General features: G+C 61.5%; 179 protein-coding genes, 3 tRNA genes and 1 riboswitch (1 of these 183 cut by a window edge). Of the genes, 76 read left to right on the top strand and 106 right to left on the bottom strand.

Annotation, left to right across the window (positions count from 1 at the left end; all coding sequences use genetic code 11):
- Positions 1-332 precede the first annotated feature (332 nt).
- From VCK47_RS17160 to VCK47_RS17150, 3 genes are all read right to left on the bottom strand, one after another.
- Positions 333-1,766, bottom strand: coding sequence for an NAD(P)(+) transhydrogenase (Re/Si-specific) subunit beta (locus VCK47_RS17160; RefSeq protein ID WP_322891276.1), 1,434 nt, complete (start codon positions 1,764-1,766; stop codon positions 333-335).
- 14 nt (positions 1,767-1,780) lie between these two features.
- A complete protein-coding gene (locus tag VCK47_RS17155; RefSeq protein WP_322891277.1) occupies positions 1,781-3,355 on the bottom strand; it encodes a Re/Si-specific NAD(P)(+) transhydrogenase subunit alpha in 1,575 nt (524 codons plus the stop codon).
- A gap of 104 nt (positions 3,356-3,459) precedes the next feature.
- Complete coding sequence (locus VCK47_RS17150) at positions 3,460-3,909, bottom strand: isoprenylcysteine carboxylmethyltransferase family protein (protein ID WP_322891278.1); 450 nt, start codon at positions 3,907-3,909, stop codon at positions 3,460-3,462.
- 81 nt (positions 3,910-3,990) lie between these two features.
- Between VCK47_RS17150 and VCK47_RS17145 the strand changes: the two genes are divergently transcribed.
- Positions 3,991-4,749 carry an SDR family oxidoreductase gene (locus tag VCK47_RS17145; protein ID WP_322891279.1) on the top strand — a complete coding sequence of 253 codons (759 nt, stop codon included), beginning with the start codon at positions 3,991-3,993 and terminating at the stop codon, positions 4,747-4,749.
- Positions 4,746-5,954, top strand: a complete 1,209-nt coding sequence (gene kynU / locus VCK47_RS17140; RefSeq protein ID WP_322891280.1) for a kynureninase — start codon at positions 4,746-4,748, stop codon at positions 5,952-5,954. Before VCK47_RS17145 ends, kynU begins: the two co-directional genes overlap by 4 nt.
- A 62-nt stretch (positions 5,955-6,016) precedes the next feature.
- On the opposite strand, the gene VCK47_RS17135 is transcribed toward kynU, so the two are convergent.
- Both VCK47_RS17135 and VCK47_RS17130 read right to left on the bottom strand, forming a co-directional pair.
- A complete protein-coding gene (locus VCK47_RS17135; protein WP_322891281.1) occupies positions 6,017-6,862 on the bottom strand; it encodes a YihY/virulence factor BrkB family protein in 846 nt (281 codons plus the stop codon).
- 106 nt (positions 6,863-6,968) lie between these two features.
- Positions 6,969-7,883 carry a DMT family transporter gene (locus VCK47_RS17130; RefSeq protein ID WP_322891282.1) on the bottom strand — a complete coding sequence of 305 codons (915 nt, stop codon included), beginning with the start codon at positions 7,881-7,883 and terminating at the stop codon, positions 6,969-6,971.
- Positions 7,884-8,074: 191 nt separating this feature from the next.
- Between VCK47_RS17130 and VCK47_RS17125 the strand changes: the two genes are divergently transcribed.
- Positions 8,075-8,251, top strand: coding sequence for a hypothetical protein (locus VCK47_RS17125; protein WP_322891283.1), 177 nt, complete (start codon positions 8,075-8,077; stop codon positions 8,249-8,251).
- Entirely contained in the window at positions 8,252-10,036 is a 1,785-nt protein-coding gene (gene mdoH, locus VCK47_RS17120; protein ID WP_416236687.1) for a glucans biosynthesis glucosyltransferase MdoH, read from the top strand.
- Here mdoH and VCK47_RS17115 read toward each other — a convergent pair.
- Complete coding sequence (locus VCK47_RS17115) at positions 9,951-10,925, bottom strand: lysylphosphatidylglycerol synthase transmembrane domain-containing protein (protein ID WP_322891285.1); 975 nt, start codon at positions 10,923-10,925, stop codon at positions 9,951-9,953. The genes mdoH and VCK47_RS17115 overlap by 86 nt on opposite strands.
- Positions 10,926-11,022: 97 nt before the next feature.
- On the opposite strand from VCK47_RS17115, the gene VCK47_RS17110 reads away from it, so the two are divergent.
- The 4 genes from VCK47_RS17110 to VCK47_RS17095 are packed head-to-tail and all read left to right on the top strand — an operon-like array spanning position 11,023 to position 15,162.
- Positions 11,023-12,135: a sn-glycerol-3-phosphate ABC transporter ATP-binding protein UgpC gene (locus tag VCK47_RS17110; RefSeq protein WP_322892303.1), complete on the top strand. Its 1,113-nt coding sequence runs from the start codon at positions 11,023-11,025 to the stop codon at positions 12,133-12,135.
- Positions 12,136-12,160: 25 nt separating this feature from the next.
- On the top strand, positions 12,161-13,456 hold the full coding sequence (locus tag VCK47_RS17105; RefSeq protein ID WP_322891287.1) for an extracellular solute-binding protein: 1,296 nt from the start codon (positions 12,161-12,163) through the stop codon (positions 13,454-13,456).
- A gap of 3 nt (positions 13,457-13,459) precedes the next feature.
- Positions 13,460-14,335: a sugar ABC transporter permease gene (locus tag VCK47_RS17100; protein WP_322891288.1), complete on the top strand. Its 876-nt coding sequence runs from the start codon at positions 13,460-13,462 to the stop codon at positions 14,333-14,335.
- A complete protein-coding gene (locus VCK47_RS17095; protein WP_322891289.1) occupies positions 14,332-15,162 on the top strand; it encodes a carbohydrate ABC transporter permease in 831 nt (276 codons plus the stop codon). The genes VCK47_RS17100 and VCK47_RS17095 overlap by 4 nt, the downstream gene beginning before the upstream one ends.
- Before the next feature lie 71 nt (positions 15,163-15,233).
- On the opposite strand, the gene VCK47_RS17090 is transcribed toward VCK47_RS17095, so the two are convergent.
- The 3 genes from VCK47_RS17090 to VCK47_RS17080 form a co-directional block, all read right to left on the bottom strand.
- Positions 15,234-15,629 (bottom strand): nuclear transport factor 2 family protein, encoded by a 396-nt coding sequence (locus tag VCK47_RS17090; protein WP_322891290.1) that lies wholly within the window; start codon positions 15,627-15,629, stop codon positions 15,234-15,236.
- An 88-nt stretch (positions 15,630-15,717) separates the two neighbouring features.
- On the bottom strand, positions 15,718-17,349 hold the full coding sequence (locus VCK47_RS17085) for a sulfatase-like hydrolase/transferase (protein ID WP_322891291.1): 1,632 nt from the start codon (positions 17,347-17,349) through the stop codon (positions 15,718-15,720).
- Positions 17,346-18,119 (bottom strand): CDP-alcohol phosphatidyltransferase family protein, encoded by a 774-nt coding sequence (locus VCK47_RS17080; RefSeq protein WP_322891292.1) that lies wholly within the window; start codon positions 18,117-18,119, stop codon positions 17,346-17,348. Before VCK47_RS17080 ends, VCK47_RS17085 begins: the two co-directional genes overlap by 4 nt.
- 100 nt (positions 18,120-18,219) lie before the next feature.
- Between VCK47_RS17080 and VCK47_RS17075 the strand changes: the two genes are divergently transcribed.
- Entirely contained in the window at positions 18,220-18,759 is a 540-nt protein-coding gene (locus VCK47_RS17075; protein WP_322891293.1) for a cytochrome b, read from the top strand.
- Positions 18,760-18,828: 69 nt separating this feature from the next.
- Here the strand turns inward: VCK47_RS17075 and VCK47_RS17070 are convergent, their stop codons facing one another.
- A complete protein-coding gene (locus tag VCK47_RS17070; RefSeq protein ID WP_322891294.1) occupies positions 18,829-19,590 on the bottom strand; it encodes an endonuclease/exonuclease/phosphatase family protein in 762 nt (253 codons plus the stop codon).
- Between the two features lie 138 nt (positions 19,591-19,728).
- Between VCK47_RS17070 and VCK47_RS17065 the strand changes: the two genes are divergently transcribed.
- Positions 19,729-20,868, top strand: a complete 1,140-nt coding sequence (locus tag VCK47_RS17065; RefSeq protein ID WP_322891295.1) for a lytic murein transglycosylase — start codon at positions 19,729-19,731, stop codon at positions 20,866-20,868.
- 67 nt (positions 20,869-20,935) lie between these two features.
- Here the strand turns inward: VCK47_RS17065 and VCK47_RS17060 are convergent.
- Together VCK47_RS17060 and VCK47_RS17055 are read right to left on the bottom strand one after the other, a co-directional pair.
- Positions 20,936-21,011: transfer RNA gene (locus VCK47_RS17060), tRNA-Thr, on the bottom strand.
- Between the two features lie 103 nt (positions 21,012-21,114).
- Complete coding sequence (locus tag VCK47_RS17055) at positions 21,115-22,770, bottom strand: iron ABC transporter permease (RefSeq protein WP_322891296.1); 1,656 nt, start codon at positions 22,768-22,770, stop codon at positions 21,115-21,117.
- A gap of 82 nt (positions 22,771-22,852) precedes the next feature.
- On the opposite strand from VCK47_RS17055, the gene VCK47_RS17050 reads away from it, so the two are divergent.
- Positions 22,853-23,734 (top strand): hypothetical protein, encoded by an 882-nt coding sequence (locus VCK47_RS17050; RefSeq protein ID WP_322891297.1) that lies wholly within the window; start codon positions 22,853-22,855, stop codon positions 23,732-23,734.
- A 4-nt stretch (positions 23,735-23,738) separates the two neighbouring features.
- Here the strand turns inward: VCK47_RS17050 and VCK47_RS17045 are convergent, their stop codons facing one another.
- Complete coding sequence (locus tag VCK47_RS17045; RefSeq protein WP_087208023.1) at positions 23,739-23,999, bottom strand: DUF2312 domain-containing protein; 261 nt, start codon at positions 23,997-23,999, stop codon at positions 23,739-23,741.
- 108 nt (positions 24,000-24,107) lie between these two features.
- On the opposite strand from VCK47_RS17045, the gene VCK47_RS17040 reads away from it, so the two are divergent.
- The gene (locus VCK47_RS17040) at positions 24,108-24,323 is read left to right on the top strand and encodes a hypothetical protein (protein ID WP_322891298.1); all 216 of its coding nucleotides are present in this window, start codon (positions 24,108-24,110) and stop codon (positions 24,321-24,323) included.
- Here VCK47_RS17040 and VCK47_RS17035 read toward each other — a convergent pair.
- A complete protein-coding gene (locus tag VCK47_RS17035) occupies positions 24,320-25,336 on the bottom strand; it encodes a phosphotransferase (RefSeq protein ID WP_416236686.1) in 1,017 nt (338 codons plus the stop codon). The genes VCK47_RS17040 and VCK47_RS17035 overlap by 4 nt on opposite strands.
- Before the next feature lie 118 nt (positions 25,337-25,454).
- Between VCK47_RS17035 and VCK47_RS17030 the strand changes: the two genes are divergently transcribed.
- Positions 25,455-26,684, top strand: a complete 1,230-nt coding sequence (locus tag VCK47_RS17030; RefSeq protein WP_322891300.1) for an acyl-CoA dehydrogenase family protein — start codon at positions 25,455-25,457, stop codon at positions 26,682-26,684.
- Here the strand turns inward: VCK47_RS17030 and VCK47_RS17025 are convergent.
- Positions 26,657-26,974, bottom strand: coding sequence for a metalloregulator ArsR/SmtB family transcription factor (locus tag VCK47_RS17025; RefSeq protein ID WP_322891301.1), 318 nt, complete (start codon positions 26,972-26,974; stop codon positions 26,657-26,659). The two genes, VCK47_RS17030 and VCK47_RS17025, sit on opposite strands and share 28 nt — an antisense overlap.
- A gap of 87 nt (positions 26,975-27,061) precedes the next feature.
- On the opposite strand from VCK47_RS17025, the gene VCK47_RS17020 reads away from it, so the two are divergent.
- From VCK47_RS17020 to VCK47_RS17005, 4 genes are read left to right on the top strand one after another with little or no spacing between them, the layout of a single operon-like run.
- Positions 27,062-27,925, top strand: coding sequence for an MBL fold metallo-hydrolase (locus VCK47_RS17020; RefSeq protein WP_322891302.1), 864 nt, complete (start codon positions 27,062-27,064; stop codon positions 27,923-27,925).
- 23 nt (positions 27,926-27,948) lie between these two features.
- Positions 27,949-28,374, top strand: coding sequence for a YeeE/YedE family protein (locus VCK47_RS17015; RefSeq protein ID WP_322891303.1), 426 nt, complete (start codon positions 27,949-27,951; stop codon positions 28,372-28,374).
- On the top strand, positions 28,374-28,805 hold the full coding sequence (locus VCK47_RS17010) for a DUF6691 family protein (RefSeq protein WP_322891304.1): 432 nt from the start codon (positions 28,374-28,376) through the stop codon (positions 28,803-28,805). Before VCK47_RS17015 ends, VCK47_RS17010 begins: the two co-directional genes overlap by 1 nt.
- Positions 28,806-28,815: 10 nt before the next feature.
- Positions 28,816-29,241 carry a TIGR01244 family sulfur transferase gene (locus VCK47_RS17005; RefSeq protein ID WP_322891305.1) on the top strand — a complete coding sequence of 142 codons (426 nt, stop codon included), beginning with the start codon at positions 28,816-28,818 and terminating at the stop codon, positions 29,239-29,241.
- A gap of 6 nt (positions 29,242-29,247) precedes the next feature.
- Here the strand turns inward: VCK47_RS17005 and VCK47_RS17000 are convergent, their stop codons facing one another.
- The 8 genes from VCK47_RS17000 to VCK47_RS16965 all read right to left on the bottom strand — a co-directional run bounded on the left by VCK47_RS17000 (position 29,248) and on the right by VCK47_RS16965 (position 36,589).
- Positions 29,248-29,748: a GNAT family N-acetyltransferase gene (locus tag VCK47_RS17000; RefSeq protein WP_322891306.1), complete on the bottom strand. Its 501-nt coding sequence runs from the start codon at positions 29,746-29,748 to the stop codon at positions 29,248-29,250.
- Positions 29,749-29,792: 44 nt separating this feature from the next.
- Positions 29,793-30,224 carry a hypothetical protein gene (locus tag VCK47_RS16995; protein ID WP_322891307.1) on the bottom strand — a complete coding sequence of 144 codons (432 nt, stop codon included), beginning with the start codon at positions 30,222-30,224 and terminating at the stop codon, positions 29,793-29,795.
- Positions 30,221-30,733: an SRPBCC family protein gene (locus VCK47_RS16990; RefSeq protein WP_322891308.1), complete on the bottom strand. Its 513-nt coding sequence runs from the start codon at positions 30,731-30,733 to the stop codon at positions 30,221-30,223. The genes VCK47_RS16995 and VCK47_RS16990 overlap by 4 nt, the downstream gene beginning before the upstream one ends.
- Before the next feature lie 136 nt (positions 30,734-30,869).
- On the bottom strand, positions 30,870-31,838 hold the full coding sequence (locus VCK47_RS16985; RefSeq protein ID WP_322891309.1) for a FliM/FliN family flagellar motor switch protein: 969 nt from the start codon (positions 31,836-31,838) through the stop codon (positions 30,870-30,872).
- A 51-nt stretch (positions 31,839-31,889) separates the two neighbouring features.
- A complete protein-coding gene (locus VCK47_RS16980; RefSeq protein ID WP_322891310.1) occupies positions 31,890-34,577 on the bottom strand; it encodes an ATP-binding protein in 2,688 nt (895 codons plus the stop codon).
- Positions 34,577-34,846 carry a hypothetical protein gene (locus tag VCK47_RS16975; RefSeq protein WP_322891311.1) on the bottom strand — a complete coding sequence of 90 codons (270 nt, stop codon included), beginning with the start codon at positions 34,844-34,846 and terminating at the stop codon, positions 34,577-34,579. The genes VCK47_RS16980 and VCK47_RS16975 overlap by 1 nt, the downstream gene beginning before the upstream one ends.
- Complete coding sequence (locus tag VCK47_RS16970; protein WP_322891312.1) at positions 34,843-35,211, bottom strand: response regulator; 369 nt, start codon at positions 35,209-35,211, stop codon at positions 34,843-34,845. The genes VCK47_RS16975 and VCK47_RS16970 overlap by 4 nt, the downstream gene beginning before the upstream one ends.
- A 79-nt stretch (positions 35,212-35,290) precedes the next feature.
- Entirely contained in the window at positions 35,291-36,589 is a 1,299-nt protein-coding gene (locus tag VCK47_RS16965) for a helix-turn-helix domain-containing protein (protein WP_322891313.1), read from the bottom strand.
- 201 nt (positions 36,590-36,790) lie between these two features.
- Between VCK47_RS16965 and VCK47_RS16960 the strand changes: the two genes are divergently transcribed.
- From VCK47_RS16960 to aat, 4 genes are all read left to right on the top strand, one after another.
- Positions 36,791-37,108, top strand: a complete 318-nt coding sequence (locus VCK47_RS16960) for a hypothetical protein (RefSeq protein ID WP_322891314.1) — start codon at positions 36,791-36,793, stop codon at positions 37,106-37,108.
- 133 nt (positions 37,109-37,241) lie between these two features.
- Positions 37,242-37,727: an acetyl-CoA carboxylase biotin carboxyl carrier protein gene (gene accB / locus VCK47_RS16955; RefSeq protein ID WP_322891315.1), complete on the top strand. Its 486-nt coding sequence runs from the start codon at positions 37,242-37,244 to the stop codon at positions 37,725-37,727.
- Between the two features lie 8 nt (positions 37,728-37,735).
- Positions 37,736-39,082, top strand: coding sequence for an acetyl-CoA carboxylase biotin carboxylase subunit (gene accC / locus VCK47_RS16950; RefSeq protein WP_322891316.1), 1,347 nt, complete (start codon positions 37,736-37,738; stop codon positions 39,080-39,082).
- 2 nt (positions 39,083-39,084) lie between these two features.
- Positions 39,085-39,729, top strand: coding sequence for a leucyl/phenylalanyl-tRNA--protein transferase (gene aat, locus VCK47_RS16945; RefSeq protein ID WP_322891317.1), 645 nt, complete (start codon positions 39,085-39,087; stop codon positions 39,727-39,729).
- Here aat and VCK47_RS16940 read toward each other — a convergent pair.
- The 8 genes from VCK47_RS16940 to metZ form a co-directional block, all read right to left on the bottom strand.
- Positions 39,657-40,052: a DUF2155 domain-containing protein gene (locus VCK47_RS16940; RefSeq protein WP_322891318.1), complete on the bottom strand. Its 396-nt coding sequence runs from the start codon at positions 40,050-40,052 to the stop codon at positions 39,657-39,659. The two genes, aat and VCK47_RS16940, sit on opposite strands and share 73 nt — an antisense overlap.
- 14 nt (positions 40,053-40,066) lie before the next feature.
- Entirely contained in the window at positions 40,067-40,450 is a 384-nt protein-coding gene (locus VCK47_RS16935; protein WP_322891319.1) for an NADH:ubiquinone oxidoreductase subunit NDUFA12, read from the bottom strand.
- Between the two features lie 60 nt (positions 40,451-40,510).
- Positions 40,511-40,894: a RidA family protein gene (locus VCK47_RS16930; RefSeq protein ID WP_322891320.1), complete on the bottom strand. Its 384-nt coding sequence runs from the start codon at positions 40,892-40,894 to the stop codon at positions 40,511-40,513.
- Between the two features lie 4 nt (positions 40,895-40,898).
- The gene (clpX, locus tag VCK47_RS16925) at positions 40,899-42,164 is read right to left on the bottom strand and encodes an ATP-dependent Clp protease ATP-binding subunit ClpX (RefSeq protein ID WP_322891321.1); all 1,266 of its coding nucleotides are present in this window, start codon (positions 42,162-42,164) and stop codon (positions 40,899-40,901) included.
- 138 nt (positions 42,165-42,302) lie between these two features.
- Positions 42,303-42,923, bottom strand: coding sequence for an ATP-dependent Clp protease proteolytic subunit (locus VCK47_RS16920; RefSeq protein WP_322891697.1), 621 nt, complete (start codon positions 42,921-42,923; stop codon positions 42,303-42,305).
- 117 nt (positions 42,924-43,040) lie between these two features.
- Positions 43,041-44,141, bottom strand: coding sequence for a GTP cyclohydrolase FolE2 (gene folE2, locus VCK47_RS16915; protein WP_322891322.1), 1,101 nt, complete (start codon positions 44,139-44,141; stop codon positions 43,041-43,043).
- A 162-nt stretch (positions 44,142-44,303) separates the two neighbouring features.
- The gene (locus VCK47_RS16910; protein WP_322891323.1) at positions 44,304-45,311 is read right to left on the bottom strand and encodes an ATP-grasp fold amidoligase family protein; all 1,008 of its coding nucleotides are present in this window, start codon (positions 45,309-45,311) and stop codon (positions 44,304-44,306) included.
- Between the two features lie 9 nt (positions 45,312-45,320).
- The gene (gene metZ / locus VCK47_RS16905) at positions 45,321-46,490 is read right to left on the bottom strand and encodes an O-succinylhomoserine sulfhydrylase (RefSeq protein ID WP_322891324.1); all 1,170 of its coding nucleotides are present in this window, start codon (positions 46,488-46,490) and stop codon (positions 45,321-45,323) included.
- Positions 46,491-46,546: 56 nt separating this feature from the next.
- Positions 46,547-46,624, bottom strand: a riboswitch (SAM riboswitch).
- Between the two features lie 117 nt (positions 46,625-46,741).
- Between metZ and VCK47_RS16900 the strand changes: the two genes are divergently transcribed.
- Entirely contained in the window at positions 46,742-47,071 is a 330-nt protein-coding gene (locus VCK47_RS16900; RefSeq protein ID WP_322891325.1) for a PilZ domain-containing protein, read from the top strand.
- A 6-nt stretch (positions 47,072-47,077) separates the two neighbouring features.
- On the opposite strand, the gene VCK47_RS16895 is transcribed toward VCK47_RS16900, so the two are convergent.
- From VCK47_RS16895 to VCK47_RS16880, 4 genes are all read right to left on the bottom strand, one after another.
- On the bottom strand, positions 47,078-47,689 hold the full coding sequence (locus tag VCK47_RS16895; RefSeq protein WP_322891326.1) for an inner membrane-spanning protein YciB: 612 nt from the start codon (positions 47,687-47,689) through the stop codon (positions 47,078-47,080).
- A gap of 11 nt (positions 47,690-47,700) precedes the next feature.
- Positions 47,701-48,612: a DMT family transporter gene (locus VCK47_RS16890; protein ID WP_322891327.1), complete on the bottom strand. Its 912-nt coding sequence runs from the start codon at positions 48,610-48,612 to the stop codon at positions 47,701-47,703.
- A gap of 6 nt (positions 48,613-48,618) precedes the next feature.
- Positions 48,619-49,590, bottom strand: coding sequence for a signal recognition particle-docking protein FtsY (gene ftsY / locus VCK47_RS16885; RefSeq protein WP_322891328.1), 972 nt, complete (start codon positions 49,588-49,590; stop codon positions 48,619-48,621).
- A 135-nt stretch (positions 49,591-49,725) separates the two neighbouring features.
- Positions 49,726-51,411: an NAD(P)H-dependent oxidoreductase subunit E gene (locus tag VCK47_RS16880; protein ID WP_322891329.1), complete on the bottom strand. Its 1,686-nt coding sequence runs from the start codon at positions 51,409-51,411 to the stop codon at positions 49,726-49,728.
- A gap of 139 nt (positions 51,412-51,550) precedes the next feature.
- Here VCK47_RS16880 and VCK47_RS16875 point away from each other — a divergent pair, with 139 nt between their 5' ends.
- Both VCK47_RS16875 and VCK47_RS16870 read left to right on the top strand, forming a co-directional pair.
- Positions 51,551-52,564, top strand: coding sequence for an alkane 1-monooxygenase (locus VCK47_RS16875; protein ID WP_322891330.1), 1,014 nt, complete (start codon positions 51,551-51,553; stop codon positions 52,562-52,564).
- Positions 52,557-52,940: a hypothetical protein gene (locus VCK47_RS16870; RefSeq protein WP_322891331.1), complete on the top strand. Its 384-nt coding sequence runs from the start codon at positions 52,557-52,559 to the stop codon at positions 52,938-52,940. The genes VCK47_RS16875 and VCK47_RS16870 overlap by 8 nt, the downstream gene beginning before the upstream one ends.
- Here VCK47_RS16870 and xseA read toward each other — a convergent pair.
- A complete protein-coding gene (gene xseA / locus VCK47_RS16865) occupies positions 52,929-54,416 on the bottom strand; it encodes an exodeoxyribonuclease VII large subunit (protein ID WP_322891332.1) in 1,488 nt (495 codons plus the stop codon). The two genes, VCK47_RS16870 and xseA, sit on opposite strands and share 12 nt — an antisense overlap.
- A 127-nt stretch (positions 54,417-54,543) precedes the next feature.
- On the opposite strand from xseA, the gene purD reads away from it, so the two are divergent.
- Entirely contained in the window at positions 54,544-55,806 is a 1,263-nt protein-coding gene (purD, locus tag VCK47_RS16860) for a phosphoribosylamine--glycine ligase (protein WP_322891333.1), read from the top strand.
- A 233-nt stretch (positions 55,807-56,039) separates the two neighbouring features.
- Positions 56,040-56,468, top strand: a complete 429-nt coding sequence (locus VCK47_RS16855) for a DUF6331 family protein (protein ID WP_322891334.1) — start codon at positions 56,040-56,042, stop codon at positions 56,466-56,468.
- A gap of 234 nt (positions 56,469-56,702) precedes the next feature.
- On the opposite strand, the gene VCK47_RS16850 is transcribed toward VCK47_RS16855, so the two are convergent.
- The 5 genes from VCK47_RS16850 to VCK47_RS16830 form a co-directional block, all read right to left on the bottom strand.
- Positions 56,703-57,209, bottom strand: a complete 507-nt coding sequence (locus tag VCK47_RS16850; protein WP_322891335.1) for a CarD family transcriptional regulator — start codon at positions 57,207-57,209, stop codon at positions 56,703-56,705.
- Positions 57,210-57,401: 192 nt separating this feature from the next.
- The gene (gene fdxA, locus VCK47_RS16845) at positions 57,402-57,737 is read right to left on the bottom strand and encodes a ferredoxin FdxA (protein WP_322891336.1); all 336 of its coding nucleotides are present in this window, start codon (positions 57,735-57,737) and stop codon (positions 57,402-57,404) included.
- A 47-nt stretch (positions 57,738-57,784) separates the two neighbouring features.
- A complete protein-coding gene (locus VCK47_RS16840) occupies positions 57,785-58,174 on the bottom strand; it encodes an RNA-binding S4 domain-containing protein (RefSeq protein WP_322891337.1) in 390 nt (129 codons plus the stop codon).
- Entirely contained in the window at positions 58,171-60,933 is a 2,763-nt protein-coding gene (locus VCK47_RS16835) for a helicase-related protein (RefSeq protein WP_322891338.1), read from the bottom strand. Before VCK47_RS16835 ends, VCK47_RS16840 begins: the two co-directional genes overlap by 4 nt.
- A gap of 25 nt (positions 60,934-60,958) precedes the next feature.
- The gene (locus VCK47_RS16830; protein ID WP_322891339.1) at positions 60,959-61,537 is read right to left on the bottom strand and encodes a tetratricopeptide repeat protein; all 579 of its coding nucleotides are present in this window, start codon (positions 61,535-61,537) and stop codon (positions 60,959-60,961) included.
- 56 nt (positions 61,538-61,593) lie between these two features.
- Between VCK47_RS16830 and VCK47_RS16825 the strand changes: the two genes are divergently transcribed.
- From VCK47_RS16825 to VCK47_RS16805, 5 genes are all read left to right on the top strand, one after another.
- Positions 61,594-61,884: an SCP2 sterol-binding domain-containing protein gene (locus VCK47_RS16825; protein WP_322891340.1), complete on the top strand. Its 291-nt coding sequence runs from the start codon at positions 61,594-61,596 to the stop codon at positions 61,882-61,884.
- Positions 61,884-62,822 carry an alpha/beta hydrolase gene (locus VCK47_RS16820; protein ID WP_322891341.1) on the top strand — a complete coding sequence of 313 codons (939 nt, stop codon included), beginning with the start codon at positions 61,884-61,886 and terminating at the stop codon, positions 62,820-62,822. Before VCK47_RS16825 ends, VCK47_RS16820 begins: the two co-directional genes overlap by 1 nt.
- 114 nt (positions 62,823-62,936) lie before the next feature.
- Complete coding sequence (locus tag VCK47_RS16815) at positions 62,937-63,947, top strand: ligase-associated DNA damage response exonuclease (protein WP_322891342.1); 1,011 nt, start codon at positions 62,937-62,939, stop codon at positions 63,945-63,947.
- The gene (locus VCK47_RS16810) at positions 63,944-65,533 is read left to right on the top strand and encodes an ATP-dependent DNA ligase (RefSeq protein ID WP_322891343.1); all 1,590 of its coding nucleotides are present in this window, start codon (positions 63,944-63,946) and stop codon (positions 65,531-65,533) included. Before VCK47_RS16815 ends, VCK47_RS16810 begins: the two co-directional genes overlap by 4 nt.
- 62 nt (positions 65,534-65,595) lie before the next feature.
- Positions 65,596-67,401, top strand: a complete 1,806-nt coding sequence (locus VCK47_RS16805; RefSeq protein ID WP_322891344.1) for a M3 family oligoendopeptidase — start codon at positions 65,596-65,598, stop codon at positions 67,399-67,401.
- Between the two features lie 61 nt (positions 67,402-67,462).
- Here the strand turns inward: VCK47_RS16805 and VCK47_RS16800 are convergent, their stop codons facing one another.
- The 4 genes from VCK47_RS16800 to VCK47_RS16785 form a co-directional block, all read right to left on the bottom strand.
- Positions 67,463-68,437, bottom strand: a complete 975-nt coding sequence (locus VCK47_RS16800; RefSeq protein ID WP_322891345.1) for a Gfo/Idh/MocA family oxidoreductase — start codon at positions 68,435-68,437, stop codon at positions 67,463-67,465.
- Between the two features lie 130 nt (positions 68,438-68,567).
- Positions 68,568-69,464, bottom strand: coding sequence for an RNA polymerase sigma factor RpoH (gene rpoH / locus VCK47_RS16795; RefSeq protein WP_322891346.1), 897 nt, complete (start codon positions 69,462-69,464; stop codon positions 68,568-68,570).
- Between the two features lie 160 nt (positions 69,465-69,624).
- Positions 69,625-70,671, bottom strand: a complete 1,047-nt coding sequence (locus VCK47_RS16790) for an RluA family pseudouridine synthase (protein ID WP_322892302.1) — start codon at positions 70,669-70,671, stop codon at positions 69,625-69,627.
- A gap of 22 nt (positions 70,672-70,693) precedes the next feature.
- Positions 70,694-70,770: transfer RNA gene (locus tag VCK47_RS16785), tRNA-His, on the bottom strand.
- 124 nt (positions 70,771-70,894) lie between these two features.
- Here VCK47_RS16785 and VCK47_RS16780 point away from each other — a divergent pair.
- Complete coding sequence (locus tag VCK47_RS16780) at positions 70,895-71,086, top strand: DUF6324 family protein (protein WP_322891348.1); 192 nt, start codon at positions 70,895-70,897, stop codon at positions 71,084-71,086.
- On the opposite strand, the gene VCK47_RS16775 is transcribed toward VCK47_RS16780, so the two are convergent.
- A complete protein-coding gene (locus VCK47_RS16775; protein ID WP_322891349.1) occupies positions 71,073-71,531 on the bottom strand; it encodes an MmcB family DNA repair protein in 459 nt (152 codons plus the stop codon). The genes VCK47_RS16780 and VCK47_RS16775 overlap by 14 nt on opposite strands.
- 314 nt (positions 71,532-71,845) lie before the next feature.
- Between VCK47_RS16775 and VCK47_RS16770 the strand changes: the two genes are divergently transcribed.
- Positions 71,846-71,992: a hypothetical protein gene (locus VCK47_RS16770; protein WP_322891350.1), complete on the top strand. Its 147-nt coding sequence runs from the start codon at positions 71,846-71,848 to the stop codon at positions 71,990-71,992.
- A gap of 212 nt (positions 71,993-72,204) precedes the next feature.
- On the opposite strand, the gene VCK47_RS16765 is transcribed toward VCK47_RS16770, so the two are convergent.
- The 6 genes from VCK47_RS16765 to VCK47_RS16740 all read right to left on the bottom strand — a co-directional run bounded on the left by VCK47_RS16765 (position 72,205) and on the right by VCK47_RS16740 (position 75,989).
- Positions 72,205-72,516 carry a hypothetical protein gene (locus VCK47_RS16765; protein ID WP_322891351.1) on the bottom strand — a complete coding sequence of 104 codons (312 nt, stop codon included), beginning with the start codon at positions 72,514-72,516 and terminating at the stop codon, positions 72,205-72,207.
- A gap of 122 nt (positions 72,517-72,638) precedes the next feature.
- The gene (nusB, locus tag VCK47_RS16760) at positions 72,639-73,106 is read right to left on the bottom strand and encodes a transcription antitermination factor NusB (RefSeq protein ID WP_322891352.1); all 468 of its coding nucleotides are present in this window, start codon (positions 73,104-73,106) and stop codon (positions 72,639-72,641) included.
- Positions 73,103-73,630, bottom strand: coding sequence for a 6,7-dimethyl-8-ribityllumazine synthase (locus tag VCK47_RS16755; protein ID WP_322891353.1), 528 nt, complete (start codon positions 73,628-73,630; stop codon positions 73,103-73,105). The genes nusB and VCK47_RS16755 overlap by 4 nt, the downstream gene beginning before the upstream one ends.
- Positions 73,630-74,760 carry a 3,4-dihydroxy-2-butanone-4-phosphate synthase gene (gene ribB, locus VCK47_RS16750; protein WP_322891354.1) on the bottom strand — a complete coding sequence of 377 codons (1,131 nt, stop codon included), beginning with the start codon at positions 74,758-74,760 and terminating at the stop codon, positions 73,630-73,632. The genes VCK47_RS16755 and ribB overlap by 1 nt, the downstream gene beginning before the upstream one ends.
- Before the next feature lie 78 nt (positions 74,761-74,838).
- On the bottom strand, positions 74,839-75,393 hold the full coding sequence (locus VCK47_RS16745; protein ID WP_322891355.1) for a hypothetical protein: 555 nt from the start codon (positions 75,391-75,393) through the stop codon (positions 74,839-74,841).
- Complete coding sequence (locus VCK47_RS16740) at positions 75,393-75,989, bottom strand: riboflavin synthase (RefSeq protein WP_322891356.1); 597 nt, start codon at positions 75,987-75,989, stop codon at positions 75,393-75,395. The genes VCK47_RS16745 and VCK47_RS16740 overlap by 1 nt, the downstream gene beginning before the upstream one ends.
- Positions 75,990-76,125: 136 nt before the next feature.
- Between VCK47_RS16740 and VCK47_RS16735 the strand changes: the two genes are divergently transcribed.
- Together VCK47_RS16735 and VCK47_RS16730 are read left to right on the top strand one after the other, a co-directional pair.
- Positions 76,126-77,424: a capsular biosynthesis protein gene (locus VCK47_RS16735; RefSeq protein WP_322891357.1), complete on the top strand. Its 1,299-nt coding sequence runs from the start codon at positions 76,126-76,128 to the stop codon at positions 77,422-77,424.
- A 9-nt stretch (positions 77,425-77,433) separates the two neighbouring features.
- On the top strand, positions 77,434-79,428 hold the full coding sequence (locus tag VCK47_RS16730; protein WP_322891358.1) for a capsular polysaccharide biosynthesis protein: 1,995 nt from the start codon (positions 77,434-77,436) through the stop codon (positions 79,426-79,428).
- 51 nt (positions 79,429-79,479) lie between these two features.
- Here the strand turns inward: VCK47_RS16730 and ribD are convergent, their stop codons facing one another.
- The 10 genes from ribD to VCK47_RS16680 all read right to left on the bottom strand — a co-directional run bounded on the left by ribD (position 79,480) and on the right by VCK47_RS16680 (position 92,371).
- The gene (gene ribD / locus VCK47_RS16725; RefSeq protein WP_322891359.1) at positions 79,480-80,559 is read right to left on the bottom strand and encodes a bifunctional diaminohydroxyphosphoribosylaminopyrimidine deaminase/5-amino-6-(5-phosphoribosylamino)uracil reductase RibD; all 1,080 of its coding nucleotides are present in this window, start codon (positions 80,557-80,559) and stop codon (positions 79,480-79,482) included.
- Entirely contained in the window at positions 80,556-81,026 is a 471-nt protein-coding gene (gene nrdR / locus VCK47_RS16720; protein ID WP_213396305.1) for a transcriptional regulator NrdR, read from the bottom strand. The genes ribD and nrdR overlap by 4 nt, the downstream gene beginning before the upstream one ends.
- 107 nt (positions 81,027-81,133) lie before the next feature.
- Positions 81,134-81,646 carry a hypothetical protein gene (locus VCK47_RS16715; RefSeq protein WP_322891360.1) on the bottom strand — a complete coding sequence of 171 codons (513 nt, stop codon included), beginning with the start codon at positions 81,644-81,646 and terminating at the stop codon, positions 81,134-81,136.
- Complete coding sequence (gene rpoD / locus VCK47_RS16710) at positions 81,646-83,625, bottom strand: RNA polymerase sigma factor RpoD (protein ID WP_322891361.1); 1,980 nt, start codon at positions 83,623-83,625, stop codon at positions 81,646-81,648. The genes VCK47_RS16715 and rpoD overlap by 1 nt, the downstream gene beginning before the upstream one ends.
- A 129-nt stretch (positions 83,626-83,754) precedes the next feature.
- A complete protein-coding gene (dnaG, locus tag VCK47_RS16705; protein WP_322891362.1) occupies positions 83,755-85,719 on the bottom strand; it encodes a DNA primase in 1,965 nt (654 codons plus the stop codon).
- 116 nt (positions 85,720-85,835) lie between these two features.
- The gene (locus VCK47_RS16700; RefSeq protein ID WP_322891363.1) at positions 85,836-86,378 is read right to left on the bottom strand and encodes a sarcosine oxidase subunit gamma; all 543 of its coding nucleotides are present in this window, start codon (positions 86,376-86,378) and stop codon (positions 85,836-85,838) included.
- Positions 86,371-89,268, bottom strand: a complete 2,898-nt coding sequence (locus VCK47_RS16695; protein WP_322891364.1) for a sarcosine oxidase subunit alpha family protein — start codon at positions 89,266-89,268, stop codon at positions 86,371-86,373. The genes VCK47_RS16700 and VCK47_RS16695 overlap by 8 nt, the downstream gene beginning before the upstream one ends.
- On the bottom strand, positions 89,265-89,528 hold the full coding sequence (locus VCK47_RS16690) for a sarcosine oxidase subunit delta (protein ID WP_322891365.1): 264 nt from the start codon (positions 89,526-89,528) through the stop codon (positions 89,265-89,267). The genes VCK47_RS16695 and VCK47_RS16690 overlap by 4 nt, the downstream gene beginning before the upstream one ends.
- A 44-nt stretch (positions 89,529-89,572) precedes the next feature.
- Positions 89,573-90,826, bottom strand: a complete 1,254-nt coding sequence (locus VCK47_RS16685; protein ID WP_322891698.1) for a sarcosine oxidase subunit beta family protein — start codon at positions 90,824-90,826, stop codon at positions 89,573-89,575.
- 105 nt (positions 90,827-90,931) lie between these two features.
- Complete coding sequence (locus tag VCK47_RS16680; RefSeq protein WP_322891366.1) at positions 90,932-92,371, bottom strand: Glu/Leu/Phe/Val dehydrogenase; 1,440 nt, start codon at positions 92,369-92,371, stop codon at positions 90,932-90,934.
- Positions 92,372-92,722: 351 nt separating this feature from the next.
- Here VCK47_RS16680 and VCK47_RS16675 point away from each other — a divergent pair, with 351 nt between their 5' ends.
- Genes VCK47_RS16675 through VCK47_RS16665 form a run of 3 tightly spaced genes read left to right on the top strand, consistent with a single transcriptional unit; the run spans position 92,723 to position 95,414 of the window.
- Positions 92,723-94,255, top strand: a complete 1,533-nt coding sequence (locus VCK47_RS16675; RefSeq protein WP_322891367.1) for a Tad domain-containing protein — start codon at positions 92,723-92,725, stop codon at positions 94,253-94,255.
- The gene (locus VCK47_RS16670) at positions 94,255-94,812 is read left to right on the top strand and encodes a TadE/TadG family type IV pilus assembly protein (RefSeq protein WP_322891368.1); all 558 of its coding nucleotides are present in this window, start codon (positions 94,255-94,257) and stop codon (positions 94,810-94,812) included. Before VCK47_RS16675 ends, VCK47_RS16670 begins: the two co-directional genes overlap by 1 nt.
- Positions 94,812-95,414 carry a hypothetical protein gene (locus VCK47_RS16665; RefSeq protein WP_322892301.1) on the top strand — a complete coding sequence of 201 codons (603 nt, stop codon included), beginning with the start codon at positions 94,812-94,814 and terminating at the stop codon, positions 95,412-95,414. The genes VCK47_RS16670 and VCK47_RS16665 overlap by 1 nt, the downstream gene beginning before the upstream one ends.
- Here VCK47_RS16665 and VCK47_RS16660 read toward each other — a convergent pair whose 3' ends face one another.
- Together VCK47_RS16660 and VCK47_RS16655 are read right to left on the bottom strand one after the other, a co-directional pair.
- Positions 95,415-95,900 carry a hypothetical protein gene (locus VCK47_RS16660; RefSeq protein WP_322891370.1) on the bottom strand — a complete coding sequence of 162 codons (486 nt, stop codon included), beginning with the start codon at positions 95,898-95,900 and terminating at the stop codon, positions 95,415-95,417. It abuts the gene before it with no gap.
- Positions 95,901-95,915: 15 nt separating this feature from the next.
- Positions 95,916-96,503 (bottom strand): TetR/AcrR family transcriptional regulator, encoded by a 588-nt coding sequence (locus VCK47_RS16655; protein WP_322891371.1) that lies wholly within the window; start codon positions 96,501-96,503, stop codon positions 95,916-95,918.
- 28 nt (positions 96,504-96,531) lie between these two features.
- Here VCK47_RS16655 and VCK47_RS16650 point away from each other — a divergent pair, with 28 nt between their 5' ends.
- The 5 genes from VCK47_RS16650 (at position 96,532) to VCK47_RS16630 (ending at position 101,200) form a co-directional block, all read left to right on the top strand.
- Positions 96,532-96,804, top strand: coding sequence for a hypothetical protein (locus tag VCK47_RS16650; protein ID WP_322891372.1), 273 nt, complete (start codon positions 96,532-96,534; stop codon positions 96,802-96,804).
- Between the two features lie 73 nt (positions 96,805-96,877).
- Entirely contained in the window at positions 96,878-98,164 is a 1,287-nt protein-coding gene (locus tag VCK47_RS16645) for a homoserine dehydrogenase (RefSeq protein ID WP_322891373.1), read from the top strand.
- A gap of 69 nt (positions 98,165-98,233) precedes the next feature.
- Entirely contained in the window at positions 98,234-99,199 is a 966-nt protein-coding gene (glpX, locus tag VCK47_RS16640) for a class II fructose-bisphosphatase (RefSeq protein WP_322891374.1), read from the top strand.
- A 90-nt stretch (positions 99,200-99,289) separates the two neighbouring features.
- Entirely contained in the window at positions 99,290-101,050 is a 1,761-nt protein-coding gene (gene recJ / locus VCK47_RS16635; RefSeq protein WP_322891375.1) for a single-stranded-DNA-specific exonuclease RecJ, read from the top strand.
- Positions 101,051-101,125: 75 nt separating this feature from the next.
- Positions 101,126-101,200, top strand: a tRNA-Glu gene (locus VCK47_RS16630).
- Positions 101,201-101,228: 28 nt separating this feature from the next.
- Here VCK47_RS16630 and VCK47_RS16625 read toward each other — a convergent pair.
- The 6 genes from VCK47_RS16625 to VCK47_RS16600 all read right to left on the bottom strand — a co-directional run bounded on the left by VCK47_RS16625 (position 101,229) and on the right by VCK47_RS16600 (position 105,890).
- Positions 101,229-102,299, bottom strand: coding sequence for a tyrosine-type recombinase/integrase (locus VCK47_RS16625; protein WP_322891376.1), 1,071 nt, complete (start codon positions 102,297-102,299; stop codon positions 101,229-101,231).
- Positions 102,296-102,484, bottom strand: a complete 189-nt coding sequence (locus VCK47_RS16620; protein WP_322891377.1) for a hypothetical protein — start codon at positions 102,482-102,484, stop codon at positions 102,296-102,298. The genes VCK47_RS16625 and VCK47_RS16620 overlap by 4 nt, the downstream gene beginning before the upstream one ends.
- A 58-nt stretch (positions 102,485-102,542) precedes the next feature.
- Positions 102,543-103,949: a Mu-like prophage major head subunit gpT family protein gene (locus tag VCK47_RS16615; protein WP_322891378.1), complete on the bottom strand. Its 1,407-nt coding sequence runs from the start codon at positions 103,947-103,949 to the stop codon at positions 102,543-102,545.
- On the bottom strand, positions 103,942-104,565 hold the full coding sequence (locus VCK47_RS16610) for a head maturation protease, ClpP-related (RefSeq protein WP_322891379.1): 624 nt from the start codon (positions 104,563-104,565) through the stop codon (positions 103,942-103,944). Before VCK47_RS16610 ends, VCK47_RS16615 begins: the two co-directional genes overlap by 8 nt.
- Positions 104,566-104,758: 193 nt before the next feature.
- Positions 104,759-105,364, bottom strand: a complete 606-nt coding sequence (locus tag VCK47_RS16605; protein WP_322891380.1) for a hypothetical protein — start codon at positions 105,362-105,364, stop codon at positions 104,759-104,761.
- A gap of 229 nt (positions 105,365-105,593) precedes the next feature.
- Positions 105,594-105,890, bottom strand: a complete 297-nt coding sequence (locus VCK47_RS16600) for a hypothetical protein (RefSeq protein WP_322891381.1) — start codon at positions 105,888-105,890, stop codon at positions 105,594-105,596.
- A 71-nt stretch (positions 105,891-105,961) separates the two neighbouring features.
- Between VCK47_RS16600 and VCK47_RS16595 the strand changes: the two genes are divergently transcribed.
- Both VCK47_RS16595 and VCK47_RS16590 read left to right on the top strand, forming a co-directional pair.
- Positions 105,962-106,198 carry a helix-turn-helix transcriptional regulator gene (locus VCK47_RS16595; RefSeq protein ID WP_322891382.1) on the top strand — a complete coding sequence of 79 codons (237 nt, stop codon included), beginning with the start codon at positions 105,962-105,964 and terminating at the stop codon, positions 106,196-106,198.
- A gap of 376 nt (positions 106,199-106,574) precedes the next feature.
- Positions 106,575-106,976 carry a DUF4145 domain-containing protein gene (locus VCK47_RS16590; RefSeq protein WP_322891383.1) on the top strand — a complete coding sequence of 134 codons (402 nt, stop codon included), beginning with the start codon at positions 106,575-106,577 and terminating at the stop codon, positions 106,974-106,976.
- 588 nt (positions 106,977-107,564) lie between these two features.
- On the opposite strand, the gene VCK47_RS16585 is transcribed toward VCK47_RS16590, so the two are convergent.
- Complete coding sequence (locus VCK47_RS16585; protein WP_322891384.1) at positions 107,565-109,001, bottom strand: phage/plasmid primase, P4 family; 1,437 nt, start codon at positions 108,999-109,001, stop codon at positions 107,565-107,567.
- 304 nt (positions 109,002-109,305) lie between these two features.
- Between VCK47_RS16585 and VCK47_RS16580 the strand changes: the two genes are divergently transcribed.
- A complete protein-coding gene (locus tag VCK47_RS16580) occupies positions 109,306-109,734 on the top strand; it encodes a VOC family protein (protein WP_322891385.1) in 429 nt (142 codons plus the stop codon).
- 15 nt (positions 109,735-109,749) lie between these two features.
- Here the strand turns inward: VCK47_RS16580 and VCK47_RS16575 are convergent, their stop codons facing one another.
- From VCK47_RS16575 to VCK47_RS16565, 3 genes are all read right to left on the bottom strand, one after another.
- A complete protein-coding gene (locus VCK47_RS16575) occupies positions 109,750-110,271 on the bottom strand; it encodes a MarR family winged helix-turn-helix transcriptional regulator (RefSeq protein ID WP_322891386.1) in 522 nt (173 codons plus the stop codon).
- Between the two features lie 66 nt (positions 110,272-110,337).
- A complete protein-coding gene (locus VCK47_RS16570; RefSeq protein ID WP_322891387.1) occupies positions 110,338-110,610 on the bottom strand; it encodes a succinate dehydrogenase assembly factor 2 in 273 nt (90 codons plus the stop codon).
- Entirely contained in the window at positions 110,607-111,002 is a 396-nt protein-coding gene (locus VCK47_RS16565; RefSeq protein WP_322891388.1) for a helix-turn-helix domain-containing protein, read from the bottom strand. The genes VCK47_RS16570 and VCK47_RS16565 overlap by 4 nt, the downstream gene beginning before the upstream one ends.
- A 79-nt stretch (positions 111,003-111,081) precedes the next feature.
- On the opposite strand from VCK47_RS16565, the gene VCK47_RS16560 reads away from it, so the two are divergent.
- The 3 genes from VCK47_RS16560 to VCK47_RS16550 all read left to right on the top strand — a co-directional run bounded on the left by VCK47_RS16560 (position 111,082) and on the right by VCK47_RS16550 (position 114,011).
- Positions 111,082-112,284: a pyridoxal phosphate-dependent aminotransferase gene (locus VCK47_RS16560; protein WP_322891389.1), complete on the top strand. Its 1,203-nt coding sequence runs from the start codon at positions 111,082-111,084 to the stop codon at positions 112,282-112,284.
- Positions 112,281-112,688 (top strand): hypothetical protein, encoded by a 408-nt coding sequence (locus VCK47_RS16555; protein WP_322891390.1) that lies wholly within the window; start codon positions 112,281-112,283, stop codon positions 112,686-112,688. Before VCK47_RS16560 ends, VCK47_RS16555 begins: the two co-directional genes overlap by 4 nt.
- Before the next feature lie 321 nt (positions 112,689-113,009).
- Entirely contained in the window at positions 113,010-114,011 is a 1,002-nt protein-coding gene (locus VCK47_RS16550; RefSeq protein WP_322891391.1) for a GGDEF domain-containing protein, read from the top strand.
- On the opposite strand, the gene VCK47_RS16545 is transcribed toward VCK47_RS16550, so the two are convergent.
- From VCK47_RS16545 to VCK47_RS16530, 4 genes are all read right to left on the bottom strand, one after another.
- Positions 114,012-114,959 (bottom strand): D-glycerate dehydrogenase, encoded by a 948-nt coding sequence (locus VCK47_RS16545; protein WP_322891392.1) that lies wholly within the window; start codon positions 114,957-114,959, stop codon positions 114,012-114,014.
- Positions 114,956-115,294, bottom strand: a complete 339-nt coding sequence (locus tag VCK47_RS16540) for a tRNA-binding protein (RefSeq protein ID WP_322891393.1) — start codon at positions 115,292-115,294, stop codon at positions 114,956-114,958. The genes VCK47_RS16545 and VCK47_RS16540 overlap by 4 nt, the downstream gene beginning before the upstream one ends.
- On the bottom strand, positions 115,287-116,102 hold the full coding sequence (gene proC / locus VCK47_RS16535; RefSeq protein WP_322891394.1) for a pyrroline-5-carboxylate reductase: 816 nt from the start codon (positions 116,100-116,102) through the stop codon (positions 115,287-115,289). The genes VCK47_RS16540 and proC overlap by 8 nt, the downstream gene beginning before the upstream one ends.
- Before the next feature lie 75 nt (positions 116,103-116,177).
- Complete coding sequence (locus VCK47_RS16530; RefSeq protein WP_322891395.1) at positions 116,178-116,681, bottom strand: YbjN domain-containing protein; 504 nt, start codon at positions 116,679-116,681, stop codon at positions 116,178-116,180.
- Between the two features lie 229 nt (positions 116,682-116,910).
- Between VCK47_RS16530 and VCK47_RS16525 the strand changes: the two genes are divergently transcribed.
- Positions 116,911-117,942 carry a M42 family metallopeptidase gene (locus VCK47_RS16525; protein WP_322891396.1) on the top strand — a complete coding sequence of 344 codons (1,032 nt, stop codon included), beginning with the start codon at positions 116,911-116,913 and terminating at the stop codon, positions 117,940-117,942.
- A gap of 43 nt (positions 117,943-117,985) precedes the next feature.
- On the opposite strand, the gene VCK47_RS16520 is transcribed toward VCK47_RS16525, so the two are convergent.
- Both VCK47_RS16520 and VCK47_RS16515 read right to left on the bottom strand, forming a co-directional pair.
- Positions 117,986-118,249, bottom strand: coding sequence for a hypothetical protein (locus tag VCK47_RS16520; protein ID WP_322891397.1), 264 nt, complete (start codon positions 118,247-118,249; stop codon positions 117,986-117,988).
- Positions 118,250-118,721: 472 nt separating this feature from the next.
- Complete coding sequence (locus tag VCK47_RS16515; RefSeq protein ID WP_322891398.1) at positions 118,722-118,970, bottom strand: accessory factor UbiK family protein; 249 nt, start codon at positions 118,968-118,970, stop codon at positions 118,722-118,724.
- Between the two features lie 104 nt (positions 118,971-119,074).
- On the opposite strand from VCK47_RS16515, the gene lgt reads away from it, so the two are divergent.
- The 5 genes from lgt to VCK47_RS16490 all read left to right on the top strand — a co-directional run bounded on the left by lgt (position 119,075) and on the right by VCK47_RS16490 (position 122,995).
- On the top strand, positions 119,075-119,956 hold the full coding sequence (lgt, locus tag VCK47_RS16510; protein ID WP_322891399.1) for a prolipoprotein diacylglyceryl transferase: 882 nt from the start codon (positions 119,075-119,077) through the stop codon (positions 119,954-119,956).
- Positions 119,953-121,011, top strand: a complete 1,059-nt coding sequence (locus VCK47_RS16505) for a class I SAM-dependent methyltransferase (protein WP_322891400.1) — start codon at positions 119,953-119,955, stop codon at positions 121,009-121,011. The genes lgt and VCK47_RS16505 overlap by 4 nt, the downstream gene beginning before the upstream one ends.
- A complete protein-coding gene (gene pgeF / locus VCK47_RS16500) occupies positions 121,008-121,763 on the top strand; it encodes a peptidoglycan editing factor PgeF (RefSeq protein ID WP_322891401.1) in 756 nt (251 codons plus the stop codon). The genes VCK47_RS16505 and pgeF overlap by 4 nt, the downstream gene beginning before the upstream one ends.
- A gap of 234 nt (positions 121,764-121,997) precedes the next feature.
- Positions 121,998-122,132, top strand: coding sequence for a hypothetical protein (locus VCK47_RS16495; protein WP_322891402.1), 135 nt, complete (start codon positions 121,998-122,000; stop codon positions 122,130-122,132).
- A gap of 89 nt (positions 122,133-122,221) precedes the next feature.
- Positions 122,222-122,995 (top strand): Hint domain-containing protein, encoded by a 774-nt coding sequence (locus tag VCK47_RS16490; protein ID WP_322891403.1) that lies wholly within the window; start codon positions 122,222-122,224, stop codon positions 122,993-122,995.
- Here VCK47_RS16490 and VCK47_RS16485 read toward each other — a convergent pair.
- The 8 genes from VCK47_RS16485 to VCK47_RS16450 form a co-directional block, all read right to left on the bottom strand.
- Positions 122,992-124,356 carry an MATE family efflux transporter gene (locus VCK47_RS16485; RefSeq protein WP_322891404.1) on the bottom strand — a complete coding sequence of 455 codons (1,365 nt, stop codon included), beginning with the start codon at positions 124,354-124,356 and terminating at the stop codon, positions 122,992-122,994. The genes VCK47_RS16490 and VCK47_RS16485 overlap by 4 nt on opposite strands.
- 42 nt (positions 124,357-124,398) lie before the next feature.
- Entirely contained in the window at positions 124,399-125,283 is an 885-nt protein-coding gene (locus VCK47_RS16480) for a hypothetical protein (protein ID WP_322891405.1), read from the bottom strand.
- Positions 125,265-125,912 (bottom strand): DUF1007 family protein, encoded by a 648-nt coding sequence (locus VCK47_RS16475; protein ID WP_322891406.1) that lies wholly within the window; start codon positions 125,910-125,912, stop codon positions 125,265-125,267. Before VCK47_RS16475 ends, VCK47_RS16480 begins: the two co-directional genes overlap by 19 nt.
- A gap of 78 nt (positions 125,913-125,990) precedes the next feature.
- Positions 125,991-126,515: a DUF4166 domain-containing protein gene (locus tag VCK47_RS16470; protein WP_322891407.1), complete on the bottom strand. Its 525-nt coding sequence runs from the start codon at positions 126,513-126,515 to the stop codon at positions 125,991-125,993.
- Positions 126,512-126,916, bottom strand: a complete 405-nt coding sequence (locus VCK47_RS16465) for a thiol-disulfide oxidoreductase DCC family protein (RefSeq protein ID WP_322891408.1) — start codon at positions 126,914-126,916, stop codon at positions 126,512-126,514. Before VCK47_RS16465 ends, VCK47_RS16470 begins: the two co-directional genes overlap by 4 nt.
- 73 nt (positions 126,917-126,989) lie before the next feature.
- The gene (locus VCK47_RS16460; protein WP_322891409.1) at positions 126,990-127,925 is read right to left on the bottom strand and encodes an isopenicillin N synthase family dioxygenase; all 936 of its coding nucleotides are present in this window, start codon (positions 127,923-127,925) and stop codon (positions 126,990-126,992) included.
- Positions 127,925-128,809, bottom strand: coding sequence for an NAD(P)-dependent oxidoreductase (locus tag VCK47_RS16455; protein WP_322891410.1), 885 nt, complete (start codon positions 128,807-128,809; stop codon positions 127,925-127,927). Before VCK47_RS16455 ends, VCK47_RS16460 begins: the two co-directional genes overlap by 1 nt.
- 33 nt (positions 128,810-128,842) lie before the next feature.
- Positions 128,843-129,505 (bottom strand): dimethylsulfonioproprionate lyase family protein, encoded by a 663-nt coding sequence (locus VCK47_RS16450; protein WP_322891411.1) that lies wholly within the window; start codon positions 129,503-129,505, stop codon positions 128,843-128,845.
- A 126-nt stretch (positions 129,506-129,631) separates the two neighbouring features.
- Between VCK47_RS16450 and parE the strand changes: the two genes are divergently transcribed.
- From parE to VCK47_RS16435, 3 genes are all read left to right on the top strand, one after another.
- On the top strand, positions 129,632-131,590 hold the full coding sequence (gene parE / locus VCK47_RS16445; protein WP_322891412.1) for a DNA topoisomerase IV subunit B: 1,959 nt from the start codon (positions 129,632-129,634) through the stop codon (positions 131,588-131,590).
- Positions 131,591-132,358: a hypothetical protein gene (locus VCK47_RS16440; protein WP_322891413.1), complete on the top strand. Its 768-nt coding sequence runs from the start codon at positions 131,591-131,593 to the stop codon at positions 132,356-132,358.
- Between the two features lie 97 nt (positions 132,359-132,455).
- Positions 132,456-133,172 (top strand): DUF1194 domain-containing protein, encoded by a 717-nt coding sequence (locus VCK47_RS16435; protein WP_322891414.1) that lies wholly within the window; start codon positions 132,456-132,458, stop codon positions 133,170-133,172.
- A 6-nt stretch (positions 133,173-133,178) separates the two neighbouring features.
- On the opposite strand, the gene VCK47_RS16430 is transcribed toward VCK47_RS16435, so the two are convergent.
- From VCK47_RS16430 to proS, 6 genes are all read right to left on the bottom strand, one after another.
- Positions 133,179-133,820, bottom strand: a complete 642-nt coding sequence (locus VCK47_RS16430; RefSeq protein WP_322891416.1) for a DUF3047 domain-containing protein — start codon at positions 133,818-133,820, stop codon at positions 133,179-133,181.
- A 93-nt stretch (positions 133,821-133,913) separates the two neighbouring features.
- Positions 133,914-134,300, bottom strand: a complete 387-nt coding sequence (locus VCK47_RS16425) for a cytochrome c (protein ID WP_322891417.1) — start codon at positions 134,298-134,300, stop codon at positions 133,914-133,916.
- Between the two features lie 131 nt (positions 134,301-134,431).
- Complete coding sequence (locus VCK47_RS16420) at positions 134,432-135,112, bottom strand: ABC transporter ATP-binding protein (protein WP_322891418.1); 681 nt, start codon at positions 135,110-135,112, stop codon at positions 134,432-134,434.
- Entirely contained in the window at positions 135,105-136,361 is a 1,257-nt protein-coding gene (locus VCK47_RS16415; RefSeq protein WP_322891419.1) for an ABC transporter permease, read from the bottom strand. Before VCK47_RS16415 ends, VCK47_RS16420 begins: the two co-directional genes overlap by 8 nt.
- 41 nt (positions 136,362-136,402) lie before the next feature.
- Positions 136,403-137,014: a DUF2937 family protein gene (locus tag VCK47_RS16410; RefSeq protein ID WP_322891420.1), complete on the bottom strand. Its 612-nt coding sequence runs from the start codon at positions 137,012-137,014 to the stop codon at positions 136,403-136,405.
- A gap of 111 nt (positions 137,015-137,125) precedes the next feature.
- Complete coding sequence (gene proS / locus VCK47_RS16405; protein WP_322891421.1) at positions 137,126-138,466, bottom strand: proline--tRNA ligase; 1,341 nt, start codon at positions 138,464-138,466, stop codon at positions 137,126-137,128.
- 158 nt (positions 138,467-138,624) lie between these two features.
- Between proS and VCK47_RS16400 the strand changes: the two genes are divergently transcribed.
- From VCK47_RS16400 to VCK47_RS16385, 4 genes are read left to right on the top strand one after another with little or no spacing between them, the layout of a single operon-like run.
- Positions 138,625-139,728, top strand: coding sequence for an AI-2E family transporter (locus VCK47_RS16400; protein WP_322891422.1), 1,104 nt, complete (start codon positions 138,625-138,627; stop codon positions 139,726-139,728).
- Positions 139,725-140,387, top strand: coding sequence for a DnaA ATPase domain-containing protein (locus tag VCK47_RS16395; protein ID WP_322891423.1), 663 nt, complete (start codon positions 139,725-139,727; stop codon positions 140,385-140,387). The genes VCK47_RS16400 and VCK47_RS16395 overlap by 4 nt, the downstream gene beginning before the upstream one ends.
- Positions 140,388-140,437: 50 nt before the next feature.
- A complete protein-coding gene (locus tag VCK47_RS16390; RefSeq protein WP_322891424.1) occupies positions 140,438-142,606 on the top strand; it encodes an RNA degradosome polyphosphate kinase in 2,169 nt (722 codons plus the stop codon).
- 34 nt (positions 142,607-142,640) lie between these two features.
- Complete coding sequence (locus VCK47_RS16385) at positions 142,641-144,188, top strand: Ppx/GppA family phosphatase (RefSeq protein ID WP_322891425.1); 1,548 nt, start codon at positions 142,641-142,643, stop codon at positions 144,186-144,188.
- A gap of 10 nt (positions 144,189-144,198) precedes the next feature.
- On the opposite strand, the gene VCK47_RS16380 is transcribed toward VCK47_RS16385, so the two are convergent.
- The 5 genes from VCK47_RS16380 to scpA all read right to left on the bottom strand — a co-directional run bounded on the left by VCK47_RS16380 (position 144,199) and on the right by scpA (position 149,195).
- Positions 144,199-144,579, bottom strand: a complete 381-nt coding sequence (locus VCK47_RS16380; protein WP_322891426.1) for an AAA+ family ATPase — start codon at positions 144,577-144,579, stop codon at positions 144,199-144,201.
- 45 nt (positions 144,580-144,624) lie between these two features.
- Positions 144,625-145,623, bottom strand: coding sequence for an endonuclease/exonuclease/phosphatase family protein (locus tag VCK47_RS16375; protein WP_322891427.1), 999 nt, complete (start codon positions 145,621-145,623; stop codon positions 144,625-144,627).
- Entirely contained in the window at positions 145,620-146,300 is a 681-nt protein-coding gene (locus VCK47_RS16370; protein ID WP_322891428.1) for a molecular chaperone DjiA, read from the bottom strand. The genes VCK47_RS16375 and VCK47_RS16370 overlap by 4 nt, the downstream gene beginning before the upstream one ends.
- A gap of 90 nt (positions 146,301-146,390) precedes the next feature.
- On the bottom strand, positions 146,391-147,002 hold the full coding sequence (locus tag VCK47_RS16365) for a VOC family protein (protein ID WP_322891429.1): 612 nt from the start codon (positions 147,000-147,002) through the stop codon (positions 146,391-146,393).
- Between the two features lie 66 nt (positions 147,003-147,068).
- Positions 147,069-149,195 (bottom strand): methylmalonyl-CoA mutase, encoded by a 2,127-nt coding sequence (gene scpA, locus VCK47_RS16360; protein WP_322891430.1) that lies wholly within the window; start codon positions 149,193-149,195, stop codon positions 147,069-147,071.
- A 102-nt stretch (positions 149,196-149,297) separates the two neighbouring features.
- Between scpA and VCK47_RS16355 the strand changes: the two genes are divergently transcribed.
- Entirely contained in the window at positions 149,298-149,777 is a 480-nt protein-coding gene (locus VCK47_RS16355) for a DUF4174 domain-containing protein (protein WP_322891431.1), read from the top strand.
- 4 nt (positions 149,778-149,781) lie between these two features.
- Here VCK47_RS16355 and VCK47_RS16350 read toward each other — a convergent pair whose 3' ends face one another.
- The 4 genes from VCK47_RS16350 to VCK47_RS16335 all read right to left on the bottom strand — a co-directional run bounded on the left by VCK47_RS16350 (position 149,782) and on the right by VCK47_RS16335 (position 154,316).
- Complete coding sequence (locus tag VCK47_RS16350; protein ID WP_322891432.1) at positions 149,782-151,779, bottom strand: acetyl/propionyl/methylcrotonyl-CoA carboxylase subunit alpha; 1,998 nt, start codon at positions 151,777-151,779, stop codon at positions 149,782-149,784.
- Between the two features lie 90 nt (positions 151,780-151,869).
- Positions 151,870-152,082, bottom strand: a complete 213-nt coding sequence (locus VCK47_RS16345; RefSeq protein WP_322891433.1) for a hypothetical protein — start codon at positions 152,080-152,082, stop codon at positions 151,870-151,872.
- Positions 152,083-152,407: 325 nt separating this feature from the next.
- Positions 152,408-152,761, bottom strand: coding sequence for a hypothetical protein (locus VCK47_RS16340; protein WP_026352429.1), 354 nt, complete (start codon positions 152,759-152,761; stop codon positions 152,408-152,410).
- A 31-nt stretch (positions 152,762-152,792) separates the two neighbouring features.
- Positions 152,793-154,316, bottom strand: coding sequence for an acyl-CoA carboxylase subunit beta (locus VCK47_RS16335; RefSeq protein WP_322891434.1), 1,524 nt, complete (start codon positions 154,314-154,316; stop codon positions 152,793-152,795).
- 512 nt (positions 154,317-154,828) lie between these two features.
- On the opposite strand from VCK47_RS16335, the gene VCK47_RS16330 reads away from it, so the two are divergent.
- Positions 154,829-155,929 (top strand): AAA family ATPase, encoded by a 1,101-nt coding sequence (locus VCK47_RS16330; protein WP_322891435.1) that lies wholly within the window; start codon positions 154,829-154,831, stop codon positions 155,927-155,929.
- A gap of 205 nt (positions 155,930-156,134) precedes the next feature.
- On the opposite strand, the gene VCK47_RS16325 is transcribed toward VCK47_RS16330, so the two are convergent.
- The 3 genes from VCK47_RS16325 to VCK47_RS16315 are packed head-to-tail and all read right to left on the bottom strand — an operon-like array spanning position 156,135 to position 163,674.
- Entirely contained in the window at positions 156,135-158,981 is a 2,847-nt protein-coding gene (locus VCK47_RS16325) for a DEAD/DEAH box helicase family protein (protein ID WP_322891436.1), read from the bottom strand.
- A 2-nt stretch (positions 158,982-158,983) separates the two neighbouring features.
- Positions 158,984-160,798: a site-specific DNA-methyltransferase gene (locus VCK47_RS16320; RefSeq protein WP_322891437.1), complete on the bottom strand. Its 1,815-nt coding sequence runs from the start codon at positions 160,796-160,798 to the stop codon at positions 158,984-158,986.
- Positions 160,798-163,674 (bottom strand): SNF2-related protein, encoded by a 2,877-nt coding sequence (locus VCK47_RS16315; protein WP_322891438.1) that lies wholly within the window; start codon positions 163,672-163,674, stop codon positions 160,798-160,800. The genes VCK47_RS16320 and VCK47_RS16315 overlap by 1 nt, the downstream gene beginning before the upstream one ends.
- 328 nt (positions 163,675-164,002) lie before the next feature.
- Between VCK47_RS16315 and VCK47_RS16310 the strand changes: the two genes are divergently transcribed.
- The 12 genes from VCK47_RS16310 to VCK47_RS16255 form a co-directional block, all read left to right on the top strand.
- Positions 164,003-164,416, top strand: a complete 414-nt coding sequence (locus tag VCK47_RS16310; RefSeq protein WP_322891439.1) for a type I restriction endonuclease subunit R, EcoR124 family — start codon at positions 164,003-164,005, stop codon at positions 164,414-164,416.
- Between the two features lie 252 nt (positions 164,417-164,668).
- Positions 164,669-165,472 carry a metallophosphoesterase gene (locus tag VCK47_RS16305; RefSeq protein ID WP_322891440.1) on the top strand — a complete coding sequence of 268 codons (804 nt, stop codon included), beginning with the start codon at positions 164,669-164,671 and terminating at the stop codon, positions 165,470-165,472.
- Positions 165,469-166,368 (top strand): metallophosphoesterase, encoded by a 900-nt coding sequence (locus tag VCK47_RS16300; protein WP_322891441.1) that lies wholly within the window; start codon positions 165,469-165,471, stop codon positions 166,366-166,368. Before VCK47_RS16305 ends, VCK47_RS16300 begins: the two co-directional genes overlap by 4 nt.
- Positions 166,369-166,458: 90 nt before the next feature.
- Complete coding sequence (locus VCK47_RS16295) at positions 166,459-168,567, top strand: ATP-dependent nuclease (protein WP_322891442.1); 2,109 nt, start codon at positions 166,459-166,461, stop codon at positions 168,565-168,567.
- Positions 168,564-170,306 (top strand): UvrD-helicase domain-containing protein, encoded by a 1,743-nt coding sequence (locus VCK47_RS16290; protein WP_322891443.1) that lies wholly within the window; start codon positions 168,564-168,566, stop codon positions 170,304-170,306. The genes VCK47_RS16295 and VCK47_RS16290 overlap by 4 nt, the downstream gene beginning before the upstream one ends.
- Positions 170,307-170,475: 169 nt before the next feature.
- A complete protein-coding gene (locus tag VCK47_RS16285; protein ID WP_322892304.1) occupies positions 170,476-171,606 on the top strand; it encodes a DNA repair exonuclease in 1,131 nt (376 codons plus the stop codon).
- Complete coding sequence (locus VCK47_RS16280; RefSeq protein ID WP_322891444.1) at positions 171,603-174,209, top strand: chromosome segregation protein SMC; 2,607 nt, start codon at positions 171,603-171,605, stop codon at positions 174,207-174,209. The genes VCK47_RS16285 and VCK47_RS16280 overlap by 4 nt, the downstream gene beginning before the upstream one ends.
- Before the next feature lie 241 nt (positions 174,210-174,450).
- Positions 174,451-175,083, top strand: coding sequence for a hypothetical protein (locus VCK47_RS16275; protein ID WP_322891445.1), 633 nt, complete (start codon positions 174,451-174,453; stop codon positions 175,081-175,083).
- Positions 175,084-175,177: 94 nt separating this feature from the next.
- Entirely contained in the window at positions 175,178-175,618 is a 441-nt protein-coding gene (locus VCK47_RS16270) for a hypothetical protein (protein WP_322891446.1), read from the top strand.
- Between the two features lie 374 nt (positions 175,619-175,992).
- Positions 175,993-176,685 (top strand): hypothetical protein, encoded by a 693-nt coding sequence (locus VCK47_RS16265; RefSeq protein WP_322891447.1) that lies wholly within the window; start codon positions 175,993-175,995, stop codon positions 176,683-176,685.
- Between the two features lie 2 nt (positions 176,686-176,687).
- A complete protein-coding gene (locus VCK47_RS16260; RefSeq protein ID WP_322891448.1) occupies positions 176,688-176,852 on the top strand; it encodes a hypothetical protein in 165 nt (54 codons plus the stop codon).
- On the top strand, positions 176,849-177,157 hold the beginning of the coding sequence (locus VCK47_RS16255) for a Mu transposase C-terminal domain-containing protein (protein ID WP_322891449.1). The gene runs 1,923 nt beyond the window's last position; the window shows 309 of its 2,232 coding nt (coding positions 1-309); its start codon is at positions 176,849-176,851; its stop codon lies off the right edge, out of view. The genes VCK47_RS16260 and VCK47_RS16255 overlap by 4 nt, the downstream gene beginning before the upstream one ends.

Below are 177,157 nucleotides of genomic sequence, written 5' to 3'. Positions count from 1 at the left end.
GGCCAGCAAAATCTGGTGGCCCAGATTTTCGGAAAAATGATTTCCAAAGTGACATGGCGGTCTCTCCCGTCCGTTACTCTACTCTGAGACAGTAGGGCGTTCAACAAACTCGTTTTTGGTGCATAATTAAAACACCTCGATTGAAGCAACCACAAACCCCGTTCAACACCCAAGCAGGAATTGGAGGTTTTTGGATCGACCGCGATAGCGGACGTCCCTGCATCACGCAGCATCAGTCACTCTGGGCTCGAAGCCGCCATTCCCAAAGGTCTTCCCCACGCAACGCAAAAGGCCCGCCGTGATGGCGGGCCTTTTCCTGTCTGGCGTCAGGATCAGTCGATCTTGGGTAGCAATTCGTCCAGCGACTTTTTCGCATCGCCATAGAACATCCGCGTGTTTTCTTTATAGAACAGCGGGTTCTCGATCCCGGAATAACCGGTGCCCTGCCCGCGCTTGGACACGAACACCTGTTTCGCCTTCCAGCATTCCAGCACCGGCATGCCAGCGATGGGGCTGTTGGGGTCGTCCTGGGCGGCGGGGTTCACGATGTCATTGGACCCGATCACGATGACCACATCGGTCGACGGGAAATCCTCGTTGATCTCGTCCATTTCCATGACGATGTCGTAAGGCACTTTCGCCTCGGCCAGCAGCACGTTCATGTGGCCCGGCAAACGCCCCGCGACGGGGTGAATGGCGAAACGCACAGTCTTGCCCTTGGCGCGCAGTTTGCGGGTCAGTTCGGCGACCGAGGCCTGCGCCTGTGCCACCGCCATGCCGTAACCCGGGATGATGATCACGCTGTCGGCCTCGTTCAGCGCGGTGGCGACACCATCGCTGTCGATGGCGATCTGTTCGCCCTCGACCGCCATCTGTTCACCCTGCGGGCCACCGAAGCCCCCCAGAATAACGGACACAAAGCTGCGGTTCATCGCCTTGCACATGATATAGGACAAGATCGCGCCGGAGGAGCCGACGAGCGCGCCGACCACGATCAGCAGGTCATTGCCAAGGCTGAACCCGATCGCCGCCGCCGCCCAGCCCGAATAGCTGTTCAGCATCGACACGACGACAGGCATATCCGCCCCGCCGATCCCCATGATGAGGTGATAGCCGATGAAAAGTGCGGCCAGCGTCATCAGGAACAGCGGGAAGAAACCGCCCGTGTTGAAGTACCAGATCAGGCACAGCACCGAGATCGCCGCCGCCGCCGCATTCAGCATGTGACCACCCGGCAGTTTCGCAGCGGCCGTGTTCACCTTGCCCGCGAGCTTGCCATAGGCAATGACCGATCCGGTAAAGGTGATCGCGCCGATGAAGATACCAAGGAACAGCTCGACCCGCAGGATATTGATCTCGACAGGCGTTTTATAGGCCAGAAGGGCTGCAAAACCATCAAGGCTCGCACGCTCGATCGCATCCATGCCCGCGACGCGGCCCAGTTCGAAATGCGCGATGAACCCGACCAGCACGGCGGCCAGACCCACAAGGCTGTGCATCGCGGCGACCAGTTCGGGCATCTGCGTCATCTGCACCTTGGTCGCAAGCTGGTAACCGATGGCACCACCCCCCGCGATCAGGATCAGCGACAAAAGCCAGAACCCCGCACCCGGGCCGACCAGCGTTGCAGACACGGCCAGCGCCATGCCCGCCATGCCGTACCAGACCGCGCGCTTGGCGCTTTCCTGCCCCGACAGACCGCCAAGAGACAGGATAAAGAGAATTGCTGCGACGACGTAAGCCGCTGTTGTGAAACCGTATTCCATTTCTCTTTACCCCTTTACGACTTCTGGAACATGGCAAGCATGCGCCGTGTGACCAGAAAGCCGCCGAAAATATTGATGCCGGTCATGAACACGGCGAGTGCCGCAAGGAACACCACAAGCCACGACCCCGACCCGATCTGCGTCAAGGCGCCCAGAATAATGATCGAGGAAATCGCATTGGTGATCGCCATGAGCGGTGTGTGCAGGCTGTGCGCGACGTTCCAGATGACCTGAAAGCCCACGAAAACCGCCAGCACAAAGACGATGAAATGCTGCATGAAGCTGGCGGGCGCCACCAGACCGACGCCCAGCAGCAGCGCCGCACCGACGACGAGCAAGGTCACCTGATTGCGGGTCTGCGTCTTGAAATCGGCGGTTTCCTTGGCGCGTTTTTCTTCCGCCGTCAGTTCCTTGGGCTGGTTCTTTTTGGCGACCTGCGCAATCGCGTTGATCTTGGGCGGCGGCGGCGGGAAGGTGATCGCCCCTTGGTGGGTCGCCGTCGCACCACGGATCACGTCATCCTCCATGTTATGCACCGGCACACCGTCCTTGGCCGGTGTCAGATCGGTCATCATGTGGCGGATGTTGGTGGAATAAAGCGTCGAGGCTTGGGCGGCCATCCGGCTGGGATAGTCTGTATAGCCGATGATGATGACGCCGTTGTCGGTGACGATCCGTTCGTCCTTGACCGTCAGCTTGCAGTTGCCGCCGCGTTCGGCAGCAAGGTCGATGATGACCGAACCGGGTTTCATCGAGGCGACCATGTCGGGCGTCCAAAGCTCGGGCGCATCACGGCCGGGGATCAGCGCCGTGGTGATGACGATATCCATATCCGGCGCGATTTCGCGGAACTTGGCCAGCTGCGCTGCAGCAAATTCGGGGCTGGAGACAGAGGCATAGCCGCCTGTCTTGGCGCCGTCCTGCTGTTCTTCCTTGAAATCGAGGAACACAAATTGCGCGCCCATCGATTCGACCTGTTCGGCCACTTCGGGCCGCACGTCGAAAGCATAGGTGATCGCACCAAGGCTCGTGGCCGTCCCGATCGCGGCAAGACCTGCGACACCCGCGCCGACGACCAGCACCTTGGCGGGCGGCACCTTGCCTGCGGCGGTGATCTGGCCGGTGAAGAAGCGACCAAAATTATTGCCCGCCTCGATCACAGCGCGGTAACCCGCGATATTGGCCATCGACGACAGCGCATCCATCTTTTGCGCGCGGCTGATGCGCGGCACCATATCCATCGCGATGACGGTGGCACCCTTGGCGTTGGCGGCCTCAATCAGGTCCTTGTTCTGCGCGGGGTAGAAGAAGGAAATCAGCGTCTGGCCTTCGCGCAGGCGCTTGACCTCGGCGTCCTCGGGGGGGCGGACCTTGGCGATGATATCGGCGGCCTTGTAAAGCGCCGTAGCGGTCTTGACGACCTCGACACCGGCCTCCTTATAGGATTGATCGGTGAAGCCCGCGGCCAGACCGGCCCCGGTTTCGATCACGCAATCATAGCCCAGTTTTTGCAGGTCTTTCGCCGAAGCAGGCGTCATGGCAACGCGGTCTTCGCCGGCAAATATCTCTTTTGGTGTGCCGATTTTCACGGACCATCCCCCATATTTGTGTCAGCAGTCGCAACGGACTTAGCGCGCGAAAGATTGTTTCACAAGGGAATGGCTGCAAGTCCTTTCCTGTCGTGCGCTAACAGTCACAGCCAGCGGCGGGTCTTTTCGCAATACCGCGCAAAATCGGCGCGGAACTTGCGGCGCAGGCGGTCCTCTTCGGGCAGGATAAAGCGCTGGGTCAGCGTGGCCATGAACAAAGGCACCAGCAGCAGTGCGACAGGCGCATCCCAGCGCAGGGCCAGCCCCGCAAGGATCAGCGCATCGCCCAGATAGATCGGATTGCGGCTGCGGGCGAACACGCCGGTGGTGACCAGCGCATCCGCTTCCATATGGGGAATGACGGTGGTCTTGCGCTTGCGCATCTCGGCCACGGCCAGCAGCATCAGCACAAGGCCAGCGCCCACCAGCAGGCCGCCCAGCAAGTCCAGCGCCGGATGGCTGATGGCCAGCACCTGCGGCTGCAGCACACTAACCTGCCACGTCATGACAAGCGCCAGCACAAGCCAGACAGGGGGAATGTCGATCCATTTCATGGCTGACGTTGTGACCCGCCGCTTTGCCCTTGTCCATGCCCGCCGTGCGGGTAGCATGGGCGCAACTACCGGGGAGGCAACATGGAACATGCAGGCAAACACGCGCTGGTGACAGGCGGCGGCACAGGGATCGGCAAAGGCATCGCGCTGGCCTTGGCCGCGGCGGGTGCCGCGGTCACGATCACAGGACGCAATGGCGCGAGACTGGCAGAGGTCGCAGCAACCCATCCCCGTCTGCATGCGCTGGTCATGGATGTGGATGACGAATCCTCCGTCCGTGACGGCATCGCCTCTGCTGCTGCCGCACGCGGCCCGGTGCAGATCTGCGTGGCCAATGCGGGGATCGCCGAAGGCGGGCCTTTTGCGAAAACATCGCTGGCCGCATGGCGCAAGACGATGGCCACGAACCTTGACGGTGTATTTCTGACCTTTCAGGCGGCGCTGGAAACCTTGCCACCCGACATGGCCGCGCGGATGATCGTTGTCTCCTCCATCGCGGGCGTGCGCGGGCTCAAAAACGCGATCCCTTACACCGTCAGCAAACACGGCGTGATCGGACTGATCCGTGGATTGTCCGAGGAATACATGGCCCACCCGATCACCTTCAACGCGCTCTGCCCCGGCTATGTGGACACGGCGATCGTCCACAACCAGTTGCCCGGCCTGATGAACAGGTTCGCGGTGGACGAGGCAGGCGCGATAGACCTGATCGCCAAGGGCAACCGCCACCGCCGCCTGCTCGAGGTGGACGAGACCACCGCCGCCGCCCTATGGCTGTGTTCGGATGGCGCGCGCAGCGTGAACGGGCAGACGATCCAGATTGCAGGAGGCCAAGTATGACCAAAACCATGTTCCGCGACTTTTCCCAGACCAAGGCGATGTTCCAGATGCCCGCCGACATGATCTATCTGGACGGCAATTCGCTGGGGCCTTTGCCGCGCGCCGCCGCCGCACGGATCAATGATTGCGTGACACGCGAATGGGGCGAGATGGTCATCACCGGCTGGAACCGCGCAGGCTGGATGGCGCAACCCACCAGCTACGCCGACCGGATCGGGCGGCTCATCGGGGCGGAACCGGGGCATACGGTTCTGGGCGATACGCTCTCGGTCAAGGTCTATCAGGCGCTGGCCGCCGCGCTTGATCTGGTGCCTGACAGGCGGGTGATCCTGACCGACAGCGGCAATTTCCCCTCCGATATCTACATGGCCGAAGGGCTGATCCGGTCGCTGGACCGCGGCTATGAATTGCGCGTCGTCGCCCCCGAGGATGTGGCGGATCATATCGACAGCGATCTTGCCGTGCTGATGCTGACGCAGGTCGATTACCGCACGGGGCGGATGCATGACATGGCCGCCCTGACGCAAAAGGCGCATGACGCCGGGGCGATTGCGATCTGGGATCTGGCGCATTCGGCAGGCGCGCTGCCCGTCGATGTGGCAGGCTGCGGCGCCGATTTCGCGGTGGGCTGCACCTACAAATACCTCAACGGCGGACCGGGCGCGCCCGCGTTCATCTATGTGGCCCCCTGCCATATCGACCGCTGCCAGCCTGCGCTGTCGGGCTGGCTCGGCCATGCCGCCCCATTCGCCTTCGAGGCGGGCTACCGCCCCGGCACCGGGATCGAACGGATGCGCGTTGGCACGCCGCCTGTGCTGCAACTCGCAGCCCTCGACGCCTCGCTCGACATCTGGGACCAGATCGACCTGCACGACATCCGCCAAGCCTCCATCGCGCTGACCGAACAGTTCATCGCGGGGATTGAAGCCGCCTGCCCCATGCTAAGCCTCGCCAGCCCGCGCGATCCCGCACAGCGCGGGTCACAGGTGTCGTTCCGTTTCGCCGACGGCTATGCCGCGATGCAGGCCTGTATCGCGCAAGGCGTGGTCGGCGATTTCCGCGCGCCCGACATCATGCGCTTTGGCTTCACGCCACTCTTTATCGACGCAGGCGACGTGGCACGCGCGGTCGAGATCATCGCCAAAGTGATGACCGACAAGCTCTGGGACGCGCCCGCATATCGGCAAAAGGCGGCCGTCACCTGACACCATCTTCCGAGTAAAAATATCCCCGCCGGAGGCACCGAGGCCCGCAAGGGCCCGGACAGTTAGGTGGCTTCGGCATCCTTGGCGCGCCTGCCATGCACATGCATGTTCAGCGCCGCGCCCAGCAGGATCAGATAGGCGCTGACGTAAAGCCAAAGCATCATGCCGATCACCGCCCCAATCGAGCCGTAAACTTCGTTGTAGCTTGCGAAATTGGTCAGATAGAACGACAGCCCCGCCGAGGCCGCGATCCACAGCACGATTACCACCAGCGCGCCGACCGTGACCCACCGCCCCCGGCTTTCGATCCGTACCGGGCCAAAACGGTAAAGCAACCCCAGTGCCGCCAGCAACACGCAGAGCGCCACGATCCAGCGCAGCCCTTCAAGCAGCCATGCCGTGCCCTCGGGGATCGGCAAGACGGCCATCACGATGGGCAGTACGATCACGACATTGACCGCGATGATCGCCAGAAACACCAGCGCAAAGGTCAGCAAAAGCGCGACCGCGACCTGCCGCAACCCGCTGCGCTGCTTTTGCCCCGCAATCGCGTTCAGCCCGCCGATCAGCGCACCGACAGCGGCACGGCACGACCAGAGCGCCACGAGGATCGACACGACGCTGGCCCAGCCAAGCGCCTGGGACGGCGCATTGACCAGCCCGTTGATCTGGTTTTCCAGCAAGCGGTAGGCGTCATCGGGGATGATATCCTCCATCAGCGTCAACTGGTCGGCGATCGCGACAGGGTCGGCCATCAGCCCGAATATCGCGATGATCGCGGCAAGGCCCGGGAAGATCCCGAACATCCCGAAAAAGGCGACCCCTGCCGCAATCAGGCCAAGGTGCTTTTCGCCCGCCGTGTCGACTACGGCGACCCCTGTCTGCCAGATCGTTTTGAGCGCGGCCATCAATCCCTATTCCTTGGTCAGTTGCATCTTGCGGCGGTCTGCTTACGGCAAGACGTCACGCTAACATAGCGTTTTCCAAAGGCAAAGGTTCCACTCCGCGCATGCGTCAGGGCGATATAGGGGGCGGCTTGCGTCTTTTGCCCGACAGCGCATTGCCCGCGATGGCCGCCAGCAGGACTGTCCCGCCGATCAGCGTGTTCGCCCCCGCGGCCTCGCCCAAAAACAGCCAGACCCAAAACGGGCCGAGCAGCACTTCGGCCAGCGACAGCAGGGCGAGTTCGGCCGCAGGCAGGCTTTTTGATCCCAGCGTATACAGGACCAGCCCCGCGCCGACCTGAAACACGCCCATGCCCATCGCAAGCCCGCCATCGCGCGGCGACAGGACCAGCGGCAGGCCAAGCGCCATGCAGATCACGAACATCAGGCCAATCCCGAACAGGCCCGACAGAAAGACCGCAGGCATCATCTCGGCCGCCTTGCCCCAGCGCAATGCGACGGTGAAGACCGCAAAACCCAGCGCCGACCCCAGTGCCGCCAACGATCCGTGCAGCGTGACCCCGCCCGTCTGGTCCGCGACCATGACCGCAATACCCGCGATCGCCACACCGATTGCCCCCCATGTCGCGCGGCGCACGGCTTCGCCCAGAACCACCCACCCCAGCACGGCGGCCATAAAAGGTGCCGTGGCAAAAAGCAGCATCGCATTGGCCACCGATGTGGCCTGAATGGCATAGATACCGCCCGCGTAGGCCGCGACCAGAGCAAGCCCGCCTACGACCCCTGCCCGCCCGCAGCGCCGGACCTGCGCGAACACCTGCCCGCCGCTGCGCCACCGGATCACGATATACAAGAACAGCGACAGGCTGACTGACCGATAGAACAGGATTTGCCAGACCACCGCATCCTCGATCAACCGCACGCCAAGGCCGACCGTGGACCACAGCACGCCTGCCGCAAAGACCAGCAACACGCCTTGGCGGTGGGCAGGCAGCGCGGGTGCGGTTGGTGTGGCGACAGACAAATCTGCGGGTCCTTCGGATGTGGCTCAGCCCCAAGGCTACAGCGGCCGCCTGCGCCCTGATCGTCCGTTTGCGACGCGCAGGCCCCCGATGTGACCAGATTGCCGGACTGGCCAAAGCCACCACCAGACCTATGTTTTGCGCAAAGCAACTGGCCGCGGCCCTTGAGGCACGGCAACAGCACGGGGGCGTCATGGCGCAACCACCTGCCAGATCAGCGTCGCACACAGGCGCATCCTCGCCCGCGCAGGCCCTGCCCGATGCGCCTATGGCCTTTGCGCCTCAGGACCTGTCAAACGCGGGTCCGGCAGAGATGGCGGGCCTGTTCTGGCGGCTCTGGGCCATGATTGCGCCACGTGCGCGCCAGTAGATGCCCGCCCAAGCAACGCCCGTGATGTTGCGTTTTCTGGTGATCGCGGCCTGCGCCGCCACGGCGCTGACGGCGGGCGGTGTGTTTTTGATCTTCGGCACGATCGGCGGGATCACCGCTCTCGACCTTTTGCGCGCCGCGCTGGTGTTGATCGCGACCTTCTGGCTGGCATGGGGTGCGGCGCTGGCCATACTGGGCCTTGTGGCGCGCCCGCCCCGCCATCCGCCACTTGACGCGCCGTTGCGGGCCCGCGTGGTCGTGCTTGTGCCGATCTTTGCCGAAGACCCCGCCGCCACCTTTTCGCGCATCGCCGCGATGGACGCCTCCTTGCGGCAGGCAACGAATGGCGCGGGCTTTGATTTCGCGATCCTGTCGGACACGCAGGACGATGCCCAAGCCGCGCAGGAACGGCACTGGTACCTGCGGCTGTTGCAGGAAAACCTTGGCGAAGGCCGCATCTTTTACCGCAGGCGCGCCGACAACCAAGGGCGCAAGGCGGGCAATATTGCGGATTTCATCCGCACCTCGGGTGCGGCCTATGATTACGCCATCATTCTGGACGCCGACAGCATCATGGAAGGAGCAACGATGCGGGACATGGCGCTGCGGTTGCAGGCCGACCCCGCGCTGGGGCTGCTTCAGACCTTGCCCGTGGTGGTGAATGCGCGGTCACGCTTTGCGCGGCTGATGCAATTCGCGGCTGGCTTTCACGGCCCCGTCTTCGCGCGTGGTCTGGCACGACTGCAAGGGCGCACGGGTCCGTTCTGGGGGCATAACGCGATCATCCGCATTCGTGCTTTCGCGCAAAGCTGCGGGCTGCCCGACCTGCCCGGCGCACCGCCCTTCGGTGGCCCGATCATGAGCCATGACTACGTCGAGGCCGCACTGATGGCGCGCGGCGGCTGGAACGTCAGGCTCGACACCGACCTTGGCGGCAGTTTCGAGGAAACGCCCGAAACGCTGATCGACCACGCCAAACGCGACCGGCGCTGGTGTCAGGGCAATCTGCAGCATCTGCGCCTTGTCGCTGTGCAGGGTTTGCCCGGATGGAGCAGGTTTGTCTTTGTGCAAGGCATCTTCGCTTATCTGCTTGCCCCTGTCTGGATGGGGTTCGTGCTGACCAGTATCCTGACGGAGGCGCTGGCCTCGGGCACGATCCGCCTGTCGCTCGAGGGTCTGACCCTGCCGGTCGTCTCGCGCACCAATTTCGCCATCGCGTTAGGGCTGATGGTGGGCGTGCTGGTGCTGCTGGTGTTGCCGAAGGCGCTGAACCTGTGTGATGCCGTCCTGCACGGGCGCACACGCGGCTTTGGCGGTGTGATCCGCAGCACGGCTTCGGCTGTGGCGGAACTGCTTGTGCTGTCGCTGCTGACGCCGATCCTGCTGATGTACCAGCTGCGCGCCATCGGGCAGATCCTGCGCGGTCGCGATGGCGGCTGGCCAGCGCAGGACCGCACGGGCGGCGCGGTGACCCTGCGCGAGGCCTATCTTGCCGCGCACTGGATCGTGTCGGCCGGCTGTATCGGGGTGCTGGTCACGCTGGTCTTTGCCACGGGCGTTCTTCTTTGGCTCTTGCCGGTGATGGCCCCGATGATCGCGGCACCCCTGCTGATCGCGGCGACCGCGAAACCCGCGCAGGGCTGGCTGTTCGCCACACCGCAGACGCTGGACCCAAGCCCCGTTCTGCGCGACCGCACCGCTATTCTGACGCGCTGGACGCAGACGCCGGACGCCGCCGTTGTGACAGCAAAAACCACACACCCGGCAGGCTTGCCGCGAGAATGACAAGGCCAAAGGCGATGCTGGCCGCGATCCCCGCCTCGGCCTGCGCACCCACGACAGGCCAGATCGCGGCGGCTGCCCCTTCGCGCAGGCCCCAGCCACCCACCGACAGCGGGATCATCATCGAGGTCAGGATCAAGGGCAGGATCGTCACCACCGCGACAAACGGCAGGTCGGTGCCGGTCGCAAAAGCGCAAAACGCGAAACTTGCCAGATTGCAGGCCACAATCGCGATGCTGAGGCCCACCTGACGCGGCCAGACGCCGCGCGCCAGCAGCCCCAGACGCAGCGCCGCCAGAAACCCTGCCGTTGCGCGCGATACAGGCCCGGGCACGCGCGAAAGGACCGCACCCAGACCAACAAGTCCGACGACAAGCAGGGCCAGCCAGCCGACGATATCACTGACCCAGTCTGGCAACACCAGCCCCCCCGGCACGGCGATGGCCACGATGAAGCCGCCGAACAGCACCGCAAAAAGCGCCACCTGCCCGACCAGCCGTTCCAGCACCACCGCCTGTGCCGCGCGCAGCATGCCTGCCTGATGGCGCTGGCGCACGGCGCGGCCTGCATCGCCCAGCACACCGCCCGGCACCGCCAGATTGACGAATTGCGACAGGTAGTATTCCCCGATGGCATCGCGCTTGCGCAAGGGCTGGTCCAGCTGTGCCGCCGTCAGCCGCCAGCGTAGCGCAGAAAGCAGGACCTGCCCGTGCGCGCTGGCCAAAGCCGCCAGCAGCCAGAGCCATTCGCTCTGCGCCAAAAGCGCCAGAACCTGCGGACCGTCGGTCAGGTGCCATAACAGCGCAAGGATGGCGAGTGTCACCAAAACGCGCAACACTGCCCCGAAAGAGGCGCGGCGCGGAACCGGAAGGGGATCAGGGCGTTCGGACATTGGTCGAGATATCCGCCAGTTGTGTGGAATTGCAAGCGCCCGCCGTCAATTCCCCGGATTCTATGGACCTCGGCGGTGTTACCACTATGTTCGGATGATGAACTTGAATATCGCACAGCCGCAACCGGCACAGGCACAGGACAGGGCACCCCAAGGGGCGACACTGCGCCTGCGCGATCTGGTCAAGCGGTTCGCCACCGGACCCGCGGCCGTCGCGGGTATCAACCTTGATGTGGCAGCCAATGAATTTGTGGTGCTGGTGGGGCCGTCAGGTTGCGGCAAGTCCACAACGCTACGTCTGATCGCGGGGCTGGAAAGCGCGACTTCAGGCGATATCGAAATCGCAGGCAAACGCGTCAACGATCAAGGGGCCGCCCAGCGCGATGTGGCGATGGTGTTCCAGAACTACGCGCTTTATCCGCATATGACGGTCGCGCAGAACATCGCCTTTGGCCTGCGCCGCAGAGGTGTGTCCCGCGCCGACACCAAGACCGCCGTGGCCGAGGCCGCGCGCGCTCTGGAACTGACCGATCTGATGCACCGGATGCCGGGCGATTTGTCGGGCGGACAGAAACAGCGCGTCGCCATGGGCCGTGCCATCGTGCGTAATCCGCGTCTATTCCTGTTCGACGAACCGCTCTCCAACCTCGACGCCCGCCTGCGCCTGACCATGCGCACCGAGATCAAGCGCATGCATGCCCGCGTGCCCACCACCACGATCTATGTCACCCACGACCAGACCGAGGCGATGACAATGGCCGACCGCGTCGTCGTGATGAACGCAGGCCGGATCGAGCAGATCGGTACGCCGATGGAGATATACAACACACCCGTATCGCGCTTTGTCGCCGAATTCATCGGCGCGCCCGCAATGACCTTTGCCGACGGGGTGCTGACCGATACCGCGCTGACGCTGACAGGCGGCCTGCGCCTGCCCGCCCCCGCCACGGCCCATCGCGGCCCTGTCACTTTGGGCATGCGGCCCGAGGCGCTGCGGCTGGCCAGCACCGGCCTGCCCGCGAGGCTGGAGCTGCTTGAACCTTTGGGCGCCGAAACGCTGGCGCTGTGGCAGACCGACGCGCTGGGGCCGGTCTGGGTCCGGCTTGAGCCGCGCCCTGACTTGCGGCCCGGTGCGACCGGCTGCCTGCAACCCGACATGACCCGCGCCCATCTGTTTGATCCAGAGACCGGCCTGCGTCTGACCCGATAAAAACACCAACAGGAGACTTTTCCACATGCGTTACGCCCTTGCCTATCCGTTGACCGCTGCCCTTGCGCTGTCCGCCTCTGCCGCTTTCCCGCAGGACCTGATCACGCGCGACCGCGTCGGCCCGGCCGATGCACCAAATGTCATGACCTTCCGGCTGACGGCCTTCGATCTTTACTCCTCGGACGATGCGACGCGGGAATTCTTCGAGGAGAAGTTTCTGGCCCTGATGGCCGACTACCCCGACTGGCGGATCGAAACGCAGTTGCAGACCGACAATATCGGGCAGGAACAGGCGCGGATGCTGGAACAGGTGCGCGCGGGCCGTGGCCCTGATTGCGCGATGATCGACAGCTCTCAGCTGGGGCTGTTCAAGGCAGCGGGTGTGCTGTCGCCGATGAACGCCCATTTCACGCAGGCGCAGATCGACGATCTGTTCCCCTTCGTGCGCGACGGGGTCAGCGATGCCGAGGGCAATGTGCTCGCTTGGTGGTGGTTCACCAGCCTGCAGGTGCTCTATCGCGACACATCGCTCGTGCCTGATGCCCCCGCCACTTGGGACGACCTGCAAGCCGCCGCGCTGACGACGGTCGAGGCGGGCCGCGAAGGCGTGTTGTTCAATGGCGGACGCTGGGAAGGCACGGCGTTCGACTGGTTGCCGAATTTCTGGGCGCAGGGCGGTGAACTGGTCGATGCCGACGGGCGCCCCGTGTTCAACGAAGGCGACAACCGCGACAAGATGCTCGCGGCGATCAATTTCTACAAGGATCTGGTCGATAGCGGTGCCGCCCCGTCGCGGGTGACGACGATCATCAACTACGATGAATTCAACGCCGCCGCCGCTGCTGGCACGGCGGGCCTCTTCATTGGTGGCAACTGGCAATATGGCCAACTGCGCGGCACCCTGCCCGAGGATCAATTCGCCAACTGGGAACTGAGCGAACTGCCCGGGCCGACCGCTGACCAGCGTGCGACCGGCACCGGCGGGTGGACCATCGGCGCGTTCAGCGACGATCCGACGGCGGTCGAGATTTGCGCACGCATGGCCTATGAAATCTACGCCACCGAAGGCAATGCGTTCCAAGGGCTGCTGCCCACCTCGGCCAGCATCTATGACGCCTATGACACCTTCGAAGGGCCGGAATACGATGCCTTTGCCGAAGCCTTGGTGAACGGTGTCGCTCGTCCCGGTGTCGCGATCTACCCCGAGATCAGCAACCAGTTGCAAATCCTGCTGGGTGATGTGCTGTCGGGGACTGCCACGCCCGAAGAGGCGCTTGATGCCGCTGCCGCCGCTGTCGATGCAGCATTCGAACGGCTGTAAACCATGACCGGAGACCGGCGCATCTGGCTGTGGTTCGCGCCGGTCCTTGTGGTGCTGGGCGGGGTGTTCCTGATCCCCGTCGCGGATGTGATCCGCTTCAGCTTTAGCGATGCGACGCTGCTGCGTCCGATCACGGGCTACGGGCTGGATGGCTATGCCAGCGCCTATGGCGACAGCAGCCTGCCTGTGATCCTGCGCAATACGGGGCTGTTCACGCTGCTGAGCGTGGTCAGCCTGCAAGCCGTGGGGCTGGCAATTGCCCTGCTGCTGGTGCGCGGTGACAGGCGGGGGCTTTACGGGATGGGCCTGTTGCGCACCATCGTGCTGGCCGCATGGGTGATCCCCGGTATCGCCAACGGGCTGATCTGGCAGATGCTGCTGTCGGAGGCCCCGTTCGGCGCGGTCAATTCCCTGCTGCGCCTGATCGGGCTGGCCCCTGTCGCATGGCTGTCCGACCCCGACAACGCCATGCTGTCGGCGGTGATCGCCAATGTCTGGCAAGGGTCCGCCTTTTCGATGATCGTGTTCTACGCCGCGCGCCGTGCCGTCGATCCGGTGCTCTATGAGGCGGCGGCGGTGGACGGGGCCAGCCCCACGGCGCAATTCCTGTTCATCACCATCCCGCAGATGCGGGGTGCGATCCTTGTGAACACCATCCTCGTGACGATCCAGACGCTGAACACATTCGATACGATCCTTGCGCTGACAGGTGGCGGGCCGGGCCGCGCGACGGAAGTCCTGTCGCTCAACATCTTCAACCGCGTATTCTATAGCTACGATCTGGGCGGCGGGTCGGCGCTGGCGGTGCTGCTGCTCGCGATCAGCATGATGCTGACGCTGGTCTATCTGGCCGTGCTGATGCGGCGGGGCGCGCGATGACCCCGCGCATTGGCGACATGCTGACCTATCTGGCGGGGATCGTGCTGGCGGCGCTGTTCCTGATGCCGCTGTTGTGGCTGGTGTCGCTGTCGTTGCGCACCCCGGCTGAAGTCTATCTGGGTGCTGCACGCTTCATCCCCGAGGCCCCGACCTTGGACAATTTCCGCCTGATCCTGACCGACCGCGCCTTTGGCACCTATCTGTGGAACGCGGTCAAGCTGTGTGCGCTGGGGGCTTTGGGCGCGGTCGCGGTCGCCACCCCAGCCGCCTATGCTGCGTCACGGTTCACCTTCCGCGGCAAGGGGCCGCTGATGGTCGGCATCCTGATGGTGCAGATGATCTCGCCCTTGGTCGTGATTATTCCGCTTTACCGCTATCTTGACCGGCTGGGGCTGCTGGAAAGCCATGCGTCGGTCATCGCCGTCTATATGGCGATCGGCGTGCCTTTGTCGGTCTGGCTCATCAAGGTTGGTTTTGATGCGATCCCCGCAGCACTCGAGGAAGCCGCCGCCATCGACGGCTGCAACCGCGCGGAAATCCTGCTGCGGATCACCTTGCCGCTCGCGGCGCCGGCGCTGGCCTCGGCGTTCATCCTGAACATGATCATGGGCTGGTCGCAGTTTCTGGTGCCCTTCATCCTGCTGACCCGCGACGGGCAACTGCCGATTGCCGTCGCGATCTACAATTTCGCAGGGTCGAGTTCGGCCTCCACCACGCAACTGCTGGCCGCCGCTTGCCTCGTCGCGGTGGTGCCCGCGCTAGCGGCGTTCCTTGCGCTGCAAAGACTGATCGTGCGGGCGATCATGGCAGGGGCGGTGAAGGGGTAGGCTGGGGTAAGGGCGAAATTCATATGGCGGCTTTGAGCCCACTTCGGACAGATATGGGTCGATTGAAAAGTTCAGCCCGTGGCAACAGTATCTTGGCTGAAGATATTGATCCAACCCCCGTCCATTCGTTGCCATATTGAACTTACATACATTGCTTCAGGATCGGCTTTGCCAGCACGCAAGAAATCCACTCGATACGATAACACGGCATGCTCTGCACCCAAGGCCATCACTCTATGCATAGAGAGACGGTAGGACTGCATCGTCGCGCCACTTCCAAGCTGTTGAACATGATCGCACTTCCCGGCAAACCCATCAGAGTAGACACCCAAAAATGTGTCTGCCAAAGCTGCATCGTCCGACTGTCGATCACAACGAGTGAGCGCATCCCACACACTTACTTCGCAGGCGCTTAGCTCGGCCAAAAGTTGATCGTCTTGCTCTTGCCTGATTGTCATTTCTGTCATTCGTTCGCACCCCCAAGTGGCTTCGGTACAGACGAAGGTATCGACCAATTGCAATAGTGCCAATGCTTGCTCCGTCCGGCCTACCCCCCTACGGCACCCCCGTCGAATACGCCCGCAAGAACCTGTCGCGGAACAGATCCATCGACCATGCGGGCAGCGTTTCGTCCGGCAACAGGCCCGGCGTCCAGCCCCATTGGTCGATCATCGCGACTACCTCCGTAGGGCCAATCACATGGACCGGCACGTCGAGGCTGGGGCCTTGGGCCACAAAACCCGCCGCCTGATGATCGCCCAGCACTATGAACAATGGCATATCCGCGCCCTGCCGCGCGACATAGGAAAAGCTGACCTGCAGCGCATAGTCGATGGCACGGCGATACTGGTCGCGCACGCGGTCATGGTCGCGCCAGACCACATTGGGCGGATCGTCCGATTGGGCGATCTCGTTAAACACGGTGCCGTCGCCCACATCGTCCCAGTCGATCAGCTCCGGCACCGGCACCCAGGGCGCATGCGACGAAATGAGCGAGATTTCCGCAAAAAGTGGCCGCCCGTCGCGCGGCGCCTTGGCCAGCAGCCGGTCATAGGCCGTCAGCGTGAACTGGTCAGGCATCGTCACCCAGTTGAACGGCAGCCCCTGATAACCCAGATCGTCCTTTGCCAAAATCGTCTCGAACCCGATGCGCGGCCCCTCGGGCCAGTCGCGGGTGATCGCTGGCACCACGGTCGCGGTGTGATAGCCGGCTTGCGTCGCCAGCTGGAACAGCGTCTTGCGCGGGCTGGCCAGCAGCGCGCGATAGCGGATCTGGTCGCTGATCCAGAGGCCAGAGGCGATGGATGTATGCGCCAGCCAGCTTTGCCCGCCGGTGATCGGCGCGGTCATCCAGCCCGAGCGCATCGCAATCGCCTCGATCTGCGCCAGATCGTCTTGCGCCGCACGCAGGGTCGCGCTGTGGGTGGGGATGTAAAGCGGGTTGTCAAAGCTTGCCCGCCCATAGCTTTCGATGAAAATGAACACGACATCGCGGCCTGCCAGACGGTCGAACAGCGGGCTGGCCGCGGCAAAAGGGTCGCTTTCGGCGGCGGCGACAAAGGCTGCAAGCTCGGCCTGCGTCGCACGGTAAAGGCCCACACGGTCATAGGCCAGCCGCGCGGAAAACGCGGCCCCCGGTGGCTTGACAGGCAGCGCCCATTGCCCTTTGGCCGCCCCGATCTGGCCCACCATCACCCCAGCGGCCAGCACCGCCAGCACCCCGAAGCCCCCGCGCCAGACCAGCGCCCAGCCTGCGGGCGGTTGCAACCGCACCCAGCGCCCCGTCGCCCACCAAAGCGCGCCTGCCAGCGCGAAAGGCATCAGCGCCGCGCCAACCGCCACCAGATTGCCCAGAACCGGCCCCAAGGCACCTGTCCCCAGTTCATAGGCCGCGCGGATCAGCCCCATGTCGGTCGCAGGGTTGAACACACGATTGTAAGCCACGAAATTCGCATAATCCGCGATCTTGAGGATGACGATCAGGCTCAGCACCCCGACCAGCAGCGCGCGAAACACCAGCGCGCGCCCCGACAAGGCCAACAGCGCCAACAGGATCACCGGCAGTTCCAGCGGGAACAGCCGCAAGGCCCCCCATGTCATCGCGTTCGGATGGTTGGGCTGGATCAGCGCCAGATGCAGCAGGGCCGCAGCCAGCACCACCCCGAAAAGACGCAAGACCAGATTCATGCGCTGCGCAGGCGCCACAGATAGCGGATATCGACGCCGAAGGACCAGATCACCAGCGCGAGCGCACAGCCAGCCAACCCCACAGCCCACAGCCCGGTCACAAGCGGCGAAAGCAGCGCGATCAGCACGGCAATCTGGATCACGCAGACCAGCTTGCCGCTGAACCGCGGCGGCGTCGGGCGGTTCAGCCATGGCAAAAGCCACATCGCGCCCAGATAGAGATAGCGCATCAGCCCCAGCAACAGCACCCAGTCGCCAAGCTTGCCGGTCTGCCAGACGACCAGCGCCAGCAGCAGCGCAAGGACGGAATCAACCTCCATGTCGAACCGCGCGCCAAAGCGGCTCGACAGCCCCGACCGGCGCGCGGCCCAGCCGTCGATCCCGTCACAGGCCAGCGCAATGGTGGCGATGGCAACGACAGTCCACGCCAGCAGGGGGTCGGCGGCCACAGCGGGCGCATTCGGCACCACAGCGGCCAGACCCGCCGTCAGGGTCGCGCGGAAATGGGTGACAGTATTGCACAGACCCAGCCGGTCATGCGGATAATGCTGGACCAGTCCGCGCAGCAAAAGCGCATTCAGGCCAAGATAAAGCCCGAGCGCCAGCGCGCCACCGGTCCAGAATGCGGCAGGCTCGGCCCCGAACAGTCCATAGACAACGGCAGCCAGCAACCATAGGTTCGCGACAGCCAGCAGGCCAAAGCGCACAAGCAGCGGGACGTTCCGCCCGCGGCGCGCCTCTTGCGCAGGGTGATCAAGTGTAACAGCCATATGACCAGACATAGCATCACCCCGTCCAAGTCAACGGCGATCAACTGACCGGTTGACACAAACGCGCGACCGCCCTTTGCTGGGCGCAAAGGAGCATTGCATGCAAAACGGTTACCGCCTTCCCGCCCGGATTCTGCATTGGGGACTGGCCCTTGCGATCATCGTCATGCTGCCGGTCGGCGGGATCATGGTCGGCGACGGGCTGGACCGCGCCACGCAGAACGCGCTCTTCATCCTGCATAAGAACCTTGGCGTGGTGATCCTGCTCTTGATGGTGATCCGGCTGGCCTACCGCGCGCTCAACCCGCCTGCCCCCCTGCCCGCGCATATGCCCGGCTGGCAGAAACAGGCCGCGGGGGCGACGCATATCCTGCTCTATGTGATGGTCTTTTTCATGGCGATCACGGGTTATGTCCGTGTGACGATGGGCGGCTTCCCGATCGAGGGGCTAGGTGCCATCGGGCTGCACCCGCTTCTGCCGCGCAACGAGGCCATCGCGGAAATCGCGAAATCGGCGCATTTCTACGGTCGTTTCATACTGCTTGCGGTGCTTGCGCTGCATATCGGCGCGGCGCTGCATCACGCCCTGATCCTGCGCGACGGCGTCTTCGGGCGCATCTGGCCCTTCTGGCGCGCGTAACGACTTCTTTTTTCCAAAAATACTCTGGGGTGAGCCCGGATGAAATCCGGGCGAGGGGCAAAGCCCCTTCTACCCCAACGCCACCCGCGCGCTAAGCGGCAGATGATCGGATGCCGCGCGGATCGCGGCAGTATCGACCACCTGCAAATCCTGCACTGCCCCTGCCCGGTCCGACAGGATGCGGTCCAAAGGCAGCACAGGACGATGCGCCGGAAAGGTCCGCCTGACACCGCCCTCGAACCGCCGCCCCAGCAGGCGCGGTGAAAACGCAAGGCCCGACCAAGGCCGCCATTCGTTCAGATCGCCCAAAAGCAGGGTCTGCATGGCGGGGCGGCGGCGCAGATACTGGCCGATGATGCGCATCTGCACGATCCGCAAGGGCTGCGACAGCGACAGATGCATGGTCATGATCCGGCAGGCGATGCCCGCATGCAGCACCTCGGCCACGACAGCCCCGCGATGGCAATGCCCGGGCAGGTCGATGACATCGCAGGCCGTGACGGTGATCGCAGGGTCCACAAACAGGATCGAGCCCAGAAACCCGTGGCTCTGCGGGCCCCAGCGCATATGGGTCTGGTCATGCACATGGCGCAGACCGGTCTGCGCCGCGATCCGGTCCAGATCGAGGATCCCCGCATGCGGCGGGCATTCGCCGTCAGCCTCCTGCAAGGCCAGCACCTGATGCCGACCCAAAGGGCTGAGATCGCCGGTAATCGCGTCCGCCACACGCTCGGGATCGACGCGGCCGTCGCGCCCCTTGGCGCGGTGGATGTTCCATGTGGCGCAATTGATGACGGGCACGGTGTCGGACTCCTCTTCGCGCAATCTCATGCCAGAGCGACCGGCGAAGCTGAATGCAAAACTTCGTGTAATTTGTGGCAACGCCCCGCCTGCCCTGCGATGGCAGGATTGTGCCAGCGGCAGAAGCCGCTAGACTGCGCCAAAAGAAAACAAAAGCGAGAGCAGGACATGACCACCCACAGACGTTTCATCATCGCGGGGCTGGGCGCAAGCCTGCTTGCGGCCTGCGCCACCACGCCGCGCAGCACCATGACCACAGTGCGGCCCGCCGCCGCCAGTGCCACGCCGCCCGACCTGCTCCCGCAGCGCGATGCCGGCTATGATGCCTGGATTGCGGGGTTTCGCGGACGCGCGACAGCGCAAGGCGTATCGCCTGCGACCTTCGACGCGGCCTTCCGCAATGCGGGCTTTCTGCCAGGCGTCGTCACGCGCGACCGCAACCAGACCGAATTCCGCCGCACGCTGGAAGACTACCTTGCCATCGCCGCCTCTGACGACCGCATCGCCAAAGGCCGTGCGGCCTATGCCCGTCACGCGCCGGTGCTGAACGCGATCGAGGCGCGCTATGGCGTAAGCCGCTATATCGTCACAGCGATCTGGGGGCTGGAAAGCTTTTACGGCGAACGGCAAGGGGACATCCCCGTGATCGCCGCCACCTCGACGCTGGCCTACGAAGGCCGCCGTGGCGCGTTTTTCGAAGCACAGACGCTTGAAGCCCTGCGCATCCTGCAGGCAGGCGACATCACGCCCGCCCGCATGACCGGATCATGGGCGGGGGCGATGGGCCATACCCAGTTCATCCCCACGACATTCGCCCAATTCGCGGTGGATTTCACCGGTGACGGGCGGCGCGACATCTGGGCGGATGACCCAAGCGACGCGCTGGCCAGTGCCGCCAATTACCTCGCGCGCAGCGGTTGGCAGACCGGCACGGCTTGGGGCCGCGAGGACCCGAACGGCGCGCTGGAACCGCAACCCGGCGGGCCACGGTTCAGCACCACCGCCAATTTCCGCGCGATCAAGCGTTATAACAATTCGGATGCCTATGCGATCGGCGTAGGCCATCTGGCCGACCGGATCGCCGGTGGCGGCCCGTTGCGGATGCCCTTTCCGCCCGACCGTTTCGGGCTGACCAAACCGGACCGTATCGCCTTGCAGAACGGCCTGACGCGGCGGGGTTTCGACACCCAGGGTGCCGATGGCGTGATCGGTGCCAATACCACCCGCGCGATCGAGGCTTTCCAGCGCGCCCAAGGCCTGCCCGTGACCGCCGAACCATCGCAAGCCCTGCTGCGAATGCTGCGCTGACACCAGCGCAGCAGCAACCTCGCTGTGGTCATGGGGCGTTTCATGTGCTGGTTTTCAAGGGTTTTGATGGTGCCCCCACACGGACTCGAACCGCGGACCTACTGATTACAAATCAGTTGCTCTACCAGCTGAGCTATAGGGGCACTGGTGCGGGGCATCCCCCGGTTTGCGGGCGTATAGCAGGGACAAATACGGTCTGGCAATGCCGATTTGGCGGAAATGCGCAAAATATGCGCGCCTTGGAATTCAGCGGTTGGCGCGCGCCAGAAGGATCACTGCCGCCAGCCCCACGAGGGTGATCATCAAGGCGGCTGGGGCGGCCTCTGAGAGGTTCTCGAGCACAGCTTTCGCATGGACCCGCGTGGCCAGCGTTTCATAGTTGAACGGCCGCAAAAGCAGGGTCGCGGGCAATTCTTTGACGATATCGACGAAGACCAAGAGCAGCGCAGAGGCAAGCGAGGCGCGCACCAGCGGCAGATGTACCGCGCGCAGGGTCCCGCCCGCCGTCCGCCCGAGCGAGCGGGCGGCCATCGGCAGGCTGGGCGACACCCGCCCGAGAGCCGCATCCGTCGTGCCTTGTGCGATGGCGAAGAACCGCACGACATAGGCCAGTACCAAAGCCGCCGCAGATCCGGTGAAGATCAGGCCGGGGTCGCTGAACCCGGCCGCGACGATCCCATCGGCCAGACGGTTGTCAAAGGCAGCGAGCGGCACAAGGATACCAAGCCCCAGCACCGCACCGGGTGCGGCATAGCCAATGGCAGTGACCGGCATCAGCAGCGCGGGCAGCCGGTGGCGCGATATCCGTACACCATAGACCATGAACACCCCGCCCACGACGGTCAGCACCGCCGCGATCCCGCCGACCGTGACCGTGTGCATGACCGCGCGGCGCAGGCCGGGGGCCAGCCATGTCTGGGCATTGAACGCATGGCTCAGGATCACGGCCAGCGGCAACACGAAGCCCATGAGGACTGGAAACAGGCACAGCGCGGTGGCGCTCCACGCCTTAACCCCCACCAATGGTTCCGGCGAGACAGGGCGCGCACCACGGGCCGAGCCGAAGAACCTGATCTTGCGGCGGCTCAGCTTTTCGGCCAGCACCAGAATCACGATCACCGCAAGCATCGTGCTGGCCAGTTGCGCCGCCCCGCCAAGGTTGCCCGCCTGCAGCCAGACCGAGAAGATCCCCGTCGTCAGTGTCTGGACCGCGAAGAAATCCACCGTCCCGTAATCATTGACGGTTTCCATCATCACGATGGCGACAGCGGCAGCGATGGCGGGGCGCGCCAGCGGCAAGCCCACGCGCAAAAACCGGCCCCAGGCTCCTGCCCCCAATGCGCGGGCGACCTCGAAGGCGGCGCCCGATTGTTCGCGGAACGCCGCACGCGCCAGCAGATAGACGTAAGGGTAAAGGGCCGCACTCAGCACCACGATGGCCGCTTCGCGGGTGCGGATCGCGGGGAACCAGTAATCGCGCGGGCTGGTCCAGCCGAAGGTGTCGCGCAGCGCGGTCTGCACGGGGCCTGCGTATTCCAGAAAATCAACCAGCGCATAGGCCCCCACATAGGCGGGCACCGCCAGCGGCATCAGCAAGGCCCATTGCAGGAACGCGCGCCCCGGAAAGCGGTACATGACGACTAGCCACGCCGTCCCTGTTCCCACCACGGCCGTGATCGCGCCCACGCTCAGCATCAGCACAAAGGTGTTGGACAGATAACGCGGCAGCGTGGTGCTGATCAGATGTGGCCAGATGTTTTCGGTCGGCGTCAGCGCGAACCAGACCACCGCGAGGATCGGCATCATCACTGTCGCGGCGATAACGAAAGCCCCGACCGACCACGGGTCGATCCGGCGCCGCCTTGGCCGTTGCAATGAAATCTGACTTATTTGATCGGACATGGCCTCTGGCTTAGTCGAAACCGGTTTCACTGTCCAGAATGCGCCCTATGGTATAGAGCAGCGCAAAAATCGGGGACGCCAAATGCAGATCGCATTTCATATCGGCGCACATTGCACCGACGAGGACCGTTTGCTGAAGTCGGTTCTCAAGAATGCCGATGTGCTGTGGCAGCAGGGCATTGCCGTGCCCGGTCCCGGCAAATACCGCAGCCTGATCCGCGAGGCGATACAGGGCCTTGCGGGCAATGACCTGCACCCCGACACGCGCGACATCCTGCTTGATGCGATCACCGATACCGACGATCTGCGACGATTGGTCCTGAGCAACGAGAATTTTCTTTGCGTGCCGAACCGGATTTATGAACATGGCGTGTTCTATCCGCAGGCAGAAACCAAGACGCGCGGCCTGCACCGCCTGTTCCCCGATGACGACATCAGCCTGTTTCTGGCCATCCGCAATCCGGCGGGTTTCCTGCAGGACACGCTGCGCCGCGTGCAACAGGCCAGCATCGGCGCGGCCCTTGGCGTGCTGGCCCCCGAGGAAATCCGCTGGTCCGACGTGGTCCGCCGCATCAAGCTAGGCGCGCCGGATACGCCCCTGACGGTCTGGTGCAACGAGGATTCGCCGCTGATCTGGGACCAGTTGATCCGCCGCCTGTCGGGGGCTAGCGCACATAGCACCCTTGCGGGCGGCACCGACTTGCTGGCCACGGTGCTGGATGCCCAAGGACTGACGCTTTTGTCGGACAGCCTAGCGAAGGCCTCTTATGACACCGATGCGGACCGCCACGATATGATCGCGGCGATCTGGGCGGACCATGCCCTGCCGGATGCCATCGAGGAAGAGATCACGCTGCCCGAAATGGATGCAGCGACCGTTGCCCATCTGACAGCGCTTTACGAGCAAGACCTTGACGTGATCGACGCGATGCCGGGGGTCGAATTGCTGCTGCCGTTCCGCTGACGGCTCAGGACATGCCCAGCGCCGACATGTACAGGTCCATCACCGCTTCTTCCTCGGCCAGATCATTGGCGTCGCGTTTGCGGATCGCGATGATCTTGCGCAGGACCTTGGTGTCGTAGCCGCGCCCTTTGGCTTCGGCCATCACCTCTTTCTGGGCGTCGGCGATGTCTTTTTTCTCGGCCTCCAGCCGTTCGAAGCGTTCGATGAACTGGCGCAATTCCTCGGCGGCAACATTGGATGTGGTTTCGATGATTGAATCGGTCATGACGCTCTCCTGCGGGGTTGCAGTTTCCTAGCCCGTGGTCTGTGGACCCGCAACCCTTGCGCAACGCCTGCCCCCACGCTAGGGCAGGCAAAACGAATGAGGTGCAGGATGGAAATCGTTATCTGGATCGGTGCAGCGATGTCGGTGCTTGGCCTGATCGGGATCGGCTATAGCGTCGTCATGGTCATGCGCGCGAAACGTGCGAACCTGCCCGATGATGAAATGCGCGCCCGTCTGGGCAAGGTGCTGCCTGTCAATCTCGGCGCTTTGTTCGTGTCGGTGCTAGGGCTGATGACAGTCGCCCTTGGAATCATGCTGGGCTAGGGTCCGTCACGGGTCACCTGCAGGGCCAGCGCGGCAAGGACCGGCACGGCCTGCCCGTAAACGCGCGCCTGTTCAGGGTTTGACGCATTGCCGCTATCGGCGCGTGCCGCAACGCCCGCAAGGATCGCAGCGAGCCTGAAAAACGCAAACACCAGATAAAAGGCCCAGTTGTCGATCGCGGGCAGCCCGCGCCGCGCGACATAGGCCGCAATATACTCCGCCTCGGTCGGCAGGCCGTGGGCCGCGCGGTCGATCCCGCCAAGGCCCCGCATCGTGCCATCGTTGGGCAGCCGCCATTGCATGCATTGATAGGCAAGGTCCGCCAGCGGATGCCCCAACGTGGACAATTCCCAATCCAGCACGCCCAGAATGTCCGGCTTGTCCCGCGCAAAGATCATGTTGTCGAGCCGCCAGTCGCCATGCACCAGCGCCACCTGCCCGTCATCGGGCGGCATTTCTTGTTCCAGCCAAGCGATGATCTGCGCCATCGCTGGGCTGGGTTCGGCGACGCTGGCCAGATACTGGCGGGACCAGCGGTCCAGCTGGCGGGCGAAATAATTGCCGGGCTTGCCGAAATCCGACAGGCCGACGGCTGCGACGTCTACATCGTGCAAGGCCGCAAGGGCCGCGTTCATCGCGTCATAGATCGCGGCACGGTCCGTCTGCGCCACTTCCGGCAAGGCAGGGTCCCAGAAAATGCGCCCGTCCAGATAATCCATGACGAAAAACGCGCGTCCGCTCGGGGATGTGGCGGCATCGGCCAGATGCAGCACGCGCGGCACGGGCACAGCTGTCTTTGCCAGCGCCTGCATCACGCGAAATTCGCGGTCCACCGCATGGGCAGAGGGCAGCAGGTCGCCGGGCGGTTTGCTGCGCAGCACATAGCGCCCGCTGGCGGCCGTGATCAGATAGGTCGGGTTGGACTGGCCGGTGCCGAATTTGGCAACCTCTTGCAAATCCTCAAACCCCGGCACGGCCCCCGACAGGGTGCTGTCCAGCGTGGCAAGGGACATGCCGATATCTTTCGCCGCCTCGGTCATGCCCCGATAGGGCCACGTGACGCCAAGTAGCGCAAGCCGTTGATTGACACGGCCCGTGTGCGATGCACCATGACGTCACGGGAGGATCACCATGGATCTTGGACAGACCGCGCGGCTGAAACCCGTGCTTGCCGCCGTCAAGGCGATGATCGCGGATGAGATCGCGCCGCTCGATACGGCATTTCTGGCCGAGGTCGATATCGGAGACCGCTGGCAATTCACCCCCCGCCAGACCGAGATTCTGGAAGGGCTGAAGGCCAAGGCGCGCGACCGTGGCCTGTGGAATTTCTGGGACACGTTCCGCGATGGCCCCAGCCTGAACACCGTCGAATATGCCTATCTGGCCGAGGAAATGGGCAAAAGCCATCTGGCGGCGGAAGTGTTCAACTGCAACGCGCCGGACACCGGCAATATGGAGGTGTTCGCGCGCTACGGTACCGACGCGATGAAAGACCGCTGGCTGAAACCGCTGATGGCGGGAGAAATCCGGTCGGCCTATCTTATGACCGAACCCGATGTGGCAAGCTCGGACGCCACCAATATCGCCATGACCTGCGTGCGTGACGGCGACGCGTATGTACTGAACGGCCAGAAATGGTGGGCGACGGGCGCGGGTGATCCGCGCTGCGCGGTGCATATCGTCATGGTGCGCACCAACGATGACGCGCCCAAGCACCAGCGCCATTCGATGATCGTGGTCCCTGCCGATACGCCCGGAATCGTGAAACTGCGCGCGATGGAGGTGTACGGCCATGACGACGCCCCCCACGGCCACATGCATTTCCGTTATGACAATGTCCGTGTTCCTGCCGACCATCTGCTGCTGGGTGAAGGGCGCGGCTTCGAGATCGCGCAAGGCCGCCTTGGCCCCGGCCGTATCCACCATTGCATGCGCGCCATCGGGCAGGCCGAAAAGGCGCTGGCGCTGATGTGCGAACGGTCGGTCAGCCGCGCGGCTTTCGGCAAACCGCTGGCGGAACTGGGCGAGAATTACGACCTGATCGCCACCGCGCGGATGGAGATCGAACAGGCGCGCCTTCTCTGCCTCAAGGCGGCGTGGATGATGGACCAAGGCGACAAACGTGCCGCTGCCCCGTGGATCAGCCAGATCAAGGTCGTGGCCCCCGCCGTGGCGCTGAAAATCACCGACATGGCGGTGCAGATGTTCGGGGCTGCGGGCGTGTCGCAGGACACGCCGCTCGCGCGGCAATGGACGCATCTGCGCACCTTGCGGCTGGCAGACGGGCCGGATGCCGTACACCGCAGGCAGGTCGCCCGCGCGGAGCTTGCTGCTTACACGGCGGGGCAGAAAATCTCGTAGATGCGTTCCAAGAGCGGGCGCACACGCGGGTCCGCCAGTTGATAGCGGATGCTGCGCCCGTCACGCGTGCACGATACCAGACCTTCGTTGCGCAAACGCAAAAGCTGGCCTGACACATAGGACTGGCTGGCGCCAAGGGCTGTTTCGAGCTCGCCCACGGACATTTCACCGGGCACCAAGGCGCACAAAATGCGCAGGCGCCCCGGATTGGACAACGCCTTGAGCAAGTCCGCCGCCTCGTTCGCTGCGGCATCCATCGGGTCCAGTTGAAAATCGATTGCTTGGCTCATGGCCTCATCCTACGCGCATTTTTTACACATTTCAACATTGAAATGTTTTCAGGAACCCTTATTATATGTCTGCAAAGGAGAATCAACATGAAACCAGAAGTCAAAGCCTTCTTCGATGAAGCCACCAACACGATTTCCTACGTGGTGCGCGAACCACAGGGTAGCGCCTGCGCGATTGTTGACAGCGTGCTGGATTACGACCCCGCCGCAGGCCGCACCGATACGACCTCGGCCGACGCGATTATCGCTTGGGTCAAGGATCAGGGGCTGACGGTCGCGTGGATCCTCGAAAGCCATGTGCACGCCGACCATCTGTCTGCCGCCCCCTATCTGCAACAGCATCTGGGCGGCAAGATCGGGATCGGGTCCAATATCACCATCGTGCAGGACACATTTGGCAAGATCTTCAACGAAGGCACCGAATTCCAGCGCGACGGGTCGCAGTTCGACGCACTGTTCAAGGAAGGCGACACGTTCCACATCGGGCAGATGCGCGCCGATGTGCTGCACACGCCCGGCCATACGCCTGCCTGCCTGACCTATGTGGTTGGCGATGCGGCCTTTGTCGGCGACACGCTGTTCATGCCCGATTTCGGCACCGCGCGCTGCGATTTCCCCGGCGGGTCGGCGACGGATCTTTACAATTCGATCCAGAAAATCCTCGCCCTGCCCGACGAGACACGGATTTTCGTGGGCCATGACTACAAAGCCCCCGGCCGCGATGAATTCGCATGGGAAACCACGGTGGGTGAACAGAAGGCGATGAATATCCACGTGGGTGCGGGCAAACCGCTGGAGGATTTCGTGTCGATGCGCACCACGCGCGACGCACAACTGGGCATGCCCCGGCTGATCCTGCCATCGCTGCAGACCAACATGCGCGCAGGCAACCTGCCCGAACCTGAAGACAACGGCGCGCGCTATTTCAAAGTGCCGATCAACCAGCTTTGATCGTGAAAAAGTAAGGAAAGACAATGCAACAAGACTGGATCATGGGCCTGATCGGCGGCGGGCTGATCGGGATGGCAGGGGCCTTGTTCCTGCTGGTGAACGGGCGCGTCATGGGGGCCTCTGGCATCATCGGCGGGCTGGTCGATGGCAGCGGGCGCAGTGACTGGCAGGAACGTGCGGCGATGCTGGCGGGGCTGGTCCTCGTTCCCGCCATCGCCGCAGCGGCCATCGGAGGGTCGGAAACGCACTTGACCGGCAACTGGATCGTCATCATCGCGGCGGGCCTCTTGGTAGGCATCGGCACGCGGCTGGCCAATGGCTGCACTTCAGGCCACGGGGTCTGCGGGATTTCGCGGCTGTCGCTGCGGGGCATCGTGGCGACGGCGTTCTATATCGGCGCAGGCGGTCTGACGATGGTCCTGTTCAAACATGTGCTGGGGGTGATCTGATGCGCGCTTTTGTTTCTTTCCTGACGGGCGGCATTTTCGGGCTGGGCCTGCTGATTTCGGGCATGACCGACACCACCAAGGTGCAGGGCTGGCTGGATGTCTTCGGCGACTGGGACCCGACGCTGGCCTTTGTGATGGGCGGCGCGATCATCCCTATGGCGATCGCATGGCGGTTCACCATCGGGCGCAAGCCGGTGCTGGCGGCGGCCTTTCCGACACCACCCGAGCCGCGGATCGGGCGGAACCTTGTGATCGGATCGACGATGTTCGGCGCGGGCTGGGGTCTGGCCGGGCTGTGCCCCGGGCCTGCGATTGCCTCGCTCAGCTATGGCGGCGCGGGTGGTCTTGTCTTTCTGGTCGCGATGCTGGCAGGTATGATGCTGACACCGGGGCTGCGGGTCCGTTTCGACCGCGCCATCCCAGCAACTTAAGAGGACGATCATGGATATCCGACACATCACCCCCGATTACGCGGTTTCGCCCCAGATTGATGTGGCGGATATCCCCGCCATCGCCGCAGCCGGTTTCACCACGATCATCTGCAACCGGCCCGATGCCGAAGTGCCCCCTTCGCATCAGGCCGACGCCATCCGCGCCGCGGCCGAGGCGGCGGGGATCGCTTTTGCCATCAATCCCGTGACCCATCAGGGGCTGAACATGGAGATGGTCAATACGCAGATGGCCGCAGCCGACGCCTCGTCGGGGCCGACGCTTGCCTATTGCGCATCCGGCACGCGGTCCTCGATCGTGTGGTCGCTGGGGCAAGCAGGCAAGATGCCGACCGACGCGATCATCGCGGCCACCGCACAGGCAGGCTACGACCTTGGCGGGATGCGCGGGCAGCTGGATATGCTGGCGAAGGGGTAAGGCACCTCAGCCGAAGTGCCGATACACCAGATCATCGGGATCAGGGCGTGACGCTGTGTCATCCAGCGTCGCGCCCATCCGTTCCGCAAGCCTGCGGGATCGGACGTTCGCTGGATCGACATAACTGACCAGTGTTTTCAGCCCCCTCACACTTGCCGCCCAGTCGCGCAGGGCGGTTGCCGCCTCGAATGCGATGCCCCGCCCCTCTTGGTCGGGATAGACCATCCATCCGATCTCATGTTCAGGAAACAACAGCCCTGCGTTGATCGCCACCTGTCCCGCGCAGAGGCCAGTCACGCGGTCATCAACCATCAAGGCACCGCAGCCGAACATGTCCCATTGCGCATGGTCGGCGCAGAACATGCCCCAAGAGGTGCTGACGGAAAACGGCCCGCCCACATGATGCGCCCGTTCAGAGGTCATCAGTGCGCAATAAGCGCTCCAGTCGTCAAAGGTCATCGCACGCAGTCGCAGTCGCGCTGTTGTTAGCGTGGGAATGGTGGGCATCGTCGGCTTTTCCTTTTGTCAGGCAAATAAGGCGTGCATTCTTATTAGGCCCGATGGCCCGCCTCTATCGCCCGCAAATCCGCAATCACACGGTCATCGCAGGACAAACGTTGCGCGATCTTGCTGCCGGGTTCAATCACCCGCCAGAACGGCACCACGGCGTCACTCGGTTTGCCTTGCGCCATGTCGTCCAAGGCGACTTCGGCCACCACCTTTAGATAGATCGCGGTCGTTACCGGACAGGTCGCTACCGCATCGTTGCGGCGGGCGAGTTCGTTGCGCATCCGGCTGATCGTGCGTGTCTCGCCTTGCGGGACACGCGCGATGTAGTTCGCGAACACGCCGGGCGATCCGATATACATGACGCTGCCCGCCTTGATCCCCGCGAAATCGGTGTGCAGCAGCACGGTTTTTGGCGGTTTTGCGCTGTCAAAGCGCTTGCGCCAGTCTGTGGGGCGTTTTGGCTTTGCGGTCATGGGTTCCCCCGATCAAGGCTGCGGCGCGCGGTTTCGGCGCCCAGTTCGTCAAGATAGGCTGCGGCAAAAGCCTTTGGATCAAAGAACAACCTCGACAGGACCCGCCCCAGCGGCGACGGGGTGGTGGCCTGTTCGGTCACCGTCAACCGCGTGCCGCCCGCATCCGTCGTGGTCAGATCGGCCTGCCACTGACCAGTATATCCCCGCGTGCTTTCGAAAAAAAGCGCGATCCGCGTAGGCTGAACCTCGGTCAGGCGAAAGGTGATACGCTCGCCGCTTTGCGTGATCTCGGTCCATGTGCCGTCCGGTCCGGGCGCGATCGCGGCGATGTTTGCGCGCCAGTCCGGCTGGCGGGCGATGTCGCGGATCGTGCTGTGCACAATCTCCATCGGCGCCTGCAGATCGCGGGTGACTGTCCCTGCACGCGTGGCAGGCAGCGCCGCGCCTACCACTAGGGTGACAACAACCAGACCGGTCAGGGCAAGCGTTGCGACAAGAAAGAATTTCATCACCGATACTCCGCAAAGATGATGCCGCAAAAGGAACCATCAAATCGGAGGCGTGACAATTATCCTTGAATTTCATGATTTACGACAATGACTTGATCCAAACCTCGCATCTCGGGACACGTCTGAACAGGGCGGGCTAGACCCCCTCAAGAATCTCGTTTTCACCGGTATCGCCAAAGGAAAAGGCAACCTCTGGCAAAGCGAGGCTACTGCCGAGCAGATCGTCCATGTCCTTCCCGGGGGCCAGTTCGATCCGCACGGCGCGGTGTCCGGCCAGTTGCCCCAGTTTCGCCTGTGCCACGCAGCGCCCGTCGGGCGCGATCAGCCGCACGGAATTGACGGTGCAGCCGGGCAGCGGCACCACCTGCCCCACTTGCAACGATTGCGCCTGCCCCAGCGGCATCTTGAACCGGTGCAACCGCGCAGTGAGCGACGCAGGCGCGTCCTGCACTGCTGCGGTGAAGGCCGTGTCCCAATCCACCGCTGGTGCGGGCGCTTCTGGCGCGGGGGCGACCGCCTGCACCGGCAGGGCCAGCATCACCTCGCCCCGCCGGTCGCCCGTGCCAAGCTCGACAGTCATCCGCAGAACGCGGTAATCGCCATCAGCCAGCAGCAACCCCGCAAGCCGGCTGTCGGCCAGCCTGTCGCCGGGGGTGACGCCATCGACCCAGCCTTCATAGGCGGTGCCCGTCACGGCCGGCGGCAAGGCAGTCAGAAAGGCCGCAAGTAACGGATCGCAAAGCGCCTTGTCGGTGCCTGTGGCAGGGCGGTCATCAGCGGCCTGATCGATCAGGCGGCCTGTCGTCTGCACCTCGACCACGGCAGCGCGCAGCTGCGTGTCGATCGCGACGAAACCCACCAGCTGCCCTTGCCGGTCCAGCCCGACCAGCATCAGCCCCGCGTCAAGCCCGCCCAACAGATCATCAAGCCGCCCCACGTCATCCGCCGTGCTGGCCACCCGCAGCACCAGCCCCGCCGGATCGGTCGCCGCCTTGACCAGCGCCAGCCGCACCGCGCGCGACGTGGTCAGCGGGCTGACAGGCGGCGTGCCAACGGCCTGCCCCGCCATTCGCCGCAGAATGGAGATATGTGAGCTGTCAGTCATGCGCCTGCCTTGGGTCTGCCCCTAGATAGGCCGCCAGACGTTACTTTTCCGCTAAGATGCAACCGGTTCGGACACCATGGGCAGGGTCACACGAAATGCCGTGCCGGAGGTGCCGCGCAGATAGGTGATATCGCCTTGCAGGCGGTGCATGATCTCGCGGCAGATGGCAAGGCCAAGGCCCGCGCCTCCAGCTTTCGATTCGTCGGCAAGGCGCGAGAATTTCTCGAAGATCAGTTCCTGATTCTGCGCCGCAATCCCGATACCGTTGTCCAGAAAATCGATCCGATGCTGGCCTTTTGCACGGCTGACGCGGATCGTCAGCGCGGGGGTCTTGGCGTCGCAATACTTTGCCGCGTTGGAAATGAGGTTGATGAATACCTGCACCAGCCGGTCAAGATCGGCATTGATCTCGATATCCTCGGCGTCGCGGTCACGGTGGATGATCAGGTTGCGCTCGTGCAGACCGGCCGCCGCAATGGCCCGGTCAAGCAGCGCCGACAGCCGCCCCGATTGCGGGCGGAGCACGACCTGCCCGTTTTCCAGCACCGACAGGTCCAAGAGATCATCCAGCAACCGCGACAAGCGGATCGATTCGTCCAGAATGATCCCCGCATAGCGGTTACGATCCTCGGCAGAGAGATCATCGTCGCGCAAGATTTCCGAAAACGACCGGATCGAGGTCATCGGCGTGCGCAATTCATGGCTGATCTGGCTCAGAAACGCGTCTTTCTGGATCGACAGCGCCGTCAGCTTGGCATTGGCGTCGCGCAGGGCGCGCGCGGTCGCTTCCTGTTCGGCGGATTTCGCCTCGAGCCGGTTGGAATATTCAAGGATCTGCGCCGCCTCGTCGGCCACGGCGATCAGGTCCTCGACCGACACCCCGCTGCCCCCCGTCAACTGCCCGATCATCGCATGGGCGGTCGCGGCCCCCACGGACCCGCCCAGTTCGCGTTCCAGCCGCGCGATGAAATCGGGTGTGGCTTTTGGCAACTGGCCGGGCGTGCCCTGGCGCGTGGCTTCGCGAGCAAAAATGCGCTGTGCCTCGGTCCGGCCGATGATGCGCTGGGACATCAAGAGCAGATCCTCGGCATCGGCCACAGGGCGCGACCATGTGCGCGTGCCGGTGGAATGGTCAAAGACATTGACGAATTGCGCGCCTTGCAGCCGTTCGAGCGGCGAAGGGAAGGTCACCAGCGACACGCCGATAAAGGCCGCGCTGTTCAGCAACATCGACCACAGGATACCATGCACCAGCGGATCGATCCCGCCGATCCCGAACAGGGCTTCAGGGCGCAGCCAGCCGATCCCGAAGGGTCCTTGGGCAAAGACAGCAGCAGGAATGACCGCCCCCGGGCCAAAGCTTGGCAGGAACATCGTCCAGAGCCAGACGACCAGCCCCGTCAGCAGACCCGCCGCCGCCGCAGGCCGCGTGGCCCCGCGCCAGAAGATCCCGCCGATCAGCGCGGGCAGCACCTGCACCGATCCGGCAAAAGAAATCAGCCCGATCGCCGCCAGCGCCGTCCCCCCGCCAGACAGGCGGTAATAGACGAACCCCAGCGCCAGCACCCCTGCGATCGACAGCCGCCGCGCCAGCAGCGTCAGCTGGCGCACATCACCCGACATCGCCCCGCGCTGGTCGTCCTGCAGCGCAAACCACAAAGGCACGACAATATGGTTGGACACCATCGTGGCCAGCGCGATGGTCGCGACGATCACCATGGATGTGGCGGACGAAAAGCCACCCAGAAAAGACAACATTGCCAGACTGTTGGCGCCCTGACTTAAAGGAATCGTCAGCACGAAAAGATCAGGGTTGCTGCCTGCGGGCATCATGTCGAGCCCCACCACGGCGATGGGCACGACAAACAGGCTCATCGCGAACAGATAGGCCGGAAACGCCCAACTGGCCATGCGCAGATGGGCTTCGTCGTCGTTTTCCACCACCATGACCTGAAACATCCGCGGCAGGCAGATGAAGGCCGCCGCCGATACGAAAATCAGCCCGAACCACCGGCTTGCATCCTGATCCCAAAGGTCAAGGTCGGCGGCGTCGATCCGCGCCATCATCTGCACAGGCCCACCGCCCAGCCCCCAGACAACGAACACACCGACCGCGATTAGCGCAAACAGCTTGACCACCGCCTCGACCGCGATGGCCATGACGATCCCGTGGTGGCGCTCATTGGCATCCAGATTGCGGGTGCCGAACAGGATGGTAAAAACCGCAAGCCCCGCCGCAAACCACATCGCCGCGCGCGCGAAATCGCCATCGGTCCAGGCTGCGCCTTCGTTCTCGGCGAAAACGGCCAGTGACAGTGTGACCGACTGGATCTGTAGCGCGATGTAAGGCGTGGCAGCGACAACCGCGATCAGCGTGACCAGCGCGCCCAGCCTGCGCGACTTGCCAAAGCGCGACGAGATCAGGTCGGCGATCGACGTGATCCGTTGCGCCCGCCCGATCCGCACCAGCCGCCGCAAGATCCACCACCAGCCCACCATCACCAGCGTCGGGCCCAGATAGATCGTCACGAATTCCAGCCCGGAACGCGCCGCATAGCCGACCGCGCCGTAAAACGTCCATGCCGTGCAATAGATGCTAAGCGAAAGCGTGTAGATGACAGGCGAGCGCAGCCAGTTCCCCTTGCCTGCCGCCGCACGCCGTTCGGCCAGAAACGCCACCCAGAACAGCGCCGCCACATAGCTCAGCGCGACAAGGATCAGGATATTGAAGGAAACCATCAGCGCCGCGCGTCGTCGGATGGCTGGTCTGTATCAGGCAAGAGCCGCGACAGCACTGCCGACAGCACGATCAAGACCAGCCAGATCACAAAGATATAAACGACCATCCCCGCTTGCGACGGTGCATCCGGCCCGTCGGACGCCCACAAAAGCGGGATCAGCCACAACACCGCCCCCAAAAGCGGCAGAAACCGTGCCGCATCGCCCAGCCGCCGCTGCCGGTAACTGGCCCGTTCCAGAAACACCGGCAGTTTTGCGGGCGGTTTCATGCGTCCATCATGGCGCGGACATAGTCGCGCATGGCGCTGTTGGAAAAGGGCTTTGTCATGAAATGGTTGGCCCCCAGCCGCAGCGCAAGGTCGCGGTCCTTGTCCTGCCCGCGCGCGGTCAGCATCATCACGGGAATATCGCGGGTTACATCCGTGCTGCGCAATTCGCGCAGGATCTCGAAACCGCTGCGCCCGGGCAGCATCACATCAAGGATGATCATGTCCGGCGGCAACGCCAGAACCTTGGCCATGGCGGTCTGGCCGTCCTGATGCGTGTGCACAGTCCAGCCGTCGCGCGACAGGATGAATCCGATCGCTTCGATGATGTTCGGCTCATCCTCGATCAGAAGGACGCGTTTGCCCATCTCATCGCCTCCCCATATTTCACCACGCTGACGCGCAGCCTCCCCTTGGCGCCGACTATCACCCTTTCGGTGCAGGCTGTCAAAGCGCAGTTGCCGTCCCGATGATCGCAGGCTCGCGGCGGCTGGGGCAGGCGCTGCGCGGACAGATGCGGCAGGTGATCCCGACCGGCACGGGGGTGGCCGTATCCTGCGCCATGTCGGGCAGCACCAGCATGGTGCTGCGCAGCACGGGGGGCACGTCGAAATGATGCACAGCAATCGGCACCGCGATGGCATAGCACAGCAGGCGTTGCGCCGCAGGGCCCGGCAGGATCGCCTCGGCGCGCAGCGGCTGGCTGGGGCGGCTCAGCGCGCCGAACAGCGGCCAGAGCGGGCAGGCCCCGCCAGTCATAGGCAGCGCAAAGCCCGGCACAGGTTTAAGATAGACCACCGCCCCCGCCGCATCGCAGACGGCAAGGCCCATCGGCGGATGGCCTGCATCCGGTGGCAGACAGGACAGCCGCCGCAGGACCGTGGCGAAATCGACACCACATTGCGCGGCAAGCAGTGCGGGGTCGTAGCCACACCCGACAGCGGCCTTTTCGAACGCCGCCAGCGGCAAAGCGCGCGCATCTTGGGCATATTGCCGACATATGCCTGCCAGCAAACCCGCCGCCACCCCCGTCAGCCCCGCAAGTGCGACGATATCGTCAGGGCTGGCCGTGCCGCCCTCAAGACCCGGCAGGTGATAGCCGTTCTGCGCCAGAAAGGCATCGACCTGCCCCATCGGCGTCTCGGACGACAGGTTAGCATCGGCGGGCGCATCCAGATAGGCGACCAGCGCTTCGCTGCTTTTACCAAGCCGCAGGCTGTCGGTGTGGATGTTTTCGTGGAAACGGCGCTGCCAGTCGGCGTCGATCTGTTCCTGACTGACAAGGATCGCGGCGGTCGATCGGATCGCGGTCACTGCTGAGATCACATCATGCAGGGCCGTGGCCAGAAACGGGTCATGTGCCATGCGGTCGGTCAGGGCGCCCACGCGTTCCTCCAGCGCCGCCATCCGGCGCGCCTGCACCGCGATCAACCCCGCCCAGCCCGGAAACCGCGCGACGAATTCTTCCGCGCGCGCCACCTCGGCCTTGTCACCGGCAAGGGTCGCGGCACTGTGCAGCTGGTCCAGCAGGTCGCGGTCCGCACCACCCGCAAGGCCGGAGGGATCAACCCCCAGCGCGCGCGCCAGATCGGCCAGAAGCTTGCCCCCGATCGGGCGGCGGTTGTGTTCGATCAGGTTCAGATAGGACGGCGATATACCCACGGCCTGCGCCACTGCAGCCTGCCGCAGGCCCAGATCAAGCCGCTTTTCGCGAATCCGTGTGCCGGTCATGCGGTGTGTGGTCATCTGGTTCCCGAAGCGCTGCTGTTGCCGCAATCTGGAACGGCGCCGTTTCTTTTACAAGATTTACATGCTTCGGTCACACATTGACAAAAGCTGGGAAGGCATTGCCTAAAATGCATCGCATTTCATCCGGCGGGCTTAACCTTTTGGTGACCTTCAAAGCGGATTCTGATGGTGACAGTTTTTCATTGATGGATGATCGCCATGGACCCGTCACTGCATCTGACGCCCACATCACCTGCCGCAATGCCCTATGCCGCCCAAGCCCGGCAGCTTCCCGATACGATGGTCGCGCCGGTCAGATCGGCACAGGCACCGGCCACCTTGCCACCCGAACGCCCGTTTGTGGCACAGGCGGTGGCAGCACGTTTGCAGGATGGTGGCTTTGCCGAAGACCCCGCCGAAATCCTGCCCGACGACCGCGTCCTGCGGCCCTATGGCATGCCCATGTTGCCTGCCGACAAGCCCGAAGACGACAGCACCGCCCTGCCCTTGCCCGAAACGAAACCGCAGGAATTGTAGGTCGTTGACGCTAGGTTGCGCATTTTGCGCCTCTGCCGCTTCCCACCATGGTCCGCTTACCCTATAAGCGGACAGGATGTGAAAAGCCCGCAACAAGCGGGTCACGAACGATGGGCAACGGGCCGAGGAACAGATGAGCAATAAAACCTCCCACGATAGCGACGTCAGCTTTATCCAGGCGCTGGCCGAATTGCTGCGCCAGAACGATCTGACAGAATTGCAGGTCAAGCGGGACTACGGCGAAAACGACAGCCTGAACGTGCGCGTCAGCCGCCACACCCAGACCATGGTACAGGCCAGCGCGCCCGCCGCAGCACCGTTGACTGCTGCACCTGCCGCCGCCGCGGCACCCGCCGCCAGCGCAAATACCGACCCCGCCAGCCATCCGGGTGCTGTGACATCGCCGATGGTAGGCACCGTTTACATGGCGCCAGAACCGGCTGCGGCACCTTTTGTGACCATCGGCCAGACCGTGCGCGAAGGTGACACGATCCTGATCATCGAAGCGATGAAAACGATGAACCACATCCCCGCCCCGCGCGCAGGGACCATCAGACGCATTCTCGTCGAAGACGGTGGTGCGGTCGAATTCGGCGCACCTCTTGTCATCATCGAATAGAGGCTGCGATGTTTGAAAAAATCCTGATTGCGAACCGGGGCGAAATCGCCCTGCGTGTCGTACGCGCCTGCCGCGAAATGGGCGTGAAATCCGTGGCGGTGCATTCCACCGCCGACAGCGACGCGATGCATGTGCGCATGGCCGACGAGGCGATCTGCATCGGCCCCCCGTCTTCGGCGCAAAGCTATCTGTCGTTTCCGGCGATCATCTCGGCCTGTGAGATCACCGGCGCGCAGGCGATCCACCCCGGTTACGGCTTTTTGTCGGAAAACGCGGCCTTTGTGCAGGCGGTCGAAGACCACGGCCTGACCTTCATCGGCCCCACCGCCGAACATATCCGCATCATGGGTGACAAGATCACCGCCAAGGACACGATGAAGGCACTTGGCGTGCCTTGCGTGCCCGGATCGGACGGTGGCGTACCGACGCTGAAAGATGCCCAACGCATCGGCGAAGAGGTCGGCTATCCCGTCATCATCAAGGCCACGGCCGGTGGCGGCGGGCGCGGCATGAAAGTGGCGCAGACCGCCGCTGACATGGAAAAAGCCTTTCATTCCGCACGCTCCGAGGCGAAAGCCGCCTTTGGCAATGACGAAGTCTATATCGAGAAATACCTGACCACGCCGCGCCATATCGAGATTCAGGTGTTCGGCGATGGCAAGGGCAATGCTGTACACTTGGGCGAGCGTGACTGTTCGCTGCAACGCCGCCACCAGAAAGTGTTCGAGGAAGCCCCAGGTCCCGTCATCACCCCCGAATTGCGCGCGCGCATCGGCAAGGTCTGTGCGGATGCCGTTGCCAAGATCAACTATATCGGCGCGGGCACGATCGAATTCCTCTTCGAGAACGACGAATTCTATTTCATCGAGATGAACACCCGCCTGCAGGTCGAACATCCCGTGACCGAGGCGATCTTTGGCGTCGATCTGGTGCGCGAACAGCTGCGCGTGGCCTCCGGTCTGCCGATGTCGTTCACGCAAGACGATCTGAAGATCAACGGCCATGCCATCGAGGTGCGGATCAACGCCGAAAAGCTGCCGAATTTCGCACCCTGCCCCGGCACGATCACGCAATACCATGCACCCGGGGGCTTGGGCGTGCGAATGGACAGCGCGCTTTATGACGGCTATCGCATTCCGCCCTATTACGACAGCCTGATCGGCAAGCTGATCGTGCATGGCCGCGACCGGCCAGAGGCGCTGGCGCGTCTGGGGCGTGCCTTGGGCGAATTGATCGTCGATGGCGTGGACACGACCATCCCATTGTTCCATGCGCTGCTGGCCGAACCCGCAGTGCAGTCGGGGGATTACAACATCCACTGGCTGGAACACTGGCTGGAAACCCACCTGTCCTGACCGTGCGGGACACGGACATTCCCCTGACGCCAGCGCTTGTGCTGCAAGCCTATCGTCTGGGGGTGTTCCCGATGTCCGAAAGCCGCGACGACCCCGATATTTTCTGGGTCGATCCGCGGTTGCGCGGGGTTTTTCCTCTGGACCGGTTCCGCATCAGCCGTAGCCTTGCGCGCACGATCCGGCGTGGCACGTTCCGGGTCACGATCGATACCGCCTTTGCCGATGTGGTCGATGGCTGCGCCGACCGGCCCGAGACATGGATCAACCCCACCATCCGCGAGATCTATATCGCCCTGCACGACCAAGGCCACGCCCATGCGGTCGAGGTCTGGCAGGACGACAGGCTGGTGGGCGGAGTCTACGGCATCTGCATCGGCGCTGCGTTCTTTGGCGAAAGCATGTTCAGCCGTGCAACGGATGCGTCAAAAGTGGCGCTGGCCTATCTGGTCGACATGCTGCGCCAAGGCGGATTTATGCTGTTCGACACGCAATTCCTGACGCCGCATCTGGCCAGCCTTGGCGCGGTGGAAATCCCGCGCGCGCAGTATCACAGGCAGTTGGCAGCGGCGGTCGCTCAATCCGCCTCGTTTTCGGTGGCGGTGCCTTCGTCCGACGATGTCCTGCACCGTAACAGCCAGACATCATAGCGCGGGTGGTCCAGCGCATTCAGCGCAGGCGACGACGCCAGCATCCAGCCCGCAAAAATCGGTGTCACGCCATCGCGAAAGTGGATCACCAGCCGCGCATAGCCTTCGGCCGCCACATTGTCGGACGGATAACGGCAATCGCCCAGCATGACCGACAAGGCGCCAACGCTTTCGGTCTGGCCATTCGCCAGCGCAAGGTCCGTGACCACCCCCGTCAGCTTGTCCAGCACGCGGATTTCGCCACCGATCCCCGACACGATCTCTTGTGCGGCGACGGGGGCCGCCAGCAACAGACAAAGACTGGTCGCAAACTGACGTATCACGTCCTGGCCCTGCCCTATTCCGGCGTCCAGGCTTCGTAATCCTTGCGATCAGCGGGGACCACGCGCCGGATCGATCCGGCGGGCGCATAAGCCGCCATCGTTCCGGTCAGGTTCGGCTGGTGCGGCTTTTCCCAAGCCTTGCGCGGCAAAGGCGCCTCGGTCGGCGGCTCGTCCCATGTGTGGTGCAGCCAGCCATGCCATTCGGGGCTGACCCGCGACCCTTCGATCTCGCCGTTATAGATCACCCAGCGGCGGCTGTCGTCGGCGTTGCGGTAATAGATATTGCCCTGCGCATCTTCACCGACGCGCAACCCCTTGCGGGATGTCCACAATTGGGTGCCATAGGTCTGGCCGTCCCACCATGTAAAGATGCGTTTGATAGAGTGACCAAGGCCCATGTTGCGTCTCCGCTGAAGTTGCCTTGTCATGCACCATCAGGGCGCGAAGGTCCAGACCTGTCAGGCCGGAACGCGGGCCGTGACTTCGATCTCGATCTTCATGGCGGGATCCTGCAGACCCGCCGATATCATGGTGGCAGCGGGCCGCGCAGAGGCAAAGGCAGCCGCAACAATCGGCCAGCATGCGGGCCATTCGGCGGCGTCAGGCACAATGTATGTCACGCGCACCACATCATCGAGCGTGCACCCCGCATCACCCAAGGCAGACGCGATCGTCGCCAGCGTGTTGCGGCACTGGTCGGTGATCGTGTCCGGCATTGTCATGGTGGCATAATCATAGCCGGTCGTTCCGGCGACAAAGACCCAGCCGTCCACGACAACTGCACGGCTATAGCCAATCTGCGCCTCGAAAGGGGAACCGGTGCTGATGTGCCGCCGCGACAACGGCTTAGCCTGCTGTCGCGGATTCTTTTTTCTTCACATCGTCGTGGATCATCAAAGGGGCCACGTCGGAATTGACCGCCTCTTCGTTCACGACGACTTCGGTCACGGTGTCCATGCCAGGCAGGTCGAACATCGTGTCGAGCAGGATGCCTTCCATGATCGACCGCAGGCCGCGCGCGCCGGTCTTGCGTTTGATCGCGCGTTTGGCGATGGCGGTCAGGGCGTCATCGGTGAAGGTCAGCTTGGTGTTTTCCAGTTCGAACAGGCGCTGGTATTGCTTGACCAGCGCATTCTTGGGCTTGGTCAGGATGGTAATCAGCGCATCTTCGTCCAGATCGGTCAGCGTGGCGATGACAGGCAGACGGCCGACGAATTCGGGGATCAGGCCGAATTTCAGAAGATCCTCGGGTTCGAGATCCTGAAAGACCTCACCTATGCCGCGTTCATCCACGTCTTTGACGTCCGCACCAAAGCCCATGCCGGAGCCTTTGCTGCGCCGCGCGATGATCTTGTCGAGACCGGCAAAGGCCCCGCCACAGATGAACAGGATATTGGTCGTGTCCACCTGCAGGAATTCCTGCTGCGGATGCTTGCGCCCGCCCTGCGGGGGCACGGAGGCAACGGTGCCTTCCATGATTTTGAGCAGCGCCTGCTGCACGCCTTCACCCGATACATCGCGGGTGATGCTGGGGTTGTCGGACTTGCGGGTGATCTTGTCGACCTCGTCGATATAGACGATGCCGCGCTGCGCGCGTTCGACGTTGTATTCCGACGCTTGCAGCAATTTCAGGATGATATTTTCGACGTCTTCACCGACATAACCGGCCTCGGTCAGGGTGGTGGCATCGGCCATCGTGAACGGCACGTCCAGAATGCGCGCCAGCGTCTGCGCCAGCAATGTCTTGCCGCAACCGGTCGGCCCGATCAGCATGATGTTGGATTTCGACAATTCGATGTCGGATTTGTCGGCGTGGTTCAGACGCTTGTAATGGTTGTGGACAGCGACAGACAGCACACGTTTCGCGTGCACCTGTCCGATCACGTAATCGTCCAGTACGGCGCAGATATCGGCCGGTGTAGGCACACCTTCACCTGATTTGAGCCCCGAAGCCTTGGTTTCTTCGCGGATGATATCCATGCAAAGTTCGACGCATTCATCACAGATGAACACTGTCGGCCCGGCGATCAGCTTGCGCACCTCATGCTGGCTTTTGCCGCAAAAACTGCAGTAAAGCGTATTCTTGCTGTCGTTTCCGGTCGTCGTCGCCATATCAACCCTCTTGGCCTCTTGGCCCGTAAAACATGAACGGGCTGCCCTGCGTTCAACACTAGGACAGCCCGCCAAGGTCTACAATGTCAAAATGACCTGCGCGGCGGTCACTTTTTCACTGTGGTGAATGCCGCAAAATCACTCGGACGATTTTTCACGGTTCACAACGATCTCGTCGATCAGGCCCCAGTCCTTGGCCTCTTCGGGCGACATGAAATTGTCCCGCTCCAAGGCGGATTCGACCTTTTTCAGCGGCTGGCCGGTGTGTTTGACATAGATTTCGTTCAGCCGCGTCTTGAGCTTTTGGGTCTCGGCGGCGTGGATCATGATGTCGGTCGCCTGCCCCTGATACCCGCCCGACGGCTGGTGGACCATCACACGGCTGTTGGGCAGCGAAAAGCGCATGCCGGGATGCCCGGCCGTCAACAAGAGCGACCCCATGGACGCCGCCTGCCCGATCACCAGCGTGCTGACCTTTGGCTTGATGTATTGCATCGTGTCATAGATCGACAGGCCCGAGGTCACGACACCACCGGGGCTGTTGATATACATGCTGATTTCCTTCTTCGGGTTCTCCGATTCCAGATGCAGCAACTGGGCCACGACCAGCTGGCTCATCCCGTCATGGACAGGGCCGTTGAGAAAGATGATCCGTTCCTTCAGCAGGCGCGAAAAGATGTCATAGGCGCGTTCGCCGCGTGCGGTCTGTTCGACCACCATAGGCACAAGGTTCATGTAGGTGTTGATCGGGTCTTGCATGGTCATGCCTCTCTGCTGGACGATTGTCCGACTTCATCATTCCGCCCGACACTATGCGCGCAGGCGGGGGGCTTCAAGGGCTGGTGGTAAGGTGGGTCAAGACCCACCCCACGCGCGTCAACCGACGTGGAAGAGCGAGGCGAAAAGCCGTGGATCAAGGCTTTCGGCGGCAAAGGTCGCACCTTCGGTCAGCACCGACACGGCGTCATGGCTGTGCAGGCTTTCCTGATGGCTGGCGATCACGCGGAAGTCGGACACGCGCGGTTCCAGTTGCAGCTGTTCGGCGAACAGGCGCGCCGCATCCTCGACAAAGATCGGATTGGCCGCGTTGAGTTCGGCAAAAGCCTGTTCATCCTCGCGCTTGACCATGACCTGCGTCTCGGTCGGCACGGCGGCACGGGCGCGTTCGATCAAGTCCTCGAACCACAGGCAAGGCCCGTCCTCGACCAACACCGAAATCCGCGCGACCGAGCGCTGCGAATGCGGTGTGGCTAATTGCCCGCGAAACTGTCGGGCATGTTCGGACAGTTCCAGCGAACAGGGGCAAGTCGAGGAATAGACGTAATCCAGATGCACGATCTTCTTACGCACGCCCGCACTTTCCACCAGTTCCAGCGCGATGTTGTAATACTGGTAGCCTTCCAGCCCCGACCGCAGGCTTTGCACCTTCATCGGAAAGCTGAACCGCATCTGGATGCGTGCATCAAAACTATCCAGATCGGATTTATAGGCATCCAGCGCACGCTCGATCACTTCAAAGCTGAAGGTTTCCTCGGCGTGCTTGTAAAATGTCCGCATGATGCGGGACATATTGATGCCCTTCTTTTCCGCCTCGAGCGACACGGTGCCGGTCACGGAAGTTTCCAGCGTCAGATCGCCGTTGTCGCGGGTGCGGAACCTTATCGGCAGACGGAAGTTTGAAATGCCGACATGCTGGATCTGCCGTTTGGCACCACGGATCAGGCTGGACGGGCCGTTCTGCAGGTCGGGCATGGAGGCTTTGTAGGCCTCGTCCACCGCGAAATCCTCTGGGTAGGCGCGGGCAAGGGCGGGATAGTTCGACACTTCCTGTCCGGGGATCAGACGTGACACCAAAGGGTCGAGCGTCGCCACTTCTTCGGGGGTGACATCACCTGCCCAGCGCCGCAAAAGCGCAAGCGCTGCCTCGGCGTCAGAGCGCGTTGGCTGACGGTCCATGTCGCGTGCGTGGATATTCATATTTAGACCCTCTTGTGGTGCATCCGCCTTGCGAAGATGGCGCGGCTGCGCCGCATGTCCAGACATGCTGCGATAGAAACGTAACAATTCGGCGCGCAGGTCGGTCATCGCTGTGTTGTCCCTTTTGGCAAAGGCACGACAACCGTGCGCTCAGGATCGCGCCTATCCTGCGGGAATTGCGGGCGGGTTGCCAGCGGTTCTGACGCCCCTGTCCGCGCTGTCCAGTTTGCGGCGCAAGGCCGCGGCATATCGTCCACGCCAGCCTGGCTGCGGTGTTGTCAGAAACCAGCTGCGCCGCAGGTCCCATGACCGGTTGAGGTAATCGTCCACCTTGTCCCCGTTCAGCGGGACACGTCCTGCGATGTTATAGACGGTCAGCTCCCCCAGATAAACGTCATCCCCGTCTACCAAGGTATCCACCCGCATATGGTCAAAGAGCGCGCCGATCTCTGCAGCCAGCGCCAGCCCCTTGAACACCACATCGGGCAAAGGCGACGGGTCGATGATCTTGCTGATGACCGTCGGCTGGTTGGACCGGATGAAACTGCCATCCGCCTGCCGCAGCCAGCGCGCAGCCGTCACAGGTGGGCCGGCCCGGCGCAGGACGAATTGTTCGACGACGGCGCCATAGGTGTAATATTTCACCTCCATCAGTTCCGTGCCGGGGCTGATCGCCTGTTCCGCGATCAAGGCGCGCGGCACCTGGCTATAGGCCCATTGCCGCTGCCGTGCACCGTGTTCGCGGGTCACAAAGGCATTGGCGGCGGCGATCACGGCGGCACGGTCCTCGGGCGGGGTCAGCACGGGAATGTTCATCTGGCAACCATGTGTGGCCTTGATGTAGATCGGCTGCTGCCAGAGGTCGTCGGGGATATCATTGGCATCGGTCCCCGACCACAGGGTCTGCGGCATCTTGGCCGCGATCCCCTGCGCTGCGACCCAGTCCTTGGCCGCGAGCTTGTCGGTCACGATGGCAAAGCGCGGGTCGTGGTCAAAGGCCTTGCGCCAGAGGAATTTTTCGTTCGCCAGACGCGGCACCGCGACCCGCACGCGCAACAGCCCGTATTTCATCTGCCGGAACACCAGCCGCAGCCATTCCCGCCGCATCGCGCCGATGATCCAGATGCCGACAGCGAACAAGACGATTTCATCCTTGATCCGCTGTCGCATGTGACACGCCTACCCGCTTATTGCGGCCCGCAGATCGCGCAACAAATCGTCCGCGTCTTCCAAGCCGATGCTGCAGCGTATCAGGCCCAGTGTGATCCCCAAAGCGATCTTTGTCTCCGCATCCAGCCGCTGATGCGTCGTTGTTGCAGGATGGGTGACAATCGACTTTGCATCACCCAGATTGTTCGAGATCGTGAAAATCTCCAGCCGGTTCAGCAAGGCAAAGGCCGCGTCTTTCGATCCGGCATCAATTGCCAGCACCGTGCCGCCCGACCCCATCTGCGCCATCGTCAGCGCGTGTTGGGGATGATCGGGCAGACCGGGGTAGATTACCCGCAGCGTGCCCTCTTCCGCCAGCGCCTCTGCGATATGCTGCGCACTGGCCGCTTGCGCACGCACGCGCAGGTCCATCGTCTCCAGCCCCTTGAGCATCAGCCAGGCGGTAAACGGCGACATCGACCCGCCGGTATGTTTCATAAACGGCTCGACCGTGCCGCGGATGAAATCGCGCGTGCCAAGGATAACACCGCCCAAGGCCCGCCCCTGCCCGTCGATATGTTTGGTCGCGGAATAGATGATGACATCCGCGCCCAGCGCCACCGCGTCCGAGTACACGGGCGTCGAGAACACATTGTCCACCATCACCAGCGCGCCCTGCGCATGGGCCAGATCGGCGACCGCCTTGATATCGACGACTTCCAGCGTCGGGTTCGAGATACTCTCGAAGAACACGACCTTGGTATCAGGCCGGATCGCGGCCTGCCATGCGGCCAGATCGGTGCCGTCAACGAAAGTAACCTCGACCCCGTAGCGCGTCAGGACCTCTTGCAGGATGTAAAGACACGACCCGAACAGAGCGCGCGCGGAAACAACATGATCGCCCGCCTTGAGCATGGAGGTCAGCGCGCCATGCACCGCCGCCATGCCGGAGGCTGTGGCAAAGCCATCTTCAGTTCCTTCAAGGGCGGCGATCCGGTCCTCGAACATCGCCACAGTGGGGTTGCCGTAGCGGGCGTAGATGAATTCGTCGGGACCGGTTTTGATGAACCGCGCCTCGGCAGCTTCGGCGCTGTCATAGACGAAGCCTTGCGTCATGAAGATGGCTTCGCTGACCTCGCCATACTGGCTGCGGCGGATGCCCTGATGCACGGCCTTGGTGCGTTTTTTCCAATCACTCATCTTCTGCCCTCGCGCCACTGCGCATGAAAAAACCCCGACACCGGCAAAGGTATCGGGGTCTGAAACCCGCAACCTTTTTAGCAGAATGTTTAACGTGGCCTGCAATCCGGAGACAAATCACCACAAGATTGCGCATACGCCGCAGCGCGGTCCGCGTCAATGGCGATGCGGCAAGGCACGCCCTGCGCCGGTAACCGTTCGTTAAAACCAACGCGCTAGAATGGAGGCTGACAAGAGACAGAGGTGCTATCATGCAATATCGACCACATCGTTATCCCACGACTTTCCCTGTGGCGTTGCACACCCGTTTCGGGGTGCAACAGGCCCAGGTCAGCGATGTCAACGCGACTGGCGCGCGCCTGACGGGGATCACCGGCATCGCACGCGGCGACAAGGTGCAGATTACCATCCTTCACCAGCGGGTCGATGCCGTCGTCCGTTGGTCGGCGAACGGGACGATGGGCATCGTGTTCCGTCCCGCGCTGACCGACCATCAGGTCGACACCCTGCGCTACCGGCGCGACGCACGCGCGCATTCGGGCCCTGGGCAGGTCGGGTTCCGGTTTGCCGAAATGCGCTGAGCGCGGTCATTCCCCTGAACGGGCGGGATCCTCGATCAGGTATTTCTGCAAGGCCATGATCTGGAACCACAGAAACACGAACAGCACGACCGGAAAGGCGAATGTTTCCAGCTTGACCCATGTCTCGGTGGATTGGGTGCGCCAGATGATCTCGTTGGCGATGGCCAGCACGGTAAAGATGAAAGCCAGCCTGCGCGTGAAGATCATCCAGCCCTCGCGGCGCATCGGCAGGAACTCCTCCATCACATATTGCAGATAGCTCTGCCCACGCAAAAGCCCGATCCCCAAAAGCCCCGCCATCGCACCATAGACGATGGTGGTTTTCATCTTGAAGAACCGCTCGTCATTGAACCAGGCGGTCAGACCGCCGAAGAAAATGACCATGAAAGCGGTGAAAATCTGCATCCGGCTCAGCTTGCCGGTCAACGCCCAAAGGATGCCCATGGCGACCAACAGGATCGGCACGAATACCAGCGCCGCGATGATAAAGCCCGTGTAGTCCGTGCCGGCAATCGTATAGGTTTCGTCCTTGATCCGCAGGTAAATCAGGAAAAACGCCAATGTCGGCCCCAGTTCCAGAACCTGTTTCAACACCGGATTGATCTGTCTTGCGGCCATCGTGATCTCCTTCAGCCCCCCATTTCCACGATCACCGCGCCCAAGGCAACCAGTGTCATCAGAAACAGGCGGCGTGGGCCTACTTTTTCGCGCAGGATGAACCAGCCGATCAATGCGGCAAAAACGGTCGATGTCTCGCGCAGCACCGCGGCCTCGCCAACCTTGCCGACCATGGTGGCGACCATGACGCCCCCGAAACTGACCCAAGCCACCAGCGCGCCGATCGCCCCGCGCCACATCAGCGGGGCCAGCACGGGCGGTGCCGCCATCCGACGATAGCGGCGCAGGGCCAACAGCGGGAAATCAAGTGCGGTCACAAAGAAGAACCACGCCAGAAAGGTGAAAGGATCGGGGGCCTGCCGGATGCCGAACGCATCATAGGTCGTATAGATCGCCACCAGTAACCCGCCCGCCACGGCCCAGGCCAACCCCGCCCGCAGCGCGCCCGGGTCCAGCTTTTCCTCGCTCAGATTGCGCAAAGCCAACAGTAGGATGCCCCCCGACAAACAGGCGACGCCCACCCATTGCACCCCCGTGAACCGCTCACCGAAAAAGACCGAAGCCGCGATCACAGTGACCAGCGGCCCCGTGCCGCGCACCACCGGATAGACCACGGTGAACGCCGCCTTTTCATAGGCCCGCGCCATCGCGACCTTATAGGCGAAATGGATGCCGACCGCGCCGACAAGGATCAGCGCTGTGGCGGCATTGGGCCAAGGCACGACAAACAGCGCCACAGGGGCCGAAAACACCACCAGCCAGAAATCGATCGCCCCGCGCGTCAGCCACGGGTCATGCCGGCCCTTCTGCAAGGCCCCGAACACCGCATGCGCCAGCGCTGACACCAGCGCAAAGATCGTGGCAAGCCGCGCGCCCTCGGGCGTGCCGGCGACGGCGATCAGATAGGCGGCAAGCGTGTCCAACGCGGCCTAAAGGTCCAGACCGACAAGGGCCGCGGCGAATTCCTCGGGGTCGAAGGGTGCCAGATCGTCGATCTGTTCACCTACGCCGATGGCATGGATCGGCAGGCCGAACCTGTCGGCCAGCGACACCAGCACGCCGCCTTTGGCCGTGCCATCCAACTTTGTCATCACCAGCCCCGACACCGCCGCCAGTTCCTGAAACACCTTGACCTGCTGCAGCGCGTTCTGCCCGGTCGTCGCATCCAGCACCAACAGCACGTTATGCGGCGCATCGGGGTCTTTCTTGCGGATGACGCGCACGATCTTGGACAGCTCTTCCATCAAATCAGCACGGTTTTGCAGCCGCCCGGCGGTGTCAATCATCAAAAGATCAGCCCCATCCGCCTGCGCCTTGGTCATCGCATCATAGGCAAGGCTTGCAGGGTCGGACCCTTCGGGTGCCGTCAGCACGGGCACGCCCGCGCGTTGCCCCCAGACCTGCAACTGTTCGACCGCCGCAGCGCGGAACGTATCACCCGCCGCGATCACCACGTTCTTGCCCGCCGCGCGGAACTGGCTGGCAAGCTTGCCGATGGTTGTCGTCTTGCCCGATCCGTTCACGCCCACGACCAGCACGACCTGCGGCGTCTTGGCATAGATTGGCAAAGGCCGTGCCACGGGTTCCATGATCCGCACCACCTCGGCCATCAGCAGGCGCTTGACCTCCTCGACCGACACACGCTTGCCCAGATGCCCTTCGGCGATATTGGCGGTGACGCGCTGTGCTGTCTCGACCCCCATATCGGCCGCGATCAGCAAATCCTCCAGCTCTTCGAGCATGGCATCGTCAAGGCTGCGGCGCTGGACATCCGTCTCCGCAAACAGCCGCCCGATCAGCCCGGGTTTCGGCGCAGGTTCTGCGACAATCGCATCGAGACCTGCGTCGATCTTGGCCGAGGATTTGAACATCCTCTCTTTGAGCTTGCTGAAGAACGCCATCGGAACAGCCTTTCATGACTTCTGGGGAAAGACCTAGCCACTCCGCCCGGAATTGAAAAGACCACGCGCCCCCATCGTCCGAGCATAAATATCCCCGCGCGGAGCGCCGCAACTGCGGCGCAGCCGCAGGCAGCCTTAGATTTCGTCCGCGAAATGGCGCATCACCAGCCGGATCGGGTTGGGTGCCGCTTGCCCCAGCCCGCAGATCGAGGCATCCGCCATCGCGGTGCACAGATCGCCCAGCAAGGCGCGGTCCCATTCCGGGGCCTGCATCAGCTGCACCGCTTTCTGGCAACCGACACGACAGGGCGTGCATTGCCCGCAGCTTTCATCCTCGAAAAACCGCAGCATGTTCAGCGCGGCATCACGCGCACGGTCCTGCTGCGACAGCACAACAACGGCGGCCGATCCGATGAATGTGTCATGCGGCTGCAAGGTGTCGAAATCGAGCGGGATGTCCGCCATCGTCGCGGGCAACAGCCCCGAGGACGGACCACCCGGCTGATAGGCCTTGAACACATGGCCATCCGCCATGCCGCCCGCCGCTGCGATGATATCGGTGATCGTCGATCCTGCTGGCAGGACATACATGCCCGGCTTTGCCACGCGCCCTGACACCGAATAGGACCGCAGCCCCTTGCGCCCGTTCTTTTCCACCCCGCTCAGGATTTCCGGCCCTTCGCGGCAGATCCGCGCCACCCAAAGCAGGGTTTCCACGTTATGCACCAGCGTCGGGCGGTCGAAGATGCCGACCTCGGCCACAAAAGGCGGGCGGTGGCGGGGGATGCCGCGCTTGCCTTCGATGCTTTCGATCATCGCGGATTCCTCGCCGCAGATATAGGCCCCCGCGCCACGCCGCAGGTCGATATAGCCGGGGGCGACAATCCCCGCCTCTTCCAGTGCGGCGATCTCGCGGCGCAGGATCTCCAGCACAGCGGGATATTCGTCGCGCATGTAGATGAAACAGGTCTCGGCCGCGACAGCCCAAGCGGCGATCAGCATGCCTTCCAGAAACACATGCGGCGTGCGTTCCAGATAATAGCGATCCTTGAACGTGCCGGGCTCGCCTTCATCCCCGTTCACGGCCAGATAGCGCGGGCCCAAATGGGCGCGCACAAAGCCCCACTTCTTGCCCGACGGAAAGCCCGCACCGCCCAATCCGCGCAGGCCCGAGGCCAGCACCAACTCCTGCACCGCCTGCCAGTCACCTTCCGCGCGCAAGCGTTCCAGCACAGCATAGCCGCCATCGGCGCGATAGGACGCCAAGGTCTGGTAATCGGGCAGATGCGCATGGGTGTCGCCCGCCGCAATTGCCGCCTGCACCTTGTCAGGTGTCGCATGGTCGATATGGTTGTGGCCGATTTCCAGCACGGGTGCCGTATCGCAACGCCCCATGCAAGGCGCGCGCAGCACGCGCACCTGCGCGGGGTCAAGCCCATCCTCCAGTGCCGCTTTCAGCGCCTGCGCGCCCGCCAATTCGCAGGACAGGCTGTCGCAGACGCGGATCGTCAGGGCTGGGGGCGGTGTCTCGCCTTCCTTGACCACGTCGAAATGGGCGTAAAAGGTCGCGACCTCGTAGACCTCGGCCTGTGACAGGCGCATCTCCTCGGCCAGCGCGCGCAGATGGGCGGCGGACAGATGGCCGTATTCATCCTGAATGAGATGCAGAAACTCGATCAGCAGGTCGCGGCGGCGCGGGCGCTCCCCCAACAGCGCGCGGACCTCTGCCCAAGCGGTATCGTCCAGCTGGCGGCCCTTTGTGGTGTGCCGCCCCTTGCCTTTGCCGGATTTCCAGATGCCGTCTTGGTTGTCCTTGGCCATGCCCGTATCCCCCGATTTTGGCGCAGCATAGCCCGCGCTACCCACGTGAACCACGCAAAAGCGACGCCCCAGAGACCAAAGCGCGCAGCATTGCAGTTTCGCTTAAGCTGGCGGGAAACAGATGATAAGGATCGGAAACATGACCCGCCAGACCGCCCTTTTCGCCTTTGCCGCCCTGCTGCCTGCGGGGGTGATCGCGCTGGCGGCCTTGCAAGGCGGGCTGTGGCCGCTTGCGGCGCTTCTTGTGCTGACGGTTGTGACAGCGCTGGCCGACAGGCTCTTGCCAGAGGACAGGGCCAGCGCCGACGCGACAGGCACGGCGCTGTCAGTCCTTCTTGCGCTGGTGCATCTGGCCTTGCTACCGCTTGTCGTTGTCGCATTGGCGGGTGATCTGCTGGACCGCGGTGAAAAGATCGCGCTGTTCTTTGCCGCAGGGCTTTATTTCGGACAGGTCAGCAATGCCAATGCCCATGAGCTGATCCACCGGCCCCAACGCGTGCTGCACCGGCTGGGGATGTGGGTCTATATCTCGCTGCTGTTCGGGCATCATACATCGGCGCATGTGCTGGTGCATCACCGCCATGTCGCCACACGCCGCGACCCCAATACATCGCGTAAGGGTGAAGGGTTCTACCGCTACATGATCCGCGCGTGGCTGGGGTCCTTCAAAGGCGGCTATGCGGCCGAGAAAGCACGGCTGGCGCGCATCGGGCGACCAACGTGGCGCAATCCCTATTTGGTCTATATGGGCGGTGGCGCGGTTTTCATCGCTCTGGCCTATCTGCTGGGAGGCACCAAGGGCCTGCTGCTTTACCTCGCGCTGGCGGGCCATGCGCAGACGCAGCTGCTGTTGTCTGATTACGTCCAGCACTATGGCCTGCTGCGCAAGACGGGACCGGCAGGCAAACCCGAACCCGTGGCGGCGCGGCACAGCTGGAACGCCCCGCACCGCTATTCATCCGCGATGTTGCTGAACGCCACGCGCCATTCGGACCATCACGCCCACCCTGCCCGCGCGTATCCTGCCCTTGACCTGCCTGCCGATGCGCCGATACTGCCACGGCCTTTGCCGCTGATGGCCAGCATCGCATTGGTGCCGCCCTTGTGGCGGCGGATCATGGACCCTTTGGCCGACAGGTGGCGCGATGCGTAGTTTTCTTTTGCTTTTGCTGCTGGCGACCCCCGCCGCTGCACTGGACACGATGACAGGCGAAGAATTCGACGCCCATGTCACGGGCCGCACGATCACCTTTCGCACCGACACCAATCCGTTGTTCGGGGTCGAGGCCTATCTGCCCGGCCGCCGCGTCATGTGGTCCACATTCGAAGGCACCTGCATGTACGGCGTCTGGTATGAAAGCAAAGGCGATATCTGTTTTCGCTACGACAACGACCCCGAACCCAAATGCTGGGCCATTTATGCCGAGCCGGACGGGATCAGGGCGGTCTTTACCAATGTCCCCTTCGGCACGGTGATCTATGAAACCGATGCGGATGAACCGCTGATCTGCAACGATCTATCCTCCTGATCGCACCGTGATCCGGCCGTCCGCGAACTGGATTTCAAGGGTTCCAGCCTTTGCCGCAGCGCCCGTATCGGTAATCAAGGCCCCGTCGCCGCGCACCACAGCATAGCCGCGCTTGAGCGTTTCCATATAGCCGAGCGTTTCGCGCAACCGGTCCAGTGTCGCCAAGCGTGCCGACCGTTCCGCCTGTTGCCGCGTCGCGCGGTCCGACAGGCGGCGCAAGACGGTGCCGAGCCTTTCGCCCTGCCGGTCCAACCGCGTTTGCAGCAGATCGCCCCGCAGCCCGCGCCCTGCCCGTTCCAGCGCCACGCCCGCATCACGGGTCCGGCGTTGCAAGGCGGGGGCGAGGCGGTCGGACAAGGCGGCAAGCCGCCTGCGATCCTCGGCCAGCCGGCGTTGCAGGATCGCAGGCCGCAGGGCAGCATCGCTAAGTTGCAGCCGCTTTTGCGCCGCCGCCTGCCGCAAGGCCGCAGGCAGGCGATCAGACAGGTAATCCAGCCGTTGGCGCGGACCATCGACCAACGTATCCACCTGCGGCAAGGCACGCGCCAGATCGCGCAGGCGCTGGCGGCGGGTCTGCACGCCGTTGGACAAAGCGCGCACCAGCCGCGCGCCTTGCTGGTCCACAAAAGCGAGAAGTTCGATCCGCACCGGCACCGCCAGTTCCGCCGCCGCTGTCGGCGTGGGTGCGCGCATGTCGGCGGCAAAATCGATCAAGGTGGTGTCGGTTTCATGCCCCACGGCGGAAATCAGCGGAATGTCGGACGCCGCCGCAGCCCGCACGACGATTTCCTCGTTGAAACCCCAGAGATCCTCCAGCGACCCACCGCCGCGCGCCACGATGATTAGATCGGGCCGCGGCAAGGCACCGCCCGGTGTCAGGCGGTTGAACCCGTCGATGGCGGCGGCGACTTCGGCCGCGCATTTCTGCCCCTGAACGGCGACCGGCCAGACCAGCACCTTGCGCGGGAAACGGTCGCGCAGGCGGTGCAGGATATCGCGGATCACCGCCCCCGATGGCGATGTCACAACGCCGATGATTTCAGGCAGATAGGGCAGCGGTTTCTTGCGGGCCATATCGAACAACCCCTCGCCCGCCAGCTGCGCGCGCCGCTTTTCCAGCATCGCCATCAGCGCACCGGCCCCTGCGGGCACGATATCCTCGATGATCATCTGGTATTTCGACTGGCCCGGAAAAGTCGTCAGCTTGCCGGTGGCGATGACCTCCATCCCTTCCTCGGGGCGGTGGGTCAATGCTGTGGCGCGGCCTTTCCAGATGATGCCGGACAGCACCGACCGGTCGTCTTTCAAATCCAGATAGATATGGCCAGAGGACGGGCGCGAAATCCGGCCCAGTTCGCCGCGCACGCGGATGTGGGAAAACCCGCCTTCGATGGTCTTTTTGACAGCCCCTGAAATCTCGGACACGGAAAATTCGGGTGTGTTGTCGGCAGGGCCGTCTTCGAACAAATCCATCATCGGGGTGATCCTTGCGCAGTTTGGGCCGCACCCTAAGGCGCTGTTGCCCAAAGGCCAAGCCCGGCCTTGTGATTTGCGCCATCCGTGACTAAGACCGCCCCAAGTTTTCAACGGCGGAGAGACGGCCATGAACATCCTCATTCTGGGCAGCGGCGGGCGCGAACACAGCCTCGCCTGGGCGATCAAGCAGAACCCCAAATGCGACCGGCTGATCGTGGCACCGGGCAATGCGGGGATCGCGCAGATCGCGGATTGCGCCGATCTCAATATCCTTGACGGCGATGCGGTCGCCAATTTCGTCGAGGAAAATACCGTCGATTTCGTGATCATCGGCCCCGAAGGCCCGCTGGCCGCCGGTGTCGCGGACCGGCTGCGCCGCACGGGCACGCTGGTGTTCGGCCCGTCGCAGGCGGCGGCGCAGCTGGAGGCGTCGAAATCCTTTACCAAGGCGATCTGCGATGCGGCAGGTGCACCCACCGCCGCCTATGCCCGCTTTACCGAGGCCGACCCGGCCCGCGCCTATGTGCTGGCGCAAGGCGCGCCCATCGTCATCAAGGCCGACGGTCTGGCGGCCGGCAAAGGCGTCGTCGTCGCCATGACGCTGGACGAGGCGCTGGCCGCCGTCGATCACATGTTCGACGGCAGTTTCGGCCCCGCCGGCACCGCTGTCGTGATCGAGGAATTCATGGACGGCGAAGAGGCGTCGTTCTTCGTGCTCTGCGACGGCACGACGATCCTGCCCGTGGGGTCCGCGCAGGACCACAAACGCGCCTTTGATGGTGACCAAGGGCCGAACACAGGAGGCATGGGCGCCTATTCGCCCGCCCCCGTGATGACCGATGAGGTCACGCAAAAGGCGCTGCGCGAGATCGTGCAGCCCACGATGGATGAAATGGCGCGCCGTGGCACACCGTTTCAGGGCGTCCTATTTTGCGGTCTGATGATCCAGAACGGCCAGCCGCGTCTGGTGGAATACAACGTGCGTTTCGGAGATCCCGAATGTCAGGTGCTGATGATGCGACTGGGCGGGCAGATTCTTGATTTGCTGCAAGCCTGCGCCGAGGAACGCCTGCACGAGGTCAGCGTGAACTGGGCCGATGACCATGCGCTGACCATCGTGATGGCGGCCAACGGCTATCCGGGCGATTACGGCAAGGGCAGCGTGATCGGCGGGCTGGACCTGCTGCCCGAGGACAGTTTCCACATGGTGTTCCATGCAGGCACCAAGCGCGCGGACGGCCAGTATCAGGCGCATGGCGGGCGCGTACTGAACGTCACCGCGCGCGGTGCGTCCCTGGCCGAGGCGCATGAACAGGCCTATGCGATGGCGCAAGGCATCGACTGGCCGGGCGGATTCTACCGGTCGGACATCGGCTGGCGGGCGTTGTGAAGCAGGTTCGGGTTGGTGTTTGACTTGATTTCAAAACCGACCCTGCCGCGTGACGGCCAGGTGGCTGTTTTGAGCATCGTGTCAAGAAATGACCAGAATTGAGCGGCATCGCTTCGCGCAAATCGCAGCGAACGGCTGGAATGAGCCCAAACTACTGAATTTCTGCGGTGCAATAGTCGAAGGTCGCGTGGCATACTCAGCTAACAATTGGAACTTAATTCGGCTGGAATCGTATGAACCGTATCCCTCGGCTACCTGCTTCGCACCAGCAGATGCATATTGAAGCGCTGGCCAGATACTGCGCGACAATTTGTGAGATCGAATGCTGTGGGTTGGATGCCTGCGACTTTTCTCCAGTACACATCGCTTCGTATTGCCTGAGCATTGACCCCCGCTATCCATCACGTGTTGCGCTGGAGATCATCGAACAAGCCAAGACATTGAAATCAAATTATGGATCAAATGGTGCAAGTGCGCGCGGCACTACGATCAACGAAATAAACGAGCGCATGACGGGCCGGAGAGTGGAAGTCTTCGCCGAAGCGCTAGAGCGACAGACGGAATTGGCGCAAGCTTTTCTCGTCGCCGAGCAATCGGATAATCGTGATCCCGTTTTCGTTTGGAAAAATGGCCGGGATTCCGACGCCCTGAACGAAGATTAAATGTTTTGGAGTGCGGCGAAAGTCGGCTTCGTCCCGCTCACCTGACCTACCTGCACCCTGTGCCGATGGTCCGCTGTGGGTCAGAAATGCTTGGCAGTTAGACTGAACTGGGAGGACGACCGGCGCGGTCCAAATACGCATCCCTTCTAATGCGTCAACGCCACGCACCGCGCGGAAAGCGCCATAAAAAAAGCCGCGCTCTCTGGCGCGGCTTTTTCCTTATTTCACGGACGCTTAAGCAGCCCGCCCCACCAGCACAGACCCGATCTGTGCCGCTGCCGCGTTCTCGTCATCACCAGCCACGGCGGCGAATTCGCGGGTCAGGCGTTCCAGGGCCGCTTCATACAGCTGACGCTCGGAATAGCTTTGCTCGCGCTGGTCGTCCTGACGGTGCAGGTCGCGCACGACTTCGGCGATGGCGATCAGGTCGCCGGAATTGATCTTTTGCTCGTATTCCTGCGCACGGCGCGACCACATGGCCTTTTTGACCTTGGCCTTGCCCTTGAGCGTTTTGAGCGCATGGTTCACCACATCGGGCGTGGCCAGCGCGCGCATGCCCACATCGGATGCCTTGTGCGTCGGCACGCGCAGGGTCATCTTGTCCTTCTCGAAGGCGATCACGAACATCTCAAGCTCGAAGCCCGCGACTTCCTGCGTTTCGACAGAGACGATCTTGCCCACGCCATGCGCCGGATAGACGACAAACTGGTCGGGGCTGAATTCGCTTTTCTTCTTGGTCATGATTGTCCTTTCATGGCAATCCGGCACGTCAGGCGACAAAAAACCGTCGGTAACAAGGGTCACCGGCGGGTTAGGTACGTTTGGGCAGGATCAAATCGTTCGCGTCATTGACAGAATCATACCACAAAAACGCGCCCTTCGGAAGCGTCCCGTCAAAGGGCGCAGCAATCCTTTGGGATCAAAGGGTTAGCGTCAACCGCCTTCGCCGGGAGATTCGGAAAATAGGCGCATCTTGTCGGGCTGGCCATCCATCTCGGCGGCACCGGGCAGCGGGTCTTTCTTGGTGATGATGACCGGCCACATTTCCGAATATTTGCGGTTGAACTCGACCCATTTTTCCATGTCGGGTTCGGTATCGGGGCGGATCGCGTCGGCGGGGCATTCGGGTTCGCACACGCCGCAGTCGATGCATTCGTCGGGGTGGATTACCAGCATGTTCTCGCCCTCGTAGAAACAATCCACCGGACACACCTCGACGCAGTCGGTGTATTTGCAGGCGATACAATTGTCGTTGACGATATAGGTCATGGGATCATCCGTAATTCTTCGCAGGCTTGCTAAATCGGATCGCGCGGTCATTCAAGCGTGAAAGGGTCATCCATCCCGCGCTGCGTCATCATATCCCTGCGGTCCTTCTTGGTGGGTCGCCCCTTGCGGTCGCTGCCGGGGTTCTGGGGTGCAGGTACCGTGACGGGCGTCAGATCCTCGTAAAGCGCCTGCGCCTCGGGTGCCGGACCACGGCGTGTGCCGCAATCAAGGATGCGGATCACCCGCGTGACATCGGCCTGCACGAAGGTCAGCACATCCCCCGCCCCCACGGCGCGGGCGGGTTTGCTGACAGGCACACCACCGACCCGCACCTTGCCCCCGGTCACAACCCCGGCGGCGATGCTGCGCGATTTGAAGAACCGCGCATGCCACAGCCATTTATCCAGCCGGATCGTGACACGCGCGGCGTCGGTCAATCTTTCTTGAACCCGGCCAGAGCGGCAGCGAACGGATTGTCGGGATCGATAGGCTTTTCGTATTTGGGCTTTGCCTGAAACCGTTCAGGTTTATGCGCAGGTGCCTGCGGTTTGCCTTTGGGTTTGCCCTTGGGCTTGGCATTCCCGCGCGGCCGGTCGTTGGCGCGCGCGTTCTCGGGCCGCGCCGCACGGGCGGGGCGTCCGCCCCATGTGAAGGTATAGAACACCTCCATCTCGGGTGCGTCCGGCGTTTCGACAGGTGCGTCGGCAGGCATTTCCTGCGGCGTATCAGCCGGCACTTCGGCGGGCGCGTCAGCAGGTTGATCGGGGGTTTCGACCGGAATTTCGGTCGGCGGATCACCTGCCACATCGGCGCGCGGTGCCTTGACCTTCACGCGTTCAGCCTTTTCCGCCTTGTAGCCTAGCCCCGCCATCAGATCGGCGAACTGGTCCAGCGTCATGCCGGTGATCGACAGCATGTCGGGGTTTGCCTCGAAACCGCCACGGCTGTCCTTGTCGCGCAGCATATCGGCCAGACGTTCCAGCATATCGATGCGGATCGCACGGTCGCCAGCAGCGCGGTAGCCCGCCATCGCGTAATAGCCTGGCACGGCATCTTTTGCGGTAGGCACCGTCACCAGACCGGGGGGCGGGCTTTGGGGAAATTCCGACAGATCACGGGCCAGCGACCACAGCACAAGGCGCAGCCGCGTGGGTGCCGGTTTCAACAGCAAGGGCTGGAAAATCGTGAACTGGCCAAAGCGCACACCATGCTTGCGCAGGGCGCTGCGCGCTTCCTGATCCAGCGCCTTCACCTCGTCGGCGATATCGCCGCGCGGGATAATGCCGAAATGTTCCGCCATCCGGTAGGCAAAGCCCTTGGCGGCCCCTGTCAGCGTCTCGTCATTCTTGAGCGCCAGCAAAGGTTCGAACCCTGCCGCGATCTTGCGGTCGATGAAATGCTGCAACCGGCGCTGCACCTTGGCCGTCACATCGGGGCCCGCCTCGTCATCGACGAAAACCGCGACACCGGGTTTCAGCGGGTCGGACCCTGCCACCAGCTTGCCCACGGCCTGATCGCCCCACATGAGGCCACCCTGTTCGGTGAAATCAATCTCGGTATCGGGCGCGTTATAAAAACGGTCCGCGCGCAGATGCAGATGCGGCGCAATCGCCTGCTGGGACGCCTGCCGCAAGGTTTTCGCCTCGTCGGGGCTGCCCGCCTTGTCCATACGGAAACGGAACCCTTCCAGACGACCGACGAATTCGCCCTCGACGGTCACTTCACCTTTTTCATTCACCTCGGCCAACAGGCTCTCCTTTTGTTTGAGCCGGCGAAGCAGGATGCTGGTCCGCCGGTCCACAAATCTTTGCGTCAACGCGCCATGCAGCGCATCTGATAAACGGTCTTCTACAGCGCGGGTTTCATCGCGCCAATGGGAATCGTCAAGCAGCCAGCCCTTGCGTTGCGCCACATAGGTCCATGTGCGGATATACGCGAGCCGCTTGGACAGAGTATCAATGTCCCCGTCGGTGCGGTCAATCCGGCGCACCTGCAAGGCGAACCAATTGGCCGAGACATGCCCAAGCTGGTGCAGATCGTTGTAGATCTGCGTCAGCAATCCGGCATGTTCACCCGCCGAAATACCGCGGAAATCGGGAATGCGGCAGACATCCCACAGCAGTTTCACCGATGGCCCGTCCGTCGCGCGCGCCGCAACCTCGGCATCCAACGCCAGCGCTTTCAACGCCGCCAGATCGTCGCTTTCGCGCACGCGCGTCAGCCAGGGGTTGTCGGTGCGATCCTCGAGCGATCCGACCAGCCGCTTGATCGAGCCGAACTGTAACCGGCTGTTGCGCCATTGCAATTTCGCCACAGGCCGGAACTGGTGGTTGCAGATCGCCTCGGCCACGGCATCGTCCAAGGGCGGGGCCTCGCCCGTCACGCCAAAGGTGCCGTTCTCGATATGCCGCCCCGCGCGGCCCGCGATCTGCGCCAACTCCTGCGGTTCCAGATGCCGCATCCGGCGGCCGTCGTATTTGGTCAGTGAAGAAAAGGCGACATGGCTGATATCAAGGTTCAGCCCCATGCCGATCGCATCGGTGGCCACCAGAAAATCGACATCGCCGTTCTGGTACATTTCCACCTGCGCATTGCGGGTGCGGGGCGACAGCGCGCCCATGACAACAGCCGCCCCGCCCTTGGTGCGGCGCAACAATTCGGCAATGGCATAGACGTTATCGACCGAGAACCCGACGATGGCCGACCGAGCGGGCATCCGGCTGATCTTTTTCGAACCCGTATAGGTCAGTTCCGACATCCGGTCGCGGACCATGAACTGCACGCCGGGCACAAGGGCTGCAATCGCGCCGCGCATGGTTTCGGCCCCCAGAAACAGGGTTTCATGCAGGCCGCGCGCATGCAGCAGCCGGTCGGTGAACACATGCCCGCGTTCGGGATCGGCGCAAAGCTGGATTTCATCGACGGCCAGAAAATCGCAGCCCATGCCGTCGGGCATCGCCTCGACCGTGCAGACCCAAAAGGCCGCACGCGGCGGAACGATCCGTTCCTCGCCGGTGACCAGCGCCACAACCCCCGGCCCCTTGATCGCGACGATGCGGTCATAGACCTCGCGCGCCAGCAGACGCAGCGGCAGGCCGATCACGCCGGTGCGGTACGACAGCATCCGCTGGATGGCATAGTGGGTCTTGCCGGTATTGGTCGGCCCAAGAACGGCCGTGATCCGGGAACCTTGCATTTTCGTCCCCGTCAGGGCCGGGCGGTCAGATCGCCTGGCCTTCTAGCTGTTGTTGCAGGCGCAGGCGTTCTGCTTGCGCCTCTGCGGAAAAGGGCACGATCTCAAGGATCATGCCGTAAAGTGCAAGCGCCGCTGCGGGCCTGCCGGTTTCTTCCATCATCACCGCCAGTCCGCGCATCGCCTCGAAATGGCGCGGATTGCGGGTCAGCACCTCTTCAAGGTCGGCCATGGCGGGGCCGATTTCATCCAGCAGATAAAAGGACGTGGCGCGCAGGTAATAGCCTTCGGCGAAATCGGGGGCATGATCGACCAGCGCCGAAAAATGATCAAGTGCGGCATCGGGTTCACCGTCATCCAGCGCATCCTGCCCGCGCCGCAACAGCAGGTCGATAGAGGCCGACCCGCTCTTGCCCCACTCCGCGATGATCTGCTGTTCGATCCGCAAGGACCCCGCTTCATCGGTTTGTGACAATTCCGCGAAAAGCTGGTCGAGCCTGTCGGTTTGTGCGACCACAGGCAGCGAAACACCAAAGCCCAGCACAAGTGCCGCAACGATACATTTGAAGCGAAAGACATCAGCTACCATACCTGCAATGTAGCGCATCACGCGACAGACACCAGAGCCTGCCTGCCGCAAATCATCACGAGAGGATCAAAATCATGAGCGATGTAGTCAACGAAGCCGTCACCCAGCTGAACGCCAAAATGGGCGGCAACGGATTCGACGGCACGGCCAAATTCGTCATCGAAGACGAAGGCACCATCATCATCGACCAAAGCGGCGCACGCGCAGCCGATGACGACGCCGATGTCACGCTGACCGCCACGGCGGATGTGTTCAAGGCGATTCTCGATGACGAGCTGAACCCCACGACCGCCTTCATGACCGGCAAGCTCAGCGTTGACGGCGATATGGGCATGGCGATGAAACTGACCAGCGTGCTTGGCTGATGTCACCCGCGGCCCCGTTTTTCGATGATGTCGCAAACGGCCCGGCAAACGGGGCTGCGCATTGGCTGACCACCAGCGACAACCGGCGCATCCGCGCCGGTCACTGGCCCGTGGAGGGCGCCAAAGGCACCGTGCTGATCTTTCCCGGTCGCACCGAATATATCGAAAAATACGGCATCACAGCACAGGCGCTAACGGCATCCGGCTATGCCGCGCTCGCCGTGGACTGGCGCGGACAAGGGCTGGCGGACCGGCTGATCGCTGATCCGAACCTCGGCCATGTTGGCGATTTCGCAGATTACCATCGCGATGTTGCGGCCTTGCTGGCCCATGCCACGGCCCTTGGCCTGCCGCGCCCCTATTTCCTGATCGCCCATTCCATGGGGGGCTGCATCGGCCTGCGGGCGCTGACCGACGGCCTCGATGTGAAAGCGGTGATGTTTTCAGCGCCGATGTGGGGCATCCAGATGCCGCGCGCGACACGCTCGTTTGCTTGGAGCCTCTCGACCCTCAGCCTGCCGCTCAAATTCGACGAAAAGGTCGTGCCCGGCCAATCCGCCACAAGCTATCCGCTGCAGCAGCCCTTTGCCGGCAACATGCTGACCAACGATCCTGAAATCTACGCCGCCCTGCGCGGCCAGATCGAAGCGCATCCCGCACTGGGCCTTGGCGGGCCGACTCTGCGCTGGCTGAACAGGTCCTTGCAGGAAATGCGCGACCTGTCCCGCCTGCCGTCGCCCACCACGCCCTGCATCACCTTTCTGGGCAACAACGAGTCCATCGTCGATCCCGCTGCCATCCGCACCCGCATGGCTCGCTGGCCGGGCGGCGTGCTGCACGAGATCAAAGGCGGGTTGCACGAAATGCTGATGGACCAACCCGAAATGCGCGACAGCGTCACCGCCAAAACCATCGCCCATTTCGACGCGCATCCCTAACAGCTGCGTCCACATCTTCTTTTTTCCAAAAATACTCCCGCCGGAGGCTCAGGACTCACCCCCGCCACGCAGGCCGACCATTGGCACAACTGCGAGAAACCCTATCTACCTCTTATGGCGGATGTGCTCACCTTCACCGACCGCGGCATCTATTGCCCCGCGGGAGATTTCTACATCGACCCGTGGCGTCCCGTGCCGCGCGCGCTGATTACCCACGCCCATAGCGATCACGCGCGCTGGGGGATGGACAGCTATCTCGCCACCCCCACCACCGCCGCCGTGATGCGGCACCGCTTGGGCGACATCACTGTCCAGACGATTGCCTATGACACCGCACAGCGCATCGGGGATGCAGAAGTGTCCTTCCACCCCGCAGGCCATGTGCCGGGATCGGCGCAGATCCGCATCGCGGTCAAAGGGCAGGTCTGGGTCGTCTCGGGCGATTACAAGACGGTGGATGACGGGCTGTCGGAACCTTTCGTCCCCGTCCCCTGCCACGCCTTCATCAGCGAATGCACTTTCGGCCTGCCGATTTTCAACTGGACGCCGCAAGACATCTTGCGTGACCAGATCAATCGCTGGTGGGCGGAATGTGCGGCCGCAGGCAAGACCGCTATTCTGGGGGCCTATGCTTTGGGCAAGGCGCAAAGGCTCTTGCGCCTGCTTGACCCTGCCATCGGCCCGATCCTGACGCATGGCGCTGTGGAAAACACGAACGACGTGCTGCGCGGCATCGGCATCCCCCTGCCCGCCACGACCCGCGTCGATGCGAATGTGACCGCCAAAACCCACCCCGGCGCTTTGGTACTGGCCACACCTTCTGCGCTTGGCACGCCCTGGGCGCGGCGGTTCGGGCCGGCCTCGACCGCCTTTGCCAGCGGCTGGATGGCCTTGCGCGGTGTGCGGCGCAGGCGGGCGGCGGATCGGGGGTTCATCGTGTCCGACCATGCCGACTGGGCGGGCCTGAACGCCGCGATTACCGCGACAGGGGCAGAGAAAATCTTTGTCACGCACGGCTACACCACCGCCTTTCAGCAATGGCTGCGCGATCAGGGGCATGACGCACATGTCGTCAGCACGGATTATCAGGGCGAAGGATTCGACAGTGGCGAGGATGCGGCATGAAAGCCTTTGCCGCCCTGTTCGCCCAGCTTGACGAAAGCACCAAAACCAGCGTCAAGGTCGCGGCGCTGGCCGATTATTTCCGTACCGCCCCAGACAGCGACAAGCTCTGGACCACCGCCCTGTTCACGGGGCGCAGGCCGAAACGCGTGATTACGGCCTCCAAACTGCGCCTTTGGGCGGCCGAGGTGGCGGTCCTGCCCGACTGGCTGTTCGAGGAAAGCTACAGCGTCGTCGGCGATCTGGCCGAGACCATCGCGCTTGTTCTGCCGCCGCCGCGCGCCACCAGCGACCAAAGCCTGACCTATTGGATCATGCATCTGCGCGCCTTGGGCACGCAGGACGAGGAGGCGCGCAAGGCCGGCATCATCGCCGCATGGGATCGGCTGCCGCCTGCGGAACGGTTCCTGTTCACCAAGCTTTTGACAGGCGGTTTCCGCATCGGCGTCAGCGCGAAACTGATGACCCGCGCGCTGGCACAGGCGACGGGCCAGCCGGAGCCGGAACTGACCCATAAACTGATGGGCAACTGGACGCCCGACAGCGTCACATGGACCAGCCTGATCGAGGCGGATGATCCCGGCACCGACGCGTCCCGCCCCTATCCGTTCTATCTGGCTTACGGGCTTGAGGATCTGGAGGCCCTCGGCCCGCCTGCCGATTGGTCGGCGGAACGCAAATGGGACGGGATCAGGGGGCAGTTCATCCTGCGCGGCGGCACGCATTACCTGTGGTCGCGCGGCGAAGACCTGATGACCGACCGCTTTCCCGAACTTGCGCAGCTGTGCGATGCCCTGCCCGACGGCACCGTGATCGACGGCGAGGTGCTGGCCTTTGCCGACGGTGCCCCCCTGCCCTTTGCCGCTTTGCAAAAACGCATCGGGCGCAAGACCGTACCGCGCAAATTGCTGGCCGAAGCCCCCGTGATCCTGATGGCCTATGACCTTCTGGAACAGGACAGGCGCGACATCCGCCACCTGCCCTTTGCCGACCGCCGCGCGGCCTTGGCGGGGCTTGTTGCGCGGGTGTCAACCCGCGCCCCCCTGCGGTTATCACCGCAGGTGACGTTTGGCACATGGGACGATCTGGCGACTGCACGCAGCCAGTCGCGGGATGCGGGGGCCGAAGGGCTGATGCTCAAACGCCACGACAGCCCCTATCTGGCAGGGCGCAAGAAAGGCGATTGGTGGAAATGGAAGGTCGATCCGCTGACGATTGATGCCGTGATGATCTATGCGCAAGCGGGCAGCGGGCGGCGGGCGAATCTATTCACCGATTACACATTCGCCGTGCGCGACGGCGATGCGCTTGTGCCCTTCACCAAGGCCTATTCCGGCCTGACCGATGCCGAGTTCCGTCAGATCACGGCCTGGGTGCGCAAGAACACGCTGCAGAAATTCGGCCCCGTCCGGCAGGTGCCGCCCGTGCATGTGTTCGAGATCGCCTTTGAAGGCATCAATCAAAGCCCGCGGCACAAATCCGGCGTCGCCTTGCGGTTTCCGCGGATGCTGCGCTGGCGGCAGGACAAACCCGTGGCCGAGGCCAATACGCTCGACGATCTGCGCGAAATGCTGCGGCTTTACGGCTGACAGGGTTCCCTGCGCGGGTACGACAGCCTAAGTATCCCCCAAACAGCAATGAAAGCCGCGCCATGCAAAACCCCGTCTATGATGCCAATACCTCCGGAAAAAACAGCTTTGGCGATCTGCCCGAATGGGACCTGACCGACCTTTATCCCAGCCCTGACAGCCCTGAAATCCAGCGTGACATGGCATGGCTGGAATCCGAATGCGCATCTTTTGCCGCCGATTTCGAAGGCAAGCTTTCATCGCTGGATGCGGCGGGTTTGCTGCGCGCGGTGCAGCGCTATGAACAGATCGACGTGATCGCGGGGCGGATCATGTCCTTTGCGGGCCTGCGCTATTACCAGATCACCACCGACAGTGACCGTGCCAAATTCATGGCCGATTGTCAGGACAAGATCACCCGTTTCACCACCCCGCTCGTGTTTTACGGGCTGGAGTTCAACCGGCTGGACGACGACCATCTGGCGGGCCTTCTGGCGGCCAATGCCGATTTGGCGCGCTATAAACCCGTGTTCGACCGGATGCGCGCGATGAAGCCGCACCAGTTGTCGGACGAGCTGGAAAAGTTCCTGCATGACCAATCCACCGTCGGGGCTGCCGCGTGGAACCGGCTGTTCGATGAGACCATGGCGGGCCTTGAATTCGTGGTGGATGGCGAGGTGCTTAATCTGGAAAGCACGCTGAACCTGTTGACCGAACAGGACCGCACGCAGCGCGAGGCTGCGACCCATGCGCTGGCGGCCGTGTTCCGCGAAAACATCAAGATCTTCGCGCGGGTCCACAACACGCTGGCCAAGGAAAAGGAAATCCACGACCGCTGGCGCAAGATGCCCAGCCCGCAGGCCGCGCGCCATCTGGCCAACCATGTCGAGCCCGAGGTGGTCGAGGCACTGCGCAACGCGGTTGTTGCGGCCTATCCGCGCCTGTCGCACCGTTATTACGCGCTGAAGGCGAAATGGCTGGGGCTGGAGCGGATGCAGGTCTGGGACCGCAACGCGCCTTTGCCGATGGAACAGACCCGCGTGATCGGCTGGATTGAGGCCCGCGACACGGTGATGACCGCCTATGCGGGGTTCGATCCGAAAATGGCCGAGATCGCGGGGCGGTTTTTCGACAAGGGCTGGATCGATGCGGCAACGAAACCCGGCAAGGCGCCCGGCGCTTTCGCGCATCCGACCGTGACGACGGTGCATCCTTATGTGATGCTGAACTACCTCGGCAAACCGCGCGATGTGATGACGCTGGCGCATGAGCTGGGGCATGGCGTGCATCAGGTGCTGGCCGCCGAACAGGGAGAATTACTGTCCGCGACCCCGCTGACGTTGGCCGAAACGGCGTCGGTCTTTGGCGAGATGCTGACCTTCCGGCAGTTGCTTGACAATGCCAAGACGCCGCAGGACCGCAAGGTGCTGCTGGCGGGCAAGGTCGAGGATATGATCAACACCGTGGTGCGCCAGATCGCGTTCTATGATTTCGAATGCAAGCTGCATGCAGCCCGCGCGACAGGCGAATTGACCCCCGATGACATCAATGCGCTCTGGATGTCGGTGCAGGCCGAAAGCCTTGGGCCGGTGTTCGATTTCGCGGATGGGTACGAGACCTTCTGGGCCTATATCCCGCATTTCGTGCATTCGCCGTTCTACGTCTATGCATATGCTTTCGGCGACGGGCTGGTGAACGCGCTTTATGCGGTGTTCGAAGAAGGCGACGCCGACTTCCGCGATAAATATTTCGCGATGCTGCGCGCGGGCGGGTCCAAGCACCATAAGGAGCTGCTGGCCCCGTTCGGGCTGGATGCGTCAGACCCTGCCTTCTGGGACAAGGGTCTGGCGCTCATCGAAAGCATGATCGACGAGCTCGAGGCGCTGTAGTGCCAGCGCCTCCGGCGGGGGAGTATTTTTGGAAAAAAGAAGTCGGAAGGGGCGCGCGCGGTCAGCGCTGCGCGCCCGCCGCAAAGACCATGTCCATCATCGCCTGCGTGCCGCGCGAGAATTCCAGCGGGCATGGATAAGCGCTGGCACCGCGCAGCGCCTGGCCGAAATTTTCGACCTGTAGCACGTAGTGGTTCACGCCAGGCCAGCGTTCGGTGATCATGCTGCTGCCGTCGGTTTCCAGCGTCAGCTGCGCGATGTCGAAGACATTGGCGTTGAACGGACAGGTCAGGCGCAACACACCTTTGTCACCGTGGAAAGTGATCTGCTGGCGCGGGTGCATCCGCATCGACACCACGGCGGAATAGGTGAAATCGGGGAAACGGGCGGCGACCTGCGCGAAGACATCGACGTCGTTTTCCAGCCGCAGGTCGGCGTGGGTTATCACATCAGGTTCCTGCCCCGTCACAAAGCGGGCCGCTCCGAACGTATAGACGCCGATATCGCGCAGCGCGCCGCCGCCCGTTTCGGGACGGTTGCGGATATTGGCCACATCGCCTGCGTTGTTATAGGTGAAGGTCGCATCGACATGCATGAGCTTGCCGATGGCCCCCTGCTGGTAGAGGTCGCGCGCGCGGGTGAATTGCGGATGATGCACAATCATGAAAGCCTCGGCCGCAAGCAGCCCTGATGCATCGCGCGCGGCGATCAGACGATCATAGTCAGCCGCCGCCAGCCCCATCGGTTTTTCGCAAAGCACGGGTTTGCCCGCCGCCAGCGCCTTGAGCGACCAGTCGACATGCAGGTGGTTAGGGAGCGGGATATAGACCGCATCGACCGCCGGATCAGCCAAGAGCGCGTCATAGCTGTCATGCACCCTGATGCCGGGGGCAAAGTCGGCGAAGCCTGCCGCCTTGTCGGCGCTGGATGTGGCCAGCGCGGAAAGCTCGGCCCCTTTGGCGGCATGGATGGCGGGGCCCATGAAACGGCGGGCGAAATCGGCGGCACCCAGAATGCCCCAGCGGATTGGTGTCATGATCATCTCCCTTTTGAGGATGATAGCGCTATCATCCGGCCGCTGCCACGCCCCTTTCCCACCGATAGAACAAAAAATCCCCGCCGGAGGCTCCGACGGGGATCATAAAGACGACGGGTCGCGAGGAAGCTCAGGCGCTTTCCAGCATGCCCTTTTCACGCGCAAGCTGGGTCATGCGCGATTGCAGCTTTTCGAACGCCCGGACCTCGATCTGGCGAATCCGTTCGCGGCTGACATCGTAGCGGGCGCTCAGATCTTCGAGCGTGACAGTTTCATCGGCCAGGCGGCGCTGCACCAGAATGTCCTTTTCGCGGTCATTCAGCACGGTCATGGCCTCGGCCAGCAAGGCGCGGCGCGCGTCGAGTTCGTCATGTTCCTCGTAGTCGGCGGCGGTGTTGGCGGTGTCGTCTTCCAGCCAGTCCTGCCATTGCATCGACCCTTCACCATCCGACCCGATCTGCGCGTTCAGCGAGGCATCGCCCCCCGACAGACGGCGGTTCATCGAGATGACTTCATCCTCGGTCACGCCCAGATCGTTCGCGATCTGTTTGACGTTCTCGGGGCGCAGGTCGCCTTCTTCCAGCGCACCGATGCGGTTTTTCGCCTTGCGCAGGTTGAAGAACAGCTTTTTCTGGGCCGAGGTCGTGCCCATTTTCACCAGCGACCAGGACCGCAGGATATATTCCTGGATCGAGGCGCGGATCCACCACATTGCATAGGTCGCAAGGCGAAACCCTTTTTCGGGGTCAAAGCGTTTGACAGCCTGCATCAGGCCGACGTTCGCCTCGGAAATCACCTCGGCCTGCGGCAGGCCGTAGCCGCGATAGCCCATGGCGATCTTGGCCGCCAGGCGCAGGTGCGATGTGACCATCTTGTGCGCGGCTTCGGTGTCCTCGTGGTCCACCCAGCGTTTGGCCAGCATGTATTCTTCTTCGGGTTCCAGCATCGGGAACTTGCGGATTTCCTGCATATAGCGGTTCAGGCCGCCTTCCGGTGTCGGTGCTGGTAGATTTTTATAGTCGCTCACTGTCGTGCCCTCCGTTATGTATAAAGGCTTAACATGGATATGGTCGCAACGCGGCCGTTTTCAAGTGTCGGTCTTTACTTGTGGTCAACGCAACATGAACCATTCGGTTCAGTTTTACGAGTGACCTTTCGGTGCGCTCACGCACATGGGATGCGATATTTCAGACCGCAGCACCCATTGCGGCCAGCAGGGCCTGCATATCAGCAGGCAACGGGGCCTCGAATTCAAGGAATTCTTCGGTCACGGGATGCACGAAACCCAAGGTTGCCGCATGCAGCGCCTGACGCGGAAATGCGGCGACGGCGGCGACGCCTGCCTCACCCAATGCCTTGGGCGACATCTTGCGCCGGCTGCCATAGGTCGGGTCACCGATCAGCGCATGGCCGCAATGGGCCAGATGCACGCGGATCTGATGGGTGCGTCCGGTTTCCAGCCAGCATTCGATCAGTGCCGCAACAGGCGGCGTGCCCAGAGGTTCCAAGATTCGCGCGCGCGTCACAGCATGGCGTCCGACGGTAAAGGACACCGCCTGCCGCTGCCGGTCGGTGCGATGCCGCCCCAGCTGGGTCTGGATTTTCAGGATATTGCCAGGCTCGAAACTGGTGCCCTTGATGCCGCGCAGGCGCGGATCGTTTGCTTCGGGCACGCCATAACAGATCGCGATATAGCGGCGTTCAACCGTATGGTCGGCGAACTGGTCAGCCAGATGGTGATGCGCGCGGTCGGATTTCGCGACAACCAGCAGGCCGGATGTGTCCTTGTCGATCCGGTGCACGATGCCCGGGCGTTTGAGGCCGCCCACACCGGACAGGCTGTCACCGCAATGGTGGATCAGCGCGTTGACCAATGTGCCTTCGGGTGTGCCGGGGGCGGGATGCACGACCATGCCGGGGGGTTTGTTGATGACGATCAGGTCCTCATCCTCGAACACGACCTCGAGCGTGATATCCTCGGCCCCGATATGGCTCTCAACCGCTTCCTCGACGGTGACGGCGACCTGCGCGCCTTCGCTGATGCGGAAACGCGGGTCGGTAACCACCTGCCCGTCGATGGCGACAGCCCCATCCGCGATCAGACGCGCCAGACGCGACCGGCTGAGGGCGGCATCATCCGGTACGTCGCGGCCCAAGGCCTTGTCCAGCCGGGGCGGAGGATTGGCGGCAATCTGGAAGGTAATCAGGGTCGGCCCCATCTGGTTCTCCGTCATCATCTGCGGCCTGAAAAGGGGGTGGTACCACCTGCTGGTCTCGAACCAGCGACCTCTTGATCCACAATCAAGCGCTCTAACCAACTGAGCTAAGGCGGCACTGGCGCCGGATTTAGCGGCATGACCGCATGATTGCAAGGGCTAGTCGCGGCTTTTCGCGCGCGGCCCTTGCCAAGCGATTGCGCGGCGCTGTAGGCAGGCGAAAGACAGCAAGGAACAGATCATGGGTATCAACAGCGAACGCGATATCGAGGCCAATATGCAGATCGGGCCGACCGAACTGGGCATGGTGCGCATCTTCGTCGAGGCGGGCGACACTGAAATCCCGATGGATTTCGAACCCGAGGAAGCTGAAGAAATTGCAGACGAGATCCGCGCCGCAGCACAGGCCGCGCGCGCCGTCAAAAAGCGCTGATAAACCCCGGATCACGCGCCATCTGCGCGCGGATCGCGGCATGGCGCGCGAATTTCTGCGTCAGCATCTTGCGCCGCGCGGGTGGCAGTGGCCGCTCTGGCCCCATCCGCAGCACTTCGGCGTCATAGCTGTCGGCCATGATCAGCCCTGTATCATCGGGTAGCAACTCCAGCGGAAAATCATTGCCCACTGCCCAGAAAAAACGGTCGCACCAGTCCAGATAGCCCTGCCATTTGCGGTCGGTCTGGAAATCGGCACGGCTCGATTTGCACTCGATCACCCAGATTTCGCCTTTCGGCCCCAACGCCATGACATCGACGCGCAAACCGGGGGCAGGCACCAGTTCCTCGACGCTGACGAAATCATGGCCGCGCAAATGACGGCACACCCCGCGGGCCAGCCATTGGCCGGGCTGCAAAGCGGCAAGTGTGGGTATGGTCTGCATGGCCACATATTGAACAATAGGTGAACAAATTGCAATCCATCTGTCGGCCTGCGCCCAAGTGATTCCCTCCCCGCCACGTGCGGCTTTTGATACGAATGCACGGCAGTTTTTCCGCACCAACCGGGGTCAAAGCAGCGATCTTAAGTTTTCCGTTAACTTTCAAAGCTTACCGTCGGGGTGTTGACAAAGGCCTTGACCCGATTGTGGCGCGATTGGGTCATCATGGCGGTCTTTGTCAGCCGAATACCTTGCGAGCGTCACGTTTTCGACCGCTTTGACTGCCAAAACGGGCTCAACCTGAAAGGAAAGCTGAGATGTCTTTGATTGCCAGTATCACCTTTTACGAAGTCTGCATGGCGCTGCTGACCATCGGTCTGGCCGAACGCATCCTGTTGGGCTATGCGCCCGCAACCATGGTCGGTCGCAACGGCTGGCTGATCCGCGGCGAAATCGAAGAATAAATCCGCCCCACTTGTGCAACCGCGCGCCGCGCCCTAACTGTGGGTCAGACGGGTTTCTGCGCTGCATGTATACCATCGGTACAAATCCAGTGGCCTTAAGCAACTCCGAGGGAGCTGGCTCTGTTCTGGCCCTGGTCAGTCTATCTGGCGCCCACCTGTAAAAACAGGTCCTCGGGATTAGCTACCGCTACGGCAGATGTGGTGCCCGTCGCCTAACGCCCGCGCTGCGACCCAGCGGTCACACGGATCGGGATCAACTGCCCGCCGGATTGGTCATCATCATCGTCATCCTGCGCGTTCAGCATCAGTGAAATCGCGAATTGCACGCCGCCAAAGACGGTGCCGTGGAAGAACCACAGCAGGAAAACAGCAAGCCAGCCGATATCGGAATTGGCCACCAGACTGCCCAGCCGCGCCACGTCGTACCATAAAAGCATCGCGACAAACCCCGCCGCGATCACAAAGCCCACAGCGCCATGGCGCAAATAAAGCCGCATCAGGTCCGGTTCGTGATCATGTGTCATGGCGGCGTCTCCCTATGAACAAGAGCTAAGCCATGCATCGGGGAAAACAAGTGCCACCATCTTCCGAGCCCAAGTATCCCCGCCGGAGGCCCCGACCTTTTTGGCGCAAACCTCGCTTCGTGTCAGAACGCTTCGGGCTGCGCCTCGCGCGCCATATGGTCCAGCACGGCATTGACGAATTTCGGCTCTTTGCCGTCATGGCTGAACGCCTCGGCGACAGCCACGAATTCGCTGATCACGACCTTGGGCGGCGTGTCCTTGTCCAAAAGCTCGGCCCCCGCCGCGCGGAACAGCGCGCGCCAGGTCGGGTCGATCCGCGCGATGGGCCATTTGGCGACCAGCGCACGGTCGGTCATCTGGTCGATGCTGGCCTGCAGATCGACAGCGCGGTCCATCATGCGCCGGAACGTGTCGACATCGCCTTCCACCAGTTCGACATCGTCGATGATCTCGCCAAAGCGGTGATCCTCGAATTCGCGCACGATCCCTTCGACGGTCTGGCCGGTGGCTTCCATCTGGAACAGGGCCTGCACCGCATAAAGCCGGGCGGCGGATTTCATCTTGCGGCGCTGGTTGTTGGAAATCGTCATGCGGTTGTATTACCTGCCATCAGGATGTCGCGGGTAAAGCCCACGCCTTTTTCGGCCTTGCCCCATTTGCGCGCCAGCGCGACCAGATGCAGCGCGGCAGCCGCCGCCCCGCCGCCTTTGTTCATCTGCGCGGGGTCCGCGCGCACGGCGGCCTGCGCGTGGTTTTCTACAGTCAGGATGCCGTTGCCGATGCACAGCCCCTGCAATCCCAAAAGTTGCAGCGCGCGGCTGCTGTCGTTGCAGACGGTGTCGTAATGCGTCGTCTCGCCCCGGATCACGCAGCCAAGGGCGACATAGCCGTCAAAATTGCTCATCCGCGCGGCAATGCCGATGGCGGTAGGGATTTCCAGCGCGCCCGGCACATGCACGATCTCATGGCTGGCACCGGCCTTTTCGATCTCGGCCACGGCACCGGCGATCTGGTGGTCGCTGATATCCTTGTAATAAGGCGAGGCGACGATCAGGATTTTCACCGGCTTGTCGAAGTCGGGCAAGGGCAGGATATAATGTGTGGGTCCGGCCATCAGCCAATCTCCGAGATTTTGCGCGTACCGACAATCTCGAGGCCATAGGCGTCGAGGCCGACAACCTTTGGCTTGGGTGAATTGGTCAGCAACGTGATTTCATGCAGGCCCAGCGCCGACAGGATCTGCGCGCCCAGCCCGTACTGGCGCAGGGTATGTGGCGAGGCTTCTTCGCTCGCGTCCAGTTTCATGTGCAGGTCGCGCAGCAAGACCAGCGCGCCGCGCCCTTCATCGGCAATCAGTTGCATCGCATCGCCGAATTCGTTGCGCCGCCCCCGTGGACCGACACCAACGACGTCAAGCATCGGGTCCATCGCATGCATCCGCACCAGCACAGGCTCGGGCGTGGTGATATCGCCTTTGATCAGCGCGATATGTTCCGCGCCTTGGGTTTCATCGACAAAAATCCGCATTTCCCATGCGCCGCCGAATTCCGATGTGATGGTCTGGCTGTCGCGCAGCACGACCAGATTGTCGTGGCGGCGGCGATAGGCGATCAGGTCGCTGATCGTGCCGATCTTCAGCCCGTGCAACTGCGCAAAGGCAATCAGGTCCGGCAGACGCGCCATTTCGCCGTCTTCTTTCATGATCTCGCAGATCACGCCGGACGGGTTCAGCCCCGCCAGCCGCGCGATATCGACGGCAGCCTCCGTGTGGCCCGCACGGACCAGCACACCACCGTCGCGCGCGCGCAGCGGGAACACATGCCCCGGTGTCGCGATATCGGCCGCACCTTTGGTGGCGTCGATGGCGACGGACACGGTGCGCGCGCGGTCGGCGGCGGAAATGCCGGTGCTGACGCCTTCGCGCGCTTCGATGCTGACAGTAAATGCGGTTTCATGGCGCGAGGAATTGTTGGACGCCATCAGCGGCAGGCCCAGCGCATCGATGCGCGCCCCCGGCAGTGACAGGCAGATCAGCCCGCGCCCGTGCTTGGCCATGAAGTTGATCGCGTCGGGTGTCGCCATCTGGGCGGGGATCACCAGATCGCCTTCGTTCTCGCGGTCCTCGTGATCCACAAGGATGAACATTCGCCCATTGCGGGCATCGTCAATGATGTCCTCGATCTTGCTGATCGCATCGGACCAGTCCAATTCGACCGGACCCGGTGTTTCGAAAGTGATGGACATAGGCGACCCCGCAGCTTGGTTGCCTGCCAGATAGCCCAGCATCCGCCGTTTGAAAAGGGCTGCAAGGCGTAAGGTAGCTTACGGAAAGAACGCCTCGGCGCTGACATAGCCCGCCAGACGGGCCGCGGCGACCCATTCCCGTTCAAAATCGGTATCGCCCACCAGCACAAAGCGGTCGGCAGGCTGGCGCAGCGTGCCGGTCACCTGATCCAGATCGCGGCGCATGGCCGACCAGCTGTCGGCAAAGCGTGGTGCGGCAAAGGCGCGGTCAATCCCCGCCAGCCCCGCCAGATGCGTGGGCGTGACAGGCCGGTGCGCAAGGCCGTGACAGGCGGTATTGACCAGCGTTTCCAGCCGCGCCACACGGTCCGCAGGCATCGCCTGCCCGTCGCGTAGCACGCGCAAGGCATTGCTGGAAAACAGAAATCCGATCAGGTCATGGCCGTTGCTGGCGCGGATACCGGCATAGGTCTTGTACGGCAGGCCCAGTTCGGCGGCGCGTTTGACGCGCAGGCGCACCACCTCGATCGGCAGGACGGGCAGCAAATCCTGCCGCGCCTTGGTCCATGCGAATTTGCGCCAGCTGTGCCCCGGCTCCTGCGACAGGCCGGAATTATGCCCGATCCCCGCCATCAGGCGTATTCCTGCAACCGCGCGACATAGCGGGCCATCGTGTCGATCTCGATATTGATGAGATCACCCACCGCGACCTCGCCCCACGTCGTGGCGGTCTTGGTATGGGGGATGAAATTGATCCCGAAATCGCGGCCCGCGACCTCGTTCACCGTCAGCGACGTGCCGTCAAGCGCGACCGAGCCTTTGGGCGCGATGAACCGCGCAAGCGCGTCGGGCGCGCGAAACGTCACGCGGGTGCTGTCGCCTTCATCGCGCATCGCGATCACTTCGGCGACGCCATCGACATGACCCGAGACGATATGCCCGCCCAACTCGTCCCCGACCTTCAGCGCGCGTTCAAGGTTCAGTCGCTTGCCGACCGTCCAGCCGCCCACATTCGTGGCCCCCACGGTTTCCGCCGAAATCTGCACGTCGAACCAGTTTTGCGGGTCGCGGCCCAGCGCGATGACCGTCAGGCACACCCCGTTGCAGGCGATAGAGGCCCCGATATCGATGCCCGCCACGTCATAGCCCGTGCCGATCCGCGCGCGCAGATCGCCGCGCTGTTCGAGTTCCAGCACGCGGCCGATATCGGTGACAATTCCTGTGAACATGGGCTTTCCTTTCCGGTTGCCTCTGACGTAGCGGCTTGGCGCAGGGCAGGCAAGTGAACCCGCTTGCCGCAATGCCGCATTCCGGTCAGATTGCGATGTTAACAGGTCATTTCGTTTCCTGTGTCAGTAGGATGGTATGAGTATCGAGCGTCGCTTTCTTTTCCTGCAAGGGCCACACGGGCCGTTCTTCCGCCAGATGGCGGGGGCCTTGCGCAAAGCGGGGGCGACAGTCTGGCGCGTGGGTTTCAACGCGGGCGATGCGGCCTTCTGGTGGCGCAGCCCCGGCTATCTGCCGTTCCGTGACAACCTTGACGCATGGCCCGCAGCACTGGCCCGCATCCTGCACGACAAAGAGATCACCGATATCGTGCTTTACGGCGACACCCGCCCCGTCCATGCCGAGGCGGTCCGCCAGGCACGCGCCGCAGGGCTGCGCATCCATGTCTTTGAAGAAGGCTATCTGCGCCCCTACTGGATCACCTATGAACGCGATGGCAGCAACGGCCATTCGCACCTGCGCCGCCTCAGCCTCGCCGACATGCGCGCGCATCTAGCCCAAGACGGACGCGATATGCCGACGCCGCCTGCCCATTGGGGCGACATGCGCCAGCATATCTTTTACGGCGCGCTCTATCATTGGTTCGTCATGTTCCGGAACGCGCGCTATCCGCAGTTCCGCCCGCACCGCGCCTTGTCCGTGCAGGCCGAAGCGCGGCTTTACTCCCGCCGCCTGCTCATGATGCCGTTCCACGCACTGCTGCGCGGGCTTGCCACCCTGCGGATCAAGGCGGGCGGCTATCCCTATCATCTGGCGCTGCTGCAGCTTGAACATGATTCGAGCTTTCAGATGCATTCGCCCTTTCGCGATATGGAAACCTTTATTGATGTCGTCGTCGCAGGCTTTGCCAAAGGCGCATCCGCCGGTCATCACCTTGTCTTCAAGGCGCATCCACTGGAAAACGGGCGCAAACCGCTGCGCCGCCTGATCCGGCAGGCGGCCGCAGCACAGGGCATTGCAGACCGCGTGCATTACGTGCGCGGTGGCAAGCTTGCGCAATTGCTCGACAAGGCGCTTTCGGCCGTGACGATCAATTCCACGGCAGGCCAGCAAGTGCTCTGGCGCGGTATCCCTTTGCGGATTTTTGGCGCGGCGGTTTATGACAAGCCCGATTTCGTGTCCGACCAGCCCCTGCCCGCCTTTTTCGCCGCCCCGCGCGCGCCCGATGCGCAGGCCTACCGCGATTTCCGGCAATTCCTGCTTGAAACCAGCCAGGTGCCGGGCGGCTTTTATTCCATCAAAGGCAGACGGCACCTGACTGCCAAGCTCGTGCCCATGATGCTGGCAGATCGCAGCCCCTATGACAGCCGTCTGGATGATGAAAAGCCGCGCGAAATGCACCGCGCCGCGCTGGTCAAGGTGCAGCGCGTGGCATAACCTGCCGCAATGCCGGATGAAAAACGCCAGAACCTCTATGTCTATTCGGGCGGTTTCCTGACCCAGCCCCGCATCCGGCGCATCCTGACGCTGGCGGGCTACGACATCCGCCTTGGCGCGCCCGGCCCCGATGACAGCGTCGGCGTCTGGGGCCAAAGCCCGACCGCGCCACGCGGCGAGGCTGTGGCACGGCACAAAGGCGCGGGCCTGATCCGGGTGGAGGACAGTTTCCTGCGCTCGGTCCGGCCGGGGCGGTCGGGTGATCTGCCCATCGGGTTGAACATCGACCGGCGCGGCGTGCATTTCGACCCTGCGACGCCGTCCGATCTGGAAATGATCCTTGCGCATGATCCGCTCGACGATACCGCCCTGCTGAACCGCGCCAAAGCGGGGATCGCCGCGCTTCAGGCGGATCATCTGTCGAAATACACCTGTTTCGACCCCACCGCCCAAGTACCCGATGCAGGCTATGTGCTGGTCATCGACCAGACCCGCAAGGATGCCAGCATCACCGCGAGCGGCGCTGACAGCAACACCTTTCGCGAGATGCTGTTCTACGCCCAGACCGAGCACCCCGGCCAGCGCATCATCATCAAGACCCATCCCGAAACGATCGCAGGCGACAAGACAGGCTATTTCACCGCCGCCGATGCCAGCGACCGGATCAGCCTGTGTGATGCGCCCGTCTCACCTTGGGCCCTGCTGACAGGGGCGATTGCGGTCTATACCGTCACATCGCAACTGGGGTTCGAGGCGATCCTTGCAGGCCACAAACCCGTGGTTTTCGGCCAGCCCTTCTACGCCGGCTGGGGGCTCAGCGACGACCGCGCGCCCCTGCAACGCCGCCAGCGCCGCCTGACGCGGGCGCAACTGTTCGCAGGCGCGATGATCCTCTATCCCACATGGTACGATCCCTATAACGACCGGCTGTGCAGCTTCGAGGAAGCGGCAGCCACCCTGTCCGCCCTGACCCGCGCCTGGCGCGACGATCACCAAGGCTGGGTCGCCGCCGACATGCGGCTGTGGAAACGCAAGCCCTTGCAGCAGTTCTTCGGCCAGTACGCACAGGTCCGCTTCGCGCGCGGCACCAAGGCCGCACCGCTCGCGGTCGGGTCAAACCGCCGCCTGATGCGCTGGGCCAGCAAAGGCGGCCACGACGCAGTGCTGGTCGAGGACGGTTTCCTGCGCTCGCGCGGGCTGGGGGCCGATCTGGTGGCGCCTCTCTCGCTCGTGCTCGACGATCTTGGCATCTATTACGACGCAACCCGCCCAAGCCGGCTCGAGGCGCTGATCGCCCAGTCCGACAGCCTCGCCCCCGCCGCCCGCGACCGCGCCCAAGCGCTGATCGCGCGGATCACAGCCGCGGGCCTGTCGAAATACAACCTGCACGGCACCCCCCTGCCCGACCTGCCCAAAGGACGGCGCATCCTTGTCCCAGGCCAGGTCGAGGACGACGCCAGCATCCGGCTTGGAGCGGGCGAGGTGCGCAGCAATGCGACGCTGCTGCAAGCGGTGCGCGCCGCCAATCCTGCCGCCGTTATCCTTTACAAACCGCACCCCGACGTGCGCGCGAAACTCCGCCCCGGCCATGTACCCAACGCGCGCGACTGGGCCGATCTCGTGCTCGACGACGCCGACCCCATCGCCGCCATCAAGGCCTGCGATTGCGTCTGGACCATGACATCGCTTCTGGGGTTCGAGGCTTTACTGCACGACCGCCCCGTCACCTGTCTGGGTATGCCGTTCTATGCCGGCTGGGGGCTGACCGATGACCGCGCGATGCCGCTCGCACGGCGCAATGCGGCAGTGGACCTCACCGCCCTCGTCCATGCCGCGCTGATCGCCTACCCACGCTACCGCGATCCGGTCAGTGGCCTGCCCTGCCCGGTCGAGGTCATCGTCGACAGGCTAGAGCATGGCGACATCCCGCCCGCCCCGCGCTTCAACCGCGCGGCGGCGAAACTGCAGGGCCTTTTCGCGGGCTTCGCCCCCTTGTGGCGTTGACTTCTTTTTTCCAGAAATACTCCGGGGTACGGGGCAGCGCCCCGTGAAACCCTAGACCCGGCCCCAGCGCATCATCACATCCTCGCCAAGACGCGCGAGGTCCAACAGCGCAAAACGCGGCGCATCCACCAGCCGCCCGATCCCCATCGCCGCCAGCGACGGCGTGCCTTCGGCCCCGATCGCGCGGCCTGCGGTCATCACCACCAATTCATCCACCAGCCCTGCGCCCAGCAAGGAAGCGGCCAGCATGCCCCCCCCTTCGCAGAACACCCGCGTGATCTCCGCGCCTGCCAGCGCCTGCATCATCGCCTCGGGTTCGACCTGTCCTGCACGCACCGCACAAGGCAGGCTGACAGCGCCCAGCGCGACCCAATCGGCCACGTCGGCCTCTGCCCCATGACAGATCCAGACAGGCGATTGCCGCGCCGTCTGCGCCAACTGACAAGTCAGCGGCAGTTTGGCAGCACGCGACACCACCACGCGCACAGGCTGGCCCTTGATCCCAAGGCCCCTCACCGTCAGCGCCGGATCATCCGCGCGCACGGTCCCTGCGCCCACCATCACCGCGTCATGGCGCGCGCGCATCATATGCACCGCACGGCGGGCCTCGGGCCCTGTGATCCACTGGCTTTCACCGCTTGCCGTGGCGATCCGCCCATCGAGCGTGCCCGCAAGCTTCAGCGTCACAAAAGGCCGCGCTGCCGTGATCCGCGACAAAAATCCTGCGTGATCCGCGCGGGCCGCATCTGCCAGCAGCCCCGTCTCTACCGCAATCCCCGCCTGTTCCAGCATCGCGATCCCGCGCCCTGCCACGCGCGGATCAGGATCGCCCACAGCGACCACCACACGCGCCACGCCTGCGGCAATCAGCGCCTCGGCACAGGGCGGCGTCTTGCCGTGATGTGCGCAGGGTTCCAGCGTGACATAAACGGTCGCCCCGCGCGCAGCATCACCCGCTTGCGATAATGCCACGACCTCGGCATGGGGGCGCCCGCCGTCCTGCGTCCAGCCGCGCCCGACGATGTGGCCGTGATTCACGATCACGCAGCCCACCGCCGGATTGGGCCAGACACGCCCCATCCCGCGCCGCCCCAGTTGCAGCGCGAGAGCCATGTAGCGGGCGTCGCTCACTCGTCTTCTTTGGCCGCTTGCGGGCGCAATTCGCTGACGAATTTGTCAAAATCATCCGCCGCCTGAAAGTTCTTGTAAACGCTGGCGAACCGCACATAGGCGACCGTGTCGATCCGTGCGAGGCTTTCCATCACGATCTCGCCGATGGTGCCTGACGGAATATCGGTATCGCCTAGACTTTCCAGACGGCGCACGATGCCGCTGATCATCTGGTCCATGCGTTCGGGCTCCACCGGCCGCTTTTGCAGCGCGATACGGATCGAGCGTTCCAGCTTCTGGCGGTCGAAATCCTCGCGCCGGCCGTTTGATTTAATGACCACAAGATCGCGCAACTGCACGCGTTCATAGGTCGTGAACCGCCCGCCACAGGCCGGACAGAACCGCCTGCGCCGGATCGCGACATGGTCTTCTGCGGGGCGGGAATCCTTGACCTGGGTATCGACATTTCCGCAAAAAGGGCAGCGCATATGAGGTCCTTTGGGCTATCTGTTGGGGCAAGACCCCACTTATCCACAGCCACTATAAGAACCCGCCTTGGTTTTGGGTAGGGGGGAATTGCGACCGCGAGATATGGTTAGTCTGCCGCCGATGCGCCCCATGTCTGCGTGGACATGTCGTAGGTCAGGCCTGCCGCCTCTTTCGCAAGGAACAGCCCATCACCCCAAGTAAAATCAAGACTGTCGGGGCTGCAGCGCAGCTCTGCAATGACCTGATCGTCACGCAAGACATGCACACCACCGAAGGCAGGATCTTCGGGGTCATCGTCTTGGATCATGCGGTCAAAACCGGCGAAAACCTCGTAGATATAGCCTGCATTTGGAAAATGCACGGATTCCCAGATCGCCCGCCCGATGCCGGGCCACGGGGTGTAATCGACCTCGGCCACGGGGCTGGACAGCGATAGCTCGGGGGGCTGATCCGGCGCACCAAAGCGGTAATGGACCATGTCGGCGTCAAAACAGACGGCGAGGCTTTTCCCGTTTCCCGCAATCGTGCAGGCCATGAAAGTTTGCTCATTGGGCAGGCAAGCCGCCCCGGCGGCGCCCGCCCAGCCGATCATGACCGAGAGGACGCCAAGAACGCGCATCACTGATCCAGGAACGACCGCAATTTCCGGCTGCGGCTTGGGTGCTTGAGCTTGCGCAGCGCCTTCGCCTCGATCTGGCGGATGCGTTCGCGGGTGACGCTGAACTGCTGTCCGACCTCTTCCAGCGTGTGGTCGGTGTTCATCCCGATGCCAAAACGCATCCGCAGCACGCGTTCCTCACGCGGCGTCAGGGACGCCAGCACGCGGGTCGTGGTTTCCTTCAGGTTTTCCTGAATGGCCGAATCCAGCGGCAGGATCGCGTTCTTGTCCTCGATGAAATCGCCAAGCTGGCTGTCTTCCTCGTCGCCGATCGGCGTTTCGAGCGAAATCGGTTCCTTGGCGATCTTCATCACCTTGCGGACCTTTTCGAGCGGCATCTGCAGCTTTTCTGCCAGTTCCTCGGGCGTGGGTTCGCGGCCGATTTCGTGCAGCATTTGACGACCTGTGCGGACCAGCTTGTTGATCGTCTCGATCATATGCACCGGAATACGGATCGTGCGCGCCTGATCTGCGATGGACCGCGTGATCGCCTGCCGGATCCACCATGTGGCATAGGTGGAGAATTTATAGCCACGCCGGTATTCGAATTTATCGACGGCCTTCATCAGGCCGATGTTACCTTCTTGAATAAGGTCAAGAAACTGCAGACCACGGTTGGTGTATTTCTTGGCAATCGAGATGACCAGACGCAGGTTCGCCTCGACCATTTCTTTCTTGGCCTGCCGCGCTTCTTTTTCGCCCTTCTGGACCTGCTGGACGATGCGGCGGAATTCGGTAATGTCAACGCCGACATACTGGCCGACCTGCGCCATGTCGTTGCGCAATTCGGCGATCTTGTCGGCGGATTTTTCCACCAGCGCCTGCCAGCCACGGCCCGATTTCTCGGCCATCTGTTCCAGCCAGTTCGGGTCCAGCTCGCGCCCGCGATATTCGTCGATGAATTCGCGGCGGTTGATGCGGGCCTGATCGGCGAGCTTCACCATCGAGCTGTCGATCGACATGATCCGGCGGTTGATCCCGTAAAGCTGGTCGATCAGCGCCTCGATCCGGTTGTTGTGCAGGTGCAGCGAATTCACCAGCACCACGATTTCGGAGCGCAGGGTCTGATAGCGTTCCTCGTCCTTTTTGGAGAACGACGAATCCTCGTTCAACGTCGCGGACATCCGCGCGTCCTGCATGTCGGACAGTTCGGCAAAGCCGCGCGCGATGATCTCCAGCGTTTCCAGCACGCGCGGTTTTAGCGCGGCTTCCATCGCGGCCAGCGACATGTTGACCTGATCGTCGTCCTCGTCGTCGTCATCCTTGCTGATCGGGTTGCCGTCGGCGTCCAGTTCGGTGCCGCTGTCGCCCTTGTCCTCGGACACGGGGGCAGCACCCACAACAGCCTCGACGTCGCCTTCTTCGCCCAGCTGGTTGCCGAAGGTGGTTTCAAGGTCGATCACGTCGCGCAGCAGGATGTCCTCGGACAACAATTCGTCGCGCCAGATCGTGATCGCCTGGAATGTCAGCGGGCTTTCGCACAGCCCCAGAATCATCGTGTTACGGCCAGCCTCGATCCGCTTGGCGATGGCGATTTCGCCTTCACGCGACAGCAGTTCGACCGACCCCATCTCGCGCAGATACATCCGCACGGGGTCATCGGTGCGATCAAGCTTTTCCGCCTCGGCCCCGCCGATGGCCACATCGCGCGACCCCGACACGGTGGCGATATCGGTGCCGCCGGTGCCATCGTCGCTTTCTTCGGATTCTTCTTCTTCGGTGACCTGGATGCCCATTTCGGACAGCATCGACATGACGTCTTCGATCTGGTCAGAGGATACCTGTTCCGGCGGCAGGACCGCGTTCAGCTGGTCATAGGTGATGTAGCCACGCTCGCGCGCGTCCGCGATCATCTTCTTGACCGCGGCCTGGCTCATATCAAGGCTGATATCCCCATCCTGGTCGTTGTCCTTGCGATCATCGGTGTCTTTCGCAGCCATCAAAGGGACCCTTCCAAGTCGTCGTTACGCAGCCAGGGTGATTCGGCTGATTCGGTCTTACCCGAATCAACCCTGCATCGGCGTGAACCGCAAGCAGGCGACCGCGTGTTTTTCAGTTCTGTTGCCATGTCATGACCTAGGCCGGCCCTGTCCCTTGGCAAAATTGATCTGGTCGAGCAATTGGTCCAGTGCACTCCGCTCGTCCTTCTTCATCCGTGCCCCGTTGGGGCCGACCGCATATTCGGCGCGGTCCTCGTTATCGCCCCGTCCGGCCTTGTCCACAGCCGCGCTGGCCTGCGCCAGCCGCCATGTCAGCCCCTCATCAGCCAGCCCGCCAAGGTCTTCGACCGCATCCTCGATCTCGCGGGCATGGCCGCGTCGGGCGGTCAGTTTCGCGAATTCCTCGGCCAGACACAGGCGCGCGACCTCGGCCTGCCCTTTGCGGCGCACTGCGGGGCTGATTGCCACATGGCTTTGCGAAAGCAGTTTTTCAAGGGCATCCGCCCCCAGATCGGCCGCGATGGCCGCTTGCAGATTATCGGCGCCAAGATGACGCAGGACCGCCGCCTGCAGATCGCGGTGGGCCGGATCGCGACAATCGATCCGTTCCAGCGCATCGCCGAATTCGACCGCCACGGCGGGGGCGATGATCATCGTGGCAAGAATAACCGCCTCGCGCAGATGTTCCTGACTGACAGCCCCACTTCCTAGGACTGAATTTTTACTACTAAAAACGGGACTAATTTCGTCATGCCACGGCTCAGATTTTGCCCGCCAGTCTCGGCGCTTTTTCTGCTTAAATTGTTGCTGTGGTATCGAAAACTGAGCTTTTTTTAACTTAGCCAACGCGGCTTCGTAGTTTTTCCGCAACCTCGGGTCTGCAATCAAGCGCACTTTTTCATCGAGCGATTTTTCAAGCGCGCTCATACGTTCGGGGCTGTCGAAACTCTTGCCTTCGGTCTCGCGTTGCCACAACAGCTGCACCATCGGGATCGCGGCATCGAGCAGTTTTTGCATCGCCCCCGCCCCTTGCGTCTTGATCACATCGTCAGGGTCCAGCCCCGGCGGCATCAGCGCGAAACGCAAGGACTGCCCCGCCTCCAGCAGCGGCAGCGCAATGTCAATCAACCGCATCGCAGCGCGCAGACCGGCGGTATCGCCATCGAGTGCGATGATCGGCTCGGGTGCGATCCGCCACAAAAGGCGCAGCTGATCCTCGGTGATCGCGGTGCCAAGAGGGGCCACCGTGGCGGTGAAGCCCGCCTCGGACAAAGCGATCACATCCATATAGCCTTCGGCCACGACCAATGGCTTGCCCTTGCCTGCGGCTTCGCGTGCGGGGCCATGGTTGAACAGGCTGCGACCTTTGTCGAACAGCGGCGTTTCGGGCGAATTGTAGTATTTCGCAGGCGCATTGGGGTCCATCGCGCGGCCCCCCATGCCGATGGCGCGCCCTCGCGCGTCGCGAATAGGAAAGATGATGCGCCCGCGGAACCGGTCATAAGGCGCACCACCCCGGTCGCTTTCAGCGGCGATACCCGCCGCGATCACCAGCTTGGGGTCCACCCCCTGCCCTGTCAGATGCGCGAATGCCCCGCCGTTGGCGGGGGCAAAGCCGATGTCCCAGCGCGCCTGCGCCTCGGGGCTGAGCCCCCGGCGGGCCAAATAGGCACGCGCCTCGGTCGCAGCCCCCGTCTGCAACTGCAGCCGGTGCCATTTGATGACCTTTTCCATCACATCGACCAGCTGGCTGCGCAGATCGGCTTTTTGCTGGGCCTGCGGGTCGCGTTCGGGGATCGGCATGCCCGCTTCGCCCGCGAGAATCTTCACCGCCTCCATGAAATCGACATTCTCGGTCTCGCGGACAAAGGAAATCGCATCGCCCTTGGCGTGACAGCCAAAGCAATAATAATACCCCTTGCGGTCATCCACGTGGAAACTGGCGCTTTTCTCCTGATGGAAGGGGCATGGCGCCCAGAGATCGCCTTTGCCGGGGTTGGATTTGCGGGTATCCCACATGACCTTGCGCCCGACGACCTGTCCAAGCGACAGCCGGTTGCGCAATTCGTCCAAAAATCCGGGTGGCAGGCTCATGCGCGCAGTATCCGCTTTTTACCTGCGCTTTCCAAGCTCTGCCGTGGCGTGCCGGGGCAACTCCCATCTTCCGAGTAAAAATATCCCCGCCGGAGGCCTCGGTCTGGCGCGCAGCGTCAGGCCGATCCGCGCGCCGCCACGCCTGTCATCGCCTCTTGCAGATCATGCACCAGAGACGCCGCCATCGACCGCATCACCATCACCTCAAAGACCTCTGCCCCCGTGCGGGTAATGCTGACCGGCAGATGGCCCAGCAGGCTGCGGGCAGTGTGATTGACCTTGAAGGTAGAGGCGCGCAGATCAAGCGGGACCAGACGCGCCAGCACCGCCTCGACCCCCGCTCCCGCGATTTCCAACGTGGCATACCCATCGGACTGGTCGGTGACCGCCGCCAGCCCGTCGAGCGTGACCTGTGCGCTGACAATCCATGCCTCATGCCCGTTCCACTGGCAGATCACGTCCCCCGCCGCCTTGCGCCGCCCGACGGCGGGCAAAGTCAGGCCAAGCTGTGATTTGAGCGCAGCCGACACCGCCTTTTGCTGGCCACGATAGGGCGCGATGGAAAACAGCGTCTCGCGGACCACTTCGGTGCAGGTCACATTGCCCACCTGCAGCGGCAACAGATCGCCAAAAGCGCCAAGTGCGATCAGTCTAGCCACGGGCGCGTCCTCCTTCGGGGTCGAAAAACACCGGATGGCAGACCTCGGCCAGCGTATCCACACCGCGCAGATGGTCGACCATGCGGATCACCTCGCCATACCTTTCGGGGCCGTGTTTCAGGAACCCCAGCCCCAGATAGCAATCCAGAGACGGCGAATAGCACACTGATGTCACATATCCCTCGTCATTGGCGGTCACGGCCTTGGCGTCTTTGGCAAACAGATGCGCCCCTGCGGTCAGACGGCGGCCGTCCTCGATCGCGCGCAGTCCCACAAGCCGTTCGCGGGCGGGGTCCAGCAGACCGGGGCGGCGGGCGGCGGCCTGTCCGATACAATCTTTCTGCGCGCTGACCATGCCCGCCAGCCCCAGATCATAGGCCGTGGTGCGCCCGTGCAGTTCGGCATGGGTCAGAAACCCCTTTTCGATGCGCAGCACATTGAGCGCCTCCATCCCGTAAGGGCCGCCCCCCAAGGTGCGCGCCTGTGCCGCAAGCTGGCGGAACAGGCTTTCGCCGTAACGCGCGGGCACGGCGATCTCGAACGCGGTTTCACCCGAAAACGAAATCCGGAACATGCGGCCCGTGACACCGCCGATCCCGACAGTGCCGCAGGCCATGAACGGCCAGTCGTCATTGCTGATCTGGTCATCCAGCACGGTATTCAGCAACATCTGCGCCTTGGGACCCGCCACGGCGAACTGCGCCCAGTGATCCGTCGCCGAGACAATCCGCGCGTCCAGATCGGGCCGCAAGGCCTGCGTGACGAACTCCATATGCCGCATCACCTGCCCTGCGGCGGCCGTGGTCGTGGTGATGACGAAATGATCCGGCGCCAGACGTGCGGCAGTGCCGTCATCCATGACGAACCCGTCCTCGCGCAGCATGAGGCCATAGCGCACGCGCCCGACCTTCAGGGTGGACATGCGGTTGGTATAGACAAAGTCCAAAAGCGCTGCGGCATCAGGCCCCTGCACGTCGATCTTGCCCAAGGTCGACACGTCGCACACCCCGACCGCATTGCGCACATAATTCACTTCGCGGTCGCAGGATTGCCGCCAGCTGACCTCGCCTTCCAGCGGGAAATAGCTGGGACGATACCAGAGCCCCGCCTCGATCATCGGGGCACGGGCGGCGACGGTCGCATGATGCGAGGTCATCAGGCGCGTCGGCGCGAACCCTTTGCCCTGCCCGCCTGCACCCATCGCGGCGATGCTGACAGGCACAAAAGGCGGGCGGAAGGTCGTCGTGCCCGTTTCGGGGATGCCGCGCCCTGTCAGATCGGCCAGTACTGCCAGCGCCAGCACGTTTGACGATTTGCCCTGATCGGGGGCCATGCCTTGGGTCGTATAGCGTTTCATATGTTCGACGCTGCGCATGTTTTCCTGCGCCGACAGCGCGATATCCTTGGTCGTCACGTCGTTCTGGAAATCGACCCATTTGCGCCCCTTTCCGGGGATCTCCCACAGCGGCGCGATGGCATAGGCGCGGGCCTCGGCAGCAGGCAGCGTCACCTCGGGCGTGAACCCGAGGTCGCGGGCGATGGCGGCGGCCACCTCGGCCCCGTCGCGCAGACAGCCGGCGGTGTCGAAGACGCCGTTGCAGGCGCCCGCCACCGCCATGCCGGGGATCGCATCAGGTGTCGGCACGAAGGCCGCGATATCACCGCGCCACTGGGGGCGTCCGTTCATGTGGCAGGTCAGATGCAGGCTCGGGTTCCAGCCGCCCGAGATCGCCAGACAATCCGTCTGGATCACCCGCGTGCCGCCCTGATGGGTGACCGTGATGCTGGTTAGTCCGCGCCTTCCGGCAGTCGCGGTCACGCTGCCGCCCGTAAACACTGGATAATCCGCCGTCACCTGCACATCGGCGCGGGCATCGATCAGCCCCGCAATCTTGATCCCCGCCGCCGCCAGATCGCGCGCGGTGCGATGCGCGTCGTCGTTGTTGCCAAAGACCGTGACCGACCGGCCGGGAGCCACACCCCAGCGGTTGACATAAGCCCGCACCGCCCCCGCCAGCATGATGCCGGGCCGGTCGTTGTCAGGGAAAGCGATGGGGCGTTCCAGCGCGCCTGCACAAAGCACCGACCGCTTGGCGACGATGCGCCAGAAACACTCAACCGGCGCATCCGCCCCCGCGATGCGTTCCAGCGCGCCATAGGTGCCTTGGTCATAGGCGCCGGTCACGGTGGTGCGCGGCATCAGCCGCACGTTGGGCAAGGCGCGCAGTTGCGCCAAAACGTCCGCGACCCAAGCCGCGGCGGGCCTGCCATCCACATCCTCGACCTCGCGCAACAGGCGGCCGCCCAGCGCGCTGTCCTCATCGGCGAGGATCACATCCACACCTGCCTGCCCTGCGGTCAGAGCGGCCATCAGCCCCGCAGGCCCCGCCCCGATCACCAAGAGGTCGCAGAATGCAAAGGCCTTTTCATAGCGGTCGGCATTCGCCTGCCCGCTCAACCGGCCCAGACCCGCCGCGCGGCGGATCACCGGCTCATAGAGCTTTTCCCAGAAACTGCTGGGCCACATAAAGGTCTTGTAATAGAAGCCCGCCCCCAGAAACGGCGACAGAAGGTCGTTCACCGCCAGCGCATCATGGCGCAGGTTGGGCCATGCGTTCTGGCTGAACACCTCCAGCCCCTCGGACACCTCCAGCACGGTGGCGCGGATATTGGGGTCTTGTGCCGCACCGCGCCCGACGGTGACCAGCGCGTTGGGTTCTTCGGACCCCGCCGTCAGCACGCCGCGCGGGCGGTGGTATTTGAAAGACCGGCCCATCAGCCTGATTCCGCTGGCCAGCAAGGCGGCGGCGACAGGTTCGCCCGGTACCCCTTGCACGGGTTTGCCGTCAAAGGTGAAGGTCACGGTCTGGCCGGGGTTGCGCAGCCTCATGATGCGGCCTTTTGCGCAAGTTTGGTGCGGTGGACCGCATGGGTCACGGTGTTGCGCGCAACCACGATCCACGCGCCGCAACCGCCTTCGTGATACCACAGATCGCTTGTGTCGCCTGCGGGGTTATCGCGGTTGTGTAGGTAATCATCCCAGGCGTCAGGCCCCGCATCAGGTGCGGGGCGGGCAAGCGCTGTGGCATCGCCCATATAATAGAACTCGCGCCGGTCGCGTTCGCCGCAATGGGGGCAGTTAATCCGCATGATCCGCCTTCATTCTCATTTCTTCAAATACTCAGATCCCACGCTCAATGCAGGTTGTGCTGCGATCCGGTGCCTTCTTCGTCCATCAACCCGACACCGGTGCGGAACCGGTCGAGCCGGAATTTCGCAGCCGTCGCATGGGGTTGGCCGGTCGCCATCAGATGCGCAAAAGCAAAGCCCGAGGCGGGTACCGCCTTGAACCCGCCATAGCACCAGCCGCAGTCGATGAACAAACCCTTGGTCGGTGTCGTGTCGATGATCGGGCTGCCGTCGGGGGTCATGTCCATGATCCCGCCCCAAGACCGCAAAACGCGCGCCTTGCCGATCATCGGCATCAGGGTCATCGCGGCTTCCATCACATGTTCCTTCATCGGCAGGTTGCCGCGTGCGGCATAGGAGGCGTAGAAATCCAGATCGCCACCGAAAACCAGCCCGCCTTTGTCGGACTGGCTGATATAGAAATGACCCATGCCGAAACTGACGACATGGTCGATCACGGGTTTCAGCCCTTCGGTGACAAAGGCCTGCAGCACATGGCTTTCAATCGGCAGCCGCATACCCGCCATGGCCGCGACCTGCCCTGACCGGCCTGCGGTGACGATGCCGACCTTGCGCGCCTTGATCGCGCCGCGTGTGGTCTGCACGCCGGTGACGACACCGTTTTCGATGTCGATACCGGTGACTTCGCAATTCTGGATCAGATCGACGCCGCGCTGGTCGGCACCGCGCGCATATCCCCAGGCCACCGCGTCATGCCGCGCCGTGCCGCCGCGCGGGTGATAAAGGGCACCGTAGATCGGAAAGCGCGCATTGTCGAAATCGAGATAGGGCAGATAACTGCGCACACCTTCTCGGTCCAGCAGGATCGCGTCGTCGCCTTGGTTGATCATCGCATTGCCGCGCCGCACGAAGGCATCGCGCTGGCCGTCGGAATGGAACAGGTTGATCAGCCCGCGCTGCGAATGCATCACGTTGTAGTTGAGGTCGCGTTCCATCCCTTCCCACAGCTTGAGCGAATGGGAATAGAATTCCTGATTGCCCGGCAGGAAATAATTGGCCCGCACAATGGTCGTGTTGCGCCCGATATTGCCGCTGCCGATATGGCCCTTTTCAAGCACGGCGATATTCGTCATCCCGTGTTCGCGGGCAAGGTAATAGGCGGTGGCCAGACCATGCCCGCCACCCCCGATAATGATCGCGTCATAGCGCGCCTTGGGTGCTGGATCACGCCAGAGCGGTTTCCAGCCTTTCTGGCCGAACAACCCTTCCTTGATGATCTGAAACCCCGAATAGCCCATGCCCTGCCCCTTGCCGCGCCAGCCCAACTCTAGCCGATTGGCGGCAGACCGAAAGGGCAAATGCGGGGCGTAAGGTGGATCATGATCCACCTTACGCGGACGCGGTTACAACCCTTTGGCGCGGTAGCTGTCGGCGACCTTGCGGATCGACACAAGATAGGCCGCCGTGCGCAGGTCATGCACGTCGTCGCGGCCGTGCCAGACCGCGCGCATCGCCTGATAGGCCGTGCGCATCGTGTCATCGAGACCAGAACGCACCAGTTCCAGTTCGTCCGCGCCACGCAGGTATTTGTCCTTGAAATCAGGCGACAGGGTCCAGCCAAGGCCTTTGTCGGCGGACAGCCGTTCCAATTCATCGACGACCAGTTGGTGGCGTGATTCTTCCTGACGGCGCTGCATCCGGCCGAACCGGATATGCGACAGGTTCTTGACCCATTCGAAATAGGACACCGTCACACCGCCCGCATTGGCATACATGTCGGGGATGATGACGCAGCCCTTGTCGCGCAAAATCTCGTCGGCACCTGCGGTCACGGGGCCGTTGGCGGCCTCGATGATCAGCGGTGCCTTGATGCGGTCGGCGTTCGTCAGGTTGATCACAGCCTCCAGTGCGGCCGGAATCAGGATGTCACAGTCCGCCTCGAGCATCTTGCCGCCGTCGGGGATGTGCTTGGCATGGGGGTAATTGGCCACGCCGCCATTCTTGGTGATCCATGCGCGCACGGCTTCGACGTTCAGCCCCTTTTCGTCATGCAAGGCCCCGTCGCGTTCGATGATCGCGGTGATCAGCGCGCCGTCTTCTTCGGACAGGAACTTGGCCGCGTGATAGCCCACATTCCCCAAGCCCTGCACGATGACGCGCTTGCCTTCGAGGGTGCCCGTCAGGTTCGCCTTGGCCACATCCTCGGGGTAGCGGAAGAACTCGCGCAAGGCATATTGCACGCCGCGCCCCGTCGCCTCGACCCGGCCTGCGATGCCGCCCGAATTGGTCGGCTTGCCTGTGACGCAGGCGGCGGCGTTGATGTCGGTGGTGTTCATGCGGCGGTACTGGTCGGCGATCCACGCCATTTCCCGCTCGCCCGTGCCCATGTCGGGGGCGGGCACGTTCTGCGCGGGGTTGATCAGGTCGCGCTTGATCAGCTCATAGGCGAAACGGCGGGTGATCAGCTCCAGTTCGTGTTCGTTCCAGTCGGCCGGATTGATGCGCAAACCGCCTTTGGAACCGCCGAACGGCGCTTCGACCAGCGCGCATTTGTAGGTCATCAGCGCCGCCAGCGCCTCGACCTCGTCCTGATGGACGTTGATGGCATAGCGGATGCCGCCCTTGACCGGTTCCATATGTTCGGAATGCACCGACCGGTAACCTGTGAACGTATGCAGCGCACCGCGCAACCGGACACCGAAACGGACCGTATAGGTTGCGTTGCACACCCTGATCTTTTCCTCCAGCCCGGGGCTGAGATCCATCAGGGCGACGGCGCGGTTGAACATCAGATCGACGGATTCGCGGAAACTGGGTTCCTGCACGGGGTCTTGGGCGTTCATTCTTTTTCCTTCCTGACCCGGCCATGTGCCGGGGTTGCGCGGACCTGTCACGGCCCAGCGTCACCATAGGTGCGATTCGGCAAAGTTGGATGAAAAAAGAGGCGATTCACGAAATTGAGACGATTCGCCCGCGGCGAATGGCCCCGTCCGGCCAAAAGACTGCCGCATTTTGTTTCACCAGAGCAAACAGTTGCCATGATTTTGCTGTAATACAAAGGTATCGAGATCAAATATCGGGGTGCTGCCCCTTGTTTGTAATTTTTTGTCACCCATGCTTGCCGTATGTGTTAAACGCCAAGTTAACATTTACCGAGTAAGGCGCGACGACGGTCGCCCGCCGCGAGGACCACTATGACACCGAGAAACGCTGATATCGCAAGTGAAACGCCTAAAAAGGGCTGGCGCGCAAGATATCTGCGCGCCTTTGGCCGCAGCGAGGATGGCAGCGTCATCATCCTGACGATCCTGTTGCTGATCACGATGCTGGTTCTTGGCGGTATGGCGGTCGATTTCATGCGCTTCGAGGCGCGGCGCGCGACACTGCAATCGGTGTCCGACCGTGCGGTGCTGGCCGCCGCCAGCTTGAATCAGGAACTCGATTCGAAAGCTGTGGTCGAGGATTATTTCGCAAAGGCGGGGTTTGCTGATGCCATCGTGGGCGAGCCGATCGTTTCGAACATGGCCGGGACGCGCGCTGTGCGGGTGCAGTCGCAACTCGATATCAACACGTTCTATCTGCGCCTTGTCGGGATCAACCAGCTTGAAGTACCCGCGCAGTCGGCGGCTGTCGAAGGCACCGGCAATGTCGAAGTGTCGCTTGTTCTGGATATCTCGGGTTCGATGGCGTCCACGGTTTCGGGCACGGGCCGCACACGGATGCAGCTGCTGCGTGAGGCGGCAAGCCGCTTTGTCGATGCGCTGCTGAAACCCGAATACGAAGATCAGATTTCCATGTCGCTTGTGACATATTCCCAGCATGTCAGCGTGGGTGACGGGATCTACAACGCGCTGAACACAACAAGTGCCCATTTGGGGCCAACAGGCCGGATTGACGCATCCGAGGAACCGGATGAAGATGGAACTGTGAACGGTGTAGCGGTCTATACCAACCCGTCGCGCTGCGTCGATTTCCTGCCGTCCGAATTCGCGACGACCACATTCGATGTTGACCGCACCTACCAGCAGGTCGAACGGATCGAGTTCTACAACAACCGCAATGCCAACAACATCATCCTGCCACTATGTCCGCAGGAATCGTTTGAAGGCATCATCCCGCTGACCCAGAACGGAACTGTGCTGAAGCAGGCGATCAACCAGTTGGTGCCGACCACCTTCACATCCATCCATCTGGGGATGAAATGGGGCGTTTCGCTGCTTGATCCGTCGATGCGCGACCTGCTCGCTGGCGTCCCCGGTGTTGACCCTGTCTTTGCTGGTGTTCGTCCAATGGACTATTCATCCGCCAGCAATGCGGTCAACACAGTCAAATACGTCGTCCTGATGACCGACGGTGAAAACGTCGCAGGCCGCAGGCTGCGGCCGCAATTCGCCGACCGCTTTGACATCATGCCCGCGCTTGGGCAGTTGCCGATCGAGCGGTGGCGCCGTCTGAACAACTTGGGTACAAACACGCTCAACACGTTGACCCACACGCCCATCACCGCCAACCAGAACAACATCTGGATGCAGCAGATCTGTACTGCGGCCAAACAGCAGAACATGATCATCTTCACGATTGCTATGGGCGCTGGTGCCAACGGCGAGGCGCAGATGCGGGCCTGTGCGTCCTCTCCTGCGCATTACTTCCAGACCGAAGGCGGCGCGCTGAACGATATCTTTGACGCGATCGCACGCCAGATCACCGACCTGAGACTGAGCCTGTGATGTCTTTGCTATCCCTGCTACGCCGGTTCCAGCGCGATGAAAGCGGTGTTGTGACCGTCGAGTTCGTGATCATCTTTCCGATCTTCGTGCTTCTCTTTCTGATGACGTTCGAAAGCGGAATGGTGTCCTTGCGGCATTTCGCCTTGGAACGTGGTGTGGACCTTGCCGTGCGTGATGTGCGGATCGGGCGGATGGCTGTCCCCTCGCGGGACCTGCTGCGCGCGCAGATATGCGAATATGCGGGCTTGCTGCCCGACTGCGAAAACCAGCTTCAGGTCGAGATGGTCCGCCGCAGTGTGCGCAACTGGGTGAATGTGCCTGCAACCGTTCAATGCATCGACCGTGGCGCAGCCGTGCAGCCCGTTGTCCAGTTCACCAATGGCGGCAATAACGAGCTGATCTTTCTGCGCGCCTGCATCCGGCTTGACCCCGTGATGCCGACGACAGGGCTTGGCCGTACCATCGTCGAAAGAAATGCCGGAGGTGCGGCAGGCGGGTCCTACGCGCTTGTTTCGACATCCGGTTTTGTCGTTGAACCCTTCCAGGCAAGCCCATGATGAAATTAGCCCGCTTCGCAGACACATTCCGCAAGGACGAGGACGGCTCTGCATCGATCGAACTGGTGCTGGTGACGCCGATCATCGCCTGGGCGTTGCTGTCGACACTTGTCTATTTCGATGCCTTCCGCGCCGACACGCGCAGCGAACGCGCCGGATTGACCATCGCCGATATGTTCAGCCGCGAACAAACTCCGGTCAACGCGGCCTATATGGATGGCGCGCGGGCGCTGCTGCGGACATTGGTGGAATCCGACCCAAATCCGCAGCTGCGGGTCACGTCCTATTCCTATGATCAGCCCAGTGACACCTATATCGTGCGCTGGTCGCAAAACCGCGGCATGGGCATGAACCTGACCACCGCCGATCTTGCGCTGATGCGGGGACGCCTGCCAATTCTGGCGAATGGCGCGACATCGCTTTTGATCGAAACCCGTGCGGAATATCGCGCGCCGTTCGCGCTCGGGATTGCACCGTTTACCGACAACAACCTTGGCGCTGTCGAATTCACGACATTCACCGTGATCGCGCCGCGTTTCGCCCCGTCGATCTGCTTTGATCCAACGCCGGCAAACCCGAGCAACGGCGACGAGCTCTGCTGATCAGCGCTCGCGCGCCTTGATCCGCAGGGCGATCTGTTCGGCCATAAACTTGGCCGGACCTGCCGCTGTCACACCGCCCACACCGACGCGTTTGCCGATCCGCCACCACATGCCGGGCGACCAGCCGCGCGGCTGACGCGTGTTCAGCACAAGGGTAAAACCGTTGGCGGGTTTCATCGCCAGCGCGCCGCGATCCACCAGCACGATATCCTCCATCCGCGCCAGCACGGTGCCTTCGGTGTCGCGCAGGTCTGTCTCGGTCAGCACGATCCCGATGCGCGTGGCGCGGCGCAACCTTTCGCCCAGCCATAACATCGCCGCCCCGAACCCCAGCAAGAATACCAGCCAGAGCACGTCCGGTGGATGCGCCAGCGCTGTATAGATCAGCAATCCGCCCAAACCATAGATCACCCCGCAGGCGAAATAGCGCCGCCCCTCGGAGGCATGGACGGTGGCATAACCGCCAGTGTGATCGGGATGGAACATGAATAACCTTTCGCGTCAGCGCCTGACGGATTTCTGGACAAGGTTGCAGTAGATTTCTTCGATCGCATCCATGCCAAGCCGCCCGCCTTCGCGGTACCAATGGCTGAGCCCAGTCAGCATGGCAATGATCGCCATCGTCGCGATCCGCGTATCGGGCACGGCAAAGATCCCCGCCGCAACCCCGTCACGCAAGATATCCTCGAGCGCGGTTTCGTAATCGCGGCGCATCTTTTCGAGGATAGCAAAGTTTTCCGGCGCAAGGTTGCGCAACTCCATATAGGAGACGAACACCTGATCGGACCTTGGCAGGTGAAACCGGATATGAAACCGCGTGAACCCGTCCAGCCGCGCAGGCGGATCGCCCTGCAGATCGGCAGCGGCCAGCGCATCAAGCACATCCTGCATATGTGTGCGCATCAGATCAAACAGCAGGGTCTGCTTGTCGGGGGTGTAGTTATACAGCGCCCCCGCCTGCACCCCGACCTCGGCCGCGATCTGGCGCATGGACACAGCCGCATAGCCATGCCGCGCGATCAGCCGCAGGGCCGTGTCCTGCACCCGTGGGCCGGTGATATCGGAATGAGAACCCTGCTTGCGCGCCATACCGCCATCTAACTGAACAGCCGTTCAAATGAAAAGCCCGACTTGCCGCGAAGTCCCGCACCTGTCTATTGTCTGCCACATGCGCCACACCCTGCCCTTTCTGCTGATCCTTGCCGCCTGCGCGGATATTCCCGCATTGGAGGGCACCGTGACCGAGGCTGCGCGCAACGCGCCCTATCCGCGTCTGGCCCCGCTGGAGGACCAGCCCGCACCGATTGCGGCCGAAACGGATGGCATGGATGACCGGCTTGCCGCGTTGCAACGCCGTGCCGCCGCCCTGCGCGCGATTGATCGTGATTGATCTGGGCGCGTTGCAGTAGCGGCGTTCATTCGCTACACCGCACGGGAACGGTGACAGAGATGGAATTGACAGCATGACACACCCTTTAAGGCTCGGCATTGCGGGACTGGGCACCGTTGGCGTGGGCGTCGTGCGGATCGTGCAAAAGCACGCAGATCTGTTGCAGGCGCGGTCGGGCCGTCCTGTCACGATCAGCGCGGTATCCGCGCGCAGCCGCGACAAGGATCGCGGGGTCGATCTGTCTGCCTATGCATGGGAAGATGATCCCGTGGCCCTTGCGCGCCGCGACGATGTGGACCTGTTCATCGAGGTGATGGGCGGCCACGAAGGCCCCGCCAAGGATGCGACCGAGGCCGCGATTGCCGCAGGCAAGGATGTGGTCTCTGCCAACAAGGCGCTATTGGCCGTGCATGGCCAAGCCATCGCCGAAAGCGCCGAGGCTGCTGGCCGCGTGATCCGGTTCGAGGCCGCGGTCGCAGGCGGTATCCCTGTCGTGAAGGCGCTGACCGAAGGGCTGGCGGCCAATGACATCACCCGCATCATTGGCGTGATGAACGGCAGCTGTAACTATATCCTGACGCGGATGGAAAGCGCGGGCCTGACCTATCAGGAGGTCTTCGACGAGGCCAACGCCCTTGGCTATCTGGAAGCCGACCCCGAACTGGACGTGGGCGGGATTGACGCAGGCCATAAGCTTGCGCTCTTGTCGGCCATCGCCTTTGGCACGCAGGTCGATTTCGACGCCGTGCAGCTGGAAGGGATCGGTGCCATCAGCATCGAGGATATCCGCCAAGCCGCCGATATGGGGTTCAAGATCAAGCTTTTGGGTGTTGCCCAGATGACAGGCCGCGGGCTGGAACAGCGCATGTCGCCCTGTCTTGTGCCCGACACCTCGCCTTTGGGCCAGTTGCAAGGCGGCACGAATATGGTGGTGCTCGAAGGCGATTCCGTAGGCCAGATCGTGCTGCGTGGCCCCGGTGCAGGCGAAGGCCCGACCGCCAGCGCCGTGATGGGCGATGTGATGGATATCGCGCGGGGTCTGCGGATGTCCACCTTTGGCCAGCCCGCGACCAGCCTGCGGCGCGCGCGCCCCGCACTGGCGGCGATTCCGGCCCCCTATTATCTGCGGATGCAACTGCTCGACAAACCGGGTGCTTTGGCCAAGGTCGCGCGCGCCTTGGGTGATGCGGGCATCTCGATCGACCGGATGCGCCAGTATGGCCATGCCGACACCACAGCACCCGTGCTGATCGTCACGCATAAGACGACGCGCACCGCGCTGGACGAGGCTTTGGCTGCATTCAAGGACACGGGCGTGGTGTCGGGCGACCCTGTCGCGATCCGGATCGAGGCGGTTTAGCGCAAACAGTCTTGCGACTGTGACCCAAGCAGGGTTTACGGTGGCGTGAACCACCAAAGGATGACCGCAATGCCAACGCCCGCCGATTTCAACGACCGCAACCTGTCGCTGGGTCTGGCCCGCGTCTCTGAAGCGGCCGCCATCGCCTGCGCGTCCCTGATCGGGCGCGGTGACGAAAAGGCCGCCGATCAGGCGGCGGTGGATGCGATGCGCAACCAGCTCAACAAGCTTGATATCGCAGGTGTTGTGGTGATCGGCGAAGGTGAACGCGACGAGGCCCCGATGCTGTTTATCGGCGAGGAAGTCGGCACCGGCAACGGGCCGGGCGTGGATATCGCGCTTGACCCGCTGGAAGGCACGACGCTGACCGCCAAGGACATGCCCAATGCGCTAGCCGTGATCGCGATGGGCCCGCGCGGGTCGATGCTGCATGCGCCCGATGTCTATATGGACAAGCTGGCCATCGGTCCGGGGTTTCGCACCGGCGTCGTGACGCTGGATATGTCGCCTTCTGAGCGGGTGTCGGCGCTGGCCGCCGCCAAAGGCTGTTCGACCAAGGACATCACCGTCTGCGTGCTGGAACGCCCGCGCCACGAAGACATGATTGCCGAAATCCGCAGCACAGGCGCGGCGATCCGGCTCATTACCGATGGCGATGTGGCGGGTGTGATGCATTGCGCCGAACCCGATATCACTGGCATTGACATGTATATGGGGTCCGGCGGCGCGCCCGAAGGGGTGCTGGCTGCGGCGGCGCTGAAATGCATGGGCGGACAGATTTTCGGGCGCTTGCTGTTTCGCAACGATGACGAACGCGGGCGGGCGACCAAGGCGGGCATCACCAATTTCGACCGCGTCTATACCCGCGACGATATGGTCACAGGCGATGTGATTTTCGCCGCGACGGGCGTCACGGACGGATCGCTGGTGCCGGGTATCAAGCGCGAGGTCGGATTCGTGACCGCCGAGACGATCCTGATGCGGTCCAAGACCGGATCGGTCCGGCGGATGATCTATCGCAACCCCGTGCGCTGAGGCGCTGGCGCGCCGCCTCCGGCGGGAGTATTTTTGGAAAAAAGAAGTCAGGGCGTGGCGTGGCGGCGGCGGCGCTGATAGTATGGGCGCATGAACAAACCACAAGATCATGCGTTTTTGGGGGTGACTGCGTCCCTGACGGGACGCCGCTGGGTCGGCCCTTCGGTGCAGGAGGACCGGGCAGCCGAAGCCATGGCGCAGGCGACCAACCTGCCCCCCGCGATCTGCCGCACACTGGCGCGGCGCGGTGTGCCGTCGCAGGAGGCGGCGCTGTTTCTGGCCCCTACCCTGCGCGATCTGCTGCCCGATCCGCGAAAGCTGCGCGACATGGAAAAGGCGGCGGCGCGGTTCCTGCAGGCCGTAGCAGGGCGCGAACGTATTGCGATTTTTGCCGATTATGACGTAGACGGCGGAGCCTCTGCCGCGCTGCTGATCGTCTGGCTGCGGCAGATGGGATTGAAGGCGACACTTTATGTCCCCGACCGCATCGACGAAGGATATGGCCCCAATGAGCCCGCGATGGCAGAACTGGCCGCAGCACATGACCTGATCGTCTGTGTCGATTGCGGGACGCTGTCGCATGGGCCTATCGCCGCCGCCGTTGGTGCGGATGTGATCGTGCTGGACCATCACCTTGGTGGTGAGACCTTGCCCGCGGCACTGGCCGTCGTGAACCCCAACCGGCAGGACGAAAGCGGCGATCTGGCGCATCTCTGTGCCGCGGGCGTCGTGTTCCTGATGCTGGTCGAGGCGAACCGGCAGTTGCGGGATGCGGGCAAGGCAGGGCCGGACCTGATGGCGATGCTGGACCTTGTGGCGCTGGCCACGGTCGCGGATGTGGCGCCGCTCGTGGGTGTGAACCGCGCCTTTGTGCGGCAGGGGCTGGTCGTGATGGCGCGCCGTGCGCGTGTGGGGCTGACGGCGCTGGCGGATGTGGCGGGGCTCGATGCCGCACCGACATCCTATCATCTGGGGTTTTTGCTGGGGCCACGGGTCAATGCGGGCGGGCGGATTGGCAAGGCCGATCTGGGGGCGCGGCTGCTGGCCACCGATGATCCGTCCGAGGCGCGCGATCTGGCCGATATGCTCGACCAGCTGAACACCGACCGGCGCGCCGTTGAACAGGCGGTGCGTGATGTGGCCATCGCACAGGCCGAGGCGCGGGGCACGGACGGGCCGCTGGTCTGGGCGGCGGGCGAGGGCTGGCATCCGGGTGTCGTGGGGATCGTCGCGGCGCGGCTGAAGGAGGCCACCAACCGCCCTGCCATCGTGATCGGTTTCGAGGATGGAATCGGCAAAGGATCAGGCCGGTCGGTGTCGGGCATCGATCTGGGGGCGGCGATCCAGCGGCTGGCCGGCGAGGGCCTGCTGCTGAAGGGCGGCGGGCACAAGATGGCGGCAGGGCTGACCGTGGCGCAGGACAAGCTGGAACCCGCGATGGCGCGGCTGGCCGAATTGCTGGACAAGCAGGGCGCAGGTGCGCTGGGGCCTGCCGATTTGCGACTGGACGGTATCCTGATGCCCGGGGCCGCGACAGTCGATCTGGTCACCTTGCTGGATGATGCGGGGCCGTTCGGAGCGGGCGCGCCTGCGCCGCGTTTCGCCTTTCCTGATGTCCAGATTCTGTTCGCCAAACAGGTGGGCGAGAATCATCTCAAGATCAGTTTCGGCGACGGACTGGGCGCGCGGATCGATTCGATCTGTTTTGGCGCGATGGACGGGCCTTTGGGGCCTGCGCTGCTGCAGCATAACGGCATGCGGTTTCACCTTGCAGGACGGATTGAAGTGCATGTCTGGCAAGGCCGCCAATCGGTGCAATTGCGTCTGGAGGATGCCGCACCAGCGCATTGAAACGAAGTCCGAAAAAAGCGCAAATTTCCCCTTGCGCGCGCTGCGGGCTTTGCCTAAAAGCGCGACACCAAGTGCGGTCCCTTCGTCTATCGGTTAGGACGCCAGGTTTTCAACCTGGAAAGAGGGGTTCGATTCCCCTAGGGACTGCCATTGGTTTGATTTTTCCCTGCATTGTCATTTAGTTACCTGCTTCCTTGTCCAACTTTTGGGAAAGGTTGGACAGATTTTGTTCACTTTTTGGGCTTTCCAGCTTGGCTAACCCACTGTCAGCCAAGCGAGATCGATCGGCCTTTCCGGTGTATGTCGAACCCTCTTTGTTCGTAGCGTGGGCCAGATAAGCGCGGATCTCATCAGGGGTCGCACCGGCATTAGCCAGACGTGTTGCACCGGCCTTTCGCAAGCCATGTAGAGACCCGGGAACACCGGCAGCCTTGCATTGATCCCGGAACCAGTTTCCTAGCGTTTCGGGCTTGTATGGAAGCCCCTTGCCGTGCGTGACGATCAAGAGCTGATCAGTCGGCACATGGCGCAATTCCTCGGCAAGCTCGGCCAGAATCGGAAGGTCAGCACCCACGCCAGTTTTGCCACGACGATACGAGATCCGCCCCGCTTTTATGTTCTGCCAACCGATGCGGGTGAGATCCTGCCGAGCCATCCCGGTATTAAGCGCAAGTAGCGCCACCAGACGCGGCTTTGATCCAGAACCATGATGATCGAGGAAGCGGTCAATCTCAGCTTCGGTCCAAGTATGATATCCGTCCGGGTTCTCTTTGCGACGATCGGCATAGCGGGCGGGATTGAAAGTGACGCCGAGCTGACGCTTGATTGCGAAAGTAAAAAGCAGCGACATAGTTTTCTTGACCCCATTCGCTGCGGCCGGGCCGGACTTCTTGTCCATCAGCGCCTCGACATGGTGTGTCCCAAAACGATCGAAAGGCAGGTCGCCAGCATGGGACCGCAGCCAATCCATCTGGCCGCGAATTGTCCGCCTACGGGCATCTGACAGGCCCTTGAAGCGCGAGCTTGAAAGGTATTGCTCGACGACCCAAGCGAGGGTTCCACGCGGCGCTGAGCTGCGAACAGGGGCCTTAGCGCCCTCGATTGCGGCATCATAGGCAGCGCGAAAATCGGCCGAGGCATATGGGCCGGGCAGATAACAGGTGAACCCCTTGCGACGAAACCGGAACCGGATCTTGCCATGACGATCGACGATCCGCGTGACACCGGGAAAAGGGCTCTTGCGTCTCATTGCTTCAACAGCCGGTCACAAGGGTTCTGGACTTCGACGCTGCTTTGCTGGCCTGCGATGATAACGACCTGCGTGCCATCAGGCTGCGCAATTTCAACGCGCAGCTCGGTGCCGCCAGCCGCGCGGACAGCTTTCACCCAACGGGTGAGGTCTGCTTGGCTGACTGGTGACTTTCTTCTTGACATGGTGCGGTCCCTTCGGTGTTGGAAATAGCCGCCCCGGCTTTACCCGGGGCGGTCTGATTTATGCGCCGGGGTTCATGAACCACGGGCGGTGATCGACGAAACCGGCACCGAAATCGAGCCGCACCTTGAAGCGTAGCGCATCGACCTCAAAGCCCTCCTGAGTGAAAACTTGCGGGCCACGCTGATCATCTAGGTAAGCGTGCTGCAGGCCATCAGGGCGGCCGGGCAGAGCCGCCAGATACCATCGCGCAGGATCGGGCAGGTTGGCATCCACAAGCAGGGTGAGCCGCCCTGCAAAGGGGTTCACCTGACTTGTTTCGGCCGCCGTGATATCCGCGATCAGTTGCTCGGCAACGGTTTCGAGCTCAGGGGGAACCACCAGGAATGCCGGCGTCACGTTGATCGCTTCGCCCGACAACCCTTTCTGACGCCGCATGGCGGTGCGGGCAGTGCCCAGAGCGTTGATCGAGAGCGCAGCACCAGTGCCGAGGTTGCCGTGATCCACATGGAAAAGCGGCTTGCCATCCTTCATGGTCGGACCAAGGCCGCCATTCTGCTCGAGTAGCCCAGCGAAAAGCCGCGCTTCAGTATAGGCAGCACCCTGCCCCAGCATCGGCGCAATGTTCGAGAACACGCCCAGATCATCGTTCACAAGGGCCTGACGCGTGATCCCGAAAACCTTGCCGTAGGTCTCGAGGCCAAAACTTTCGGCACCTTCCTCGATCGTTCCGCTTGTAAACTCGCCAGATTCCTTGACGCGATCGAGATGCGAGCCGGTGCTGACCCGCACCGAGTGAATTGCACGGAAGTCTGTTGCCGAAACTTCGCGTGAAGCCTGCATCAGTTGCGACCGGCCTTGCTCATACCCCTCGAGCATCGTGCGATTTACCACGTTGCCGAGGATCTCAGGAAAATCAGATGTTGTATGCAGCGCCATCTCGACCAGCTTGGCCGCGCCACCTTGAGCCCGTCGCCCCCCATGCTCCAAAACCACACGCGCAATCTCTGCCATGCTGGTATGCGCATAGTCGCGCCCGATCGTCGGCGTGTGCTTGGGGTTCACCCGGCTCATAACGCCATCGGCGATGCGATCCGACAACGTGACGTCTTGACCGCCGCCACGATAGTCGGCGGCCCGCATTGAATACCGGTCCTGCTTTTCGACGACACGATCGAGCAAAATGCCCTTCATCGTAGCTGTTGCTTCCTCCTCGGAATGCTCGGCTTTCATTTCCGAGAAAAGCCGATCGGCGATGTTCTGGATTTCAGCGGCATCGAGCGCGTGCGTTGCAGCAAGCTCAACCAGCTTTTCGGCCACTGGCAGGGCTGTTTCCACCATCTGCGGAGCCTGCAATTTCACTGCGATCAGATCCACCAGATCGGCAGAGATGTTCCGCCCTTGTGCCAAGAGCCGAACCTTTGCGAGGTGCCGGGCGCTGACTTTATTACGATTGAAATCAAGCATTACGTTTCTCCTTTTCGATTTCTGCAGGCGATGCGGTCGCCCAGCCGTGTTTGCTCACCAGCTCGACGAAAAGGGCCGGTGGATCCTTAAACTTGGTGTAATTGAACACTGCGGCGATCGGGGCGTCTTGCCCCGCCTCACCCTCGACCTGATCGGCGAAATTGAGAGCAACTGCCTCCGAGGCATCGAGCCACGTCTCATCCGCCATCCATTGCTTGACCAGCTCCAGCGGATTACCCGTCGCCCGCGAATAGGCCCGAGCGTAGATATCCGTCAGCTTTTCCATGACCTCGGCGCTTTTCCGATGCACCGCAGACGATCCCCAGCTGATTGAGGCCGGTTCATGGATCATCATGACGGCCGCGGCATGCATGACGATGGTTGCGCCACCCACCGCGATCAGAGAAGCGGCCGATGCAGCGACACCCTCGATGCGAATGCTAACCCGCCCGTGACGCTCGATCTCGGCGAGGATTGCCGAACCTTCAAAGGCATCACCCCCCGGCGAGTTGACGACAATCTCAGCCGTGTCAGGGTTCTCTGAAAGAAATTGAGCGATAGCGGCGGCGGTGTTCCGCCCTTCACCGACAAAGCCTTCAATGCGAAACACGCTCACGAGCTACACTCCTTTTTCGGAACGCGGATCTCATAGCCCTCAGCAACCTTCACTCGATCCTGTGGCTCCGGGCCCAGCAACATGTAACCGGTGAGGTGATAGACCCGCTCTGTGAACGTTTCACCGATGAACTTCGGAATAGCCTCGAATGACGGAAAGATCGGGGCGGGCGCTTGGGGTGTGAACCGGGCAATCACTGGTCCGATTCCTGACCTGACGTGATGGACATAAAACCCTCACCGCTGATCAGATAGCCCAGCAATTTCGCACGATGCTGAGCATGAAGAAGCGCCGTGCGAATGTTAACCACCGCAATTTTTGGGCCCGAATGGACCCAAGCAAAACCCGATTTAACAGCAGACGCATCCTTTGGAAGATCAAGACCCTGTGCCCATACGACAAATTTGTCAGAAATGGCGCTGAGCTTGTCGCAGCCGACAGTAGCGTCGCCCGCATTATTTCCAGAGGGATCCATGAGCACCCGAAACGAATGATAGACGAAGTACTCAGACGCGTCGTCAGTGTGGCCTTCATTTTCTTGCAGCAAGTTGAGCAACTGATCGCGCCCGCAGCGGGCAGCATCTGCCGCCTCTGCGTTTGTAAGACCCTGCGCCCGCAGCATGTCCATCACGACCACCGATGCGAGCTCGAGCGGGCCGTATCGTTTCTGCTTCTCTCCGGGCAGGGCCGCACGATCATAGGGCATATTTCCAGTGGCCTCAGAGCTACGCAGGGCATCCTTTGACCATCCGCAGATTTTCGCGAAGTCGCCCTGACGAAAGGTGTTTCCGGTTTTCATTTTCTATCCTCTCCAACAATCTCCAAATGTGCGTATCCTATAACACTGTTTTTGTAAATACAGATACAAACTGCACTGCCAAGAAATCTGTTCGTTGAAATCGGGGCCTGCGGCACGGTGTATGGAGCTTGGGTGTCGCAAAGGTGTCTGCAACGACCATGGCAGCAAACCCAAAACGGAAGGGCGGTGAGATCCCCCACCGCCCTCGCCACCCACCAATCTGTTGCAATCACAAAATGATGTTCGGTTCGCCGCTTGGATGCGGGGTCAGACCCTCTAAAAAGTCTGACAACGCGTCCATTTCCGACTCGGTCATCAGCCATGAAAGCGCCTGAATTCGGCCGATCTGATCCGTCGCGTTTGCATAGAACCTTGCAACGTCCGGATCACACTTGCCCGAGAGCACTTGAAGCGTCGCCCGCTGAACTATGTCGCGGGCAACACTCGCGTCGACCAGCTGCTTTCGCTCGCGAAAGTCTTTCATCAAAATTACTTCGGCGGGTTGAGCTTGATTGTTTTGAGACATGGTGCCTATCCTCTACTGACTATATCAGTCACCATGTATGACTTTAAGTCATACCGCAAGTAGGGCTTTTAATGACACCAGCACAATGCAGGGCTGCCCGGGCTCTCCTCAACCTAGAACAGGCCGAGCTTGCTTTGGCATGTGGCATCGCTCGATCGACGCTGGCAGACTTTGAGAGAGAGGCTCGGCAACCCCGTCAAACAAGCCTCAACGCAATAAAGCATGAGTTGGAAGCAAAGGGGGTTGAATTCATCGAGCCAAATGGCGGTGGCGCGGGTGTTCGTCTGAAGATTCACGCCAATCGTTAAGATGAAGAGACAGTATTTCTAGGGTATCCGAACAAGAATCAATTCGATTGGAGACGTTATGCAATATGTGCCACCATCAAGGGACTTAGCGGCTTTCAACTGTCAGTATTGTCACGCATATTCTCATCAGCATTGGTACGCTGGGGGCGCGCGTCATTTTGTGAGGAGTAACGCCCCATTTAGCGAAGGTGTTGCCGGAATTTTCGCTAGCGAACTCACTGCCCCAAGCCTACTTGATCTTTCCAAGACCTTGAGTTGCGTTGGTCTAACGAACGTATTGTTTAGCCACTGCGCGAATTGCCGAAAAGTCTCGGTGTGGGTAAACAACTCGATTGTGTTCCCGGTCGCTGGCTCAGCGCCTTTGCCTAACCGGGATATGCCTGAAGAAATTCAGCGCGACTATGAGGAAGCAAGCTCGATACTTGATAAGTCGCCGAGAGGTGCCGCTGCCCTGCTTAGGTTGTGCATCGACAAGCTTTGCGGCCAGTTAGGCGATCCAAAAGCTTCTATCAACGAAAACATAAAAAAACTCGTGGCTGATGGCTTAGACGAGCGCACCCAAAAAGCACTAGATGCAGTGCGCGTGATCGGAAACAATGCGCTTCATCCGGGTCAAATTGACATCACCGATGATAGGGCAATGGCTGCGAGCCTTTTTAGGCTGCTTAATCTAATAGTTGAGAAGCTAATCTCAGAGCCTAAAGTAATTGATGAAATTTACAGCGGTCTCCCGCAAGGGGCTTTAGAAGCTATAGAAAAACGAGATCGCAAAAAATAGTTAACACACATAACTTTTCTGAGGATTAGCCTGAGAGCCGCGCCGGGGCGACAGAAACCGGCCGCTCTCTCTCGGGGTTTGCCCACTCACCGAGTAACGGGATCCGTTTGTGCTGAAAATTCAAAAACACGGGCCGGAACTGCCAAATCGAAATCTTAAATTGAGAGCCACGCCAGCAAGGAAAGATGGCCGCTCTCTCTCGGGGTTTGCCCACTCACCGAGTAACGGGATCCGTTTTGCGCCCACAAACCCAAAAGCGCAGGGTGGATCAAACCAATCGAATAACAACAACAAGAACCTTATCCAGCAGTCTTGTGAGGTATCTTAATACCTCAAACAACGGGGTGCGAATTACCCGCGTGCGGGAAGGCCCCCGGAAGGACCCAAAGGCAAAGACATGATCGGGCGTGGCGTTCACTCGATCGCTCGCCACCACCAAGGGTGATTGAGCACCTCGATGTAACCGGTGTAACCGATGTAACCGAATTTCCTGTTTACCCTCACGCGTGTGCGCGCGCGTAAGGGGGAACGTGCTGTAACCGTTACATCGGTTACGCTCGCAAGATCCTTTGGGATTTATCGCCATAGCTACACCCCGCCCTTTAGCAAAATGCCGAGCCAAACCTTCTGGACCTTGCCGCCAACCCGCTTAGGGCCATTCGTCAGCCCCTTAAGCCGTAACCGGTTGCCCAAGGCCTTCTGTGTGCCCGGCCGCTCTCCTGCCGCCTCACAGAAAAATTTCCACGACACAAACAGGTCCGCTGCGGTCTCAGAATTCGTGAGATCTCCAACCTCGCAATAATCGGCAAGCCACGCGCCAAAGAGATCTTGATCCTCAAAATATTGATCGGTTGCCGCCGAGATCAGACGCGGCCGAGGCAAACCCTCGCGCTGCCATTCAAGGCACCCACGGATCGCCCAAGCGAGGATTTGCGGCGCTTCCTCGGCCCAGATCTTTTCCTCGAGGTCGAGATCCGGCCGATCGGGCTTTCGGGTGAAAGGCAGGATCAGAAAGCGCCTGCGGATCGCCTCATCGACGCTCTTTAGGACCGGCTGATGATTGCCAACGATCATCAGCTTGTAGTTTGGTGTGTAGGTGAAAAAATCCGATCGCATGAACCGCGCAGAGACTGGATCGCCGCCGGTGATCGATTTAATCCGGCTCTCTGCCCAGCTCCGCCCCTCCTCTGTCTCAGAGGCCGAGACAAGGCGCGCACCGTGCAGGTCGGCAAGATCAGTTGGGTGCCGCTCACCCCGTGTTGCGGTGAAAGTATCCATGCCAGCGGTCTTGGCGTAGTCACCCAGAACACGCTTGATGATGTTTAGAAATAGGCTTTTGCCATTGCCGCCCGGCCCGTAGAGAAAAAGCAAGACGTGCTCGGTTGTCTTGCCGGTCAGCAGATAGCCGCACCAAACTTGCAAAAAATGAACCGCGTCCTCATCACCGCCGGTCGCTGCCATGAGGAACGCCTGCCACCGATCGCACCGCCCATCCACCGGCGGCACACCCGCGACCTTGGTGATGTGCTGCGATGGTTGCGCGCCTGCGAGTTGACCAGTTGTCAGATCGACCACCCCTCCGGGACAGCCCAAAAGCATTGGATCGGAATCCCAAGCCTCGCTTGTGATGGCAACCGCCTGATCGGCTCGAGCTAGTCTCTCTACCCCACCGGCAAAGCTCGCCTTCCTCGCGTTCTTGAGCTCGCTACCGCCGCTGCCGGTTGATGCTTGTCGAGCAAGCTCACGGCTCCATTGAAAAGCCTGCGCGGTATCATCCTTTTTCCAGTGATCACCCGTCCAGAGGAACCATTTGCCCGCAACGTGATCAAATCGCACCCGGTTGCCATATCGCCGCACAAACTCACGCGCGACACCATCCTCTGTGACCTCGATGTCATCGAGGACCGTCTCCGTGAGATCAGATAGCCGCTGATCACCCGGCCGGGCATCGCTTTCGACAAGCGGCGGGACCTCCTCAGCATGATTGAATTGCGCGCGCACGGCCGCCTTGCCTGTTTCGGTCATTTCTCCATCCCTCAAGACAGAGAAATGGTGAGAACGGGCTCGGCAACCGAGTTGGACGTTTGCGGAAAAACCTCAATGAATTCAGTGAGGCCTAAAGGTGGGGTTGGACAGTCCAAGAAATTGATTTCGCAAAGCAGTTGCGAAACCCTAGGGACTGCCATGGTAAATTTTCCCGATAAATCAATGATATGTTTTCCTTCCGCGTAGGATGACGCCACATATCGCCGATGTGATGGTTTCCATTGTTTCGTCCCTTGCGCTGGCGCGTTAGGCTGGCGCCAATCATGATGGAAGGATCGCAACAATGACACTGACTTACCTGCACACGATGGTGCGCGTGAAAGACCTCGAGGCGTCGATGGCGTTCTACGCCCTGCTTGGCCTGCGCGAGACGCGCCGCATCGACAACGACAAGGGGCGATTCTCGCTTGTGTTCATGGCGCCTCCGGGGCAGGAGGAATGCCCTGTCGAGCTGACCTATAACTGGGATGGCGACGACGGGTTGCCATCCGACAGCCGCCATTTCGGACATCTCGCCTATCGCACCAGCGATATCTATGCTTTGTGCCAGCATCTGATGGACAATGGCGTCACGATCAACCGTCCGCCGCGCGACGGGCATATGGCCTTTGTGCGGTCGCCCGACAACATTTCCATCGAATTGCTGCAAGAAGGCGACAACCTGCCCCCGGCCGAGCCTTGGGCCAGCATGGAAAACACCGGTCACTGGTAAACAATCTGCCCTGCGTCAATAGATATAGCGGATCTGATCGCTCCAGTACCGTTCGACCCGGCGCAGGGCGGCGGTGATATCGTCCAGACCGGCATGGTCCAGCACCTGCCGGTCCATCAACCCGTCGGCATGGGCGGCGAAAAGTTTTGCCACCACCTGCCGTACATTGCGCCCCTTTTCGGTCAGGCGCACGCGGACGGACCTGCGGTCGATCTCGCTGCGCTGGTGGTGCATATAGCCCATATCCACCAGTTTTTTCAGGTTATAGGACACGTTCGACCCCTGATAGTAGCCACGGGATTTCAATTCGCCTGCCGTCACTTCGTTATCGGCGACGTTGAACAAAAGCAGAGCCTGCACCGCGTTGATTTCGAGAATGCCGACGCGTTCGAATTCATCCTTGATCACGTCAAGCAACAGCCGGTGCAGCCGTTCGACCAAGGTCAGCGCATCCAGATAGGACGCCATGAAGGACGCGCTGCGCGCGGCCGCCATGCCGGATTTGTCCTGCCTGCCAAGGTTGGTGTGAATGCTCATCCCGACGCTCCGTCTGCTGTGGTGGGACGGGTCTAAAGCAAACAAGACAATATAGGGTTAAGGCGCTCAGGCGGGTCGCGTGACCCCCAGCGCGCCCGCGGCGATCCGCGCGATCAGGTCGGCGTAAGCCTCGGGCACCGCGAATTGCCCGCCGACCCAGCCGTAAAGGTCGTGGTCGTTCTCGGACAACAGCGCATCGTAAAGCGCGAGTTCGTCATCGCTCATGCCTGCCAGATTGTCGGCGGCAAAGGCCGACAGGATCAGGTCCATTTCCTTAATCCCGCGCCGCATGGAGCGCATGTGCAACCGCTTGCGTGTGTGTTCGATCGTCTCTGTCATAGGGTCCTGCGCAATGCTGCCTGAAGCTGTTTTTCCACCTGCCCCATCTTGTCGAGCATCTGCACCATCTGCGCGCGCAAGCGGCGATGTTCCTGCATCAATGCCGCGACATCGGCGGGGATCTCGGTTGCGTCGTCGGGCGCGGACAGCCCGTCGCCCTGCCCTGACATCAGCCAGCCCAGCGACACGCCCAGCATCCCCGCCAGCATCTGCAGTCGGTTGGCGCGGGGTTCGCCCGTGTCGTTTTCCCACGACACAAGCGTGGCCAGCTTGACGCCCAGCGATTTGGCAAGGTCTTTCTGGCTAAGCCCCGCGGCCTCGCGTGCACCCGCCAGCCTGTCGCCAAAGGTCGCGGCTTCGGGGCTGTACCAATCACTGTCTGTTTCGGTCACGCGGGACTCCTTGGTTCTTGCTATGCTTGCTCGGGTCGTCTTATGTCACGGATAGTGCAATTTGACCACCGGACATCCCATGGCTTTTCTGTCTGCGACGCTTGATCGCGTGAAACCCTCGCCAACCATCGCTGTCACCACGAAGGCGGCCGAATTGAAAGCAGCGGGGCGCGATATCATCGGCCTTGGCGCGGGAGAGCCGGATTTCGATACGCCCGAGAATATCAAGGCCGCCGCCGTGCAGGCGATTGCCGAGGGAAAGACGAAATACACCGCCGTTGACGGCATCCCCGAGTTGAAGCAAGCGATCTGCGCCAAGTTCAAGCGCGACAATGCGCTGGATTACACCCCCGCGCAGGTCACGGTCGGCACGGGTGGCAAGCAGGTGCTTTACAACGCCTTCATGGCGACGCTGAACGCGGGTGACGAGGTCATCATCCCCGCGCCCTATTGGGTGAGCTACCCTGACATGGTGCTGCTGGCCGGTGGGACGCCCGTCACGATCGAGGCGACGCTCGAAGCCGCGTTCAAGATCACCGCCGAGCAGCTGGAGGCTGCGATCACGCCCAAGACCAAATGGTTCCTGTTCAATTCGCCCTCCAACCCCACCGGGGCGGGGTATTCGTGGGACGAGCTGAAGGCGCTGACCGATGTGCTGCTGCGCCATCCACATGTCTGGGTGATGACCGACGACATGTACGAACATCTGGCCTACGGCAATTTCAAGTTTTGCACGCCCGCGCAGGTCGAACCGCGCCTTTATGACCGCACGCTGACGGTCAACGGCGTGTCAAAGGCCTATGCGATGACCGGCTGGCGGATCGGTTATGCAGCGGGGCCAGAGATGCTGATCAAGGCGATGCGCAAGGTGCAGTCGCAATCCACGTCCAACCCCTGTTCGGTCAGCCAGTATGCCGCGGTCGAGGCGCTGAACGGCACGCAGGATTTCCTTGCGCCCAACAACGCCCTGTTCGAACGCCGCCGCGATCTGGTGGTCGATATGCTGAACCAGGCCCCCGGTGTGGTGTGCCCACGCCCCGAAGGTGCGTTCTATGTCTATCCGTCCATCGCGGGCTGCATCGGCAAGACCAGCGCTGGCGGTGTGCTGATCGACAACGACGAAACCTTCGCCTCGGCCTTGCTGGAGGAAACCGGCGTTGCGGTCGTGTTCGGCGCGGCCTTTGGCCTGTCACCCAATTTCCGCGTCAGTTACGCGACCTCGGACGCCGCACTGAAAGAGGCGTGCCAGCGCATCATCACCTTCTGCAAGGGCCTGTCATGACCACCCTGCCGCCCTACTATTTTCGCATCCGCGAGAACGGGGCGGCGGTATTCCGTGTCGATGCCGAAGACCGGCACCGCCGGATCGACATGGACCAGATCGCGGTCGTCAACATTAACCGCGGTGATTTCAAGGCGCATGGAGAACATACGCTGACCCCCGAGGACGAATCCGCGATCCGCTGCTGGATCGCGGACCGCAAGGCGCAGCTTGCGCGGCGTGACCGGGACGATATCCATCGCACGATCGACCATCTGAACCTCACCGCCCATTGGGTGCAGGCACATGCCGATGATGCCGCCCTTGACGAGGTGACAGACAAGCTATTGCTGGCCATGCACGATTTGCGCAGCGTGCTGGTGCGCAAAAAGGCCGACAGGCTGCAACATCGACAAGCCGACTGAACAGCCGCGCGGGCTTTTGGTAGCGGCGCTGCAGATGTGTTAACAAAATGTTAAGACATTCGATCTAAGCGTGCGGCACCAAGCAATGGGCGTCGTATGGGCTTTGACGGTTCAGGGGACAAGGTTGGGCAGGCCCCACAACCGTCTTTCGACAGGTGGCTGCGCTTTGACCCGCAGACAGCGCTGGTTGATGAAGCGGAAAATCGGGGCGACCGGATCAAACATCTTCGGCTGACGATTTTCATCGGACTGATCATCTATAATCTTTTCATCCTCAGCAATCTGCTGTTGGTCCCGGATCTGTTTGTCCTATCGATCCTAATGCGCGTTTTTCTGGTGACACCGGCCACGCTGGCGATTGTCTGGGTGGTCTCGCGGGCGCGTGCGCGCGTGCGGGAAAACATTCTGGTCTTGGGGCTGATCGGCGTACATGCCTTGCCTTTGGGGTTGTTCTGGGCAACGCAGGCAGACCTTGGAACCTATGTCTTTGGCGAACTTGCGCTGACGATCATCTATGGAAACATGCTTCTGGGGCTGCGGTTTCGGCAGGCCGTCATTTTCACCACACTCGCCCTGTGCATGACAGCCGCCGCCGTGGCGACCAAGCCGCAGATTCCCCTCGATCTGCAACTGGCGTTCATGCTCCAGTTCACTGTGGCGAGCCTGTTTTCACTCTATGCAAATCACCTTGTCGAATATCGCCGTTGCGTCGACTTTACCCGAGCGCTGTGTTCGACGCGGCGGGCAGAACTGGCCGAACAGACGACACAACTGCATCGGGTCATGTCAAAGACGGATGCCCTGACCACCCTGCCCAATCGCCGGTATCTGGATGAAAAGCTGGAGGACTGGTGTCAAAAGGATCAGGCAATTGCGATCCTGATGATTGATATCGACCATTTCAAACTGTTCAACGATACGCTGGGCCATCCCGCTGGCGACGATTGTCTGCGCCAGATCGCTACGGTCTTCAAATCCCTGTGTCAGCCGGACACCGTGTTCTGCGCCCGTTTCGGCGGCGAGGAATTCACCATCGTGATGCGCAAATCCACCGAACTGGCGGCGGCCCGTCTGGCACAAAAGGTCGTCAGCGAAATAGCAGCCCTTGCCATCGCCCACCCCGGCCGTAGCGATGCCATCGGGATCGTGACCGCCAGCGTCGGTGTCGCCTATCACCCCAAAGGCGAAAAATGCGCGCCGGAGGCAGTGCTGGCTCGCGCCGATGATGCACTTTACCGCGCCAAGCAACTGGGACGAAACGGATTTGTGGTGGCCAGCCAGATGGCGGCACCGTTGTCAGGCCACAAACTTGCGGGTCTCTGACTAGACCGCTTGGGGCAGCGGGCGCCCTTCGTCCCATGCGATGATATTGTCCAGCGCCATCTGCCCCATCGCTTCGCGCACTTCGAGCGCGGCTGTGCCCAGATGCGGCAGGATCACCACGTTTTCAAGCGCGCGCAGCGCCTCGGGCACGAAGGGTTCCTTGGCGAAAACATCCAAGCCCGCACCCGCGATCCGGCCCTGTTGCAAGGCGGCGATCAGCGCGTCTTCATCGACCACATCGCCGCGCGCAATGTTGACGAAAATACCTGTGGGCTTCATCGCGGACAAGGCGGCGGCATCGATCAAGCCGGTGTTGGCCCCGCCGCCCGGAACGGTGACCACGATGATATCGGCCTGCCCCATCAGGTCGTGCAGGCTGTCGACTTGGCTGGCAGGCATATCCACCATCTTGGGCGAGCGGTTGAAATACAGCACCGGCATGTTGAAGCCGTAAAGGCAACGCCGCGCGACGGCCTGCCCGATCCGGCCCATGCCGACGATGCCCACGGTCTTGCCCGTCACATGGGTGCCCAGCATCTGCGTGGGCTGCCAGCCGGTCCAAAGACCTGCGCGCACCAACCGTTCGCCTTCGCCCGCGCGGCGGCAGGCGGACAGGATCAGCGTCATGCCGATATCAGCGGTCGCATCGGTCACGGCGTCGGGCGTGTTGGACACAGCGACACCTGCGGCACGCGCGGCGGCCACGTCGATATGGTTATAGCCGACCCCGAAATTGGCCAGCACGCCGCAGCGAATCTCGCCTTTGAAGGCTTCGGCGGTAAAGCCGTCGCCCAATGTCGGCAGGATCGCATCGTAATCGCGCAAGGCGGCGGCGGCCTCGGCAACGCTCAGCCCTGTCGTCTCGGCCCGCAGGGTCACGTCGAACCGCGCGCGGGCGGCGGCAAGGGTCGCATCAGGCAAGGCGCGGGTGATGAGGAGCTTTTTCAATGCAAACGCCCCCCCAAGGGCACATCTTGGTCAGGGCCGACCAGCACGACCGCGCCACCCGCGTCAGGCATGCCAAGCACCAGCACTTCGGACATGAATTTCCCGATCTGGCGGGGCGGAAAGTTCACGACCGCAAGCACCTGTTTGCCCACCAGCGTATCAGGCGCGTAATGCACCGTGATCTGGGCGGATGTCTTTTTCTCGCCGATCTCCGGTCCGAAATCGATCCAGAGCTTGATCGCGGGCTTGCGCGCCTCGGGGAACGGTTCTGCACGGGTGACGGTGCCCACGCGCACATCGACTTTCAGGAAATCGTCAAAGGTGATCTCACTCATTGGCCAGTTCCCGCGCGCGGTTCGCGGCGGCAGCAACAGCGCGGCGCATCAGGTCTGGCAGGCCCTTGTCCTTGTCCATCAGCACGTCAAGGGCGGCCTGCGTCGTGCCATTGGGCGAGGTCACGTTGATGCGCAGTTGCGCGGGATCCTCGTCCGCGGTTTCGGCCAGTTCGCCCGCGCCGCCCACGGTGGCCTTCGCCAGATCCATCGCCATCTGCGGCGTCAGCCCTTCGGCGACACCGGCGGCGGCCAAAGCTTCGATCATGTGAAAGACATACGCAGGGCCGGAGCCCGACACGGCAGTCACGGCATCCATCTGGGATTCGTCATCCAGACGCACGGTCTGACCCACCGCCCAGAGCAGCGCCTCGGCCATGTCGAGATCGGCGTCGGTCGTCTTGGCATTGCCGATCAGTGCGGTGATTCCCCGACCAATGGCGGCGGGTGTGTTCGGCATCGCGCGGATGATGGGTGTGTCGGGGCCAAAGGCCGCCTCGAACGTCGCAATCGGTGTGCCTGCGGCGATAGAGATCACCAGCGTCTTGCCGGTGCCTAGCGCCTTCACATCAGGCAAGGCCGTTGTCATCATCTGCGGTTTGACGGCAACAACGACGATTGCGGGGCTTTCGGGCAAAGTGCCGCCGATATTCACGCCCTGTTGCTTCAGCCAGTCGGACGGGTGCGGGTCGATCACCCACACAGAGGCGGGCGGCAGACCGTTGCGCAGCCAGCCCGCCAACATGGCTGATCCCATCTTGCCGCAGCCCAGCAATACCAGACCGCGCACCGCAACATCATTCATCGTCATTCACTGGCCCTCTTGTTGTATTCCCAAGAGGTTACGCCACGCCAAGGCGAAGGAAAAGCCACCTTGGCGAAATTTTCATGCGCGCCCGTAGGCGCCGGCAATCGCGACTTCCAGCGCCTGTTTGGGGGTCTTTTCGGCCCATGTCACAAGCTGGATCGCAGGGTAATATTGTTCGCAAGCACTGACCGCGGCGCTGATCATCGTGTCGATCTGGTCCGGTCCGGCCACCTGGTCACCCGCAAGCAACAGCCCGTAGCGGTAAACCATCAGGTTCTGTTCGTCCCACCATGTGAGCGAGCCCGCCCACAGCCGGTCGTTGATCGCGTTCAGCGCCTCGTAAAGGGCGGGTTTGCGGTCGGCGGGGGGTTCCATCTCGAAGGTGCAGATCAGACGCAGGGTTTCGTCATAGGCCGACCAGGCGAGCGTGATCGAATAGGTGCGCCACTGGCCTTCGACGGCCATGGCGATCTGGTCGTCGTGGATACGGTCGAACTCCCAGTCATGGTGTTCGGCAATATGTTCGACAAGGTCGATCGGGTGCAGGTCGTCGGCTTCAAGGTAGTGTTCGGACAATGCCATATGCTTGGCCTCACTGTGTTGGCGCGCGGGGCTTGGCACGCCCCTAGCGCTAGCTGACTGCTCTAGGGGCGGTAGAGTTCTCGTTTAGCCCCTACCATATATCGTGTGACACGATGGACCACCTGTAAAGCAGTTTCTTGGGGATAAACCCGTCGTTGCAAAAAATTCACGCCGCCGATTGCCAAGCGTGGCACCCCGTCACAGATTGAGCCCAACAAAGGAGCACGCCATGAATCTCGACCTGCTGAAACGACTTTGCGAAATGCCCGGTGTACCGGGCCACGAACACCGCGTCCGCGATCTGATTACATCCGAGATCAAAGGCATGTTCGACGAGGTCACGACCGACCCGATGGGATCGCTGCTTTGTCGTCGCGACGCCAAGAAGAAAGGCGCGCCACGGATCATGCTGCTTTGCCATATGGACGAGATCGGCTTTCTGGTCAGCCATATCACCAAGGACGGCTATCTTTACCTGCAACCTGTCGGCGGGTTCGATCCGCGCAACCTGTTTTCGCGCCGCGTGCTCGTTTGCACCGATCAGGGCGATTTCAAAGGTGTGATGAACCCCGGCGGCAAGCCCATCCACATCTCATCCGCCGAAGAGCGCAAGAAGGTGCCCGAGGTGACCGAATTCTTCGTCGACCTTGGGATGGGCAAGGCCGCCGCCGACAAGGTCAAGATCGGCGATTTCGTGGTGATGGACGAACCTTTCATCGAGATGGGCAACAAGGTCGTATCCAAGGCGCTGGACAACCGCATCGCCTGCTGGCTGGGGATCGAGGCGATCCGCGCTTTGGGCAAGAAAGGGCGCGGCGCGGAAATCCACGTGGCCTTCACCTGTCAGGAAGAGGTCGGTTTGCGCGGCGCGCGCACGGCGGCCTATGCGATCAAACCCGACATCGGGCTGGGCATCGACACAACGCTCGCCTGCGACACGCCCGGCATCCCCGAAAAGGACGCAACCACAACCCAAGGCGCGGGTTTCGGGCTGCATGTGCGGGATTCGTCCTTCATCGCGGACAAGGCCTTGGTCGCCGAAATCGAGGCTTTGGCCATCAAGAAAAAGATCCCCTACCAGCGCACGATGCTGGCCGCTGGCGGGCAGGACGGGGCCGCAGCCCAGCAAGCCGCCGCAGGCGCGCGCGCTGTCGGGATCGTGGTGGGCACGCGCTACATCCACACCGTCACGGAAATGATCGACAAGGGCGATCTGCAGGCGGCACTGGATATTCTGGTCGCCTATTTGTCCGAGTTCTAAAAAAATACGCGGCGGAGCAAATAAAAAGTTCCGCCGCAAACATTCAGGCGACTAGAACCTTTAACAGCACAAGCACAAGCGCCGCCAGTGCTGCAAATCGCGCCTGAATATAAAGTACAAGCCAGATCCCCACGAGGATCAGCGCAAGATAATAGGCCTGGTTCAATCTTTCGGATTGACCAAGTGGTTGAAAAAGCACGGTTATTGTGGGGTTTTCAGCGAAAGGCATCCCGGAAAGGCCAATCACGCCGATACAGAATAAAAGCAGTCCGGCAACGGACGCACAGGTATTGGCGAAATAGTCCAAAACAATACCGCCAGACTAGAGACAGATCAGTCTGCCCGACTAGTCTGGGGTATGCTTTGGAATCTGCGGCGTCAAGCCGCGCAGAAAAAATTGACGTTAGGGCAAGTCAGTGCGCGTTGCATCCAAATCGCCCGAAACCCGACACGTACAACCGCCCCAAAACAGCAGACAACCGTGGGGAAGGTTTGTTCGACCCAAACACAACAACGACGACCAACAACACGATCAACAAAACGTCCAACATACTCGATAACCTCTGCCAAACACTGGCTCTACATAGTAACTGGGGTGCTTTTGCTCGCCAATCATGCGCGAAACAAGGCAGGGGTTGGGTAACACCATGACACGCGGCGGTAGAACCTTGCCTTAAGTACAGGTTATTTTGACGGTTGAAATAAATGATCGAAAGTTGCCCTTCGAGGGTAACAATCAATCTCTGGTGACCGGCAATGGCTGGTTGGGCGGCGGCGGATCAATCCGGCTTTTTGGATTCGAGTGCTGCGATCCGTGCGGCCAGCGCCTCGTTTTCTTCGCGGGCTTTCTGGGCCATCGCGCGGACGGCGTCGAATTCTTCACGGGTGACAAAATCGCGATCGGCCAGCCATCGGTCCATCATGGATTTCATGGCCGTCTGCGCCTCGTCGCGCGCGCCTTGGGCGACGCCCATGGCGTTGGTCATCAACTGGCTCAGATCGTCGAAAATCTTGTTACGGTTCTGCATGGCTCTCTCCAAGGCTGTTCATGTCTATATGGGGCCAAGCCGGGTGACAGACAAGCAGGTCGGGCTGCTTGACATCGCCGCAGTCCCGCATCACGACTGCGCCCATGTTGGCAGCGATCCCCTTTCCCGATATCTCGCCCGAGATATTCAGCGTCGAAATCTTTGGCATGACACTTGCCCTGCGCTGGTATGCGATGGGCTATATCGTCGGTATCGCGCTGGGCTGGATGATCATCAAAGCCGCGCTGCGCCGCCCGCATCTGTGGCGCAATGGCACGCCGATGGACCCCGCCCGTCTGGAGGATTTGCTGACGTATATTGTCATCGGCGTGATCGGCGGCGGGCGTCTGGGCTATGTCTTTTTCTATCAGCCTGCCGAATTCCTCGCCGATCCGGTCAGCATCATCCGCATCTGGGAAGGCGGGCTGTCGTTCCATGGCGGTTTTGTCGGCGTGGTGCTGGCGGTCTGGCTGTTCAGCCGCCGCCATGCCGTGCCGCTACCCGATCTGGCCGATATCATCGCTGTCGCAGCCACCCCTGCGATCCTGCTGGTGCGGATCGCCAATTTCATCAATGCCGAGTTGTGGGGGCGCCCCACGGACGTGCCTTGGGGCGTGGTCTTTCCGGGCACCGCCGCGCAATCCTGCGCCACGGCGACAGAACCCTGCGTGCGCCATCCCTCGCAGCTTTATGAAGCGGGTCTTGAGGGTCTGCTATTGGGCGGCATCCTGCTGCTGTTGGCCTTCCGTTTCGGCGGGTTGAAGAAACCGTGGCTGTTGTCGGGGATTTTCTTTGCGGGCTACGGGATCGCGCGGTTCATCGTCGAATTCGTCCGCCAGCCCGATGCGCAATTCGTCAGCCCCGGCAATCCGCTGGGCTGGGCGGTGCAGTTTGGTGATTATGGTCTGACCATGGGGCAGGTCCTGACGCTGCCGATGATCCTGACAGGTCTCGTCGTCGTGCTGGCGACCACCCGCCGCAGATGACTGCGCTGGCCGATATGCTGCTGGCCCGGATTTCGAGCGACGGGCCGATCAGTGTCGCAAGTTTCATGGCCGAGGCGCTGATGCATCCCCAGCACGGCTATTATGCGACGCGCGACCCCTTTGGTGCGGCGGGCGATTTCATCACCGCCCCCGAGATCAGCCAGATGTTCGGCGAATTGATCGGGCTGGCACTGGCGCAAGCTTGGCTGGACCAAGGCGCGCCCGACCCTGTGACATTGGCCGAGCTTGGCCCCGGGCGCGGCACGCTGATGGCCGATGTGTTGCGCGCCACCGCCGCCGTGCCGGGGTTTCAGGCCGCAGCACGCGTGCATTTCGTCGAAACCTCGCCGCATCTGCGCGCCTTGCAGGCCGCGTGTGTGCCGCACGCCACTTGGCACGACCGGATCGACACGCTGCCCGATGCGCCGTTGCTGCTGGTCGCGAACGAGTTTTTCGATGCCTTGCCGGTCCGGCAGTTCGTGCGCGCAGGCACGGGCTGGCGCGAAAGGATGGTGGGAGCGCAGGACGGCAAGCTGTGCTTTGGCCTGTCAGACGCTGCACCGCTTAGCATGCTGGCCCACAGGCTGGACGACACGCAGGATGGAGATCTGGTGGAACACTGCCCTGCCCTGCCCGGCATCGTGCAGACCATCACAGAGCGGATCGCGGCACATGGCGGGGCCGCGCTGGTCATCGACTATGGCGACTGGCAGTCGCTGGGCGATACGCTGCAGGCGTTGGCAGGCCATGCCGCAGCCGACCCGTTGGCCGCGCCGGGCGAGGCCGATCTGACGGCGCATGTGGATTTCGCGGCCATCGCCGCCCATGTCGCCCCCGCGCGGCACAGCCGTCTGACACCGCAGGGCGTGTTTCTGGAACGGCTGGGCATCACGGCGCGCGCGCGAAAACTCGCCTCGGGGCTGACGGGCGCCGCACTTGACACGCATGTGGCGGCACATCGCCGCTTGACCCACCCTGCGGAAATGGGTGACCTGTTCAAAGTGATGGCGCTCTACCCTGCGACAGCCATGCCCCCACCCGGACTGGACCCATGACGCTAGAAATCATCACCGACGCCGCACTTGGCAGCGCACGCCACGGGTTCTTTACCCGTAAAGGCGGCGCATCCTCGGGTGTGTTCGCGGGCCTGAACTGCGGGTTCGGCAGTTCGGACCAATCCGATATCGTCGCGATCAACCGCGACCGCGTGGCAGGCGCGCTCGATTTGACCGCCGACAGGCTGGTCGGCGTGCATCAGGTCCATTCCGCCGATGTCGTCACAGTCGAGACCGCAGGCCCGCTGGTACAAAAGGCCGATGCGCTGGTCACGCGCACCAAGGGCATCGCATTGTCGGTGCTGACCGCCGATTGCCAGCCTGTCCTGTTCTGCGACGATCAGGCGGGTGTCATCGGTGCGGCCCATGCCGGCTGGAAAGGCGCACTGGCCGGTGTTCTGGAACAGACCGTGCGGGCGATGGAACAGCTGGGTGCCACCCGCCACAATATCGCGGCGGTGATCGGCCCCTCGATCAGCCAGCGCAACTACGAAGTGGGCGACGATTTCCGCGACCGCTTTGTTGCTGTCGATCCGGGTTACGAGCGGTTCTTTGCAACCGGTGCGCAAGGGCGGTTCCAGTTCGACCTGCCCGGTTTCGGGCTGATGCGGCTGCGGGCCTGCGGCATCGGGCAGGCGCATTGGACGCGCCATTGCACCTATGCCGATCCGGTGCGCTTTTTCAGCTACCGGCGCAGCGTGCATCTTCAAGAGGCCGATTACGGCCGCCTGATCGCGGCAATCCGCCTGTAATCAGGGCAGCATTGCGGCGGCAGATGGACAGAGGCATGGCACGTTCATTCGCCGTTCACCCAGCAAAATAAGCGTCTGGCAGGAAATCTCCTGATATCATCGTCTTACCTGTTTTGGCGCAACATGACGAATTTCGACCCTCCGTGCGGTCCGTCGCCCAAGTCCTGCCAGTTTGCTCCTGCATGATAAACGGACAAGGCCCATTATAAGGGCCCGCATATAAGAGGTATCGCCATGAAAAACCGTTGGCAAAGATCGCTCGACGCGGCAGAGGCCGCGATCGCAACACCCATGCCCTGGGCACGCGGGCAACGGCGCAGCGCCATGATTTCGCGCCGCCGCGCACGTCTGGCAAGTCTCGACGCGTAACGCGCTCTTGCGGATGTGCCACACTGCGGGCTGCGCTGGCCTGTTTGCGTCAGGCTGACACGCGCCCCACTTTGCCCGAAGGTTTCGCTATGCCCCGTCGTTCAGATGCCGCCAGGATCTTGTCTGCCGCGCAGGCTGGCCCTGCGCCTCAGCGGGTGGCGGACAACGCCACTACTCTGCCGCGCCAGCGCAAATACACCGTGACCTATCTGCAGCCGGACGGTGCCATCGGCGAGATGACCACGCTGGCCCCCGCCACCCCCGCTTTTGAGGATGCGTTCGGCGCGCTGGGGCGCGGCACGATCCTGCAATCGGAAAACGGCCCCGTTGCGGTCGAGGATCTGCTGCCGGGAGACATGCTGCGCCTTTTTGACGGCAGCTTTGTCCCGCTGATGTGGCGCGGGATGATGACGATCATGCCGACGCAAGCTGATGCGGGGCCATCCCGCCTGACACTGACGCGGATCACCGCCGATGCCCTCGGGATCGGGCGGCCATTGCAGGACCTCGTGCTTGGCCCTGCCGCGCGGTTGCAGCACTGCGCCAGCAGCGTTACGCAACTGACCGGCAAGGCTGCCGCCTATATCCCGGCACGCGATTTCGTGGACGGTAACCAGTTCATCACATTGCGCCCGGCCGCGGCGGTCGATGTCTATCATCTCGGTTTTGCCACGCACGAGACGCTTCTCGTCAACGGGATCGGCGTCGAAAGCCTGCACCCCGGCACCGCCTTCAGCCTTGGGCTGCGCGGCGAGGCGCTGGCGCAATATCTGGCGCTGTTTCCACATCTGCGCCGGCTAGAGGATATCGGCCTGTTCAAACATCCGCGCCTGCGCTTGCAGGATCTGGATATGGTGCCCTAGGCCAAGGCCGGTGCGATCTGGACGGACCGCCCCCAGAACCGCCACATCAGCAGGATCGCGGCCACCAGCAGCCCCAGCACCAGCCCCAGCCAGATGCCGACACCGCCAAGCCCCCAGTAGAAGGCCAGCAGGTAGCTCGCAGGCAATCCGACCCCCCAATAGCTGAACGCCGCCATCACCATCGGCACGGTTGTGTCCTGCACACCGCGCAAAAGGCCCAGCACAACGACCTGTAGCCCGTCGACCAGCTGGAACAGCCCCGCGATCATCACCAGCGTGATGCCCACCTGCAAAAGCCGCAGGCGTTCGGGCTCGGCAGGGTCGATGAACAGCGCCACCAGCGTGCCGGGGATCAGCAGGAACAAAATGGACGTGGCCGTCGCATAAAGTGCCGACAACCCGATGGCGGTGATCCCGCCGCGCCGCAGGGACGGCTCGTCCCGCCGCCCCAATGCGCGCCCTGCCCGCACGGTGGCTGCCTGCGAAAAGCCGATATGCACCATGAAGGTCAGGCTGGCCAACTGGATCGCAATGCCATGGGCCGCCAGCTCGATCGGCCCGATCCAGCCCATCATAATAGCCGAGGCGCTGAACAACCCGCCTTCGGCCAAGGACGTCAGCCCGATGGGCCAGCCCAGCAGGAACACGCGGCGCATGATCTCGCCATCGGGGCGGTGGAAATTGCGGAAAAGTTCATAGCGCGGCAGCTTGCGCAGGATGTAACCCACCAGCAGCGCCACGGTCAGCAGGTTGACCAAAAGCGAAGCAATAGCCGCCCCTTCGATCCCCAGTTCCGGCGCACCCCAGTTGCCGAAGATCAGCGCATAGTTGACCAGCCCGTTCAGCACTGCCGTTCCGACCGTCGCCCAAAGGATGAAGGCGGTATGTTCCAGCGCCACCAGAAAGGATTTCAGCGCCATGACCAGCAATGTCGGGATCATCCCCCAGATCACGATCTGCAGGTAAAGATGCGCCTCGGCGGCGACAATCGGGGCTTGGCCGATGGCGATCAGGATATCCTCGGCCCAGAAAAAGGGCAGCATGACGATCACGCCATAGATGATCGACAGCCACAGCCCCATCCGCGTCACGCGCCGGACCTGCACATGGTCGTTCTGTTCATTCGCTGCCGCGACCAGAGGCGTGATCGCCTGCGCGAAACCCGCACCGACGATGAACACGACGAAAAACAGCGATGTCGCGATGGTTGACGCCGCCAAGGCGGTGACATCATACCAGCCCAGCATCAGCGTATCGGTCATATGGATCGCGAATTGCGCCATATTGCTCAGGATGAGGGGGATGCCCAGCTTCCAGATCGCGCGCGCGTGTTCAGGATATGTGGTGGCGGCCTGTTGCATCCGGCCAGCTTTAGGCGCGAAGCGACAGGTCGTAAAGCGCAATCAGATGCTGCGCTGGACCAACTGCAAGGCGAGCACGACAACAACCGCACCCGCCGCGATTTCGGCGCCCGCCATCATCCGTGCGGTGCCGCGGTTACTGACCAGTTGCAGCGCACTTTCGCGAAAGCCCACGGCAGCAAAGGCCACCAGCACGGTGATGCTGGCCGTGCCCAGTCCCATGACAAAGGCGCCGACAATCCCCGCCCAGTCCAGCCCGAACCGCCATGTCAGGATCAGCAGGAACACCGCGCCCGTGCAGGGGCGCACAGCAATTGCAGCGATGATCGCTGCGGCATCGCGCCATGAACGGACCTCGGCCGCCTGTTCCACGCTGGGGGCATGGGCATGACCGCAGCTGGCGCAGACGGTATCATGTGCGTGGACAGGCTTGCGCAGGCCGCGCAGGTGACGCAGGCCACGCAGCACCAGCCATAGCCCGACACCCGCGATCAGCGCGTAGCTGACAGGTTCCAGCACGTCATCGGCCAGCCCCGTCATCTGTTCGCGGCCCCAGCCCAGCACCCAGACGGCGGTGTAGACCAGCACCACCGCCGTCGCCGCCTGTGCCAGCGACGAGGCCAGCGCGAGGCCCGCCAGCCGCCCCACTGGCACCCGCGCGCCAAGGCCATAGCCACCGATCACCAGCTTGCCATGTCCCGGCCCTGCGGCATGGACAAAGCCATAGGCGAAACACAGCCCCCACAGCGTCAGCACCGCCCCCGGATTGCCTTGCTGGAGCGCGCGCAAAGCCCCCGCCATCGCGTTCTGAACTTGCAACTGGGCAGCGGCGGCAGCCCGCGCGATCTGGTCAGCCCCGCCAAAGCCCCAAAGCCAAAGTGCTGTCGCACCGATCATGGCGAGCAGTCCTACAGCTGTGCGGCGCATGTCACCACCACGGTATCGGCAAAGGACCGGCCGACTTCGGGGAAATCCTCGTCGGGGCCCACGTCGCTGGCAGGGCGGCCATAAAGGAGTTCCTCGACCAGCGAATAGGCGGCGTCCAGATTGGCGGGGATGATGTCGACCGTGCAATCGTCGCGTCCTTCGACGGTGACGGGACCGGCAATCGAATAGGCGATATAATAGGTCGGATCATAGGGCAGGATCGTCAGCGGTGCGCTGCGGTCGGCAACCCGCGCCAAGGGGCGCAGGTGGGTTTCGCGCATGATCCCGTTCTCGTAGACCATCGCATGGTCGCGCTTGGGGGCCAGCGGCAGGACCGTGTCGCCCTGCACCACCTCCAGATCGCCGTTGAAATCGGCGGGCCAAGCGGCGATCTGTTCGTCGAGCAGGCGCTGTTCCACGGGTGTCAGTTTCAGGTCCCCATCCAGGTCGATCCCCAGATCAGACGTGACGAGCATCGAGAAATAAGCGTCATAGACCCAGTCGAGCCGAACGCCGACGTTGCCATCCGCGTCGAACACCACGGCCATCTGAACATCCACAAAGACATGCGGATGCGCCAGCGCAGGCATGGGCAGCAAAAGCGGGATCAGGGTCAGGTTGCGCAACATGCCTCTAGGTACCGCGAAGCGCTGCTTGCCGCAATCGCAGCGTGACGCAGCGGGCGACACGTGGCCGTGATCTGCCCATCACGCCAGCCAGCCTTTGTAATGCACGATCAGCGCCCCCGTCAGCGGCGCATGGATCGCCACATCGAACCGGAACCGCCCGTCCGCCGCATATTCGCGCGCAATGCTGACCGGCAGCGCGCGGCGGGGCAGCGGGACGGGGCCGATCCGTCCCGCCGTCACCGGAAAATGCAGCGCGTCCTCCGCCACATGCAGGTTCAGATCGAATGTGAACGGCCCGAAGCGTTCGGTGATCCGGCCCGCGTTCAGCCGCAGATGCGAACGGAACCGGCTGGTGCCAAATTGCCTGACCCAGACCTCGCCATCTGGTCGGGGGGTCATGGTGACGGTGACAGGGGTTTCCGCCACCGCCTTGGGAAAGCGGAACAGCGCCGCGATCAGCCGTGGCCATAGGCTTGTGCCGCGTGTCACGCTGGCCGTGCCGCGCCATGTCACCGTGCCATCAATCCGGTGCAGCGCCTGCACCTCGCCCGGCAGTGCCGCAAAATCCGCGCCCAGATAGCGCGGGAACAGCGCATCTGTCATGAGAGCAGCCGCGCGCGAAATGCGGGATCGGGCAAGGCGCATATGTCGCCGCGTCCGAACACTGCATAGCGGTTGCGCGCCACGCGCTGGTAAAGCCAGTTGCGCAAAGGACGCGGCAGGACCCGCAACAGCGCAAACACTCTGCCCCAGCCGCCGCTGCGCTGGCCCACACGGATCAAGGCGTCGAAATCGCGCCAGACCGTGCCAGATTCGATAAAGAGCCATGTGTCGGGATCGCGCGGGTCCAGCCCGTTGGCGCGCATCAGTGCCGCCCCCGTCGCCGACTGGATCGGCGCGATGCGGATATCGCCGCTGCGGTCGATCCGGTGGATCATCCGCGCGCCCCAACTGCACACGGCGCAATCGGCGTCCATCACGGCTATCGGCGGGTCATGGGTCATTGCTTTGCCTCGCACACTTACCCCGCAAGCTAGGCTTTCGACGTCCGCCCGCAAGGGGCGTCCTTGTCGCAGGTCAGGTGCCGGTAGACCGGAACTTGTCCATCAGATAAGGCCCTGATTTCACGGGCGGATAGGCGTCCGATCCATCCAATGGCACAATCTGCGCATCCCAATCGGGCTGGTGGAAAAACGCAAGCGACTGGCGCGCGGGCTGGTCGGGTTTCGCTACAACGCGGTGCAGGGTACTGACCCAGGCATCCGCCGTCCAGCGCGCCATCAGATCGCCGATATTGATGACAAAGGCCCCCTCGGGTGCTGGCACATCGACCCAGGTCTCGCCGATGCGCACTTGTAGCCCCTGACTGCCAGGCTGCGGCAACAGGATGGTAAGCGAGCCATAGTCCGTATGCGCCCCCGCCCGCTGCTGTTTGTCGCGCGGCACTCCTTGCGTTGCGGGATAATGCAGCGCGCGCAGGGCAGAGATGGGATTGGCGATGAACGGGTCGAAATGATCCTCCGGCAGATGCAATGCGGCGGCGAAGGCACGCATGATCCGCGCGGCCAGATCCTCCATCGCGGCGTAATAGGCCTCCCACGCTCCACGAAACCCCGGCAGGTCGGGCCAGAGCGTCGGCTGGTAGCAAAACGCCATCGCGTCGGGTGACGCATCCGCTGGCACGCGCAGAGGACCGCCGTTGAAGCTTTCCTTCAGATCGGGCGGCGTGTCCTCGCCTTTGGAGCGGGCAAGCGCCTCGGTATCGGGGCCAAGATAGCCGTAGGGATAGCCCTGATAGGGCGGGCTGACCGCTTGTTTGGCGGCAGGGTCCTGCGCAAAAAACGCCTGCGCTGCCGCCCAGACTGCGGCGATCACGGCAGGGTTCACGCCATGCCCGTCAAGCACCAGAAAGCCCGTGTCGCGGCAGATCCGGTCAAGCTCTGCCGCCTGCGCCGCGCGGTCCTCTGCGGTCGCCGCCTCGAATGCGGCCAGGTCGAAGCGCGCGAAATCCATCAGCCCAGCACCGCGCGCCAGGAATGCTGCGGGGTGAAACCGACCATGCGCTTGGCCTTGGCATTGCTATACATTGTTTCGTTTTCCGACAAAGTGCCGCGCACCTCGACCCCTTGGTAAAAGCGGTCGATCACGTCCTGCGCGGTGATCCCGACGCTGAGATCGTCGTTGGAGACGTTGAACACCTGATAGCCCAGACCGTCGGTTTTCAGACAGCAATCGACCATATGCCCCAGATCGCGCGCGTCGATATAGGCGAAAATGTTGCGGCGGCGGGTTGCGGCATCAGCGATAAAGGCGGGGAAGTTTTTCGCATATTCATGTGGTTCAATGACATTATTGATGCGCAGACCATAGATATCTGCGCCAGACCGCGCCTGAAAGCTGCGCGCTGTCGCCTCGTTGCAGACCTTGGACATGGCATAGCTGTCATGCGGCACGGTGGGGTGTTCCTCGTCCACGGGCACATAATCCGGCTTGACCTCGCCATGGGCGAAGCAGACGCCGTAGGTGGTCTCGGAACTGGCAAAGACCACCTTGGGGACGCCCAGCTTCACCGCCGCCTCGATCACGTTATAGGTGGACAAGGTATTAATCCGGAAACATTCCGCATCGGTGCCGATCATCACACGCGGCACGGCGGCGAAATGCACCACGGCATCGAAACGCGGCACGCCGGTACCTTCGTCAAGCTCGTGGAAATCGGTGTATTGCGACATAGCCCCGATCACTTGCCCCGCATCGGTCAGGTCCACCAGCAATTCGGACACGTCCAGACCGGACGGCACAAGGTCGATATTCACAACCGTATGCCCCTGCGCCTGCAGATGCCTGATCGCGTGTTTGCCTGCCTTGCCGCTGCCGCCGGTAAAGAAAATGCGCATGGATGGTCCTTTCACATGTCTGTTTGCGGCACCCTATTTGCGCGGGCGGGAAAAGACCATCTTTTGCCCCGCCAGATCATCCGCCTTCCCCAGCCATGCATAGGCCAGCAGCGCCGGTTCGCGGTCGCCCACGGTGATCCGGTGCAGATGGTCGGGCGGGTTGAAGATCATCGAGCCCGGCACATAGACGCCCTGATGATTCTCGGACACCGCCCCCGACAGGCAGACATAGCTTTCGGTGATCCCCTGATGCGCATGCGCCGGATAGGTGCAGGCAGGCGCGAACAGCACGACGCCGAGGATGATTTCGGCCGTAACAACCGGCCCGTGGGGGCCTGCGATTTCGGCATAGGCATAGGATTCCGCCAAGGCGGGCGGCACCTTTTCGTATCCGTATTGCCACGACAGTTCGGCGCTGACCGTATCAAGCGACCGGATGATCGAGGCCATCGGTCCCGACCGCCCCTGATCGAGCGCGCGGCGCAGATGGGCGGTCACAGGTTTTTGCGCGGCAGGTTGCAGCTGGACCGGCGCATTGGCTTTCATCACGCGGTTGATCGCCTCGCGGGTCTGGCGCTGGTGGGTGCGAATCCGGTCGCTGCCCCCTGCGGGGATCGCACGGTAAAGCTCATAGAACTCTGCCAGCAGATAGCGCCAGTCGGGCAGCGTTTTCAGCGTCGTTGTCGTTCCGGTCATCGGCATCCCCCGTTTGGCAAGAAACCTGCCACAGCCCGCAGGGCAAGACAAACGGCATATCTGAGGTCTTTCATGCGCAGCCCCCCTCTGCCATAACAGCGCAAACCACCAAGAAAAGAGCAGCCAATGGCCGACGACCTTTTGTCCACAACAGGACCCGACGATTACAACGCCTCCAGCATCGAGGTGCTGGAAGGGCTGGAACCCGTCCGCAAACGCCCCGGCATGTATATCGGCGGCACCGACGAACGGGCGCTGCATCATCTGGTGGCCGAGGTGCTTGATAACTCCATGGACGAGGCTGTGGCAGGCCATGCCAACCGGATCGAGGTTGAACTGCACGCGGATTATTCCGTTACCATCCGCGACAACGGGCGCGGCATCCCCGTCGATCCGCACCCCAAATTCCCCGACAAATCCGCGCTCGAAGTGATCCTGTGCACCCTGCACGCGGGCGGCAAATTCTCGGGCAAGGCCTATCAGACATCGGGCGGGTTGCACGGGGTGGGTGCATCGGTCGTCAACGCGCTGTCGGATTCCATGATCGTGCAGGTGGCGCGCAACAAGGAACTGTTCGAACAGCGGTTTTCACGCGGCCTGCCGCTTGGCCCGATCCAGAAACTGGGACCGACCCAGAACCGGCGCGGCACGACCGTGACCTTTCACGCGGACGAGCAGATCTTTGGGTCGCAGCGGTTCAAACCGGCGCGGCTTTACAAATCCATCCAGTCCAAGGCCTACCTTTTCTCGGGCGTCGAAATCCGCTGGAAGACAGAGATCAACGACGGTGAAACCCCGCTGGAGGCGACGTTCCATTTCCCCGGTGGTCTGGCCGATTACCTCAAGGAAACATTGGGCAAATCCGCGACCTATGCCGACAAGCCTTTTGCGGGCAGCGTCGATTTTGCCGACAAGTTCAACGAACCCGGCAAGGTGGAATGGGCGATCAACTGGACGCCGGTGCGCGACGGGTTCATCCAGTCCTATTGCAACACGGTCCCCACCCCTGAAGGCGGCACCCATGTCGCGGGCTTCTGGAACGCGATCCTCAAGGGGATCAAAGGCTATGGCGAGCTTGCGAACAACAAGAAGGCCGCGCAGATCACGCGTGAAGACCTGATGTCGGGCGGCTGTGCGCTGGTGTCCTGTTTCATCCGCGAACCGGCCTTCGTGGGCCAGACCAAGGACCGGCTGTCGTCCGAAATCGCGGCCCGCATGACCGAAGGTGCAGTGCGCGACCATTTCGACAACTGGTTGGCGGCGGATACCAAATCCGCAGGCGCGATCCTTGATTTTCTGGTCCTGCGCGCCGAGGAACGCTTGCGCCGCCGTCAGGAAAAGGAAACCGCCCGCAAATCCGCGACCAAGAAACTGCGCCTGCCCGGCAAGCTGACCGATTGCACGTCCAAGGACCGCAAGGGCACGGAACTCTTCATCGTCGAAGGGGATTCCGCGGGCGGGTCCGGCAAGGGCGCGCGCAACCGCGTCAATCAGGCGCTCTTGCCGCTCAAAGGCAAGATCCTGAACGTGCTGGGGGCGGCATCGAACAAGCTGACCACCAATCAGGAAATCAACGATCTGTGCGAGGCTTTGGGCGTCGGCATGGGCACCAAGTTCAATGTCGATGACCTGCGCTATGAAAAGATCATCATCATGACCGACGCCGACGTGGACGGCGCGCATATCGCCAGCCTGCTGATGACGTTCTTTTTCACCCAGATGCGCCCGCTGATCGACCACGGGCATCTCTATCTGGCCTGCCCGCCGCTCTATCGCCTGACCCAAGGCGCGCGGCGCATCTATGTGGCGGATGACGCCGAAAAGGAAAAGATGCTGGCGAAGGGTCTGGGCGGCAAAGGCAAGATCGACGTGCAACGCTTCAAGGGTCTGGGCGAGATGGACGCCAAGGACCTGAAAGAAACCACGATGGACCCCGCCACCCGCAAGCTGATCCGCGTGACCGTGCATGACGAAGTGCCCGGCGACACCGCCGATCTGGTCGAGCGGCTGATGGGGAAGAAACCCGAACTGCGGTTCCAGTATATCCAGGAAAACGCACGGTTCGTGGAGGAGTTGGATGTTTAGATGAAGTCGAAATGGATTTCTTTGCGTAGCATAAAGCAGCACGAGTTCCGTACGACGCTTAGGCACATCAAAGCGGCGGGTGCGAACTGGGATACGATATACACGAACCTTGGGCGCATTCAGGATACACTGATTTCTAAGCTTATAAAAAGCTGCAGCTTTCTCTTTATTTATTATCTTTTGTTATCTTCGCTCAGCAATCAAAACTTGATTAGCATCAATTTTCAAGGGGTGACCGCAACAGTTCCGACAGCTTTTCTAACTATTGTCGCGAGTGTTTCCCTTTACATCACCATAATGCAAGTCCAATCCATCGCAATGATTATCATAATTCGAGCGCGTGAGGGGCTGCGATTGTCTCTTCGTGGTTTTTCAACGGGTGCTTATGGTTTTTTCAACGAGCAGGACGAAATGCATTTAGCAGTGCCTGTGATGCCTTATGGCTCCTTCAAAGAAGTTATACCAATTTCAGCAGTATTATCTCTTTGTCTAACGGTTATAATGGTTTGTACCGTTATTCCGATAGGCGCGTTCGCCTTCTACTTGTTTGAGCTTCAGACAAGTATTATTTTCTCGAATGACGTTGCAACTGTTTACAGGATTATAGCGACAGTTGGCAATTTTATAGTTCTGGCAACCGCTTTATACATTTTGTTGTTCAATATTCCGTTTCCTATGCGTAAGCACAGTGAGGCAATTCGATGGGGATTTCTTGTTCGGCTGTACAAGGTTGGACAACATCCACAGCTTGATCGCTGGCTAAAGTAGCCAGCCGTAGGGTGCGCATCCTGCTCACCACCCCGACGACATCAGTGCGCAAAATGCGCACCCTACCCTTGCGTCAATCCCGCCCTATCTTCCCGCCATGCGCCACCTGATCCTTGCCCTCTTCCTCGCCTCGCCCGCCTTGGCCCAGCAGATCGAGACGGACCTTGAACTGGTCCTGCTCGCCGATGCCTCGGGGTCCATCGACGCGGATGAACTGCTGTTCCAGCGGCAATCCTATGCCACCGCAATCACCGATCCGGCGGTCGTCGCGGCGATCCAGAACACGCTTTACGGGTCCATCGCGGTCACTTACGTCGAATGGGCCAGCAATCAGGCGACGGTCGTGGACTGGACCATCATCGCGGATATGGACAGCGCCACCGCCTTTGCCAACGCCCTGATCGGCCCGCCACGGCAAGCGAGCGGCAGCAATGCCATCGGCGCGGCGCTGCTTTACGGGATGGACCAGATCGAGGGGAACGACATCCGCGGCCTGCGCCGCGTGATCGATTTTTCGGGTGACACGATGGCCAATACCCTTGGGCCGCCCATCACCCAATCCCGCGACAGGGTCGTCGCAGCGGGCATCACGATCAACGCCCTGCCGATCCTGCGCAACAATGATTTTCGCAGCAACAGCGGGTTGGTCAATCTCTATGAGCAGAACATCATCGGCGGCCCGAACGCCTTTGTCATGCCCGCGATGGACGGCCCCGCGTTCACCGATGCCATCCGCCGCAAGCTGATTCTCGAGATTGCGGGCACCGTGCCGGACACGCCCATGGCCACAGCGCTGCTGGCCCAGATCCCCTAGGCCCCCTTACCGCAGCACCAGATTGCCCAGCGCCGCACGGATCACGCTGTCGGTGTCGTCGCTGTCGCCCGACACGGCCAAGCCCACCAGCGCCCCCGGCGCACCGCCAAAGGCGCGCGCATAATCCGCCGCAAGGTCCACGTTTTCATTGAAAGACCCCGTGCCCGCCTGTCGCAAGGCGATGGTCACCCCCTGCCCCGGCGGGCCGTAGGGCGAGGGGATCACCTGCCCCGCCGCATGATTGCCGCCCCAGGCGTATTGCATGATCCGCACGTCGCTGTTGCCCAGCAGACTGCGGATATTCGCGCCTTCCAGACCGGGGGCGAGCTCTTCCGGCACGAACACGAAATAGAGCGAGATGTTGCGGTCATCCCCGCCTTTGCGCGACAGGTCGGTCGCCGGCACCGATTGCTCGACCGTCCAGGACCACGATGCGCCCCGCGTGTTCCAATCGGCGCGTGGCACGCGGGTCCATGCGATGGACACCGACCCGTTCGATTCGAGCGTGAGGCTCTCGCCGAACCCGTAGCGGTTGGAACTGAACAGCGACAGCCGCTGTTCCTGCCAGCCGCTGGCGAAACTGACAGGGCCTGCCAGCGCGGGCGCGGCGGTGGCCAGAAGAAAGGCGAAGGGAAGCATAATACGCATGATCTGATCCTCGGGTTGTTGCACGAAACCTAAGGCAGACACGTCACCAGCGCACCAATCGGTGCAGCCGGTCACGGCAATGTCAGATCGCTGTCATCTTTGCAGCGTCTCGAGGTAATCGGTCAGCACAAGCAGTTTCCACGGCACCGGCGTGCCCAGCCCGTCGTTTTCGACGATCACGGTATCGCCCATGTCGCCCGCGCCGAATTCGGGCATCGCCCCCGACAGGTGCTGGCCTGCTTCATAGCCGTCGATCGTGCTCATCACGGCGTCGCGGGGGAAGGTGCCGCCGTTGCGCGCGGAAATCTGGGTCAGATCCGGCGGTATCACGCCGAGATCGCGCGCCATCGGCCCGTTGCCGGTCCCGTCCGCGCCATGACAGGCGGCGCAATTGTCCAGATAGGCCGTGCGCCCGTCGATCGGCTGTTCGTCAACACAGGCCGCAAGCACCAGCACCGCGCCAAGAATGAGTTTCTGCATCATTTGCCTCCTTGTTTTTTGCCAGACTAGCAAAGTCGCAGGCCGCAAGCCATGACGCAGATCATGGCATGGCAAAGAACACCTCAAGGCGCTGATCATGCTGACGGCGGGCGATTGTTGACCCAAAAGCCCTAGAGCGGGACCAGAACGCCCGCGTTCAGCCGCACCTGCCGGTCCATGCGCGCGGCAAGCTCTAGGTTATGCGTCGCGATCACCGCCGCAAGGCCAGTGTCGCGCACCAGCCCGATCAGCGTCTCGAACACGCGGTTGGATGTGTCGGGGTCCAGATTGCCCGTCGGTTCATCCGCGAGCAACAGTGCGGGTTCGTTCGCGAGCGCCCGGCAAAACGCCACGCGCTGCTGTTCGCCGCCCGACAGGGCCGCAGGCCGGTGCGCGGCACGTTCCGCGATGCCCACGCGGTCAAGCAGGGCCATCGCGCGGGCATGGGCGGCTTTTTCGCTGACACCATTGGCAAGCTGCGGCAGGACGATGTTTTCCAGCGCCGAGAATTCAGGCAGCAGGTGGTGGAACTGGTAGATGAACCCGACCTGGCCCCGCCGCACGCCCGTGCGTTTACGATCCGACAGGTGCGTCATGTCGGTGCCCGCGATGCTGACCGTGCCCGTGTCAGGCGTATCCAGAAGCCCCGCGATATGCAGCAAGGTCGATTTGCCCGCCCCTGACGGGGCAACAAGGGCCACGATTTCCCCCGCCCCGACCGTCAGGTCGACGCCTTGCAGCACGCGCACCTCGTTCGGTTTGCCCGCGTTGTAGGTCTTGCGCAGGTCATGCAGCGACAGGATGTTATTCATAGCGCAGCGCCTCGACCGGGTTCATGCGCGCGGCGCGGCGGGCGGGAAAGATCGTGATGATCCACGACAGGCCCAGCGACAGCGACACGGCTTTCAGCACATCGGACAGATGCAGTTCGGCAGGCACGTTGTAGATGCCGCGGATCGACGGGTCCCAGACACCGCCACCGGCGACATAGTTCACCAGACTGAAAATCTGGTCGATATAGATCGCGAAAAGACACCCGAGGATCACGCCCAGCGCGGTCCCGATGGTCCCTATCCCTGCCCCACAGATGAAGAAGATGCGCAGGATCGACCCTTCTGTCAGGCCCATGGTGCGCAGGATGCCCACATCGCGGCCTTTGTTTTTCACCAGCATGATCAGCCCGCTGATGATGTTCATCGACGCGACCAGCACCAGAATGGACAGGATGATGAACATCACATTGTCCTCGATCGTCAATGCGCGCAGGAAACGGCCCACGCGGTCCTGCCAGCTATAGGCCCAGGTGTTGGGGCCTGCGGCATTGGCGATCTCTTGTTTCAGGGCCTCGGACTGGTTGATGTCGTCAAGACGGATGTCCAATTCATCGGCCACACCGTCACGGTTGAAGATCGTCTGCGCCACCTCGAAGGGCAGATAGGCGCGCACCTCGTCGATCTGGTAGCGGCCTGTGGAGAAGATATAGACGACCTCATAAGCGTTGCGCCGCGTGGATTGCCCCATGGGCGTGGCAGCACCCGACCGTGTCGTGATCTCGATCCTGTCGCCAAGGCCAAGGCCAAGGTTCGCCGCCAAGGCCGAGCCGAGGGCGATCCCGTTCGGCAAATCGTCGATATTGCCGATGGTGCGTTCGCTATCCACGATGGCCTCGGACGCTTTGAGATCATCCAGATGGATGCCGTAAATATCGGCGAGTGCGATCTGGCCAAAGGCCCCTGCCATCGCCTGCCCGCGCACCAAAGGTGCGACGCTTTGCACACCCGGTATGGCCATGATCCGGTCGGACATGGCGGCGTAATCCTCGATCACCTCGCGCGGGCGCACCACGGTCACATGGGCATTCGCGCCCACGATCGTGTCGATGAATTCGGCGCGAAAGCCTGACCGCACGGCCAGCGTCGCAATCAGCGCGAAGACCGCAAGCGTGACGCCGATCAGGCTGATCCATGTCATGACGCTGACGCCGCCTTCGGCGCGTTTGGCGCGGATATAGCGCCAGGCGATCATCCATTCGAATTTGGCAAAAGGGCGGGTTGTCTGCATGGCGGTCTTCTAGCGGGCAGGGCCGGACATGGCCAGCGCGATCAACGCTTGACCCCCGACAGGCGGGGAATATGCGAGGGCGTTTCTGCCACAAGACGCGGTTTGGCGATGGGTGGCTCGCCTTTGATCGCAGGCGGTTTACGTTTGACGGGCTGCGCGCGCGGCTTTTTGGTGGCCTTGAACGGAACGGTGACAAGGGCGGCCAGCAAGGCCAGCAGCGCCCAGCCTGCCCCGAATCCCGCGCCTGCAGCGACAGCGCCCGCTGCCGACAGCGGCATCGCAGGCTGGAAATCGGCCCAGACCGCGCGGGCGATGTCGGCATCGGCCACGCGCTGCGGCATCGTCAGCCGCGCGACGGGGGATGCGTTGCGCAAAGCGTCCAGATCGTCGGAGAGTTGCGCATGCCGCAGGATCGTGCGCCGCCACATCGCGGCCTGCCCGTCCATCGGCGGGGTCTGCGCCATTTGCTGCAACATTTCCTCGCGGCCAAAGCCCGCCTCGAACGCGGTTGCATCGAAATCGACAAGCTGTGCTGTCAACGCATCCACATGCCCGCCCAGCCGTTGCAGGTATTGCTGCGAGAATTCGGGGAATTGCGACAGGCCAGCGGCCCCCGCCAGCCCACCGGCAAGGCCAATCACACGCAGGATCATGGTGTTGCGTTCCGATATGTCATGGCCTGCCTCATGCCCGTTTTATGCGGATCATAGCAAATCGTGGCAAGAAAGCGCATCATATCTGCGCGACCGGCGGGCTTTTGCGCGTCACGCGATCCCTTCGTAGATCTTGGCGATCCGCGCCACGGCATCCGCAGGCGGCAATTCTTCGCTTTCTCCCGTGCGGCGGCTGGTCAGTTCAACCACGCCGTTCTTGAGCCCGCGCGGCCCGACGGTGATCCGCCAAGGCAGGCCGATCATATCCATCGTGCCGAATTTCGCGCCTGCCCGTTCGTCGCGGTCGTCGTAAAGCGGCTCCAGCCCCAGCGCAGTCAGGCTGTCGTAAAGCGCCTCACAGGCCGCATCAGCCTCTGCATCGCCTTGCTTGAGGTTGACGATCCCGCAATGGAACGGCGTCACCCCTTCGGGCCAGATGATGCCTTTGTCATCATGGCTTGCCTCGATAATGGCGCCCAGCAGACGCGACACGCCGATCCCGTGGCTGCCCATATGGACGGGGACCTTGCCGCCCTTGCCGTCATCGACCAAAGCACCCATCGCATCGGAATACTTGGTGCCGAAATAGAAGATCTGGCCCACTTCGATCCCGCGCGCAGTGCGGCGGCGTTCCTCGGGGATTTCGTTGAACAGCGCCTCGTCATGGGTTTCATCCGTGCGCGCATAGCGGCTGGTGAATTCGTCCAGCACAGCAGCGCAGGCGGCGTGATCGTTGTAATCGATCTGCCGGTCCCCGAACTTCAGGTCGGTGATCTGGCTGTCATAGAACACTTCCGATTCGCCGGTTTCCGCCAAGACGAGGAATTCATGCGTATCGTCGCCGCCGATGGGACCGGAATCGGCGCGCATCGGGATCGCCTGCAGGCCCATGCGTTCGTAAGTGCGCAGATAGCTGACCAGATGGCGGTTATAGGCGTGCAGCGCGTCCTCTTTTGTCAGGTCGAAGTTATAGCCGTCTTTCATGTAGAATTCACGGCCCCGCATGACGCCGAAACGCGGGCGGACCTCGTCACGGAATTTCCACTGGATCTGATAGAGCGTCAGCGGCAGGTCCTTGTAGCTGGTCACATGCGCGCGAAAGATGTCGGTCACCAGTTCTTCGGCCGTGGGGGTGAACAGCATCTCGCGGCCGCCACGGTCCTTGATGCGCAGCATTTCTTCGCCATAGGCGTCATAGCGCCCGCTCTCGCGCCACAGATCGGCGGACTGGATCGTCGGCATCTGGATCGCGATATGGCCCGCGCGTTCCTGTTCCTGATGCACGATATTCTCGATCTTGCGCAGCACCTTGAAGCCCAAAGGCAGCCAGGAATAGATGCCAGCGCTGGCCTGTTTGATCATCCCCGCCTGCAGCATATAGCGGTGCGACACGATCTGCGCCTCGCGCGGGGTTTCTTTCAGGACGGGCAGGAAATAACGGCTCAGACGCATGACAAGGACCTTTATGGACGGCGAAATTCGCCTCGACGTGTAATCGTGCAGTCCTGCCCCCGCAAGCATTGTGATCAGCGCCATCCCAAATAGCGCAGAACCCTTGCAAGCAAGGCGCGTTTGCCGCATCACAGCGCAAACCAAAAGCGGAGTGACCGATGGCCCTGCCCGTCAAGGACCAGATCAAATATTGGGGCATCGCGATGGCGGTGTTTCTTGTCGTGCTCTGGGCGCTGGGGGATGTGATCCTGCCCTTCGTGCTGGGGGGCGCCATCGCCTATCTGCTGGACCCTGTCGCGGATCGGTTGCAACGCTTGGGGCTTAGCCGTGTGGTGTCGGTCAGCATCATCACGCTGGCTGCAGGCATGGTGTTCATCCTGCTGATCCTGCTTGTCATCCCGACGCTGGTGAAACAGACGACGGCGCTGATCGAAACTGCCCCTGCCGTGTTCGAGCGGCTACAGGCGGGCCTGACCACGCGTTTCCCCGACCTGATCGAGCCTGACAGCACGATCCGCCAGCAATTGCAGGCCATCGGTGAAACCATCCAGTCGCGCGGCGGCGAATTGATCAACGGCTTGCTCAGCTCGGCCATGGGGCTGCTCAACATCATCGTGCTGCTGGTGATCGTGCCGGTTGTCGCCTTCTACCTGCTGCTTGACTGGGACAACATGATCGCCAAGATCGACAGCCTTTTGCCGCGCGATCACGTGGCCACCGTGCGCCATTTGGGAAGCGAGATCGACCGCACGCTTGCGTCCTTTATCCGCGGGCAAGGCACGGTCTGTCTGGTGCTTGGCACCTATTACGCAGTGGGTCTGATGCTGGCGGGGCTGAATTTCGGGCTGATCGTAGGCTTCATCGCGGGGCTGATTACCTTTATTCCTTATGTCGGCGCGCTGGTCGGCGGGGTTCTCGCGATCGGGCTGGCGCTGTTCCAGTTCTGGGGCTCGGTCGAGGTCGCGGATGGCGATACCGTCACCTATACGACCAACTGGCTGCGGATCGGGATCGTCGGCGCGATCTTTGCGCTGGGGCAGTTTCTGGAAGGGAACGTGCTGACACCGAAACTGGTGGGGTCGTCGGTCGGACTGCACCCTGTCTGGCTGATCTTCGCGCTGTCGGTGTTCGGGTCGCTCTTTGGGTTCGTGGGCATGCTGGTCGCCGTGCCGGTGGCCGCCGTTATCGGGGTGCTAACGCGCTACGGGCTGGGGCGCTACCGCACAAGCCTGCTCTATCGCGGGCAGTCCAAAGACCTATGATCGCGCAGCAACTGAGTTTCGACTGGCCCAACGGGGTGGCGCTGGGGCCGGATGATTTTTTCGTCTCGACTGCCAATGCGACGGCCTTTGGCATGGTCACCGACCCCGACCGCTGGCCTTTGCGCAAACTGGTGATCGCGGGGCCTGCGGGCTGCGGCAAAAGCCACCTCGCGCGGATTTTCGCGGGCGGTCAGGCCACGCAGATCATCGCGGCCGCAGACCTGACCCCCGATTTCCAGCCCGAAGCGGCGGCATTGGTGATCGAGGATATGGACAGCCTGCCGCAGGCCGCCCAAGAGGCGATGTTCCACCTGCACAACCACCTGCAACACAGCGGCGGGCTATTGCTGATGACCGCGCGCCAGACGCCCGGGCATTGGCCCGTCACCCTGCCCGATCTGGCCAGCCGGATGCAGGGCAGCGCCGTCGTGCAGGTCGCGGACCCCGATGATGCGCTGTTGCAGGCGGTGATGATCAAGCTGTTCGCCGACCGCCAATTGCTGCCGCCGCCCGACCTTGCGGCCTATCTTGCGCCGCGGATCGAACGGTCTTTTGCCGCTGCCGCCGCCATCGTGGCCGAACTGGACAGCGCGGCCCTTGCGACAGGGCACAAGATCAACCAGAGGCTTGCCGCGCGGCTGCTGGACAAGCCTGACTAGGCGCTGCATCATCGTCACAAAACCGCAACCTTCGCGGGACACAAGGCAGCATGATCAACGCAAATTTCCTGACAGGCGACTTTCCCGCCGCGACCGCCCTTGAAACCGACCTTGCCAGCTGCGCGCGGTTCGTGAACCGTGAACTCAGCTGGGTCGGGTTCAACTGGCGTGTGCTGGAAGAGGCCGAGAACCCGCGCGTCCCGCTTCTCGAACGGCTGCGGTTTTTGTCAATTTCCGCGACCAATCTGGATGAATTCTATACCGTCCGCGTTGCGGGCCTGCGTGAATTGTCCATTGCGGGCAATGTCACGCCTGCGCTCGACGGGTTGACCCCCGCCGAACAGTTGGTCGAGATCGACCGCGAGGCGCGCGCCCTGATGACGCGCCAGCAGGTCGTGTTCAGCGCGCTTCAGTCCGAGATGAAAGACAACGGCATCGCCATCCTGACGCGCAAGGACGTGACCGAGGATGACCGCGACTTTCTGGACAATTACTTCCTCGATCAGGTGTTTCCGGTCCTGTCGCCACTGGCCATCGACCCCGCGCATCCGTTTCCATTCCTGCCCAACGAGGGTTTCGCGCTGGCCTTGCAGCTCGAACGCAGCGCCGACAAGCGCAGCCTGCGCGCGCTGTTGCCGATCCCTGCCCAGATTGCGCGGTTCATCTCGCTGCCCAGTGCGGCGGGGCACAGGTTTCTGCCGCTGGAAGAACTGCTGCTGTTGCATATCCCGCGCCTGTTTCCGGGCTATCAGGTCAAAGGCAATTGCGGGTTCAAGGTGCTGCGCGACAGCGATCTGGAACTGGAAGAAGAAGCCGAAGACCTTGTGCGCGAGTTTGAAACCGCGCTGAAACGCCGCCGCCGGGGCGAGGTTGTCCGGCTCAAGATTTCGGCCAATGCCCCGCCCGCGCTGCAATCGCTGATCATGTCCGAATTGCATGTGTCCAGCGATGCTGTGGTCGAGGTGGACGGGCTGATCGGGATTTCCGACCTTGGCGAACTGGTGCTGGACAGCCGGCCAGATTTGCTCTGGCCCAGTTTCACGCCGCGTGTGCCGGAACGGGTGCAGGATCATGACGGTGACATGTTCGCCGCGATCCGGCAAAAGGACATGCTGCTGCACCACCCTTATGAGACTTTCGACATGGTGGTGCGGTTTCTGCATCAGGCGGCGCATGATCCTGACGTGGTGGCGATCAAGCAGACCCTTTACCGCACGTCGCAGAAATCACCCATCGTCACAGCCCTTTGCGAGGCCGCCGAGAACGGCAAATCGGTCACCGCACTGGTCGAACTCAAGGCCCGCTTTGACGAGGCCGCCAATATCCGCCAGTCTCGCAGGCTGGAACGGGCGGGCGCGCATGTCGTTTACGGGTTCGTGAACTACAAGACCCACGCCAAGATCAGCACCGTGGTGCGCCGCGAAGGCGACAGGCTGGTGACCTATACCCATTTCGGCACCGGCAATTACCACCCGATCACGGCGCGGATCTATACCGACCTGAGCTTTTTCACCTGCGATCAGGATCTGGGGCGCGATGCGACCAAGGTGTTCAACTACTTGTCCGGCTATGCCCAGCCCGAGGGGCTGAAGAACCTGTCGATATCTCCGATTTCGCTGAAACAGACGCTGATCGACCGGATCGGGATCGAGGCGGACAACGCCCGCGCGGGCAAACCCGCGATGATCTGGGCCAAGATGAATTCGCTTGTGGAACCCGATGTGATCGACGCGCTTTATACCGCGTCGCAGGCGGGCGTGAAGATCAGCCTTGTGATCCGCGGCATCTGCGGGCTGCGCCCCGGTGTCAAAGGCCTGTCGGACAATATCCGCGTCAAATCCATCGTGGGGCGGTTTCTGGAACATTCGCGCATCGTCTGTTTCGGCAATGGCGCGGCGCTGCCGTCCAAAAAGGCCAAGGTCTATATCAGCTCTGCCGACTGGATGGGGCGCAACCTGAACCGCCGCGTCGAAACGCTGGTCGATATCCAGAACCCGACCGTCAAGGCGCAGATTGTCAGCCAGATCATGGCCGCAAATATGGCTGACGTTGCGCAAAGCTGGGTCATGGCGCCCGATGGCAGTTTTACCCGCGCCACTCCGCCCGAAGGCGAATTTGCGTTCAATTGCCACCGCTTTTTCATGGAAAACCCCTCGCTTTCGGGGCGCGGGTCGGCGGGGGCGTCGGATGTTCCGCAATTGACCCACACGGACGATTGACCGATACCAGTCGGGCGTCACACACGGGGACAGAATGAACCAGCAATCCGAGCCTGACAGCATCGACTGGGGCCCTTTCGGGCGTCCGTTGTTCGAGGACCCCGCCGCACAGGCGCTGGCGCGGGTCGGTGTGGTCGATGTGGGATCGAACTCTGTCCGCCTGGTCGTGTTCGACGGGGCTGCGCGCTCGCCTGCCTATTTCTACAACGAAAAGATCATGTGTGCGCTGGGTGCGGGCATGTCCCAGACCGGCCATCTGAACCCCGAAGGGCGCAAACGCGCCATTTCCGCGATCCGCCGTTTTGCGGCCCTTGCCAAAGGCATGGGCATCCCGCCGCTGACCGCCGTGGCCACCGCCGCCGTGCGCGAGGCGAGTGACGGGCAGGACTTCCGCGACGAGGTGCTGCGCGAGACCGGCGTCAAGCTCTGGGTCATCGACGGCAAGGAAGAGGCACGTCTGTCCGCCCAAGGCGTGCTTCTGGGCTGGCCGGGCAGTTACGGCCTTGTCTGCGACATCGGCGGGTCGTCCATGGAACTGGCCGATCTGGCCGAAGGGCGCGTGGGCCAGCGCGTGACATCCGCCCTTGGCCCGCTGAAACTGCGCGAGATTCCGGGCGGCAAAAAGGCGATCAAGGCCTATGTCCGCGACACGATGCAAGAGCTGCACAAGGAAATGAACTTTGAAACCGGCATGCGCCTGTTTCTGGTCGGCGGGTCGTGGCGGGCCATCGCGCGGATCGACATGGAACGGCGCGGCTATCCTTTGACCGTGCTGCACGAATACCGCATGTCATCGCGCCAGATCAGCATGACGGCCGAATACATCCGCAAATCCGACCTGACCGAACTGCGGGGCCGCTGCCATATCTCGGACAGCCGGATGTCGCTGGTGCCGCTTGCGTCCATCGTGCTGAAAGAACTGATGCGCACCTTCAAGCCCAAGGATGTCGCCGTGTCGTCCTATGGTATCCGCGAAGGGATGCTTTACGAACAAATGCCGCGCGCGCTGCGCGAACGCGACCCGCTGATCGAATCCTGCCGGTTCGCCGAAAACAAGGACGCCCGTCTGCCCGGTTTCGGGCGCATCCTGTATGATTTCGTCAAACCACTGTTCCCGCGTGCCAACTGGCAGCGCAAACGCATCATCAAGGCCGCCTGCCTGCTGCATGACGTCAGCTGGCGCGCGCATCCCGATTACCGCGCCGAAGTGACCTTCGACAATGCCACCCGCGCCAACCTTGGCGGGCTGAAACATTACGAACGGGTGCTGCTGGGGCTGGCGCTGATGAACCGCTATTCCAGCAAGACCGCCAGCAGCCGGTTCGACCCGCTGTTCGCGATGCTGACGCCCGACCAGATCAAGGAAGCCGAGATTCTGGGCAAGGCGATGCGCCTTGGCGCGATGCTCTGGCTGACGGCGGATGAACAGCCCGGCACGCTGAAATGGAACCGCAAAGCAGGTGAGCTGACCCTGCGGCTGACCGAGCACGCCCGCCCGCTCTACGGCGAAGTGGCCGAAATCCGGTTCAACGCGCTGGCCGCAGCCCTGAACGCGACAGGAATCGTCAAATTCGAAGGCTAAAGCCTGCGCCTCAAAGCTCGATCTCGCCGCCGTCGGTTGCGGTATCGGGCATGAACAGCGGCGCGGTGGGCTTGCGGCGCATGATGATGTCGCCGTTGGGCAAAAATTCGGGAAGCTCGTAATGCCGCACATCATCCACGCGATTGAGGAACGTGGCCAGACCGGGGCCCATTTCGCGCAGGAAATCCCCCACGACCGGCCCCATTTCCTCCAGCGTGTCGCGCAGGCTGTCGATAGTGGGTGACATTTCCTCTATCAGGCCGCGCATGATCATCCGCGCGCCTTCCTCGACAAGGTTGAACCCGCCGGATGGCGCATCATCGGCGCTTTGGGCCGGCGCAGGGCCAGCTAGCAACACAGTCAGGACAAGGGTGATCGCGGTCAGTCGCATGACATGAGCATAAGCCTTTCCACCCCGATTTTCAATGTGAGCGGGTCAGAGTGCGAGATCGAGTACGACCGGAAAGTGATCCGACGCCAAAAGCAGCGCCTCGCGCAGAACCGGATCGTGATAGCAGGCCAGATGGTCGAACGGGTGCCAGATTTGCCACTGCGGGGATTTTGCGCGCAATCCGGGCGAGATCATCACGTAATCAAGCAAGGCCTGCAGATAGGGCTGGTCCTTGCGCTTGAACCGTGCGGTTGTGGGCATCGCGCCCACCTTGCGCCCCAAAGCCATGCGCCCGTGCGGATCATAAAGGCCCAAAGGCCCATCCTCGCCCAGCACGATCTCGACCCCCGACCGGCCGAACAGCTTTTCGTATTCGTCCAGTCCCGGACCGTCGTTGAAATCGCCCAGCACGATCAGGTCATCCCCCGCCGCCAGATGCGCGTCCACGCGTTTGCGCAGCCAGACACATTGGGCAAGCTGCTTGCGCCGGTTCTCGATCGCGATGCGCACGGCGGCCGCGCCGTCCTTGGCGCCATGGGGCGCTTTGGATTTGGCATGGACCCCGATCAGCCGCAAAGGGCCAGCAGGCGTGGTCACCGCCACCTCCAGCGGCGGTTTGGACCAGCGGATCGTTTCCGGCTGCGCATCCACATCCAGATCGACGCGGTATTTGCCGTCAAAGGCAGGCGCATCGGCGCTGGATTTCGGGTCGTGTTCGGCCTGCATCACGGCGGGGTCGAACATCAGCGCGATCTCTTGTTGGGTCTCGTTGGGAAAGCCGGTCAGCACCGCCCGCGCGCGCAGATCGAAATCCTGCGCGAACTGGGTCAGCGCGCGGATCGTGCTGCGCCTGCGGTTGGTGTCTGGGGCTTCGATCACCATGATCGCATCGGCATCAAGGGCGCGAAACACATGGCCGAGCGCGCCTGTCTGCTGGCGCTTGGTCACATTCCAGCGCGACGACCAGCTGTCGTCATCAATCAACCGCCCCGCATCGTCGAACAACGTATTGAACCATTCGACGTTGTAGGTGACGATCCTCATGCCCGCTGTGCCCGGATATCTTCCCAAGCGCGGTTGATCGCGACCATGCGCCGTTCGGCAAGCTTGACCGCCTCGGGAGGTACGCCGCGCGCGATCATGCGGTCGGGGTGGGTGTCGCGGACCAGTTGCGCCCATGCGGCACGCACCTTGTCCATCGGCGCATCGGGATCGACGCCCAGAACAGAAAACGGGTCACGTTCCGCATCGGGGACAAATTGCGCACGGATCGTCCTGAACCGGCGTTCGTCGAAGCCAAAGATCGCAGCCACCTCTTGCAGAAAGGCATCCTCGGCCGCGTGATAATTGCCATCGGCCAGTGCGATATGGAACAAGCCTTCCAGCAGATCGCAAAGCGGCCCTTCATGATCGCCGAACATCGCCTTGATGCGGCGCGCATAGATGTCATAGCCCGCTACATCCTGCCGCGCGAGGTCAAACACACGGGCGGCGTTGTCCTCTTCCTCGGGAGCGATCACGAAGACATCGCGAAAAGCACGGACCTCGTTGCGCGACACATGGCCGTCGGCCTTGGCCATCTTGGCCCCCAGCGCGATCACGGCGATGGTAAAGGCGACACTGCGGTCCGGCGGCGTGCGCAAGCGGTCAAAGACCGCAAGCAGGCCTTCGCCATTCGCCAGTGCGGCCAGCGCCTCGCCAATGCGGGTCCAGATCGACATGGGGGTCCTTTGATCACAACATTGCCCGATCTTGAACCCGACCTGTGCGCCTGTTGCAACCTTTCGCTGCACCTGCACGGACGAAAATGCCTAGCCGAGGCTGCGCCGCCCCTGTGGCGTGTCGAAAACGGCGGCAAATCCCGCAGGCCCCGTGTGGAACCGGACCCTGTCATCGGCCAGCGGCAGCATCGCGCGCAGATCATCCGCCTGCGGATGGCTGACGGTCAGTTCCACCAGACGACAGCCGCTGTCGGCCAGACGGCGCGCCGGATGATGCGTGCCCGACGCCCACTGGATTAAAGTCGGATAGGCGCCGTCATAAGGCTTGCTGCCATCATCCGGCACCGTGATCCGCCACGCCAGATCGCCGCGCGACAGGTCACGTGGCAATCCCACCGCAGCGGGCGCATCGCGCAGGACGGCCTCCAGATCATCCGTCTGGCAAATCCAGTTGCCCAGACGCGGCGGCCCGCTGAAATGATCCAGCCCGAACCATGTCGGCCCGTCATAGGGGGCGGCTTCGGGGTCCTTGGTGATGACCTCCAGATACAGATCATCCCCCAGCCCCAAGAGCGTATTATGCGTGCCATAGCGGACATGCTTGCCCCCAGGCTGCATGGTGATGCCAAGTGCGGCCTCGACAAAGGCGGTCCCCGTGGCCAGATCCTCCGCCACAACGGCAAGATGGTCGAGTGTCAGCATGGTCTTTCCTTCATCTTCCGAGCCAAAATATCCCCGCCGGAGGCCTCCGGCGCCGCAGGGGCCGGATCAGCCGCGCGCAGCCCTTATCAGGTGCAGGATATCTTCCGCCGCCTTGGGGATATTGGTGCCGGGGCCAAAGATCGCCTTGACGCCGCTGTCATAGAGGAACTGGTAATCCTGCTGCGGGATGACCCCGCCGCAGATGACGATGATATCGTCGGCCCCCGCATCCTTCAGCGCCTGCACCAGCTTGGGGGCCAGCGTCTTGTGGCCCGCCGCCTGCGACGAAATCCCGATCACATGCACGTCGTTGTCGATGGCGTCCTGTGCGGCTTCGGCGGGGGTCTGGAACAGGGGGCCGACATCGACATCGAACCCGATATCGGCAAAGGCGGTCGCGATGACCTTGGCGCCGCGGTCATGCCCGTCCTGCCCCATCTTGACGACGAGCATCCGCGGGCGGCGCCCGTCTTCCTTGGCGAAGGCCTCGACACTGGCCTGAATGGCCGCGAAACCGGCGTCGCCTTCGTAGGCAGCACCGTAAACCCCGGCGAGCGTCTTGACCTCGGCACGGTGGCGGCCGAACACTTTTTCCATCGCCATGCTGATTTCCCCCACGGTGGCGCGTGCGCGCGCGGCGGTCACGGCCGCCTCCAACAGATTGCCGCCCTCGCCTGCGCGGCGGGTCAGTTCAGCCAGCGCCGCATCGCAGGCTGTGGCATCGCGGGCGGCCTTGGTCCGTTCGATCCGCGCGATCTGCGACAGGCGCACGGCTTCGTTGTCGATATCGAGGATGTCGATCGGGTCCTCGTTGTCCTTGCGGTATTTGTTGACGCCGACGACGACCTCGGTGCCACGGTCGATGGCGGCCTGCCGCTTGGCAGCTGTTTCCTCGATCCGCAGTTTGGGCATGCCGGATGCGACGGCCTTGGTCATGCCGCCCATCTCCTCTACCTCCTGGATCAATTCCCAGGCTTTCTCGGCCAGCTCATGCGTCAGGCTTTCGACGTAGTACGACCCCGCCAGCGGATCGACGACTTTCGTCACGCCGGTTTCTTCCTGCAAGATCAACTGGGTATTGCGCGCAATGCGGGCAGAGAACTCTGTCGGCAAGGCAATCGCCTCGTCCAGCGCATTGGTGTGCAAGGATTGCGTCCCGCCCAGCACAGCCGACATTGCCTCGTATGCGGTGCGGATCACGTTGTTATAGGGGTCCTGTTCCTGCAAGGACACGCCCGAGGTCTGGCAATGGGTGCGCAGCATGGACGATTTGGGGTCCTTGGGGTCGAATTCCGCCATGATCCGCGACCACAGCAGGCGCGCCGCGCGCAGTTTCGCCACCTCCATGAAGAAATTCATCCCGATGGCGAAAAAGAACGACAGCCTTCCTGCGAACTGGTCCACATCCATGCCGCGTGCGATGGCCGCACGCACATATTCGCGCCCGTCGGCCAAAGTATAGGCCAGTTCCTGCACAAGGTTCGCGCCAGCCTCTTGCATGTGATAGCCGCTGATGCTGATCGAATTGAACTTCGGCATCTCGGCAGTGGTGTATTCGATGATATCCGCGATGATCCGCATCGAGGGTTCGGGCGGATAGACATAGGTATTCCGCACCATGAATTCCTTGAGGATGTCATTCTGGATGGTGCCGGACAGCACATTGCGCGGATGGCCCTGTTCCTCGCCCGCGACGATGAAATTGGCAAGGATCGGGATCACTGCGCCGTTCATCGTCATGGACACCGACACTTTGTCCAGCGGAATGCCGTCGAACAGGATCTTCATATCCTCGACGGAATCGATGGCGACACCGGCCTTGCCGACGTCCCCTTCCACCCGTGGATGGTCGCTGTCATAGCCGCGATGCGTGGCCAGATCGAAGGCGACGGAGACACCCTGCTGCCCTGCGGCCAGCGCCTTGCGGTAGAAATTGTTGGATTCCTCGGCCGTCGAAAACCCCGCATATTGCCGGATCGTCCAAGGGCGGCCTGCATACATCGTGGCCTTCACGCCGCGCGTATAGGGCGCCGCGCCGGGGATGCCGCCCAGATGCGGCAGGTCGGCGGTATCCTCGGCGGTATAGAGCGGTTGAACGGGGATACCTTCCAGCGTGTGCCATGTCAGCGTCTCCACCGGCTTGCCGCGCAATTCATCCGAGGCCAGCTTTTCCCATGTTTTCTTGTCGGTCATCGCGGGCTCCTGTTGGCTGTGTGACATCCGGTCGCAAAAAAGGTGTTGTCCTTGCGCCTTTGGGACTTAGCTTTGCGGCATGGTCGGACTATATCGGTAAGTATGAAAAGATTATTCCTTATCGCGCTTGTCGCGCTTGTTGCCACCACCAGCCTGTCGGCTGACGAGGCGGCGGTCGAACAATCCGTCATCGAACGGTGGGAAACAGACCCGACGCAGGTTTTCGATGCGTCCGAGGTCACCTTGGCCGAACTGCAATGGCTGGCCCGCGCGGTCGTAGTTTTCGCCGACACGCCCAATGATCCAAGGTTCCGCCAGCAGATGGACCTGCTTTTGGCAGATATCGACCTGCTGGTCGAACGCGACGTGATCCTGATCACCGACACCGATCCTGCGGCGCGCACGTCGGTGCGCACCACGCTGCGCCCGCGCGGATATGCGCTGACGGTGGTGGACAAGGACGGGCGCGTCCTGCAACGCAAGCCCGAACTCTGGAGCGTGCGCGAACTGACGCGGTCCATCGACCGCACCCCGCTGCGCCAGCAGGAAATCGAGGACCGGCGCGGCGAAAATATCCGCTGACCGGTCATTCGAATTCCATGATCACGTCATCGACGGCAAGGCTGTCACCGGCGCTGGCATTGATCTTGGCCACCACGCCCTTGCGTTCGGCGCGCAGGATGTTTTCCATCTTCATCGCCTCGACCGTGCAGAGCGCCTGCCCTTCCTGCACCACATCGCCCACCGCCACATCGACTTTGACGATCAGGCCGGGCATCGGGCAGAGCAGCACTTTGGACGTATCGGGCGGCAGTTTTTCGGGCATCAAGGCTGCCAGTTCCGCCTGACGCGGGCTGCGCACATGCACCTTGAGATCGGCACCGCGATAGCGCACGCGGAACCCGCCTGAAATCTTGCCGATCTTCAGCACCAAAGGCGCGCCATCGACATCAAGCCGCGCCAGCGGCTGGCCAGGTGTCCAGTCGCTGGTCACGCGCAGTGTGCTGCCTGCGATCGTCACATCGGCACCTTTCTTGTCGGCGGCGATATGGACACGGTGATGCGTGCCCTGAATGGTGACGACCCAATCCTCGCCCACATGCCGTTCATGGTTGCCCATCCGCCCGCTGATCCGCGCACGCCGGATTTCCGACACACGGTGCATCGCGGCGGCAGAGGCCGCGATCTGCAGGCAGGTCTCATCAGGCAGGGTGGTGCCGTTGAACCCGTCGGGGAATTCCTCGGCGATGAAGGCGGTGGTCATCGTGCCAGACGTGAATTTCTCGTGGTCATAGACCGCCGCCAGAAACGGCAGGTTATGCCCGATCCCTTCCACCTCGAACGCATCGAGCGCCAGCCGCATTTCCGCGATGGCCGACGCGCGGTCCGGGCCCCACGTGCACAGCTTGGCGATCATCGGATCGTAGAACATGCTGATCTCGCCGCCCTCGAAGACGCCGGTATCATTACGCACGACGCGGGTGGGGGTCGCTTCTTCCACGGGCGGGCGATAGCGGGTCAGACGCCCGATGGACGGCAGGAACCCACGGTAAGGGTCTTCGGCGTAAAGGCGGCTTTCCATCGCCCAGCCGTTGATCTTCAGATCACTTTGCTGGAAAGGCAGCTTTTCACCCGCAGCCACGCGGATCATCTGCTCGACCAGATCGATGCCGGTGATCAGTTCGGTGACAGGATGCTCCACCTGCAGCCGCGTGTTCATTTCGAGGAAATAGAAATTGCGGTTCCCATCGACGATGAATTCCACCGTGCCAGCACTGGTGTAGCCCACCGCCTGCGCAAGGGCGACGGATTGTTCGCCCATCGCCTTGCGGGTCGCTTCGTCCAGAAACGGGCTGGGTGCTTCTTCGATGACCTTCTGGTTGCGGCGCTGGATCGAACATTCGCGCTCGTGCAGATAGACCGCATTGCCATGCTGGTCGGCCAAAACCTGAATTTCGATATGGCGCGGTTGTGTGACGAATTTCTCGATGAAAATCCGGTCGTCGCCGAAACTGCTGGCCGCCTCGTTCTTGGAGGACTGGAACCCTTCGCGGGCTTCCTGATCAGTCCATGCGATGCGCATGCCCTTGCCGCCGCCACCGGCGCTGGCCTTGATCATCACCGGATAGCCGATCTGGTTGGAAATCTTCACCGCCTCTTCCGCGTCAGCAATCAGGCCCATGTAACCCGGCACGGTGGAGACATTGGCCTCCTGCGCGAGCTTCTTGGAGGTGATCTTGTCACCCATCGCAAGGATCGCGCCTTTGGGCGGGCCGATAAAAGCCACGCCTGCGGCCTCGAGCGCCTCGGCGAATTTGGCGTTCTCGGACAGGAAACCGTAGCCCGGATGCACGGCCTCGGCACCGGTTGCCTTGATCGCGGCCATCACCTTGTCGATCACGATATAGGATTGGTTGGCGGGGGCTGGCCCGATATGGACCGCCTCGTCCGCCATCTTGACGTGCAAGGCATGGCGGTCGGCGTCGGAATAGATCGCGACGGTCTTGATGCCCATGCGGCGCGCGGTCTTGATCACGCGGCAGGCGATTTCACCACGGTTGGCGATCAGAATTTTCTTGAACATCAATGGTCCCCCCCAAAACGCAAAAACGCCGCCGGAGTAACACCCCGACGGCGAAAAGATTGACTGACAGCCCTGTTGCGGGCTGCGGATTTAGCGTGTGGCGGGACGGCAGATGCCGACGTCGTCACAGAACACGCCAAGCGCTGCACCGGCAAGCACAGTGCCCGTACGATCGGTGCCCAACACTTCAGCTGCGACCAGACCACCGCCTGCGCCGACGACAGCACGTTCGGTGTCGCTTTCCAGGCAAGCGGAAAGTGCGAAGGCTGCGAAGGCCGCGAGGATGATTGATTTTTTCTGCATGGTTTTCTGCCTTTTTCCAGTTTTTCGAAGATAGCGCCAAAATCGACGTTATTGCCCCACAACTCAATAGCGGTTTTGCCGTGATATCCAATAGCAGCCGGAATTCCGCCGATGCCGCGCGTCAAATGGGAAACCGGTCCGCCTGTGGGACAGGCAGACCGGCAAGGGGAAGGGTAAACATGGTCAGTGGTTGCAGAGGCACGCGTGCCAAACCGCGCCGCTACATCTGAAATCATGGCGCAGGCCCGCAGCGTCGCAAAGCGCGCAATGCGCACCGTCCGCAAATCGGCGGTTTCCTGCCCTGCCAGATGCCCGACCATGGCAATCATTCGTTCAACCCGGGGATGTCGGGGAAACTCTGCCGCGCAACCTTGACGTCGATCCGCAGCATCGCCTCGTAACTTGCTGGATCAAAGGGGTCTTCGGCGGGGATTACCTCGCGCCCGAAAAGCCAGCTCAGACGGCCCGCGTCCAGATTGCCGCGCACGAAAGGTTCTTCTCCGAAGGCTTCCCACAATGCCTGCATAAAGCCTGCATCGGCGCGTTTGTCGGCAGGGCGGCGGTCGGGATAGCGGATACGCTCGGACAGGGGCGTCGCCCCGTCCTTGTTCGCGCGGCGGATCACGAACTGGAAATCCGTCCCCGGCAGGCGGCCCGGAAAGCCGCGGTGTTTGTCCATATATGGCAGCGCCATCAGTCTGACCTTTGGTTCAAAGCGGAATGTTGTCGTGTTTCTTCCACGGCATCTGCGTTTTCTTGTTACGCAGCGACGCAAAGGCGCGGCAGATCCGCTTGCGCGTGGAATGGGGCATGATCACCTCGTCGATGAACCCCTTTTCGGCGGCGACGAAGGGATTGGCGAATCGCGCCTCGTATTCGGCGGTGCGTGCCGCGATTTCCTCGGCGGATTTGCCGCGGTGGATGATCTCGGTCGCGCCCTTTGCGCCCATCACGGCGATCTCGGACGTGGGCCAGGCATAGTTGAAATCGGCTTGAAGATGTTTGGACGCCATCACAACATAGGCCCCGCCATAGGCTTTGCGGGTGATGACGGTGACCTTGGGCACAGTCGCCTCGCCATAGGCGTAAAGCAGTTTCGCGCCGTGTTTGATGACGCCGCCGTATTCCTGTGACGTGCCCGGCAGGAAGCCCGGCACATCCACCAGCGTCAGCACGGGGATTTCAAACGCATCGCAGAACCGCACGAACCGCGCGGCCTTGCGGCTGCTGTCGATGTCCAGACACCCCGCCAGCACCATCGGCTGGTTGGCGACGACACCCACGGTGGACCCTTCCAGACGGATAAAACCGGTCAGGATGTTTTTCGCGAACTCGGCCTGAATTTCGTAAAAATCGCCTTCGTCCGCGATTTTCAGGATCAGTTCCTTCATGTCGTAAGGCGTGTTCGGATTGGCGGGGACCAGCGTATCAAGGCTTTCCTCGATCCGGTTCACATCGTCAAAGAACGGGCGCACGGGCGGCTGGTCGCGGTTGTTCAGCGGCAGGAAATCGAACAGGCGGCGGGTTTCGGCCAAAGCCTCAACATCATTTTCGAACGCACCGTCAGCGACAGATGATTTGCGGGTATGGGTGCTGGCCCCGCCCAATTCCTCGGCGGTGACGATTTCATTGGTCACGGTCTTGGCCACATCGGGGCCGGTCACGAACATATAGCTGGAATCTTTGACCATAAAGATAAAGTCAGTCATCGCGGGGCTGTAAACCGCGCCCCCCGCACATGGCCCCATGATCAGGCTGATCTGCGGGACGACACCCGAGGCGGTGATATTGCGCTGGAACACGTCGCCATAGGCGGCAAGGCTGGCGACACCTTCCTGAATCCGCGCGCCACCGGAATCGTTGATCCCGATCACGGGCGCGCCGTTCTGCATCGCCAGATCCATGATCTTGCAGATTTTCTTGCCGTGGGTTTCCGACACCGACCCGCCCATGACGGTGAAATCCTGAGAGAACACATAGACCATGCGGCCGTTGATCGTGCCCCAGCCCGTCACCACGCCGTCACCGGCAGGCCGGTCCTGTTCCATCCCGAAATCGGTGCAACGGTGGGCCACGAACATGTCGAATTCCTCGAACGAGCCTTCGTCGAGCAGCAGGTCGATGCGTTCGCGCGCGGTCAGCTTGCCTTTGCTGTGTTGCGCCGCGATCCGCTTTTCGCCGCCACCAAGGCGTGCATCGGCGCGCCGGTCCTCGAGTTCCTGCAGAATGTCCATGCCAGCCCCTCCCCTTCAGGTTTCGACCTGCATAGCATGTTCAGGGCGCGAATGAAGCGGGATTGAGAAAATTTGCAAATACTAGATTTAGCAAAGTGCGTTTTTTGCAAATGCGCAAATTTCGTCCTGTGTCGGTTCGCCCATGCACAGATCTCTGGGCGGTCTTGTGAATTGCCAGCCGATTGAGGCCCACTTTCGGGAGTTCTGACGCCCTATTACAAGGTCATTGAAGCCCATTTTTCCAGATCTTAAGAATTAACACAACCAATTCAATACTTTAGCTTCTTAAGCTAAAAAGGCACTTTTGGTCAAACTGTGCGACAGGGTTTCCGGCCCTCTGGGGTGCTTCCATTGACCTCGCCGCATCATCACCCGAAAAGTTTCAGCATCTCGACCAGGCTTTGCTTTACCAGCAAAGTGCCCTGCAGGCCCCGGTCTCAATCAGTTTGTTCTTTTCGTCAGTTGCGCGCGCGACAGGCGGACTGGCATGCGCGCAACCAACAGAGCACGAAATGCAGAACTTCCCATTTATGAAGGCCAGGTTTCCAGATCCAAAGATGAGCAGCGACGCCGTCATCGAGCGACTTACACGGCACAGGCGAGCACTGGTCGCTGCGAGGAAGGCTGAGCTGCAAACTACGAAGGCAGATGGCGAGCAGGACAGACAGGGGTGGATGGCGCACCAAGAAGATGCCCGCCTGCCAGCAACTGAGCGTCAAGTCATCAAGCGCCGCGCAGAGCGGATCAGTCGGTGCTATAGCGCGGCGACCGGCCTCACCCATTTGAAATCCGAAGATACAAAAAAGCTGGAGGGGCTCAGCCAAGGCGTTCGCCTCGCACGTGTCGCAACAGAGCACCAAGCCGATGAGTTGGCCGCCGCCTTGCACGCAGAATATCCATGGATGGGACCAGCAACCGAAACTGTTTGGCACGGAATGCGGCGCTGCGCGCGAGAGGGCGACCCCGGCCTTCGCCTGCCGCCCGTCCTGCTCGATGGACCGCCCGGCATCGGCAAGAGCGCTTGGGCGCGCGCCTTGGGCAACCTGATCAATGTTCCGACAATGGTCTATGAGGCGACCAACGAGAGCGCATCCTTCGGCCTCGTGGGATCGCAGCGAAGTTGGGGAAATGCAAACCCCGGGCGGCTCATCACCTCCATCCTCGAGCACCGTGTGGGAAATCCAGTCGTGGTTGTCGACGAGGTAGAGAAGTCCGGAAGGGCAGAGTCGACAAAGGGCCATGCCTACAGCTTGACCGATGCATTGCTGCCGCTGCTGGAGCCGCTCAGTGCGGCGAACTGGTCCTGCCCCTACTTCGAAGTCAAATTCGATATGAGCTATGTGATGTGGATAATGACATCAAACAACGCCTTCCGTTTGCCTGAACCCCTTCTAAGCCGCTGCCCTCCAATCCGGCTCCAAGAAATCACCCCAGTCCAACTGATCAGTTTCGCCCGACGCGAAGGGCTAAGAAAATCTCTGGACGAGGTTTCCATCGAGGCGGTCGTTGAAGCCATCAAGCGCTACGGTCACTTCAATCTGAGCCTTCGGACTGTCGTGCGGATGATCGGGAGGGCTGAGCAGCTTCAGGCAGGCGGGGTCCGGCGACACTGATGAAGCAGAGGCAGGAACGCAGCTATGCACATGTTTGGGTGCTGCAATGCTCGATTTTCGCTCACTGTTAATCGGCCTCAATGGGCCCTGCACGAAGCTCCCCTATCGTGGGCTGCGCTCAGACCAAATTTTCCCAAAGCTGCCCGAAGTGCGAAACTTAGAAACCCCAATTCTCAATGGCTCCGGCCTTAGAGTATTGCATGCTTCATCTAGGTCCATCTACTACTCCGTGATCTACAGGCTCATGGCTATATCGCGAACGTAGATCGGCGTCAGCGATCCTTGCGTAACTCGAAGCAAGGCCGTTGATGGTCGCATTCTCCTGCACCGCCGTTTCCGGAACCAAGAGGTATGACCAAGGCTTGTCTCCACTGGCCTTGGCTTGAAACTGGGTTGCAATGAACGCCCACAGAGCGGCGGCATCTGCTTTTCTCAAAACAACCGGGTCCGACATTTCACTTGCCCGTTTAGTTTCGACAATCAGCTTTTCAGTCATGGTCTCAACCACGAAATCTGGCTGATATGCACTGCCATCGGCATCGAAGATCTTGAACTGGTTCGGGCCGGGTTTCATCCAAAGTTGGACTGAACTGTCCCGCTCCAACAGCACGGCCATCTTCCGCTCGATATCGGAATCGAACTTGGCCATCTGATAACAGCTCTTCTTAAAGCCGGTGAAAATGAAGCGCCTGATCTCGCTCAGCTTTTCGGGCGCATCGGTAAACCGGCGCATGACGTCGGCACCCGACCCGTCGAAGGTCTGGGGACGCAACTGATCGAACGCGGATGTAATGGTCACGCGGTAGTCGGTCTGCCCGCGCCACATGTTCTGCTTCATCTGAGCGAAGGTTGCATCGGCCATCGCCCGGGCATGACCCTGTAAAACGATGCGCAGCTTTTCCTCTTCCGGATATTTGTGCCGGAAATGCGCCACCACCTGACCTGTCAAATCATAGAGGATGTCAGCGTGGGCGTCGTAATCAACCTCGGGAAAGTCCACCAGCTTAGCGACGAGATAATCCTCAAGGCGATCAGGCGTTTCCCCCCCCGCCTCCCCTGAAATCAACTGACGGCTTTCTGTTCGCAGAACCTGGATCAACAGCTCGTTTGACAACGGCTGATAATTCCAGTTTTTCAGATCCAGATCGAAACGTTTGAACCCGAAGGATATCTGTTGCGTCGGTGTGATCGTCAGTGTCGGAATGGCAATTGTTCGTTCGATCAACTGCTTACAGACTTCTTCAACGACGGCGGCCGCCTGCTCCGCAGAAACAGACGGAAAGAGGCCGTCTTGCGTTTTCTGAACCGCCATCGCCGCCTCGGCGATGCGCTGCATTACCTTCGGATCATTGATGTCCTTGATCGAGGCAACCTGCCTGCTAATCTGGGGCATCACGAGGCTGAGGACTGTCCGGGCCAAATTGACCTCCTCCGGCTTTTTGAAACGGAAGGGCGGCGCGGCTTCTGCCGCGGGAGATACCTGTGACGCAATAGGCTGATCATCTGCTAAAGGGGTAATCGATGCGTCCTCGGGTGTAGCCGCTTGGGTCTCGGCCTCTAGCACCATCTGTTCGATCATCGACGGCGCGATCACCATCACCGGCTTGGATGCCGGGACATCCCCACCGTCGCCGATTGTCACCGTCTTCAGGCTGCGGGTGACGCCGTTGTCTTCTTTGGCGCGCTCAATGAGGTCGTTAAACCTCTCATGGGCGATGACGGTCAACTGGTCCACCACGGCGACCCCGGTGCGCTTGCCATAGGGCAGACGCAATCCGCGGCCCAATGTCTGCTCGGTCAGGATGTCCGAGGCGGAGGCGCGGAGCGGCACGATGGTGAACAGGTTGGAGACATCCCAGCCCTCCTTCAGCTTGTTCACGTGGATGACAATATCTGTGTCCTCACCCTTTTCGATGTTCAGAAGGCGTTGTGCGTTCTCGTCACTTTCCTCGCCGGTCAGCTTTGAATGGATCTCTATCACACGGCCCTTATAGCGGCCGTCAAAGAACTTCTCGGACTCGATGAAATCCCGCATCTGGCGCGCGTGGGTAGTGTCCTGCGTCACTACCAGCATGAACGGGCGCACGACCGCGACCGCGTGCTGTCGGGCATATGTCTCAAGTGCCACGCGCACATGCTCGTGGTAGTTGATGCCGTCTTCCAGCTTGATCCGCTCAAGCGTGGCCTCATCCACCGACTTCGGGTTGAAATTGGCCCGCGTGCCAACGGCGGGTTCCTTGACATAGCCGTGTTCCATCGCGTCAGGCAGATCATAGCGATAGACTACGTTCCGGAAATCCTGCGACCTCGACCCGACCGTTTTCGGCGTCGCGGTCACCTCCAGCCCCAAGATAGGCTTCAGCTCGGCAATCGCCTTGGCCCCGGCAGAACCACGATAACGGTGGGCCTCGTCCATCAACAAGACCAGATCATCTAACTCGGACAGATAACTGAAATAGCTATCACCAATGTATTCCTGCAGGCGCTTGATCCGGGGGGCATTGCCGCCGCGCACTTCCGAATTGATCTTCGAGATGTTGAAGATGTTGATGATCACGCCTTCGCGGCCAAAAAGGTCGGTGCCGCGGACGCCGCGACCTTCCTCATAGTTTTCGGCGTTGACGATCAGCGGCGCGTTATGGGCAAAGGCCTCGATTCCACGGAACACATATTTCGCACTGGTCGGCTGGAAATCGGCCAACAGCTTGTCGTAGATGGTCAGGTTCGGGGCCAGAACAAAGAAGTTCCGACTTTTCGCGATCATGTAGAGATAGCTGATGAAGGCGCCCATCAACCGGGTCTTGCCAACGCCGGTGGCCAACGCGAAGCAGACGCTGGGGAAATCGCGCTCGAAATCCTCAAACGCGGCATCGGGCAAGCTGCCATAAGCGGCGCGCACGGCGTCGCGGGCGGCCTCGACATCGGTGGCTTTGGTGGGTGCGATCAGGTCGACGATATCGTCCAAGCGTCGCAGGGCTTCGGCCTGAGGTTTGCGCAGGGACAGGCGCTGGGTGATCTGGGCAACGGCGCGCTTCGGGTCAACGGTCTGCATCTTCACGCCTCCCCGTCATCTGCGAACATGTCTAGCGTAGCATCGTCTGGCTTGGCCTTGGCCCTGCCTTTCGGCGCGGGGCCGGCGTCGTCCGGTTCATCATCCGCCATCATCGGCAGGGCGCTGATCTTGAGGGAATAGTCATCCTTGCCCCATTCGCAGCGGTTCAGCACCGCCTGTGGGATCTTGCGCAGGGTCAGGTTTGTCAGGTTTTCCCCCTTCGCCTCATAGGCCATGCAGCATATCAGCAGGCTACGCTCCTCGCCGACCTCATCAGAAATAGCGCGCAGCTGATCGAAGGTCAGGCTGTTGGTCGTGACATAGATGAATGAGGCTTCCGAGGACTGGCCATGCATCCAGAAATGCTCGTTCGAGGGGGCATAGACATAGTTGAAATGCTTGCACATCGCTTCGGCCAGCATGGCGGGGTTATAGCCCTTGGCGATGACCCAGTTGCCCCACTGGTCCTTCTCCAGCAGCGAAGGAGCGAGCCGGTAGAAGCGATAGCCGCCGCCGCCTTTCCAGTTTTCAGCTAATGTTACACCCTTTGGATCGTTATCATCGATCACGTTCTTTAAACGTGGCACTATGTGGGACTGCGCATGTTCACCAAGCTCAATAGTAATCCAACGGCGTCCCATTTTGTGAGCAACTGCCGCAGTTGTTCCAGATCCGCCAAAAGAATCTAGAACAATTTCACCCCGCTCACTTGTGAACATTTGAATGATCCGCCTCAACAGAGCTTCTGGTTTTTTTCCGGATGGAAAACTTACGCCGCCTTCTCCCTGCAAATTGTTTGTGGGTAGATCGTTCCACATATTAGAAACAGGCCTCGCTATCTGTTTCTGACCATCGACAATCCTTAATCCCTTTCCGAGAAAATAAACTTGTCGACCTTGATAAATATAAAGTGGATCGAGACCATCGCGATCAAGTTTGATTACGTGCGTCAAATCACGAGATCTCTTCAGGTGATCAACTAGCCACGCAGCTGGCTTTTGAAGTGTCTTCGTTTCAAAAACTCGATGAGCATTCTCAATTGCGAACTCATTAGCTCGCTCTGTGATTATAGCCGTCGCTTCCTCGCCAAGCTTTTTCTTTGCTTTAGACCAGCGAGCATTCGGAGTATCACCTTCAAAACCAAGAGTTCCCAATATGTGGTTGTTTATACTTTCGAAGCGCCAATCCTCACATGGATCATCGAAATTATCGATGAACCTAGAAAAATGGCCCAAATCCACCTCTGTGCTGCCTAAATATGGGATGTTATAGGTGAAGTTCGACCTTTCTTTTGAATAACATAGAATAAAATTTGCAACCTGTGTGGGGCCAACATTTACAGTCTTAAAACTTGATGTTGTTGCAGATTCGACGGCAATAGTTGTTATATAATTTGACCTACCAAAGACTTCATCCATCATTACTTTGCAATACGCGACTTCGGTATCGTCGAGCTGAACTGCAATGCCACCACTATCGGAAAGAAGGTCTCTCAGTATCTGAAGTCGATCCCTCATCATGGTCAGCCAGGTTGAATGCTCTAAGCTGTCATCGTAATGCTCGAAGGCAGATCCTGTGTTGAATGGTGGATCAATATATATGCATTTCACTTTACCCCGCACCGCCGGATCCGTCTCCAGCGCCTTCAGGGCCAACAAGTTATCCCCATGAATCAGCACATTGTCGAAAATATCCCCCTCGCGACGGGCCGATGCATGATGCGAAAACTCCGGATCCTCTATCAGGATGCGCGGCTCTAAGCGGGGACGGTTGTCTTTGCCGATCCAGGTAAGTTCCAGCTTGGTCTTTCCGGCCATCAGGTCAGGCTCCATCTAATTGTGAACAGGTCGAGGGCCTGAGGCGTCAGGTTCAGCTGCTCGGCAATCACGTCCAGCATCCGTTCCCGCTCATCATCGATCTCTCTCAACCGGGTATAGAGTTGGTGTTGCAGGTCGTCGACCTGCCTTTTCAAGGCCTTGGCCTCGCGCTGCAATTCAACCTTGTCCTGCAGATTGGCCGTGGCGCGGGCCAGTTTCGTTTTTTCAGCCGCTTCCTTGGTCAGCGCCTTCATCTGTTGATCATAGGCCACCCGCGCATCGTTGCGCCAGGCATCAAGGCGGTCTTCTTCCTCGTTCAGGAATTCGCCAAGCCGTTCCTGTGCGATGCCCACAAGGGCCGTCTGCCGTTCTGACACAACAGTGGCCAGCTCCGCATCGGGCAGCATCCCTGTATCTGCCGCTGTAACGCAGGCAGGCACCCGCAACATCCGTTCAGCCGTGTCAGGGTCAAGCGGCATGCCATCATCGGTGAAGGCGGCGCAAATGATTTCGTCCCATGTGCGCGCCGGGGTTTCGAGCGTCAACCGTGCCACCCGCATCCAGCCCGACTGCCCCCGCAACCGCGCCACATCGCCAAGGTTGCCGTCATAGGCTGCATAGTCGAATTCCAACGCAGCGGGGGCCAGATCGCGCCCCTTGGCCTGTGCCACCAGCCGATCGGCCAGATCCTCATCAGCCAGTCGGAAGAACCGCCAACCCCGCTCATCTGCCTCGGGCCATTCAGTGGACCAAGTATAGCTGGCATGATCAAACCGCTGTGCATGATCCGGATGAAAACGCGCCTCAGGCAACTCGGCCCGCGCAAGGTTCAAGAGCGCCCGTTTGAAATCGCCGATTGCAGAGCTGACACTGTCTTTGCGGCCCAGCAGCCGTTCGATAACCTTGTCATCCATTTCCGACAGCAGCTTGTTGCGGGCGTCCTGCTTGGCCTCGTCGATCTCGGTGCTGAATTCCAGCTGAAGCTTGTCGAAGGCGGCGTTAATCTCTTCATCAGTCCGGCTTTGCTGGACAATTTCGAGGATACGACGCTCGATATCGACCCCGGACTCGATGGCCCCGAGCACCTCATCCGAGGATCCGAACACCCCGTCGAACAACTTGAACTTCTGTTCGAGCAGTTGGTGAATGCGTTCTTCGGCCTGGTTCTTGCGGTTGATGAAGTTGATGACGGTGACGTCGATCTTCTGGCCGTAACGGTGACAGCGGCCGATCCGCTGTTCGACTCGCTGCGGGTTCCACGGCAGGTCGTAGTTGATCAGCAGCGAACAGAACTGCAAGTTGATGCCCTCAGCCCCTGATTCCGTCGCGATCAGGATGCTGCGGTCATGGCGGAAGGCGTCGACAATGGCCGCTTTCATATCCGCTGTTTTCGACCCCGAGATGGCCTCGGTCCCGCGGTTCTTTTCCATCCATGCCTTGTAAATGGCCGCGCTGTCCTTGTCTGAGTTCGAGCCGTTTATGATTACGGTCTGCCCGGAAAATCCGTTTTGCTCCAGCAGATCACGAAGGTATCCTTGAGTGCGCACTGACTCCGTGAATACCACCGCCTTGCACTGACCGCCTTTGGTTTGGATCTCCATCAGAACACCCGACAGGCAATCAAGCAGGGCCTTCCCCTTGGCATTTTCGCCAATCGACCGGGCCAGATCGCGATATCGTGTTAGCTCATTTATTTCGGCTTGCAGCTTCTTAGGGTCGATCTTTTCGACGGTGTCATCGGAATGATCCTCGACCGCGTCTGCCTCGGCCCCGGCTCCAGCGTCGCGCCATTCCTCGGCCTCCTCGGCGAAACCGTCGATGTCGTCCAGCGTATCGTCATCAACGATCAGCTTCGCCTCAAGTCGGTGGACCATCTTGTCCAGTGTCTGCGCGATGGCAAAGGAGGACGATCCAAGGATCTTGCGCAGCATTAGTGTGACGAGGTGACGCCCGTTCTGGCCCAGAGCGATGGTGTCGGGGTTCTGTAGATAGGCGGAGACAGAGTTGTAAAGGTCGACTTCGAGCCGGTCGGGCGTGAAGTCAAAGGTCTTCGGCAGTCGGTTCGTGTAGTTGATCAGACCCGCCTTCTGCACCTGACGCCGGAGTGTGCGTTTGCAGATGGGTTCCAACCGCTTGGCCAGCAAGGCACGCGCCGCTATATCCTCGCGCCCGCCAAACTCCGCCCGGAAGGCCTGCTCGGATCCGAAATAGGTGTCATCGATAATCGTGACGAGGCCGTAGAGTTCCATCAGGTTGTTTTGCAGCGGCGTGGCGGTCAACAGCAGCTTTTGCCTCCCGGCAAGCGCGTCGCGGAGCACAGCGGCCCGTGAGCTTTCGGCGGCTTTATAGACATTGCGCAACTTGTGTGCCTCGTCAAAGACCACCAAATCCCATGGCACGACGCGCAGGGTATCTGCCATTCTGGCCGCGAATTCATAGGACATAATGATGATCCCGCCCCTGCGTCCGACAGGGTTAGGATGGCCGGCAGCAAGCATGTCCTTGAGACGTTTGGCATCAAGGATGACCGAAGGCAGAGAAAACTTCTCCCGCAATTCGGTCGCCCATTGCTTGCGCAAGGACGCCGGCACGATGAGAAGCAGATTACGGTGCTGTTCCCACCAACGCTGGCTCAGCACCAGAGCGGCCTCAATCGTTTTGCCGAGGCCAACCTCGTCTGCAAGCAGGACGCCCTTGGACAATGGCGAGCGCATAGCGAACATAGCGGCGTCCACCTGATGAGGATTGATGTCCACCCGCGCCGACGAAAGCGACTGGGTCAGGGCCTCATCCTCGCCGATACCTTCGCGGGTCAGGAAATGCGCGAAGTATTTTGCCTGATAGACGCTGTAGTTTTCCTTCATTAAACCCGTCACCTTAAACCTTCATGCTCTGCTCATGCTCACAGTTTTCATACACCTGTTCAATACGAAGTAGTATTTGAAGGGCTGTGGCCCCCCTTCTTATGCGGATCCCATCACCAGAATGTCGCCAACCATTGTGGCAAAGTGGACGGTCATCGGCAGGACATCATTAAAATTGCACGAATTGTCGTTGATCGTTGTCTGACCCATGAGGTCTTTCAAAACCGATTGAATTTTTGGCATCGAGTGCTTGTTCCGAAGCATCGTCATGAAAAGCGGGTTAGGTGTCTCAGGCCCAATGTAAGTGCGAGTTGTGGAACATAGCCGCTTGTCCAGAGATATGGAAAGCCTGAAATCGCACGAGATGCGGCGGCGTATCTTTGAGCTTATGTTGTCGCAAGTCCAGCGGCGCGACAAGCGCGACCTAATCGAGGCATTCATCGACCAGCGGATGCCGCTCCTGTCACCCGACGCCGACATCCGCGCAGCCTTTGCCGCAATCGGGTCAGAAGAACGCCCCAAGGCCTTCGTTAACCTGATCGCGGCTAAAAAGCTTGATCCCGCGTGGTTCAACCTTCATTCCGGCGAAATGGTGATCACTGGCATGCGTCCAGCCCATGACGCGACCGTCGCAATCATGATGATAAAGCTCGGCATCCTCGCACGGAAAGCCGCAGTGGGTCGGGTGATTTTTGGCATCGAGGGGCTACTGGCAACCTTTGACGAGGGGGGTGGTGAGTTGGATAGCCTCTAAACCCTGCTTGTTGACTGAAACGGTTTCGTCAGTGATTTCGGCATTTCAACAGGTTGCCGCCTATGGCAAGAATCGCGGACTCGGCCATTCTCTAAAAGCATTGGCACAATGCCTCTTACTCAACGGATCAATGGTTAACGTCCTGAACAAATTGACAGATCAGCAACCGGAATGGTTGTCGAAAGCACATCCTGCAAGTATCAATGTTAAAGATCGACCTGATGGACTGTGGTAGAAGGCGGGGACAGCGAATTGGCACATACGTCGGGCAAGGTGATGGTGATCGCCGATCTGCATCTTGATCGGTGGCTGACTGTCCGCCGGGATCCGCTTGCGGGTCTTGCACCGGGCACCCTTTCGTCGCTGGATGCGCTGATCATTGCGGGGGATTTGAGCGACAAGCCCAAAACACGCTGGCCGAACGTTCTCAAGCATTTGAGCGGATACATTGACCTTCGTCGGGTCTGGGTGGTGCCCGGAAATCACGACTACTATCACCATTCGGTCGACGACGACGCACGGCTTGCTCTAATATGCCAGACGGAGGGAGCGAATTTTGCTCAGAAGCGATTGATCTTCATTGGTGACACGCGATATCTGTGCTGCACCCTTTGGACCGATTTCGCGCTCCAAGGGTCTGTGGAAATCGGGATGCGCGATGCGGCGCACCAACTTAATGATTACAGATACATACGTCTAGCCGGTGCCGGCCACCGCCGAATTCGTCCGGTTGATATTGTGCGTGTCCACGCGGACCACCGCTCCTGGCTGGAAACACATTTGGCAAAAGCTTTTGGAGGGGACACAATTGTGGTCACCCATCATGCGCCTTTGCCGGCCTGCATCCCCGAGGGGTTTACTGCGGCCCCGGCCTATGCGTCGGATCTCAGCGACATGATCGACCGATATAAGCCAAAACAATGGCTCTTCGGCCATACACATGTGCAAATGGACATCCAGCGCGGCGGCACCTTCGTGCGGAATGTGTCGCTCGGGTATGACGAGCACATCGCTAAGGGGACTGAGGTGGCTATCTTCGAAAAGGGATTGGTGTGACTGATGACTTCGAAACGTCCCGAACCGGCCCACACCTGAAACACTTAAGCCTACCGTGGCGCAATTTGCCCGGTGCGTTGCCCGGTAGCACCGAGATATTTACGATCGGCGACGTCCACGGTCAGGCTGATCTGCTCGAAGTGGCCCTCACCTCGATCGCCCAGACCCCGCGAACCGCTCTGGTCCGCCATATGGTTTTCCTCGGCGATTTGATTGACCGTGGCCCGAAGTCTATCGCCAGCATTCATCTGGCGGTGAATGGCCTTACGCTGGCTGCCGCCGATCATCTCCATATCCTACCGGGCAACCATGACCTGATGTTGCTGGACGCACTCGAGGCCGATGACGCGCTCGAACACTGGCTGATGAATGGCGGCAAAAACGTGCTGGCGGAGGCGGACCTGTGCTGGCGAGAAAACAGTTGGTCAGAGATCACTTCTCATCTCCAGAAACAAATCCCGCCCGCCTATTTTGAGCAAATCGCCCATGGCCCAAGTTATCTCGTCCTTGGCGATCTGATTTTCGTTCATGCGGGCATCCATCCGCATCGCGACAGGGCGGCATTTCTTGAACAGGATCGTCGGAATGTCAGGACGGACGATCACTGGGCAACGATCCGCTATCCTTTTCTTGATTGGACGGGGGGATGGGACGCGAACGATCCAGATCCTGCCCGCCAACAGACCCGACCTACGGTCGCCGTCCATGGCCATACCCCTGCCCTGCGAGAAGACCTGCGATATCCGGACCAGCTTTCGGTTTGCGATGGGGTCGACGAGTTTCGCGCTGTCGACCTAGACATTGGTGCGGGGCATCGGCCGCAACTGGCATGGGCGCATTTTCGGATGAAAGACAGACAAGCGACGATGCAGCTTCATGCTTTGAGTGCGGGATAACTCTGGCAAAGTAAGAAGCCGGATCAAAAACATGGTGACACCCGGTGGTTGAGCTGGCATCAATCCGTAAATGTTCGAGCGGGAAATGTTATGATCAGACTGACCGGGATACATGTGCGCGGTTTCAGGCTTCTTGAAGATGTAGAAATTTCTGTCGAGGCCAGTTCAACGGTCATCGTAGGTCGCAATAACAGCGGCAAGACATCTCTGACCGAGGTGCTAGACCGTTTTGTTGGTGATAAGGCAGGGCAATTCCGGCTGGAGGATTTTTCAGCATCGCTTCGCGCGGCTTTTGTTGCATGCCGGACACAGCGCGTTGACGGCGATGCGCCGGCAAGTGTTTTGCTAGATGCGCTGCCCACCATTTCGCTGGATCTCACTTTCAGCTACGAGGCAACCGGAGACCTTGGGCCGCTTTCACCGTTCATCATTGATCTGGACCCGGCTTGCAGAATTGCTATCGCAAGAATCGAATATGCGCCTGTTCTCTCTAAGGTAGGGGACCTCCTCGACCTGCCTGTTCTCGCAGAAGGCGAGGCCGGTGTAGAAGACTTAGACCCTGAGCCCCCCTTGCCCACCGATCCCAATGTCGCATTCTTCCGGCATCTTCGTATGCAAATTCCGCATGTCTACGCGCTTCGTGTGTGTGCGATCGATCCAACGGACCCCACCAATCGCCGCATGTTCGCAAATTCCGCCGAGCTCTCTGCACTAATCCAGGTGGGCTTTATTGGCGCTCAGCGGACGCTGGAACCCGGGAAGAAGGGCGATCCGGATGTGATCGGCAAGCTCCTGAGCCAGCTTTTCCGGACTGCAGATACGCTCACTGCAGCACCGGAAGATCAGCTGATTGTGTCACAGATGAAAGATTCCGTTGCGCGGGTGGAAAGCGCAATGCAAGGCGGCTTCGATACGCAATTGCGCGGCCTGTTGCCTGCTTTGAGCCTCTTCGGATTTCCCGGCCTGAATGACACCGAACTGAGGCCGCATACTACTATCGATATCGAAAGCGTGCTGACGGACAATACCCGCATTCTCTACTCCGGAATGGACGGTGTCCATCTGCCCGAGGGTTACAACGGGTTGGGAACCCGAAACCTGATTTACATCCTTTTCCAGCTCGAAACCATTCATAAATCCTATCGCAACCTACCCTCCCGACCTGCGGTTCATCTGGTCTTTATCGAGGAGCCGGAGGCGCATCTTCATCCGCAGATGCAGGAGGTTTTTATCTCACAGCTGAACGCCGCTATCGGCATTCTTTCTGATCGATACGCGGACGAACCGGCCTGGGCGGCCCAGTTTGTGGTCTCGACCCATTCGTCGCACCTGGCCAATGCCGCTAAGTTTGACGCCATCAGATACTTCCTGAACGTCCCCTCACAAACGCCGGGCTGCCGCAAGACCAAGGTTAAGGACTTCCGGAGGGGCGCTGCAACAATATCGCCGGATGACCGCGCATTTCTGCAGCAGTATATGACGCTGACAAAGTGCGATCTTTATTTTGCCGACAAGGCTATTTTGGTCGAGGGTGCCAGCGAGCGGATCGTGATGCCACGTATCATACGTATGGTCGACGAGACACTTGATGCAGCCAACCGCCTCGGCAGACAGTATCTGACTGTCATGGAGATCGGCGGCGCCTATGCCCAAAAGTTCTTCCCGCTCTTGGATTATCTTGAGCTGAAATCCATAGTGATAACGGACCTTGATGCGGTTCAGCTGATTAACGGCAAGTATCGGAAATGCCCTACCGAAGACGGGGAGCGGACCTCGAACAGCGCTCTGAAGGCATGGTTTGAAGACCCTGCAATTTCGATGGCGGAGTTACGCGCAAAGACCTCGGTGGAGAAAACACGGAATTTCTACCGGCTCGCCTATCAGATCCCGGAAGAAGGCTCCAACCACTGTGCCCGCAGTTATGAGGATGCGCTCATTCTCGCCAATTTGCCAAGATTTGAAATTGCAAACGACCCCACAGCGGCTCGAATCGCTTGGGAGAAGGCGGCCGAATTCGGTAAGTCCGCCGAGGCAATCCGCTTTGCACTGATGCCAGAGAATTGGAACGTGCCGCTTTATATACGGGAAGCGCTGGTGTGGCTTTCTGAGCCACCGCCTGCACCGGCGATCCAAGTGCCGCCGCCCGAAATTGATCCGGTGGTAGCGGAAGCGGCCGCCCAGGCCGAGGTCGTGCTTTGACGGGGGAGATCTCGCCGGCCGTTGCCGCGGCGCGGGCCGCGCAGGAGCGAGTTGAGGCCTGCTTGCAAGACGGACTCAATTTCCGTCTTGAAGCCGGCGCCGGTGCAGGCAAAACCTACTCTCTGGTTGAGGCCCTTAAGAAGATCATCTCGGAGCGGGGACCGGCTCTGATCCGCGCTGGGCAGAAGGTTGCCTGCATCACCTACACGGAGGTTGCGCGCAAAGAGATAGCGCAGGACATCGAGGATCATCCCGCGATCCTCGTGAACACCATTCATGGCTTTGCGTGGTCATTCCTGTCCCAGCACCAGAAGGCGCTTCGGGAAAAGGTCGCCGCGCTGACCTCGGATCGGGAGGTTGAGGCGATCGAAGCGGCGGGCGGGGTTAAGGATCAGGTTGTCGAATATAATCTCGGCTTCTTTGGAATTGATGACAAACGTATTACCCTCCACCACGACCACGTGCCGAAATTCCTCGCCAGTCTACTTGCTCAGCCAAAAATCAGGCGATTGTTTACCGGGCTCTATCCCGTTCTATTCATCGATGAATACCAAGACACGGACCCCACCGTTATGTCTGCGATGTCGGAGCATTTCTTTGCTGCCAATGAAGGCCCGGTCACCGGTCTGTTCGGCGATCATTGGCAAACCATTTATCGCAGCGACTACGAACTGACAGCCTTTCCGAATGTCATAGGGATTGATAAGGGCTCAAATTTCCGGTCGGTGCCGGCCGTCGTCGATGTCCTGAACAACCTCCGCCCCCAACTTCCGCAGGCGGTTCGGGACCCGCAAGCTCTAGGCGAAGCGCGGTTCTTCCATTGCAATGGGCTCGGCGGTGAAAGAAGAACGGCTAGTCCATACAAGGATGATCTACAGGAAGACTTACATGCTGCGACGGTAGAGCGCCTAAAAGATCGCCTCACGACGGATGGCTGGGATTTTTCTCCGACCCGGACGAAGATACTTATGCTTACCCACAACGCGATTGCGGCCAAACAGGGCTACCCGACAATTGCGGCTATATTCGAGCACAAGGAGGCGTTCGTTAAGAAGGAAGACCCGCTGATCGCCTGTCTAATCGACTTGGTTGAGCCTGTTTGCGCGGCCTATATGGCCCGCAAATTTGGCGAAATGTTTTCCCATATGGGCCGCGCGCCCACTATCCGATCATATACGGACAAGGCCGCCTGGGCCGCAGATATGGATCGACTTGTCTATCTACGCCTCAATGGCACCATCGGTGATGTTATCGACCATCTGAAGTCAACTGCCCGGCCCCGCCTGAGCGAGCGAGTGCTTGGCCGGGAGGCCGAAATACTGGCCCTTGGACCTGATGAGACACAGGAAGAACCTAACTCTCTGAAGCGGCATCGTGCCCTCCGCAATGTCCGCTATTCGGAACTTGTTGAGGTGAAAAAGTTCGTCGAAGGTTTTACGCCTTTTGCGACTCAACACAGTGTCAAGGGCGCACAATTCGAAAACGTGCTCGTCGTCCTTAGTGGGGGCTGGAACCATTATAATTGGCCGCGCTTTCTCGAGCAACTGCACACTGGAGATATTCCCGCCAAGCAGGTCAGCGGCTTTCATCGGGCACGGAACCTGTTCTATGTCGCGATCTCTCGGCCAGAGACAAGATTGGCGGTTTTGGCAACGCAGACCCTCAGCGCAGAAGCGCTAGCTGCCGCACGGACTATGTTTGGGGCCGGAAACATACTGGCGGCGCCGGGGGGGCAGTGAGGCAGCATCGGCCGATCCCAAGGCCCCGTCGGCTCAAGCCCCACAAGAATTGCACGGCCAGGCTGTATCCCGCACTTTGATGTCTTGCATTTCAACCGCTACGCCGGTCACTTAGGTGATAGGCAATCTCCACGCCGAGCCCATTTTCATTGTCATCGAGGTCTGATCTATTTCCTTCCGCTTTATTCATACCAGCGACCTGCACATTGGTCGGCGATTTGCCAACATCTCGGAGCCAGCAGACGGGAACTTGCGCGGCCGCTTGATGGAAGCTCGCTTCGACAAGATCCGGCAACTGGCGAATGCTGCGCGCGAGCATGGCGCGGAACATGTGCTTTTGGCAGGGGATACATTCGATTCCGCAACGCCATCGCGGCAGGTGCTGCGGCAGGCGCTGGCGGCCATGCGTGATGCGCTGGAAGTGCATTGGTGGCTGTTACCCGGCAACCACGACAATCTGCGCAATGCTGAGCCGGTCTGGGACGAGATTGTGAAGGATGCGCCTGAGAATGTGCATGCGCTGAGGGCAACCGACGTAGTCGAGATTGCACCGGGGGTAGCGCTTTTGCCCTGCCCCGTTCCTGTGCGCACGACAGGGCGTGATCTGACAAAGGATCTGCCGGGTATCGCCACGCCAGAAGGGATGCTTAGGATAGGGCTCGCCCATGGTGGGGTGGTCGATTTTGTCGAAAGCGGCGAACAGATCCCGCCAGATCGCGACCGTAGCGCCGGCCTTGACTATCTCGCGTTGGGTGACTGGCATGGCCGGTTACAGGTCACGCCACGGACACAGTATTCGGGCACGCCGGAGCAAGATCGGTTCAAGCATGGCGTGCGAGGGCAGTGTCTTGCGGTAACCCTTGCGCAGAGCGGGGCCATCCCGGAAGTGGCTGCAATTGAGACAGGCAGCTTCCTGTGGTCCAACATCGGCTTACCATTGCATGAAGGCGAAGACACCGCGCTGACGTTGGCCGCACTTTTGCCAACGGCTGACCGGCGTAACACTCTGCTCCGTATCAAGGCGAGCGGCTGGACGTCTCTTGCGGGTCATGCAGCGCTGGGAGTTGCAGCGGAACGGCATGCGCCCGAATTCGCGCTGCTCGACCTGATTTCCGAAAGAGTAGGCACGCTGCACAATGTCACCGATCTCGACGCGATTGACCAAGCCGGAGCAATGCGGCTGGCCGCAGAGCGTCTAATGGCAGAGGCCGGCAACGGCGCACTGGCCGAAGCGGAGCGCGATATCGCAGCGGCGGCGCTCAATCGGCTTTACGCCTATGCGACGGAGGGCGCGCGATGAAACTGCGCGCGATAACACTAAAAGACGTGCGGCGTTTCACGGATCCGGTGCGGATCGATGGGATTGCGGACGGGGTGAACGTGCTGTGCGCCCCAAATGAGTTCGGCAAGTCGACGGTTTTTGACTCGCTCCGCGCGCTATTCTTTGTGCCCCATGGCTCTCGCGGCAAAGAGATTGGCCAGCTGCGCCCGCATGCCGGTGGCGCGCCGGAAGTCACTGTGGAGCTTGAAACGCCCGAGGGTATTTTCCACGTCTCAAAGCGCTGGTTCAACAAACCCGAAGCCCGCGTCAGCCGCGCAGGTGTGTTGATTGCTCAGGCAGATTTGGCTGAGGCGTGGATCGGGCAGTTGTTGGGCGGGGGCGATGGCGGTCCATCGGGCCTTTTGTGGGTGCGGCAGGGCCTGACCAGTCTTGCCGATGGCAGTAACAAAGAGCAGCAAGCTGCTTTGGACGCCCGACGCGATCTTCTCTCATCGGTTACCGGCGAAGTCGAAGCGATGACGGGGGGGCGCCGCATGGACGCAGCGCTGGCTCGCTGCCGCGAAGAGCTTGGGGCCTATGCCACCCCCACAGGGAAGCCACGGACGGGTGGCCCCTGGGCCGAGGCTTTACAACAGCTCGATGCGCTGACGGCTGATCGGGATGCATTGGCGATACGGGTCGAAATCCTGCAATCCGCCCTGACCGAGCGGACAAAGCTTAGGCGTGAACTGGCGGAGATCGAGGCTCCTGACGCTATCGCCGACCGGACTGCGCGGCTTACCGCTGCATCGGTGTCACATCAGGAAGCCTTGGCCCATGCAGATCAGGTGAAAGCAGCCGTGCTGGCACTTGAATCGGCAACCCAAGCCGCCGACCGGGCGCAGCGTGACCTTGAGGCCCACAGGACTGCGACAAAGGATCAAGCTGATGCCTTGCAGAAGGGCAAAGATGCGACAGTGAAGCTGAAGGAGGCGAATGAAACGCTTGTTGAAACTGAGCAGGCGCACACAGACGCCATGGCGGAGCATGAGGCCGCCGAGCTGCGGTTAAAGCACGCCGTATACATGCTGGGGCGGGTGCAGGCCCGTTTTGCAGCCGATGCCGCGAATGAACGTCGCTCCGAGTTGCAGGACCGCATCGCGAAAGCCGGGGTTGCGCGGCAAGCGGTCGAAACCGCCACGGCAGAAGCGTCTGTCGGGCCTGACAGCGCCGAAATTGAGCGGCTGCGCGGCCTTGCAGCCGCGTTTACGACCGCGCGCGCATTACGGGACAGCACGGCCACGCGGGTCACAATGCGCTACACGCCAGGCTGTGAAGGCGCTGTGCGCGACGGCGCTACACCGCTCGAACATGACAAAGTCCACCCGCTCCACACCGCCACTGTCCTGCAAGTTGACGGGCTGGGCGCGTTGACTATCCACCCGGGCGAAGGCCCCGACGGACTGACAGATGTGGCGCGAGCCGAGCGCGAAATTGCAAAGGCACTGAGTGGATTTGGTTATTCCACGATGGAGGATGCGTTTACGGCGCACCGCAAGCGGCAGGAAGCTTCGGGACGGCTGACAGGTTTTCAAGCTGAGTTGGCCGCACTTGCGCCGAAGGGCATCGAGGAATTGCAGCGGCAACTTGCTGCACTCCCCATGGCGACGCAAGAGGATCACACCGATCTGCCTGAGGCGGATGCGGCAGAGGCCGAATGGCAAGCGGCCAACGGACAGGCGGCGGAACTCGCCGCAACCCGAGAGGCTCTGCGGGAACGCCGCGATATCGCACGGACCAAAAGGGCAGAGGCAACCGTTCGACAGGAAGCTGCCGCAGAGCGGCTGGAAATGACAAGCGCCGCGCTAAAGCGGCTGGCGTCCCAAGACGAGGCAGAATTAGCAGCCTTGACGAAACAAGCTCACGCCACCCGCGAACAGGCGGAAATTGAGCTTAAAGGCATCCGCGACACCGCCCTGGACATTGCAGCAACAGAGGCCACCCTGAAACGCGTGCAGTCAGTAGTGAACGCAGCACAAGACCGGATTGATGCCTTGCGACCTACTATTGCAGCATTGACCGAACGGATTTCCGGTAACGCTGGCGAAGCGGTCGAGGAACAATTACAGGAAGCTGACGAAAAGCTTGAAGTAGCACGAGGGCATCTTGCCCGTGTGGACCGAGAGGTGAAGGTCCTACAACGCTTGCAAGGCGCGCTTGACGGCGCGCGTTCCGAGGCGCGTGATCGATATTTTGAACCCATTGCAGCAGAACTGCGACCACTGATGCATCTCTTGTGGCCCGATGCAGAGCTAAACTGGGCCGACGACTCTCTCTTGCCACAATCGCTGACCCGAAACGGCCAGGTGGAATCCGTCGACGTTCTGTCAGGTGGCACACAGGAACAGATCGCCTTTCTTGTGCGCCTCGCCTTTGCACGTCTACTCGCAAAGGGTGGCCGGCATGCACCAGTGATCTTGGATGATGCACTGGTCTACACTGACGACGATCGCATTGAGCGAATGTTCGACGCCCTACACCGGCAGGCAGGAGACTTGCAGATCATCGTCCTGAGCTGCCGGCAAAGGGCGTTCCGGGAACTTGGCGGCAAATCACTGCAGATCATAGCTGGGAGCAGCTAGCGAAGAACCGTTGTGCAAGACGACGATCTCAGCACACCGCGACCGTCTTAGTCCAGGTTTCATCGCGTCGTTACCTTGCGAATAACGGCATAAGTATATGTTTTAATTATATAAAATTGATGCTTACTTTGCTGTATCCCAAGATTTTCTTTTTATGGGAAAATTTTCCATTTAAATTATTGACTCATTTTGACGAACCTGCGAATTTGTTCATAGGAAATTTTTACGAAAGACGCGGACGATGGCAACCTCAGGGGACATGGTGAAGGCGGTGGCACAGCTTTTCGACTTGCCCGAGTCGAAGGTTGAAACCTTTGATCGTCGCCTTTCTGAGCATGGTCTTCGTTCGAAGGCAGGTCGAGGAAGGGGCGCGGCCCAGATGGTCGGCTTGGACGTCGTCAATCTGACTTTCGCTGTGCTTTCGGGAGCCGGAATGATGGATGTTCCTGCTGCGACTACTGCCATCACAAGCTTGAAACGTGGACCGGTTTCGGTGCGGCAGGAGCCGATATCGGACGAACCTTTTGCACAACTTGCCGAAAGGGCAGATTGGCACTTTCCCGACCCTGATGAGTTGAAGATATTCCCATTAAGTGCAGATCTTGTTCGCGCCAACACCTTTGGTGAAGCGGTTGCGCTCTATGTCGACGCTATGGCGACAGATCGGTTCAAGCTGTCAGAGGATGTGGCGTTGACAATGACGGTCACGAACGATGGACCTAGCGCTGCGTTGACATGTCGCGTCGGCCGTATGGTGCTGAAGGCGATGTTCGGCTCGGTCAGCGCCGCCGACAGGAAGCCTGAAATCGAGGAAAGACGCACCTTGCAGGGAACCACGTTAGAAAAACTCGCTGCGATTATTCGGCCCGCATGAGGCGGGCCATCCAACACTGCCTATTCTGCAAATCCTGAAATCCGGTTTCATTGCCGCGATTTCATCGCGCGGCACTATGATCAAGGATATCGACATGATCCTCTCCCTTTTTACCACCGTTGCGGCACCTTTCGGGCGCACGAATCGGGCTGATGAGCCGGTAGGTAGCGGCATGAATCTTTACACATCAGGCGAGCCACTCAGACCTCACGCGAGTTTTTTCCTTACAGCAACTTTTTATTCTAGCCTCATCGTCCTGCACATACACAAGGGCACTAACAGCCTGTTGTGCCTGCTTGATCAGTATTGGCTAAATACGGGGCACAAATGCTTGCGTGCAGTAGCGGCAAGTTGTGGGAACTCATATTTTGACACCCCAAATAACGGTTTAAGCATTTGTTTTTCAATGACAATTTTTGGATTCGCATCTCGCAACAATGAAAAATCCGTGTTACACGCCGCGCCGAGAATTGGACAGGAAGTCAATAAAGTCTGCCGACTGTCGATAAATGAAAGGAGCCAAAGGATGACGTAAAACCACCCCGAAAAACAAGAACGCCGAGATGCGTCAACATCCCAGCGCCATTGTTTGAGACACAGACCTGTGCCCACTTTTGACAATATCATCCTAGCAGTTTCAGTCGCGAAACGCAAGGACACAGGCTGTTCTCACCCCTTCACTGAGTGCCAATCCTCGATCCGGCCCTGTCGACCCGCATTCCTGTTTTTGCACACGTTGCAAGCAGGGCTCGGCCCGACATTGCCGATCACCATGCCACTACAGCGGACCCAAAACTGACTTCTGGCCCCGCAATCAGCAAAGCCAGGTCCGCTAACCGGTTCGAAACATGAGAAATGCTCCGCCCTCATCTCTGGGCGGTGGCCAGCCTCCAAATGTGAGAAACACCCATGACACCTAATTTTTTGGGCGGCATCGTGCTGCCCAGTCCCTCCCTCGCCGAACGTAACATCGCACTCTCCTCTCAAGGCCACTGCACGGGGCATTCCGTCCTTGGCTACGGCGCAGGTGTCCGCACGCAAGCCGAATCCTGGCTTGAGCAGTGCGTCTTCTACGTGCTGAACGCACGGCACGATGTCGCCACGATGCGCGAGCAGGTTTACTTCTATTACGGACCAAAGCGCGAACAACATCATATTTTCGACGTCGTGGTGACCCTGCATGATGCGCGGCAGATCGCGTATACGATCAAGCCGGAAAATCGCACCAAGTGGCGGATGGAGCATCAGATCCCTGGCGAGGATTTCCTCAGCCACATGCAGACGGTGGCTTGGTGGGTCCGTGATTATGGCTTCGCCGTTGACACAAGGCTGATTTCCGAAACGGATCTCGATCCAATCGAACTTCACAACGCCCGGATCATCGCGGTCATGCGTGAAGGCGATCCTGAAGCTGAAAAGATCGCCCTTTTTACCGTCAACGAGATGGTTGGGGGACGCACCTTGCGCGATCTGACACTTCAGGTCGGTCTTGGTGCCCAAGGCTACAGGGCTCTTCTCCGCCACATTCGGACAGGCGAACTGATCGTCCGGGGCGGCGAACGCATCACACCAAAAGCAACCGTATTCCGGAAAGGAACCTAACAATGAGCCTTGAACTCGACCGCGCCCTGACCGGCCTTTGCCTCCTTGAGCGGGTGGAAATCGACGAATGCAAGATCGACCTCAAACCGCATCGCGAACTGTTAGCCGTGCCTTCTAAACGCATGAAACCCAAAAAATTCGTTTCTTGGAAAGGATCTCACCAATGAGCCGTGATTTTGACCGCAGGTTCCCGTCCTTCGTTTTGGGTCCACATGACAGGATCACGATCGAAGGAAAGCAGATGAGGTTATCCTACATGAGTGGCGATCAGGCCATCTTGGTTCCCGCTGATGGAAATGGCCTGACTGAGTCCTTCGATGTGGCGCAACTCAACCGGCTTAGTGCGGCCGGAAAAGTCCTGCATGAAGTGGAATACTACCTACCGCCGCAGTTGCGATCTGCGTCGGTGCGGAATTTTTTTGATCTTGTTGCGCCGAACTTGCCGCCTGCTCATCGGCAGCGGGTCGATATC

It is taken from the genome of Yoonia sp. 72, from assembly GCF_034652275.1.
Lineage (GTDB): Bacteria > Pseudomonadota > Alphaproteobacteria > Rhodobacterales > Rhodobacteraceae > Yoonia.
Note: the sequence above shows the minus strand (reverse complement) of the source record. Positions and strands in the feature narration are given on the sequence as shown.

Excerpts from the sequence above, each read along its gene's own strand:
- VCK47_RS16975 (WP_322891311.1), bottom strand. The coding sequence starts at position 34,846 with ATGAAACCGCCCGCAAAACTGCCGGTGTTTCTGGAACGGGCCAGTTAC.
- VCK47_RS17055 (WP_322891296.1), bottom strand. The coding sequence starts at position 22,770 with ATGTCCGATCAAATAAGTCAGATTTCATTGCAACGGCCAAGGCGGCGC.
- VCK47_RS16620 (WP_322891377.1), bottom strand. The coding sequence starts at position 102,484 with ATGTCAAGAAGAAAGTCACCAGTCAGCCAAGCAGACCTCACCCGTTGG.
- fdxA (WP_322891336.1), bottom strand. The coding sequence starts at position 57,737 with ATGACCTATATCGTCAACGACAATTGTATCGCCTGCAAATACACCGAC.
- VCK47_RS16270 (WP_322891446.1), top strand. The coding sequence starts at position 175,178 with ATGATCCTCTCCCTTTTTACCACCGTTGCGGCACCTTTCGGGCGCACG.
- VCK47_RS16920 (WP_322891697.1), bottom strand. The coding sequence starts at position 42,923 with ATGCAAGACCCGATCAACACCTACATGAACCTTGTGCCTATGGTGGTC.
- VCK47_RS16480 (WP_322891405.1), bottom strand. The coding sequence starts at position 125,283 with ATGCGCCGCACAGCTGTAGGACTGCTCGCCATGATCGGTGCGACAGCA.
- nrdR (WP_213396305.1), bottom strand. The coding sequence starts at position 81,026 with ATGCGCTGCCCTTTTTGCGGAAATGTCGATACCCAGGTCAAGGATTCC.
- VCK47_RS16425 (WP_322891417.1), bottom strand. The coding sequence starts at position 134,300 with ATGCAGAAACTCATTCTTGGCGCGGTGCTGGTGCTTGCGGCCTGTGTT.
- VCK47_RS16855 (WP_322891334.1), top strand. The coding sequence starts at position 56,040 with ATGAACCGTATCCCTCGGCTACCTGCTTCGCACCAGCAGATGCATATT.
- VCK47_RS16870 (WP_322891331.1), top strand. The coding sequence starts at position 52,557 with ATGCGTAGTTTTCTTTTGCTTTTGCTGCTGGCGACCCCCGCCGCTGCA.
- VCK47_RS17110 (WP_322892303.1), top strand. The coding sequence starts at position 11,023 with ATGAACTTGAATATCGCACAGCCGCAACCGGCACAGGCACAGGACAGG.
- VCK47_RS16375 (WP_322891427.1), bottom strand. The coding sequence starts at position 145,623 with ATGAGGATCGTCACCTACAACGTCGAATGGTTCAATACGTTGTTCGAC.
- lgt (WP_322891399.1), top strand. The coding sequence starts at position 119,075 with ATGTTGGCAGCGATCCCCTTTCCCGATATCTCGCCCGAGATATTCAGC.
- VCK47_RS16320 (WP_322891437.1), bottom strand. The coding sequence starts at position 160,798 with ATGGCCGGAAAGACCAAGCTGGAACTTACCTGGATCGGCAAAGACAAC.
- VCK47_RS17040 (WP_322891298.1), top strand. The coding sequence starts at position 24,108 with ATGGAAATCGTTATCTGGATCGGTGCAGCGATGTCGGTGCTTGGCCTG.
- VCK47_RS16600 (WP_322891381.1), bottom strand. The coding sequence starts at position 105,890 with ATGTCTCAAAACAATCAAGCTCAACCCGCCGAAGTAATTTTGATGAAA.
- VCK47_RS16555 (WP_322891390.1), top strand. The coding sequence starts at position 112,281 with ATGACCACCCTGCCGCCCTACTATTTTCGCATCCGCGAGAACGGGGCG.
- VCK47_RS16770 (WP_322891350.1), top strand. The coding sequence starts at position 71,846 with ATGTCTTTGATTGCCAGTATCACCTTTTACGAAGTCTGCATGGCGCTG.
- VCK47_RS17150 (WP_322891278.1), bottom strand. The coding sequence starts at position 3,909 with ATGAAATGGATCGACATTCCCCCTGTCTGGCTTGTGCTGGCGCTTGTC.
- VCK47_RS16735 (WP_322891357.1), top strand. The coding sequence starts at position 76,126 with ATGAGTATCGAGCGTCGCTTTCTTTTCCTGCAAGGGCCACACGGGCCG.
- VCK47_RS16835 (WP_322891338.1), bottom strand. The coding sequence starts at position 60,933 with ATGCAAGGTTCCCGGATCACGGCCGTTCTTGGGCCGACCAATACCGGC.
- VCK47_RS16800 (WP_322891345.1), bottom strand. The coding sequence starts at position 68,437 with ATGACACCAATCCGCTGGGGCATTCTGGGTGCCGCCGATTTCGCCCGC.
- metZ (WP_322891324.1), bottom strand. The coding sequence starts at position 46,490 with ATGAGTGATTGGAAAAAACGCACCAAGGCCGTGCATCAGGGCATCCGC.
- VCK47_RS16540 (WP_322891393.1), bottom strand. The coding sequence starts at position 115,294 with ATGAGTGAGATCACCTTTGACGATTTCCTGAAAGTCGATGTGCGCGTG.
- VCK47_RS16695 (WP_322891364.1), bottom strand. The coding sequence starts at position 89,268 with ATGAGGCTGCGCAACCCCGGCCAGACCGTGACCTTCACCTTTGACGGC.
- VCK47_RS16340 (WP_026352429.1), bottom strand. The coding sequence starts at position 152,761 with ATGGACAAACACCGCGGCTTTCCGGGCCGCCTGCCGGGGACGGATTTC.
- VCK47_RS16665 (WP_322892301.1), top strand. The coding sequence starts at position 94,812 with ATGAAATTAGCCCGCTTCGCAGACACATTCCGCAAGGACGAGGACGGC.
- VCK47_RS16900 (WP_322891325.1), top strand. The coding sequence starts at position 46,742 with ATGCAATATCGACCACATCGTTATCCCACGACTTTCCCTGTGGCGTTG.
- VCK47_RS16400 (WP_322891422.1), top strand. The coding sequence starts at position 138,625 with ATGGCCCTGCCCGTCAAGGACCAGATCAAATATTGGGGCATCGCGATG.
- VCK47_RS17125 (WP_322891283.1), top strand. The coding sequence starts at position 8,075 with ATGGCGCAACCACCTGCCAGATCAGCGTCGCACACAGGCGCATCCTCG.
- VCK47_RS17050 (WP_322891297.1), top strand. The coding sequence starts at position 22,853 with ATGCAGATCGCATTTCATATCGGCGCACATTGCACCGACGAGGACCGT.
- VCK47_RS16420 (WP_322891418.1), bottom strand. The coding sequence starts at position 135,112 with ATGAATAACATCCTGTCGCTGCATGACCTGCGCAAGACCTACAACGCG.
- VCK47_RS16935 (WP_322891319.1), bottom strand. The coding sequence starts at position 40,450 with ATGGGCCTTGGTCACTCTATCAAACGCATCTTTACATGGTGGGACGGC.
- VCK47_RS16965 (WP_322891313.1), bottom strand. The coding sequence starts at position 36,589 with ATGACCACACACCGCATGACCGGCACACGGATTCGCGAAAAGCGGCTT.
- VCK47_RS17135 (WP_322891281.1), bottom strand. The coding sequence starts at position 6,862 with ATGGCCGCGCTCAAAACGATCTGGCAGACAGGGGTCGCCGTAGTCGAC.
- VCK47_RS17070 (WP_322891294.1), bottom strand. The coding sequence starts at position 19,590 with ATGAGATTGCGCGAAGAGGAGTCCGACACCGTGCCCGTCATCAATTGC.
- VCK47_RS16980 (WP_322891310.1), bottom strand. The coding sequence starts at position 34,577 with ATGGTTTCCTTCAATATCCTGATCCTTGTCGCGCTGAGCTATGTGGCG.
- VCK47_RS16350 (WP_322891432.1), bottom strand. The coding sequence starts at position 151,779 with ATGTTCAAGAAAATTCTGATCGCCAACCGTGGTGAAATCGCCTGCCGC.
- VCK47_RS16585 (WP_322891384.1), bottom strand. The coding sequence starts at position 109,001 with ATGACCGAAACAGGCAAGGCGGCCGTGCGCGCGCAATTCAATCATGCT.
- VCK47_RS16485 (WP_322891404.1), bottom strand. The coding sequence starts at position 124,356 with ATGCAACAGGCCGCCACCACATATCCTGAACACGCGCGCGCGATCTGG.
- VCK47_RS16470 (WP_322891407.1), bottom strand. The coding sequence starts at position 126,515 with ATGACAGATGCGCTGTTCCCGCGCTATCTGGGCGCGGATTTTGCGGCA.
- dnaG (WP_322891362.1), bottom strand. The coding sequence starts at position 85,719 with ATGAGCCTGCCACCCGGATTTTTGGACGAATTGCGCAACCGGCTGTCG.
- VCK47_RS16260 (WP_322891448.1), top strand. The coding sequence starts at position 176,688 with ATGAGCCTTGAACTCGACCGCGCCCTGACCGGCCTTTGCCTCCTTGAG.
- VCK47_RS16650 (WP_322891372.1), top strand. The coding sequence starts at position 96,532 with ATGAAAAGCCCGACTTGCCGCGAAGTCCCGCACCTGTCTATTGTCTGC.
- VCK47_RS17030 (WP_322891300.1), top strand. The coding sequence starts at position 25,455 with ATGGATCTTGGACAGACCGCGCGGCTGAAACCCGTGCTTGCCGCCGTC.
- VCK47_RS16805 (WP_322891344.1), top strand. The coding sequence starts at position 65,596 with ATGCAAAACCCCGTCTATGATGCCAATACCTCCGGAAAAAACAGCTTT.
- VCK47_RS16755 (WP_322891353.1), bottom strand. The coding sequence starts at position 73,630 with ATGGCCGGACCCACACATTATATCCTGCCCTTGCCCGACTTCGACAAG.
- VCK47_RS16910 (WP_322891323.1), bottom strand. The coding sequence starts at position 45,311 with ATGCGACAGCGGATCAAGGATGAAATCGTCTTGTTCGCTGTCGGCATC.
- VCK47_RS16575 (WP_322891386.1), bottom strand. The coding sequence starts at position 110,271 with ATGAGCATTCACACCAACCTTGGCAGGCAGGACAAATCCGGCATGGCG.
- kynU (WP_322891280.1), top strand. The coding sequence starts at position 4,746 with ATGACCAAAACCATGTTCCGCGACTTTTCCCAGACCAAGGCGATGTTC.
- VCK47_RS16505 (WP_322891400.1), top strand. The coding sequence starts at position 119,953 with ATGACTGCGCTGGCCGATATGCTGCTGGCCCGGATTTCGAGCGACGGG.
- VCK47_RS16525 (WP_322891396.1), top strand. The coding sequence starts at position 116,911 with ATGAATCTCGACCTGCTGAAACGACTTTGCGAAATGCCCGGTGTACCG.
- VCK47_RS16590 (WP_322891383.1), top strand. The coding sequence starts at position 106,575 with ATGCCTGAAGAAATTCAGCGCGACTATGAGGAAGCAAGCTCGATACTT.
- VCK47_RS17085 (WP_322891291.1), bottom strand. The coding sequence starts at position 17,349 with ATGAATCTGGTCTTGCGTCTTTTCGGGGTGGTGCTGGCTGCGGCCCTG.
- VCK47_RS17090 (WP_322891290.1), bottom strand. The coding sequence starts at position 15,629 with ATGACAGAAATGACAATCAGGCAAGAGCAAGACGATCAACTTTTGGCC.
- VCK47_RS16740 (WP_322891356.1), bottom strand. The coding sequence starts at position 75,989 with ATGTTCACAGGAATTGTCACCGATATCGGCCGCGTGCTGGAACTCGAA.
- VCK47_RS17025 (WP_322891301.1), bottom strand. The coding sequence starts at position 26,974 with ATGAGCCAAGCAATCGATTTTCAACTGGACCCGATGGATGCCGCAGCG.
- VCK47_RS16385 (WP_322891425.1), top strand. The coding sequence starts at position 142,641 with ATGAACCAGCAATCCGAGCCTGACAGCATCGACTGGGGCCCTTTCGGG.
- VCK47_RS16365 (WP_322891429.1), bottom strand. The coding sequence starts at position 147,002 with ATGCTGACACTCGACCATCTTGCCGTTGTGGCGGAGGATCTGGCCACG.
- VCK47_RS16830 (WP_322891339.1), bottom strand. The coding sequence starts at position 61,537 with ATGCGCTACATTGCAGGTATGGTAGCTGATGTCTTTCGCTTCAAATGT.
- VCK47_RS17015 (WP_322891303.1), top strand. The coding sequence starts at position 27,949 with ATGCAACAAGACTGGATCATGGGCCTGATCGGCGGCGGGCTGATCGGG.
- VCK47_RS16995 (WP_322891307.1), bottom strand. The coding sequence starts at position 30,224 with ATGACCGCAAAGCCAAAACGCCCCACAGACTGGCGCAAGCGCTTTGAC.
- VCK47_RS16775 (WP_322891349.1), bottom strand. The coding sequence starts at position 71,531 with ATGCAGACCATACCCACACTTGCCGCTTTGCAGCCCGGCCAATGGCTG.
- VCK47_RS16780 (WP_322891348.1), top strand. The coding sequence starts at position 70,895 with ATGGGTATCAACAGCGAACGCGATATCGAGGCCAATATGCAGATCGGG.
- xseA (WP_322891332.1), bottom strand. The coding sequence starts at position 54,416 with ATGATGGATTTGTTCGAAGACGGCCCTGCCGACAACACACCCGAATTT.
- VCK47_RS16815 (WP_322891342.1), top strand. The coding sequence starts at position 62,937 with ATGGCGGATGTGCTCACCTTCACCGACCGCGGCATCTATTGCCCCGCG.
- mdoH (WP_416236687.1), top strand. The coding sequence starts at position 8,252 with ATGCCCGCCCAAGCAACGCCCGTGATGTTGCGTTTTCTGGTGATCGCG.
- VCK47_RS17065 (WP_322891295.1), top strand. The coding sequence starts at position 19,729 with ATGACCACCCACAGACGTTTCATCATCGCGGGGCTGGGCGCAAGCCTG.
- VCK47_RS16395 (WP_322891423.1), top strand. The coding sequence starts at position 139,725 with ATGATCGCGCAGCAACTGAGTTTCGACTGGCCCAACGGGGTGGCGCTG.
- VCK47_RS16715 (WP_322891360.1), bottom strand. The coding sequence starts at position 81,646 with ATGCGCGTTCTTGGCGTCCTCTCGGTCATGATCGGCTGGGCGGGCGCC.
- parE (WP_322891412.1), top strand. The coding sequence starts at position 129,632 with ATGGCCGACGACCTTTTGTCCACAACAGGACCCGACGATTACAACGCC.
- VCK47_RS17095 (WP_322891289.1), top strand. The coding sequence starts at position 14,332 with ATGACCCCGCGCATTGGCGACATGCTGACCTATCTGGCGGGGATCGTG.
- VCK47_RS17020 (WP_322891302.1), top strand. The coding sequence starts at position 27,062 with ATGAAACCAGAAGTCAAAGCCTTCTTCGATGAAGCCACCAACACGATT.
- VCK47_RS16530 (WP_322891395.1), bottom strand. The coding sequence starts at position 116,681 with ATGGCATTGTCCGAACACTACCTTGAAGCCGACGACCTGCACCCGATC.
- accC (WP_322891316.1), top strand. The coding sequence starts at position 37,736 with ATGTTTGAAAAAATCCTGATTGCGAACCGGGGCGAAATCGCCCTGCGT.
- VCK47_RS17045 (WP_087208023.1), bottom strand. The coding sequence starts at position 23,999 with ATGACCGATTCAATCATCGAAACCACATCCAATGTTGCCGCCGAGGAA.
- VCK47_RS16460 (WP_322891409.1), bottom strand. The coding sequence starts at position 127,925 with ATGGATTTCGCGCGCTTCGACCTGGCCGCATTCGAGGCGGCGACCGCA.
- VCK47_RS16580 (WP_322891385.1), top strand. The coding sequence starts at position 109,306 with ATGACACTGACTTACCTGCACACGATGGTGCGCGTGAAAGACCTCGAG.
- VCK47_RS17010 (WP_322891304.1), top strand. The coding sequence starts at position 28,374 with ATGCGCGCTTTTGTTTCTTTCCTGACGGGCGGCATTTTCGGGCTGGGC.
- VCK47_RS16325 (WP_322891436.1), bottom strand. The coding sequence starts at position 158,981 with ATGCAGACCGTTGACCCGAAGCGCGCCGTTGCCCAGATCACCCAGCGC.
- VCK47_RS16435 (WP_322891414.1), top strand. The coding sequence starts at position 132,456 with ATGCGCCACCTGATCCTTGCCCTCTTCCTCGCCTCGCCCGCCTTGGCC.
- VCK47_RS17075 (WP_322891293.1), top strand. The coding sequence starts at position 18,220 with ATGCAAAACGGTTACCGCCTTCCCGCCCGGATTCTGCATTGGGGACTG.
- VCK47_RS16295 (WP_322891442.1), top strand. The coding sequence starts at position 166,459 with ATGATCAGACTGACCGGGATACATGTGCGCGGTTTCAGGCTTCTTGAA.
- VCK47_RS16450 (WP_322891411.1), bottom strand. The coding sequence starts at position 129,505 with ATGACCGGAACGACAACGACGCTGAAAACGCTGCCCGACTGGCGCTAT.
- VCK47_RS16880 (WP_322891329.1), bottom strand. The coding sequence starts at position 51,411 with ATGGCCAAGGACAACCAAGACGGCATCTGGAAATCCGGCAAAGGCAAG.
- VCK47_RS16960 (WP_322891314.1), top strand. The coding sequence starts at position 36,791 with ATGGACCCGTCACTGCATCTGACGCCCACATCACCTGCCGCAATGCCC.
- VCK47_RS16490 (WP_322891403.1), top strand. The coding sequence starts at position 122,222 with ATGCCCCGTCGTTCAGATGCCGCCAGGATCTTGTCTGCCGCGCAGGCT.
- VCK47_RS16990 (WP_322891308.1), bottom strand. The coding sequence starts at position 30,733 with ATGAAATTCTTTCTTGTCGCAACGCTTGCCCTGACCGGTCTGGTTGTT.
- VCK47_RS16465 (WP_322891408.1), bottom strand. The coding sequence starts at position 126,916 with ATGACCCATGACCCGCCGATAGCCGTGATGGACGCCGATTGCGCCGTG.
- VCK47_RS16645 (WP_322891373.1), top strand. The coding sequence starts at position 96,878 with ATGACACACCCTTTAAGGCTCGGCATTGCGGGACTGGGCACCGTTGGC.
- VCK47_RS16745 (WP_322891355.1), bottom strand. The coding sequence starts at position 75,393 with ATGGCGGGGATCGGGCATAATTCCGGCCTGTCGCAGGAGCCGGGGCAC.
- VCK47_RS17160 (WP_322891276.1), bottom strand. The coding sequence starts at position 1,766 with ATGGAATACGGTTTCACAACAGCGGCTTACGTCGTCGCAGCAATTCTC.
- nusB (WP_322891352.1), bottom strand. The coding sequence starts at position 73,106 with ATGACGATTTCCAACAACCAGCGCCGCAAGATGAAATCCGCCGCCCGG.
- VCK47_RS16670 (WP_322891368.1), top strand. The coding sequence starts at position 94,255 with ATGTCTTTGCTATCCCTGCTACGCCGGTTCCAGCGCGATGAAAGCGGT.
- VCK47_RS17105 (WP_322891287.1), top strand. The coding sequence starts at position 12,161 with ATGCGTTACGCCCTTGCCTATCCGTTGACCGCTGCCCTTGCGCTGTCC.
- VCK47_RS17035 (WP_416236686.1), bottom strand. The coding sequence starts at position 25,336 with ATGTCCCTTGCCACGCTGGACAGCACCCTGTCGGGGGCCGTGCCGGGG.
- VCK47_RS17145 (WP_322891279.1), top strand. The coding sequence starts at position 3,991 with ATGGAACATGCAGGCAAACACGCGCTGGTGACAGGCGGCGGCACAGGG.
- glpX (WP_322891374.1), top strand. The coding sequence starts at position 98,234 with ATGCCAACGCCCGCCGATTTCAACGACCGCAACCTGTCGCTGGGTCTG.
- VCK47_RS16410 (WP_322891420.1), bottom strand. The coding sequence starts at position 137,014 with ATGATCCTGCGTGTGATTGGCCTTGCCGGTGGGCTGGCGGGGGCCGCT.
- VCK47_RS16825 (WP_322891340.1), top strand. The coding sequence starts at position 61,594 with ATGAGCGATGTAGTCAACGAAGCCGTCACCCAGCTGAACGCCAAAATG.
- VCK47_RS16415 (WP_322891419.1), bottom strand. The coding sequence starts at position 136,361 with ATGCAGACAACCCGCCCTTTTGCCAAATTCGAATGGATGATCGCCTGG.
- VCK47_RS16310 (WP_322891439.1), top strand. The coding sequence starts at position 164,003 with ATGGAAAGCCTGAAATCGCACGAGATGCGGCGGCGTATCTTTGAGCTT.
- scpA (WP_322891430.1), bottom strand. The coding sequence starts at position 149,195 with ATGACCGACAAGAAAACATGGGAAAAGCTGGCCTCGGATGAATTGCGC.
- rpoD (WP_322891361.1), bottom strand. The coding sequence starts at position 83,625 with ATGGCTGCGAAAGACACCGATGATCGCAAGGACAACGACCAGGATGGG.
- VCK47_RS16330 (WP_322891435.1), top strand. The coding sequence starts at position 154,829 with ATGCAGAACTTCCCATTTATGAAGGCCAGGTTTCCAGATCCAAAGATG.
- VCK47_RS16430 (WP_322891416.1), bottom strand. The coding sequence starts at position 133,820 with ATGCGTATTATGCTTCCCTTCGCCTTTCTTCTGGCCACCGCCGCGCCC.
- VCK47_RS16475 (WP_322891406.1), bottom strand. The coding sequence starts at position 125,912 with ATGTTGCGCAACCTGACCCTGATCCCGCTTTTGCTGCCCATGCCTGCG.
- recJ (WP_322891375.1), top strand. The coding sequence starts at position 99,290 with ATGAACAAACCACAAGATCATGCGTTTTTGGGGGTGACTGCGTCCCTG.
- VCK47_RS17080 (WP_322891292.1), bottom strand. The coding sequence starts at position 18,119 with ATGGCTGTTACACTTGATCACCCTGCGCAAGAGGCGCGCCGCGGGCGG.
- VCK47_RS16655 (WP_322891371.1), bottom strand. The coding sequence starts at position 96,503 with ATGGCGCGCAAGCAGGGTTCTCATTCCGATATCACCGGCCCACGGGTG.
- purD (WP_322891333.1), top strand. The coding sequence starts at position 54,544 with ATGAACATCCTCATTCTGGGCAGCGGCGGGCGCGAACACAGCCTCGCC.
- VCK47_RS16625 (WP_322891376.1), bottom strand. The coding sequence starts at position 102,299 with ATGAGACGCAAGAGCCCTTTTCCCGGTGTCACGCGGATCGTCGATCGT.
- VCK47_RS16560 (WP_322891389.1), top strand. The coding sequence starts at position 111,082 with ATGGCTTTTCTGTCTGCGACGCTTGATCGCGTGAAACCCTCGCCAACC.
- ftsY (WP_322891328.1), bottom strand. The coding sequence starts at position 49,590 with ATGGCGTTCTTCAGCAAGCTCAAAGAGAGGATGTTCAAATCCTCGGCC.
- VCK47_RS16970 (WP_322891312.1), bottom strand. The coding sequence starts at position 35,211 with ATGGGCAAACGCGTCCTTCTGATCGAGGATGAGCCGAACATCATCGAA.
- VCK47_RS17100 (WP_322891288.1), top strand. The coding sequence starts at position 13,460 with ATGACCGGAGACCGGCGCATCTGGCTGTGGTTCGCGCCGGTCCTTGTG.
- VCK47_RS16335 (WP_322891434.1), bottom strand. The coding sequence starts at position 154,316 with ATGGACATTCTGCAGGAACTCGAGGACCGGCGCGCCGATGCACGCCTT.
- accB (WP_322891315.1), top strand. The coding sequence starts at position 37,242 with ATGAGCAATAAAACCTCCCACGATAGCGACGTCAGCTTTATCCAGGCG.
- VCK47_RS16730 (WP_322891358.1), top strand. The coding sequence starts at position 77,434 with ATGCCGGATGAAAAACGCCAGAACCTCTATGTCTATTCGGGCGGTTTC.
- VCK47_RS16570 (WP_322891387.1), bottom strand. The coding sequence starts at position 110,610 with ATGACAGAGACGATCGAACACACACGCAAGCGGTTGCACATGCGCTCC.
- VCK47_RS16355 (WP_322891431.1), top strand. The coding sequence starts at position 149,298 with ATGAAAAGATTATTCCTTATCGCGCTTGTCGCGCTTGTTGCCACCACC.
- VCK47_RS16675 (WP_322891367.1), top strand. The coding sequence starts at position 92,723 with ATGACACCGAGAAACGCTGATATCGCAAGTGAAACGCCTAAAAAGGGC.
- VCK47_RS17005 (WP_322891305.1), top strand. The coding sequence starts at position 28,816 with ATGGATATCCGACACATCACCCCCGATTACGCGGTTTCGCCCCAGATT.
- VCK47_RS16275 (WP_322891445.1), top strand. The coding sequence starts at position 174,451 with ATGGCAACCTCAGGGGACATGGTGAAGGCGGTGGCACAGCTTTTCGAC.
- VCK47_RS16680 (WP_322891366.1), bottom strand. The coding sequence starts at position 92,371 with ATGAACGCCCAAGACCCCGTGCAGGAACCCAGTTTCCGCGAATCCGTC.
- VCK47_RS17115 (WP_322891285.1), bottom strand. The coding sequence starts at position 10,925 with ATGTCCGAACGCCCTGATCCCCTTCCGGTTCCGCGCCGCGCCTCTTTC.
- VCK47_RS16280 (WP_322891444.1), top strand. The coding sequence starts at position 171,603 with ATGAAACTGCGCGCGATAACACTAAAAGACGTGCGGCGTTTCACGGAT.
- pgeF (WP_322891401.1), top strand. The coding sequence starts at position 121,008 with ATGACGCTAGAAATCATCACCGACGCCGCACTTGGCAGCGCACGCCAC.
- proS (WP_322891421.1), bottom strand. The coding sequence starts at position 138,466 with ATGCGTCTGAGCCGTTATTTCCTGCCCGTCCTGAAAGAAACCCCGCGC.
- VCK47_RS16765 (WP_322891351.1), bottom strand. The coding sequence starts at position 72,516 with ATGACACATGATCACGAACCGGACCTGATGCGGCTTTATTTGCGCCAT.
- VCK47_RS16550 (WP_322891391.1), top strand. The coding sequence starts at position 113,010 with ATGCGCGTTTTTCTGGTGACACCGGCCACGCTGGCGATTGTCTGGGTG.
- VCK47_RS16690 (WP_322891365.1), bottom strand. The coding sequence starts at position 89,528 with ATGCGGATTAACTGCCCCCATTGCGGCGAACGCGACCGGCGCGAGTTC.
- folE2 (WP_322891322.1), bottom strand. The coding sequence starts at position 44,141 with ATGAATATCCACGCACGCGACATGGACCGTCAGCCAACGCGCTCTGAC.
- VCK47_RS16895 (WP_322891326.1), bottom strand. The coding sequence starts at position 47,689 with ATGGCCGCAAGACAGATCAATCCGGTGTTGAAACAGGTTCTGGAACTG.
- clpX (WP_322891321.1), bottom strand. The coding sequence starts at position 42,164 with ATGGCGACGACGACCGGAAACGACAGCAAGAATACGCTTTACTGCAGT.
- ribB (WP_322891354.1), bottom strand. The coding sequence starts at position 74,760 with ATGTCCATCACTTTCGAAACACCGGGTCCGGTCGAATTGGACTGGTCC.
- VCK47_RS16265 (WP_322891447.1), top strand. The coding sequence starts at position 175,993 with ATGACACCTAATTTTTTGGGCGGCATCGTGCTGCCCAGTCCCTCCCTC.
- VCK47_RS17000 (WP_322891306.1), bottom strand. The coding sequence starts at position 29,748 with ATGCCCACCATTCCCACGCTAACAACAGCGCGACTGCGACTGCGTGCG.
- VCK47_RS16390 (WP_322891424.1), top strand. The coding sequence starts at position 140,438 with ATGATCAACGCAAATTTCCTGACAGGCGACTTTCCCGCCGCGACCGCC.
- VCK47_RS16850 (WP_322891335.1), bottom strand. The coding sequence starts at position 57,209 with ATGACCAAGAAGAAAAGCGAATTCAGCCCCGACCAGTTTGTCGTCTAT.
- VCK47_RS16440 (WP_322891413.1), top strand. The coding sequence starts at position 131,591 with ATGAAGTCGAAATGGATTTCTTTGCGTAGCATAAAGCAGCACGAGTTC.
- proC (WP_322891394.1), bottom strand. The coding sequence starts at position 116,102 with ATGACGATGAATGATGTTGCGGTGCGCGGTCTGGTATTGCTGGGCTGC.
- VCK47_RS16660 (WP_322891370.1), bottom strand. The coding sequence starts at position 95,900 with ATGTTCCATCCCGATCACACTGGCGGTTATGCCACCGTCCATGCCTCC.
- VCK47_RS16515 (WP_322891398.1), bottom strand. The coding sequence starts at position 118,970 with ATGCAGAACCGTAACAAGATTTTCGACGATCTGAGCCAGTTGATGACC.
- VCK47_RS16685 (WP_322891698.1), bottom strand. The coding sequence starts at position 90,826 with ATGGGCTATTCGGGGTTTCAGATCATCAAGGAAGGGTTGTTCGGCCAG.
- VCK47_RS16605 (WP_322891380.1), bottom strand. The coding sequence starts at position 105,364 with ATGAAAACCGGAAACACCTTTCGTCAGGGCGACTTCGCGAAAATCTGC.
- VCK47_RS16370 (WP_322891428.1), bottom strand. The coding sequence starts at position 146,300 with ATGTCGATCTGGACCCGCATTGGCGAGGCGCTGGCCGCACTGGCGAAT.
- VCK47_RS16790 (WP_322892302.1), bottom strand. The coding sequence starts at position 70,671 with ATGACGGAGAACCAGATGGGGCCGACCCTGATTACCTTCCAGATTGCC.
- VCK47_RS16455 (WP_322891410.1), bottom strand. The coding sequence starts at position 128,809 with ATGCGCATTTTCTTTACCGGCGGCAGCGGCAAGGCAGGCAAACACGCG.
- VCK47_RS16345 (WP_322891433.1), bottom strand. The coding sequence starts at position 152,082 with ATGCAGAAAAAATCAATCATCCTCGCGGCCTTCGCAGCCTTCGCACTT.
- VCK47_RS16810 (WP_322891343.1), top strand. The coding sequence starts at position 63,944 with ATGAAAGCCTTTGCCGCCCTGTTCGCCCAGCTTGACGAAAGCACCAAA.
- VCK47_RS16595 (WP_322891382.1), top strand. The coding sequence starts at position 105,962 with ATGACACCAGCACAATGCAGGGCTGCCCGGGCTCTCCTCAACCTAGAA.
- VCK47_RS16495 (WP_322891402.1), top strand. The coding sequence starts at position 121,998 with ATGAAAAACCGTTGGCAAAGATCGCTCGACGCGGCAGAGGCCGCGATC.
- VCK47_RS16820 (WP_322891341.1), top strand. The coding sequence starts at position 61,884 with ATGTCACCCGCGGCCCCGTTTTTCGATGATGTCGCAAACGGCCCGGCA.
- VCK47_RS16615 (WP_322891378.1), bottom strand. The coding sequence starts at position 103,949 with ATGCTTGATTTCAATCGTAATAAAGTCAGCGCCCGGCACCTCGCAAAG.
- VCK47_RS16380 (WP_322891426.1), bottom strand. The coding sequence starts at position 144,579 with ATGCGACTGACCGCGATCACCCTTGTCCTGACTGTGTTGCTAGCTGGC.
- VCK47_RS16875 (WP_322891330.1), top strand. The coding sequence starts at position 51,551 with ATGACCCGCCAGACCGCCCTTTTCGCCTTTGCCGCCCTGCTGCCTGCG.
- VCK47_RS16985 (WP_322891309.1), bottom strand. The coding sequence starts at position 31,838 with ATGACTGACAGCTCACATATCTCCATTCTGCGGCGAATGGCGGGGCAG.